191 protein-coding genes, 2 tRNA genes and 5 pseudogenes (2 of these 198 cut by a window edge) are annotated in these 230,686 nt (G+C 65.1%); 90 read left to right on the top strand and 108 right to left on the bottom strand.

Features of this window, described 5'->3' with window-relative positions; translation table 11 throughout:
- Positions 1-1,856: the 5' portion of a GDSL-type esterase/lipase family protein gene (locus VT84_RS40315; RefSeq protein WP_082841919.1), read on the bottom strand. It extends 349 nt beyond the left edge of the window; only the first 1,856 of its 2,205 coding nucleotides appear in the window; its start codon is at positions 1,854-1,856; the stop codon falls past the left edge of the window.
- 344 nt (positions 1,857-2,200) lie between these two features.
- On the opposite strand from VT84_RS40315, the gene VT84_RS28745 reads away from it, so the two are divergent.
- Entirely contained in the window at positions 2,201-4,081 is a 1,881-nt protein-coding gene (locus tag VT84_RS28745) for a M61 family metallopeptidase (RefSeq protein ID WP_082841918.1), read from the top strand.
- Between the two features lie 93 nt (positions 4,082-4,174).
- Positions 4,175-4,579, top strand: a complete 405-nt coding sequence (locus tag VT84_RS28740; RefSeq protein WP_082841917.1) for a rhodanese-like domain-containing protein — start codon at positions 4,175-4,177, stop codon at positions 4,577-4,579.
- Positions 4,580-4,907: 328 nt separating this feature from the next.
- On the opposite strand, the gene VT84_RS28735 is transcribed toward VT84_RS28740, so the two are convergent.
- The 7 genes from VT84_RS28735 to VT84_RS42505 all read right to left on the bottom strand — a co-directional run bounded on the left by VT84_RS28735 (position 4,908) and on the right by VT84_RS42505 (position 9,000).
- Positions 4,908-5,591, bottom strand: a complete 684-nt coding sequence (locus VT84_RS28735) for an RraA family protein (protein WP_082841916.1) — start codon at positions 5,589-5,591, stop codon at positions 4,908-4,910.
- A gap of 26 nt (positions 5,592-5,617) precedes the next feature.
- Positions 5,618-6,388, bottom strand: coding sequence for a DUF1553 domain-containing protein (locus VT84_RS28730; RefSeq protein ID WP_082841915.1), 771 nt, complete (start codon positions 6,386-6,388; stop codon positions 5,618-5,620).
- Complete coding sequence (locus VT84_RS28725) at positions 6,385-7,212, bottom strand: DUF1501 domain-containing protein (protein ID WP_157469926.1); 828 nt, start codon at positions 7,210-7,212, stop codon at positions 6,385-6,387. The genes VT84_RS28730 and VT84_RS28725 overlap by 4 nt, the downstream gene beginning before the upstream one ends.
- On the bottom strand, positions 7,203-7,562 hold the full coding sequence (locus VT84_RS41810) for a DUF1501 domain-containing protein (RefSeq protein WP_204249833.1): 360 nt from the start codon (positions 7,560-7,562) through the stop codon (positions 7,203-7,205). Before VT84_RS41810 ends, VT84_RS28725 begins: the two co-directional genes overlap by 10 nt.
- Entirely contained in the window at positions 7,559-8,065 is a 507-nt protein-coding gene (locus VT84_RS42515; protein WP_410000370.1) for a hypothetical protein, read from the bottom strand. The genes VT84_RS41810 and VT84_RS42515 overlap by 4 nt, the downstream gene beginning before the upstream one ends.
- A 79-nt stretch (positions 8,066-8,144) precedes the next feature.
- Entirely contained in the window at positions 8,145-8,351 is a 207-nt protein-coding gene (locus VT84_RS42510) for a transposase (protein ID WP_410000369.1), read from the bottom strand.
- Positions 8,308-9,000, bottom strand: a complete 693-nt coding sequence (locus VT84_RS42505) for a DUF6444 domain-containing protein (protein ID WP_410000368.1) — start codon at positions 8,998-9,000, stop codon at positions 8,308-8,310. Before VT84_RS42505 ends, VT84_RS42510 begins: the two co-directional genes overlap by 44 nt.
- Positions 9,001-9,097: 97 nt before the next feature.
- On the opposite strand from VT84_RS42505, the gene VT84_RS41805 reads away from it, so the two are divergent.
- The 3 genes and pseudogenes from VT84_RS41805 (at position 9,098) to VT84_RS28710 (ending at position 10,371) form a co-directional block, all read left to right on the top strand.
- Positions 9,098-9,229 carry a hypothetical protein gene (locus VT84_RS41805; protein WP_255359514.1) on the top strand — a complete coding sequence of 44 codons (132 nt, stop codon included), beginning with the start codon at positions 9,098-9,100 and terminating at the stop codon, positions 9,227-9,229.
- 18 nt (positions 9,230-9,247) lie between these two features.
- A pseudogene (locus tag VT84_RS41345) lies at positions 9,248-9,949 on the top strand (transposase).
- A gap of 26 nt (positions 9,950-9,975) precedes the next feature.
- On the top strand, positions 9,976-10,371 hold the full coding sequence (locus tag VT84_RS28710) for a transposase (RefSeq protein ID WP_082841912.1): 396 nt from the start codon (positions 9,976-9,978) through the stop codon (positions 10,369-10,371).
- Positions 10,372-10,650: 279 nt separating this feature from the next.
- Here VT84_RS28710 and VT84_RS39865 read toward each other — a convergent pair whose 3' ends face one another.
- The 4 genes from VT84_RS39865 to VT84_RS41795 all read right to left on the bottom strand — a co-directional run bounded on the left by VT84_RS39865 (position 10,651) and on the right by VT84_RS41795 (position 12,397).
- Positions 10,651-10,869, bottom strand: a complete 219-nt coding sequence (locus VT84_RS39865; protein WP_082841911.1) for a hypothetical protein — start codon at positions 10,867-10,869, stop codon at positions 10,651-10,653.
- A 214-nt stretch (positions 10,870-11,083) separates the two neighbouring features.
- A tRNA-Val gene (locus tag VT84_RS28700) sits at positions 11,084-11,156 on the bottom strand.
- A gap of 88 nt (positions 11,157-11,244) precedes the next feature.
- Positions 11,245-11,808: an ISAs1 family transposase gene (locus VT84_RS41800; RefSeq protein WP_157469919.1), complete on the bottom strand. Its 564-nt coding sequence runs from the start codon at positions 11,806-11,808 to the stop codon at positions 11,245-11,247.
- Entirely contained in the window at positions 11,720-12,397 is a 678-nt protein-coding gene (locus VT84_RS41795) for an ISAs1 family transposase (protein WP_052557863.1), read from the bottom strand. The genes VT84_RS41800 and VT84_RS41795 overlap by 89 nt, the downstream gene beginning before the upstream one ends.
- Before the next feature lie 153 nt (positions 12,398-12,550).
- Between VT84_RS41795 and VT84_RS28685 the strand changes: the two genes are divergently transcribed.
- The 3 genes from VT84_RS28685 to VT84_RS40305 are packed head-to-tail and all read left to right on the top strand — an operon-like array spanning position 12,551 to position 14,436.
- Positions 12,551-12,808 (top strand): hypothetical protein, encoded by a 258-nt coding sequence (locus VT84_RS28685; RefSeq protein WP_082839551.1) that lies wholly within the window; start codon positions 12,551-12,553, stop codon positions 12,806-12,808.
- Positions 12,805-13,851, top strand: a complete 1,047-nt coding sequence (locus tag VT84_RS28680) for a hypothetical protein (RefSeq protein WP_082841909.1) — start codon at positions 12,805-12,807, stop codon at positions 13,849-13,851. Before VT84_RS28685 ends, VT84_RS28680 begins: the two co-directional genes overlap by 4 nt.
- Before the next feature lie 33 nt (positions 13,852-13,884).
- Complete coding sequence (locus VT84_RS40305; RefSeq protein ID WP_204249659.1) at positions 13,885-14,436, top strand: hypothetical protein; 552 nt, start codon at positions 13,885-13,887, stop codon at positions 14,434-14,436.
- Positions 14,437-14,574: 138 nt separating this feature from the next.
- On the opposite strand, the gene VT84_RS38975 is transcribed toward VT84_RS40305, so the two are convergent.
- From VT84_RS38975 to VT84_RS42500, 3 genes and pseudogenes are all read right to left on the bottom strand, one after another.
- A complete protein-coding gene (locus VT84_RS38975) occupies positions 14,575-15,051 on the bottom strand; it encodes a transposase (RefSeq protein ID WP_162271878.1) in 477 nt (158 codons plus the stop codon).
- Positions 14,985-15,320, bottom strand: a pseudogene (locus VT84_RS28665) (winged helix-turn-helix domain-containing protein); the annotation flags it as partial. The gene VT84_RS38975 and the pseudogene VT84_RS28665, both read right to left, overlap by 67 nt.
- On the bottom strand, positions 15,271-15,471 hold the full coding sequence (locus VT84_RS42500) for a helix-turn-helix domain-containing protein (RefSeq protein WP_157469913.1): 201 nt from the start codon (positions 15,469-15,471) through the stop codon (positions 15,271-15,273). The pseudogene VT84_RS28665 and the gene VT84_RS42500, both read right to left, overlap by 50 nt.
- A 60-nt stretch (positions 15,472-15,531) precedes the next feature.
- On the opposite strand from VT84_RS42500, the gene VT84_RS28660 reads away from it, so the two are divergent.
- The gene (locus tag VT84_RS28660; protein ID WP_239465492.1) at positions 15,532-15,993 is read left to right on the top strand and encodes a dihydrodipicolinate synthase family protein; all 462 of its coding nucleotides are present in this window, start codon (positions 15,532-15,534) and stop codon (positions 15,991-15,993) included.
- Between the two features lie 9 nt (positions 15,994-16,002).
- Here the strand turns inward: VT84_RS28660 and VT84_RS28655 are convergent, their stop codons facing one another.
- Positions 16,003-17,043, bottom strand: a complete 1,041-nt coding sequence (locus tag VT84_RS28655; RefSeq protein ID WP_082841906.1) for a DUF1963 domain-containing protein — start codon at positions 17,041-17,043, stop codon at positions 16,003-16,005.
- Position 17,044: 1 nt separating this feature from the next.
- Positions 17,045-18,250 (bottom strand): 2,3-bisphosphoglycerate-independent phosphoglycerate mutase, encoded by a 1,206-nt coding sequence (locus tag VT84_RS28650; RefSeq protein ID WP_052556233.1) that lies wholly within the window; start codon positions 18,248-18,250, stop codon positions 17,045-17,047.
- 162 nt (positions 18,251-18,412) lie between these two features.
- Here VT84_RS28650 and VT84_RS28645 point away from each other — a divergent pair, with 162 nt between their 5' ends.
- Positions 18,413-19,918 (top strand): glucose-6-phosphate isomerase, encoded by a 1,506-nt coding sequence (locus VT84_RS28645; protein WP_082841905.1) that lies wholly within the window; start codon positions 18,413-18,415, stop codon positions 19,916-19,918.
- A gap of 101 nt (positions 19,919-20,019) precedes the next feature.
- Here the strand turns inward: VT84_RS28645 and VT84_RS28640 are convergent, their stop codons facing one another.
- The 5 genes from VT84_RS28640 to VT84_RS38965 all read right to left on the bottom strand — a co-directional run bounded on the left by VT84_RS28640 (position 20,020) and on the right by VT84_RS38965 (position 22,913).
- A complete protein-coding gene (locus tag VT84_RS28640; RefSeq protein WP_239465491.1) occupies positions 20,020-20,466 on the bottom strand; it encodes a DUF1810 domain-containing protein in 447 nt (148 codons plus the stop codon).
- Positions 20,467-20,517: 51 nt separating this feature from the next.
- Entirely contained in the window at positions 20,518-21,084 is a 567-nt protein-coding gene (locus VT84_RS42495; protein WP_410000365.1) for an IS630 family transposase, read from the bottom strand.
- Entirely contained in the window at positions 21,062-21,586 is a 525-nt protein-coding gene (locus tag VT84_RS42490) for a helix-turn-helix domain-containing protein (protein WP_052552795.1), read from the bottom strand. The genes VT84_RS42495 and VT84_RS42490 overlap by 23 nt, the downstream gene beginning before the upstream one ends.
- 363 nt (positions 21,587-21,949) lie before the next feature.
- Entirely contained in the window at positions 21,950-22,492 is a 543-nt protein-coding gene (locus VT84_RS28630) for an ankyrin repeat domain-containing protein (RefSeq protein WP_052556228.1), read from the bottom strand.
- 40 nt (positions 22,493-22,532) lie between these two features.
- Positions 22,533-22,913, bottom strand: a complete 381-nt coding sequence (locus tag VT84_RS38965) for a hypothetical protein (protein ID WP_157469911.1) — start codon at positions 22,911-22,913, stop codon at positions 22,533-22,535.
- Positions 22,914-22,981: 68 nt separating this feature from the next.
- Here VT84_RS38965 and VT84_RS28625 point away from each other — a divergent pair.
- Both VT84_RS28625 and VT84_RS28620 read left to right on the top strand, forming a co-directional pair.
- Positions 22,982-23,410, top strand: a pseudogene (locus VT84_RS28625) (hypothetical protein); the annotation flags it as partial.
- A 41-nt stretch (positions 23,411-23,451) separates the two neighbouring features.
- Positions 23,452-24,066, top strand: a complete 615-nt coding sequence (locus VT84_RS28620; RefSeq protein ID WP_052556224.1) for a hypothetical protein — start codon at positions 23,452-23,454, stop codon at positions 24,064-24,066.
- A 12-nt stretch (positions 24,067-24,078) separates the two neighbouring features.
- Here VT84_RS28620 and VT84_RS28615 read toward each other — a convergent pair whose 3' ends face one another.
- Complete coding sequence (locus tag VT84_RS28615) at positions 24,079-24,684, bottom strand: flavin reductase family protein (RefSeq protein ID WP_052556222.1); 606 nt, start codon at positions 24,682-24,684, stop codon at positions 24,079-24,081.
- A 600-nt stretch (positions 24,685-25,284) separates the two neighbouring features.
- Here VT84_RS28615 and VT84_RS28610 point away from each other — a divergent pair.
- Positions 25,285-26,133 (top strand): hypothetical protein, encoded by an 849-nt coding sequence (locus tag VT84_RS28610; RefSeq protein WP_082841903.1) that lies wholly within the window; start codon positions 25,285-25,287, stop codon positions 26,131-26,133.
- Between the two features lie 75 nt (positions 26,134-26,208).
- Here the strand turns inward: VT84_RS28610 and VT84_RS28605 are convergent, their stop codons facing one another.
- A complete protein-coding gene (locus VT84_RS28605; RefSeq protein ID WP_239465490.1) occupies positions 26,209-26,763 on the bottom strand; it encodes a Uma2 family endonuclease in 555 nt (184 codons plus the stop codon).
- 212 nt (positions 26,764-26,975) lie between these two features.
- Between VT84_RS28605 and VT84_RS28600 the strand changes: the two genes are divergently transcribed.
- The 13 genes from VT84_RS28600 to VT84_RS42035 all read left to right on the top strand — a co-directional run bounded on the left by VT84_RS28600 (position 26,976) and on the right by VT84_RS42035 (position 40,151).
- Positions 26,976-27,047 (top strand) — tRNA-Gly (locus VT84_RS28600).
- A 150-nt stretch (positions 27,048-27,197) separates the two neighbouring features.
- On the top strand, positions 27,198-28,727 hold the full coding sequence (tig, locus tag VT84_RS28595; protein WP_157469909.1) for a trigger factor: 1,530 nt from the start codon (positions 27,198-27,200) through the stop codon (positions 28,725-28,727).
- 114 nt (positions 28,728-28,841) lie between these two features.
- The gene (locus tag VT84_RS28590) at positions 28,842-29,489 is read left to right on the top strand and encodes an ATP-dependent Clp protease proteolytic subunit (protein WP_204249658.1); all 648 of its coding nucleotides are present in this window, start codon (positions 28,842-28,844) and stop codon (positions 29,487-29,489) included.
- Positions 29,490-29,727: 238 nt separating this feature from the next.
- Positions 29,728-30,345, top strand: a complete 618-nt coding sequence (locus VT84_RS28585; RefSeq protein ID WP_082841901.1) for an ATP-dependent Clp protease proteolytic subunit — start codon at positions 29,728-29,730, stop codon at positions 30,343-30,345.
- Positions 30,346-30,448: 103 nt separating this feature from the next.
- Positions 30,449-31,342, top strand: a complete 894-nt coding sequence (locus VT84_RS28580; protein ID WP_082841900.1) for a hypothetical protein — start codon at positions 30,449-30,451, stop codon at positions 31,340-31,342.
- A gap of 60 nt (positions 31,343-31,402) precedes the next feature.
- Entirely contained in the window at positions 31,403-31,882 is a 480-nt protein-coding gene (gene moaC, locus VT84_RS28575) for a cyclic pyranopterin monophosphate synthase MoaC (RefSeq protein WP_082841899.1), read from the top strand.
- Positions 31,883-32,001: 119 nt separating this feature from the next.
- A complete protein-coding gene (locus VT84_RS28570) occupies positions 32,002-33,039 on the top strand; it encodes a polyprenyl synthetase family protein (protein ID WP_162271877.1) in 1,038 nt (345 codons plus the stop codon).
- A 46-nt stretch (positions 33,040-33,085) separates the two neighbouring features.
- Positions 33,086-33,517 (top strand): TIGR03067 domain-containing protein, encoded by a 432-nt coding sequence (locus VT84_RS28565; protein ID WP_082841897.1) that lies wholly within the window; start codon positions 33,086-33,088, stop codon positions 33,515-33,517.
- A 69-nt stretch (positions 33,518-33,586) separates the two neighbouring features.
- A complete protein-coding gene (locus VT84_RS28560; protein WP_082841896.1) occupies positions 33,587-34,312 on the top strand; it encodes a phospholipase D-like domain-containing protein in 726 nt (241 codons plus the stop codon).
- 58 nt (positions 34,313-34,370) lie between these two features.
- Complete coding sequence (locus VT84_RS28555; RefSeq protein ID WP_082841895.1) at positions 34,371-36,545, top strand: hypothetical protein; 2,175 nt, start codon at positions 34,371-34,373, stop codon at positions 36,543-36,545.
- 98 nt (positions 36,546-36,643) lie between these two features.
- Positions 36,644-37,156 (top strand): tRNA adenosine(34) deaminase TadA, encoded by a 513-nt coding sequence (gene tadA, locus VT84_RS28550; RefSeq protein WP_082841894.1) that lies wholly within the window; start codon positions 36,644-36,646, stop codon positions 37,154-37,156.
- 139 nt (positions 37,157-37,295) lie between these two features.
- The gene (locus VT84_RS28545) at positions 37,296-39,083 is read left to right on the top strand and encodes a PQQ-binding-like beta-propeller repeat protein (protein ID WP_082841893.1); all 1,788 of its coding nucleotides are present in this window, start codon (positions 37,296-37,298) and stop codon (positions 39,081-39,083) included.
- Between the two features lie 231 nt (positions 39,084-39,314).
- Positions 39,315-40,151, top strand: a complete 837-nt coding sequence (locus tag VT84_RS42035; RefSeq protein WP_082841892.1) for a bifunctional transcriptional activator/DNA repair enzyme AdaA — start codon at positions 39,315-39,317, stop codon at positions 40,149-40,151.
- A 35-nt stretch (positions 40,152-40,186) separates the two neighbouring features.
- Here the strand turns inward: VT84_RS42035 and VT84_RS28535 are convergent, their stop codons facing one another.
- From VT84_RS28535 to VT84_RS28510, 6 genes are all read right to left on the bottom strand, one after another.
- Positions 40,187-41,299, bottom strand: coding sequence for a DUF3500 domain-containing protein (locus VT84_RS28535; RefSeq protein ID WP_082841891.1), 1,113 nt, complete (start codon positions 41,297-41,299; stop codon positions 40,187-40,189).
- A gap of 77 nt (positions 41,300-41,376) precedes the next feature.
- Entirely contained in the window at positions 41,377-44,739 is a 3,363-nt protein-coding gene (locus VT84_RS28530; protein ID WP_082841890.1) for an efflux RND transporter permease subunit, read from the bottom strand.
- Positions 44,740-48,105 (bottom strand): efflux RND transporter permease subunit, encoded by a 3,366-nt coding sequence (locus tag VT84_RS28525; protein WP_082841889.1) that lies wholly within the window; start codon positions 48,103-48,105, stop codon positions 44,740-44,742.
- A gap of 30 nt (positions 48,106-48,135) precedes the next feature.
- On the bottom strand, positions 48,136-49,461 hold the full coding sequence (locus tag VT84_RS28520; RefSeq protein WP_162271876.1) for an efflux RND transporter periplasmic adaptor subunit: 1,326 nt from the start codon (positions 49,459-49,461) through the stop codon (positions 48,136-48,138).
- 160 nt (positions 49,462-49,621) lie between these two features.
- Positions 49,622-51,820 carry a serine/threonine-protein kinase gene (locus VT84_RS28515; RefSeq protein ID WP_082841887.1) on the bottom strand — a complete coding sequence of 733 codons (2,199 nt, stop codon included), beginning with the start codon at positions 51,818-51,820 and terminating at the stop codon, positions 49,622-49,624.
- Entirely contained in the window at positions 51,807-52,382 is a 576-nt protein-coding gene (locus VT84_RS28510; RefSeq protein ID WP_082841886.1) for a sigma-70 family RNA polymerase sigma factor, read from the bottom strand. Before VT84_RS28510 ends, VT84_RS28515 begins: the two co-directional genes overlap by 14 nt.
- Before the next feature lie 557 nt (positions 52,383-52,939).
- Here VT84_RS28510 and VT84_RS28505 point away from each other — a divergent pair.
- The 4 genes from VT84_RS28505 to VT84_RS28490 all read left to right on the top strand — a co-directional run bounded on the left by VT84_RS28505 (position 52,940) and on the right by VT84_RS28490 (position 60,135).
- A complete protein-coding gene (locus VT84_RS28505) occupies positions 52,940-55,069 on the top strand; it encodes a sensor histidine kinase (RefSeq protein WP_157469907.1) in 2,130 nt (709 codons plus the stop codon).
- Positions 55,070-55,140: 71 nt separating this feature from the next.
- Positions 55,141-57,327, top strand: coding sequence for a sensor histidine kinase (locus VT84_RS28500; protein ID WP_082841884.1), 2,187 nt, complete (start codon positions 55,141-55,143; stop codon positions 57,325-57,327).
- A 383-nt stretch (positions 57,328-57,710) separates the two neighbouring features.
- A complete protein-coding gene (locus tag VT84_RS28495; protein WP_052556187.1) occupies positions 57,711-58,172 on the top strand; it encodes a response regulator in 462 nt (153 codons plus the stop codon).
- Positions 58,173-58,188: 16 nt separating this feature from the next.
- Positions 58,189-60,135, top strand: coding sequence for a PAS domain-containing hybrid sensor histidine kinase/response regulator (locus VT84_RS28490; RefSeq protein WP_082841883.1), 1,947 nt, complete (start codon positions 58,189-58,191; stop codon positions 60,133-60,135).
- A gap of 124 nt (positions 60,136-60,259) precedes the next feature.
- Here VT84_RS28490 and VT84_RS38960 read toward each other — a convergent pair whose 3' ends face one another.
- Positions 60,260-60,481: a hypothetical protein gene (locus VT84_RS38960; protein ID WP_157469905.1), complete on the bottom strand. Its 222-nt coding sequence runs from the start codon at positions 60,479-60,481 to the stop codon at positions 60,260-60,262.
- A 190-nt stretch (positions 60,482-60,671) separates the two neighbouring features.
- Here VT84_RS38960 and VT84_RS28485 point away from each other — a divergent pair, with 190 nt between their 5' ends.
- Positions 60,672-60,962 carry a hypothetical protein gene (locus VT84_RS28485; protein WP_082841882.1) on the top strand — a complete coding sequence of 97 codons (291 nt, stop codon included), beginning with the start codon at positions 60,672-60,674 and terminating at the stop codon, positions 60,960-60,962.
- A gap of 54 nt (positions 60,963-61,016) precedes the next feature.
- Here the strand turns inward: VT84_RS28485 and VT84_RS28480 are convergent, their stop codons facing one another.
- A complete protein-coding gene (locus VT84_RS28480; protein ID WP_082841881.1) occupies positions 61,017-61,838 on the bottom strand; it encodes an arginase family protein in 822 nt (273 codons plus the stop codon).
- 143 nt (positions 61,839-61,981) lie between these two features.
- Between VT84_RS28480 and VT84_RS28475 the strand changes: the two genes are divergently transcribed.
- Both VT84_RS28475 and VT84_RS28470 read left to right on the top strand, forming a co-directional pair.
- Positions 61,982-63,511, top strand: coding sequence for an Hsp70 family protein (locus tag VT84_RS28475; RefSeq protein WP_052556180.1), 1,530 nt, complete (start codon positions 61,982-61,984; stop codon positions 63,509-63,511).
- A 73-nt stretch (positions 63,512-63,584) separates the two neighbouring features.
- Entirely contained in the window at positions 63,585-64,427 is an 843-nt protein-coding gene (locus VT84_RS28470) for a hypothetical protein (protein WP_082841880.1), read from the top strand.
- Positions 64,428-64,676: 249 nt separating this feature from the next.
- On the opposite strand, the gene VT84_RS28465 is transcribed toward VT84_RS28470, so the two are convergent.
- Entirely contained in the window at positions 64,677-64,943 is a 267-nt protein-coding gene (locus VT84_RS28465; protein WP_082841879.1) for a hypothetical protein, read from the bottom strand.
- A 233-nt stretch (positions 64,944-65,176) separates the two neighbouring features.
- On the opposite strand from VT84_RS28465, the gene VT84_RS28460 reads away from it, so the two are divergent.
- On the top strand, positions 65,177-66,499 hold the full coding sequence (locus VT84_RS28460) for an MFS transporter (protein ID WP_082841878.1): 1,323 nt from the start codon (positions 65,177-65,179) through the stop codon (positions 66,497-66,499).
- A gap of 43 nt (positions 66,500-66,542) precedes the next feature.
- On the opposite strand, the gene VT84_RS28455 is transcribed toward VT84_RS28460, so the two are convergent.
- From VT84_RS28455 to VT84_RS28440, 4 genes are all read right to left on the bottom strand, one after another.
- Complete coding sequence (locus VT84_RS28455; RefSeq protein ID WP_082841877.1) at positions 66,543-67,988, bottom strand: hypothetical protein; 1,446 nt, start codon at positions 67,986-67,988, stop codon at positions 66,543-66,545.
- A 101-nt stretch (positions 67,989-68,089) separates the two neighbouring features.
- Positions 68,090-69,514, bottom strand: a complete 1,425-nt coding sequence (lpdA, locus tag VT84_RS28450; protein WP_082841876.1) for a dihydrolipoyl dehydrogenase — start codon at positions 69,512-69,514, stop codon at positions 68,090-68,092.
- 204 nt (positions 69,515-69,718) lie between these two features.
- Positions 69,719-70,279, bottom strand: a complete 561-nt coding sequence (locus VT84_RS28445; protein WP_082841875.1) for a hypothetical protein — start codon at positions 70,277-70,279, stop codon at positions 69,719-69,721.
- Between the two features lie 41 nt (positions 70,280-70,320).
- On the bottom strand, positions 70,321-70,662 hold the full coding sequence (locus VT84_RS28440; protein ID WP_082841874.1) for a hypothetical protein: 342 nt from the start codon (positions 70,660-70,662) through the stop codon (positions 70,321-70,323).
- A 239-nt stretch (positions 70,663-70,901) separates the two neighbouring features.
- Between VT84_RS28440 and VT84_RS28435 the strand changes: the two genes are divergently transcribed.
- On the top strand, positions 70,902-74,987 hold the full coding sequence (locus tag VT84_RS28435) for a PVC-type heme-binding CxxCH protein (RefSeq protein ID WP_082841873.1): 4,086 nt from the start codon (positions 70,902-70,904) through the stop codon (positions 74,985-74,987).
- Between the two features lie 202 nt (positions 74,988-75,189).
- Positions 75,190-76,323, top strand: a complete 1,134-nt coding sequence (locus VT84_RS28430; protein WP_082841872.1) for a prenyltransferase/squalene oxidase repeat-containing protein — start codon at positions 75,190-75,192, stop codon at positions 76,321-76,323.
- Positions 76,324-76,671: 348 nt separating this feature from the next.
- On the opposite strand, the gene VT84_RS28425 is transcribed toward VT84_RS28430, so the two are convergent.
- The gene (locus tag VT84_RS28425) at positions 76,672-76,875 is read right to left on the bottom strand and encodes a hypothetical protein (RefSeq protein ID WP_052556163.1); all 204 of its coding nucleotides are present in this window, start codon (positions 76,873-76,875) and stop codon (positions 76,672-76,674) included.
- A gap of 139 nt (positions 76,876-77,014) precedes the next feature.
- Entirely contained in the window at positions 77,015-77,176 is a 162-nt protein-coding gene (locus VT84_RS38955) for a hypothetical protein (RefSeq protein WP_157469903.1), read from the bottom strand.
- A 242-nt stretch (positions 77,177-77,418) separates the two neighbouring features.
- Here VT84_RS38955 and VT84_RS28415 point away from each other — a divergent pair, with 242 nt between their 5' ends.
- A complete protein-coding gene (locus VT84_RS28415) occupies positions 77,419-78,045 on the top strand; it encodes an FMN-binding negative transcriptional regulator (protein ID WP_082841870.1) in 627 nt (208 codons plus the stop codon).
- Positions 78,046-78,425: 380 nt separating this feature from the next.
- Entirely contained in the window at positions 78,426-82,169 is a 3,744-nt protein-coding gene (locus tag VT84_RS28410) for a PAS domain S-box protein (protein WP_082841869.1), read from the top strand.
- Position 82,170: 1 nt separating this feature from the next.
- On the opposite strand, the gene VT84_RS28405 is transcribed toward VT84_RS28410, so the two are convergent.
- The 3 genes from VT84_RS28405 to VT84_RS28395 all read right to left on the bottom strand — a co-directional run bounded on the left by VT84_RS28405 (position 82,171) and on the right by VT84_RS28395 (position 86,332).
- Entirely contained in the window at positions 82,171-83,148 is a 978-nt protein-coding gene (locus tag VT84_RS28405) for a tRNA dihydrouridine synthase (RefSeq protein ID WP_239465488.1), read from the bottom strand.
- Between the two features lie 20 nt (positions 83,149-83,168).
- Positions 83,169-83,912, bottom strand: a complete 744-nt coding sequence (locus tag VT84_RS28400; protein ID WP_082841868.1) for a GNAT family N-acetyltransferase — start codon at positions 83,910-83,912, stop codon at positions 83,169-83,171.
- Between the two features lie 197 nt (positions 83,913-84,109).
- Complete coding sequence (locus tag VT84_RS28395; RefSeq protein WP_052556158.1) at positions 84,110-86,332, bottom strand: DUF4139 domain-containing protein; 2,223 nt, start codon at positions 86,330-86,332, stop codon at positions 84,110-84,112.
- Between the two features lie 313 nt (positions 86,333-86,645).
- On the opposite strand from VT84_RS28395, the gene VT84_RS28390 reads away from it, so the two are divergent.
- Positions 86,646-88,070: a hypothetical protein gene (locus VT84_RS28390; protein WP_157469901.1), complete on the top strand. Its 1,425-nt coding sequence runs from the start codon at positions 86,646-86,648 to the stop codon at positions 88,068-88,070.
- A 35-nt stretch (positions 88,071-88,105) separates the two neighbouring features.
- Here the strand turns inward: VT84_RS28390 and VT84_RS28385 are convergent, their stop codons facing one another.
- The 3 genes from VT84_RS28385 to VT84_RS28375 form a co-directional block, all read right to left on the bottom strand.
- Positions 88,106-89,398 (bottom strand): beta-ketoacyl-[acyl-carrier-protein] synthase family protein, encoded by a 1,293-nt coding sequence (locus VT84_RS28385; RefSeq protein WP_082841867.1) that lies wholly within the window; start codon positions 89,396-89,398, stop codon positions 88,106-88,108.
- Between the two features lie 95 nt (positions 89,399-89,493).
- On the bottom strand, positions 89,494-90,813 hold the full coding sequence (locus VT84_RS28380) for a beta-ketoacyl-[acyl-carrier-protein] synthase family protein (RefSeq protein ID WP_082841866.1): 1,320 nt from the start codon (positions 90,811-90,813) through the stop codon (positions 89,494-89,496).
- Positions 90,810-91,634, bottom strand: a complete 825-nt coding sequence (locus VT84_RS28375) for an acyl-ACP desaturase (RefSeq protein WP_052556152.1) — start codon at positions 91,632-91,634, stop codon at positions 90,810-90,812. Before VT84_RS28375 ends, VT84_RS28380 begins: the two co-directional genes overlap by 4 nt.
- Positions 91,635-91,965: 331 nt before the next feature.
- Between VT84_RS28375 and VT84_RS28370 the strand changes: the two genes are divergently transcribed.
- Entirely contained in the window at positions 91,966-92,667 is a 702-nt protein-coding gene (locus VT84_RS28370) for a phosphopantothenoylcysteine decarboxylase (RefSeq protein ID WP_082841865.1), read from the top strand.
- Positions 92,668-92,992: 325 nt separating this feature from the next.
- On the opposite strand, the gene VT84_RS28365 is transcribed toward VT84_RS28370, so the two are convergent.
- The 5 genes from VT84_RS28365 to VT84_RS42485 all read right to left on the bottom strand — a co-directional run bounded on the left by VT84_RS28365 (position 92,993) and on the right by VT84_RS42485 (position 102,092).
- Positions 92,993-94,168: a DUF1501 domain-containing protein gene (locus tag VT84_RS28365; protein WP_204249657.1), complete on the bottom strand. Its 1,176-nt coding sequence runs from the start codon at positions 94,166-94,168 to the stop codon at positions 92,993-92,995.
- Positions 94,169-94,191: 23 nt separating this feature from the next.
- Positions 94,192-95,529, bottom strand: coding sequence for a DUF1800 family protein (locus VT84_RS28360; RefSeq protein ID WP_204249656.1), 1,338 nt, complete (start codon positions 95,527-95,529; stop codon positions 94,192-94,194).
- Positions 95,530-95,558: 29 nt separating this feature from the next.
- Entirely contained in the window at positions 95,559-98,396 is a 2,838-nt protein-coding gene (locus VT84_RS28355) for a sigma-70 family RNA polymerase sigma factor (protein WP_052556144.1), read from the bottom strand.
- A gap of 121 nt (positions 98,397-98,517) precedes the next feature.
- Complete coding sequence (locus VT84_RS28350; protein WP_162271875.1) at positions 98,518-101,343, bottom strand: sigma-70 family RNA polymerase sigma factor; 2,826 nt, start codon at positions 101,341-101,343, stop codon at positions 98,518-98,520.
- A gap of 359 nt (positions 101,344-101,702) precedes the next feature.
- A complete protein-coding gene (locus VT84_RS42485) occupies positions 101,703-102,092 on the bottom strand; it encodes a helix-turn-helix domain-containing protein (protein ID WP_082841862.1) in 390 nt (129 codons plus the stop codon).
- Between VT84_RS42485 and VT84_RS28340 the strand changes: the two genes are divergently transcribed.
- Positions 102,056-102,730 (top strand): protocatechuate 3,4-dioxygenase, encoded by a 675-nt coding sequence (locus VT84_RS28340; protein WP_052556140.1) that lies wholly within the window; start codon positions 102,056-102,058, stop codon positions 102,728-102,730. The two genes, VT84_RS42485 and VT84_RS28340, sit on opposite strands and share 37 nt — an antisense overlap.
- Before the next feature lie 962 nt (positions 102,731-103,692).
- On the opposite strand, the gene VT84_RS28325 is transcribed toward VT84_RS28340, so the two are convergent.
- The gene (locus tag VT84_RS28325; protein ID WP_052556131.1) at positions 103,693-104,154 is read right to left on the bottom strand and encodes a hypothetical protein; all 462 of its coding nucleotides are present in this window, start codon (positions 104,152-104,154) and stop codon (positions 103,693-103,695) included.
- A 110-nt stretch (positions 104,155-104,264) separates the two neighbouring features.
- The gene (locus VT84_RS28320) at positions 104,265-104,621 is read right to left on the bottom strand and encodes a hypothetical protein (RefSeq protein ID WP_157469899.1); all 357 of its coding nucleotides are present in this window, start codon (positions 104,619-104,621) and stop codon (positions 104,265-104,267) included.
- A gap of 367 nt (positions 104,622-104,988) precedes the next feature.
- Here VT84_RS28320 and VT84_RS28315 point away from each other — a divergent pair, with 367 nt between their 5' ends.
- From VT84_RS28315 to VT84_RS28290, 7 genes are all read left to right on the top strand, one after another.
- Complete coding sequence (locus VT84_RS28315) at positions 104,989-105,939, top strand: RimK family alpha-L-glutamate ligase (RefSeq protein ID WP_082841858.1); 951 nt, start codon at positions 104,989-104,991, stop codon at positions 105,937-105,939.
- A 41-nt stretch (positions 105,940-105,980) separates the two neighbouring features.
- Positions 105,981-106,460, top strand: coding sequence for a hypothetical protein (locus VT84_RS28310; RefSeq protein ID WP_052556124.1), 480 nt, complete (start codon positions 105,981-105,983; stop codon positions 106,458-106,460).
- Positions 106,461-106,470: 10 nt separating this feature from the next.
- Positions 106,471-107,499 (top strand): LLM class flavin-dependent oxidoreductase, encoded by a 1,029-nt coding sequence (locus tag VT84_RS28305; RefSeq protein ID WP_082841857.1) that lies wholly within the window; start codon positions 106,471-106,473, stop codon positions 107,497-107,499.
- A 15-nt stretch (positions 107,500-107,514) separates the two neighbouring features.
- Complete coding sequence (locus VT84_RS38950; protein WP_157469897.1) at positions 107,515-108,222, top strand: hypothetical protein; 708 nt, start codon at positions 107,515-107,517, stop codon at positions 108,220-108,222.
- Between the two features lie 2 nt (positions 108,223-108,224).
- Positions 108,225-109,016, top strand: a complete 792-nt coding sequence (locus tag VT84_RS41325; protein WP_239465487.1) for a hypothetical protein — start codon at positions 108,225-108,227, stop codon at positions 109,014-109,016.
- A gap of 222 nt (positions 109,017-109,238) precedes the next feature.
- Positions 109,239-109,781, top strand: coding sequence for a hypothetical protein (locus tag VT84_RS28295; RefSeq protein WP_082841856.1), 543 nt, complete (start codon positions 109,239-109,241; stop codon positions 109,779-109,781).
- A 460-nt stretch (positions 109,782-110,241) separates the two neighbouring features.
- On the top strand, positions 110,242-110,721 hold the full coding sequence (locus tag VT84_RS28290; RefSeq protein ID WP_082841855.1) for a hypothetical protein: 480 nt from the start codon (positions 110,242-110,244) through the stop codon (positions 110,719-110,721).
- A gap of 327 nt (positions 110,722-111,048) precedes the next feature.
- On the opposite strand, the gene VT84_RS28280 is transcribed toward VT84_RS28290, so the two are convergent.
- The 8 genes from VT84_RS28280 to smpB form a co-directional block, all read right to left on the bottom strand.
- Positions 111,049-111,411 (bottom strand): TIGR03066 family protein, encoded by a 363-nt coding sequence (locus tag VT84_RS28280; RefSeq protein ID WP_082841854.1) that lies wholly within the window; start codon positions 111,409-111,411, stop codon positions 111,049-111,051.
- 80 nt (positions 111,412-111,491) lie between these two features.
- Positions 111,492-112,232: a flavoprotein gene (locus tag VT84_RS28275; protein ID WP_082841853.1), complete on the bottom strand. Its 741-nt coding sequence runs from the start codon at positions 112,230-112,232 to the stop codon at positions 111,492-111,494.
- Positions 112,225-112,977 carry a phosphopantothenoylcysteine decarboxylase gene (locus VT84_RS28270; protein ID WP_082841852.1) on the bottom strand — a complete coding sequence of 251 codons (753 nt, stop codon included), beginning with the start codon at positions 112,975-112,977 and terminating at the stop codon, positions 112,225-112,227. The genes VT84_RS28275 and VT84_RS28270 overlap by 8 nt, the downstream gene beginning before the upstream one ends.
- A gap of 68 nt (positions 112,978-113,045) precedes the next feature.
- Complete coding sequence (gene rfaD, locus VT84_RS28265; protein WP_082841851.1) at positions 113,046-114,029, bottom strand: ADP-glyceromanno-heptose 6-epimerase; 984 nt, start codon at positions 114,027-114,029, stop codon at positions 113,046-113,048.
- A 130-nt stretch (positions 114,030-114,159) separates the two neighbouring features.
- Positions 114,160-114,987, bottom strand: a complete 828-nt coding sequence (locus VT84_RS28260) for a hypothetical protein (protein ID WP_082841850.1) — start codon at positions 114,985-114,987, stop codon at positions 114,160-114,162.
- Between the two features lie 206 nt (positions 114,988-115,193).
- Entirely contained in the window at positions 115,194-116,888 is a 1,695-nt protein-coding gene (locus VT84_RS28255; protein WP_082841849.1) for a lipopolysaccharide kinase InaA family protein, read from the bottom strand.
- 29 nt (positions 116,889-116,917) lie between these two features.
- Positions 116,918-117,976 carry a glycosyltransferase family 4 protein gene (locus tag VT84_RS28250; RefSeq protein WP_082841848.1) on the bottom strand — a complete coding sequence of 353 codons (1,059 nt, stop codon included), beginning with the start codon at positions 117,974-117,976 and terminating at the stop codon, positions 116,918-116,920.
- 44 nt (positions 117,977-118,020) lie between these two features.
- On the bottom strand, positions 118,021-118,518 hold the full coding sequence (gene smpB / locus VT84_RS28245) for an SsrA-binding protein SmpB (RefSeq protein WP_082841847.1): 498 nt from the start codon (positions 118,516-118,518) through the stop codon (positions 118,021-118,023).
- A 5-nt stretch (positions 118,519-118,523) separates the two neighbouring features.
- Here smpB and VT84_RS42480 point away from each other — a divergent pair, with 5 nt between their 5' ends.
- Positions 118,524-118,946 carry a DNA polymerase ligase N-terminal domain-containing protein gene (locus tag VT84_RS42480; RefSeq protein ID WP_082841846.1) on the top strand — a complete coding sequence of 141 codons (423 nt, stop codon included), beginning with the start codon at positions 118,524-118,526 and terminating at the stop codon, positions 118,944-118,946.
- On the opposite strand, the gene VT84_RS28235 is transcribed toward VT84_RS42480, so the two are convergent.
- Positions 118,924-119,646, bottom strand: a complete 723-nt coding sequence (locus VT84_RS28235; RefSeq protein ID WP_157469895.1) for a hypothetical protein — start codon at positions 119,644-119,646, stop codon at positions 118,924-118,926. The two genes, VT84_RS42480 and VT84_RS28235, sit on opposite strands and share 23 nt — an antisense overlap.
- 197 nt (positions 119,647-119,843) lie before the next feature.
- On the opposite strand from VT84_RS28235, the gene VT84_RS28230 reads away from it, so the two are divergent.
- On the top strand, positions 119,844-121,166 hold the full coding sequence (locus tag VT84_RS28230) for a hypothetical protein (protein ID WP_082841844.1): 1,323 nt from the start codon (positions 119,844-119,846) through the stop codon (positions 121,164-121,166).
- Positions 121,167-121,231: 65 nt separating this feature from the next.
- Here the strand turns inward: VT84_RS28230 and VT84_RS28225 are convergent, their stop codons facing one another.
- The 7 genes from VT84_RS28225 to VT84_RS28195 all read right to left on the bottom strand — a co-directional run bounded on the left by VT84_RS28225 (position 121,232) and on the right by VT84_RS28195 (position 129,834).
- Positions 121,232-122,401: a glycosyltransferase family 4 protein gene (locus tag VT84_RS28225; protein WP_082841843.1), complete on the bottom strand. Its 1,170-nt coding sequence runs from the start codon at positions 122,399-122,401 to the stop codon at positions 121,232-121,234.
- Entirely contained in the window at positions 122,402-123,364 is a 963-nt protein-coding gene (locus tag VT84_RS28220) for a lipopolysaccharide kinase InaA family protein (protein WP_052556083.1), read from the bottom strand.
- Positions 123,361-124,848 carry a lipopolysaccharide kinase InaA family protein gene (locus VT84_RS28215; protein ID WP_082841842.1) on the bottom strand — a complete coding sequence of 496 codons (1,488 nt, stop codon included), beginning with the start codon at positions 124,846-124,848 and terminating at the stop codon, positions 123,361-123,363. Before VT84_RS28215 ends, VT84_RS28220 begins: the two co-directional genes overlap by 4 nt.
- Positions 124,838-125,905, bottom strand: a complete 1,068-nt coding sequence (gene waaF, locus VT84_RS28210; RefSeq protein WP_082841841.1) for a lipopolysaccharide heptosyltransferase II — start codon at positions 125,903-125,905, stop codon at positions 124,838-124,840. Before waaF ends, VT84_RS28215 begins: the two co-directional genes overlap by 11 nt.
- 43 nt (positions 125,906-125,948) lie before the next feature.
- Positions 125,949-127,439, bottom strand: coding sequence for a D-glycero-beta-D-manno-heptose 1-phosphate adenylyltransferase (gene rfaE2 / locus VT84_RS28205; RefSeq protein WP_082841840.1), 1,491 nt, complete (start codon positions 127,437-127,439; stop codon positions 125,949-125,951).
- 106 nt (positions 127,440-127,545) lie between these two features.
- Positions 127,546-128,556 carry a tetraacyldisaccharide 4'-kinase gene (gene lpxK, locus VT84_RS28200; protein WP_082841839.1) on the bottom strand — a complete coding sequence of 337 codons (1,011 nt, stop codon included), beginning with the start codon at positions 128,554-128,556 and terminating at the stop codon, positions 127,546-127,548.
- 177 nt (positions 128,557-128,733) lie between these two features.
- A complete protein-coding gene (locus tag VT84_RS28195; RefSeq protein WP_082841838.1) occupies positions 128,734-129,834 on the bottom strand; it encodes a Gfo/Idh/MocA family protein in 1,101 nt (366 codons plus the stop codon).
- 113 nt (positions 129,835-129,947) lie between these two features.
- Between VT84_RS28195 and VT84_RS28190 the strand changes: the two genes are divergently transcribed.
- From VT84_RS28190 to VT84_RS28160, 7 genes are all read left to right on the top strand, one after another.
- A complete protein-coding gene (locus VT84_RS28190) occupies positions 129,948-130,262 on the top strand; it encodes a hypothetical protein (protein ID WP_157469893.1) in 315 nt (104 codons plus the stop codon).
- 28 nt (positions 130,263-130,290) lie between these two features.
- The gene (larE, locus tag VT84_RS28185; RefSeq protein WP_082841837.1) at positions 130,291-131,166 is read left to right on the top strand and encodes an ATP-dependent sacrificial sulfur transferase LarE; all 876 of its coding nucleotides are present in this window, start codon (positions 130,291-130,293) and stop codon (positions 131,164-131,166) included.
- A gap of 184 nt (positions 131,167-131,350) precedes the next feature.
- Complete coding sequence (locus VT84_RS28180) at positions 131,351-131,611, top strand: hypothetical protein (protein ID WP_052556066.1); 261 nt, start codon at positions 131,351-131,353, stop codon at positions 131,609-131,611.
- Between the two features lie 161 nt (positions 131,612-131,772).
- Entirely contained in the window at positions 131,773-132,984 is a 1,212-nt protein-coding gene (locus tag VT84_RS28175; RefSeq protein WP_082841836.1) for a hypothetical protein, read from the top strand.
- Between the two features lie 183 nt (positions 132,985-133,167).
- Entirely contained in the window at positions 133,168-134,379 is a 1,212-nt protein-coding gene (locus VT84_RS28170; protein ID WP_082841835.1) for a HEAT repeat domain-containing protein, read from the top strand.
- A gap of 447 nt (positions 134,380-134,826) precedes the next feature.
- Positions 134,827-136,059 carry an ATP-binding protein gene (locus VT84_RS28165; protein WP_052556059.1) on the top strand — a complete coding sequence of 411 codons (1,233 nt, stop codon included), beginning with the start codon at positions 134,827-134,829 and terminating at the stop codon, positions 136,057-136,059.
- 5 nt (positions 136,060-136,064) lie between these two features.
- Positions 136,065-136,784, top strand: a complete 720-nt coding sequence (locus VT84_RS28160) for a response regulator (protein ID WP_052556058.1) — start codon at positions 136,065-136,067, stop codon at positions 136,782-136,784.
- A 60-nt stretch (positions 136,785-136,844) separates the two neighbouring features.
- On the opposite strand, the gene VT84_RS28155 is transcribed toward VT84_RS28160, so the two are convergent.
- The 4 genes and pseudogenes from VT84_RS28155 to VT84_RS28140 form a co-directional block, all read right to left on the bottom strand.
- Positions 136,845-138,500 (bottom strand): DUF1559 domain-containing protein, encoded by a 1,656-nt coding sequence (locus VT84_RS28155; RefSeq protein ID WP_162271872.1) that lies wholly within the window; start codon positions 138,498-138,500, stop codon positions 136,845-136,847.
- Between the two features lie 125 nt (positions 138,501-138,625).
- Positions 138,626-138,820, bottom strand: a pseudogene (locus VT84_RS28150) (Rdx family protein); the annotation flags it as partial.
- 162 nt (positions 138,821-138,982) lie between these two features.
- Complete coding sequence (locus VT84_RS28145; protein ID WP_082841833.1) at positions 138,983-139,750, bottom strand: hypothetical protein; 768 nt, start codon at positions 139,748-139,750, stop codon at positions 138,983-138,985.
- A complete protein-coding gene (locus VT84_RS28140; RefSeq protein ID WP_052556050.1) occupies positions 139,737-140,288 on the bottom strand; it encodes an RNA polymerase sigma factor in 552 nt (183 codons plus the stop codon). The genes VT84_RS28145 and VT84_RS28140 overlap by 14 nt, the downstream gene beginning before the upstream one ends.
- 778 nt (positions 140,289-141,066) lie before the next feature.
- Here VT84_RS28140 and VT84_RS41790 point away from each other — a divergent pair.
- Positions 141,067-141,192 carry a hypothetical protein gene (locus tag VT84_RS41790; RefSeq protein ID WP_255359513.1) on the top strand — a complete coding sequence of 42 codons (126 nt, stop codon included), beginning with the start codon at positions 141,067-141,069 and terminating at the stop codon, positions 141,190-141,192.
- A 168-nt stretch (positions 141,193-141,360) separates the two neighbouring features.
- Here VT84_RS41790 and VT84_RS28135 read toward each other — a convergent pair whose 3' ends face one another.
- Positions 141,361-142,794, bottom strand: a complete 1,434-nt coding sequence (locus VT84_RS28135; protein WP_082841832.1) for a DUF1501 domain-containing protein — start codon at positions 142,792-142,794, stop codon at positions 141,361-141,363.
- A 1,040-nt stretch (positions 142,795-143,834) separates the two neighbouring features.
- Entirely contained in the window at positions 143,835-145,178 is a 1,344-nt protein-coding gene (locus VT84_RS28125) for a Tm-1-like ATP-binding domain-containing protein (RefSeq protein WP_082841831.1), read from the bottom strand.
- A gap of 94 nt (positions 145,179-145,272) precedes the next feature.
- On the opposite strand from VT84_RS28125, the gene VT84_RS28120 reads away from it, so the two are divergent.
- From VT84_RS28120 to VT84_RS28110, 3 genes are all read left to right on the top strand, one after another.
- On the top strand, positions 145,273-145,716 hold the full coding sequence (locus tag VT84_RS28120; protein ID WP_157469891.1) for a hypothetical protein: 444 nt from the start codon (positions 145,273-145,275) through the stop codon (positions 145,714-145,716).
- Between the two features lie 178 nt (positions 145,717-145,894).
- Positions 145,895-146,722, top strand: a complete 828-nt coding sequence (locus VT84_RS28115) for a phosphoenolpyruvate hydrolase family protein (RefSeq protein WP_052556040.1) — start codon at positions 145,895-145,897, stop codon at positions 146,720-146,722.
- A 4-nt stretch (positions 146,723-146,726) separates the two neighbouring features.
- Positions 146,727-147,440 (top strand): TIGR02996 domain-containing protein, encoded by a 714-nt coding sequence (locus VT84_RS28110; RefSeq protein ID WP_082841830.1) that lies wholly within the window; start codon positions 146,727-146,729, stop codon positions 147,438-147,440.
- Between the two features lie 52 nt (positions 147,441-147,492).
- On the opposite strand, the gene VT84_RS28105 is transcribed toward VT84_RS28110, so the two are convergent.
- A complete protein-coding gene (locus VT84_RS28105) occupies positions 147,493-149,544 on the bottom strand; it encodes a S9 family peptidase (protein WP_082841829.1) in 2,052 nt (683 codons plus the stop codon).
- Positions 149,545-149,607: 63 nt separating this feature from the next.
- Positions 149,608-151,041 carry a sigma-54-dependent transcriptional regulator gene (locus VT84_RS28100; protein WP_052556035.1) on the bottom strand — a complete coding sequence of 478 codons (1,434 nt, stop codon included), beginning with the start codon at positions 151,039-151,041 and terminating at the stop codon, positions 149,608-149,610.
- 124 nt (positions 151,042-151,165) lie between these two features.
- On the opposite strand from VT84_RS28100, the gene VT84_RS28095 reads away from it, so the two are divergent.
- Positions 151,166-151,969 (top strand): glycerophosphodiester phosphodiesterase, encoded by an 804-nt coding sequence (locus VT84_RS28095; RefSeq protein WP_082841828.1) that lies wholly within the window; start codon positions 151,166-151,168, stop codon positions 151,967-151,969.
- An 11-nt stretch (positions 151,970-151,980) separates the two neighbouring features.
- Here the strand turns inward: VT84_RS28095 and VT84_RS28090 are convergent, their stop codons facing one another.
- The 6 genes from VT84_RS28090 to VT84_RS28065 all read right to left on the bottom strand — a co-directional run bounded on the left by VT84_RS28090 (position 151,981) and on the right by VT84_RS28065 (position 157,390).
- Complete coding sequence (locus VT84_RS28090) at positions 151,981-152,685, bottom strand: TIGR02996 domain-containing protein (protein WP_082841827.1); 705 nt, start codon at positions 152,683-152,685, stop codon at positions 151,981-151,983.
- Positions 152,645-153,034 carry a GNAT family N-acetyltransferase gene (locus VT84_RS28085; protein WP_082841826.1) on the bottom strand — a complete coding sequence of 130 codons (390 nt, stop codon included), beginning with the start codon at positions 153,032-153,034 and terminating at the stop codon, positions 152,645-152,647. Before VT84_RS28085 ends, VT84_RS28090 begins: the two co-directional genes overlap by 41 nt.
- Positions 153,022-153,486, bottom strand: coding sequence for a hypothetical protein (locus VT84_RS28080; protein WP_082841825.1), 465 nt, complete (start codon positions 153,484-153,486; stop codon positions 153,022-153,024). The genes VT84_RS28085 and VT84_RS28080 overlap by 13 nt, the downstream gene beginning before the upstream one ends.
- 38 nt (positions 153,487-153,524) lie before the next feature.
- The gene (locus tag VT84_RS28075) at positions 153,525-155,846 is read right to left on the bottom strand and encodes an IGHMBP2 family helicase (RefSeq protein ID WP_082841824.1); all 2,322 of its coding nucleotides are present in this window, start codon (positions 155,844-155,846) and stop codon (positions 153,525-153,527) included.
- Positions 155,847-155,913: 67 nt separating this feature from the next.
- Positions 155,914-156,141, bottom strand: coding sequence for a hypothetical protein (locus VT84_RS28070; RefSeq protein WP_082841823.1), 228 nt, complete (start codon positions 156,139-156,141; stop codon positions 155,914-155,916).
- 121 nt (positions 156,142-156,262) lie between these two features.
- The gene (locus VT84_RS28065) at positions 156,263-157,390 is read right to left on the bottom strand and encodes a Nif3-like dinuclear metal center hexameric protein (protein ID WP_052556026.1); all 1,128 of its coding nucleotides are present in this window, start codon (positions 157,388-157,390) and stop codon (positions 156,263-156,265) included.
- A 233-nt stretch (positions 157,391-157,623) separates the two neighbouring features.
- On the opposite strand from VT84_RS28065, the gene VT84_RS28060 reads away from it, so the two are divergent.
- The gene (locus tag VT84_RS28060; RefSeq protein WP_082841822.1) at positions 157,624-159,354 is read left to right on the top strand and encodes an RNA polymerase sigma factor; all 1,731 of its coding nucleotides are present in this window, start codon (positions 157,624-157,626) and stop codon (positions 159,352-159,354) included.
- A 79-nt stretch (positions 159,355-159,433) separates the two neighbouring features.
- Here VT84_RS28060 and VT84_RS28055 read toward each other — a convergent pair whose 3' ends face one another.
- The gene (locus VT84_RS28055; RefSeq protein ID WP_082841821.1) at positions 159,434-161,095 is read right to left on the bottom strand and encodes a M28 family peptidase; all 1,662 of its coding nucleotides are present in this window, start codon (positions 161,093-161,095) and stop codon (positions 159,434-159,436) included.
- Between the two features lie 123 nt (positions 161,096-161,218).
- Between VT84_RS28055 and VT84_RS28050 the strand changes: the two genes are divergently transcribed.
- From VT84_RS28050 to VT84_RS28035, 4 genes are all read left to right on the top strand, one after another.
- A complete protein-coding gene (locus tag VT84_RS28050; RefSeq protein ID WP_082841820.1) occupies positions 161,219-162,211 on the top strand; it encodes a prenyltransferase/squalene oxidase repeat-containing protein in 993 nt (330 codons plus the stop codon).
- An 87-nt stretch (positions 162,212-162,298) separates the two neighbouring features.
- The gene (locus VT84_RS28045; protein ID WP_082841819.1) at positions 162,299-163,282 is read left to right on the top strand and encodes a hypothetical protein; all 984 of its coding nucleotides are present in this window, start codon (positions 162,299-162,301) and stop codon (positions 163,280-163,282) included.
- 138 nt (positions 163,283-163,420) lie between these two features.
- Positions 163,421-164,101, top strand: a complete 681-nt coding sequence (cysC, locus tag VT84_RS28040; RefSeq protein WP_082841818.1) for an adenylyl-sulfate kinase — start codon at positions 163,421-163,423, stop codon at positions 164,099-164,101.
- A 431-nt stretch (positions 164,102-164,532) separates the two neighbouring features.
- On the top strand, positions 164,533-165,234 hold the full coding sequence (locus tag VT84_RS28035) for an alpha/beta hydrolase (RefSeq protein ID WP_162271871.1): 702 nt from the start codon (positions 164,533-164,535) through the stop codon (positions 165,232-165,234).
- 70 nt (positions 165,235-165,304) lie between these two features.
- Here the strand turns inward: VT84_RS28035 and VT84_RS40300 are convergent, their stop codons facing one another.
- The 4 genes from VT84_RS40300 to VT84_RS28015 all read right to left on the bottom strand — a co-directional run bounded on the left by VT84_RS40300 (position 165,305) and on the right by VT84_RS28015 (position 170,329).
- On the bottom strand, positions 165,305-165,820 hold the full coding sequence (locus tag VT84_RS40300) for a hypothetical protein (protein WP_204249846.1): 516 nt from the start codon (positions 165,818-165,820) through the stop codon (positions 165,305-165,307).
- A gap of 69 nt (positions 165,821-165,889) precedes the next feature.
- On the bottom strand, positions 165,890-166,657 hold the full coding sequence (locus VT84_RS28025; RefSeq protein WP_082841816.1) for a class I SAM-dependent methyltransferase: 768 nt from the start codon (positions 166,655-166,657) through the stop codon (positions 165,890-165,892).
- Positions 166,658-166,709: 52 nt separating this feature from the next.
- Positions 166,710-167,675 carry a hypothetical protein gene (locus VT84_RS28020; RefSeq protein ID WP_082841815.1) on the bottom strand — a complete coding sequence of 322 codons (966 nt, stop codon included), beginning with the start codon at positions 167,673-167,675 and terminating at the stop codon, positions 166,710-166,712.
- Between the two features lie 77 nt (positions 167,676-167,752).
- On the bottom strand, positions 167,753-170,329 hold the full coding sequence (locus VT84_RS28015) for a HEAT repeat domain-containing protein (RefSeq protein WP_082841814.1): 2,577 nt from the start codon (positions 170,327-170,329) through the stop codon (positions 167,753-167,755).
- A gap of 148 nt (positions 170,330-170,477) precedes the next feature.
- On the opposite strand from VT84_RS28015, the gene lysS reads away from it, so the two are divergent.
- Complete coding sequence (lysS, locus tag VT84_RS28010; protein WP_052556006.1) at positions 170,478-171,974, top strand: lysine--tRNA ligase; 1,497 nt, start codon at positions 170,478-170,480, stop codon at positions 171,972-171,974.
- Positions 171,975-172,077: 103 nt separating this feature from the next.
- Here lysS and VT84_RS28005 read toward each other — a convergent pair whose 3' ends face one another.
- Positions 172,078-173,127: an SMP-30/gluconolactonase/LRE family protein gene (locus VT84_RS28005; RefSeq protein ID WP_052556004.1), complete on the bottom strand. Its 1,050-nt coding sequence runs from the start codon at positions 173,125-173,127 to the stop codon at positions 172,078-172,080.
- A 243-nt stretch (positions 173,128-173,370) separates the two neighbouring features.
- Here VT84_RS28005 and VT84_RS41320 point away from each other — a divergent pair, with 243 nt between their 5' ends.
- On the top strand, positions 173,371-174,960 hold the full coding sequence (locus tag VT84_RS41320) for a peptide MFS transporter (RefSeq protein WP_082841813.1): 1,590 nt from the start codon (positions 173,371-173,373) through the stop codon (positions 174,958-174,960).
- A gap of 14 nt (positions 174,961-174,974) precedes the next feature.
- Here VT84_RS41320 and VT84_RS42475 read toward each other — a convergent pair.
- From VT84_RS42475 to VT84_RS27970, 7 genes and pseudogenes are all read right to left on the bottom strand, one after another.
- Positions 174,975-175,352 (bottom strand): annotated as a pseudogene (locus tag VT84_RS42475) (transposase); the annotation flags it as partial.
- A 16-nt stretch (positions 175,353-175,368) separates the two neighbouring features.
- Positions 175,369-175,893, bottom strand: coding sequence for a helix-turn-helix domain-containing protein (locus tag VT84_RS42470; RefSeq protein ID WP_052552795.1), 525 nt, complete (start codon positions 175,891-175,893; stop codon positions 175,369-175,371).
- Between the two features lie 226 nt (positions 175,894-176,119).
- Entirely contained in the window at positions 176,120-176,443 is a 324-nt protein-coding gene (locus VT84_RS27990; RefSeq protein ID WP_082841812.1) for a rhodanese-like domain-containing protein, read from the bottom strand.
- A 23-nt stretch (positions 176,444-176,466) separates the two neighbouring features.
- Positions 176,467-176,907: an rRNA maturation RNase YbeY gene (gene ybeY / locus VT84_RS27985; RefSeq protein ID WP_052555999.1), complete on the bottom strand. Its 441-nt coding sequence runs from the start codon at positions 176,905-176,907 to the stop codon at positions 176,467-176,469.
- Positions 176,904-177,866 carry a tRNA (adenosine(37)-N6)-dimethylallyltransferase MiaA gene (gene miaA / locus VT84_RS27980; RefSeq protein ID WP_052555997.1) on the bottom strand — a complete coding sequence of 321 codons (963 nt, stop codon included), beginning with the start codon at positions 177,864-177,866 and terminating at the stop codon, positions 176,904-176,906. Before miaA ends, ybeY begins: the two co-directional genes overlap by 4 nt.
- Positions 177,867-177,883: 17 nt before the next feature.
- Positions 177,884-179,248, bottom strand: a complete 1,365-nt coding sequence (locus VT84_RS27975) for a hypothetical protein (RefSeq protein ID WP_157469889.1) — start codon at positions 179,246-179,248, stop codon at positions 177,884-177,886.
- On the bottom strand, positions 179,238-180,185 hold the full coding sequence (locus tag VT84_RS27970; RefSeq protein ID WP_052555994.1) for a DUF1559 domain-containing protein: 948 nt from the start codon (positions 180,183-180,185) through the stop codon (positions 179,238-179,240). The genes VT84_RS27975 and VT84_RS27970 overlap by 11 nt, the downstream gene beginning before the upstream one ends.
- A gap of 635 nt (positions 180,186-180,820) precedes the next feature.
- Here VT84_RS27970 and VT84_RS27965 point away from each other — a divergent pair.
- Positions 180,821-182,209, top strand: coding sequence for a cytochrome P450 (locus VT84_RS27965; RefSeq protein WP_052555992.1), 1,389 nt, complete (start codon positions 180,821-180,823; stop codon positions 182,207-182,209).
- On the opposite strand, the gene VT84_RS27960 is transcribed toward VT84_RS27965, so the two are convergent.
- The 3 genes from VT84_RS27960 to VT84_RS27950 are packed head-to-tail and all read right to left on the bottom strand — an operon-like array spanning position 182,196 to position 188,843.
- Positions 182,196-183,851 (bottom strand): di-heme-cytochrome C peroxidase, encoded by a 1,656-nt coding sequence (locus tag VT84_RS27960; protein ID WP_082841810.1) that lies wholly within the window; start codon positions 183,849-183,851, stop codon positions 182,196-182,198. The two genes, VT84_RS27965 and VT84_RS27960, sit on opposite strands and share 14 nt — an antisense overlap.
- A gap of 16 nt (positions 183,852-183,867) precedes the next feature.
- Positions 183,868-184,815, bottom strand: a complete 948-nt coding sequence (locus VT84_RS27955; RefSeq protein WP_082841809.1) for a hypothetical protein — start codon at positions 184,813-184,815, stop codon at positions 183,868-183,870.
- Positions 184,812-188,843: a protein kinase domain-containing protein gene (locus tag VT84_RS27950; protein WP_162271870.1), complete on the bottom strand. Its 4,032-nt coding sequence runs from the start codon at positions 188,841-188,843 to the stop codon at positions 184,812-184,814. Before VT84_RS27950 ends, VT84_RS27955 begins: the two co-directional genes overlap by 4 nt.
- Positions 188,844-189,216: 373 nt before the next feature.
- On the opposite strand from VT84_RS27950, the gene VT84_RS27945 reads away from it, so the two are divergent.
- The gene (locus VT84_RS27945) at positions 189,217-190,557 is read left to right on the top strand and encodes a hypothetical protein (RefSeq protein WP_082841807.1); all 1,341 of its coding nucleotides are present in this window, start codon (positions 189,217-189,219) and stop codon (positions 190,555-190,557) included.
- 12 nt (positions 190,558-190,569) lie between these two features.
- Here VT84_RS27945 and VT84_RS27940 read toward each other — a convergent pair whose 3' ends face one another.
- From VT84_RS27940 to VT84_RS27930, 3 genes are all read right to left on the bottom strand, one after another.
- Positions 190,570-195,696, bottom strand: a complete 5,127-nt coding sequence (locus VT84_RS27940; protein WP_082841806.1) for a CHAT domain-containing protein — start codon at positions 195,694-195,696, stop codon at positions 190,570-190,572.
- A 66-nt stretch (positions 195,697-195,762) separates the two neighbouring features.
- Positions 195,763-197,208: a C25 family cysteine peptidase gene (locus VT84_RS27935; protein WP_052555974.1), complete on the bottom strand. Its 1,446-nt coding sequence runs from the start codon at positions 197,206-197,208 to the stop codon at positions 195,763-195,765.
- 110 nt (positions 197,209-197,318) lie between these two features.
- The gene (locus VT84_RS27930) at positions 197,319-199,130 is read right to left on the bottom strand and encodes a lipoxygenase family protein (RefSeq protein WP_052555973.1); all 1,812 of its coding nucleotides are present in this window, start codon (positions 199,128-199,130) and stop codon (positions 197,319-197,321) included.
- 415 nt (positions 199,131-199,545) lie between these two features.
- Between VT84_RS27930 and VT84_RS27925 the strand changes: the two genes are divergently transcribed.
- The 5 genes from VT84_RS27925 (at position 199,546) to VT84_RS27905 (ending at position 202,655) form a co-directional block, all read left to right on the top strand.
- Positions 199,546-199,887 (top strand): hypothetical protein, encoded by a 342-nt coding sequence (locus VT84_RS27925; RefSeq protein WP_052555971.1) that lies wholly within the window; start codon positions 199,546-199,548, stop codon positions 199,885-199,887.
- A 525-nt stretch (positions 199,888-200,412) separates the two neighbouring features.
- Entirely contained in the window at positions 200,413-201,384 is a 972-nt protein-coding gene (locus tag VT84_RS27920; protein ID WP_162271869.1) for an alpha/beta hydrolase family protein, read from the top strand.
- A 158-nt stretch (positions 201,385-201,542) separates the two neighbouring features.
- On the top strand, positions 201,543-201,782 hold the full coding sequence (locus VT84_RS27915) for a DUF350 domain-containing protein (RefSeq protein ID WP_052555967.1): 240 nt from the start codon (positions 201,543-201,545) through the stop codon (positions 201,780-201,782).
- A gap of 5 nt (positions 201,783-201,787) precedes the next feature.
- On the top strand, positions 201,788-202,339 hold the full coding sequence (locus VT84_RS27910) for a hypothetical protein (protein ID WP_052555965.1): 552 nt from the start codon (positions 201,788-201,790) through the stop codon (positions 202,337-202,339).
- 1 nt (position 202,340) lies between these two features.
- On the top strand, positions 202,341-202,655 hold the full coding sequence (locus VT84_RS27905; protein ID WP_052555963.1) for a P-II family nitrogen regulator: 315 nt from the start codon (positions 202,341-202,343) through the stop codon (positions 202,653-202,655).
- A gap of 30 nt (positions 202,656-202,685) precedes the next feature.
- Here the strand turns inward: VT84_RS27905 and VT84_RS27900 are convergent, their stop codons facing one another.
- On the bottom strand, positions 202,686-203,039 hold the full coding sequence (locus VT84_RS27900) for a hypothetical protein (RefSeq protein ID WP_082841804.1): 354 nt from the start codon (positions 203,037-203,039) through the stop codon (positions 202,686-202,688).
- 727 nt (positions 203,040-203,766) lie between these two features.
- Between VT84_RS27900 and VT84_RS27895 the strand changes: the two genes are divergently transcribed.
- A complete protein-coding gene (locus tag VT84_RS27895; RefSeq protein ID WP_082841803.1) occupies positions 203,767-203,994 on the top strand; it encodes a hypothetical protein in 228 nt (75 codons plus the stop codon).
- A gap of 62 nt (positions 203,995-204,056) precedes the next feature.
- Here VT84_RS27895 and VT84_RS40295 read toward each other — a convergent pair whose 3' ends face one another.
- A complete protein-coding gene (locus VT84_RS40295) occupies positions 204,057-205,163 on the bottom strand; it encodes a hypothetical protein (protein WP_204249655.1) in 1,107 nt (368 codons plus the stop codon).
- Positions 205,164-205,396: 233 nt separating this feature from the next.
- On the opposite strand from VT84_RS40295, the gene VT84_RS27885 reads away from it, so the two are divergent.
- The 5 genes from VT84_RS27885 (at position 205,397) to VT84_RS27865 (ending at position 210,114) form a co-directional block, all read left to right on the top strand.
- Positions 205,397-206,206, top strand: a complete 810-nt coding sequence (locus tag VT84_RS27885; RefSeq protein ID WP_082841802.1) for a DegT/DnrJ/EryC1/StrS family aminotransferase — start codon at positions 205,397-205,399, stop codon at positions 206,204-206,206.
- A gap of 361 nt (positions 206,207-206,567) precedes the next feature.
- A complete protein-coding gene (locus VT84_RS27880) occupies positions 206,568-206,795 on the top strand; it encodes a hypothetical protein (RefSeq protein WP_204249654.1) in 228 nt (75 codons plus the stop codon).
- A gap of 36 nt (positions 206,796-206,831) precedes the next feature.
- On the top strand, positions 206,832-208,451 hold the full coding sequence (locus VT84_RS27875) for a hypothetical protein (protein WP_082841800.1): 1,620 nt from the start codon (positions 206,832-206,834) through the stop codon (positions 208,449-208,451).
- A gap of 248 nt (positions 208,452-208,699) precedes the next feature.
- Positions 208,700-209,662 carry a dihydrodipicolinate synthase family protein gene (locus VT84_RS27870; RefSeq protein ID WP_082841799.1) on the top strand — a complete coding sequence of 321 codons (963 nt, stop codon included), beginning with the start codon at positions 208,700-208,702 and terminating at the stop codon, positions 209,660-209,662.
- A 50-nt stretch (positions 209,663-209,712) separates the two neighbouring features.
- Complete coding sequence (locus VT84_RS27865; RefSeq protein ID WP_082841798.1) at positions 209,713-210,114, top strand: response regulator; 402 nt, start codon at positions 209,713-209,715, stop codon at positions 210,112-210,114.
- On the opposite strand, the gene VT84_RS27860 is transcribed toward VT84_RS27865, so the two are convergent.
- Positions 210,101-211,180, bottom strand: a complete 1,080-nt coding sequence (locus VT84_RS27860) for an alpha/beta hydrolase (protein ID WP_082841797.1) — start codon at positions 211,178-211,180, stop codon at positions 210,101-210,103. The two genes, VT84_RS27865 and VT84_RS27860, sit on opposite strands and share 14 nt — an antisense overlap.
- Before the next feature lie 104 nt (positions 211,181-211,284).
- Here VT84_RS27860 and VT84_RS27855 point away from each other — a divergent pair, with 104 nt between their 5' ends.
- Complete coding sequence (locus tag VT84_RS27855) at positions 211,285-211,767, top strand: hypothetical protein (RefSeq protein WP_082841796.1); 483 nt, start codon at positions 211,285-211,287, stop codon at positions 211,765-211,767.
- A gap of 5 nt (positions 211,768-211,772) precedes the next feature.
- Positions 211,773-212,336 carry a thiamine pyrophosphate-dependent enzyme gene (locus VT84_RS27850; RefSeq protein WP_082841795.1) on the top strand — a complete coding sequence of 188 codons (564 nt, stop codon included), beginning with the start codon at positions 211,773-211,775 and terminating at the stop codon, positions 212,334-212,336.
- Positions 212,337-212,373: 37 nt separating this feature from the next.
- Here VT84_RS27850 and VT84_RS27845 read toward each other — a convergent pair whose 3' ends face one another.
- From VT84_RS27845 to VT84_RS27830, 4 genes are read right to left on the bottom strand one after another with little or no spacing between them, the layout of a single operon-like run.
- Positions 212,374-214,173 carry a HEAT repeat domain-containing protein gene (locus VT84_RS27845; RefSeq protein ID WP_082841794.1) on the bottom strand — a complete coding sequence of 600 codons (1,800 nt, stop codon included), beginning with the start codon at positions 214,171-214,173 and terminating at the stop codon, positions 212,374-212,376.
- A gap of 21 nt (positions 214,174-214,194) precedes the next feature.
- Positions 214,195-215,850, bottom strand: a complete 1,656-nt coding sequence (locus tag VT84_RS27840) for an ABC transporter permease (protein WP_052555938.1) — start codon at positions 215,848-215,850, stop codon at positions 214,195-214,197.
- On the bottom strand, positions 215,847-216,839 hold the full coding sequence (locus VT84_RS27835) for an ABC transporter ATP-binding protein (RefSeq protein WP_082841793.1): 993 nt from the start codon (positions 216,837-216,839) through the stop codon (positions 215,847-215,849). Before VT84_RS27835 ends, VT84_RS27840 begins: the two co-directional genes overlap by 4 nt.
- A gap of 26 nt (positions 216,840-216,865) precedes the next feature.
- A complete protein-coding gene (locus VT84_RS27830) occupies positions 216,866-219,346 on the bottom strand; it encodes a hypothetical protein (protein WP_082841792.1) in 2,481 nt (826 codons plus the stop codon).
- 566 nt (positions 219,347-219,912) lie between these two features.
- Here VT84_RS27830 and VT84_RS27825 point away from each other — a divergent pair.
- The 6 genes from VT84_RS27825 to VT84_RS27800 all read left to right on the top strand — a co-directional run.
- The gene (locus VT84_RS27825; protein WP_052555933.1) at positions 219,913-220,476 is read left to right on the top strand and encodes a hypothetical protein; all 564 of its coding nucleotides are present in this window, start codon (positions 219,913-219,915) and stop codon (positions 220,474-220,476) included.
- Between the two features lie 62 nt (positions 220,477-220,538).
- Positions 220,539-223,706: a response regulator gene (locus tag VT84_RS27820; RefSeq protein ID WP_082841791.1), complete on the top strand. Its 3,168-nt coding sequence runs from the start codon at positions 220,539-220,541 to the stop codon at positions 223,704-223,706.
- 76 nt (positions 223,707-223,782) lie between these two features.
- Positions 223,783-224,523, top strand: coding sequence for a response regulator transcription factor (locus VT84_RS27815; protein ID WP_082841790.1), 741 nt, complete (start codon positions 223,783-223,785; stop codon positions 224,521-224,523).
- Between the two features lie 450 nt (positions 224,524-224,973).
- Positions 224,974-226,212 carry an efflux RND transporter periplasmic adaptor subunit gene (locus tag VT84_RS27810; RefSeq protein ID WP_052555926.1) on the top strand — a complete coding sequence of 413 codons (1,239 nt, stop codon included), beginning with the start codon at positions 224,974-224,976 and terminating at the stop codon, positions 226,210-226,212.
- 110 nt (positions 226,213-226,322) lie between these two features.
- Complete coding sequence (locus VT84_RS27805) at positions 226,323-229,589, top strand: efflux RND transporter permease subunit (RefSeq protein ID WP_082841789.1); 3,267 nt, start codon at positions 226,323-226,325, stop codon at positions 229,587-229,589.
- A gap of 300 nt (positions 229,590-229,889) precedes the next feature.
- On the top strand, positions 229,890-230,686 hold the beginning of the coding sequence (locus VT84_RS27800) for a S46 family peptidase (protein WP_082841788.1). The gene runs 1,270 nt beyond the window's last position; only the first 797 of its 2,067 coding nucleotides appear in the window; its start codon is at positions 229,890-229,892; its stop codon lies off the right edge, out of view.

Below are 230,686 nucleotides of genomic sequence, written 5' to 3'. Positions count from 1 at the left end.
GGAACCTTCAAACTCATCTCCCACTTCGCGTACTCGGTGAGGACCGCGTCATAGTTGAATTCGTCCTTCTTGGACACCAGATCGTAAATCGGCGGCGTGACCAGGAAGATGCGCTTCACGCCGGCCCCCTGGCACTGCTCGATCAGCTTCGTAACCCCCTTCTGGAACGCGGCGAACCGGTCCTTGTCGAGCGGGAGGTAGATGCCGTCGTTCATCCCGTAGCACGCGAACACGATCTCCGGCCGGGCCTTCTCCAGCACGCGCCCGATGCGCTCGAACAGGCACGGGCGGGGGAACTGGCCGCCCGCGTGCCCGTCCTCACTCAGTCCCGACAATGTTTCGCTCGCCAGCCCGAGACCGAGGACGTCGAAGTCCTTCTTCGGGTACCGCTTTTCGAGGTAGTACGTGGCGAACGCGACGTACCCGCCGGACTGCGTGATGCTGTCCCCGAGGAACACGATCCGTTTGCCGGCGATGGCGTCCACATCCTGCGCTGGCGCCGCGTCCGCGCTGGGCTTCGACTTCAATCCGACCGTGTTCACGGCGGTGACGCGATAGGTGTGCTTCTTGCCGGCCCCGGCCGTCGTGTCCGTGAACTGCATCGGCACGAGCGGCTGTGTGGGTGTGTCGCTGTACTGCAGATTCTGGAAGATCGGTCGGCCGAACGGGTTCTTGCCCGAGTCGGGTACGTTCGCGAGGAACGCGCCGTCGCGCTCGATGACGAAACCCGCGAGCCCGCTTTCGAGATCGGCCTCGGCGTCCCAGGTCAGCTTGTTGCCCCGCACGCGCACGTTCGTCGGCGCGGGCGGCGGGGTGGTGTCGGTGACCTTCGTGTCCTTCACGTATTCGACCCACGCCTTCGCCACCGGTTCGTTCGGGAGCCACGCGGCCTTGAGGGAATCGCCGACATATTTCGCGGCCGGTGTCGCGTCCCCGCCGAGGACCGGGGCGAGCCACGCCTTGTCCGCTTGCATTGCCCGGAGCGGATCACCGGCGACGTCTGGCAGGCGCGCGCTCAGGCAGGCGTCGAGCCAGGGGACGGCCAGGTACCGCTGGTTCCCACAGTCGTGACTCGACAGCGGATCGACCGCCACGCCGATGAGCCCGCCCTTACCACGCACCTCATTGAAGAACAGTTCGTTGGCGGGCCAGACGCCGGCGAACGGCTTGTCCTTGACGGTCACGCCCTCCTTGGTGCCCAGGTTGCACATCACCGGTACTTTGAGTGCGCCGTCCGAGAGGGTGTGGGCCTTGATCCCGGCGCGCTGCGGGTCCGCCTTCAGGAGCGGAACGCCCGAGCGCAACCACGCCGCTGCGACGCGGTCCGGGTGCAAGAGCACCATTCCCCCCGCCCAGTGACCGCCCCCGCTGTGCCCCCACAGGGCCCACGGCACCTTGGCCAGCTCGGGGTGGCCCGATTTCGCGCCGAGATCGACGAGGCACTTCTGGAACGCGGCGTCGGAACCGTTGCGCGGGTCACACCACATCTGGCAGTCGGCCTTCTCCGGCTGCTCGTAGGACGGAGACAGCAGCGCGCAGTCGTGCTTCCGCGCCAGCGCCTGCCAGTGCAGGTCGTAGGCGCCCGTCAGCCCCGACTTGCACGACCCCTCGCCGCACCCGTGCTGGTGGACGATGACCCCGCGCAGGGCCTTGGCACCCGGCGGAACCCAGACCGTGTAGTTGACCGCGAACGCGAGCGCGCCCGGCTCGTTCGAGGCCTCGTAGCGCACGCGGTAGTACGGCGCCGCGGCCGGTGGGAACACGTCATACGGCGGTTTCTGGGCGCGGAGTTCCGGCACGCTCGCGATGACAAGGAGCCAGGTCACACCGCAGCACGTCACGGTCGCTCGACTCATGGACGAATCCTCCCGAAAAATGAGATTGTGTGTGGAACGTGCCGAGTCCTTTTGGCCCCGATCGAGACGTTAAGCGAAGTGGCGAGCTCTTGGAACAAGAATTCGCCTTGGGTACGGGACAAGCGGCTGGTGCGGCGGACCAGAAATCTTCCGCGTCACCTCTTGCAAGGGATGAGCCGCGTGAGGCGGGACCCGATTGAACTTGACCTCGGATCAGATAGCCTGTCGGGTATCGTACTGGGGCGGCCCGAAGTCAACGCTTTAGTCGGTTCCCGATCGCGTGCCGATGCCGGGCGCTCCCACTCGAACGGACACCGTATTCAACTCAATCGGGTAACGACGTCATGTCATTCGCGCGCTCCGCGGCCGTTCTCACGGCCCTGTGCATCGTGGTCGGTCCGACGGCGGGAGCCGACGCGGGACTGGTTCTGGAAGTGGACGCTCGCGAGCTCCCGCGGCGACTCGTCCACGCCACGATCGACATCCCGTGCAAGCCCGGGCAACTGCGGCTGGCGTACCCGAAGTGGTTCCCCGGCTCGCACGGCCCGCACGGTCGGGTCGAGGACATCGCCGGGCTCCGGATAGAAACCGCCGACGGCACCACCGTGCCGTGGACCCGCGACGAGGTGGATCTGCATCGCTTCGTCGTTAAAGTTCCGGACGGGGTGAAGCAGATCCGGGTGAAACTGGACACCGTCTGTGAGTCGGCCGGGCCGGATCGGGCCGGGATCTACACGGTCGGTACCCCGGACCTCGGCGTCATCAACTGGAACACGTGCCTCGTGTACCCGGAGGGGCCGGCGGCCGACGACCAGCCGGTGAGCGCCCGGTTGCGGCTCCCTGACGGGTGGAAGCACGCCACCGCCCTCAAAGCGGATGGGGAGCCGGGCAAGGGCGGCGCCATCGCCTTTCGGCAAGTCTCCCTCGCGACTCTGGTGGACAGCCCCCTCATTGCCGGTCGACACCTGAAGACGTTCAAACTCGACGCCGGCGCCGGGCCGCCGGCCTTCCTCCACCTGACGTCCGAATCATCCGAGGCCCTGAACCTGGACCCGAAGGTGGTCGACCTGTACTCGCGGGTGGTGCGGGAGGCGTGGGCCCTATTCGGTACCGCTCATTACCCCGAGTATCACTTCCTGGTGGTGTGCAGCGACGCCCTCGGCAAGTTCGGACTGGAGCACCTGTCGTGCAGCCTGAATGGGGTGGGGGAACGGGGACTGATCGACGAGAAGCTCCGCAAGGACTGGTGGCTGGCGAACCTGTTGCCGCACGAGTACGCCCACTCCTGGTGCGGCAAGTACCGGCGCCCGGCGGCCATGATTACCGCGGACTTTCACACCCCGCAAAAGACCAAGCTGTTGTGGGTGTACGAGGGGCTGACCGAGTACCTGGGCGAGGTGCTCTCGGTGCGGTCCGGGCTGCTCACCCCGGAGGAGTACAAGCTCTCACTCACCAACAAGATCCGCGCGCTGTCCCGGACCGACGGCCGGCGCTGGCGGCCCCTGGAGGACACCGCCGTCGCCGCTCACATCAGCCGCAATCCCGGGAACTCGTGGAACCAGCTGCGCCGCGGGCAGGACTTCTACATGGAGGGGATGCTGCTCTGGTACGAGTGCGACGCCGTGATCCGCGAGAAGAGCGGCGGGGCGAAGTCGCTCGACGACTTCTGCAAGCGGTTCTTCGCGGCGGTGCCGGGCAAGAAGGAGGTAGCGGGGTACGACCTCGCCGACGTGGTGCGCGACTTGAAGGCGACGGTCGATCACGACTGGGAGGCGTTCCTGCAGCGCCGGGTGACGGCCCCGCAGGAGTCGCTCCCATTGGAGGTCGTGGGGCAGCTCGGCTACCGGCTGAAGTACGCCGACAAGGCGCCCGGGGTGGGGATACTGGGCGCACCGCCGGAAAACCCGGCCGCGGACTCTCTCGGGCTGTCGGTACCCGGAGGGGTGGTGGCGACCGTCGACCCCGGGCTGCCGGGGGACAAGGCGGGGCTGGCACCGGGCATGAAGGTGCTCGGGGTCAACGGCAAGAAATTCAGCCCGAATCGCCTGCGGGATGCGATCGCCGACAGTGTCACCCGCAAGAAGCTCGAGTTGCTGATCGAGGACGGAGAGGACTTTCGCACGATCGTGGTGTCGTACTCCGACGGCTTACGGTACCTGGAATTGGAGCGGGTACCCTCCAGGCCGGACGTGCTGGGCGATATCCTCAAGCCGCGGGTCAGGTGACCCGGGCTCGGCCGGTCGGACCTACGGGTACCGAAGGACAACTCCCGATCACTGACCCCGCTCCGGCGGACCGCAACACACGAGGACGATCCGATGCGAATGAACTTTTTGGTAGTGGCGGCGCTCGTAGGGTTGGCCGCGATTCTTGCGCCCGCGAGGGCGGCAGACCACACGAAAGACACGCCGGCGGAAGTGAAGAAGACGGTTGCCGATGGCAAGGCCGTACTGCTCGACGTGCGCGAGAAGGACGAATGGGACGACGGGCACCTCAAGGATGCCAAGTTACTGCCGCTGAGTGTGCTCAAAGGCGGTGCGCGGGCCGAGGACGTGGCGAAGGTCGCTCCGAAAGACAAGATCGTCTATTGCCACTGTGGGTCGGGCGTTCGGTGCTTGAAGGCGGCCGACGAGCTGAAGAAACTCGGTTACGACGTGCGGCCCCTGAAACCGGGTTACAAGGACTTACTCAAAGCCGGATTCGAGCCGGCCGAGAAGAAGTGAGCGACCGCGCGGGACGAGCCACGTTGTCCTGTTCGAGACGACAACGGGCGGGCGTAGCCAAACGTCACTCCGCAAGCGGCCATTGTTGAAGGAGTAAGAAGGTGAGAGCGGTCAGGCACTCGCGTTGAGTCCGGCCCCGTCACAACTGCGGAGTCGAGTTCCAAATGGGCGAGTTTGGGTAACTCTCACAGTCCACACTCAAACCGAAGCACCGTGACTTGCTCTTGGTCGCGGATCGCGTACCGGAGTTGCTGCCCGACGCGCCGCCTGGACGCCGTCCGAACCGACAGCGAAATGAGTCGGGCCGTTGGTTTGTAATCTATCCGTCTCACAAGACGCCGTAGAGATCGTAAACCTCCCGCAGGGTCCGGCCCTCTTTCAACTCTTTTCGGGAAAGAGATTCCTTTTCGGTCTTGTGACAGGCCCGCTCGACAACTTGGGCAAGGGCCGACGCGGGAATCACCACGATGCCATCAAAGTCGGCGAAAACGGTGTCCCCCGGGCACACGAGTACGTCGCCACACCGCACCGCGACGTCGTAGGCCATCACCCGGCCGCGCCCCATCGAGTCCAGCGGGCGGATACCGGTGTAGTAGACCGGGGAACCGGGTTCGATCGTCTTCAGGCAGTCGCGGATCTGGCTGTCGCACACGCACCCGACCGCCCCGCGGCACTGCGCCGCGGTCGACATCAACTCGCCCCGCGGCGCGTTCGTTCCGGCTAAGTCGGTCGAGTGGACGACCACGTCGCCCGGTCGAAGGGCGTCGATCGCCTCGATTTCCAGCCCGTAAGGGTTCTCTTCGTCGGCGTAGTCGGCCTCCATCCAGCGGACCGTCCGGGCGCGACCGATGAAGCCGCACCGCTCGCGGTCCGGGAGCAACGGGCGCAGGCGGTGGTGCATCGCCTGCTGGCGAAAGTCGAGCGCGCCGAGGATGTCGCACACCGCGGCGACATACGACCGCGTCTGAAGGCGCTGCCACAGTTCGGACTCGGTCGGTGTCGCATCGGACATCTCGACCCCCCGTCGGACGTTATCACTCAGCGCACGGTGACGAACTCGTGGTGGTTGAACCGCGCGAGGACGACTCCGGTGCGGCGGCGTTCGGCCGCGTCTTTCGGGGCTTCCTTTTCGCTCCCGCGCGTTCCGGGCGTGTCCATGAAGGCGATGCACTCGGACCGCTCCGTCGCGGTCGGTGCCCGCCCGATGACCCGCTCGAACGCGGCCGGCACAAACTTCCCGGGGTCGGTTCCCGCTTCGGTTTCGATTCGCCGCGCGCCCAGCCGCGCCATCTCCGCGCTCAGCGGGCCGTTGACCAGCGCGAGTGCCTGTTGGGGCACGATGCTCTCGCGCCGCTGGTAGCACTCGCTCACCCCGGCCGCGTCGAACAGCTTGAGCAACTCCATTTGCTTCTCGTGCGCGTGCCGGAAGTAGAGGCTCCGCCGATACACCGTCAGCCCGGAGTCGTGGTCGAGGTCCGGACCGCTGGTCGTCAAGTCGAGATTATCGGCCACGAACGGGAGTTGGTCGCGGACGGCCTCGGCCTCGAGTCGGTGCGGGGGCACCCGCCAGAAATAGACGTTATCGCGGTCGGCCGTGACGTTCTTCGCGTCCGGCGTCGAGCCCTGCCGGTACGTGCGGCTGGTCACGATCAGTTTGTGCAGGTGCTTCATCGACCACTTGTGCTCGACGAACTCGGCCGCGAGCCAGTCCAGGAGCGCCGGGGGCATCGGCCGGCGGCCGTTCTTGCCGAAGTCGAACACGCTCGGGACGAGCGCCTGACCGAAGTGCCGCATCCAGATGTGGTTCACCGCGACGCGGGCCGTGAGCGGGTTTTGGGCGTCGGTAACCCGCGCTGTTTGAGGTCGCGGAGCAGCTCGGCGATCGGCTTGTCGGTCTGCGTCGAGAGTTTGGTGTGGTTGTCCTTGATCTTGGAGTGGGCGTCCCAGTCCCCTCCGCCCCCGTGGTACACCTGGACGAACCGCACCCCGCGCTCCACCAGGCGCCGGGCCGTGAGGCAGATCTTCCCGAACGCGGCCGTTTCAGCCCGGTCCATGCCGTACATGGCGCGGGTCTTCTCCGACTCTTTTTCGAGTTGCGGCGTTTCGGGTACCGCGGTCTGCATCTGGAAGGCCTGTTCGTAAGACTTGATCCGCGCCTGCACCTGCGGGTCGTCGGGGTAGTCGATCCCGGACAGGCGGTTCAGTTTGCCGATGAGCCCGAACTCGTTGGCCTGTTCTTTCGCCGCCTTCCCCACCGGCAGTTTGCCGAACGGGAGCGGGGCGCCTTCGAGGTTGAGCCGAACGCCGGCGTGTTCCGGGCCGAGGTACGCGGCCCCGTGCGCCCATTCGCCCCCGCAGCAGTCGCCCGGCGGAACGCCCCGGACGACGTACTCGGGCCGATCGCCCGTCAGTGCCCCGAGGCCGTAGCACGCCCACGAGCCGATCGTCGGATAGGCTCCTTCGCGAACGTGCCGGCCGGTGTGGAACTGGAGCATCGCCCCGTGGTCGTTGTCGGTCGTCCACACCGTCCGCACGACGGCCAAGTCGTCGGCCATTTCAGCCGTGTGCTTCCACCAGTCGGCCGCGAGCAGTCTGGATTTGCCGTACCGCGCGGTGCCGCAGTTCAGTCCCATGAGTGTTTTGCGGTTGCCGTGCCTCGGGTTCCCTCGGCCACGTCCTTTCTCTCCGCCTTCACCGCGCCCGCGAACGGGGTGTCGGCGATCGACTTGCCGTTGTACTTGTTCAGCGCCGGCTTCGGGCCCCAACTTTCGAGGTGCGAAACGCCGCCGCACAAGAAGATCCAGATGACGTTCTTCGCCTTCGCCGGGTGGTGCGGGCCGCTCTCGATCTCCGCCATCGGGTCGGCCGCGCGCCCGGCGCCGTCGCGGAAGAACATCGCTCCGAGGGCCAGCCCGGTGAACTCGAGGCCGGTGTCGGCGAGGAGCGAACGGCGGGTCGCCCCGCGGTGGTGCGTCCGGCTCATGCTCGGCCTCCCGGGGCATCGGGACAGTACATCGTCGCCACCAGTGCGTACAGTCGGGCGACGCGGACCAGATCGTCGACGGCTGCCCGGGCGCACCCGGACAGAAACTCTAGCACACCCCGCTGCTGCTGCCGGCCCGTCGCCACCACGGTCCGCACCCGCTCGACGAACCGGTGGCCGGCGGCCGAGTCGGTCCCGGAACTCGTGTTCCGCCAGCAGACGGCGTGGCGGAGCGCCCGCTCGGCCGCGCGGTTCGTCGGTTCGACCCCGCTCACGGCAACAAACGTGTACCGGGCCGGCTCGATAACCCGCAACTCCCGGCACACCCCGGCTGTAACCGCGCCCACGCTCTCGATCCCGCGCTTGAAGAAGCCGCGCATCCCGGTTCGGAGCCACCCGAGGTAAGATTGCCGGAACCCGCGACGGGTCCGCGCCCCGTCCCGCACCCGCTTCCACTGGGCGAGCAGGACGTCCGCATAGGTCAACAAGTCCTTGCCGACCACGGACCCGCCATTATTACGGCGCGAAAGATGCGCGGGGCGGAAACGCTGAAAGTCTCAGCCAATCGTTGCCTGAACGCCCTCAATCAATGCGTATCTTGCGCGCCGCCGTAGTACGCCGGTCGATCATGGCCTGGAAGTCCCGTCGGAGGTGCGCCCCACAGGCCTGGCGCTCACCTACGGGGAAGTGGTTGTAGACCGAGTACCGGTCGGTGGTCAGCACCCCGGGCCGACCCACGATCAACTCACCCCGCACCTTGCGGGCGCGGGACCGGCGGACCAGGGACACGCGAGCGGTCACCGCGGCCCACAGCCAGCCCCGCTTGGGGCCGCTCCCGCCACCCGGTCTCGTCCGCGTTCGCCGGCTTCCCGGCGATGTGGGCGCGGGCCTCCTCCGCGATCGGCTCGAGCGCAGTAGCCGTCCGGTATTGGAGCGCGCACACGGCCTGGACCCGCGGCCCGTACCCACCTCGGACCTCGGCCGGCCGTGCCGGGCAACGGATCCGTCCGCAGCTCGGGCACGCGAGCCGGTGCCGGCGGTACTCGGTGCCCACCGGACGTACCGGCGGTAGTTCGACGACTTGGTGGCGGAGTGGTTGGGCATCGTCCCCGGAGAGCACGTTCGCGCATCGGTCACAGGCGCTCGGCCGCAACGCGATGACGGTGCCCGCGGGCAGGTCGGGACGGGATCGCTTGGGGCGGCCCGGTTGACCGCCCTTCCGCTTGCCAGAGGAGGCCTTCGACGGAGCGGGCTTGAGGTACGGCGGGTCGCACGACGGGGGCTTCGAGGAGCTCGTCGAGTTCTGCCCGAGCCGAGCTTCAAGATCGGCGAGCCGGGCTTCGAGATAACGGATGTACGCCTGCACCGCCGGAGGACGCGCGCCGAACACGTCAGGTGGTAGCGGAGGAGGCGTCATGCCGCTGAAGAGATACGGCACCCGCCTAAAACCGGCCACTGCTGTGAACGCCTACGGATCTACGACTACTCCGTTAGAAGGCCGCACCCGATGATCGGGTTCGGGTCTCTAACCGGTCATGACGAGATACGCCCCGAACCTCGACCCGGCCGTTCTCGAGCGCCTGCGCGAATGCGCGGCCCTATTTGCCCCGGACTTTCCCCAGGCCAAGCCCGCACAGTGGGCCGTGGTGTACCGGCACGGCCCCTGACCGACGGCGATCGGAAGAGTGTCGAGCCCCCTGTCCCACCGGGTGCTGCGGCCCGCCGGGCTGACCAGCACGGACCCCGAGCAAGCGCTCCAGCAGTTCGTCAGCCAGAGCCCGTGGGACCGCGAGGCCGTTCTCCGCCGCTACCGCAGCCATTTGGCTGCCACGTTCGCCCACCCGGACGCGGTGTTCGTGATCGACGACACCACGTTCCCGAAGCAAGGGCGGCGCTCGGTCGGGGTACAAAGGCGGTACTGCGGGGCGCTCGGCAAGAAGGCCAACGGCCAGGCCGCGGTCTCGATCCACTATGCGGCTCCCGAGGGGCACTACCCGCTCGCCTTGCGGCTGTTCCTCCCCCGAGTCGCGGGCGACCGACGCCGGCCGCCTGAAGCGGGCCGGAGTGCGCCGGGAGCGCGCGAAGGGGCCGATCGCGCTGGACCTGCTGGACCCGGTTAGGGCCGAGGGGTGGTCCTGGCCGACGCCGGGTACGGTGTGTCCGGGGGCTCCCGCCAAGCCCGGGCCGATTGCGGGCTACACTACATCGTCGGGGTGACGGACGAAGCCGTTGTGTTCACCACCCCGCCGGTCTGGGATCGACCGGCGGGACGCGGCGGGGTCGGACCGGCGGGCGGGCGGCCCCAGTCCAACCCCAGTTGCGGCCGGACTCGCCCCGCCCGGTCCGGTTGCGAGACGTGGCCGCCCGTACCCCGCTCCGGCGGGTGACTTGGCGCATGGGGACGAAGGGGCGGATGTCGGGTCGATTCGCCTGGGTGCGGGTACGGCCCGGGTTCGGGTGGAAACGGGGTGCGTGCGCCGGTTCCGACCCGGTGTGGTTGCTGGTCGAGGAGCGGGCCGACGGCGTCAAATACGCCTTCTCGAACCTGCCGACGGGGACGAGCCGCCTGCGGGCCGTCCGCCTGTGGAAGAGTCGGTGGCCTGTGGAACAGGGGTACCAGCAGATGAAGGAGGATTTGGGTCTGGACCACGTCGAGGGGCGCTCATGGCGCGGGTTCCACCACCGCGCCGCGATGGTCATGCTGGCTTACGGGTTCCTGCTCTTGGAACGGGAGCGGGTTCGCGTCGAACGGGAGCGGGCGGCCGACGGGCCGAGCCCGCGAAAAAGGGGGAGCCCGAGCCACCGCTGACACTGCCGTGCATTAGCCGAGCGTTGCAGCAGCTCCGACCGGTGGCCAAACCAGATTGCGCCTACTGTCGCTCACGGCGATCGCACCCGCTCCAGATGTAACGGAGTAGTGGTACGGGCCATGACACCGGTGACCCCGAGCCTGGACGGGGCGTTCGTGGCCGCCTTCCGTTCCGGCACTCTGACGGCGGCGCAGGTCGAGGCCGTCTTACCTCGGGACCGCCCCGCCGTCATCTTCCTCCTACTCCATCTCAGCGCCACCCTCGCGAACAAATCGGATTCACCGGCGGCAACGGTCGGCCGTCCGCTCTCGGGTGCGGGTGTTGGTGTCTCGCAGTGTGAGCAGGTCGCGGAACTTCTGCTCGGCGGCCCGTTTATTCTCTTTACCCTGCGCGAGCTTTTGCTGGATGCGAGTCCGGCTGTCTCTGGCGCGATCGCCCTGCCGTTTATTCTCTTTACCCTGCGCGAGCTTTTGCTGTTTGCCGCCGACCTGAGGCATTCACCAACCAATTTGCTTACGGAACCACGGACGGGGAGTTTGAGGCATTTAGAATGCCCTCCTGCTCGGGGGTCACCGAACCAGCGTGGTGGTGAGCCGAAGGGTTTGCTGCGACATGTGCCCGGCCAGCCGTTGCAGCGGTTGGCCGGGTCTTTCTTTCTCACTTCTTACCGCGAAGCGTGCACTGAAGCATGCACCCATCGTCGTAAGTCAGTGGGCGATACAGGATTTGAACCTGTGACTTCGTCCGTGTGAAGAACGCACTCTAGCCACTGAGTTAATCGCCCAGTTCACCCACAACTCTCCAAGGGTATTGTTGTAATAACAGACTCTTGCTGCTCCGTCAAGGTTCACACGGGTGTGGGGCAGGGCCGTTTAGTTCTCGGTCTGACGTGTGGCTGTGTTTACGAGCCGGAACGCTTCGAGTGGTCGAATGGCAAATCGTCGGAGCGCGGCGGCGAAGTTGGGGAGTTCGGCCGCGGTGAGTAGGTGCGTCAGGGCGTTGCGGGTGGCGGCGAGGATTTGCGGGCCGTTGCCGCTGCGGATGCGGCTCGCATCCTCGCCGAAGGTGACGTCGCGAACCCAATGCAGGTTGTTCTCGATGGACCAGTGGGCGCGGTTCAGGGACAACAAGCGCGCGGCGCCGGCGTCGAGCGGGCGCAGGCTGGTGATCCCGTAGGAGGTCTCCTCCTCGACGCGCCCGTCGGGCCACCGGCGCACCCGGTGGATCTGGAACACCTGAGCGATGCCGGGCCACGCGGACAGGTACTTCGATAGCACCGGTGTGGCCCGCAGGGTGCGGGTCTCGACGCGACCGTGGCCCTTGTCGGTCGTCGTAACGGCGTCCTGTTCAGTCGCCCATCGGCTCTGCTGGTAGGGGGGAAAAGGCGGCCGATTCGCCGAACATGCACGCGATGTCGTAGTGCAGTGTGGGCTGATTGTCCTTGACGGTGAACAGGTACTCGCCCCCGCCCTTGGTGACGGCCTTGCACACGTCCTTCTGGCAGAACATGGCGTCCCCGGTGACCACGATCCCGGTCACCGGGAGTACGCCCAGCAGTTCCAGTGCGGCTTTGTGTTCGTTGGTCTTGCCATCGACCCGGACCTGAGCGACCACGGCGGCAACGCGGGGCGCGTACGCGGCGAGCAGATGAACCCCCGGAACGGTCCCGCCGCGGGTGCCGCGCACGGTCTTCCCGTCGAGGCACAGTTGGTCCCCGAGGTCCGGGCACCGGGCCGCGATCCACCGCCCCAGAGCGGCTTCGATGGCACCGACGTCGAGTTGGCGCAGGAGGTTGGAGAGCGTGGCCTTGCACGGGGTCTTTTTGGACCGGAACCCGAGGGCGTGTGCCAGCGGGGTGCCGTGGTCCCGTGCGAATTGGGCGATGGCTTCCAGGGAACGCATGCCGGCGAGTGTGGCGACGACCACCAGGTTGAGGATCACCGGGAGCGGGTACCGGCGCCCCGACGGATCGCGCGGATCGGGAATCGCGGCCAGAACCTCCGTCAGCGATGGCGCGGCGGCCATACCGGTCCCCCTAAAAAGGACCGGGCGAATACCCGAACTTCGCCCGACTGCCAAGACCAACGAACTAAACGGCCCTGGGGTGTGGGGTGTCGCTGTAGATTTGGGCATCGGCTTGGGGTTATTCTATTTCACCCCATTTCATGGAGTGGCAGGATGCCCACGTTGACCGTCGAATACACCACGGACGCCGAGCGGATCGAACTCGAACGGGCCATCGCCTACGTCCAAGAGATGCGGCGGTTGGGAACGACGGCCGCCCACGGCACCGTACTCGAGGCCTGCGAGACCTTTGCATTGGGCACCGGTCGCCGGCTCCTCCGTGACAACCTCGCGGCCACCGTCCAGGCTCGCGCCGACCTGGAAAAAAAGTCGCCGGGTGGCGGTCCAAAGGGCGACACCGCCGGACGGTGACGACCGCCCTCGGGCCGGTCCAACTCGACCGCGAGTACTCGTGGTGCCGAGGTCACGGGGGCACGTTCCGAGCCGACCACGCCCTCGGGATCGAGGGCTTCCTCACCCGGCAGGCGACGCGGTTGCTGGTGCTGGCGGGCGTCGAGCACTCCTTCGCGCGGGCGCAACAGGTTGTGGCGGAGTTCTGCGGCTGGCAGGTCGACGACGAGGTGATTCGTCAGGCGACCCACGCCCAGGCCAAGCGGGCGGCGGCCGCGCGCCCCGGCCGGGGCGACGCGGGGCGGTTCGCGACCGCGAAAGGCGCGGTGGAGGTGCTGATCGACGCGGGCAAGGTGAACACGCGCGACGGCTGGCGGGACGTGAAGGTCGGCCTATTTTGCAAGCGAGAAGCGGGCGCGTCGGCCACTCCCGAGGAGTGGGACACGCGCACCTTGCCCGGCCCGACCGTTCGCACGGTGCGTGCGGCGATCGAAGGGTGTGGCGCGTTCGGTACCCGGCTGCGAGAGGAATCGGATCGGCTGGGCGTGACGACCGCCCGCGATGTGACGGTGCTGGGCGACGGGGCCGAGTGGATCTGGAACCTGGCGTCGGACCACGGGCCCCAGGCGGCAGGCGTTCTGGACGTGTATCACGCCCTGGAACACGTCGGGGACGCGGTGAAGGGCACCTTCGGGGACGCGACGGACGCGGCGGACGCGCCGGCGCGAGCCGGTCGTGCGGCGTTGGTGGCCGGGGGGAAAGTCGGTCTGGAGCGGTGGCTGGCCGGGGTGCTCGCGGCGGCACCGAGCGACGTCTCGACCGCTCCGTTGCTGGGGCTGGCGGCGTACATGGCCAAGCACCCGACCCGCTTGGATTACGCCCCGCGGTTGGCACGCGGGCAGAGTATCGGCAGCGGTGCGGTGGAGGGAACGATCAAGCAAGAGGTGAACTTGCGGTTGAAGCGAACGGGCGCGCGGTGGCGGGCCGAACACGTCGGCCCGCTGGTCGAACTCCGCGCCCTGAGCCACACACCCGATTGGCAAGCGCTCTGGGCGGCGGCGTAACCGCCCAAATCTACAGCGACACCCCGGGTGTGGGTGTCCCTATTGTTTGGGGCGATTAAGGGTCCGCGTCGGCCTAAGCCCCGAGCGGCGGTTACCGACGCCACGGCTTTCACGCAGTTAGAGGTCGGGTGGTACGGCGGCGGGAAGCGGCGCGTCGAGGTTCTTGACGGCGCGTGCCACTGGTACAAGGCGGTTCAGGGCCTCGTGCCCGTGCAGTGGGTGTTCGTCCGGGACACGAGCGGCACACATCGGGACGAGTACTTCTTCACCACGGATGCCGAGCTGACGCCTTCGGCCGTCATTGGCCACTACTGCGGGCGCTGGAATATCGAAACCACGTTCCAAGAGGCCCGCAGTTGTTTGGCCCTGGAGACCACACGCGGGTGGCGCGAGAAGACTGTGTTGCGCGCCGGCTCGTGCCTGTTGGGGTTGTACTCGGTGGTCGCGATCCTGTTCCGCGCGCTACCGGCACCGACTTCTTCGATGCCGGAGCGTCAGCAGGTCCTTGTGATCGCACCCCAACTGCCGGGCCACTTGTGCGGTCGGGGTGCCCTGGCGGATGCCGCGCAGGATCAGCACTACTAATCCGCAGGTAAGCAAAGCTCCCGGCGTAGTTTCTCTGGGAAGGGCAGCTGCGCCCCTTCCCAGAGCGATCTCAGCACCAGGCGGTCGCCGCTCAATTGCTTCAGTCGGTTATTGATTTCGCGATTCAACTGAACCAAGTCACCCGGAACGAAGTTCGCCAACTGACCGTACTTGAGCCAACCCCACACGTGCTCGACCGGGTTCAGCTCCGGGGCGCCGCTCGAGCCACACCCACCGGTTCCGCGCCAGGAGCGCGCGCATCACCGGGTCCTTGTGGTTGGCCCCGCCGTCCCACACCGCGGTCACCTTCCCCGGCACCGCGCCGAGCACGCACCGTAGGAATCCGACCACCTCACCGGCCCCGAAATACCCGTCAGCGCGGGTGGACCAGCGCAGCCCCAACAGGCGGGTCCGGGGCGAGACCGTTATGGCCCCGATCACCGACACCTTGCGCCGGTGCCCGCCGTCGCCGCCGATCACCGGCGTGTTCCCGCGCGCCGACCAACTGCGGCGCACCAACGGGTTGATGAGCAGGCCCGACTCGTCGATCAGGACGATGTGGGCGTGCCCCTCGGCCGCCTTTTTTGAATCCGCGGCCAGTCCTCCGCCACCCACCGGGCGATGGCCGCCGGGTTCCGCTGACGCGCCTGGCGCGCCGGCTTCTGCGGGGTGAAGTTGCGCATCGACAACCACTCGCGCAGGTAGTGCGGGTGGAACCGCACGCCGAACGTCTTGTGGATCAGCTCGGCCACCCGGCGCGCGGTCCACAGATCCGTATCGAACCCGTGGGCTGTGGGCGGTTCGCCAACCCACCCGAGCACCTGGCGCTCCTGTTCATCGGTCAGGAACCGAGGGCGCCCGGGCGTGGACCCGGCCCTCAGCCCGTCGGCGCGGTGGCGCGACCCACTTCTTGACGGTGGCCGGGTGGACGCCCAAGAACGCGGCCACGTCCTGTTGTGCCCACCCCTCGCCCACGCGCTGAACCGCTAACCGACGACGCGCCTCCAACTCGGCCGCTGTTCCTTTACTCCTCATACCCAACAAGTTACAAACACGTTGCCACGTCAGGGACTTTGCTTACCTGCGGATCAGTAGGTGAACGGGCGAGCGGTACGTTTTCTGGAGCGGGGTGCCCGTGTAGGCATTGAACACGCCCCCCGTAGCGGCGGCACCGGCTCCCTCGACCAAGCCTCGCAGGTTGCGGCCCTCATCGACCTCACGATCCTGAGCGGCGACGACAGCCTCACGCTTCCGCTCATGAGCATCGGCGGGAAGGGTGTGATGAGCGTGGTCGGCGCCATCATCCCGCGCGACATGATGGCGCTGGTGAAGGCGTTCGCCGCGGGTAAGTTTGACGAAGCGCTTCAGTGGCACCGGAAGCTGTTCCCGCTCTGCCGCGACATGCTCGGCGTGGCGACGAACCCGATCCCTCTGAAGACCGCGATGAAGCTCCTCGGGCGCGGTAACGGCGAGATGCGCCTGCCGATGTGCCTGATCGACGCGGCCGGCGAAGCGAAGGTGCGCCAGACGCTCGTGAACTACGGGTTACTGAAGTAACGCGGTAGCTCAGGAACTGAGCCACTCTGCTTCAAGCCCGGCGCGGTCGAACCGACGGGTGTGTAGGTCGCCGCTGGCGATCAGAATGTGAAGGCGCGTCAGAAAATCGCCCCACAGCCCGGGGCGATTGCCGGTCAGACCGATGCTCCACAGCGACCGCCCGGTGCGGCCGAACCTGGTCGCCCATTCGTCGGACTGGAAGTGGCCCAACAGCCGGTCGCCGCACTCGTCGTGGGCGTTTACGGAGCTAACCAAATCAACGTAGCGATCCCATTCCGCGCCCTCTAGTTCGGACACTCCGTACCAGCCGTTCCGGTCAAAAGTCAGTTCGATCCGTTCGTCGAAGGTCAGCGGGTGCGATTGGAACCGGCTCCACGTCGGTGCATCCGAGTCGTCGTGCAACCGCAGCACCGCACCGGGCGGGAAGTAAAAGAGCCGCCAGCCCTCACTTTCAGTCTCGTTCCCGTCGCCGTCGCGCCTCGGACCGCCGTAGAGGTCGTCGTCATTCTCGTTGAGGTAGTAGAACGCGGATAGCAGGCCCGCAGGAGGTAGCTCGCGCGCGACGACACTTCCCGTGAGGTCCGCGAGGTCGATTTGCCCGAGAAAGGTGAGCGGCTTGCCGTTCGTCCAGCGCGGCCACTCGACGTCGGCCGGGAGATCCGGTCGCCCGCCGTAGCGACTCCGCGCAATCGGTGGAGCGACCACCGGAGCATCGGACGGGGTGACACGGATCGTTGGGAGCGCGACTTTCAGGAACGTCTCGATCCGATCGGCGAAGCCGTGCGTGCGTGCCGCTTCCGTGATCGTTACGCCGACAAGATCGCGCCACGGTTTCGACAACCCTTCCGACAGTGGCAGCGGTTCATCGGTGCGAACGGCTGCCAAGAACTCGCGCAGGAACGGCCCGCGCGGGTCGTCGTGCTCCTGCAACCAGTCAGCATAGACGAGCTTCGTCGTCTCGTCGGACAGGTCCGAAACGACCTGTGCGAGGATGGACGCTTCGCCCGGAAGTACCGCGGCCGGTTCGGGGAGTGCGGCGCGATCCGTCATCTTACGCCCCGTACTTGCCCAGGCGCCCGGCGTGAGCCATCGCGAGCAGCATCAGGTGCATCGCCTGGAATTGCCCCAACCCGCCGCGCAAGCACGCCCGCTCACTGAACTCCGTCACCTCGTCCGCGCGGCACATGTCCGCGAGCAGCAGCGTCGGCACCGGGTGCCACGAGTGCGACTTCATCTTGCTCGGCGTGCTGTGGTCGCCGGTCACGATGAACACGTCGGGCTTCAGCTTCAGAATGTCGGGCACGATCTCGTCGAGCTTTTCGATCATGTCCACCTTCGCGGGGAAGTTGCCGTCCTCGCCGGTGCTGTCCGTGTACTTGTAGTGCAGGAAGAAGAAGTCGTAGTCGTTCCACACTTTGGTGAGCGTCTCGACTTGGCCCTGGAGCGTCTGCCCGGGGTCGAGGATGTCCATCCCCACGAGCCGAGCCAGCCCCTTGTACATCGGATACACGGCGATCGCGGCGGCCTTCAGCCCGTACACGTCCGCGAACGTCGCGATCTTCGGGTAGGTCGCGAACCCGCGGAGCGTCGCGCCGTTGATCGCGCCCTCGCTCGCGAGCACCTTCGTCGCTTCCGCGATGAACGCATTCACCACGTCCGCGGTCTTCTGAGACGCGGCGTCCGCACCCGCGGCCTTCAGCGGAGGCACGCCAACCGCTTGCGGGTCAGTGTCGTTCACACGGTCGCCCAGACCGTCGCCGCGGATGACCAGCACGAAACGGTGTTCCTTCACCGGCTCGACGAACAGTTCCACGCCGGGAATTTTGATCGCGCGAAGTTTTTCGACCGCAGCCTTATTCTTTTCGTTCGTGGGGCGCCCGGCCCGGCGGTCGGTGATCTTCCCGTCCGCGCCGAGGGTACAGAAGTTGCCCCGGATGGCGACGTCGCGTGCGCCGACCGCGAAGTTGATGCCCAGCGCTTCCAGAATGCCGCGCCCGATGCGGTACTCGAGCGGGTCGTAGCCGAACAACCCGAGGTGTCCGGGGCCGCTACCGGGCGTTATACCCGGCAAAACCGGAATACTCAGACCTGTCACGCCGTCGCGGGCGCAGGCGTCCAGGTTCGGAGTTTTCGCGGTTTCCAGCTCCGTCAGCCCACCCGGTTGACGGGAAAGCCCGCCCAAACCGTCGGCCACGAGCAGGACGATCTTGGTTTTCGCCGGTTCGCGGAGGTCGCGAATGAGTTCGTGTATGTTCATGCGGAAGAGTTTACGCCTCGCGAATAATGACGTACAGTACGGTTAGTCCGAGGGCATTGGTCCTTGGTCCGAGTGTTTCGTTGTTGGCCCCGGGTGGGCCTTCAACCGACCTCGTATCCAGTGACCGGAGCCAGTGGCGGACGACCGACCAAGGACCAACTCATGCAACTGCCCGACGAGAACATCGAGTACCAGTTCGCGCGGCTCTTGGCCCAGCCGCACGAAACCTGGACCCCGCTCGCCGAGCTTCAACAGCAGCACTTCCTCCCGCCCGAGAAGGTGGACGAAGTGAAGCAGTGGGTCACGTCCGTTCGCGGACAGGTGGTCGCGGAGCGCGAGTTGCAGAACCCGCCGCCGAAGATGCGCCCGCTGCAACCGGGCTTCATCGACCTGCCCCAAAAACTGCTCGACGGCTACAAGCGCAAACAGGACGCGAGCGAACTCGGTAAGGTGTTGCGCCTCGCACAACAGTTGCGCGACACCGTGGACCGCGTGGTGATCCTCGGTATCGGCGGGAGCTACCTCGCGTCGAAGGCCATCTTCGACGCGCTCTGCCACTCGCACCACAACGAACTGCCCGCGAAGTTGCGCATGGGCAAGCCGCGCATCTACTTCGAGGGCAAAGACCTCGATAACGATTCGCTGCAAGACCTCTTCGAGCTGCTCGAAAACACCTGCGTCGACCCCGATATCATCGAAGAGCGGTGGGGCGTCGTCGTCATCAGCAAGTCCGGCGGCACGCTCGAAACGGCCGCCGCGTACCGCGCTGTGAAGGGCGAAGCCGCGAAGTTCTACGGACCGAAGTCCGAGATGCTCCGCAAGGTGATCGTGCCTATCACCGGAACGAAGGGCAGTAAGCTCCGCGACTTGTGTCGGGCCGACGGGTTCCCCGAAGACGACATCCTCACTATTCCCGAAGAAGTCGGCGGGCGGTTCAGCGTGTTCACCGCAGTGGGACTCCTTCCCGCGGCGGTGATGGGGCTCGATGTGCGCGCGATGCTGCTCGGCGCCGCGACGATGACGCGGCGGTTCATCGAAGAACCGTTCGACCGCAACCCGGTGCTGCAATTCGCCGCGGTGAACCACCTGATGACCGAGCGCGGCAAAACTACCCGCGTGCTGTCCGCGTGGTCGCGCAAGCTCGAGGCGGTGGGCTGGTGGTACGACCAGTTGCTCGCAGAATCGCTGGGCAAAAACGGCCGCGGCGCGACCCCGATCACGATGGTCGGCACGCGCGACCTGCACAGCCGCGGACAACAGCACCAAGACGGCACACGCGACAAGCTCATCAACAACCTGATCGTGCGGCAAATCAAGCACCCGCCGGTGACACTGGGTATGTCCGAGCGGAACGAGGACGACCTGAACCAGTTCAGCCGCAAGGGGCTGCCCGACATCCTCGACGCGGCCATCAAAGGTACGAACGAAGCCTACTCTCAGGCGGCACGCCCGACCGCGGACATCACCCTGCCGATGATCTCCGAGCACACCATCGGGCAACTGCTCCAGATGCTCATGCTGGCAACAGTGGTAGAGGGCCGGCTCAACGGCACGAACCCCTACGGTCAGCCCGGCGTGGAGGCGTACAAGGCAAACATGATGCGTGCTCTAAAGGCGACCCCGAATTTGCCGAAGGGCGAGGTCCGCGACGCCGCTAAAGGCGTGTAAAGAAAGTACGAATTCTCAGTGAACGGGTTCCGCTCATGGCTGTGAGCGGAACCCGTTCGCATTTCGGAGAACATACTTAAAAATTACAATCATTCAGGCGATCAATCAAACAGATGCAGTGTCTTGGCGTCGCGCTCGCCGGAGTAGTATTTGTCGAGCAGTTGGTCGAAGACCGAACCCGTCAGCGACACACGGGCGAACAGCGTGGCGCACGATCGCAACTTCAGGTCGTCCGGAGATCCAAAGATCTCCAGCGCGGACCGCCCGTCAACACGAAGCGCGGCCTCGGTACACGCAATGAGGCGCGGACCGAGTACGGGGTGCGCCAAGTACGCTTCGGCCTCCGCGCGGCTCTTGATCGCGTACTGCTTGGAAATGGAACTGAACCCTAGCCCGTCGAATTGCGGAAAGATGTACCACATCCAGTGCGAACGCTTCCGGCCGCTTTTGATCTCGGCGAGCGCCTGTTCGTAGTCGTCCTCTTGCACCTGCACGAAGCGATCCAAGTTGTGGGGATCGCTCGCGCGGAGTCGGATCGAATCTGCCACGGATCGGCCCTCCCGAACTCAACGACTCCGACGGCTAACAAATGCTATGCTTTACGCGCCCAGGAGTGACACATTGTTCCAGGTCTGGAAGTTGTGGGCCAACAGAGTCGCCAGTTTCTCTCGATGTTTGGTCGGCAGATCCGCGAGGCACCCGTCGATGGCACTCTGGAACCTCTTGAAGTCCTGATGGTGCCGACTGTTGAGCACGTCCTTCTTCACGAACTTCCACAGGCGCTCGATCAAGTTCAGGTTCGGCGAGTACGACGGCAGGAACAGCAGCTCGATCCCCAACTGCTTGGCCGCGTCCTGCACCAACACGCACCGCTGATACCGGGCGTTGTCCAGCACCAACGTGACGGGCACCGAGCCCGCCCGGCGCGCGATCGTGTGAAGCAACGCGCACACCGACGTGGCGGTGATGTACGTCGTGTTGATCTCCGTCACCAGTTCGTGCGTGACCGCGTTCAGCGCGCCCAGCACGTTGTACCGCTGCCGACCACTTGCCGCGCGCACGTGCAACCGCACGAAGCACCACACCCAACCCAGGAACGACGCCAATACGAAGTGCGACGCATCCACGAAGTACACCGACCGCTTACCGCTCCGCGCCTCCGCCAACTTCGGTTCCAGGTCCGCCTTTTAAAAAGTCCGCCTGCGCTCGGGCGTGTTCCTCGATCGTCTTCTTGGGCGGGACCGGGATCGGTGCCACCTTCAAGCACTTCATCCCCAGGTCGTCCTTGAGGAATTTGCGCACCCGCGACACTTTTCGTCGGACGCCCGTCAGCTCCTCGATCCGCCGCGCCGCCTCGTGAGCCGTGTGAGGCGGGTGCTTGCGGAACTCCTGTTCGATCGTTGCCGCGTGTGGCGTCAGGGCACTGGGTTGTCCCTTCCACCCGAACGACCGAATCCCATCGAGGCCCTTCGCCGCGAAGATGTGCAAGGTCCGCTGAACCGTGGACCGGGACACGTTGGCGAGTTCGGCGATGCGCCCGTGCGACTCGTTCTTGCTCTTGAGCCACAGGATCTCCATGCGCTCCTGAACGCGCGGGTCCGGGTGCCCGTACCGATCGCGCACAATCGCTTCGACAACCGACTCGGGGAACGAGTACGTGGGACGCATGGAGCCTCTCCCGGTAACGGATTACGGTGAGCACCGATCTTCCGCTACAGCACCAGGCTCCTCAAGGATAAATTGTGTCACTCCAGGGTACGCTGAGAATAACAACTTGGCCCCCGGCCCCTCCCGGCGAGCGAAACGCGCACCGAACGCGGAATTTTCCGGGCATTTTGTTCTTCGTCACTCCAAGAAACGGGCGAGAAGGCTAACATCCGTCACCAATTCCGTGAGGCCAAACTTCCCCAACAACGCCACAGCACCGAGCAGCTCCCTACATCATACACGAGGCTAGGAAAATAGTATACAAATAATCATAAATCTACAATGTATATTTCTGGACGCAACTAACGTTTCGTGTTGACCGAGTCAACTGGCGGACTCGCCCAGTTCGGCCGCGGTCTTCCAGCCGATCGACCGAAGGTACGCGGCCACCTCATCCCGACCGTGTAACTCGGACTGATCCAATGGCGTCATTTCGGCCCACACCGCGTTGACGGCCGCTCCCCGTTCGACCAACAGCTTGACCACGTCCAGGTGCCCCCAGATGGCCGCACCCACCAGGGCTTGGCACCGGACCCGCCCCTCAATCATGTGGTTGATCTCTGCTCCCCGATCAAGCATGTACCGGACCACATCCATGTGACCGTTGTTGGCGGCGTACACGATCGGTCCCTCGGGGCTAGGTACCGAGTCGGTCGAGTTCGATGGCCGGTTCACGTCAGCTCCCCGGGCCACCAGTAGCTCAATTGCCCACAGCTTGCCCCGCATGGCCACCGCACTCATCCAGTAGTCGTCCCCGGCTCCGTCGTACCGGCAGTCCGGGAAACGCTTCAGCAGTCGGGCGAACTCGGTCGCATTATCGTTTCGCAACGCGGCGTGTAGCAATTCCATCTTGTCGGCCCGGTCCATAAAGCATGTTCTCTCAGTCAGAATGGGTTGCACCCAAGCTTCAGGTGCCAATGCTACTCCTCAGCGCATGTTCGATGTGTGCGAAAGAAAACGCCAGGAATATCGAGTAGCAACGCGAAATTGCATTAATCATGATGTTTATAAAACAGTCACGGCCTTGCCCGGTTTTCCGGCGGAAGCGAGAGATGTCGGGACGACCAACGCGCAGCAGATGACGGCCAGGGCGCACGAAATAGGTGCGGTCAACGAGCGAATCGGTGGCCACTTCACCCACCACCAGCCGCGGCGACGAGCCGTTGGGTATGTTCGCGACCCGCTGAGCGGGACTGAGCGGAAGCACGGGTGGCAACTGGCCGAGCACCTGAGCGCCCCGGCGCTCGACGGGGCCGACTGGATCGCCAATGCGGTCCGCGACGCTCACATCGGCTACCTACGGGAACACCTGGGCCATCCTAACGGCGTGCGAGTGATCGACGGACCGGGTTCCTCAAGAAGGGTACGAAGTTCGGTGGCTTTGCTCGCCAATATTCAGACACCGCCAGCGCATCGAGAACGGCCAAATCAGGGTGTTCCTCGGGTACGCAACAAAGAAGGGGCGAGCGCTACTCGACCGCACACTGTACCTACCCAATGAGTAGATCAACGACGCGGATCGGCGCGATGGGGGCCGGTCTTCCCGAGAAGATCAAGTTCGCCGCCAAGGTCGTGCTGGCGCGGCACATTATCAACCGGGCAGTGGAGGCCGGGGTGCCGACTAAGTGGATGGCGGCCGACGCGGTGTACGGGTCGGGCTACCACTGCCACACAGCAGTCGAAGGGCATGAACTAGCGAGCCGTTCAGCACGTCGGTCCGCGGCAAGATCGGCTCGTCGTGTCGGTGGCCCTTCGCAAATCGCAGCCGTAATGGTGAACCTGTGACTGCGTGTATCCCTCTGCTGGAGGAGGAGGGGGGGGTACGCATGTCGCACTTCTATCGCAAGACCGCGCCGGGCGTTCGCAACGGGTGCGTGCAGAAACAGAACAATTGGGCGCTTTCACCGAGCGCGTATCGCAATACGCAGGCGCGCTTGGTGATCGACCGGCGCAAACCCGGGGAAGGGTACCGGCACCTTCTTTTGAAACGCGACATTGAGCGATTCATTGCACTGATCCCGGGCTGGGATACGCTCGCGGTCGGTTTGGACCTGTTCAGCCTCGATCGCGGGCGCCGCGGGTGCGACGGGTGGTACAATCGCGGCGCACTCGGCATCTGTGCGTGGCCCAAAGAGATGAGTTACGCGCTCGATACGGTGTGGTTCGCCGAGCACCGCTGGTTCCTTGAACGCATTGGTGCTCGGGTTGAAGACGGCGGGGCTGGGAGAGGCATCGTCATTCACTGGACGGACGCCACCGCCCGCGCCTACCAGCTCTGCCACGTCTTTCTGCACGAACTCGGCCACCACGCGGACCGCATGCACACTCACATGAAGAAGGACAACGCGCCACGCGGAGAGGGGTTCGCGGAGGATTATGCGTTCGACCTGGAGCGCGAAGTTCTGGAACGCTACTTCGCGGAGTTCGGGTTCCCAGAGTGAACGCGAGCACTGTTACGGCCGCTTCAGCTCGAACAAATCCGACGTGTGGCACCAGAACGCCCCGCCGAGGCGCGCGACCGTTTTGAGCTTGCGCGGGTCGACACCGCCTTTGCCGTCGAGCACTTCGTCCGCGACGTGAATCATCACGACTTCGCCGATCACCAAGTTCGCCGCGATCGGACCGGTTCCGCACGGAACGATCTGGCGGACGACGCACTCCAGCGCGACAGGAGCTTCGGCGAGTCGCGGGGGCTTCACTTTGGCGCTCGGGAGCGTGCTCAGGCCAGTGAGCGCGACTTCGCTCTCGTCGGGGGCGATCTCTTTAGAAGAGAGGTTCACTTTCTCCGCGAGCGGCGCGGTCGCGGCGTGAATAACAAACTCGCCGAGCTTTTCGAGGTTGAGCAGCGTGTCCTTTTTCGTGCCGTCGCGCCGGAGCGTGGGGGAGAACACGACGATGGGTGGGTTCGCACCAAACGCATTGAAGAAGCTGAACGGCGCGAGGTTCACCACCCCGGCCGGTGAGAGCGTTGTCACCCACGCGATGGGCCGCGGGGTGACGAGCCCCACGAGGTACTGGTACACGTCCGGAACGGGCGCGGTCGTCGGGTCGATCTGCATGAGCGGTCGCGTGGGTTAGCGGAAGTGGCACAAGTGGTCCCAGAGGGCATGATAGTCGATCGCCGCGAGGTCTGTTTCCTGACGCGCCCGGGGAGCACCTCGCGCGGGCGAAAAACGCACGTGGTAGGGCCGTTGAGTGGGAGAAGTGGGCCGGTACGGGAAGCACCACTCGCTCGTCAACACTCGCGGCTCGCTCGGTCTTCTTGGCAAACGGCCAGTGCGAGGTTTCTCCGGCTGTCACCGGATGGCTCGGGTGAGGTGCGAAAACAAGAAGAGCTTTGACAGGATTAACCGGATCAAGACCGAATGCGACGTTGCTTTTTGAATCCTGTCAATCCTGTTAATCCTGTCAAAACTCTTCTGCCCGTCAGCGGCGGTTGGCCTTCGCGCCGGTGCGTAGTTCCACCCGCTCGTTAACGCTCGCGGTTCGCCCAGAGACTCAGGCGAACCGCGAGTGTTAACGAGCGGGTGGGCGGCAATACCTGCCCACTTCCACTTAAACAGCCCTGCCCGTCAGCGGCGGTTGGCCTTCGCGCCGGTGCCGCTTCTCGCTATGCCGCTTCCCAAACTGTGCACGTTGTTTCGTGCGGGAGGCCCATCATGTTGCGATTTACGGTTTTGGCACTCGCGTTCTCGACTGCCCTCCCGGCGCTCGGACAACCCCCGGCACCCGCGCCGGCCGCGCCGCGGTTCAAGTGGGAGCCGGGGAAGGTGCTCGCGTACCGCGTCATTCAGTCCACGACAGTGAAGGAAACGGTTCTCGACGAGAAGACTGAGAAACCGGTTACGAGCGAGTCCGGCACGAACCTCACGCTCGTTCGCAAGTGGACCGTGAAGGACGTGGACAAAGAGGGCGTCGCGACGCTCGAAATGAGCATCAGCGAGATGAAGAGCGTGATCCGTCAGCCCGACGGCATGACGCTAACGACCGATTCGGCCAAGCCCGAAGACGCGAAGAACATGGAAGCGTACCTGAACAAGCCGATCGTTACCGTGCGGATGGACGCCCAGGGCAAGCTCATCGAAGTCAAAGATGCGAAGACCGGCTCCGCGTCGCGCCTGCAAGCAGAGTTGCCGTTCCGCCTCGTGCTGCCGGACGCGCTGCCGGACGCGGGCAAGTCGTGGGACCGCCCGTTCGGGCTGAAGATCGATCCGCCGAACGGCACCGGTGAGAACTACGATTTCACCCAGAAGTACACGAGCAAGGGCTTGAAGGACGGCTACCTCATCGTGGGCGTGGAAACGGCGCTGAAGGCCCCGCCGAAGGCGACCAGCGAGCAAGTTCCGCTGGTGCCGATGTTGTGGACCGGTGACGTGTACTTCAACACGGTCGCGGGCAAGTACCAGGCGTCGCGCCTCTCCGCGAAGGCCGAACTTGCGAACCACCAGGGCGAGGGCACCAAGTTCGTGTACGAGAGCACCTACGCCGAAGATTCGATCGACAAGTAACGCGATGTGAGTGAATGGAAACAGCGGCCGAAAGCCGGCCGTTTTCGTTTTATGGCAGCAGATCGGCTACCAGAATCACACGGTCGGCGCCGCGAGTGGGGAAACGGAGTCCGTCGGTTGCAGGACGTCGTGCGTGCGGTATGCGGTGGCGTCGAGTGCGTGCGGTAGTAGTTGCGGATCGCGGAACACGTGAAGCTGGCGCCCGTTGAGGTCGAGCACCCAATAGTCCGCGATCCCGGCCGTCGCGTACAGTTCCGCTTTCGTTGTGGTGTCGTCGGCCAGAGTGGTGTCCGCGACTTCGACAACGAGTAACGCGGTTCGAGGGTGCTCGGCATAGTCTTCGGGGCGGCCGGGAATTACGGCCACGTCCGGCTGTGGTTCGGAATCACCTGTCGCGAGCGGCCCCTGTTCGTTCACCCAGCCAATTCCCGCGAAGGCCGAACTCAGCGCCCGGGCGAGTTTGATTTTCCCGAGCTGGTGGGGCCAGTTGATCGGGCTCATTTCGAGAATCTCGCCGCGGATGAGTTCGACCCGTTTTCCGTCGAAGAATCCCAGCTCACCGAGGTGGTGGTACTGTTCGCGACTGAACCGAAATGAGCGAACGGGAATTGCGGGTGGTTTGGTCGTCACGGGAGCCTCCTCAAACACCGAGCGTAACGTCATTATTTGCCGGAGGCGAGGTCAACAATTCGGCACACATTTTCACTTCAAATACCGTACCCGCCGGATTACCCTGCAAGTTTTCTCCAGAGTGCCCACTGTCCACCTCACCTACTTCAAATATTCTCCACTTGAAACCGCGATGGCACGTACCTAGAAATGGGAGTGCCGGGATGACAAGTGCGGGTGTAACTCAGTGGTAGAGTACCTCGTTGCCAACGAGGTTGTCGTGGGTTCAAGTCCCATCACCCGCTCTGATTTAATGTGGCGCGCGAGCGCGCAAGGGCCGGGAAGTCGCGGGCTTACGGCGGGTATATAATCCCGCTGCCCCAACTTCCCGGTTTGTCGTTTTAAGGCGACTCATATACGGCACGAGTTCGGCTTCACCGACGGAGGATATTGCGATGGCCGACGAAACAACCCCAACCACCGAGGCCCCAAAGGACGACGTCACGGCGACCGCGCTCGCCGAGATCGCCGGTGCCGAAGTCGCTGCCGAGGCGGACGTTAAGCTCCAGCAGGCGGTCGAGATCAAGGACGTGGGGCCGTGCAAGAAGCACGTGAAGGTCACCGTCGATCGCGGGGCCATCGACAAGCGGTTCGATGAGAAGTTCACCGAACTGACGCGGAGCGACCAGCCGCAGGTGCGCGGGTTCCGGCCCGGCAAAGCGCCGCGCAAGATGATCGAGAAACAGTACTACGAGAGCGTCGCGGAAGAGATCAAGTCGCAGGTTCTCATGGCGAGCCTCGAACAGCTCGCGGAAGACCAGGCGATCGCGCCGCTCAGCCCGCCGGAATTCGACCCGACGCTCGTGAACATCCCGAAGGAAGGGCCGTTCGTTTACGAGTTCGATATTGAAGTGCGCCCCGAGTTCGACCTGCCCGAGTACAAGGGCATCAAGCTCCGCCGCCCGGTCCACACCTACACCGCGGACGAGGTCGAGGCCGAAAAGAAGCGGCTGCTCGAGCCCTACGGCCAGATCGTTCCGAAGGAACCGGCCGTCGTTGACCTGTTCGACACCGTGACCGCGGACGTCACGATCGCCTTCAACGGCAAGGACATCAACAAGCTCGACGAGGTCCAGGTTAAGGTCGAGCCGCAACTCGCTCTCTCCGACGGCGTCGCCACGAGCTTCGGCGCGAAGATGAAGGGCGCCAAGCCCGGCGACGTGCGCGTGGTCGATATTACGCTCTCCAAGGAAACGGCCTCGGAGCAACTCCGCGGGGCGACGGTGCAAGCGACCTTTACCGTGAAGGACGTGAAGACCACGCGCCAGCCGGAAGTGACGCAGGAGCTTCTGGAAGGCTCCTTCGGCGTCAGCACGCCGGACGCCTTCACCGAACTCGTGCAAGCGGTTCTGGACCGGCGCCTCGAGTACAGCCAGCGCCGCTCGGCCCGCGAACAGGTTCTGCAAACGATCGCGTCGGCCGCGGCGTGGGATCTGCCGCAAGACATGCTGCGCAAGCAGGCCCGTAAGACGCTCGCCCGCAAGGTCATGGAGATGCGGAACGCGGGCATGACCGACGAGCAGATCCAGGGCCGGCGCCGGGTGCTCGAACAGGACGTGCTCAAGAGCACGGCCGACGCGCTCAAGGAGCACTTCGTGCTCCAGAAGATCGCCGAGGTCGAGAAGATCGAGATCGAGGAAGAGGACATCGACGTCGAAATCGACCGCATCGCGGAGCAGTCGGGCGAGAGCTTCCGCAAGGTGAAGGCCCGGCTCGAAAAAGAAGACCTGCTGGAAGCGGTCGCGGCCGACCTGCTCGAGCGCAAGGCGCTGGACCTGATTATCACCAACGCGACCTACGAAGACTACGATCTGAAGGCGGACGAGCAGCCGGGCGAGGTCGCGACCGTCGAACAGGCCGTGCTCCCCGAGCCCGAGACGCCCGCCCCGGCCGAGGGCGAACCGAAGGCCGACAGCGCCAGTTGACCTCCTGCGTACAGTGTTAGTGACCCCATTCTTGTTTCGCCGCGACCCGGCGCGAGAGCGTAATGGCTCCGCGCCGGGTCGCGGTCGAACGGCTCAGCTCGGAAGGCCAAAATCATGTTCTCACCGTTTGAACCGATGGCCGCGGCCCGCACCTTCGAGCCGACGCTCCAGCGCGGCCAGACCTCGCGCCAGCGCACGGTCGGCATCGCCGACCTGCTCATGGACAACCGGATCATCTTCCTCGGGGCCGGTCAGGATCTGGGCAGCCCGGTCATCACCGACCTGATGGCGAGCTTCGTGATCCAGCGCCTCTTGTTCCTCCAGTACGAGAACAAGACCGCGGACATCCACATGTACATCAACAGCCCCGGCGGGTCCGTCTCCGCCACGCTCGCGATCTACGACACGATGCAGTTCATCGAGGCCCCGATCCACACGTACTGCATGGGCCTGGCGGCCAGCGGTGCGGCCGTGCTGCTCGCGGCCGGGAGCAAGGGCAAGCGGTACGCGCTGCCGAACTCCAAGGTGATGATCCACCAGCCCTACGGGCAGGTCGGCGGGCAGGTCTCGGACATCGAGATCCAGGCCAACGAGATCATCAAGGAGCGCCAGCGGCTCAACGAGATCCTGGCCAAGCACACCGGCCAACCGCTCGAGGTCATCGCCAAGGAAACCGACCGGGACAAGTACTACCACGCGGACGAGGCCAAGTCGTTCGGTCTCGTGGACGAGGTGCTCTCGCGCCCCGAACCCAAGAAGTAAATCCGACGCGGGACCCGGATCGTGGGGCGCGGAACTGAAGCGAAAAGCAAAAAACGGGAACGAGCCACCGCCCGCTGCCCGTTGCTTTCGCTCCGCACCCCGCACCCCGCTTCCCGCGCTTCTACCGCAAGTCCGCCACGCCACGGGCGCGCGCGACTAACACTCAGAGACACCGCTCATCACCCGCGACCCGCCCGCCCGATACTGAGGGCGCGGCGCTTCGCTCGGAGGACCGAACATGCCGCTCGTACCGATCGTCGTGGAGAGCCGGGGCCGCGAAGAACGCGCCTACGACATCTACAGCCGCCTCTTGAAGGACCGGATCATCTTCCTTCAGGGCGTGGTCCAGGACGACATGGCGAACCTGATCGTCGCGCAGATGCTGTACCTCCAGTTTGAAGACCCGAAGCGCGACATCAGCCTTTACATCAACAGCCCCGGCGGGAGCGTCACCGCGGGCATGGCGATCTACGACACCATGCAGTTCATCACGTGCGACGTGGCGACGTACTGCATGGGCCAGGCCGCCAGCATGGGCGCGATGCTCCTGACGGCCGGGACGAAGGGTAAGCGGTACGCCCTGCCGCACGCCCGCGTGATGATCCACCAGCCCAGCGCCGGGAGCGAGGGCACCGCGGAAGAGATCCTCATCCACGCGAAGGAGTTCCTCCGCACGAAGGACACGCTGAACAAGCTGATGGCCAAGCACAGCGGTCAGCCGGTCGAGGCGATCGCGAAGGGCACCGACCGCGACAACTTCATGTCCGCGCAAGAGGCCCGCGACTTCGGTCTGGTCGACAAGGTTCTGGAGCGGATGCCGGCGGAAGCCCTCGCCAGCCGCCCGACGGGGGATTAAGGAGAACCGCCCCCTCTCGTTCCGAACCGGCGCGAGCACAGGAAATTGTCTGCCCCCTCTCGAAGAACGGGAGGGGGAGGGGGTTAGGTTTTTGGGAAGCAGGATGCGACACCACTGGCGGAACCCGCGCTGGTTCACGCACCGCGTTGCGGCCGGTGGGGTCGTCTGTATCACGTTCGCATTTCTCACGGGTTGTAAAACCAACAACCGGTACGACCTGCTCGAAGCGGAAATCCGCACGCGCGAGAAAGAACTCGCGGACACGCGGGCCGCGCTCGATCAGTCGCGCAACCTGCTTCGCGCTTACGAAGCCTCTCAGCGCCCCGCCCCTGCGTCCGGTCCGCAACCCGGAGCCGTCACCGGGGGGAGCGCGTACTTCCCGGTGAAGGAACTCGCGATCGCACGCGGAACCGGCGGCGTCGATGACGACGGCGTTCCCGGCGACGAGGGACTGCTCGTTGTGATCGTACCGCGGGACGAGGACGGGTCCGCGGTGAAGGTTCCGGCGCGGGCTTTGGTTGCGGCGTGGGAGATCACCCCTGCGGGGTTGAAGAACCCCATCGGGTCGTGGAACATCTCGGCCGACAAGCTCCGCCCGACGTGGAAGAGCGGCCTTATTAGCACGGGGTACTTCGTCGCGGTACCGTGGCAGACGCTCCCGAGTTCGGATCGCGTTCGGGTCGCTGTGCGCTTAGTGACCACGGACGGTCGCACGTTCGAGGCGGATCGTGATATTACCGTGAAACCACCCGCTCCGCCGCGTGCGGGAGCCGGGAACGTGCTGCCGTACCCGCACCCGTCCGGTTCCGAGGGGCCGCGCGTGCCCACGATTCCGATCCCGCCCGGAAGCGGCGGGAACGGGCGCCAGCCGGTCTTCCCGGAAATGCCCCCTCCCGGTGTACCGCCCGCGATCCCACCCGGCGCGGAAGAACTCCCCACCCCCGCGCCCTCCAGTGGCGAACGCGGCGCGCGGCTGCTACCGCCCGTAAAACCATAAAATGGCACGGGTTCGGTTCAGTTGGCGCATTCACGAACGTCTCGCGTTACAAGTGGTGCCATGTCCACACTGTCGCATTTCGACGAGTCCGGCGCGTCCCGTATGGTCGATGTGGGGGCGAAGGCCGAAACGCACCGCGTGGCCCGGGCGTCGGCGGTCGTGCGCATGCTGCCGGCCACACTCGCTCTCATTCGGGACAAGCAGGTTTCCAAGGGCGACGTGCTCGAAGTGGCCCGGCTCGCGGGGATCATGGCGGCGAAGAAGACCGCCGACCTGATCCCGTTATGCCACCCGCTCCCGCTGACGTCCGTGAAGCTCGATTTCACGTTCCCGACGGGGGATTCGCTGCGGATCGAGTCCGCGGTCACAGTTTTCGCCCGAACGGGTGTTGAAATGGAGGCCCTGACTGCGGTTACCGTAGCAGCCCTGACGGTGTACGACATGTGCAAAGCCGCCGACCGCGCGATGGTGATCGAGGCGGTCCGGCTGGAAGAGAAGGACGGCGGGAAGAGCGGACACTTCGTTCGCGACCCGGCGTAACTCCGTGCGACCCGGGAGTCGTGCCCGCGGTTGCAATTGACGGTCGGCATCACGGGCGTATGCTTTCCGGGTTGCGGCACGCACCGGAAATGCGGGAGGGCCGCGCGATGGGGACCGCAATGGCAACCGTTTCGCCCGCTACTACTGGCGGAACCGCTCCGGGGATCGATCCCACTCACCGATCCGGCTCGAAGGCCGCGGGTTTGGCGTTCGCCCCGGTCGCGGCGGATATTGCAGAAGCCGAACGCATCTTCGACAGTACGCTGGCGCCCCACCGCGGTCCGTTCGGGCCACTCATCGAGCACCTCAAACACTACCGCGGGAAGCGGCTCCGCCCGGCGCTATTGCTCCTCACGGCCAAAGCGGTCGGGAAGATCGCGCCCGCGCACCATACGCTCGCCGCGGCAATGGAGATGATCCACACCGCGACCCTCGTTCACGACGACGTGCTCGACGAGGCCGACATGCGCCGGCACGCCCCCACGGTCAACTCCGGGTGGGGCAATAAGGTCAGCATTCTGCTCGGCGATATGCTGTTCACACACGCCTTCCACCTGACCAGCACGGTCGACGGGCGCGCGTGCCAAATTACGGGCGAGGTGACCAACCGCGTGTGCGCCGGGGAACTTCGGCAGGTTACCGAGCGCGGGAACCTCGAACTGACCGAGGCCGACTACTTCGCCATCATCGACGGTAAGACCGCGGCGCTGACCGAGTGCTGCGGGCGGCTCGGGGCGCTCTACGCGGGCGCGTCCGAAGACGTGGCGGCGAAGCTCGGGAACTACGGGCGGTCGCTGGGGCTGGCGTTCCAGATCGCGGACGACCTGCTCGACCTCGTGGGCACCGAGGACGCGGCGGGCAAGACCCTCGGCACCGACCTCGAACAGCAGAAGCTCACGCTCCCGGTCATCCACTGCCTGAACCGCCTCGCGCCGACCGAGTCCGCGAAGCTCCGCGACGCGATCCGCACCAACGCGGAGGGGCTTGGGGTGCGTGTCCTGCAAGCGTTGGAAAAGACGCAGTCCATCGCTTTCGCAAAACGCCGGGCTGAGGAACTCGCCCGCGCCGCGAAGCAAGAGTTGGAGTGCCTCCCGCGCAACGAGTGCCGCGCGATCCTGGAAGCGATCGCGGAGTGGAGCATCCGCCGGGAGAAGTAAGAGCGGGACAGCGCGTCACACGAAACCCGATCACCCGGAGACAACAGTGGTCTACGCGATGCGTTTCTTCCTGTGGGTGAGCGCGGTCTGCTTTCTTACCTTAGTACCGGCTTGCTCTCAAAAAATACAGGACGAGCGTGCGAAGAAAGATCACGCATCTCTCCAAGGAGAATGGGAGATTGTTTCCGCAGAGTCCAACGGCGAACCTCCTCCTCCCGGTTTTCTCACTGGTGCCAAGATTGTTTTCTCTGGTGATAAATCGATCTTGTTGGGCAAGGAGGCGATTTTCGAGCTGGACGCGAGCAAGACCCCGCGGCAACTTGATTTCATCCGAGGCAAGACCCGCCAAATTGGGATTTACGAATTGGATGGGGACGACTTTAAACTGTGCGTCGGGCCGGCAGATGACCGTCCGAAGGAGTTCAAAACTCGGCCTCGGACGGATCACTCGTTATTCGTCATGAAGCGAAAGAAGTAGTTCGAGCAGCTACTCGCCTCTTCCCCCGATCTCACTCTCTTCGCGACCGGGTTCATTACAATATCTCGCATGAACCCCGAAGACCTCGACCGCTTCCTCACGCAATCGCTCGCTGACCGCAAGCTCTCCGGCGGCGAGAAATCCGCACTCACGGACTGGTTGGCAAAGAACGTGAAGACCGACCAGCACCGCGGGCTGGTTCGGCACTCCGCGTTCGAGGTCGTGCGCCGGGCGATCGCCGACCCCGCGTCTGCCGAACTGGTGGAGTGGCTCGAAGACGTGATGAAGGTGCTCGCGCCGCTCGCCCCGGCCGTTCAAGCGTCTGGTGTGCCCGCGGCCGGGCAAGACGAAGCGTTCTTCGCGCCGGGCGAACAGTGCCTCCAGCAAATCCTTCACCGCTTCAGCCAGTGTCGCCGGACCGCGGACGTGTGCGTGTTCACGATCACGGACGACCGCATTTCGCGCGCGATCCTCGACGCGCACCGGCGCAAGGTGGTCGTGCGGGTCATCACGGACAACGAGAAGCAGCACGACGCTGGCTCGGATATTCAGAAGTTCCGCGAAGCCGGTATCGCCGTGAAGACCGATGACATGCACGGGCACGCGGACACCGGGCTCAACGGGCACATGCACCACAAGTTCGCGATCTTCGACGGCACGCGGCTCCTGAACGGCAGCTACAACTGGACCCGCGGCGCGGCCGACCTGAATTTCGAGAACATCGTCGATACCGCCGACGCGAGCCTGATTGCTGTGTTTGCCGCCGAATTCGCTCGGTTGTGGAGCCGGTTCTAACCGGGTACACTCGGTCTCACCTCAAGCATCCTGCCACGCGCACACGTCCGGAGCCGCGATGACGCGCCTGTATTCGTTCCTCACGGCCGCGCTGGTGGCCGGTGTCGCTCTCGTTCCGTCTCAGGCGCTCGTCCCCGCGGCGCAACCGGCAAAGGAACCCGCGGGCGAGTACGTGAGTAGGGGGAACCGACCGGACAGCGTGCGTGCCACGCTCGCAGCGCACAAGCTACCAACACTCGAAGGCAAGTGGTACTTCGCGGGTCCGTTCGACAACATCAACCAGACCGGGTTCGACTTCGCGTTCCCGCCCGAAAAGAAGGTCGATCTGAAGGCGACCTACGCGGGCAAGTCCGACGCGAAAGTGACCTGGAAGGAGTACGACACGTTCCGACTGGGCAAGGTCACCAACCTCCAGAGACTGTTCCCGGACGTGACGACGGACGCGGTGGTGTATCTCTACCACACGTTCGAGTCACCCAAGGCGTTCAAGCTCCCCATCTCGCTCGGGAGCGACGACACCATCAGCGTGTTCGTGAACGGCAAGCGCGTGCTACACGAGGCGCACTTCCGCGGGGCCGCGCCGGACCAGGATCTAGCGGTGGCCGAGATCAAGGCCGGGACCAACGAACTGCTCATCAAGGTGTGTCAGGAGGCGGGCGGGTGGGCCGTGTACGTCAACCCGGAACTACCAGACATCGTGCCGCAAACGATCCGCAAGCGCCTCGACCGCGACTTCCCGTCCAAGAACGTCGTTGAGTCCGCGCAGGCGGCCGCGAAGAACGAAGCCGCGTCGTACCGGATCGACACGATTCCCCTGGCGAACGACTGCGTGCTGGAAGTGGGCGGGCTGGCGTTCCGGCCCGACGGGAAACTGCTCGCTTGCACGCGGCGCGGGGACGTGTACCTGATCCACAACCCGACCGCGCCGAACCCCGCCGACATCAAAATGACGAAGTTCGCGACCGGGATGCACGAAGCGCTCGGGATGTTCGTCGAGTCCAACAACACGGTGTTCGTGATCCAGCGCCCCGAACTGACGAAGCTCATCGACGCGGACGGCGACGGGCGCGCGGACGAGTACCAGACCGTGTGCGACAAGTGGGGCGTATCGGGGGACTACCACGAGTACGCCTTCGGCCCCGCGCGCGACAAACAGGGGAATTTCTTCATCACGCTCAACGTCGGGTTCGGCGGCGGGCACCAGTCGAAGGCCCCGTGGCGCGGGTGGTGCGTGAAGGTCTCGCCCGAGGGCAAAATGGAGCCCTTCGCTTGCGGCCTGCGCTCGCCCAACGGCATCAACTTCGCGCCGGACGGCGAACTCTTCTACTGTGATAACCAGGGCGAGTGGTCGGTGACGAACAAGATGCACCACCTGAAAAAGGGCGCGTTCTACGGGCACCCGGCCGGGTTGCGGTGGGTGAAGGACTCGCCGTTCGTGGGGAAAATGCCCGAGAAGGTCGCGAGCGGGATGTGGTACGACGGGACGCAACCCTCGCAGAAGAAATGGAACGACCTCGGGCGAACGATCCCGTGGGTGCGCCCGGCGCCGGTGTACCCGGACCTGGACCCGCCGTGCATCTGGTTCCCCTACGGGCGCATGGGGAAGTCTGTTAGCGAACCGATCTGGGACACCACGGACGGTAAATTCGGCCCCTACGCGGGCCAGTGCTTCGTCGGGGACCAGACGAACGCCGTTGTGATGCGCGTGGCGCTGGAACAAGTGAACGGCGTGTACCAGGGTGCGTGCTTCCCGTTCCGGAGCGGCTTGCAGTGCGGGGTGAACCGGCTGTGCTTCGCACCGGACGGGAGCCTGTTCGCGGGGCAGACGAACCGCGGGTGGGGCTCACTCGGCGGTAAGCCTTACGGCCTCCAGCGGATCACATACACGGGCGTTGAGCCGTGCGACATTCACCACATTAATCTGACGAAAGACGGCTTCGCGCTCACGTTCACCAAGCCGCTGGACCCGAAGACGCTCGGGCAACAGCCCGTGTCGGTGAGTTCGTACACCTACGCCTACAAGAGCGATTACGGCGGCCCGGAAGTGGACACCCGCGCCGAGAAGGTCGGCGCCGCGGTGCTCTCGAAAGATGGCAAAACGCTCACCGTTCCGGTGGGCGGGCTGAAGAAGGGCCGCGTGTACGAGTTCCGTCTCGACGGTCCCAAGTCCCGTGCCGGTGAACCCGTACTCCACCCGGAAGCGTACTACACGCTCAACGAACTGGTGAAGTAGCCCCACTTCGCGCTTACAAAGACATTCAGGCTCGCGGCACGGCCAACGAATCGCGTTGGCTGTGTCCGATACCGTTTAGTTGTCGCAACTCGTTACGTATGAACTCACTCAACCCGTTCGACCTCGCGTTCACCGACCCGGCGCACCCGTTCCACGTTCACCACATGGAGACGGCGCTCGTTGAGGCCGGCACTGCCGCCCAAGAGGACGAGGTGCCGGTCGGGGCGGTCATCATTCACCCGGAGTTGGGGGCGATCGGGCAGGCGCACAACATGCGCGAGCAACTCAAAGACCCGACCGCGCACGCGGAGATGATCGCGCTCACACAGGCCGCCACCGCGCTCAAATCGTGGCGGCTGGAAAAGTGCATCCTGTACGTCACACTCGAACCGTGCCCGATGTGCGCCGGGGGGATCGTTCAGGCCCGGGTGCCGATGGTGGTGTACGGTTGCACCGACCCGAAGGCCGGAGCCTGCCACACGCTCTACCAGATCGCGAGTGACCCGCGGTTGAACCACCGGGCCGAGGTCGTCGGTGGCGTACTCGCCGACCGGTGCTCCGCGCTCCTCACCGACTTCTTCCGCCGGAAACGCGAGTTGGGCAAGAAGTGACCGGCCCGCACAACCGGCGCCACCCGCACCAACTTCGGATTCTTCGTCGACCGTTCGCGCGGTTCGGCGCTCACGTTCGCGGTCGGGCGCTGTTAGACTAAAAGTTAAGTTTCGTGCCCGCCGCACCGGAGTCGCATCTATGTGGCATCGTCTCGCCGCGGTCGTCGGCCTCGCACTCGCGGCCGGCTCCGCACCGGCCCAACAGAATAGCGTGTACTCGAAGGCGGTCCCGCCGGAGAAGGCGGCGCTCGACCGACTGAACCTCCGCACCGAGTGGAGCGTGGTGGTCCCGGTCGAGGGCAACCGCGACACGCTCTCGCAGGTCCAAACGATCGGCGACCAGGTGTTCGTGCAGACGCGGGCCGGGACGCTCGCCGCCATCGACGCGCGCACCGGGCGCGTGCAGTGGACCGCGCAACTGGGCAACGGCACGCCCTGGACCGCGTTCCCGGTCGCGGCCAATGAGAACTTCGTGTTCTGCGCCCACGTCACCAAGCTGTACGCTTTTTACCGTTACACCGGGGTCACGGAGTTCGTGGCGGAACTCGGGAGCACGCCGACCACCGGGCTGGTCGCGGACAACTGGGCCGTGTACTGCGTTCTGGGCGTGCGATCCGGGAACGTGGGCGCGCACCGCATCGCGGTGTTCAAAACGCCCCCGCCGATTACCCCGAGCGGCCCGACCCGGGTCGAGAACGACCCGCTCAAACAGGGCGCGACGAGGGCGGGTACGAACCCGGTCGACGACCTGCTCGGCCGATACGCCCCCGGTACGAATCCGGTGCCGAGTGATACGTTCGAGCCCCGGACCGTGGGTCGCCCCAACGGGGCGACCGTGGGCGGGGGGGGCGGGTCGAAGACCCCGTCGCTGAGCGCGCTCCCGAGCATCACCCCGCCGTACTCGCTCGACAACCGGGCGCCGGCCCCGTCGCTCAGCGTGGTCCCGTCGCTGCGGCAGCCGTACCGCATCCAGAGCGAGTCGGGGCGGTACATTCAGCAATCGGCGTCGCTGAGCACCATCCCGTCGTCTGTTGCCGGTGCGCTGCTCCTGAGCGACCTGCGCCCGAAGGCGGTTGGGCCCGCTCTGCAGATGGAGTACGGGCTGAGCACCCGGGTCCTGTACCCGCTGACGCTCACGCAAACGCGGGTGTGGGGGGTGACCGACGATAACGTGATCTTCGCGCTCGGGAAGCCGCGCCAGGACGAGAAGGTGGAGAAGGTGGAGCGGCCGGCGGTGAGCGAGCGGCTCATGTCTTCGATCCCGGCCGCGCCCGTCGCGAGCGGAACGACCCACTACGTGCCGTTCTCCAACGGCACCCTGATCGCGCTCGACGCGACGGGCGGGAACCTGGCCAGCGGGATCTCGCCCAAGTGGCGCGCCAACCCCGGGGGCCTCAACAACCACTCCCCGTTCGTCACGAAAACGCACCTCTACGCGGCCGGCGACAACACCGGTGTCGTGTGCCTGGATCGCGCCACCGGCGACATCGTTTGGCGCTCGGACAACGGCGCGGACCGGGTCATCGGGGCGAACGAGGAACTCGTTTACATCCGCGACCGTCAGGGCCGGTTCCTGGTGTACGACGCGAAGCGCCCCACCGACCCGGCGCGCCAGAAATCGGTACCGCTCGGGTCGGCCAACTTCAGCGATTTCAACATCAACATCGTGAACACAGCGTCGGACCGTGTGTACCTCGCGGCCGATAACGGGCTGATCGTGTGCCTCCGGGACGCGGCCGCCAAGTACGCCAAGCCGGTGACCATCTGGCCGCCGCCCGACGTGAACCGGGCCAACGTGACCGGTGTGGGCACGCAATCCGGCAAGGGTGCGGAGAGCGAGCCGAAGAAAGATCCGGAGCCGAAGAAGAACCCGGAACCGAAGAAAGATCCCGGGGCCAATAGTGATTCGGAGCCGAAGAAGCCGTAACAGTCGGGCGCATTCCTCCACCCGCTCGTTAGCACTTGCGGTTCGCTCGGAAGGTTCTTGGCGAACCGCAAGTGCTAACGAGCGGGTGTGTTTTTCCCGTGAAGGCGTATTTGCCTCGTGCCACTGGTACTCGAGCTTCACCTCGATCGCGCCACATATTTCTCGTCGGGCGCAAGAACCGGATAGTCCCGCGCTCGCACACCGCGGTATCGTGAGCACGGAGGTACCGCGATGCCGACCGTCGCTGATCCCGATACCGTTTCGCTCGTCGCCGATCTGTGCGACTACATTCGCGCCAATCTCGAAACGCCGTTAACGCTCTCCCATCTGGGGAAGCAAGCCGGTCTCAGTCCCGCGCACCTCCAGCGGGTGTTCAAACGGGTCGTCGGCCTCAGCCCGCGCCGGTTCGCGGACGCCTGCCGGCTCGACCGGCTCAAAACGAAACTTAGGGGAGGGGATACCGTGACGACCGCCATGACCGCGGCCGGGTACGGGTCCAGTAGCCGGCTCTACGAGCGCGCTGCGGACCAACTCGGCATGACCCCGGGCCAGTACCAGAAGGGCGGCCCGGTCGCGATCCGGTTCACCACGGCGAAGTGTGATCTGGGGTGGGTGCTTCTGGCCGCAACGGAGAAGGGGATCTGCTGGCTGAGTTTCGCGGACAGTGTTACGCAGGCCGAAACTGCTCTCCGGGCCGAGTTCCCCGCCGCGGCCGTTAACCGCAACGACGGTGAACTGGAGCCGTGGCTCGCGGAACTGCAACGGCACCTCGCTGGCGACCAACCGCACATTGAGCTTCCGCTCGACGTGCGCGCGACCGCGTTCCAGCGGCGCGTGTGGGACGCGCTGCTCGCGATCCCCTACGGCGAAACGCGGAGCTACCGCGAAGTGGCCGAAGCGATCGGCGCACCGACCGCGGCGCGGGCCGTGGCCCGCGCGTGTGCGACCAACCCGGTCGCGGTGATCGTGCCGTGCCACCGCGTCATCGGCACCGACGGCAAGCTCCACGGCTACGCCGGCGGTGCCCACCGCAAGAAGAAACTGCTCGCGACCGAGCAGAAGAGCTGAGCGGCCCCATCGTAACCCTGGGGCCGCGAGCCGCGTCACTTCAGCGTTTTCGCGGTTCCCGCGCCGTAGTCATCTTCCGGGTTGCGGATGACGGTGTGGATGTGATCGGTGCCGCCTTGCGGGGCGTACTCGATCACCACGTTCGGTCCCTGGACCCGGAAATAGGCGGCCTTGCCCTTCTCGGTCGGGCCGCTCCACGCGAAGTGCGTATCGCCGATCTTCTCTTTGATCGCCGCCATTCGCGCCGCGGCCGCGTCGGGTTCCACGATGTTGACCCACGCGCCGATCACGTCCAGGAGCAGTGCTTGCTGGTCGGCGGTGAGCGCGGAGCCTTTAATCCCCTTCGGCTCGATCGTTTTGCCGTCGCGCCCCGGTCCCAGGAGGAGTTCCTGTTGGGAGCGCGCGCCGATAATTGCTTCAGCGCGCTGCTTTTCGTTCAGGGCCGCCATCAGTTTGAACGCCGCGTCGCTCTCGGCGCCGAGCGGTCGCACCTCTTTGTCGTCTCGCTTAAATAGGGCCGGTTGTGCCCCCGTGTGCGTCGGGGTGAGAACGAAGTGCTTACCGATCACGGTCACGTTGATGCCCAGGTGGTGCCCGCCGAACTGCACCATCCACGGCTTCGTTTCGGACGGCGTGCCGAAGATCGCCAGGTAGTACAGATCCTTTCCGAATAGCGGCCCCTTTCCGCCTCCCTTGCCCGCGTTGCCGACCAACTTCTGGTCGCCGTCCATGATGTCGATGACCTTCTGATATCCGTCTTTGCTGAGAACCGACGCGACCACGCTCATCGCCTTAGTCCGCTGTTCTTTCGTCAAGTCGCCGAGCGGAACGCCGTTCCGCGGGACGAAGCTCACCGGGAGGTTGGACCAGTTGGGCTTCTTGTCGCTGCTGTATTCGAGTCGCGCCTTTTCTCGGAGCTTGGCGTCGAGAGCGTCGAGGAACGCATTGGCCGCCTCGACCGCACGCGGAGCGGGCGCTGCGGGCTTTTGGTCGCGCGATTCCTCGGCCGCTAAGTCCGGCACCGGCGGGAGGGAATCGCGCGAGGCGTAGAGCGTCAGTCCGATGAGCAGCGCTGCACTGCACACTGCGAGCAGCTTCACGCCGCTGCGCCCGGTCGAAGGTGAGATCGTCCGGATCGAGCCGTTCATTGGCTACTCCTGTTGAGGGCGAACCCGAACCTCGGCACATTCTAAGCGCTGCGGCGCGGTGGCGCCGCGCACCATCTCTAAACGGATTGGAGGGCGTTCGACGACTCAACCTCACCGTCTGGCGCCGTGAGGACAGACGAGGATCGCTGATCGACGAACCACTGGATGGCGAAGTAAAACACGGGCGTGAGGAAGATACCGAACGCGGTCACTCCGATCATCCCCGCGAACACCGCGGTGCCCAGCGCCCGTCGCATTTCTGCACCCGCGCCCTCGGCCACCAGCAGCGGGGCCACCCCCAGAATAAATGCGATCGAGGTCATCACAATCGGCCGTAACCGCAGTTGGCACGCCGCCAGAGTCGCGGCCCGGCGGTCCAGTCCCTCTTCGCGCTTTTGCTTGGCGAACTCGACGATGAGGATCGCGTTCTTGCACGCCAACCCGATGAGCACCACGAACCCGATCTGCGTGAAGATGTTCATGTCCAGCCGGGCCATGAGCACGCCGACGAGGGCACACAGTAAACACATCGGCACGACCAGGATGACGGCGAGCGGCAGCGCCCAACTCTCGTACTGAGCCGCCAGCACCAGGAACACGAGAACGACCGCGAGCAGGAATACCCACATGGCCGTGTCGCCGGCCTGAAGTTGGAGCAGTGCCAGTTCGGTCCACTCGGCGCGCATAGCTGGCGGTAGTCCGCTTCGTGCGGTTCCGCTGAGTCGCGCGAGTGCTTCGCCGGAACTGCTTCCCGGGGCCGCGTCTGCGTTGATCGCTGCTGACTGGTACATGTTGTACCGCATCACCAGGACCGGACCGCTCGTCGGTCGAACGGATGCCAGTGACCCGAGCGGCACCATTCCGCCGCCCGCCCCGCGCACCTTCAACTGACCGATCGCCGCGGTGTCCTGGCGGTACACGTCTCGCGCCTGTACGTTCACCTTCCACGTGCGCCCGAACCGGTTGAAGTCGTTCACGTAGTACGGCCCGAGACTCGCTTCGATGGTGGTCCGGATGGAATCGATGGACACCCCGCGGTCCTTGGCCTGCGCCCGGTCGATCACCAGTTCCAGCCACGGAACATCGGCCCGGAAGCTCGTGGATACGCGCTGGAGTGCCGGGTCGTTGGTCGCGGTAGCGACGACCCGGTCGGCCGCGGTCTGAAGGTTGACCAGATCGCCGGCCGATCGGTCCTCGACGATGATCTTGAAGCCGCCCGCTGTGCCCAGCCCTTCGACCGGCGGCGCCCCGAACACGGCCAACACCGCGTCCGGCACTTCGGCCCGGAGCCGCTCCTGGAGCGCGGACACGATCGCGTCGGCCGACAGGTCGGGTGTGCGCCGTTGGTCGAACGGGTCGAGCATCAGGTACAGCGAGCCGAAGTTCGGTGCAGCCGCGTTCTGAAGAAGGGATTGCCCGGACACCGCGATCGCGTCTTTCACTCCAGGCGCGCTGCGTGCAGCCGCCTCGACGCGGCGGACCACTTCGGCCGTTCGTTGTGCGGACGACGCATCCGGAAGCCGGATGTCGACCAGTAGGTACCCTTTGTCCTGCGCCGGGATGAACCCGGTTGGAGTGCGGGTGAAAGTCGTGTACGTCAACCCGAGTAGACCACCGTAGACGAGTAGCACGATCGGAGTGACACGCAGTAACCCGGCCACGATCCGCGTGTACCAGTTAGTGCCGCGATCGAACCAGTGATTGAACGCGCCGAACACCCAGCCCAACAGTGCATCCACCGGACGAGCCAGGAGCCGGCCCACGATCGCACCGGCCAGCGCGCCGACCGCGATCCAGCCCCACGCGGGGACGGCCATTCCGACCAACTCGCCAACCGCAACGGGCCATCGCATGGCGGCCGCGACACCAAGTCCCGCTCCTAGAGCCAAGTACCCGATTTGTGGTAAAGCTTCCGCGCGGTGACCCCGCTGGGGTCGGAGTAGCAGCGCGGCGAGGGCCGGGCTGAGCGTGAGCGAGTTGAACGCGGACAGCAGCGTACTGACTGCGATCGTCACCGCGAATTGGCGGAAGAACTGCCCGGTCACGCCCCCGAGGAAGGCACACGGGATGAACACCGCGGACAGCACCAACCCGACCGCCACGACGGGACCGCTCACCTCGCTCATGGCTCGCGCGGCCGCGTCGCGTGGCGTCATGCCGTGGTCCACGTGGTGCTGGACGGCCTCGACCACGACGATGGCATCGTCGACCACGATCCCGATCGCGAGTACCAGTCCGAACAGCGTCAGCGTGTTCAAACTGAATCCTGCACAGGTTAGAGCCGCGAACGTGCCGACGACCGCGACCGGGACCGCGGCGAGCGGAATGATGGCCGCGCGCCACGATTGCAGGAAAAGCAGTACGACCGCCGCGACCAGCACCACGGCTTCGATCAAGGTGCGGAACACTTCGCGAATCGATTCGTTGATGAACGGGGTGGTGTCGTACACGATCGCGTAATCGATCCCGGCCGGAAAGTGCTCTCGCAACTCCTCCATTTTCGCCTTCACGCGGCCGGATACTTCCAGTGCGTTCGACCCGGGAAGTTGGTACACCGACAGCGCGACCGACGGGCGTCCGTTGAGAGTGCAGCTCTGGTCGTAAGACAGTGCCCCGAGTTCGATCCGGGCCACATCTCGCATGTACACGAGTGTGCCATCCAGTCCGCGCTTGAGCACGATTTCCCCAAACTGTTCGGGAGTTTCCAGCCGCCCCAGCGTGGTCATGGTGTACTGGAACACCTGCCCGGATGGGGTTGGCTGTTGGCCGATCTGCCCGGCCGCCACCTGGATGTTCTGCTCGTTGACTGCCGCGATCACGTCTTGGGGCGTCAGCCCGACCGCCTGGAGCTTCTGCGGGTCGAGCCACAGCCGCATGCTGTAATCGCGCTGCCCCAGGTAGGTCACGTCCCCGACCCCGGGAATCCGCTTCAGCCCGTCGGCGATCTGGATGGTCGCGTAGTTACTCAGGAACAGGTTGGTCGCGGCCGGGTCGCCGCTCTGTTCGGTCGTGAACAGGTTGACCATCATCAGGATGTTCGGTGACTTCTTCTTCACCGAGATCCCGCGCCGGCGGACCAGGTCCGGGAGCACCGGCTCGGCCATCGACACTCGGTTCTGGACCAGCACTTGCGCGATGTTCAGGTCGGCCCCCGGTTCAAAGGTGGCGGTCAGTGTGTACACCCCGTCGTTCGTGCATTGCGATGACATGTACAGCATCTTCTCGACACCGTTCACCTGCTGTTCGATCGGCGAGGCCACGGTGTCCGCGACCACTCGCGCATTCGCCCCCGGGTACACCGCGGAGACTTCCACCGTCGGCGGAGCGATCTCCGGGTACTGTGCGACCGGCAACGTCGACAGCGCGATCCCGCCGGTCAGTACGATCGCGATCGACAACACGGCCGCGAAGATCGGCCGGCCGATGAAGAAATGGGACATTTAAGGAACCACCTCAGAATGATTGGACAAGACCGCGCTGCGGGTCGTGATTGGTTCGGGTTGTAAGGTGATTGCAGACGTGCGCGCGTTGGGTGAAGTCGACCGGGCGACGCGGAATCGCCCCCGGGTTGCGCCGACGACCGTGCGCGTCAGGCTCCACAGTGGGCGCAGGCGAACGAGGTCCAGCCCGCCTTGCCCGATCCGGCGCACCCAGTGGGTGCGACTTAACCGCCCCTCAGCGCCCCATTCGATGACGAAGAAGAACACGGGGGTGAGGAGCAAACCGAACACCGTGACGCCGATCATCCCGGCAAATACGGCCGTACCCAGCGCCCGGCGCATTTCGGCACCGGAGCCGGTCGCGAAAACCAGCGGAATGACCCCGAGAATGAACGCGACCGAGGTCATCACGATCGGCCGCAATCGCAGTCGACTGGCTTCGACCACCGCGTCCCGGGCCGACCGCCCGGCGGCTTGCAGTGTCCGTGCGAACTCGACGATGAGCACCGCGTTCTTGCACGCCAGCCCGATGAGTACCACGAACCCGATCTGCGTGAACACGTTGATGTCCGAGCCGGCCACCGCCACGCCCGCGATCGAACTCAGGACGCACAGCGGGACGATCGGAATGACGGCCAGCGGGAGCGCCCAGCTCTCGTATTGGGCCGCCAGCACCAGGAACACGAACAGCACCGACAGTGGGAAAATGAGCTTGTTCCAGATGTTTTTCCCGGCGTCGATCTGGATGTAGTTGATCTCCGTCCATTCGTGCGCCGTTCCCTCCGGGAACACGCGGGCGGCGAGCTGGTCGATCGCCACGATCCCGTCGCCGGAACTAACTCCGGGCGCCGTTGAGCCCATGACCGCAGCGGCCGGGTGCATGTTGTACCGGGTAATCACGAGCGGCCCGGCCACCTCCCGGATGTCGAGCACGGCCCCGAGCGGGACCATCCCGCCCTGGTCGTTCCGCACTCGAATCCGCTTCGCGTCCTCGACGGTGTGGCGGAACGGCCCTTCAGCCTGGACGATTACTTGCCACGTCCGACCGAACCGGTTGAAGTCGTTCACGTAGCGCGAACCGAGGAACGCCTGTTGCGCGGCGAACACGTCCCCAACGGGTACGCCCATCGTTTGGCACTGCTGCCGGTTCACGTCCACGAACAGTTGCGGCGCATCGGCCCGGAACCCCGTAAACAGCCCGGCCAACCGCGGGTCTTTCCGCCCCTCAACGATCAGGCGCTCGGTGCTCCTTTGAAGGCGCAGGATGTCATTTTCTCCGCTTCGATCTTCGACCATCACTTTGAACCCGCCGGCCGATCCCAAACCGGGCACTGCGGGCGGAGCCATGACCGTGACAAGAGCGTCCGGCAGACGAGTGGTGAACGCCTTCCGCAGACCGGCGCTGATCGCGTTCGCGGAACGTGAAGGGTGCGTGCGCTGTTCGATCGGGTCGAGGGTGATGAGCATCGTCCCGTAGTTCGATCCGTTCGCGCCAAGTGGGAGCGACCGGCCCGAAACAGCGACCGTGTGAGCTACCCCGGGAGTTTCGCGTGCGATCCGGGACACTTCGTCCACCACTTCCTGGGTACGCTCCAGCGAGGCCGCGTCGGGCAACTGGATCGAGCACATTAACCGGCCCTGGTCCTGGCTCGGGATGTACCCCGTCGGGAGCTTGCCGAATCCCCACCATGTCAGCCCCAGCAGACCCAGGTACGCGATCAGCACCAGCGGCGTGACGCGCACGGTTAACCCGACGCACCGGGCGTACAGGCTCGTAGACCGCCCGACTCCGGCATTGAACAACCGGAAGAACCACCCAAAGAGGAAATCGAGCACCCGCCCCGGTAGGTCTTTTCGGACGCCCGCGGGCTTCAGCAGGATCGCGCACAGAGCGGGGCTGAGCGTCAGCGAGTTGAGAGCAGAAAGGGCGGTGGAGACGGCGATGGTTACGGCGAACTGGCGGAAGAACAGTCCGGTAATACCCCCGAGGAACGCACACGGAACGAACACCGCAACGAGCACCAATCCGGTTGCGATTACAGGACCGCTTACTTCCTCCATCGCGCGGCGGGTGGCTTCGCGCGGCGGTAGCCCGTGCTCGATCTTGTGCTGAACGGCTTCGACCACAACGATGGCGTCATCAACCACGATCCCGATCGCCAGCACCAATCCGAACAGCGTCAGCGTGTTCAGAGTGAAACCGAGTGCGGCCATTGCTGCGAACGTGCCGACGACCGCGACCGGGACTGCGGCGAGCGGAATGACGGCCGCGCGCCACGACTGTAAGAACAGCAGCACCACGACCGCGACCAGTGCCACGGCTTCGATGAGGGTTTTGACTACCCCCTGGACGGACTCGCGTATGAACGGTGTGCTGTCATTGGCGATCGTGTACTCGATCCCGGGTGGGAACGCTTCCTTCAGTTCTTCCATCTTCGCCCGCACGCGGTCGGCCACTTCCAGGGCGTTCGCGTCGGACAGTTGGAACACGCCAATGTTTGCTGTCGGCTTGCCGTCGAGTTTGTCCGAGGTATCGACGCTCTTGGCTCCGAGTTCGACGCGGCCGACGTCGCGAATGCGCACCTGTCGGCCGTCGGCCGTGCGGCGGATCACGATGTCGGCGAACTCCTCCGGCGCGGTCAGACGGCCGAGGACGTGGATCGGGAACTCGAACGCCTGCCCGTCAGGAACTGGAGACTGCCCGACTTGTCCCGCCGCGACTTGTTGGTTCTGCTCGCGGATCGCGGTGAGCACGTCGCCGGCGGTGATCCCCATTGAGGTCAGTCGATCGGGATCGACCCAGACCCGCATGCTGTAGTCGAGGCTCCCGAACAGCCCGACGTCGCCCACTCCTTTGACCCGCGCCAGTTCTTCGCGAATGTTGATCGCGGCGTAGTTGCTGAGGTGGAGCTGGTCGTACTCCCCGGTGGGGGAATACAGGTTGATGACCATGAGCATGTCCGGGTTCCGCTTGCGGGTCGTGACCCCGGCTTGGCGGACCACGTCGGGCAGCAGCGGAAGGGCCAGGTTTACCCGGTTCTGTACGAGCACCTGGGCGAAGTCCAGGTTGGTTCCCGGTTTGAACGTGACGCTCAGGCTGTACGAACCGTCGTTGGCCGAGTTCGAGGACATGTAGAGCATGTTCTCGACCCCGTTCACCTCCTGCTCGATCGGGGCTGCTACGGCGTCGGCCACGACCTTCGCACTGGCTCCCGGGTAGCTAGCGGAAACGGTGATGTTCGGCGGGGTGATCGGCGGGTACTGCGTCATCGGCAGATTCACCAACGCGACCGCGCCGGCGAGCGTCACGACGAGCGACAGAACGGTGGCGAACACCGGCCGATCGATGAAGAAGTAACTCAGCATGGGGGTGTCTCGTGTGGTGGATCTGGGCGGCTATCGGCCCGGCTTGCCGCCCTTGGGACCACCCGGTGAGCCACCTGAACCCGCGGGCGGGCGAGACATCGGTCCTTCGGATGGGGCCGGAGCAGGCGCCCCGGTTGTGGGACCACTCGCGCCCGCTGGCCCACCTCCCGGACCCGCCGGCGACGGACCTGCACCGGTAGGAGGCGACTTGACTCGCGGCATCTCGACCGCCTTCGCCACCACTTCCGATTTCGGGCGCACGTTCTGCAACCCGCGGACGATCACGCGCTCCTCGCCCGTCAGCCCCTTTTCGATCGCGATCAGCCCGTTCGCACGTGGACCGATTTCGACCGGTACCCGGGCCGCGCGGTTCTCGGCATCAACGGCGTAGACGTACCTGCGACCCTGGTCCGAACCGAGTGCGGCTTCGGCCACCATCAGCACCGATCGCGGGGCACCGACCTGGAGCCGCACGCGGACGAACAGCCCGGGGTGCAGATCTCGCTTCGGGTTCGCGAACGTGCCCCACACGCGGAGCGTTCCGGTGTTCGGGTCCACCTTGTTGTCCGTGAACTTCAGCTCTCCGGAACGTGAGAACTCTTCCGGGCGCTCGTCGGACAGACCGAGCGAAACGGGCAGCGCCTGATCGGACTTGGTTGCGCCGTTCGGAGCCAACCGGGAACGCACGCGCAGAACGGTCCGCTCATCAATGTCGAAGTAGGCGTACAGGGGATCGAGTTGGACGAGCGATGCGAGAATCGTGGTGTCGGCCGCGACCGTGTTCCCCGGGTCGACCTGGCGCCGGCTGATGCGCCCGGCGAACGGAGCGCGGACAGTTGCCCAGGCGAGGTTCTGTTGGGCCGTCTCCAGCGCTGCGGTCGCGGTTTCTACAGCCGCGGCGGAAGCGTCCCGGGACGAGAGTGCTTGTTGGAGGTCGCTTACGCTGCCGACACCCTGCTTGTAGGTGTCGTTCATCCGCGTGTAGTTCGCCTCGTTGAACTTCAACTGTGCCTTCTGCTGTTCGAGCGTTCCCCGCGCCTGGCGCACCGCGAGTTCAAACGGCTTGAGTTCGAGCTGGAACAGCGGCGCGCCGAGTTCCACGTCCTCGCCCTCGCGAAAGAGCACTTTCTCCAGGTAGCCGGACACCCGACAGCGGAGGTCGGCGGACATGACCGCTTGGGTGCGACCGGTGAACACCTCCGCGTCGGTGACGGTACCGCGGACCGGTGCGCTCACTTCGACATCGACGGGACCGCTGGGTGGTCCGCCGCCGGGTGGCCCGCCGCCCGGCTTCGCGCACCCGGTGCCTGACAGGAACAGCGCAATCACAAAGATTGGCCGTGAAAGGAATTGCACAATTCTCTCCTTGATGCGAAACGAGCCGGCCGTGCGCACGCGGTCAGCCGCGGTGCCGTTGGGTGGGGCGGAGCGTGTCGGTCTGGGAGGGGAGACGCCGGTGCGAGATGAGTGAAGCGCGCCGGGCGATCGATTTTTTAATCGACCGCCCGGGAAGGCGTTAGCGCGGGCGTGTGGACGAGTGCAACGGGAACTTGACTTCCCCCTGAACCGGCGTGCCGACCATCTCCGCCCACTTGGTGCGTTGGGCGGGAGTCAGTACCTCGATAATGCGTTCGTTCGTTCGCGCCCACATCCCTTCAAACTCCGGCTGGCTCGCGCTCCGCGTTTCAGCCGTACTCCACAACCGAAGCGAGGCGTAAAGCGCTTCGGAGCGGATGCGCCGGATCTGGACCCGCTGGGCGTCGGACAACCCGAGCGCTTCCAGTGAGGGGCGCCCGAAAACGTGCGGTCCGGGGATCTGGCGGAAGATCTGGTGGAGTCGCAGATACTGGTCCACGCGGAGCACCTTCTGGACCTCTTTGAGCGCTTCCGCGGCGATCTCTCCGATCTGTGACTTCGGCGATTCGGGCTGCGATGGCGAACTCTGTCGGTACGCGCGGAGCCGATCGAGGGTCGGGGTGAGCTGGTCGATCGCGTCCGAGGTCAGCCCGATGTCCGCGCGAACCACCGGTTGCTCAAGGAGCAAGAGCGTGCTCACCACGTTGAGCGCGCCCAGGTCTTCGTGTAGTCGGGCGACTCGGCCCCGAATCGTTTCGAGATTGGCACGGACCAGCGGGTCCGCGCGGCTCTCGCTGAGTTCCTGGTAGTACGCGATGGCCGCTTCAAGCAGCCGCACTCGTAGACCGGTGAGCGGGAGGAAATCGAACAGCTCCTCGTTACTCAGTTCGACGAACAAATCGACCGCCCGACGGGTGCGCAGGTAGTTTTGGTCGGCTTCCAGGCGCCGGGCCTCGGCCTCTTCCGCGCGCTGACGTTCCTGTTCTTTGGCCTGGCACTCTCGTTGGTAGGCGTCTTCCGCGGCGATTTTCTCGCGCGCGATGAGTGCGGTGCTGATCGCCAGACCGACGGTCGTCAGCAGGAAGCACCCGGCCGCGACCGCCACTAACAGGCGGTGCCGCCGGACCCACTTGGCCGCACGGTCCCGGAGCGTGGGTCGGCGCGCCAGCACCGGGCGGTCGTCCAGGAACCGCTGGAGGTCGGCAGCGAATTCCTGGGCAGTGGCGTACCGATCGGTCGGGGCTTTGGCGATCGCCTTCAGGACGATCGTTTCCAGTTCCGGGGGGATCGAGCGGTCGACCGTGCGGGGCGGGCGCGGGTCGCGGTGGACGAGCTGGTAGAGCAGCGCGCGGCCGTCTTCGACATCGAATACGGGGGTGAGCGTGAGTAGCTCGTACAGCGTGGCCCCGAGCGAGTAAATGTCTGTGCGGTGGTCCACCACCCCGCGCTGGCCGACGGCCTGTTCCGGACTCATGTACAGGGCCGTGCCCACCACCTCGCCGGTCGCGGTCAGTCCGGTGTCGTTGCGCATCTGCGCCAGCCCGAAGTCCGTGACCCAGAGGCGCCCGGCGTCGTCGATCATCAGATTCGCGGGCTTGATGTCCCGGTGAACGACCCCGACTTGGTGCGCGTATTCGAGTGCCTCGGCCGCTTGTTTCACCAGCTCGGCGATCCGGCGGAAGTACGCCCGACCGCGCGATCCGCGTTCCGCCGAGTTCGCGGTCACGATCGGCGTGTCGTGGTTCGAGGACAGCGCGGTGGCGCTCGATCGGCTGTTCGCGGTGCGCAAGTCGGCGATGAGTTGGGCGAGGCTCTGACCCTCGATGAACTGCATCGCGTAATAGTGAACCCCGCGCTCGACCCCGACCGCGAACACGGGCACGATGTGCGTGTGGTGGAGTTGAGCCGCGGCTTGAGCTTCGTTGCGGAACCGCTGGAGGTGCCGTGGATCGAGTGCCGAGGCGAACGACAGTACCTTCAAGGCGACTCGGCGCCGCAGGGATACTTGCTCCGCCTCGTACACGACCCCCATGCCCCCGCGCCCCACCTCCCGGAGCAGCAGGAAGTCACCGATTTGTCCGATCTCGGACGGAGGAGAAGCGTCAGCTCGTGTATCCGCCTGAGTCGATTGCAGTCCGCGACGGATGCCACTTCCGGCGAGCGTGCGGATCGGCGCCACGATGCGGTCGAGCCGGTCGCGCGTCGCGAAAAACGCGGCGAGTTCCCGGGCGTATTCCGGGAACGAGTCGAGCAGGCGCCGGCGGTCCGGGCGCTCCCCGCGTTCGAGCGCTTCGACGTAATCGACCAGAATGGAGTTCAGCCGGTCGTTGGGATCGGCCCCCGGGTCACTGCTCACCATTTCCCTCCTCCTCACCGAGCAACTCGCGCAGGTGTTGCAGCCCGCGGAAAATCAGCCCCATCGCTGCGGCCCGCGTGCGCCCCATAAATTCGCCCACCTCGGCGACCGTGTAGCCGCCCAAGTGGTGCAACTCGACGGCCTCGCGCTGGTCGGTCGGCAATTGGCTCAGCGCGGCTGCGAGGCGAACCAGTTGCTCGTGCCGCGACGCGCGCTGACTCGGGGACGACTGTGCGGCCGCGAGCCACTGCTCGATCCGCGACGCGGACGCTTCCAGGTTCGCGTCGATCGACCACTCGCGCCCGACGTCGCGGGCCTTCCGCCCGTAGGCCCGGAGCGCGGTCGTAAGAACGTTCGTGAGAATCGTCCGGAGCCACCCGACCCATTCGTCCTCGGTGCGCCCCCGGAACTGGTCCCGGTGCGTGTGGGCCTGGAGGACCGTCTGTTGAACCACGTCGGAGGGGTTCAGTTTCGCCCGGAGTTGCGGGGCCAATTGGAGGCGTGCAAGAAGGCGAAGATATTCAGTATACGCTTCTACCGGCCGGAACTCGGTGCTCCCCTCCATCACGGTTCCCCACGGTTGAGATGCTGAACGTGACTGTATGAAGCGCGGCGGTTCACAATTTTTCGCCGGCCCGGTATCCGTGTCGTTCATGCGGCACTGGTACTGAATAGAGCATGGGACACACTCCTCTATTGCAAACGTTGGGGAAGTGAATCTCGTGCCCAAAAAATGAATACCGGGGAGCCGAACTCGGCCTTTTACTTCGGCATAAGTAACTGCACGCAATTACCTTCAAGCAAAACGGGGGCGCGGGTACTGCGCATTCGATTCGTCCGAGCGGGCGGTTTATGAAACCCATTCGTTGAGAACTCGGACCGCTTCGGGGCGCTGGCCCGGTGGCCAAAGTGGTTACATTGCGTTTGGCAGTCCCCGCGCCACACGTTAAATTTCGGTCAAGACCATCCCTAACCCGCTCGAACTCGCGGGACTGACGACCGGGAGGCACTGTCGTGCCCGGTCGCGGGTCCGGGCCGGATCCCCCTCTGTCGGGTACTCCCGATCGGGAGCGATCTCGGCCCGCGCGGTGCGGGCACCACAATCGCACACTCACGGACACCGTGGCAACTACCGAAGCGCGCCTGCTGTTCCTCACCGGCTTCGTATTCGTCGCGACCATCGGGTACGGTACGTACACGGCGCACACGCTTTCTGTCGTTAAAGTCAACGGACCGTACTACCAGCGGATCGACGCGAACAACCGGCTGCTCGCCGATGTCATGCCGCCGCCGCTCTGCGCAATCGAAGTGTACTTGTGTGCTCATTTGATGACGCGCGCGACCGTTCCGGACGACCGCGAACGCCAGATCGATCAGTACGGGCGCCTCAAGGCCAATTATTTCGAGAGCCTCGAGCACTGGAAGGGCACCCTTGAAGACGGCCCGCTTAAGGTTCAGGTGGCCGAAACGTCCCGGGAGTCCGCGCTCGCGATCTTCGACGCCGTGGACCAAAAGTTGATTCCCGCGCTACGGCGCGGGGACCGTGCGACCGCGATCCGCGTGCTCGAAATCGAACTGGACCCGCTTTTCGCTGCGCACCGGGCCGCGGTCGACCGGGCTGTGGCACTGGCGATCGACACCGCGCACGCGGACGAAACCGAGGTGGCCCACCTGGTCGACACCCGGCAGCGCGTGCAACTCGGGCTGACCGGGGCGTTTCTCGCGTCCACGACCGCATTGGCTTTGTGGGTCGCGGTCGCGGTGCGCCGCCGGGCGACCCAATTCCGGGCGATGATCGAGAACAGTTCGGAAGCGGTCGCCCTGCTCGACCGGAGCGCCGCGGCGCTGTACCACTCCGCCGCGGTCGAACATATGCTCGGGTACCGGCCGGACGAGTTGCGGGGGCGGCGGGTGCTGGACCTGGTTCACCCGGACGACGCGGGCGCGGCCTCCGGTGCCCTGGGCGCCGCGCTCCGCAGCCCGCGCCAGGCGTTCCGGGTCGAAGCGCGGCTCCGGCACCGGGACGACACCTACCGGTGGGCGGAACTGGTCTGCACCAACCAGCTCGACGACCCGTCCGTTCGGGCGATCGTGGCGAACGTTCGCGACGTCACCGCCCGGCGCGCGGCCGAGGCGCGGCTCCGGGAGCGGGACGAGTTGCTCCAGAAGTTGACCGACCAGGTTCCCGGGGCGCTCTACCAGTACCGCGAGTGCCCGGACGGGCACAGGTACTTTCCGTTCGCCAGCGTGGGCTTGCGCGCGATGCTGGGGGTCGCCCCGGAAGAGGGGCGGGAGTCGGCCGACTGGGGCCGGTACGTACACCCGGGCGACCACGGCGCGGTTCGCGCGGCCGTCGAACAGTCGGCCGCGGCGCTAACCACGCTGCACGTCGAGTACCGGGTCGTACTGCCCGATCAGGGCGTTCGCTGGCGCGAGAGCCGCGCGGTTCCGGAAGCACTTCCGGACGGGAGCACCCAGTGGCACGGGTACCTGACCGATGTGACGGAGCGGAAGGAGTGGGAGGTGCGCCAGGGGAACCTGGTGCGGGAGCTGGAGCGCCGGAACGCGGAGATGGAGCAGTTCACGTACACGGTGTCGCACGATCTGAAGAGCCCCCTGGTCACCATCAAGGGGTTCGCTGGTGTGCTGGGGCAGAGCTTGGCGGTGGGTGAGTTGGGTGGCGCGGTTGGTGATTTGTTGCGGATCACGACGGCGGCGGACCGGATGATGGCGCTGTTGGATGACTTGTTGGACCTGTCGCGCGTGGGTCGCGTGGGTGGTCCACTGGTGCCGGTGGTGTTGTCGGAGGTGTTGGGTGAGGCGCTGGAGCGGGTGTCGGGTCCGGCTCGCGCGGCGGGTGTGTTGTTGCGCGTGTCGGGTAGTGTGTGTGGTGTGGTGTTGGGTGACCGCGGTCGTTTGGTGGAGGTGTTCCAGAACGTGCTGGAGAACGGTGTGAAGTACGGTGGTGGTGGTGTGGTGGAGGTGTCGGGTGTGGTGGCGTCGGGTCGCGTGGTGGTGTCGGTTCGGGATTGGGGTATCGGGATCGAGCCCCGTCACCGGGAGCGCATTTTTGGTCTGTTCGAGAAGCTGGACCCGAAGTCCCCGGGCACGGGTGTGGGCTTGGCCTTGGTGAAGAAGGTGGTGGAGTTCCACGGTGGGCGGGTGTGGGTCGAGTCGGCGGGTCCGGGTACGGGTTCGGCGTTCGTGATCGACCTGCCCGGGCACGACACCCACACCGAACAACAACACTGAGCGGATCACGCGGCTCTTACCACCGCCCCACCCACAAGGGTTCGGGGCCTCACCAACTGACGAGGCTTTCGGTGTCTCCGCTCGTACTGATGCTCACGGGTTTCGTGGGCTTCTTCGCGTTCGCCGCAGTGTACTACCTGATCCTCTGGCTCCTGTGGCGCCGGGAGGCGCTGCTCGCCGTGTTCGGCACGGAGTGCGCGATCCGGGCCGCGATGTGCGTGATCTTCGTCGCGCTCTTTACAAGTGAGAGCGCGGAGGGCGCCGAGCGCGCGTACCGGGCGCGGTACGCCGTTGGTAGTGTGATGTACTTCATGAGTAATTGGACGGTGGCGCTGTTCACCGGGGCGCGGAACCGGTGGTTCCTGGGGACACTGAGTGTGGCGCTGCTCGCGGTGTTCGCCTGGCAGGTACTGGTCGCGCCCATGAACCCCCGTGTCACGGGCGTGGAGCGGAGCGAATTGGGCGGGTGGGGGCCGGTCGCCGCGCCGCGAACCGCGCCGGCCGGTTGGGGATTTCTCATGTTTATGATCCCCTTGTACGTTTCAAACGTGTTCGGTTTTTACTGCGCGCTTCTGTGCGCGCGCCGCAGCCGGGTGGACGGCGCGCTGATCACGTTTGCAACCTGCGTCACACTTTCGGCCACGGTGGGTGAGGGGCTGCGGGTGTGGTTCGCGGTCCCCGTCCCGGTCGTCCCCGGGGCACTGGCCGGCGGGTTCTGGGTGCCGTTACTGGCACTGCTGATGGCGCGCGACCGGCATTACGCGACGGACGCGCTCGCCGCCAGTGACCGGCGGTACCGGGAACTGGCCGACGCGATCCCGCAGATCGTCTGGATCGCGGACCCGGACGGGGCGGTGACCCACTTGAATGTCAAAGCGTCCGAGTACACCGGAATCGGTACGGGCGAATTGAGGGGCAGGGCGTGGGAGCGCGTGATTCACCCGGACGACCTGCCCCGGGTGCTCGACACGTGGACCGAGGTCTTGCGCACCGGGGTGCCCCAGGTGAACGAATTCCGGATCCGGCGCGCGGACGGCGCGTACCGGTGGCACATCAACCGGCAGGTACCGTCCCGGGATGGTACCGGTGCGATCGCGCGGTGGTACGGGACGAGCACCGACGTCGAGGATCTGAAGTGCGCGCAGGCGGAACTGGCGGACGGGCGGGAGCGCCTGCGCACGGCGGTCGCGGCGGCCCGGCTCACCCCGTGGGACTGGGATCTGCGAACGGGCGCCCTGGTGTCCCTCGAGTTCGAGAACCAGCTCGGGTACACGGGGGCCGAGGTTCCGCGGGAGTACGCGCGCTGGATCGAACTGCTCCACCCGGACGACCGGGACCGCGTGCAGGGCGAGATCCGGGGGCACCTGGACGGACACCGGGCCGATTTTTCCGTGGAGTTCCGGGCGCGCCACAAGAACGGTTCGTACCGGTGGCTCAACTCGGTTGGTGCGGTGCTCCGGGACGAAACCGGCGCGCCGCACCGCGTGCTCGGGTGCCACATCGACGTGACGGAGCGGAAGGAGTGGGAGGTGCGCCAGGGCGAGTTGGTGCGGGAGCTGGAGCGCCGGAACGCGGAGATGGAGCAGTTCACGTACACGGTGTCGCACGATCTGAAGAGCCCCCTGGTCACCATCAAGGGGTTCGCGGACGTTCTGAGCCAGGATTTGGCGTCGGGTGAGTTGGGTAGTGCGGGTGGTGATTTGTTGCGGATCACGACGGCGGCGGACCGGATGATGTCGCTGTTGGATGATCTGTTGGACCTGTCGCGCGTGGGTCGCGTGGGTGGTCCACTGGTGCCGGTGGTGTTGTCGGAGGTGTTGGGTGAGGCGCTGGAGCGGGTGTCGGGTCCGGCTCGCGCGGCGGGTGTGTTGTTGCGCGTGTCGGGTAGTGTGTGTGGTGTGGTGTTGGGTGACCGCGGTCGTTTGGTGGAGGTGTTCCAGAACGTGCTGGAGAACGGTGTGAAGTACGGTGGTGGTGGTGTGGTGGAGGTGTCGGGTGTGGTGGCGTCGGGTCGCGTGGTGGTGTCGGTTCGGGACTGGGGTATCGGGATCGAGCCCCGTCACCGGGAGCGTATTTTTGGTTTGTTCGAGAAGCTGGACCCGAAGTCCCCGGGTACGGGTGTGGGTCTGGCGTTGGTGAAGAAGGTGGTGGAGTTCCACGGTGGGCGGGTGTGGGTGGAGTCGGCGGGTCCGGGTACGGGGTCGACGTTCGTGATCGACCTGCCCGGGCACGACACCCGCACCGAACACACGCTCTGAGCGGGCACGTGGGCGGAACGGATTGATAATTTTTTATCATATTGGCGCAAGATTGTTCGGCGCACGCAGGGGTGGCGGACCGGCGGGCTACGAGTTCTGTTTCTTAAATTGTGTTCGCCGTGAGGGATACGGGTGCGGGATCGGTTCCCGGTTCGCGCGCACAATCCCCCGTAATGGCAACGTATTCTGCTCGTACCACGTTGTAATTTCGTGTGGTACCGGTCCTCATAAATTTCGGGCACGGGCGGGAGCCGTTCGGGTTATTCATTGGCGCGTGTCAAAATGTAGCCTATATTGAAAACGCTCACTCCCGTACCCAGCGAACGCCCACCGGATGTGCCCGGTCACACCGGTTCGGAATACGCGCCCAACAGAGTCCGATCATGTCGGACCACACGAACCGGACCTTGCTGGTCCTGCACGCCGAAGACAACACCGATCACGCCGAATTGGTGCGCCGGTGCCTTCAGCGGCACCCGGTGGTCAAGAGCCTGGTTCTCGTCGAGGACGGCGAGGCCGTACTCGATTACGTGTTCCGGCGCGGCGCGTTCGCGACCGCCGTGCGGCCCGACGTGATCCTCCTCGATTTGCGGCTGCCCAAGGCCGACGGGCTGGAGGTGCTGCGGTCGCTCAAAACGCACCCGGACACGGCACACATCCCGGTCGTGATCCTGAGCACCAGTTCGCGGGACGCGGACGTGCGCGGGGCCTACGACCTGCACGCGAACAGTTACCTCACGAAACCGATCGAGCTGACCGCGCTGGACCAGCTCCTCGCCGACTTCGTGGTCTACTGGGGACAACGGAACCACCCGCCCGCCCACGAGCGCCGGGCGGCCCCGTGACGCACAAGGCCCGACCATGCCACTGGAACTGCTGCTGCTCGAAGACGACCCGGCCCACGTCGAGTTGTGCCGGCGCGTTCTGGACCGGCGCCCCGACGAGTACCGGGTGAGCGTGGTCGACAGCCTCGCGGCCGCGCGCCTGTGGCTGGGCGCGCACGCGCCGGACCTGATCCTGGCCGACCTCCGGGTGCCCGACGGGTCCGCGACCGAGCTGCTGGAGCGCGCGGGGCCGGCACTGCCGGTGGTGGTGATGACGAGCCAGGGGGACCAGGACCGGGCGGTCGCGGCGATGCGGGCCGGGGTACTCGATTACGTGGTCAAGTCGCCGGAAATGTTCCGGTCCCTGCCCGAGATCATCGCCCGCGCGCTCCGGAGCGCGCGGCACGTCCGGGACCGGCTCGCGGCCGAGGCGTCCCTGCGCGAGAGCGAGGAGCGGTTCCGCCAACTGGCCGACCACATCGACGCGGTGTTCTGGTTGTACGAGATCGCCGGGGGGCGGCTCATCTACGCGAGCGCGGCCTGGGAGCGGGTGTTCGGGGCGCCGGTCGCCGAGGCGCTGGCCGACCCGGGCACCCGGCGCGCCCGCGTTCACCCGGACGACCGGGCCGAGTTCGACCAGCACCTCGGCACCCCGGACCCGGACCGCCCGCGGTCCGCCAGCTACCGGATCGTCACCCCCGGCGGGCTGGTGCGGTGGATCGAGGAGCGCACGTTCCCGATCCTGGGACCGGGCGGGGGCGCCCACCGGGTCGCGGGCCTGGCCACCGATGTGACCGCCCGGCGCACCCTCGAAGCGGCGCTCCAGCACGCCCAGCGCCTGGACGCGCTCGGGCGCCTCGCGGGGGGCATCGCCCACGACTTCAACAACATGCTCGGGGTCATCAACGGGTACGCGGCGGTGCTCATGGAGCTGCGCCGCGGGGACGAAACGGTGGTCCAGTACGCGGGGGAGATCCACAGCGCCGGCGAGCGCGCCGCGGGGCTGACGCGCCAGTTGCTCGCGTTCAGCCGCAACCAGGTCATCGCCCCGGTCCGCCTGGACCTGAACCAGGTGCTCACGAACCTGCACCGGATGCTCGCGCGGATGCTCGGGTCGGGCGCCGAACTGGTGTACCGGCTGGGTCCGGAGGCGAGCGAGGTGCGCGGCGACGTGGGCCAGATGGAACAGGTCGCCATGAACCTGGTGGTGAACGCCCGGGACGCCATGCCCGGGGGCGGGCGGGTCACGGTCGCGACGGCCCACACGGACCTCCTCCCGGGCGAGGGGTTCGGCGGCGCCGCGGTGCCGCCGGGGGCCTACGTCCAACTCACCGTCGAGGACACCGGGTGCGGGATGACCCCGGACGTGGTGGCCCGGATCTTCGAGCCGTTCTTCACCACAAAAGAAGTCGGGAAGGGGACCGGGCTGGGGCTGGCGACCGTGTACGGTATCGTGAAGCAGGCCGAGGGGCACATCCAGGTGCAGAGCGCCCCGGGGACCGGCACCCGGTTCGATATCCTGTTCCCGCGGGTCGGTGGCTTAAAGGCGCACTGCGACGCCCCCCCGGTGGTGCCGGCGCTCCGGGGCGGCTCCGAAGTGATCCTGTTGGCCGAGGATGATGCCCAGGTGCGCGGGCTGCTCCACCGCGCGCTGACGGACCTTGGCTACACGGTGATCCCGGCGACCGACGGCGAAGAGGCGCTGACCGCGGCCCGGGGCGGCTCGATCGACCTGCTGCTGTCCGACGTCCAGATGCCGCGGATGACCGGGTCCGCGCTGGCCCAGCACTTCCGCCGGTTGTACCCGACCGCGTGCGTGGTGCTCATGTCCGGGTACATCGCCGAGGGGCCGCGCGAACAGTTGACCGCGGTTTCCGACGCCCTGGTTCCTAAACCGTTCACCACGTTCAGTTTGGCGAACCGGATTCGCGAGGTACTCGACCGGCGCGGGCGCGCCCGGGAAGTCGGTTCCGGGAACCGTTAAAACGAACTCGCGATCGACTTCCGGATTGTGTGGTGGTTCGGTAGGGGGTACATTATTTTCAACATCAGCCGGTCCCCTTCTATTAAACCTCCGGACCTACTGCCGTGCCCAGGCCATCACCCTTTCACGTGCGCTTTGCCATTGTCGGCATCTTTTCCGCATTGGCGCTGGGCTTTTTGCTGTCACCCGCTTCCGCACAGCCCGGGCGTTTGCCCGGGAGCCGCCCGCCCATTGCGCCGTTCCGCCCGCCCACCATCCCGCGCCCGCCGGGTATGGATCTGGGCGGGCTGTCCGACGAGTGGCGCTGTTCGGGTTGTAAGTACGTAGTGGGAAGGGGGCCGATCAAACCGTTAGTTCCGCAGTGCCCGAGTTGCGGCGCGCGGTTTTCCAACGGGATGACCCCGCACGATTTCGGACACGCACCGTTGGGACCACCGGCTCTGCCGCCGTCCTTTCCACCGTCCGGTCCGCCGGCCCGCCCACCGTCCGGGACCGTTCCTGCGCCCGCGCCCTCCGAACCGGATGCGGCACAGGAAATGATTCCGATTCTTCCGACGAACCCCGCGGCGGGTGCCCCCAGTTCGCCCGCCCCGAGCGCGCCGGCTACCCCCGCTCCGACCGATTCCAAGGCCGAAAATTCCGCAGACGATCACGCCGTCAAATCCAACGGGCGCTCGCGCGCGCTCCTGGTAGTCGGGATCGTGATCGGGGGCCTGTTGTTGGCCGGCGGGTTAGCGGCGATCGGTATTGCGGTCGCGAAATCGTCCGCAACGCCCGTGAAGCACAAGGTGCTGAGGGTGGCTCGCGATACCGATTCTTGGGAGTGAGTTCGGAGCCACTTCGCGGAAGCAAATCGGCACGTGCGTTTTGGCCGCAATAGGTCAGGACGCACGCGCTGCGGCTTTGAGCAGCACGTATTCGACGAGCCAGCCGAGTAAATTCAGGCTCGTGTCGCGCACGTCCCGACCGGGATCGAACTCGGTGATCGATACCCCCACAACGTTCCCCTCCCACACCGCTTCAAACAGCGCGAGGAACGCGGGCGGCGCCAGCCCGAACGGGAGCGGTTCGTGAACGGCCGGCAACGCAGTCGGGTCGAGCGCGTCGCAGTCGATGTCGATCCACACCCGTTTCGCAGCCTTCACTTTGGCGCGCAGTTCAGACGCCACGCGAGTCACATCCGCCGCGACGTCCCACGCCGGGTAGACCGCCTCGAACGTCTCGCCGATCTCTTCCGGCGTGAGGAACAGGTCGCGGTGCCCGACGTTCACGAGCCGCGGGCGCGGCGTCTCGAAGTGCGTCAGGAAGTTGCCGTGTGAGAGTTCGGAGGTGGTGTCGTGGAAGGCGTACACGTCGAGGTGCGCGTCGAACTGCACCACGAGTGTGTCTTTCCCCAATTCTTCAAGAACCGGGAGCGCAGCGAGGTGGTTACCACCGAGCCACAGGAGGAACTCTTTGGTCTTCAGTGCTTGTCGCGCGGCCTGTCGGCCGTGCTTGCGCCAGTTGGTGACCTCCGCGAGCGTCTCGAACGCGAACTCCTTCACTCGAACCGCGCCGCGCAGCACGTCGGCCCGGCACGGGCGCGTTTCGCGGTCCGTGTCGTCGAGGATCTCGTGAACCGCGTCGCCGAGGAGCCGAGCCCCCGCACCGGTGCCGGCACTACCGAACAGATCGAACGGGAAAATGGTAACGGTCGCGTTCATCGAAAACTCGGAGGGCGGGGACGATCACAATAGCGCCCTCGTTCTTTGTCGCGCGACAATGAAGGGCTTCACTCACATCGTGGGCCGATTTGCGTTAGAATCGAGGTGGTCTTCCGTTCTTCTTTCCGCACTCAGATTTTCCCATGTCGCTGATCGGTATCGACCTCGGCACCACGTTCTGTGCCGTCGCAGCGCTCGATGATCGCGGGCGCCCGTTCACCGTACCCAATCGTGACGGCGAGATACTCACGCCCTCGGCGGTGTACCTCGCGCCGGACGGGTCCGCGGTGGTCGGGCAGGCCGCGCTCGATATGGCCCTCGAACAGCCCGACCGCGTCGCGACGCTCATTAAGCGGCGCATGGGGCTGCCCGATTACGGCCCCCAGGTGGCCGGGCGCGAGTTCCGGCCGGAGGCGCTTTCGGCCGTCATTTTGAAGAAACTCGCACAAGACGCGGCGCTGCAACTCGGGCCGGTCACCGGGTGCGTCATCACCGTACCCGCGTACTTCGACGACACGCGCCGCAAGGCGACGATGGACGCGGGCAAGATCGCGGGGCTGAACGTCATCGACATCATCGACGAACCTTCGGCCGCGGCGCTCGCGTACTCGGCGCAGCAGGGCGAGGACGTCACGCAGCCGCGAACGGTGCTGGTGTACGACCTCGGCGGCGGGACGTTCGACGTCACGCTCGTGAAGCTCGGGCGCAAGCGGTTCCAGGTGCTCGCCATCGAGGGCGACGTGCGGCTCGGCGGGCGCGACTGGGACGAGCGCCTCGTGAACTGGGCTGCCGATCAGTTCGTGCGCCAGGGCGGGGCCGATCCGCGGACCGATCCGCAGGCGCTCGTTCACCTGTTCTCTACCGCGGAGCGTGTGAAGCGGACGCTGAGTAAGATCGAACAGGCCAGTTTCACCGTGAACCACGGCGGGCACAAGTTCACGTTCCCGCTCGCCCGCGCGGACTTTGAAGCGCTCACGCGCGACTTACTCGTTCGCACGCGCCTCACCGCGCAACAGGTTCTGAAGCAGTCCAAACTGACCTGGGACGCGGTGGACAAGGTGCTCATGGTCGGCGGCAGCACGCACATGCCGGCCTGCACGCAGATGCTCACGGACCTGACCGGCAAGTCGCCGGACCGGAGCCTCGCGGTCAGTGAGGTGGTGGCTCGCGGTGCGGCCGTTCACGCGGGGATCGCGTCCGCGGCGATGGACGTGGGAGCCGCGCTGCCCGCCATACCTGATTTGGCTGATGTGGTTGAGATCAGCGTGAACGCGCACAGCCTCGGGGTGGAGGTGCGTTCGGGGGCCGAGCGCGTGAACGACAAACTCATTCTGAAGAACACGCAGTTGCCGGCGTCCGTGTCGCGCATGTACTTCACCGCCGCAGAGAACCAGACCCGCGTGCGCGTGCGCATTTTGCAGGGGGAAGCGCACCAGGCCGAGGCGTGTATTCCGGTCGGGGAGTGTTGGATCGAGGGGCTGCCGCCCAATTTGCCGAAGGGCGCGCCGGTGCGAGTGAAGTGCGGAGTTGCATCCAACGGCCGGATCGAGGTGACCGCGACCGACGAAACGAGCGGCCGGGCCGTGACTGCGGCGATCCACCGCCCCGGCGGCCTCTCCGACGACGAACTGGCCCGCGCCGCGGAGTGGGTACGGGCGCTGAAGGTGCAGTGAACGTGCTTCGCTCCACGAAACGGAATCTGCGAACCCGAATTTACTTCTGCTCCACACATAACTTGGACTGCCTATGCCTCCTCTCGCTGAGTTGGGTCACAAGCCGGCGCACGTCACTGCCGACGAGCACTTCGCGCCGTGGTTCGCGGAGATCGTCGGGCGCCTGATGAATAACTGCGATTTCATCGTAGCGGGCGGGCGGTACCGGTTCGCCGAACTCGAAGTCTACTATTCCGGCGGCGCGCACCCGGACCTGTTCGCCCACCGCGACCCGGTTCAGCTCGAAGACGGGCGCTGGTACTTCCACCGCACGCGCGGCGAGTACCGCGGTGGGTCGTTCAAGGGACTCGACATTGCGCTTGGTGATGGCACTTCGTACTTCGGCATTCTGATCCGCACCGTTGTCGCGGACAACGGCACGATGCTCGACGGGCCGTGCGTGACGGTCGATCACTTGCTGGCGCAAACGAAAGCGGCGAGTGTCGCGGTGCTGGACGGCGCCATTAATCAGCGGAAAATCTGGGACACCACATCCCCCATTCACATCGTCGAAGCCGCGACTCCACGTACTGCGCCCGTGTTCTCGTGCTCGCGCGTGGGGCTGTCGCTGAAGAAATCGAAGGGCAAACCGGACGCGCTGAAGTTCGTGGGCCGCGCGTACCGGTTCCTGACGGAGCCGACGGAGATTTCCAAGGGGCGCCCGCACCTCATTCTCGCGCTGCACCGCGCCGGGCACGACACCGACGCGATCCACGCGACCACCGGCGTCGCGAAGAAGACCATCGACCGCTACGTCGCGGACTTCGCGCTCGGCAAACAGGTCGAGAACTTCGACGGCTACATCGGGACGGATCTGGGCACCGCGGACCTGTGCAAACTGTTAGGCACTTGGGCCTCGAAGTACGTTTCTGAGTGACTGCTGGTATATTTTTTGGCGCGAACTTTATTGCAGGAATATGCAAAGTTACTCGATGCGGGTCACTTCCGTTCGCGCCCTGTCTGAAATTCGGACGCTAGTTTTTGGTGTCCGAGGAATTTCCGCCCACTTCGGGTATGCACAACTGTGTCGCGCAGGTATTCTGCCTTCAGACCGGTCGTGGTACATCGGAGTGAATGGGCGACGCTCCGAAGTCCGCGACCGGTCCTTTTTTGCGCTCACACCTGCTTACCAGCGATCCCGTTCCACTTCGATCCGCGCATCCCTCCCCTGGCGTTCGAGCATCCGAACTACGCGACGGGCTTCATCCCGGTCGCGGTATGTGCCGTAGGTTTCCCAGTGCCCCCGGTGTCGCACTTGCACCTCGAACCGGACCCGGTGACGGTCGCGGTTGAATGTACCCGGCGACGCAGCTTCAACTGTGCTCGGCGTCGCGGTCAGGCCGGCGACAGTCGCGGTGGCGATCACAGCAGACAGGATTATCTTGCGGATCATAGTCGTGCTCCTCATGTTGAGTGGGTGTTTCGTTCATCCTTTCTGTGAGAAGAGCGCATCTGCGACCCGACGTTGCGCACCGCTGCGGTGACTCTCATCCCGCATTCACCACCTCCGAACTCCCGATTGAGGACCGGTTCATAGTCATGAGTTCATAGCCCGTCGTTCTTTGCTACCGGCGCCGGCCGAATGTGAAGGAACGATAGCGGATCGCAGACTGTGGACTCACGACTATGGACGGCAGATTGTGGGTCGCGTTGAAGGAAACGACCTTCCGCTCGCTGCGGCACCCGAACTACCGGCGGTACTTCGCGGGGCAGATCGTTTCGTTCGTCGGCACGTGGATGCAGTCGGCCGCACTCATGTGGCTCATGTACGAGCGCACTAACGACCCGCGCTGGCCGTCGTGGTTGCTCGTCGCCCAGATCGGTCCGACGCTCCTGCTCGGCGCGTGGGGCGGCGCGCTCGCCGACCGGTACCCCAAGCGGCAGCTCGTTTCCACAACGCAAACGGCCTTTCTTCTGAACGCACTCGCACTCACCGCGGTGGTCGGGTGCGGGTTCGCGACGCCGGTCCTCGTACTGGCCCTCATCGCACTCAACGGCGTGATTCAGGCCGTGGATTTCCCCACGCGGCTCGCGTTCGTGCCGGACCTCGTGCCCAAAGAAGACCTCATCAACGCGGTCGGGCTGAACTCGCTCGTCTTCAATTCCGCCCGCGCCGTTGGCCCGGCGCTGGCGGGCGTGCTGTTCGTCGTCGCGGGCGCACTAGTGCCGTACCTGCCCGACGGCGCGAACGCGGTCACCATTGGCGCGACCGTGTGCTTCGCGCTGAACGCGCTGAGTTTTCTCGCGGTGCTCCGGGCGCTGCGCGGCATCCCCGAACCCCGCGTTCACGAGAAGCCCGGCGCCTCGGCGTGGGCCGGCGTCCGTTACCTGCGTGCGCACCCCGCGATGGGGGCCGTCGTGCTGCTCACGTTCGCGCTGTGTGTGTTCGGATGGCCCATTATCACGGTGCTCCCCGCGTACACGAAGCTCCGCCTCGGGCTGAAGGAAGAAGCGTACAGTTTCTTGCTGAGTTCGCTCGGCGCGGGCGCGCTCGGGGCCGCACTCACCACCGCGACCTTCGGGAGCGTGTCGCGCCGCGGGGCGTTCATGCTGATGGGCGTTGCGGTGTGCGCCGGGGGAATGGCCGGGTTAGGGTTCGCGGACCGGGCGTGGACCGCGGACGGGTGTTGCGCCGCGATCGGCTTCGGAATGATTCTGTTTCTCGCGACGGCACAGTCCGCGCTCCAGCTCGCGGTGCCAGACGAGGTTCGCGGGCGCGTGATGGCGATCTGGGCCATGACGCTGAGCGCGAGCGCCCCGCTCGGTCACCTGATCGCGGGGCACATGATTACGGAAGTTGGCGTCGGCCCGGTGATACTTGGGATGGCCACAGGAATCGGGAGCGTGGCGCTATTACTCGCGGGCATCTTGGTGGTGCGACGCTCGCCCCGACCTACCCCCCAACCCCCTCCCTCAAGGGAAGGGGAGCAGACACGGCCTTTGGTCTGAAGCCCCTTCCCTTGAGGGAGGGGGTTGGGGGTAGGTCGCTTCATTACTCCGCCGCAATGCGCTGCAGGTCCGCGCGCTTGCCCTCGTAGGTTTCATCGAACGCGAGCACGACCGCGTCCGGTTGCACGCCTTCCGCGGCGCAGGCCATCGCGTACACCGCGGGCCACCAGTTCTCGTGCTGCGTGAGCCCCCGCTCCTTCACGGTCGCCCAGTTGCTCAGCACCTTCGACCACGCCGCGTCGCCGTAATCCAGCGATTCCTTCAGGCTGCCGAATTGTGGCACGTACCACGCTCGCCCGATCTGCGAATGGAGCACCTCGTCGGCCCAGTCGAAGTCTTGCAGCGTGGCCATGAGCGGCAGCCCGGAGCCCTGCGCGACCTCGAACTCGTAGCGCTTGCCGGTGCGCGGCATGAGCCCCTGTTCGATGAAGTACAGCACGCCGTGCCGCTCCATCGGGGTACACTCGGTGTTGAGTCGGTACGACCAGTTGAACGTGATCTTCGCCTTCGTCCAGTCCACGCCGAGCGCGACGAACCCGACCTCGCCCATCATCGCGTGCCGGGCCTCGTCCCACAGTTGGCGGGTCATGTCGCGGTAGTAGCCCCACGGCTTGCCCGGCGTTTGCGTAATGATCGACGCCATCATTTCGGGCACGTCGATCTCGCGCAGGCGCTTGTAGAGCATCATGAGCGCCTTCGCGCGCGCCGGTTTCGCCGGGTCGTACAGGAACGACTCGGCGTTCACGCCCTGGTTCCACGGGTCCGAGAACCGCTCGTCGCGCTTGGGGAGCGGGTCATACTGGTAGGGCGTTTTGGAATAGATGCGGGTGATCGGTTTGCCTGTAGGTTCTTCGGCGTAGAAGCCACCGGTCTCAGTGAGCAAGTCAGACAGGTTGTTGTGCCACACTGCGGGCACTTGCTCCTCTTTGACATTGTCCACATCGATCCCAATAGCCTTCATTGCCTTTCTGCCGAATTCAAGCATCTCGCGCACTTCAAGTAGTGCGAATCGGTTGACTCGACGGCTGGGAGCATCGGTTAGTGGGTTCGTCTCGGACTGATACATCACGAGCGCGCTTTCGAGGCACTGAAACGCCCAAGCATACAGTCCGAAAAGTAACTCTTCCGTCGTCGGCGCGCACTGGATCTCATCGAAAAACGCTTCCAGCGCCGGGTGCGGGACGTCCTCCAGTCCCAGTGGCGGTTCGCGCATTTCGCCGATGCGCGTGCGCAGCGCGGTGACGTGTTCCGCGCACAAATAGGCATGGTGCGCGAAGGCGGTTTTCAGTTCGTAGATCGGTTCCGCGGTGATGCGAGCCGTGAGGATCTGGTGCAGCCGCTTGAAACAGTAGTGGAAGCGCTTCAGTCGCCGGACGCATTCTTCGACGGACAGGCCCGGGCGCGCGGCCTCTTCGAGCGTGCAAAGCCCGGCGAGTGGTGGTAAACCCTTGTACGATGTGTACCCGGTCAGCGGGGTCGGGGTCGGCACGACGGAGCGCTCCTGTTCTCGTTCGGGGAGATGGGGAGCATTCTACCCCGAAACCCGGGACAATTGGCCCCGGGTTTCGAGTTACCGACGGGCCGCGTGTACTACCGCGCGACCTTGCGCGGCCGGCCGACGTGCGTGGCGGCGCCGTAAGCGAGTTCGGCGCTCTCCATCACGGTTTCGCTCAGCGTCGGGTGCGGGTGGATGCTCTCCAACACGTCGCGCGCCACCGCGCCCATTTCGATCGCCAGGACACTCTCCGCGATCATCTCGCCGGCACCCGCACCCACAATCCCCACCCCCAGAATGCGCTTGGTTTCGGGGTCGACGAGCATCTTCGTGCGCCCCTCCGTGCGCGCGATGCTCACGGCCCGGCCGCTCGCGGCCCACGGGAAGTTCAGCGCCTCGTAGGGGATCTTCTTCTCGTCGGCTTCCTTCTGCGTGATGCCGGCCCATGCGATTTCGGGGTCGGTGAAGATCACGGCCGGGATCGCGCGCGGGTTCCACTCCGCCGGTTCGCCGTGGATCACTTCCACCACGACGCGGGCCTCCGCCGTGGCCTTGTGCGCCAGGCCCGGTTCCTCGCCCACGTCGCCGATCGCGAAGATGTGCGGGACGTTCGTGCGGCGCTGTTTGTCGATGGGGATGAAGCCCTTCTCGGTCACGTTCACGCCGGCCTTGTCGAGTCCGAGCCCCGCCGAGTTCGGCCGGCGCCCGACGGAGATGAGCACGCGGTCGAACGTCAGCGACGCCGGCGCCCCCGCGCCTTCGAGCTTCACGACGATGCCGTCCTTCGTCGCTTCCAGCCCCATCACCTTCGTGGCGGTGTAAATCGCCTCGAACTCGCTCTTGAGTTTCTTTTCCAGCGGATCGACGAGATCTTTGTCGGCCATGAAGAGGATGCGATCGAGCGCTTCGACCACCGTCACCTTGCTGCCCAGGGCCGCGTACACGCTGCCGATTTCCAGCCCGATATATCCACCGCCAATCACGAGGAACCGCTTCGGCACGTCCGGCAACAGGAGCGCACCGGTGCTGTCCATCACGCGGTCGTCGTTGATCTGCCACGGCTTCGGCACCACCGGGAGCGACCCGGTCGCGATGATGCAGTTCTGGAACTTGATCGTTTGCGGCGCGTCGCCGGTCACCTCGACCGTGTTGGGCGACGTGAACACCGCGCGCCCCTTCACCACGTCGACCCCGCGCCCCTTCGTGAGCTGGCCGATGCCGCCCGTCAGCTTGCTGACCACCTTCGCCTGCACGAAGTCGCGCAGTTTGGCGAGGTCGAGCGTCGGTTCGCCGAACGTGACGCCGTAGTTCGCCATCTCGTGCGCTTCGCGAATGATCTTCGCGGTGTGCAGTAGCGCCTTGCTCGGGATGCACCCGCGGTTGAGGCACACGCCGCCGAGCTTGGCCCCCTCGTCCACCAGCGTGACCTTGATCCCGTGGTCGGCGGCGTGGAGCGCGGCCGGGTACCCGCCGGGGCCGCCACCGATGACGAGGAGCTGCGTTTCGCGAACGTCGGACATGGGATTCTCCGTGAGTGCGAGCACCAACAGAAACAGGGGGCATTCGCCCCCCGCTCGCCTTGATGGAATTGTATACGCGGAGGTCGACCGCGCGAGTGGGCTATTCCTGCCCCGTTCCCGGTCCAATCGTTTCAGAACACGGGCCTTTGGTGACAACAAGAACGACAGGTCGCGTAGCACACATGAGCCGCGCTCAAAGCGCGGTCACGCATCATCGCTGAAATCACCAGTAACGCCCTGGAAGAACGTGCCAACACCCCCGAACGCGAGCATGAAACCGAAAACGCCCCCGCGAATCGAAATACCTTCGTTGATCGAGAAAAAACAAAGCGCCCCGCCACCGACAATCATCAGTACGCCACCGATCATGTACAGAACCTTCCGCGGACGTTCCGGGTCGTATGGGCGACCCTCGCGCCGCTTGCGTTCCTTCCGCTCCGCGCGTTCTTCGGCCGATGGTTTGGTGAATTTGGCAGCTTTTTTGGACGAAAGGGGCTTCCCAATCGCCGAGACGTTTTTAGGGCGCCCGTCCTCGTCGGTTTGCGGGGTGGTTCGGGCCGAATAGTCGGTCGCCACCGGTTCCGGATCGGGGCTTTCCAGTAGTGCGCGGTACGCCTCGTCTTCCGCGTGACTCGGTTCCGACGTTGTTTCGGGTACGGGAACGGTGAGCGGGGCGCTACACGATGGGCACTTGGTCCGCTTGCCGGCGAACGCATCGCCGACACTAAAGTGCCGTCCGCAAGCACAATCGAACGCAATGGGCATGGGGTACCGTGGGCGTGTGAGGGGGATAACGGGCGCCGGCGTTAGCCGTAGTTCTTGCGCCCCTTGTTGAAGTTCGGCAGCCCGTCCTTCTTCCGCGGTTGGCCGTGGCGGTCGAGTGTGGAACTGGATGGTGCGGGCTGGATCAGACCGTAAGGCGTCTTGTCGTCCTCGTCGTCATCGTAACGCGGCTTGCCATAAGGTTTTGGCGGGGTTAGCGGCGGAGCCTCGACCGGTTCGGGAGGTGTTTCCACGATCTCGAATATGGGTTCGGCTTGGGGTATGGCCGCAATCGCGTGGCACACGGGACACTTCGCGCGTTTCCCCGCGGATTCGTCGGGAACGCGCAACGTCTTCCCACAAGGGCAATTGAATGTGATTGGCATGGGCGGCTCTCGTGCGAGGGTACGTCAGCCATGATACCCGACCGGCGCAGTTAAACCGAGGTTCGTGGGAAAAGCAAGCGGCGTTGAAGCCGCCACACGTCGCGGCGCGTCCGCGGTTGCGTCCGACGTCTCGGATCACTGCCCAAAGCGCGCCATCGCACATACCGGTTACATACTTGTTCGGATGTACGGCTCCGGGTATCACGTTAGTACCGTGACTCTCCCTCCGGAGCGACCGCATGAATTCGTTGATACTTTCTCTCGCATTACTCGCGCCGGCGCAGCCGAAGCCCGACCCGAACGACATCGGTGTGCTGCCGGTCAGCACAGACGGCAAAGCGCTGAATCTCGACTTTGAAACCGGCGACCTGAAGGACTGGACCGCGGAGGGCGAAGCCTTCAAGGGCCAACCGATCAAGGGCGACACGGTGTTCGCGCGGCGCAACGACAACCGCAGCCGGCACCAGGGTCAGTTCTGGATCGGCGGCTACGAGAAGTTCGGCGACAAGCCGACCGGTACGCTCACGAGCGCGCCGTTCAAGGTGACGCACCCGTGGGCCAGTTTCCTCGTCGGGGGCGGGTCGCACACGCTCGACACGTGCGTCGAGATCGTGAGCGGGAAGGACGTGATCTTCCGCGCCACGGGGACGGACGAAGAGGACATGCGCCGGGTGTCCGTCGACCTGACGAAGTTCAAGGACAAAGTGATCTTCGTCCGCGTGGTCGATAAGGACGCGGGCGGGTGGGGGCACATCAACTTCGACGACTTCCGGTTCCACGAGAAGAAGCCCTCGTTCCCCGAGCGCCCGAAGGCGGAACTACCCGGCATCGCGGACGCTTACAAACACGCGGGTCTGAAGCCGCTCGACGCGGCCAAAGCGATGACCGTGCCGGACGGGTTCTCGGTCACGCTGTTCGCGGGCGAGCCGGACGTTCACCAGCCGGTCGCGTTCTGCATCGACCACCGCGGGCGGTTGTGGGTGGTCGAGGCGTATGTGTACCCGCGGCGCAACCCGGCGAAGGGGCCTATGCTCCCCGAGAAGGACAAGGCGCTGGGCGACAAGATCCTGATCTTCGAGGACACCGACGGCGACGGGAAGTTCGACAAGCGCACGGTGTTCATGGAAGGGTTGAACCTCGTTTCGGGCATCGAGGTCGGGTTCGGCGGTGTGTGGATCGGGGCCGCGCCGTACTTCCTGTTCGTCCCGCACGACGAGAAGACCGACAAGCCCGCGGGCGAACCGAAAATCCTGCTCGACGGCTGGGGCTACCAGGACACGCACGAGACGCTGAACAGTTTCATCTGGGGGCCGGACGGCTGGCTGTACGGGTGCCACGGCGTGTTCACGCACAGCCGCGTCGGTAAGCCGGGCACGCCGGACAATCAGCGGACGCCCATCAACGCGGGCATCTGGCGGTACCATCCTACGAAGCACGTCTTCGAGGTGTTCGCACGGGGCACGTCGAACCCGTGGGGTCTGGACTACAACGCGACCGGCGACTTCTTCATCGAAGCCTGTGTGATCCCTCACATGTGGCACATCATCCAGGGCGGGCGCTACATGCGCCAGGCGGGGACCGACTTCAACCCGTACACCTACGACGACATCAAGACGATCGCGGTCCACCGGCACTACGCCGGGGCCAACCCGCACGGCGGCAACGGGCGCAGCGACAGCGTCGGTGGCGGACACGCGCACGCGGGCCTGATGTGCTACCAGGGCGGCGCGTGGCCGAAGGAGTACCACGGCAAGCTGTTCATGGGGAACCTGCACGGCCACCGCATCAACGTGGACGTGGTCACCCCGAAGGGCAGCGGGTACGTGGCGGACCGCAACCCGGACTTCCTGCTGACCAACGACAAGTGGGCGATCCCGCTCGCGCTAAGATCCGGTCCGGACGGCAACGCCTACCTCATCGACTGGTACGACCAACAAATCTGTCACCTGAACCAACCGGAGAAGTGGGACCGCACCAACGGCCGCATCTACAAGATCTCGCACAAGGACGCGAAGCCGGTCAAGAACCTCGATCTGTCGAAGTGCAGCGACAAGGAGCTGTACGGGTATCAGACGCACGCGAACGACTGGTACGCGCGAACGGCGCGGCGCATCCTACAGGAGCGGTACCCGAACGGCGCCTGGAAAGAAGGCGAGAAGCCCAAGCCGGAAGTCCTCGAATGGTACGGCGATTTGATCCGGCGGTCGATCTCCACGCCGGACGAGGCGGTCCGGCTCCGCTTGTTGTGGACGCTGGAAGCGGTGGGAGGGCTGGGCGACAGCAGTTACGCGACGCGGATGCTGCGCGACGCGAGCCCGCAGGTGGCGGCCTGGTGCGTTCGGCTCGGCACGGAGAAAACGCCGGACTCGGCCGAGTTGCACCAATCGATTCGGATTCTTGCCGAAAAGGGACCGTCCCCGGTGGTGCGCGGCGCGATCGCTTCCGCCCTACAACGGATGCGGACCGAGAACCGAACACCGATCATTGCGGCCCTGCTCGCCCACACCGAAGACGCGACCGACCACAACCTCCCGTACCTCTACTGGTACGCGCTCGAACCGCTGTGCGCAGCAGATCCTGTGAAGGCGCTAGCTCTTGCGAGTGAAGGTAAGATTCCGTTTGTGTTCCAGTGTACAACGCGGCGCATCGGGGCGCTCGGATCGCCGGAAGCGTTCGATCTACTCACTAAGGCGCTCGCCGAGTCGAAGACGGAAGAACAGCGGGTCGCGTACCTTCACGGGCTGCAAGAGGGCGCGAAGGGCAAGCGTTCGCTCCCGATGCCGAAGGGGTGGGGCGCCGCGTTCGAGGCGCTCATGAAGTCCCCGGACGCGGGCGTTCGCCAGCAGTCGCTCGGGCTCGCAGTCGTATTCGGCGACAAGAACGCGCTCGGCACGCTGCGCAAGGTACTGACCGACGCGAGAGCCGATTCCGCCGCACGACTCGCGGCTCTGACCGCGCTGGTCGACGCGAAGGATGCCGAAACCGCGCCGCTCCTCCAGGCCGCGCTCGCGGACAAGAATCTCCGGACGGCCGCCCTGCGAGGATTGGCCGCGTTTGACGACGCGAAGACCCCGGCCGCGATCCTGGCTCAATACGCGAACTTCAACCTCGCGGAAAAGCGCGACGCGGTGGCGACGCTCGCCGCCCGCGCCGGCTTCGCGAAGGAGCTGATGAACGCGATCGCCGACAAGAAGATCCCCGCCACCGACGTGCCCGCGGAAATCGTCCGCCAGTTGCGCGGGTACCAGGACGCGGCCATTGACAAGCGCATCGCGGACCTGTGGGGCGTCGTGCGCGAGTCCCCGGAGGAGCGCAAGAAGCTGATCGCGTCGTGGAAGGCCAAGCTCACGAACGCCGCGATGCCGGCGCCGGACGTGAACCTGGGTCGCACCGTGTTCGCGAAAACGTGCATGCAGTGCCACACGCTCTACGCGGTGGGCGGGAAGGTCGGCCCGGAGATCACCGGGGCGAACCGTTCGAACATCGACTACCTGCTCGAAAACATCCTCGACCCCAGCGCGGTCATTCCGAAAGAGTACGCGGCCACGCGCATCGTGCTGACCGACGACCGCGTGGTGACCGGGATCGTGAAGAGCGAGGTGAACGGCGTGCTGACCGTGCAGACCGAGCGCGAGACGCTGACCATCTCCTCGAAGGACATCGCGAGCAGCAAGGCGTCGGAACTCTCGATGATGCCCGAGGACATTCTGAAACAGACGAGCGAGTACGAGTTCCGCTCGCTGATCGCGTACCTGCAAACCAACGGGCAGGTGCCGCTCCTGGCCACGGCCGACAACGCGAAGGACTTCTTCAACAGCAAGGATCTGACCGGTTGGGACGGCGACGACGGGTTGTGGGCGGTCGACAACGGCGAGATCGTCGGTAAGTCCACCACAGGATTGAAGAAGAACACGTTCCTGAAATCGCACGCGGCGGTCGAGAACTTCAAGCTCTCGCTCAAGGTGAAGCTCGCGCCGAACAAGGAGAACAGCGGGATTCAGTTCCGCAGCGTTCCGCTCCCCGACGGTGAGATGCGCGGCCCGCAGGCCGACATCGGCGCCGGGTGGTGGGGCAAGCTCTACGAGGAGAGCGGGCGCGGGCTGCTCGCGAAGGAGGGCGGTGAGCGGTTCGTGAAGCCCGACGAGTGGAACGACTACGTCGTGGAAGCCGTGGGCGGGCACGTGAAGATTTGGATCAACGGCAACCTGTGTACGGACTACACGGACGACAAGCTCGCCCGGCGGGGCGTGGTCGGGTTGCAGTTGCACAGCGGCGGCCCGCTCGAAGTGCGCTTCAAGGACATCAAGCTGGAAGTGCTGAAGTAACAACGCAAATGAAGGCACGGGGCAAAACTCCGTGCCTTCATTTTTTCTGGGCATTTCTCGCCCACACCTGGCCAACGATTGCCCATTCCCCCCGCCCGGATTCCCGCGTAATCTGGCGGTGGGCCTGTGCGCGCCCAATATCGGGTCGGCGCACCGGTTGCACTTCGCCTTTGCCCCGATTCCCTAAAATTCGAGGTTGCGAATGTCCCATCTGAACCGTCGCGACTGGCTCAAAGTGGCTGCCGTTGCGCCCGCGGCACTGGTCGCCTTCCCGCGGACCGTGTTCGCGGCGCCGAGCGCCGACGACGTGAAGGCCGTTGTCGACAAGGCCCTCAAGTTCTTCAAGACGGCTCAGAAGGAGAACGGGAGTTTCGGAACCCCGCGGTCCGGCGAGCCGGGGCTGACCGCACTCATCGTCTCCGCGCTCGTTAAGAACGGGGTCTCGGCCGAAGATCCGACTATCGCCAAGGGGCTCAAGTACCTCGAATCGAAGATTCAAAAAGACGGCGGCGTGTACGATCAGGGGCTGTCCAACTACATGACGTCCCTCGCCATCATGACGTTCAAGGAGGCGAACGCCGGGGGCAAGTACGACAAGGTGATCGAGAGCGCTGGGAAGTACGTGAAGTCGCTCCAGTTCGCCGAGGGGCTGACCGAGAAGGACGCGAACTTCGGCGGGGCCGGGTACGACAAACCGGGCGGGCGGGCACGGCCGGACATGTCGAACACGCACTTCATGGTCGAGGCGCTACTGGCGTCCGGCGTGAGCAAGGACGACCCGTCCATCAAGCGGGCGCTCGTTTACATCAGCCGGAGCCAGAACCTGGCGAGCGACGAGTTCAACAACCTGCCGTTCGCGAAGAAGGCGGGCGAGGCCGACAAGGGCGGGTTCGTCTACAACCTGTCCGACGCAGACAACCCCAAGAGCCCCAAGCTGACCGCCGAGGGCGGGCTGCGGAGCGAGGGCGGGATGACCTACGCGGGCCTCAAGAGCTTCCTGTACGCGGGCGTGGGCAAGGACGACAAGCGCGTCCAGGCCGCGGTGAACTGGGTGCGCCAGCACTACACCGTGACCGAGAACCCGGGGCAGAAGGACTCGGGCCTGTACTACTACTACCACACGTTCGCCAAGGCGATGGACGCGCTCGGCGAGGACGAGTTCGTCGACGCCAAGGGGACCAAGCACGACTGGCGCCAGGAACTGTTCGACGAACTCAAGAAGCGCCAGAAGGAAAACGGGAGCTGGGCCAACTCCAACGGCGCGTTCCTGGAAAACCTGCCCGAACTCGCCACCGCGTTCGCAGTTCTTTCAATCAGCTATTGCAAAAAGAAGTAGGTCGTTGTTACCGGCCCCGACCCGAGGAGCGGGCGAAAATTTCACTCGTTCGTTGACTTGGAAACGAGCGAGGGAATCTCACCGGCCGGCTGACACCGGCCGTTCGCCCAGAGTCTCCAGGCGAACGGCCGGTGTCAGCCGGCCGGTGGAGCATTGGAGTGTGAAGCGCCGCTTGATCTTTGGTGAGACCCTTGGCCGCGAGGATGTCAGCCGACCGGTGGAGTGTGGAAGTGTGAAGCCAGTAGCCCGCACCAAACTTTAAACCCAACCTACAAAACACATCAACGAGGGCGGGCCGTGGATCTTCCACGGCCCGCCCTCGTTGATAACGTCATTGGTCGCGCGAAATCAGAACCCGACAGCCGGACCGTCACCGGCCGGTGCGCGTTCAGCCCGGAGGCTCCGACGGGCGCGGGGAGAGAGGCGCTCGTCGCGGGCTTCGGCCACGACCACCGCGAGGTGGTGCCGGGCGGCGGCTTCGCGGGCCGCTTCGTCGGCCGTCAGACACGGGTCGAGCAGGAGCATCGTCAACACGTCGAGTTCGCGTTCCATGACGTTGATTTCCTCAAGTGTGGGCCGGGCGCTCGTTGCTGTTAACCTCGTAACGCCTCAAGGGATGATCGTTTGCGCCGGAACGTCCCTCGGAAATATCGCGTAAAAACTACAGTTCGGGTCGTGTGCGTGGAAAGGGTTACACGGCAAGGGAGCCGGGCAGATCCACGCCCCCGATGTCCAACCACCAGTCACCGTCGTCCGGGTTCGCGTCAATTGCGGGGTCGAGGAAGAACCGGGGGGCCGTCGCGTCAATCTGGGTGGATTGTGTCAGGTCGGAGAGGGCATCCACGGGGGTCATCGTGAATCTCGCACTGTATTTGTTGCCGAACCGCGACCCGTTCGCGTGTTCGATGCGAGTAGTAACGCAGCGGGCGTGCCACTCGCGGTACGAAAATCTGCGATTCATCGAGGTGCCCGGCGCGCGACGTTAAATCCGATAATGACTCCGCTGTCTCCCTCGAAGCGCCAAATTGCCCATGCTTCCCGTGCGAACTTGTCGCACGGGAGATGTGTCTGTGCTAACTCCCCCGAGGACCGTTCGTGTACACACCGCCGTACTTCGCCGAGACCGACCGCACCGCGCTCCACGATCTCATTGAGCGCCACAGTTTCGGCGTGCTCGTGTCGCTCGTGGACGGGGTACCGTTCGCGACGCACTTGCCCTTCCTTCTCGACCGTGACGCGGGCACACACGGCACACTCGTTGGTCATATGGCCCGCGCGAACCCGCACTGGCGCGAACTAGTCGCGCAGCCTGTACTCGCGGTGTTCAGCGGGCCGCACGCCTACATCTCGCCGACGTGGTACGAGAGCACGCACGTCGTCCCTACCTGGAACTATGTCGCGGTTCACGTGACCGGGCGCGCGACACTTGTCGAAGAACGCGACGCGCTACTCGATATCGTTCGGCGCACCGTCACCTACTACGAGTCCGCGCTGCCGAACCCGTGGGTGATGGACGAGTCCGGCACGTTCGTGGACCGGCTCCTGCTGCAAATCGTCGGGTTCCGGATCGAGATCACGAAAATTGAAGGGAAGCAGAAACTCAACCAGAACCACCCCACCGAGCGCCGGGAGAAAGTGATCCGCGCATTACAGTCACAGGATGACGAGAACGCCACAGACATCGCGGCACTGATGCGAGCCACACTCGAGGCCGGGGGATAAAGGGCGATCGAACACTACCGTTGTTGCGGCGCGGATATTTCACTTGTTTGGCTGCAAAATCAGGATATTTGTGCCCCCTTGATTCGCGTCCGGTCCGTAGACCAGTGGGCGCGTTCCACAGCTGGCTGAATTCCCAGTTCTCACCTCAAATTTCTAAACACCGCCCCTTATGCCGTGACGAATCGGCGCAATTTTGCCTTGCTCCGCGCAGTTGCCGTTCGATATTCTGCATAGTTAATCGCTCGGACAATTGCCATTAGTGACATATTCCAAAAATGTTTGGTATGTCTACTCGAGGTTCCATCGCGCGGCCCCGTTTATCCCGAACTTCGCGAGGCCCGTGAATCATCTGATCGACCCTCGTCCGACGAGCGCCCCCAATGCCCCCCTCCGCCCCTACCCCCCCGGACTTTCGGCTCCTCTTCGAGTCGGCCCCCGGGCTGTACCTCGTTCTGCTCTCTAATTCCCCCGATTTTACGATTGCAGCGGTCAGTGAGGCGTACCTCCGCGCGACCATGACGGAGCGCGCGGCGATCCTCGGGCGCGGGATCTTCAACGTGTTCCCGGACAACCCGAACGACCCCGGGGCCACGGGCGTGCGCAACCTGCGCGCGTCCCTGGAGCGCGCGCTGGACCTCCGCAAGCCGGACGCGATGGCCGTGCAAAAGTACGACGTCCGGCGCCCGAGCGACGAGGGCGGGGGGTTCGAGGAGCGGTACTGGAGCCCCGTGAACTCGCCGGTGCTCGGACCGGACGGGCGCGTCGCGTACATCGTCCACCGCGTCGAGGACGTCACCGAGTTCGTTCACCTCCGCCTGCGCGGGATCGACCACGAGAAGCGCGCGGACGACCTGATCGCGCGCGGGCAGAGGCTCGAAGCCGAGGTCTTCCTACGGGCGCAGCAGATCCAGGAAGCGAACCGGCAGCTCCGCGAGGCGAACGAGGAGCTCACCCGCCTCAAGGCGGAACTCGAAGAGCGCGTGCGCGAGCGCACGGCTCAGTTGACGGAAGCCAACGACCACCTCCAAGCCGAAGTGAACTCGCGCCTCAGGTCCGAACAAGAACTGTGGCGGAAGCGCGAGAAGCTGCGGGTGACGCTGGAGAGCATTGGCGACGCGGTGATCGCCACCGATACGCAGGGATTAGTGACGGTGCTCAACCCGGTGGCCGAGCGCCTCACCGGGTGGGCGACCGCGGACGCCACCGGCGCACCGATCGGAGATTTGTTCCGGGTCGTCAACCAACACACTCGGGAACCGGTCGAGAACCCCGTAGCGCGAGTTCTGGCCGACGGCGAGAACGCCGAACTAGCACGCGGCACCGTTCTGATCGCCCGGGACGGCACCGAGCGCCCGATCGACGATTCGGCCGCACCGATCCGGGCCGACGACGGTGCGATCCTCGGCGCGGTCCTGATTTTCCGCGACGTGACCGAGCGGTGCGTGGCCGAAGACGCCTTGCGGCGCGAGCGGACGCTCCTGCGCACGCTCATTGATGCCCTCCCGATCGCCATCTGGACAAAGGACGCGGACGCGCGGTTCGTCGTCAGCAATCAGGCCCACGTCGGACTGGTCCGGGCAGCGGACGAAGCGGCAATCACGGGAAAAACCGGATTCGACTTCCACCCACCCGATCTCGCGCAGGAGTACCACGAAGACGATCTGCGCGTTCTCCGCGACGGCGAAACGGTCTTCAACAAAGAAGAGTTGGTGCGCGACCCCGAAGGGCGCGAGCGCTGGCACCTCGTTCTGAAAACGCCCCTGCGCGGCACGAACGGGGAAATTGTGGGATTGGTCGGCGCCAGCCGGAACATTCAGTCGCTCAAGGAGACCGAGAACGCTCTGCGTGCGAGCGAGGCCATGCTACGCGGGGCGTTCGAGGACTCGAACGTGCCGATGGTCATCACGGCACTGGACCACCGGTTCCTCCGGGCCAATGCCGCGTTCGCCCGGCTGTTCGGCTACACGCAGGCCGAAATGCTGAACATGTCGACGGCGGACGTGACCTACCCCGACGACCTGCCCGAGAGCTACGCCCGCCGGGAACTGCTCCTGGCCGGCGCGTCGCACTTCGTTCAGCACAAGCGCTACGTCCACAAAGACGGGCACATCCTGTGGGGGGTGACGAGCGTGTCGCTCGTCCGTGACGAGCGCGGGCACCCGGCGCTCTACGTCGGTCAGGTACAGGACGTCACCGATCGAAAGCTGGCGGAAGAGGAACTGCGCGAAAGCGAGTGGCGGTTCCGGGCGTTCTTCGACGCGACCACCGCCGGCATGGTCGAACTCTCGCCGGATGCACGTATTCTGAACGCGAATCAGGCGTTCTGCCGGATGATTGGGTACACCGAGGAGGAACTGCGCGCGCGGGCCGTGTCGGACTTTGTGTACCCCGAAGACCTGAAGGACGTGCTGCGCCAATACGAGCACATCGGGCGGGCCGAGGGCGCTTCATACGAGGCGGACCGGCGCTACCGGCGAAAGGACGGGAGCACCCTTTGGGCGCGGATCTGCGTGGTCGCCGCGCGCGACGCGACCGGGCGCCCGGTCCGGGCCTCGGCCGTAATAATCGACATCTCGGACCGGCGCGCGGCGGAGGAGTCCCTGCGCGTCAGCGAGGAGCGGTTCCGGCTCGTGGTGGACGGAGTTCGGGACTACGCGGTGTTCATGCTCGACCCGGCCGGCCACGTGCTCACCTGGAACGCCGGAGCCGAGCGCCTCTTCGGGTACGCGGCCGCGGGCATCGTCGGGTGCCACTACTCCGCCTTCTACCGCCCCGAAGACCTCGACGCGGGTCGGGCCGAGGAGGAACTGCGGTTGGCCGTTCTGCGCGGGCGCTTCGAGGACGAGGCGTGGCAGTTGCGCAAGGACGGGACGCGATTCTGGGGCGGGGTCGTCATCACGGTGCTGCACGACGGGTCCGGGGAACTCCGCGGGTTCACGAAAGTGGTCCGCGACCTGACCGAGCGCCGGCGCCTGGAAGACCAGTTCCGGCAGGCCCAGAAGATGGACGCCATTGGCCGTCTGGCGGGCGGTGTGGCGCACGACTTCAACAACCTGCTCACTGTTATTAACGTGTCGGGACAGCTCCTGATGGAGCAACTCCCCCCGCGCGACCCGGGGCGCCGGCTCGTGAAGGAGATTGCGACCGCGGGCGAGCGGGCGACCGCGCTAACGGCCAAGCTCCTCGCGTTCAGCCGCAAGGCCATCGTGGAGCCGCGCGTCCTCGATCTGAACGAAGTGGTGACGCAATCGGAACTGCTCCTGCACCGGATTCTGGGCGAGGACGTGCGCCTGGCGACGGCGCTGGACCCGAACCTGCGCCCGGTCAAAGTGGACCCGACGCACGCGGAGCAGATCGTCATTAACCTCGCGGTCAACGCGCGCGACGCGATGCCCCGTGGGGGCCAACTGACCATCGAAACCCGTAACGTGACGCTCCGGGAAGAGGACGCGGTCACGTACCCGGAGCTCCCGTGCGGGCGGTACGTCCTCATGGCCGTTTCGGACACTGGAACCGGGATGACGGACGAGGTGAAGGCGCGGATCTTCGAGCCGTTCTTCACGACCAAAGAGGTCGGCAAGGGAACAGGGTTGGGGTTGGCGATGGTGTACGGGGCCGTCAAAACGCACCGCGGACACATCGCCGTTTATAGCGAGGTCGGTGTGGGTACGACGTTCAAAATTTTGCTGCCGGTGACTGACGAAACGCGCCCGGGACCGCGGTCCGGCGAGATCCGGACCGTTCCGCGGGGTGCGGAGACGATCCTGCTCGTCGAGGACGAAGACACGGTCCGGCGCCTGGCCCGGCTCGCGCTGGAGATGCACGGGTACACGGTTCTGGAAGCGAACGGGGGCGTGGAGGCAGTGCGCATGGGGGCAGAGCACCCGACCCCAATTCACATGCTGGTGTCCGATGTCGTGATGCCGGTCATGGGCGGGCGCGAGGTCGCCGAGGCGCTGCGTGCGCAGAGACCGGGGGTCAAAGTTTTGTTCGTGAGTGGATACACGGACGACGCGATCGTGCGGCACGGGATCGTGGAAGCGACCGATGCGTTCCTCCAGAAACCGTTCACGCCCACCTCGCTCGCGCGGAAGGTACGGGCCGTACTCGACGGGACCGAGTAAGTCAGTTGGGGACTTCGAGGGCCGCAAACAGATCTTCGACGTTATCCGCGCGCTTCACCGCATCGAAGCGCGTGAAGCTCCCGAACTGGGCGGCCAGCCGGAGCCACTGCTTGAGCCGGCTCACGTTCTTATTAGACCGCATCATGTCGAACCGGCGCGACCACTCCACGAGCGCCCGTAACTGAGCAAGCCAGTCGAACGGCACATCCGGGGGAGCGTTTTCCGAGAGTTGGCGCAGTCCGAGTTCGGCCGCGACGCGGTGCGCGAGCCGCGGGTCCGCGAGCGCCCCGCGCCCGAGCATGAAGTGCCGGCACCCGGTCGCGTCGCGGCACCGGCGGAAGTCGTCAATCGTCCAGATGTCCCCGTTGGCCACGACCGGCAGCCCGAGCCGCTCGCGCACCTTCCCGATCGGCTCCCAGTGGATCGGCGGGGCGTACCCCGCGACGCGCGTGCGCCCGTGGATCGTGATCCACGACGCCCCGCCCTCGGCCGCCATCGTCGCGTTCTCGTGAATCGCGTCGATCCCGTCCCAGCCGAGCCGCAGCTTCGCCGACACCGGCACCGTGCGCGGGAGCGCGGCGCGGATCGCGGTAACGATCTCGCGGATGCGCTTCGGGTGGCGCAGGAGAGCAGCTCCGCCGTCATGCCGGTTCACGGTGGGCGCGGGGCACCCGAAGTTGATGTCGACAGCCGTTGCGCCGAGTTCGTGCGCGCGGACGGCCGATTCCGCCATCAGGTTCGCGTCGCCGCCCAACAGTTGAACTTGAACGGGGAGCCCGGTCAGCGTTTTCGCGTCGGTGTCCAGTTCGGGAACGTGGTCGCGGAAGACGTGCCGGGGTGGGACCGCGTGACTGACGCGGAGGAACTCGGTAACGGCATAAGTGAACGCGCCCGCGTCCCCCTGGACCGCCCGCATGGGCGCATCGGTCACGCCCTCCATCGGCGCGAGAACCAGTGCGGGTTTATCAGCGTTGAGCATGAAGGTAGTGTATCACAGACTCACACCCAGGCTCCGAACGGCGGCGTGTACTCGACGCGGCCCGCAACCCCGGTGAGCGCGCCGGGCACCAACTCGGCCGCCATGAACGCTTCGCCCGAGAACGGGGAACTGAGCTTCGCGGCCAGCGCAGGCGAGAACCCGAACCGCGGGTAGAACGCCGGGTGCCCGAGTACGACGACGATCCGGTGCCCCCGGTCGCGGCACGCATCGAGTCCCGCGGGCACCAGTCGCGAACCAACGCCGAGATTCTGAAACTCCGGCAACACGGCCATTGGTGCAAACGCCAGAGCAGAAACAATTCCGCGTTCGGTGACGATCGGCAGATCGCTGAACAGAACGTGACCGACGATTCGTCCCTCGCATTCCGCAACGAGCGACGCGCGAACGTATCCGCCCGCGCGAAGCGCCTCGACCAGCTCGGCCTCCGCGTCCCCGTTGAACGCGAGCCGGTTCACGAGCCGGACGCCGTCGGCGTCGTTGGGAGCTTCGTCGCGGATCGTGTATACCGGCGCCGGTACCGCAACGAACCCACTTCCCGCACGCACAACGAGCGGTTCCGCCAGTTCCACCCAACCGCCCTCCCCCACGCGCGCTTTCGCCAGAAGGTGCGAGCGCGATCCGTCGTCCGTGAGCGCGAAGACGGTCACGGCGTGCCCCGATTCGACACCCTCCAAGTGGAACCGCGGAATGAGCCGATCTTCCGTGAAACGAAAGGTGTAGTGCGCGTCGCGATAGAGGTTCATCCGAGGCTTTCGGTGACGAATTGTTGGCGCCTTCGCTCAGTCATAGTGTAGGCCGCGATTATGAAACGAACCGGCCCGCGAGCAACAGCTCGCGGGCCGGTTCGTAATGTAGTCGGGCTGTGCCCGACGCGAACACTCATTCGCACTATGCGTCGGGCACAGCCCGACCTACGAAACTCGTCTCGGCGCCTCAATTCTCAGTCGGAGATGTTGGCGAGGTAATCTTCGTACTTCTTGCGCGCCTTGAACTCGGTCGCGGTGTGCTCCTTCTCCTTCGCGGTCAGCGCGTCGATCTCTTTTTCCTGGTCCGAGAGCTTCTTCAGGTACGTCGCGTACACGTCCGCTTCCTTCGGGGTCTCGCGCAGGTTCTTCCGGATCCGTTCCTGATCGACACTGAGGCGCTGGAGTTCGGACTGAACCTGGCGCAGTTCGCGGAGCGTCACGTCCCAGTCGCTCTTGATCTTCAGCGCCTCCTGGAGCTTCGCCTTGAGACCCGCGCTGGCCTCGCTCAGCGAGACGAAGTACCGGATCTGGTTCTCGGACCCGTTAGTCAAGGCCATAGACTGCGCGACGTCCTTCTCTTCCTTGACCGTGAAGGACTTGGTTTCACCTGCCTTCACCTGAGTTTGGAACCGGAGCACCTCGGGGGTATCCTCGGCGGGCTTGTCCGTGTCCACGAGCTTGAACTGCTGGTTCTTGCGGTTCGGGTGTTCGATCAACAGAGTGCGGTCCGTCTGCGACCGGTTCACGGCCTTGTACGTCGTCTCTTCCGTGATCTTCGTGGTGGTGGTCACAATGCCTTTGACGGCCTTGACGCTGGTGATCTTCTGCTTGCCCGCGCCGGCCTTCGGATCGACCTCGGTACCCAGGTCGATCGCGTAGCTCAGGAGTCGCTCCTCGTTGGGCTGGACGTCCAGAACGCGCGTGTCCCCGGCGTAGGTGCTCCCCTCGAACACGGTGATCGGCCCTTGATTCAGGTGCGCGCCACTGGTGTTCTTGAGGCGCAGCCCGAGCAGCGGGTGCTTCGCTTGCACGCCCGCGTTGTAGATCGAGACGCGCGTCCCTTCGATGTCCTTACCCACGATCGGGAGCAGCGCGCTCTTCTGCCGGACCAGCGTGACCGGGTGGTCGATCGTATACTGGAAGAAGTCGCCCAGCGCGCCCGCGGTTGCGGCATTCCCGACACTCCCCGTGCTCATCTTGCCCGCGAGTTCGCGGCCGAAGTCTTGCGCGTACCGCTTGTTTTCGGCTTCCTTGAACTTGTCTCGCGTGTCGGCGAGACCAAATTGAGCACCACCTCCGCCGAAGCCGCCGGCCCCACTTCCGGGACCGCCTCCGGGCATACCACCGGGACCGCCGAAACCAGGACCGCCGGGAGCCGGGGCCATCGGCGGGGCGAGAGAGAGTTTTTCCAAATGCCGCGGACCATTGTCGACCCGACCATCGTTCTTGAACCCACCGGAATACGTGACGGGGCGGAGCGAGGCGAAGAGTTCGGGTTCGACGGTGGGGCGGTTGATGTAGAGCGGGTTGTACAGGTCCATCTTGAACGAGATCGGACGCCCACTCACGAGTGCCATCTTGACCGTGGACCAGTCCTCGTCGGTCGGGTTCTCGACCATCGCCCAGCCCTGCAGATACGGCTTCTCTTGCTCCTTCATGAGCAACCGGTAACTGGTTTTCCAGATCGGTGCATCAATCACATACCCGACCTGAACTCTGCGCTTCCCCTCGCCCGCGAAGTGCAACTGAACCGCCTTCTTCTGGCTGTCATGCGACAGGGCCAGCACTTCTAACGCGCGCCGGAACTCGCTTTCGATTACAGGGTTCGAGAACCGGAGGGACTGGATGTCGCTCATCTTGATGGCGCGCATGCCCTCGGCGCACCACATGTTCAGCACTTCCGCGTCCGTGGTTTGGGTACCCGCGGGGACTTTCTGCTTCTCGACCCCGACGATGGTCCCGGTGAGCTTACCCGGCTGGTTCGCGGCCGTGGCACTGACCGCGACCTCAATGCGTTCCCCGCGCAACTGGCCGATGATGCCCGCGAATGTTGGGTTGTTGTTGAGGTTGATCGCGAACGAGCTGAGCGTGCGCGCGATAGGCTCGCGGGAGTCGTAGGACACGGCAGAAATGCGCCCGTTCCCGAAATCTTCGAGGACCATGCTTTTGAGCAGGTCGTTCACGTCACTTTCGGGGAACGTGAGATCGACGCGCGCGTCACCCTCCACCTCACCGCTTCGGGAGAAGTACCCCACGCCACTGTTGAACAGGACCACGCGGGAGATCGGGAGCGTGGTCGCGGGTTTGAGGTCTTGTTTCGCTTCGCCGGCCGCGCTGAGCCACTGATCGACGCCCACACCCAACCCGACCGCGCCCGCGACCGGGATGCCCAACAGCAGCCACTTCGCGCTAAACATGCCCAACCCTCGTGAAGAAGCCCCTGGCGGGGCGGGAAAGGTCGCAACGCAAATCACCCGATGCTAACGTATTCCGACGTTCTGGCCCCTCGGAGAGTTTGCGGTGCGGTGCGAATTGTTACACTTCGTTACCACAAATGAGAAGTTCACTCTGTTGGGGCGAACGTGTTTATTGGAGCGCGGTGAGTGTACCTGAACTGGCGCACTACGGGGAACGTCATTTCGGGTAACGGGCACGAGCGGGGACGCTGTTCTCACATCTTTCATCTCCCCGAATCGTTATTCTGGCCCGTAGTTTTTGAGGGTCGTACCCATGTCGTCGGCTGATATTCCCGTTCCCGATGTTCCCAATTCTCCCCCGCCCACAAGTAGTTCGCCCCCACCTGCAAGCGAGCCACACCCGTTTCTCCGGTGGGTGTCCACGAGCAACCCGTTCTACGTCATCAGCGCCGGGCTGTTCCTGTTCGGGCTGCGCATGTCGTTTAGCGCCCGGGAGCGCGACACCGATTCTTGGGCGCTAATGGGCGGACTGGCGGGTTACACGCTCCTGCTCGCGTCGGCCGCGCTGGTGTTGGTGCGGTTCGGTCGCGTGTGGAACGACGTCCGCACCGTGCTGCTGCTCGTGGTACTGATGTTCCTCTCGACGTCGGTCACGTTCGACGAATTGCTCGTGCTGAACCCCGGCCACGGGCGCGGGTACTTCGTCGGCGGGCTGGCGTTCGCGGTCGCGGTAACCGAGTTCGTTCTGCGAAGTATCCGGCTGCGGTTGCCCCTCGGTTTCCGCGTGCCGTATCACCTCGCGCTGGCGCTGTTCTTCCTGTACCCGCTCGCGCTCGTGGCCGTACTGTCCGACCCGCACAGTGAGGCGCTGATGTGGGGGCTATGGGGGTTCGCACCGGCCGCGGGGCTGGTGTTCCTGACGCTCGTTGTTGCGATCCGGCGCGGGCGCGGGTACGTGCGCGACAACGGCAGCCCGTGGCCGTGGCCGTTCTACCCGTGGTCGGTGTTCGTGTTCCTCGCGGTCGCCGTGTGCGGGCGCGCGTTCCTGCTGTGCTGGTCGTTCCACCTGCTGCCCAACGCCAGCGACCAACTCATTTTCGGGCCGTACTTTTTGGTGCCGTTCGGGTTCGTGATCGCGATTCTGTTGCTAGAACTCGGACTCGTGGAAAAGAGCCGCGCGACGCAGTGGGTGGCGCTAGCGGTACCGGTGGGGTTGGTGGCGCTGGCCGCGGTGGGGCACCGAAGTGACGCGATCTACCGGGAGTTCCTCGACCACTTCGCGACGCGGCTCGGCGGTACCCCGCTGTTCGTGACGCTCCTCGCAGCGGGAGCGTTTTATCTTTATGCGTGGGCTCGCGGTGTTGCACTTGCCCCGGATGCACTGAGCGTTGTGTTCGCGGTGCTGGCGCTCGTGAAGCCGAACACCCTCACGTTCGACGACGTGATTGCGCCGCAACCGGCGTTTCTGGCTGCGGCGGTCGTGCTCGCGGTTTGGATCTCGTTGTGGCGCCGCGACTGGTGGCGCCGCGCGATTGGTGCTGCGGTGGCGATCGGGTGGGCGGGAACTGTCGCGTGGCGCTCGTACCGCGCGCTGCGCGAGGACGCCCCCGGCCTCGATTTCCTCGTTCTGGGAGTGGCGCTACTGCCGATCGCGGTGATGATTAGTCTCGTGAAAGGCGGGGTGCGGTTGCGCTGGCTCGAACGTTGGCTCGGTCGCGCACCGAACCCGACCGGGTGACCGATTACTCAGCGCGTGAAGAGGAACTGGCACCTCTACGCGCGGTACCGGCTCACCGTGAGTGACACGTTCTGGCCGCCGAATCCGAAACTGTTCGAGAGGATGTGATCGACCCGGACCTCGCGGGCCGCGTTGGGGATGTAGTCCAGATCACAGACTGGGTCTTTCGTCTCGTAGTTGATGGTTGGCGGGAGCACGCCCGAGCGGATCGCCATCACAGAAATCACCAGTTCGACGGCCCCGGCAGCAGCGATCAAGTGCCCGAGCATGCTCTTACTGCTCGAAACGGGGATCTTGTGGGCGTAGTCGCCGAACACAGATTTGATCGCCACCGTTTCCATCGCGTCGTTCGCGGTGGTGCTGGTGCCGTGGGCGTTGATGTAGCCGATGTCGATGGGGCGCAGCCCGGCGTCTGCGAGGGCATTCGCCATGCACCGGATCGCGCCCCTACCCGCGGGGTGGGGGTCGGTCATCCGGTACGCATCGGCCGTGGAGCCGTAGCCGGTGAGTTCGGCGTAGATCGTCGCACCGCGTGCCTTCGCGTGTTCCAGTTCCTCCAGAACCACGACTCCCGCGCCTTCACCGATCACGAACCCGTCGCGCGTGAGGTCGAACGGCCGGCTCGCCGTTTGGGGGCTGTCGTTCCGTTGCGACAGGGCGCTGAGTCGAGTGAACCCGGCGACCCCGAGCGGGTGCAACATGCTCTGCGATCCGCCCGCGACCATCGCGTCCGCGTCGCCGGCACGGATCAGCTCCGCGGCCTCGCCGATCGCTTGCGACCCGGCCGCGCACGCGGTGAGGCAGGACACGTTCGGGCCGTCCAGCGCGAACAGGTTCGCCAGGTGGCCGATCGTGGTGTGCGTTTCGACCTCGGACTCGTTCCGTGCGTCGAGGACTGGTCGCAGAGCCGTGATGAACCGCACGGGGTCGGCGCGGTCGCTGCCGCTCGTAACCGCCGCCGCGGTGCTGTTAATGAGCCCGGCGAAGTTCTCTTGCCCCTCGCCGGTCCCAAGGTAGATGCCGATCCGCCCCCGGTCACCGTGGGACTCATCCAATAGTTCGGCGTCCGCAAGTGCCTGCTGCGCGGCGCCGAGCGCGAACCGAGTGTTCAACCCGCTGTGGGTAAACGGAGTGGCGTCCTTCAGGTACTTCACGAGATCGAAGTGTTTCACTTCCGAGGCGAACGTCGTGGCGAGGGTCGAGGCGTCGAACCGCGAAATCGGCCCGACCGCCGTGCGCCCCTCGATCTGCGAAGCGAATAACTCGCCCACGCTGTGCCCCAGCGGGGTGATAACGCCCATCCCGGTGATGACGACACGTCTGCGCATTTACGCTTACTCTATCGGCGAACGGCCGGTATAAACCGGCTGGTAAAAGCCCACACAACAACCGGCCGGCTCACACCGGCCGTTCGCCCGGATCGCTACGCTTCCCACCGTTTGATAACGACCGCCCCGCACTGCCCGAGGTCCGTAACGGTGATTTTGATCGCGTAGGGTTTGGTCACCGGGCGCGGGGCACCCGTGTGAACGGTAATCGGGCAGTCATCGTCCGGGACGGTGTGATTGAGCGTGCCGGGAAGTACCCCGTGTTGCAGTGCGAGCGCGCTGCACGCGAGCTCCATCGTTCCCGATGCGGCACCCATGTTTCCGAACCGGCTCAGCGGTGCGAACACGGGTACGTCCCGGTCGAACACCGCGGCGATTCCGCGCGCTTCAAAGCGATCGAGTTCGGGCACGCCGACACCGTGCGCGTTGACATGGTCGATGTCGCCGGGCTGGATTCCCGCGTTGGTGAGCGCGGCCCGGATGATACGGGCGAGTCCCGCGCCGGTCATTCCGCGGTCCACCCCGGACGCGAACCCGACAACTTCACCGAGGATCGGTACCCCGCGCTTTTGTGCGTGCGCGAGTTCTTCCAGGGTAAAGACCGCGGCCCCTTCGCCCAGGCAGGTACCGGAGGCATCGCGGTCGAACGGACGAACTGCACTTTCGGGGTGCTCGTACTCGCGTGTCAGCGGAGCGAACGTGTCCAATCGAGCGAGTGTGACCGGGGTGATTTTCGATTCGCACCCACCGGCCAGCATGACGTCCGCGGTCCCGCGCCGGATCACGTGAAGCGCTTCGCCCACAGCCGCGACCCCAGCGAGATCGCTGGGCGTGAGCGAGTTACTCGGCCCCTGCGCGTCGTGCATGATGGTCGCGTGACAGGCCGGCATATTCGGCAGGTACTTCAACATCCACATGGGGGGCATTTGGGGAACGCCCACCCGCCCCCAAGCGGCCATATCGACCGGTCGGCCGGGGCCAATCGAGCACGCGGTACTGAGTCCGGCCAGGTCGTCGATTTCGGTCTCGTTCATGACCGAGGCGAACACGACACCGAACCGCTCGGGCGGCACCGTGCCCTTTACCAGCCCGGCATTCTGAACCGCCAGTTGCGCGGCAACGACCCCGAGTTGAACCGGACGCGACATCGCGTTGAGCGACTTGCGGTAGCTCTTGTCGATAAGCGTTTTTGGCGAGAAATCCGGGATCTCCCCCGCGATTCGGCAGGAGAGAACGGACGGCTCGACCGCGCGGATGGTGCGGATACCGGACGCGCCGGCCCGGAGCGCGCCCCAGAAGGCGACGGGATCGGAGCCGATCGGACTGAGAACGCCTAGCCCGGTGATGACGGTTCGACGAGAGTGCGTGGCCATATCGATCGCGTGGGAACGGTCCTGCGGGTAAGTGGCCGTCATCGGGGCGTCGTCGGGGGCAGGCTCTTCTTCTGGAGCGCCCGGTTCCGAAGCTCCGCCTTATCGATCCCGAGTGTCGTCAGGATGGGCACGAGCACGTCCGAGTAGAACAGCGCTTCGTTGAAAATGTTCATGTTTTTCACGGCAGCGGTCCGGCGCGCGCTATCGGCGAGCAGGTGCGTGACCGGCATCGCGAACCCGTTGAGCACGCGCTTGAGTTGTTCGAGCGTGCCGGCGCGGTCGTCGGCGAGGTGCAACTTCATCACCTTGACATAGAAGTCGTAGTGTGCGCGCTCGTCGATGCTGATGAGCGAGAGGATCTTGTTCAGCGCCGGGTCGGTGTTGCCCAAGAGCAAACGCAAGTTGCGGTAGTGTAGCCAGGTGGCGAGCTCCTGGCACATCGTGTAGCAGGTCATCCCGCGCACGTCGTCTTGGGGCAACTGCCATTCGCCGACTACGGCCCAGTTCGCGACCTCTTCGAGCTGATTCTCGGTCCGCGCACCGGAGCGGAGGAGCCACTCCTGGAGCACGAGCGAGTGCTTCGACTCCTCGTACCCCCAGTTCGCCAGGAACCACGCGCGCCCGCGGACGGTGCGGGCCATCGGGAGCGCCTTGCCGACGAAGTCGGGCAGGAACAACTCGACCGCGCAGAATGATTCGACGACGTCGGCGATTTCCGGCGGCGTGTTCGGGTTGCACTGGTCCCAGGGGACGTCGGTTTCGAGTACCCACCGGCGCCGGCGCTCGGCGAGCTCGAAGAACTCGCGGTACAGTTTCCAGATCCCGGCGTTGAGTGCGGGGCCATCGGGAACGGTCACGGCCATAGTGCGTCGACCTCGCGCGGGACGATCCCGGAACCCCACAATGCGACCATTGTGCCGGTTCCCGCTCGAACTCGGAGCGGGCGGGAGATTTGCTCGTGGGTGAACTAAACTTATCGCCGCGTTCTGGTACGGACAACGGGCATTTGGGGCGCTGCGCTCGTAGTGGGTGCGTGGTATGAACCTACGATTTTGAAAATTCTCGCGCACCGCAAAATTTTACAGATCGACTCAACCGAAAGCGGACCGCTCTCCGCACTACGGAACCGTATCCTGACAGGAGTTCTTCACGGTACCGCAACCACGTTGCCGCAGACGATTTCACGGGTGCGCCATGAACATCCTCGTTACGGCCGGGAACACGCAGACGCCTGTGGACCGCGTGCGGTGCATCACGAACATCTTCTCCGGGCGCACCGGTGCCCAGGTCGCATCAAGTGCGTTCGAGCGCGGGCACACCGTGGCCCTGCTCACGTCGCACCCCGAGGTTCTCGATACGCTCGCGACCACGCGCGAGCGCACCGCACTGGCGCGTGCGCGCGTGCGCGCGTACCGCACGTTCGACGATCTCGACGCTCTGATGCGGGCCGAAATCACGACCGGCGGGTACGACGCGGTCATCCACGCGGCCGCAGTGAGCGACTACCACGTCGCGGGGGTGTTCACGCACCGGGACGGGCAGTTCGAGGACGCGACCGCCGGGAAGGTGAAGAGCTCACACCCCGAACTGTGGTTGAAACTCACGCCCGCGCCGAAGTTGATCGACAAGGTGCGCGCGGAGTGGGGGTTCGCCGGGAAGCTGGTGAAGTTCAAACTCGAAGTCGGCGTTTCGGCCGCGGAACTGGAGGAGATCGCGGAGCGCTCGCGGGTCCATTCGCGCGCCGACCTGATGGTCGCGAACACCCTGGAGGGCATGCGCGACTGGGCGCTCATCGGCGCCGGTTTGGGCGGGTATCAGCACATCGCGCGGACAGAACTCGCGGCCCACTTACTCGCGGCTGTAGAAGTGTTGCCACTTGCGACGAACCAGGAATGACCACCGCGCCTGGCCAACAGTCCGACACAGGGTGGACTCGGCGTGGCTGTGGCCCGGACGCGAGCTTCGAGCTGCCGCCGTGCTGGGTGCTGACCTTGTGGCACCATGCGCCCACCTGGATTAGGTCCGCAGTGGACGAGTGACTGACCGAATCTTTTCAATACGAAATCGAGCTGCTTGTGCATGGGAGCCGGCTTTCCATATTTTTAAGTGCTCAAGGGCGGTGCATTCAAACGTGCCGCCCTTGAGCACCCGTGAGGCGGAACGAGGACGGTAAAAAGTGCGAAAGCTGGGGCCTTGTTTGACAGTTGGCGTCAATGGTCGGCTACCCCCGGAAGAGTGAGGGCGGATCAAACCGGGCGCCGAGGGCGCCTTCGGCGGGTAAGCCGAGCCAGTGTTCCAATACTGCCGCGTACACGCGGCGAAAGTCGGTCGTCATTTTCGGCTCCCCGGCCACCAAATCCGTCAGGCTCGGCACGGTCCCGTGAACGCCTCCCTTTAATCCGGGACCGGCCAGGAACGCGCACCCCGCGGTTCCGTGGTCCGTACCGACCGACCCGTTCTCCTTAATCGTCCGCCCGAATTCGCTGAACGCCAGCAGCGCGACCCGGTCGGCGCATTTCGCCGCGGTCAGGTCCGCGAAGAACGCGGATACCGCGCCCGCGAACTCGGAGAGCAAAATGGAGTGCGCGTTCTCCTGCTGCGCGTGCGTGTCGTACCCGCTCTGGGTCGTGTAATAGACGCGGGCCGCCGAACCGGACTTGAGGAGCCGCGCGACGAGTTGCAGTTTCTGGCCCAGCGCGGTGGCGGGGTACGCGGCGTCGGACCTGTCGCGGGTCAGTTCGGCGATCTTTTCTGCGCTCGTGTTCGCGCTGGCCGCTTGCCGCTGAACAAAGGCGAGTAAATCATCGGCCAGAGTCGGCGCCCCAATGGCCGCTTTCGCTGTGGCGGGATCGGTGAGGAGCAGATCGTCCGCGCGCGTGAGTGCGACCGCGGCCGCGCGGCGCCCGCGAACCGCTTGGGGCGCGTCACCGGCCACGACACACGACTCCCCGCCGCCCGCATCAAGTGCGCGCCCGAGCCAGCCGTAGCTCGCGCGAATCTCCTCTTCCTCGAACCGCGCGGTGTGCCAGGTCGCCATGCTTTGGAAGTGCGATCGGTTGGGGTTCGGGTACCCGATCCCCGGTACGACCGCGAGGTGTCCGCCGTCCCAGAGTTTGTCGAGCGGCTTCAGCGCCTGGTGCAACCCAAGTGAATCGTTCAGTTTTACCAGTCGCTTCGTATCGTGCCTCAACTTGGTGCGGAGCTTGGCGTACTCTGGATCGGCGAACGGAACGACCGTGTTCAGTGCGTCGTTTCCGCCGTCGAGTTGTACGACGACGAGGGCGCGGGTGTCCGGCTTCGGCCCCGCGGCGCAAGCCGTCTTCGCAAGGAACGCGGGGACCGTCGGTGCGAGCGCCAGCAGCGGCGCGGACTTCAGTAACGAGCGGCGCGTGAGCATGGGAATCTCCTGGCGAATGGGGCCTATCCCAACTGGGCTTCGGGGGTCGAGAGCAGTGCGGTCACGAGTTTGCGGCCGTCGAGTTGAGCGAGACGAGTCGACATTTCGGCGGTCAGATCGGTGCCGAATAGTAACCGATGGTGGTACGTCAGCACGTCGGCGCGGGTGGCGCCGAGGCCCGCGGCTTTTGTCGCCGCGACAGGATCGTAGGCTGTTGTGCGCCCCGCGTTCGGCCCTTCGACGAGTGCCGCTGCGTAATTAGCACGAGCGATCAGCGTGCGCGAGGTGACCCACGCGCGCCCGCCCGGCCACCCGCCGACGTTCGGCGGGTCGAACAGATCCTGGCCCATTCGGGCGGACCAGTCGGCCATCGCGAGCGTGCTCGGGGCCGGATCAAACAGCCCCAGCGCCCGCGCGGTGCCCGCGACAAACTCGGCGGGTGCGGTGATCCGCGTGCGAATGTTCGCGTCGGCGAAGAAGAGCCGCGAGCGCAGGATCGCGCCACACGCCCAGTTCACATCTAAGTCGTGCTCGCGCAGCCCGTGCGCGAGCTCCTTCACCGCGTCGACCGGGCATGCCCCCTCACCGAAGAACGCCTTCACGAGCTTCGACGCGATGCGATCGGCCGTTGCGGGGTGCTTGAGCAATTGGTTCAGGAGGTCCGTGCCGGTCCATTTGCCGGTCGCGCCCAACACGGTCTTGGAATCATCGTCGTGGCGCGTTGCGTGTTCCGTGAATACGTCCGCGTCCACGCTCCAACCGGTGAGGCAGCGGGCCGCTTCCTTCACATCGGCTTCGGTGTAATTGCCGATGCCGAGTGTGAAGAGTTCCATCAACTCGCGTGCGAGGTTCTCGTTCGGGTGCCCCTTCCGGTTGGTCGGGGCGTCGAGGTACTCGAGCACGGCCGGGTCGCGCACGACGGCGTTCAGCAGGTCGGCGAACTTGGCGCGCCCGTGCGTGCGGAACAGCTCGTTCTGCCGGTGCATCGCGCGAGCGTTCCGCACCTTGGTGTTCCCGGTGGCGAAGTGATCGTGCCACACGAGCGCGAGCTGTTCGCCCACCGGGTCCGGACCGAACAGCATGCGATAGAACCACGCCGCCTTCAGTCGGTTGATGTCGCCGGCGCTGACCGCGGCGTCCGCCAGAACCTCCGCTGTGGACGCAAAATCATCAGGCGTGTGGCCGTTCGCTGCGCCCTTCAGCAGCCGGTTGACGCCCGCTTCCGGGCCGGCCTTCAGATCGCGCTGGAGGTCGTCCCAGGGCGCGGCGAACGCGGCCCGCCGGTGCAGGTGAACCACCCGGCGCAAGTCCCACGGGGCCTTCGCGTCCGGCGCATATGCTTCCCAGTGCTGAGTGGGCATGACAAGCTCCTCTCTTTTGTAACCAGGCATTACGGCCGTTCGTCGCGTACCACAATGTCCCCGAGGTCCGTTGTGCCGGCTTTAGGGATCACGTCTGGTACGATCGCGCGTTCGTTTTTGGGGCCGCTCGCGACCCACCTGTATGCCAGCCCGGGAATCAGACTGGGGATGCGAAACCGTCCGTCCGGGCCTGTTGAAATGCCGTGCCCGCCAGGATGACAGAGCGGCGACGAGCCGAGCTTGATGTCGGTCTGTTCCGTCACCTCGTAGGACATGTTCATCCGGCCCGCTACGGGCTTCCCGTTCGCACCAACGAGCCGCCCGGTCACTTCTCCCCACGGCTCCAATCGCACCTCGAGTGGTTCTTTCGTTCCGCCGACCGCCACCGCGGACCCAGCAAGTTTCCGTTCGGTGTGAACGAACATCACTCGTCGCCTCTGTCCGGGGCGCAGGGCCGTTACTGTGAACGTTGCTTCGGCCGCGGCAGACCAACTTCCACCGCGTGAAGTGAGGTTCCGAAGGCCGAAGCTCTCGGCTCCCGTAACGAGTTTCTCGTCGGCATCAAGCAGGCGCCCTGTGACGATCATCCCGCGATCCAGTTCGAGCGTGAAGTGAAACTCCTTGGCACCCGCGGGTACGTCGATCGCGGTGAGCGTGTTCCACTCGTGCAGGTGCATGTTGGACCAATAGACGAGTCCAATCAGTTGGTCCTTGTGGCGGTATTTCTCGAACGCTTCTACGCCGATGCCATTCAGGTATTCTCCGCTCTGTAGCCAATTGACCCGAGCTGCCAGTAATCCCTTCCCGGGAAACACGACCACGCGGAACTCGGATTCGCACGATCCGACGTGCGGGACGTCGGACCACGAGTCAGTTAACCAGACATTCGACCCGGCGTTGACGTTCGACACCGCACTAACGTTCGGGTTCTCTCCCCCAAAAACACCGTAGCGGATACTCGCCTTGATCGGTTCACGGGTCACTTTGTCGATGATTTTTACGGTTGCCGGGATGCCGCGAGCGAGCCTAATGTCGAACGCGGATCGCGCCGCCCCGTCCGGTACGGTGACAAGAACGCGGTGGTACGGCGTACCGGTCGGCGGTACGACAATAACGCTGAGCCCTTGTTTACCCTGAGGGAGGCCCGGTAGTGTGAATCGCCCGGCTCGGTCCGCGACCGCTTTCAGCCCCATGATGACCGAGTTACGTTGCACCAGGTGATCGACCCACAGTACCGCTCCGGGAACCGGTTTGCCGGTCGCATTGTCGAGAACCCGGCCGGTCGTGACCGGTACCGGCGCGGCCACCACGACGGGTTCGGACCCGTGAATCACCTCGCCCTCGTTGTAACTCGGCCCCCGAGTCGTGAACCGCTCGACCTTCCGCGTAACAACGTTGATTTCGTGCGTCGCGATGGCCGGCCCCGTGACTCGCAGGTGCGCGATACGGTCACGGCCCAGTCCCCGGATCTCGAACTTCCCGTCACGATCGGATGTGGCCGGGGCAATGAGCCCGGCGAAAGCGCTGGTGTAATCTCCCAGATTTTCGATCGGGGCGAACTGTTCATTCTTCGGGTTGTGTGTGGATTCGAGCCAGCGATCGAGCGTTTTGTCTTCCCTTGGCTTGGTGGCCACGGTGACGGACACGCGGACCCCGGCGACCGGCTTGCCCTCCAGGTTCACCACCTTACCGCGAATCGGTTCGTCGGGCATCAGTCGGAGCGTAAGAGCGGGTACCGGGCGAACAAGCACCGACTCCCAAGCGATCCCGTGCCCGGGGGCAGTTGCGAGGACCGTGTACCTGTTCTCGTCGAGCGGGAACGCAAACGTGCCGTCCGCGTTCGTGGCCGCTTGCGGTGCTGGTACCATCTCGTTCGGGGCTTGAAGGAACAACTTGGCACCCGGCACGGGCTTGTCGTCCGGTCCGAGTACCACTCCCTTGACCTCGACCCGATCGGTTTTGAGCTTCGCACTAATAGGAGTGGGGAGGGCGTCCGGCTTTTCTGTCACGGGCGGCACCGGTTCCGGTGAGTGGCTTGCCGCGTGTGTGGAACTGAGTGCTCCCAGGCCCACACCAATCGCGGCAAAGCCGATGACCGCGAGGGCCAATACCGTTTTGCCGAGACCGCTCCCGGTCGCCGCCTTTGCCAGTTCCCCCACGACGATTGGGGGAGAACCGAACGCGCTGGTAAGAATGGAACTCACCAGATGGGGCGGAACGGCCCCCGCCGGTGAGGTAACCGCGAGCGCCAGGAGCCCCGCGCCGAGCGCGCAGCCGCTCTTTGTTAGTGACTCGTGTAGCCGCTTCCGCGCGCGATCGATGCGCGTGTGAAGTGTGGCCAACGGAACCCCGAGGCGCGCGGCCGCTTCGTCGCGCGTTAGGCCTTCGAGGTAGCACAGTACGAGCGGTTCGCGGTACCGGGCCGGGAGCGCATCAAGGGCGGTATCGAGCGCCGCGAGTAGTTCGCGGCCGGTCAAACGATCGACCGATTCAACGGACTCGGGCACCGCGGCGCCGACCTCCCGCTTCGATCGGCGGGCGGTGGCGACCCGGGCGTTACTCGCGACCCGGCGCGCGGTCGTGTAAAGCCAGTTCGCGATCGATTCGTCCCACTTCCCTCGACCCGCTTGACCCGCCAGAACCAGGAACGTGGCCTGGCACGCATCTTCCGCGTCTTGCAATGTGGGTAAAGCGCGCCGGCACACCCCGAGCACCATTCCTGTGTGTCGGTTCACGAGTGCCTCGAACGCCGACTGATCGTTGTTACGAGCGAACCACTGTAGTAATTCGCGATCGGTCGCAGACTGGCTCTGTGGCGCGACCGACCGGACCACTTTTCGCAGTGCAACGGACCGGTTACCGGACATGATGGACCTCCCACTCACGGTTTCTTCGTGAAGGTCATGTGCGCCGACCAAATTTTGTCTTCACGCAAGTGAGTTCCGTGCGCCGGGTCGTATAGCCGGCACGCGGAAGTGGGAGGACGATTCACTTCTTGGGTTTCAGATCACCCAGATCGGTCGTTTCGCCGGGCTTCACGGTCAAGTTGGCCCGCTCGTGGAGGAGTTCGCCGTCCTTCTTTTCCGGGTGGAACCCGGCGACGAGTCGGTACTGCTGGCCGGGCAGGAGCCCCTCGAGCTTGAACCGACCGTTCTTGTCGGTCTTGGTCTCGCGCCCCGTGAACCGCTGCCACGCGCCGGCATCGATTCCGAGCGCGCCGCGGTCCGCGAACACTTCGTCGGGCAAGTTGTCGTACTTCGCGCGGGCGAGAACGAGCCATACGCGGACATCGGCCCCGGCCCCAGGCGCCCCGTCCGCGTCGAACACGCGCCCGGAGACCGAACCGAGTTTCTCCAGCGCGACAGTGACAGGCGTTTCGGCGTCACCGGACACGGTCGCGACCGCGCCGACCGTCTGCGCTTCATCGAGAAAGACCACGGCTCGCGTGCGCGACGGTGAGAGACCGGCGATCTTGAACGTGTCCCCCGTCACCCGCTTCGCTTCAGCGCTCTCCGTGTGTCCGACCGCGAGCAGCTTGTTGGGCAATTTCCCGTCGATTCCCTGAACCACGAGCGGGCGCGATTTGCCGGACGTCAGTGCGAAATCGCGCGTCAGCGTCTTCGGTTCTTTCGGATCGATGTTCACCGCGACCACCGCGTGCAGCGCGTCGCCCGGGAACGAATCGACTTTGTGCTTGGCCAGCTCGACCTGGGCGTTGAGGCGCTGGAAGGCGTCTTCGGGGCTGGCGCACACGCCGATCGCACCTTCGCCGGGGAGGACGAGTAACTTGTACCGGCCGTCGTGGTTCAGTTGGTGCCAGCCACTGATACTGACGCTGATTCGTGTGTCAGTGAGTTCCAGGTACTCCTTAGCGTGCGGGTTGTCGTGCGCCCAGGAGTAGAACATCGACCCTTTGACTGGTTTACCGGCCGCGTCGAGCACGCGCCCGATCGCGACCACTCCGCGCTGGACTTTCATGTCCGCGGAGATGTCACCCAGCCCCGGTGGGTCTTCGATCACCAGATTCGTGTCGAAGTACGGGGCCGCGCCCAGCGACCCGGTGCCGAGCATGTACCGGATCTCCTTTCTCACACCCACGAGCCGGAACCGGCCGTCCTTGTCGGTCGCGGTCTCGCAGATGTTCGCGATCAGTTCGGCGACCTTCATACCGGGCACACCGGCGCCGGTCTTCGCGTCGCGGATCGTCCCCACGATCGGGCGCGCCGGACCGATGCGCAACGTGAACTTCGACCCGTGCAGGCCGAACGGCCCGTGCTGTTCGAGTTTCGGTTCGAGGGTCCGTGTGACGACGCGCACCTGGAGGTGTTCGGTCGTTTCGCCGCGCGTGGTGATCCGCGCCGCGCGGTCCTTCCCGATACCGGTGATCTTGAATTTCCCGCTCTTATCCGTCACGACCTGCTTCGGCAGCCCGACGGCTTCGGCCGGGATCGAGTCCAGATCGAACAGCGACGTGAGCCCTCGTGAGCGCTGTTCCTGGTTCACCCGGACGAAATCGTCGAGCGTTTTGTCCGGCTTCGGGCGGCCAATGCGCTCGATCGCGACCGGGAGGTTCGCAACGGGGAGCCCTTCCAGGTCGGTCACGCGCCCCTCCAGGGCCACCGCGTCTTCCTGGAGCGTGAGTTCACTCCGCATAGCGCCCGAGGGCGATGTTTTAGACGACAACTCGGCCCAATCCGGTGCGAATCCCGGCGCGAATGCAACCGCGACGACCTTCTCAAAGGACTGCGGGACCGTTAGCTCGGCTCGCCCGTTTGCGTCCGTCGTTCCCGTAGCTTGCTGCTTTCTTTCGGCCCAGACGCTCACGCTCGCGCCGGTCGCGGGTTTGCCGTCCGGCTTTTTGACAGTCACGGTTACGACCATCGGCTGCGGCTCGTTGCCTTTCACGTCCGCAGGAACCGGTTTCGCATCGGGTTTCGCGGCCGGAGCCGGTTGTGGGGCCTTGTCTTTCTCGTCGAGTTCAGGTGATTTCGCACTGCTCGCGGCCAGAACGCACACCACCGCAACCAGGCCGATTACGCCCGCGATTGTGTTCGTCAGTTTCGACAAGAGCGAAGAAGCGGTTACCTCCCGCGCGAGCCCGAGTGCCCGAGGGCGCGCTGACCCGCGCACGGCGTCCAGTACCGCCGCCACCGCGGAAGGGGTACTCGCACCCGCGGGGGCACCGGCGGCTGCGGCCAGTAGTCCGACCGAGAGCGCGACCCCGCGGCGGGCGAGCCGCGTGCGGAGCATCTCGCGCCCGCGCTCCAATCGTCCCTTCACCGTGCCGATCGTGACCTTGAGGGCCGCCGCTGCTTCGTCGCGCGTTTTGTCTTCCAAGTAGCAGAGCAACAGGGGAAGCCGGTAGCGGTCCGGGAGCTTGTCGAGTTCGGCGTGGAGCAGCACGCACGCTTCGCGCCACGAGAGGTCCGGCGCGGCTCCCGGGGCGCGTGCCTTCGCGTCCTTTTCTTTGCGGGTGCGGGCGTGCCCCGCGTCGCGCGCCTTAACCGCGACGCGGTGCGCGACGCCGTACAGCCACGGACCCAACCCGGCGCGCCAGTCGATGGCCTTCGCGCGCCGCACGAGCACGAGGAACGTGGCCTGGAACGCATCGTCCGCGTCGTGTGCGTCCGGGAGCACTTTCGTGATGGCCGAGCGCACGAGCCGGTCGTGCCGGCGAACGAGCGCCTCGAACGCTTCCTCGTCGTGCGCGTCGAGGAAGCGTTCGAGCAGGTCGCGGTCGGTCGCGTCGGTTCCCGTCGAATCCGGTTGTTTCCGGAGCCGGGACGCGATCTGAGTGAGCGTGTGGGTAGGCACCGTTCGTCCTCCGTCGGGAGCGTTATTGACACATATTCCCGTTTGACGCTCCCGCGGCACGCGAACTTTTTTTAGGGCGGGCTACTGGTCGTTGCTCGGTAGAAATTTTGGCTCACGAGGCGTCGAGGTGGGCCGTGGCAGCCCAAGCAGAGTGCGGACCACGCCGGCCACGCCGACCTTGTTGTGTGCCCGCGCCACTCATCCGTGTAAACGGTCGCTCCAGAGTTGGCGTGTGCCGTCACGAACGCGGTTAAGGTCTCCGGGGCCGTTCGTTCGACCTCCGGAGCCACTGCTCCGGTGCACCGACTCACCACCCCGACTACGGGTGGGCGGTCGTTGGCGACGTTCCCGTGCCCCCGTTACTTGTTCGCCCGGTGCCGGGGTTCGCTCTTGGCCGAGCAATTCGGACAATTTATCGGTCGTGGTCCGGGGTGGGATCGGGTGTGTCGGGGTGGAGCGCCTCGGTGCCCCGTGTGGCGAACCCCTTGAGGGGCCGCCCGGACCGTGCGCGGGTGACGGCCCAAGTGACCGGCGATCTTGGGAGCCGACCACCCGGCTGCCGACATCAGGGCTATCTCCAGGCGGTCCCGGGTCACCGCACGAAGTAACGGAGTGCGGGGCTTCTGTAACGCCCTTTTGAATGCCCGCTGTATTTTCTCCAGCGGCGGCGTTAAACTGCCCCGTGTTTCTATATTCGTAAGGGGGGTTCCCGATGAGTAGTCCGTTGTTCCCGCCGAACCGTCGATCATTTCTTGCGTCCGCCACGATCGCGGCGACCACTCCGTTCTGGACCGTGCGCGGCGCGTTTGCCGAGGAACTGACCCGCACCCCCGCCCAAACCGAGGGGCCATTTTACCCGAACAAATTACCACTCGACACCGACAACGACCTCCTCATCATAAACGACGGGATTACGCCGGCGGTCGGCGACATCGCGCACCTGACCGGCAAGGTGCTCGATGCGCGAGGGAACCCGCTGAAGAACGCGGTAGTGGAGATCTGGCAGTGCGACGCCAAAGGGGTGTACCTGCACACCGGCGACAGCGCGGAGAAAAAGGACCAGCAGGACAAGAACTTCCAGGGCTTCGGGCGGTTCGTGACGGGCAAGACGGGTGAGTACTACTTCCGCACCATCAAACCAGTTCCGTACCCCGGACGCACGCCGCACATTCACTTCAAGATCAAACAGGGGAAAAAGGAACTGCTGACCACACAACTGTATGTGAAGGGTGATCCGGGTAACGAGAAGGACGGCATCTGGAAGAGCGTGCGCAACGAGAAGCAGCGCGACGCGATCACGGTGGACTTCGAGAAAGTGAAGGGGTCGAAGACCGGCGAACTGGCCGCGAACTTCGTCATCATCCTGGGCGTCACACCCGCCGAGTGACACGTACTCGTTTCGGTATTTCTGGAGCCGGCCGCGCACAACGAATTTCAGTCGCGTGGGAAGTGAAGTTGCATTGTTCATGGGATCCGTGAGATTTAGCGATTCTCCCGGAATGCCATTCAGTGAAGGTGTACGTTGTTGGCCCCGTATGCGTCTGCGGAATTCGGCTCTGGGGCAGATGTGTAGGGATACTTCTTCGCTCGACGCCTCTGACACCATTGCTCGGGTCGCACGGGGTTGATGACTAATCTGGGTAACGGGGTGCCGGGCGGCGCGGACGAGAGCCACCGCAGTGCGCCCGCGAAGCTGATCCGCTCCGGGCTCACGCCCTGACGGTGCCCGGGCTCGCACATCACCACGCGGGCCAAGTTGTACGCGATGGCGAACTCCTGCAACACACCCGCTTTCGTTGCACACGTCAGTTATTCATTCTGAATATTGCCTTTATGATTGATCGTTTTCGACGCCCCGCCGCGCGGTGCAACTCGGCCCGCGCACCGTCACCAGCCTGCTCGACTGGTACGACGAGTTGCTCGCCGCGCCGCGGCCATCTCGATCGACATGCGAACCGACTCGAGTGGCACGGCCGCAGTGATTTGCGAACTGCTCGCGGCCCCCGGTTGGCGGAAGGCCCTGGGCACGCGGGCGGCACAAGTCCCCGCGGTCCACTCGCGCGAACGGTTCTTCGGCGCGCTCGGTGCGGTGTGGGAGCTTCACACGTTCGCGCCGCGTAAGGCCCGTTTCCTGGCGGTGAGTTGCTACAATCTCGACGTTTTTTGCCCCTCGCGGCTAACATTCGCCTCCGTTTTTGCCGCCTTTTGTGGCCGTGCTTCGCGATAAACGCCTGGAAATTCCAATACCAAAGCGTTCCATGCTAACATTTGCTCACGTTTTCGGAAAGCCGCCCACTCGTTGCCCCTGAATACCTCGCGCCGAATGAAGAATCGGCACCACTCAGGCGGTCATATCCAGTCCGTGAGGCCGAACCCGTCCAGCGGGTGGGCACACACCGGACAATCCACTTCGCGGTACCGGCCATCGGGAGCCCGCAAATCTGCTACCGTCACCATCCGCCCGATCTGTCCGCAGTGGTCGCACGGGAGCTGGCCGAGGTTCGCGATACCACCGGCATGCTCCCCGGCCTGACGCAATTCCCCCTCCACAGCGAACTCAGAGGTCTCGGCCGGGTCGCCCCATGCGTCGAGAATAGTCACGGTCCGCATCCCTCGAACCGGACCCGGGAAGGCGGTCACCTGGCAGGTACCGTCGCGCGCGGTCAGTCGGTGCATGGTGCCGCACGTCCCGCACGCGACCCAAACGTCCTCCTGAATGACGGTCCCGTCCTCTCTCCAGGCGGTTCCCCCGCCGACTTCGAGGATGAGTGGGCAGTGGTCACACCGGTACAAGTATGTTCCACCTGGCACGACCCGTCCTCCCGTGTGCGATGGTTCCTAACGGCTCCTGCTCAATGAAGAAATGATACCGACGCCCTGCTCACAGTGCTGCAACAGCGCTCTCAAGCGATTGAACCGGTTCAGACCACGATGTCACCTGGCTGGATGGTGAACGACTCGTACTCCTTCGAGCTACCGAACACCCGCAGTGTATCTCCGCTCTCGAATCGCACGGCGATGGAAGTTGGCGGGGCAACTTGTGTTTGCGTGACGCGCAGTCCCAGCAGTCGATGGAGCTGAAAAGCCCGGGTTCGGGGGGCAGGCTCGCTCCGGTCCAATACCGAACCGTCCGCCCCCAAAAGCTCCCATTTGCCATCCACATTGATAGCCCCGACCGGGTGAAAGATGAACTGCACCTGATGCACGCCCAAGCGAACCTGAATCAACTCGGAGCCGTGAAGAAAGTTCAGGTCTACCTCACTGGGGACGCCATACATCGTTTTCACCTCCACCACTTTCGCACTTGGCGGAAACTGTTTAGCGCACTGATCGGCTCACACCGGTCGCTCGCCAATCTCTTGGAATGCGGTCGCTCCGGCGCACGGTCGACGCGAGCCGACTGGTGAACCTACACCGTGCCGGCGCGTGTCCCCCGTTCTGAAACCGCCACCCGCACGGTGCGGACGTTACTTCACCAGCCGACTCGCGCCGACCGTGTACCCAGGAACAGATATCCCGCATTTTACGCGATCGATTCAGTGCCTACAATAATATAAGTGGATTTTTATCCACATTGAAAATTACACCCGCGTGACGCGAGGGACTGTCGCGGCTACAATCGTTGGCATCCCTTGAGGGTCCGACATGCGGAAGCCGTTCGCCATTTACCACGAACACCCCGACTGGTTCCGGCCGCTGTTCACGGAACTGGAGCGCCGGGACATCACCTTCGTTCGCCTCGACCCGCGGGCACACGTCTACGACCCGGGCGAGCACTCGTCGCCCTACGCGCTCGTGTTCAACCGCATGAGCCCGTCCGCGTACCTGCGCGGCGGGGTACAGGGGATGTTCTTCACGGTCGGGTTCATGGCCCACCTGGAGCGCCTCGGGGTGCCGGTCGTGAACGGGCTGAACGGGTTCTCCACCGAGATTTCCAAGGCCCGGCAGCTCACGCTGCTCGAATCGCTCGGGCTGCCGTACCCGCACTCGCGCGTCATCAACCACCCGTCGAAGGCGGTGGAGGCGAGCGAGGGCTTGCGCTTCCCGGTGGTGGTGAAGGCTAACATCGGCGGGAGCGGTGCGGGGATCGTGAAGTTCGCGTCGCGCGACGTTCTCGCGGCGGCGGTCGAAGCGAACCAGCTCGATTTCGGCGTGGACCACACCGCGCTCGTGCAAGAGTTCGTGCCAGCACGCGGCGGGCACATCACCCGCGTCGAAACGCTCGGCGGGAAGTTCCTCTACGCGATCAAGGTTTACACCACGGGCGAATCGTTCAACCTGTGCCCCGCGGACATCTGCCAGCGCGCGGACGGCGTCGAACTGGTCCGCGCCGCGTGCCCCATTGACGCGCCGAAAACCGGGCTGAAGGTAGAGGGCTACACGCCGCCGCCCGAGGTGATCGCGGCGTGCGAGAAGATCATGCAGACGGCCGGGATCGACGTCGGCGGGATCGAGTACATGGTTGATGATCGCGACGGCAAAATCGTCTATTACGATGTCAACGCGCTCTCCAACTTCGTGGCCGACGCGGTCAACGTGGTCGGATTTGACCCGTTCGCCCGGCTCGTCGATTATCTGGTGGCGCGGGCGAAGTAAATGCCCCCAGCATGTGCCCACCCAGCCGATTCGGACACAGCATGCACAATGACACCCGCTTCCTGGACCTCAATCGCACATACGGCGGCAAACCGGGTAAGCCCAGTTCAGTATTCCTCGATTGGCTCCGCTCCCACGGCCTGTCCGAACAGGCCGTCGCTGTTGTGAGCCGCTACGTCCTCGGAAAAGCGGGCGGGGTCAGAGCGCTCAATTTCTATTCCGAAAAGGGGATACTGGGAGCAAACGACAAAGACTTCGTACCAATCGCAATTCGTGACGGGCTTTTGATTGTCGGCGGGTGCCCGAACGGTGATCCCGTCGCCATCGACGTTCGCGAACATTTGGGCGCTGCGGGGTACATCTGCCACGAGACGATGTGGCACGTAGCCAGCGTGCGCGAAGTGTTTTTCCCGTTCGCCGCCTCACTGGATGAACTGGCCGCGATACTGACGGACGATGACCCGCCTTATGACTACTACCACGCCCGGGACCGATACGGGAACCAGACGGAACCAAAGTAAGGACTGTCACATGCGCTACGGTTACTGGATGCCCGTGTTCGGTGGGTGGCTGCGCAACGTCGACGACGAGAACATGGCGCCCACGTGGGAGTACAGCAAGCGGCTCGCGATCCGCAGCGAGCAGATCGGGTTCGATCTCTCGCTCGTCGCGGAACTGAACCTCAACGACATCAAGGGGGAAGAGGTCCCGTCCCTCGATGCGTGGAGCACGGCCGCGGCGCTCACCGCGGTCACGTCCAAGCTGGAACTGATGGTCGCGGTGCGCCCCACGTTCCACAGCCCCGCGCTCCTGGCGAAACAGGCCGCGAACATCGACCACATCGGCGGGGGCGGGCGCTTGTCGCTGAACGTCGTTTCGAGTTGGTGGAAGGACGAGGCCACCAAGTACGGCGTCCACTTCGAGCAGCACGACGACCGCTACGCCCGGACCGCCGAGTGGCTCTCCGTGCTCGACGGCGTGTGGAAGCAGGACCACTTCAGCTTCGAGGGGAAGTATTACCGCGTGCAGGACAACGTGCTCCAGCCGAAGCCCGCGAGCAAGCCGCGCCCGGTGATTTACGCCGGGGGTGAATCGGAAACCGCGAAGAACCTGATCGCAAAAACCTGCGACGCCTACGTGATGCACGGCGACCCGCCCGAGCGCATCGCCGAGAAGATCGCGGACATGCGCCGGCGCCGCGAGGGTTTCGGCCTGGGGCCGATGATTTATGGCGTGGCCGGGTACAGCATCGTGCGGGGCACCGAAGCCGAAGCGAAGAACGAGCTGAACCGCATCACGGACGTGAAGCAATCGGCCGCGGGGTACCACAACTACCAGCAGTGGCTCGCGGGCACGCAGCTCGAACAGCGCGTGTCGCTCGAAGACTACTCCGTGTCCAACCGCGGGCTCCGCAGCGGGCTCATCGGCACCCCGCAGCAAGTCCTCGACCGCGTGAAGGCGTTCGAGTCCGCGGGCGTGAACCTACTGCTCTTGCAATGCAGCCCGCAATTGGAGGAAATGGAGCGGTTCGCGGAGGAGGTAATTCGACCGAGCCGGTGAGTGGAGGGGGCGGTGATGCCCGACTTATATCGTTTGCAAGTTCTATCAATTCGCGACAAGTATTTAACTTGTCGTGTCACGGAACTCTACGACGAAGCCGGTCTTTGCCCTTCCCCCACGTTAGTTCTCCATTTCCTCTGGGACACGGTCGATGGGAGGACATCGGTTCGCTGCCCTACGGACGAAACAGACATCCTGACGGAATTGGCCCCAGACTTCGCCCAGAGTTCTCCGCTCGGCCAGGCTCTTGCAGGTCGCTACGCTTACGAAGACGGAGAATGGAACTGGAGAAACGCCGGGCGATTTGTCTCTTGTGTGGGGATCGTCGACCGCTGCGTCGCGACTACGGTCGATGATTATTTTGTCAGTGAGCGAGGATGGCACCGCACTCCGGTGGAGAGCAGAGCGTCCCAAGCAACATTCCACATCGGCGTCACCGACTCGCAATGGCTCGAACACCTAGCTCCCGGCATGGAATGGGAGAGTAGAGGATACCCAGAAGACACATACATCCCTCTGTTCGCGGACTGGCTCACACCAGATGTGATGCTTCTCGCAAAGAACCTCGATGAAACCGGAGATTTTAGCGGGCGGCCGGTTCTCGCGGACGCGCTCCAAGAAGCGTGGTGCGACAGCGACGAACTCCTCAATCACCTGCGCGATCCGAACGCAACACACGTGCGCGGGCGCTGGGCGCTCGACTTGATACTCGGCAAGGAGTGACCGTGGCCGCGCGAAAGACGATGACCGAAGCCGATTGGGTTCGCGGGACCAGTCCCCGGCAGTTGCTCGCGCTGCTCGACAGCCGGACCGGGAACCGGAAGCGCCGGCTGTTCGCGTGCGCGTGCTGTCGGCGGCACTGGCACTGGGTGGAAGACACCCACGCGGCGACCGCCGTCGAAGTCGCGGAGTTGTACGCCGACGGACTGACTACCGACAAGAAACTGGAAGCCGCCCGCAAAGAAGCCGCAACAACGGTCGGCGATCTCTACACCGATTACCGCCAGCACAACGGGCTGGAACCGTACATCGCTCACGTCCACGCGAGCGCGTGCGTCGAAGCCGCAAAGATCCCGCGCCCGGACCAGCCGCCCGACTCGTTCGCGACCAGCGCCGCCAACTACGCGGCCCAAGCCTACCTCCACGAGATGATTAAGAGCATTCACGCCCTCGACGATGAGGGGCACGAATACAAGGCAGACGAAGCAGCGGCCCAGGCCGCACTCGTGCGCGAAATCTTTGGGAACCCGTTCCGCCCGATCGTGTTCAACCCCGTGTGGCGCACGTCGGACGTAATGCTCCTCGCGGACGGCATTTATACCGACCGCGCGTTCGACCGGATGCCGATCCTCGCGGACGCCCTCCAGGACGCGGGGTGCAACAACGACGACCTGCTGGGCCACCTGCGTGACCCGGCCCTCGTGCCCCGGGAGCACGCCGACAGTGCGTCCGACCCGCCCCCAGTTTCACACGTCCTCGGGTGCTGGGCGCTCGATCTGGTGCTCGGTAAGGAATGAACCGGCGGTTGACCGGCCGCGTGCAATTTCGGTTCGGGGAACTACTTGCGTCGGCCCCGCCTTTTGGTTAGACTAATATTAACTCGCCCATCGTTACGTTGCCCGTCGCTCCGCCCATCTATCGCCCCGCACTCGCCCCCGTCGCCACTCCATTCACCAACTCGCGAGCGCGACCGCGTTCGGTCGTGCGTTCCGCGGGTCCAGCGACACTGGGAGGACCGGATGAATCTGACCCAATCCGAAATCGACCTCGACCTGGGCTCGGTCACGATGAGCTGCTCGACCGACGAGATCGCGACCGTGCTCGCGGGCCTGCTCCGCGAAATGCGGTCCGCGGCCCCGTTCATCCGCCCGGACGAACGGGACGTGCTCCGGCAGATCATGGCGCACGACAGCGGGGCGCTCGCGGTGGCCGAGGTGTTCCCGGATTTCGCACGGGGTTCCGAAGCGCACACGACGCTCCGCAAGTTGCGCACCGCGCAATTCATCCGACCCGCGGGCCGGGACTGTTGGGGCCCGCACGAGCACATCGAGATCCGCCCGTTCGCGCGCGTCGTGTGGGACCGGCTCGGTGAAGCGGGCGTGTTCGGCGACCCGCCCGCGCTGGACGAGGACGACGTCGACCTCGCACTCCCCGGTGCGGACGACCCGGCCGAGGAGCAGGAACCGGAACCGGCGCCCGCCAGAAGGGGCAAGCGCGCGGGCGCGCAGTGGGACGAGGGCGACGTGCTGGACTTCCTGAACGACGAAGACACCAAGGGGTGAGTTCGCTCACTGGACGAAGCCGGTGAACCCCGCCCGCCAGGGCGGTGGGTGGGGTTCGGTTCGGGGGATGTTCCCAGAAATCCCGGGGTTGAAACCCCGGGCTATTTCCGGTGACCCCATTCGGGGTCCAAAAGGCATTGTGTTTCGGACGCCAACGGCGTCACCGGGAATAGCCCGGGGTTTCAACCCCGGGTGTCCTTGTGACGCTACCCACCGCCCTTGTGAGTGGGGTTCGCCAAAACACATCTCTACTCCGGCACGAAGCCGGTGTCGAATTCATGCGCGATCGCATCCGTGCCCTCAATCCGCGCGTTCACACAGCGCACCGATTTGCTTCACGTCAAATCCTCAACTAAGGTGTGTGGCACACTCAACGCCCATCGCCACTACGCCCATCACACGAATTCGTATTCGCCCGCCCGGCGCATTCGCACGAGCGGGCACCGGCACGGAGAACCGGATGAAAGCGTCGCAAGTGGACATTGATGTCGATAGCGTGATGATTCGCTGCACGGCCCGGGATCTCAAGGCCAACTTCGGGTGGCTCCTGTCCGAGATGCGCGCCCTCGCGAAACTGCTTCGCAAGGAGGAGCGGGACGTGCTGCGCGTCATCATGAACCACACGGGTGTGGCGCTGACGGTGCGGGCGGTGTTCCCGCAGTTTTCACGCGAGGGCGAATCGCACCGCACCCTGCGCCGGCTTAGAGCAGGAAAGTTCGTCCGCCCCACCAAAACCGGGCGCTGGCACCTGGACGAGCCGATCGAACCGACGCCCTTCGCGCGCATGATGTGGGACCGCATGGGCGAGGAGCGCATCTTCACCCCGCACGCGAAGCCGAACCCGCTCTCCGCGAGCACGCGCACCCCGGCCCCGCGCTCCGCGGTCACCTGGGACAACCTGCTCGAGCGCATCCACGAGCGGAAGAAGCAACCGGAGTGAGCGCGGCTCAACTCTTCCCCAAGATCAAGTCAACGACCCAACAGCCCCGGACGTGTTCACCCGGTTGGGGACAGTGGGGCCGGATGTCTTCCTGCAAGCACCCGGCGTCCTGAAGTGCGTCGGCCAAAATGGGCACGCGATCAAAAGCGTGGTCTTCGTAAATGCCGTCGGCAAGTGCAAGAACGGTTGAAGTGAACCAAGAGGGATCAGTAGCGACGCCGGTGGATGGGGCGTGCTGATGAGTGATTTCGGTGTACTCAAACACAGCCAGAAATGACAAGTGCCCGACCAACGATGGTCGGGCACTCAGAAAATCGCGGGGCGAGGCTACTTTTTCTTCTTGAGGGTATCGACCTTTTTGTCCGCGTCTTCGAGTTCAAGGCCGTCATCACCCTTGAAGGTAACCGTGAGGTCGTGCTTGATTTCCTGCTCGTTCAGGGTCAACTTCACCGCGAGTTTTTTGCCGTCGAGTTTGTACGTGCCTTCGAGCTTTAAGTCCTTGCCGTCGTTGTTGATGGTGACGGTCATTTTGCCTTCCTTGGCGAACTCCACGATCGCGCCGACCGGGGAATCGCCGGTGGACTTCGTGATTTCCCATTTGCCGAGCAGTTTGGCCGTGTCGTCGGCCCGCGCGGTGCCCGCGAGGGCGAACACAGCCAGCCCGAACGCGGCGGCCAGGAGCGTCTTCATACGAGTTCCTTCACACGTTGTTCATCACCCGCCTCTGGTGAACGTCACCGCGGGCGGGGAATGGTACGAGGGGAGTCAAGTTACGCGGCTTGTGCGCGCCCGAGCATGTGCTGGATCGCACCCGTGATCTCGCTGACGTCCGCCAGCGCGCCGATGCCGACGTCGCCGCACGCGAGCTGCTTCGAGACGGGTGCCACCACGCGGAGCGTCGGGCTGCGGTCGTTGATCTGCTGAATGAGCGGCTCGTCGCCGAGGTGAGCGGGGATGTGGCCCGCCCCCGCATCAGCGGCGATCGAACGCAGGTGCCGCCGCGTAAAGGGGTTTTGCCACATGAGCGTGTTCATCGCGGGTGCGAGGACCACCGGTCGCGTGACGTCCCACGCGCGCCACACGCACGTCAGACAGTTGTCGCACAGCCCGACGGCCAGTTTCGCCAGCGTGTTCGCGTCGAGTGGCGCAACGGCGAAGATGTCGGCCCACTTGCGGAGTTCAATGTGTAGCACCGAGTCGCCGCGTTGGTAGCGCTCGCCCGCGTCGCGCCCGGGCCACTCGTCTTCGTCGAGAAAGACGAAACCTAACCCCCCAACCCCCTTCCCTAGGAAGGAAGGGGGGGCAGAACCATCGCTGGTTTTAAGCCCATCTCGTTTAAGGGGAGGAGTTTGGGGGAGGTTCTGCCCGATCGCTTTGGGATCGAAGAAGTACGTGGCCGCGTTGGTTGCGACGACCTTCACGGCGTGCCCGGCGGCGGTGAGCGAATCGAAGAGGGCCGGCACCCGCACCGCGGCCACGCTGCCGGTCGCTCCGAGAAGTACGTTAGCCATCGCGCGTCCGTTTCAGATAGAGGTCTTCGAGTGCCAGCACCAAACGGTCCGGGATCTCGCGCCGCGTGGCCCGCTCGTACCGACCGGCGATCGGTCCGAGGTACGCCCAGTGTGCCGCGCCGTCGAGCGTGTTCGCCACGATGACGTCGGCCCCGGATTGAGTGCGCGACGCTTCCGCGGCATCCACGAGTTCCTGCTCGGTCAGATCAACCTCGAGCTCGAACTTCACCAGTACCCCGGTAAACCCCCACGGGTGTCGGATGCGGTCGACGAGCTTCGGTGCCCGCACGAGTCGCACCCAGAGTTCGGGTTCCGCACTCCGGATTTTACCGGCTTGTTGCTCGGTGAGGGTTGGCGTTCTGGTGCCCGACTCCCACTCGCCGGTACGAGCGTTGAAGAACGTTCCCGCGTTGGGTGTAAACGTCCCCGCGGCGAGGAAATCACTGACCGTAGCAGAGTGGCATACCACGTCGAACGCGGCGACGCGAAGTTGGTTATGCAAAATCGAGGTCAGTTCATCAAACGTTTGGTACGAGAGCACCGAGAAGCGCTCGCCGGGGGAGCGAGGGTTGAGGCCGAATTCGAGCAGCGCGTCCGGGTTCGAGGTCACGAACGTGACCGTGTGTCCGCGGCCCCACGCGGTGCGAGCAATGGGCGTCCCCGTGCGCCCCGCGAACGTGTTAGTGATGCACCGAACCCGGTCGATTGGGGTCTGCGTGTTGCCAGCGGTAATCAGGAAGTTCATCGGACGGCACGGGCGGAGATAGGCGAGACTACTGTCAGGTTAGCGGATTCCGACCGTCCCGCACGATTTCACGCCGCACGGAGAGCCGGCGCCGAACCGCGTTCCAGCCACTGCACCGTCTCGCGGACGCCCTCTTCGAGCGCGGTCGCGGGGACGTCGCACCCGGCGCCCCGCAGCTTCTGCGTCTCGGCTCGGGTGAAGTTCTGGTACTTCCCGGCCAGGTCGCGGGGCATGTCGATGAAGCTGATGCGCGGCTGTAACCCGAGTGCGGTGAACACCCCGCGTGCGAGATCGTGGAACGTGCGGGCCTCGCCGCTACCAGAATTATAAACGCCACAGGGGGCTTCGTTGCGCCACAACCAGAGAAGGTGATTGACGCAATCGCCGACGAACACGAAGTCGCGGCGCTGGCCGCCGTCGCTGAACTGCGGATCGGTGGAGCGAAACAGCTTCATTTCGCCGGTCGCTTTGACCTGCTTGTGCGTCTGGTAAACGACGCTTGCCATGCGCCCCTTGTGCGATTCACGCGGGCCGTACACGTTGAAGAACTTCAGCCCGGCCCACTTTGAGGGAGCGGGCCGGTTGGCCGCAACTTCTGCGAGTGCCCAGATATCGAAATCGTTCTTGCTCTTGCCGTAGAGGTTCAGTGGGCGCAGTTCGCCCGGCGAAGTGTGGTCGTCGAAACCGAGCGAGCCGTCGCCGTAAGTCGCGGCACTCGAAGCGTAAAACAGCGGTTTCCGCTTTCGGGCACACCATTCCCACAAGTGCCGCGTGTACTCCACGTTGTTGCGAAAGAGGTAGTCCCAACTCGTTTCCGTGGTGGAACTGCACGCGCCGAGGTGAAAGATCGCGTCCGGTTCGATGCGTCCGGCTGTGAGGTCGTCCAGGAAGTGATCGTGGCGGCTGAACGCGAACCGCGGCAGCCCGACGAAGTTCTCTGCTTTTGCGGGCGTAAGTTCGTGATCGACCAGGAGAAGCAAGTGCCCTTCGGCTGCGAGTCGGTGGGCGAGGTTCGATCCGATGAACCCGGCCGCGCCGGTGACGGCGATCATGGTGCGGTTCCTTCCGTGGTGCTTACAGAGAAGAACCGCGGATTACGCAGATAACGCAGATCAGAACCGAAGATTCACGTTTTCTGTCTTAATCTGCGATTTCTGCGTAATCCGCGGTGCTTCCGTCTTCCTACTTCTGCGCGTTTACCCGACTCCGCGGTCGCGATTTCGGTACCTCAACGGTTGTGAGGTGGTCGGCGAGCGCCTGTTCTGGTTCGGGTACGGCCTCGCTCAGTTTTGGGAGCAGCGGACCGGGGTTCGGGTCGGTGCGGAGCGTCTGGAGGTAGTCGTGCAGCACTTTCTTCGCCCCGGGACCGGTCCGCAGCATCAGGTGGACCCAGGCCCACGCCTCGCGGTACTCCGGTTTCTGCATTTCCACAACGTCTTTCAGCTTTTCGAGCCGCGCGAGATCGGGCTGAAACGGCCCGCGCCGCAGTGTATCCAAGTGCTGGGGGTTCACGCCATCCTGATGTGGCGGCAACTCGAAGAACCCCGCCAACCCTTCATCGAGCCACAGCGGAACCTCTTTCAGCACGCTGCGCAGAAGGGCGTGCGTGAGTTCGTGCCGCAAATCGGTGGAGAGATGGTCGCCCAGCCAGGTGAAGATCTTCAGCTCGTCCGTTCCACCGGTACGCGGCTCCGCGATGAAATATGCACGTCGCGGCGGCAGATTCCGGTACTTCGCGCGCATGTATCGCTCGTACCGCTCCTGCGTGTCGAAGAGGAAGACCTGCACAATGCTGTTGCTGGGTGGCAACTTGAGTTCGCTGAAAACCTGTTCCGGCAGAGCATCGAGTTCGGCGAACAGCGGGTCGGTCTTATCGATCTCGAAGTCGTGATAGAGGACGTAGTAAGAGCCGCGTGTGTGTTTTTTGCCGGGCGGGGCGGTCGAAACCGGCGTGCTTGTCGCGGGCGTGGAAGGTGGCGGCGGTTCCTCGGAGCGCGGGGGCGCTGCCATCGGGTTGGTTCGCAGTGCATCACAACCCGTCAGCGCACTGAAGAGTGCTGCGAGGGCCGCGAGGCGAACAACCGGAGAGGAGCGCGGCGAAAACGGCATACACATCGCCCCGCGACACGGGAACAATCAGCGCTGCGCGTTGAGCACAACCGGACTATCTTCGGTTATGAGACGCGCGGCACTTCACATTTCGCGGGCAATATCGATTATCCGAGCACGCGCCCGCTCCGGTGGTTCTTTGCCACCTTCGCGGCGGTCGCCTCAGATACCGCATTCCACCACGTTTTCCAGCCTAACTGCCTTTCCCCGACGCTCAGGTACGCGCGCAGGAACCGCAGCCGTTCCGTGCGAGTGACGTGTGGCGTTGCAAGAAAGCTCGCGTTCAATCGGGCGAGCTCTTTGGCTCGTCGGGCGAACGGAACCGCATTCAAACTGGCTCGAACACCAACGAGATCAATGAGCACGGGCGTCGCGTTCGCGGGGTCGATCGCCGCATTCTGGAGCATCACGTTGGGTGCCTTCAGATCGCGGTGCGAAACGCCGCGGTCGTGCATGGTACGCACCACGCGGGCCAGCTTTTCACCCCACGCACGCAATACGTGGGCATCGCGACACGCTTTCACGGCTTCGGGCAGGCCGATCGCGTGTGGCACCTTTTCGGTAAGCAAATAGCCTTCCGCGGGCAAAAATCCGCCGCGGTAGACGTGAAACATGGCCAGTGGACGCGGGGTCGGGAGCCACCGCTCGCACAATCCGTGACCGAACAACCACGACCGGCGAACCGCGGACGAGCGGAACAGGTTTTTCAGCAGGTCGAGGGTGCTTCGCACATTAACGCGCTTCAAAATGACGGTTCGCGGTCCGTCGGGAGTCGGCATCTCCAGTTCCGCAACCGTGGAACTCACGCACTGCTTGAGCAGTCGCGTACCAGGCTTCATGAATAGGTCGTTGGGAGCAGCCAGAAGCAAGCGAAGGAAGTCGCCTGGCAGGTCGCGCACGGCCAGTCCCCGTACTCGCCCTGACCGTATTTTGCGAATGGTGCGGTGCGTTCCGCGGTACCGCGTCGTGCGCGTCACCCAGAACCGGCGATTGGAGGCGAGTGTTTCGCGCTCCAGTTCTTTTGTTTCCTTCGCACCGAGGTTGGGGAGTGTTTTGCGTCCCTCGCAGTAGCCGCGCCAGAACCGGAGCCGATCCGTTTGACTCGCACGCAGTTGGAACCAACGGTTGAAGCGGACCAGATTCGCGCGACTTTCGGTCCACGACAACGGCGCGCCGAACCGGACAGCATGGACGTCGAGGAGGCTGAATTGGGGGCAAAGGGATTCCCCCTCCACAAGCAGATTGCCGGGGTGTGGGTCTGGGTGCGCGACGCCGTTGTCGTGGAGCTGAGCCAGGAACGCACCTAAAGCGTGCGCCAGTTTACGGCGTTCGCACGGAACGAGTGTGCGATTCTCCACGAAGTCGGGGAAAGCAATTGCGGGGACGAGGTCGCGTGTAATGAGAAAGCTTTGACCCGGCCAGCGCGTGTCCGACGTGCCCCATGCGAGTGGAATTGCCGCACCGATACCGAGCGCGCGCAGGCGGGTGGCGTTCTCGAATTCGAGCCGCGCTTTTGGGGATCGTATTACTTCGCGCGCCCATGCACGCGGGCCGTTAATGCGACAGTGCTTTACGTACACCGTGCCGGACGCGAGCACGACGCGATACACCGTGCGATGCGGGCCGCTTTTTACCACTTCGGCCGAACCGTCGGCGATCCAGGCATCAAGGGCCGGTCCCGCCGAGCCGAAGAGGGCTTGGCCTTCGGGCGATAGGTGCCAGACGCGGTCGCGTGCGCGCACGATCGGCCCGGTCGCGCCTGCGACCAGAGAGCCGAATTTGCGGAGCACGTCACCGAACATGAGGCACCTTTGCCGATTCGCGATCGGCTTTATCCGGCCATCCGTGTGGTTCCAAAACGAGCCAACGACCCGATCCACAAACGGGCGCCCGCTTCGACGCTGTAATGCGTTTCCACGTCGCACCGAGCCGTTTCGCCCAGTCTTTTTCGCATCCCGACATCTGCGGCCAGCGCTTGAATTGCACGGACCCACTCACCGGTTGAGTTCGCGCGGAAGCCCGTTTCACCGTCGCGCACGAAGTCGGCTTGCACACCGACCGGGTTCGCAACCACTGGTAGGCCCGCGGCTTGATACTGGAGCACTTTTAGCGCGCACTTTCCACGGCTCCACGGATCGTCGGGTACCCAGCCGATGCCGATGTCCGCTAACGCGATTTCCGCGGCTTCGGTCGCTTCGACCCAGGTGCAACGCTCGACTGGTAAGTCGGGGAATTCGGTAAATCGGTCGCAGATGAGTTTTAATCGTGCGCCTGGTACCGCGCGCCCGATTGCACTGAGAGTGGGGCCGAACCGTTCCAGTCCTTGCAGCGTACTCGCCGATCCCACCCACACGAGCCGAAGGGCGGAATCGTGGCTGGTGCGCTCCCGGACGTGGTACTTCGTGACATCCACACAGGTCGGGATCACGGTGATGCGGTTCGCTGGCACGAATTTCCGAGCTTCTTCTGCGAGGTACGCATTTCCCGCGACCACCAAATCGCACGCTTGGATCGTGGCTCGGAAGCGCGCGGCTCGTTTGGGATCGTTAAAGCCCTTTGTGGAGTAAGAATCGCGGAGCCAAACTGCGTCATCGAAGTCGAAAATCAGGCGCTGAACCCGTCGGCGCAACAGAGCGATGACCCACCGCGGAAGCAGCTTACGCTGGAGGATGATCGCGTCGTAGGACGTGAGATCACGACCGAGGGCCGCGCGACCAAACAGTGATTGTGGGAGGGGTTGGAAATCGAGAGTGTGGCCGGCCGCTACAAGCGCGCTGTGGAACGCGGTGAGCCGGTACCGGCAACACACGTGTGATTCGGATTCCACCAGCGCGACCAACCGCACCGCGACCCTCCCTGGTCCGTGGTGCCCGCTGTCCTTGTGGGGCACCGCCTAGCCCCCACCACCCTTGTGGGTGGGGTTCACGGTTCCGACTACCTTTTACGCCGCGAAGCCAGCGCGCGGTCGATGTCGCGCTTGGCGTCGGCTGACTTCATCGACTCGCGCTTGTCGTGTGCCTGCTTACCCTTCGCGACCGCGATCTCTACTTTCGCCTTACCGTCCTTGAAATACAAGCGGAGTGGGACGAGCGTCAGCCCTTTCTCGGACGCTTTACCCGCGAACTTGTTGATTTCGCGCCGGTGGAGCAGCAGTTTTCGCGTGCGCTTCGGCTTGTGGTTCGCCCGGTTCCCGTACAGGTACTCGGGAATCTCGGCGCCGATCAGGAACACCTCGTCGTTATCAATGCGGGCGTAGGAATCTTCGAGGTTTGCGTGCCCGTCGCGGAGACTTTTCACCTCGGTGCCTACGAGCACAATGCCGCACTCGATCCGGTCGGAGATTTCGTATTCGTGTAGCGCGCGCCGGTTCCGGCACACGTTCACGGTGCCATCAGCCTCGGCCTTCTTGTCTTTTTTATCGCCCTTCGCCATGATGCGTGTCTCGGTGCAGTGCCGTTCCAGCGTCGCATTCTATCAAGCTCACCAAACCCGTCGTAGGCCATTCTGTGGTACGGTTCGTTGTTCTGACCCACGACTGGCCCGAGCCTCACTGGGATTTCCTGGTCGAAGCCGGCGACACACTCCGTGCTTGGCGACTGTTAGCAGAACCCGTTTCCGGGGTGGATGTTCCTGCGGAACCAAACTTCCCACACCGGCTCCTGTACCTCGATTACGAGGGACCGGTCTCGGGCGGGCGCGGGCACGTGTTGCGTTGGGATGCTGGCACTTGCGTTTGGGCCGCCGATGGACCGAACCGCATGGAACTTGAAATCCGGGGTACGAAGTTCACCGGTTCGGTCGTGATTCGGCGCGAGGGAAAATCGTGGGTGTTTCGACTCACGGCGTCGGCGGCGGGTTGACGCCCGTAGGTAGAGCGGGGGCCGGGTCGAGGAACGACCGCCCCGCGACGATGAGTTTCCCGTCCTTTACGTCCAGTGTGAGCACTTGCGAAGTCGGGCGCGGTTGTTTCGAGAAGAATCGGAACAACCCCACCGGATTGCTCTTGTTGCGATACCACGTGACGTCAATGCTCGATTCGCGCGCCACGTCCCCGATTTTGTCGAGGATCGATTGCGAACCGAACGGCAGCCCTCCGGCTTGGAGGGCGCACACTTCCACCGCGGCGACGTTCACCTGATCCGCTACGAGCCACACCTTCAGGTCCATCCAAACAACTGAACTCCAGAAGCCCTCACCGTACCGCAACCCGAGTTTGAGGTGATCGCCCTCAATTGCGATTCGCGGCGAGTGGAACCCTTTGGGGAGCAGTTCGGAAAGGCCGTCTTTTGCCCCCATGTTCTCCGTAAAGAAGCAGTTCAGCTCTTCCGTCGTGAACGTGTCGCCCCATTCGGCCTTGGCACGGATGTCGTTTTGCAGATCGAGGACGCGAGTGAGGAACTTGGTGGATCGCTCGTGCGAGTCCCAATCGGCCGTTTTTTTCGCTGCAGTCGCGTAAAACGCCGGGTCGCGTTTCACAGCGACGACGAGCGCACCGCTCGCCAGACCTGCAAACGCAGCCAAGATCGCGAGTGCCAGAAACATCGGTCGCCGACGGCGCATAACAACCCTCCGCAGCATGGCAAATACCCCGTGGGGGGAATCTGGTCAACGCCGACCGCACAGCGCGATTGCGCCGCGCGAATGGGCAAACCGGGGACTGGAAAGGAATTCGGAGACTTGGCAAACGCCGGATAATGCGGTTACGTTTAGAGATGCAATGGTCGGTTCGCGTTCAGAACTTTGGGAGGGCCGGCACGATGGGCTTCAAAGGGTATCGCTGGCTAGGGGCTGTCGTTACGGGCACCAACCTGTTTGCGGCAGCTAACGCCGCACAGCCGCCGCGCCCGGCCGCTCCGCCTCCTGATCTGACCGAACTCGCAAAGGCTAAACAGCAATTCGCTGAGAAAGAAGCGGTGAGCGTTGTTGGGAGTGCGTGGGCAGCCGCCAAGCAGGAGATGGCACGTTCCAACCGACCGAAAGCGATCGAAATTCTGAAAAATGCGAAGCAGAACTTGCCCGCGTCCATCAGCGAAGCGACCCGAGCCTGGCTCTCGAACTCAATAGACGCGAAGGTCGCTGAGCTTGAAGGGAAGCCGGTTGCAAACCCGGCTAATCCCGGCATGAAACTTGACCCGAAAAGCCCGGAGGTGTTGGCCGCCCAAAAAGTCCTTGAAGAGAAGGCCGTTGCCGAGCGCAAGGATGTAGTTGCGGGGCTCCAAACGGTGCAACAAGCGGACAACGCGGGCCGGACTGCCGAGGCACAAGCCGAGATCGCGCGCCTGACAAAACTGTACCCGAAAAACCCGTCCGTTATGGCTCTTGGTCAGAACGGCGGAATGAAAACTCGCCTCGAAGACGCGATCGCCATCCAGATGGAATTGCGTGATCGGTGGGTAAAGAACCAGGAAAGCATCACTCGGTCGTCTTTCCCGGCGATTAACGACGTCGAGTTTCCAAAGAATTGGACGGAAATTAGCGAGCGGCGGTTGAAGAACAGCACCATTCAACTGACTGCGAAAGAAAAGCAGATCATCGATGCGCTCGACAAACCTATCAAGGTGGATTTCCGCGAACGGCCACTTGAGGAAGCGCTGCAAGACCTCTCGAACATGCTCGGGCAGGATCTGTTGATCGACAAGAAGTCGGTTGCGGACCTCGAACTCGATCTCAAGAAAGGCGCGACCCTCCAGGCGAACGGGCTTTCCGGTCGCACTGTACTGCGATCGATCCTCGCGGCGCAAGGGCTAACGTTCGTGGTGAAGGACGAGGCGATTCAGATCGTCACCGTGGAGCGATCGCGGAGCCTCCTCACCACTCGCGTGTACTATCTCGGTGACTTGATCCAGGGAGTCGGGCCCTTCGGAGATCTCCAGTGGGGGCCGATCCTGAACGCACAGCAAACGGCTGCCAATGCCGATGCGATCGTGGCGGCGATTCGGAAGTCGATCGATCCGCTCTCGTGGAACGGTGAAACCCACGGTCCCGGTTCGATCACATACGACTACCTGACCAAGTCTATCGTTGTGCGCGCTTCGGCCGAAGTTCACTACTCGTTGGGGCGCACGTTCAACAAAAGGTGATCCGTGGCACAACTCCACCTGCCCTTGTAGGCAAGTGAGCCCCGCCCTCGTGGGCGGGACTCACTTTATGCGGCTTTCTTGATTTTGCGCACTTCACCGAACACGTTGAGCAGCGCCTGGTAGTGGTGCTCGAAGGTCCATTTCGTGCCCGTTTGTCGTGCGGCACTCGATGCTTCTGCGCGGTAAGAATGGTCCGTGAACCGGTGCATCGCAGCGGCCAGATCCTTCGCATTGTGTGGGTCGTTGATGACCGCGCCGTCGCTCGGCGGAGTGAGCAGTTCGCTCGCGCCGTTGTACCGCGACGTGATGACCGGCAGCCCGCACGCGAGTGCTTCGAGCGCGACAAGCGAGCACGGATCGTAGAACGTCGGGTGAACGAGGAAATCTGCGGCGAAGTAGCAGTTCTTCGGGTCGTCGCGGTGCCCCAGGAACACCACGCGGTCCGCGACGCCGAGCTTCTCCGCTTCCCGCTGGTACCGCTTGAACTTCGGGTTCCCGACCACTGCTAATCGGAACGGCTTGTCGCGCGGGACGAGCGCGAGTGCTTTCAGGAGCGGGGAGAGGCCCTTCAGCCGGTAGTTCATCGCGACGAACAGCCCGACCGTCTCTTCCGGGAACACCATCCACCGCCCGCGCTCCTCGTGCCGGCGCTTGAGCCGGTCTTCGGCCGCGAACCGCATCGGGTCGATGGCGCTGCGCACCACGCGCACGGACTCGGGCGGCACGCCGTAGAACTGCTCGAAGTGTCGTTGCACCATGAAGCTATTCACGATCACAAGGGGCTGGTTGGGCCCCAGGTACTGCTTGCGCTCGAGCCGCGCGAACGACCAGGCGGCCGGGTCGAGCCACTTACCCAATGCGGCAATTCCGCGCGAAAGCGCGTTAGGGAATTTCAGCAGGTTGTGGGCCGCGCTCGCGGCGTGTAACCCGCCCTGCGGGTAGAGAACGTCCTGGCCCCACGTTTTGTCGAAGCCGATGCTCACGTCGTGTTGGTTGTGTTTGAGCGCTTCTTCGCACGCGGCCCCGAACCGCCACGGGCGGAGGAACCGCGGGCCGCTCGGCACATCAATGCGGTGGAAGTGCGTCGCGGGCGGCAGCGCGTTCGCGTCCCAGCGCGCCGCATAGAGGTGAACCGCGTGCCCGTCGCGCGCGAGCCGGCGCGCGAGGTCGCCGAGGTAGGTTTCCGCCCCGCCGCGTGCCGGGAGCACGCTCTCGTAACACAGTGCGATGTCCATCTAAGCGGCGCTCCGTTGCCGGTCGTAGGGCACGGCCGACGGCTTCTTTTCGTTGTGCCGACGGTACAGGTTCCACTTCCACTTCACGAGCGGGCGCAGCCACTCGCCCGGGCACTTCCCACCGGGCCAGTTGCGCCGGTACAGCTTCCAGAACCGCACGCGGTCGCGCGCCGTCACGCCCTCCACGTCGGAGGAGAACAGCAGTTGGGCCACGTCCTTCACCTGCCACCAGACGGCCGTAACCGGGTGCCGCGAGAGCCGGTGCAGGTCGATCATCACGGCGCGGTTCGTCCAGTCGGAAGGTACCGTCCGCGTGAGCGCTTCCGGGATGTAGAAGTGGCAGAAGTAGAGGTCTTTGTGAAACACCTTGCGCAGGTGGAGTTCGCGCGCGAGTCGCGCGAGTTCGGCCGTTAGCCCGCGTTTCCATCGCGCGAAGGATCGCGCATCGAGCGCCCGGGCCGCACGCGGAACGGCTTCGTGCAGCGGGAGCATCCCGTGCAGTTCTTCGACCGCGAGAAACCCCTGCAACTTGCCCCACGGCCCGACGAACTGTCCCGCTGCGACCGGGCGCGGAACGGGGAACCCGTGCTCCTTCGCCCAGCACAGGCGCTGCCACTCCTGGAGCCCCGGGGACCACGCGCGCCCGGGCATCAGCGTGGCCAGAACCCCGTGGAGCCACGGCAGCCGGTAGTGGCGCTTGAGGTACACGCTGAGCTTGTCGCGGCCCTCGGTGAAGACCTTGCGCCCGATCGACCGGCCTTGCTTCTGGTACTCGCGATCGGTGAGCGGCACCTGCATAACGCGGTCCGGCCAGTTCTCGCCCGCGAACCGCTCCCAATCGGCCTGGCGCCGAATCAGCCGCACGCCGCGCCGGATCCGGCGCCACCACGACGACACCGGATCGCCCACGGCCGGCGGGAACCGCGACGGATCGGAGTTGAGATTTCGCGGGTGCGCGTTCATTCCACTCCTAGCAGTCGGGCTACGTCGCGAATATCCCGCCTTCGGACCGAAGCACTCACGCGGCGCACGATTCGTACCGCACGCGGATCGGCCACACACACGGCGCCGTCACACACCGCGAACGCGGCCTGCGGATCGGTCAGCACGCACCCGGCGGCGTGCAACTTAGCCAAGCCGTCGGTGACGCGATCGAGGACCGCCCGGCGCGCGGCGGAAGATGCCGTGTGCCGCCATTTCTGCAAGGGCACTCCGGGCGGGCTTTCGTACAGCGCGAACCACTCGGCCCCGATCGCACTCGTGAGCCGCTGACCAAACGCGAGTAAACGCGGACCGGGCACGCCGTACCGCTGAAGGTGGAACAGCACGCGGCCGATCGTCACACCGGGCGAGCGCCACGGGGTGGCTCGCGCCCACGCGCGGAAGCGGCCAACGGGGGCGGATGTGTAGCCGCGCACGAGCGTCGCGTCGCGCCCCAAGACGCGGAGAGTGATCGAGTCGTTCGCGCCGGGGCTGTAGAACGGCGGGGCGACCGCGGGCTTGGGCCATTCCACAGCGATTTCCGGGATGGCGCACACCGCTTCGCCCGCGAGCCACACGAGCCGTTGTTTCTGCGAGGCGCCTTCGGGTTGCAGCTGATCGCGAATGGATCGACGCTTCGCGTGCCGCGCTGCGGCGCGAAGCACGAGCGCGTTCAATGGCATGCGTTCGGCGTTTTGCTGAGCGGGTAAAGACGATGCGCGATACGCTCGCAACACGCGAACCCGCTCCGGGGGCGGTGACAGCGTTTCCGCAAGTGAAGCGTGCAACGCGCCCAGCGCGTTTGTTCGCTCAGGTTCGCTCGCGGACGCGCTGCGTTCTGCGGATTGCCAGTCCAGGAACGTAATCGCGAGCGTATCCGGGTTCACGAGGACGTGCTTCGCGGTGAGGTCCGGCGAACTGAACCCGGCCGCGTGAACCGCCGCGACTGTTTCACCGAGTCGCGTGGCGAGCGCGCGCCGTTGGGCACGCGAGAGCGTGTTGTCACTCAGCACGCGCCGGAGGTCCACCGCCCCCGGAACTTCTTCCACCAGCAGGAACGCGCGGTTGCCGTGCGTGCCCGCTGCGGCCCACCGCGGTGCGGGCAACTTCGCGGCTTCGAGTTGTTTCAGTAACTCGGCTTCGCGCGCACAACGCGACGCCCACCCGAACCCCGCGCGCCTGTTCCGCAACTTCTCGCGCCAGCCCACGACGTGCTGTCGTTTGAGATAAAATGCACGGGGCGCCCCCGGCACTTCCACACGCATCACGTGCCGGTCCGCGTGCCCGCTCACTACCTCGCCGGGCAGCTCGAAAAAACCCGCCGCAGACACCAACCTGACACGGGCGAACAACTCTGCGAACACGGGGTTGATCGTCAGCGTGCCGGTTGTGTCGGGATTCGGCGCGAACACGACTTGCGGTTCGCGGATGCTCGTTCTGGGGGCGGTCGTTGTGTCAAGCGGCACGCGGTACCTCCCGTGTTGCGAGGGGCACTCGCGTCAGGAGCTGTTCAGCCGCTCGGAAGACTTCTGCGGGTGTCAATTCACGCATACAGCGGTGGTGCCCCAGAGGGCACACGCGCTGCTGGCACGGGCCGCATGCGAGCTTCTTCTGGAGGCAAATTTCCTTCGCGAAGTACGTCTCCGTCCACTCGATGTGCGTGGGACCGAACAGTGACACGACCGGTCGGTTGAACGCGGCCGCGAAGTGCCGCGGGCCGCTGTCGGTGGTTACGAGTAGGTCGGCACGCTTCACGAGCGCTTTCGTTAACCCGAGTGACAGTGCGGCGTCGCTGAGTGCGAACACGTGCGGCGAGCGGCTCTCCTCCGCAATTTTTCGGGCCATTTCGCGCTCGCCGGGGCCGCACAGCACGAGCGCCCCGCACCCGAAACGCGACGTGAGCGCGCGGGCGAGTTCCGCAAAATGATCCTCTCCCCAGTGCTTCGCCGCGCCGAACGCCGCACCGGGATTGAGTGCCACTACTCGCGCGTAACGAGCAAGGCCGAATTGTTTCCACACGGCTTCCGCCGCCGTGTCGTCGGCGGGTGTGGTGAACAGTTCCATCCGGTGATCGGGGGCGGCTCCCAGTGCTGCTGCGAGCCGGTTGTAGTCATCGAGCGCGGGTGACGGCACGAACCGGCCGCGATCGTCGGTCTTGGCGTAGAGCTTGTCGGTCAGCATTCGCCCGCGTGCGTACCGCGCGAACCCGACGATGCGCGTGCTTCCGCCCAAGTAGGCAATAAGTGCTGTGCGGAACGAGTTGGGGAAGAGCAGGGCGGTATCAACGTGTGCTTCGCGCAGTTGGCGCGCGACACCGAACAGGCGCTGCGAACGCGGGCCGCGCTTGTCCGCGAGGATCGTGCGCCCGAACCAGGGCGCGCCCGCGAGTACGTCTGCGACATAGGGCTTGCAGACTGCCACCAGTTCGGCCGCGGGGAACGCCGCGCGCACGGCGCGGATCGCGGGCGTGGCCATCACCACGTCGCCGATCCAGTTCGGGAGAAAGAGCGCAATTCGGTGCATGAGTCAAACCGGCCGGTTGGCGCCACAGCACATCCAGGAAGAACTACGCCGCTTTCATGCGCTCGATGAGGTTCGTTGTGGAGAACCCGGCGCGGAGGTCGGCCAGGTGGACGCGCCCGCCGTAGCTCTCCACGAAGTCCGCACCAACTACGTCCGACTTGTGGTAGTCCGCGCCCTTCACCAGCACGTCCGGGCGGACGGCCTCGATAACCGAGATCGGCGTCTTGTCGCTGAAGATGGTCACGAAATCCACGTCCTGAAGCCCCGCGAGTACGAGTGCGCGGGCGACTTCCGGGTTGAGGGGGCGCGTCGGCCCCTTGAGTTGCTTCACGCTCGTGTCGCTGTTGAGTGCCACGACGAGGCAATCGGCTTGCCGCCGGGCTTCCGCGAGGTACTGCACGTGCCCCGCGTGGAGCACGTCGAAGCACCCGTTGGTGAACGCGATCTTCTGCCCGTTCCGGCGCCGGGAGTCGAGCTCGGTGAGGAGTTGCGGAAGGGCCGCGACCTTTGCGGCACCGGGGACGCGCTCCGTGGCTCGGAACGGTGCGTGGAGCAGGTCCGCGAGGATCTCGTCGCGCGTGACGGTGGCGACGCCGATCTTCTCGACTTCGAGCCCCCCCGCGATGTTCGCCAGACGAATGGCCGAGTCGTAGTCGGCACCGGCCGCGAGCGCGAGCCCGAGTGTCGCCATCACCATGTCGCCGGCACCGGTGATGTCGTACACCTGGCGGGGTCGCGTCGGGAAGATCGCGCTACGTCCGTCGGTGTGCGCGAGCGCCATGCCGTCCTTGTCGAGCGTGACGATTCCAGCTTCGAGGCTCAGCGTGTCGCGCAACTGTGCGGCGGCGGTCAGAGCTTCGGCGTGTGTGCGAATGTTTCGGTTGGTCGCGAGCCCCGCTTCGAGGCGGTTCGGCGTCATGCTCGAACACCCGCGATACTTCGCGTAATCGCCGCCGCGTGTGGGATCAGCAATCACGCGAATGCCGCGCGCCTTCGCGACCTCGATCGCAACGCGGAGCAGGCCCGGGGTGCAAACGCCCTTGTCGTAGTCGCTCACGAGCACGATGTCGGCTTCGCGGATCTTGGCAACGAGCGTGTCGGCCAGTTGGCGCTCTACCGCGTCGGAGACGGGTTCGCGGCTCTCGTAATCCACTCGAATCATCTGCTGCGGGTGCTTGGCTTGTGCGCGCCCGATGTAGCGCTCTTTAACGGTGGTGGGGCGGTCGGGATCGGCAACAACGCCGTCCGCATCAATGCCCAGGTCGGTGAGGATGCGCCGGGCGTGGAACCCGTCACCGTCGGTGCCAACGGCGCCGATCACGCTCGTGCATGCCCCGAGAGCTTGGAGCATTGTGGCGACGCTGCTCGCACCACCGAGGCGCTCTTCGCGCTTGTCGGCGCGGAGCAGGATGACGGGAGCTTCTTGGCTGATCCGCTCGGCGTTGCCCCACACGTAGCGGTCGAGCATCACGTCGCCCACGACGAGGACGCGGGGCGCGCCGAGGTTCTGCACGAGTTCGGTCAGGTCGGTCATTGTTGACAATCCGTTGTCATTCTTCTGAGGAGCGCGGGCGTCCTGCCCGCGCCACCGATCCAACCCCGTGCGATCGGGGAATCATTCCAGCCTTTACGGACCTCGATCACTCCGCGGGTGCTACGACCCGCTCCAGCACTTCCGCGAAGGTCGCTTCTCCGTCACGGAAGTGGAGCCCGATGCGCACGGCCCGCAGCGGGCGCCCACCAAGTGTGGGTACTCGGAGCTTCACCCAATCCTTCTGCGTTGTCACGATGGCCGCATCGGAGTGCAAACTTGCTGCCCAGCGGTTGAGGTCATCCACATCTTCCCGCGTGTAAGCGTGGTGGTCGGGGAAGGTGCGAAAATCCGCGATCCGCGCTCCCAATGATTCGAGCGTGTGCCGAAACGCGGCCGGGTTCCCGATCCCGCAGAACCCGCCTACAGTCTTGCCACCGAGCGATTCCACCAGTTCGTGGACTTCTTCATTTGCTTCGTTGCAGCCCACCAGTCCCGTCGGTCGGTGCTCGGTCGTTGCGACCGGTACATCGGGGAACCGTTCCGTGACCCACGCGCGAATCGCCTCGACTTCGGCTTCGGGTACCTGATCGCAGCGCGTGAGCAAAATCGCCCCGGCCCGACGCAGTCCGCTTGCCGGCTCGCGCAGCGTACCGCGCGGGAACTGGTAGTCGCGCGTCGGCGGGCGCGTCGCGTCGATCAGCACGATATCGAGGTCGCGGTGCAGTCGCCGGTGCTGGAACCCGTCGTCGAGTACGAGGAGTTCTGCTTCGAGTTCTTCCACCGCGGTTTCCGCGAGCGCCACACGATCGATTCCCTGCAGGTGCGGTACGTCTGGTAAATTTTCCTCCAGTACCATTGCTTCGTCGTTGCGCCCGGTTTCGGCACCATATCCGCGACTGAGGATCGTCACTTGGCAGCCGCGTTCGCGGAAGAAGCACGCGACCCACTCCACACACGGGGTCTTACCGGTGCCCCCGAGCGTGAGGTTCCCGACGCTCACGACCGGTACCGCGGCGGTATGCACGCGCTTCCAACTGCGCTCGAACGCCCGGTTCCGCACGCGCATCGCGAGACCGTATGGCCAACTCGCGACCCTGAGCCCGGCGCGCGCGATCATTGCGAACGGTCCGCGCCGTTCCCCACGAATCAGTGCGTTCCACGACTCCGGGTTAATCCGCTGGCTCCTTCCGCGCTTCGGGGCAGCGGACTCTAGCAGCGACGAACCGGGCGTGTCAACTCGAAGCGGGGACGAGAATTGGCTCCTGGGCTCTGTGTTTATGTGGAAAAGGCTTGGTTACATGGCCGCGAGCGGGTGTTTGCGGTTCTTCAACGGCAAATCGACCGGCTTTTCTAGGCGATGAGACTCGTACACGGCCATAATCATTTCCAGCGCGGCGCGGCCGTCACTCAGACCGTCGAGTGGGGCACGATCCTTTTCGATGGCTTCGATCAAGTCGTTTGCGATCAAGATGTTGCCGTTGTCGAGTTCCTTCGCGTTTAGTGGCTCGGGTTTGCCCAGACCGGCCGATGTGATCTCCGTCCACGGTGCCTTGCTCTTGCCGAACATCCCGCTCGGGTCTTCGCACAGGTACGCGGCGGGGAGGATGCCGAACCCTAAGTGGATCGTCCCTTTCGTTCCCCGTACTTCGAGCCAGTACCGGGTGCTCGCACCGTCTTTCGCGACGTGCGTCACGAAGTTGCCGGTAGTGGTACCTGCGAAACCGTAGGTGGCCGTGATGTGGTCGCCCAGAATCGGACCGATTTGTTCGCCGCCCTGTCGCACGTCGCCGGATACGGCTTTGCGCCCCGCCTGCTGAATGCGGGCGAAACACCACTTCGCATCCCCCACGAGGTGACGCATTAAATCGAACGTGTGCGTGCCGAGGACCATCAGGTCTTCGCCCCCGCCGCGTTTGTCTTCCTTGCCGTGCCCCCGTAACTCCAGGACCGAGCCGATTTTTCCCTCTCCAATTAGGTCTTTCGCTACCTTCACGCGCGGGCTGTAGGCGGTCTGGTGGGCTATTGCGCATTTGACGTGGTGCCGGTCGCACGCCGCGACCATTTCATCGGCCTGCTGAAGTGTTTGGGCGACGGGCTTTTCCAGGAAGATGCTCGCACCGTGTTCGGCGCACGCGAGAACCATGTCGCGGTGGCAGTCCGGCCAACGGTCGGCCACGCTCACGATTTGTGGCTTTTCCTTTTCGAGCATCTGGCGGAAGTCGGCGTAGGCACTTTTCGCGTTCAGACGCTTGGCTGCGGCCGCGCGCCCGGCTTCGTTCTCGTCCGCGACCGCGACAATTTCCGCTTTGTCGCACTTCAACCAAACGGTATCGAGGCCGTGACCGTAGGCCCCTTTACCGGTCCGACCGATCACCGCGACGCGATACTTTGCCATTGGAGAGCCCCCCGTGAGGTGCCTGATTTTGAGCACGGGTGCAGTGGTTCGCAACAGGTCAGCGGGAATAAGATGGGAGAACCTACGGGAGCGCGGCGATGACGGTGCGGCACATGAGACTCACGTTCGGCCTGTTCATGACCTGCACCGGGATCGGATTGCTCGCGTTCCGCGCCCTCGCGCCCGAAACGGCCGCCGAACTGAACGATCTCACGCGCCTGACGTTCGGCGCGCTACTGGCCATCGTGCTGGGCGGGGTGAATCTCGCGAAGTGGTACGCCGGAGCGCTCGCGCACCAGCAGGCAACGACTCCCGTGCGCCGGCCGTTTCAGTCGGGGGTGACCGCGAACCAGGATGAGGGGCCGAATCCGGCGTTCGACTTCACGAAGGACGGCACGGAACGAACGGACGAGGCGAAGAATTCCTGAATTTTCGCTTCGCGGATATACTGAAAGCATGGGGACAGCAGCTCAAACACCCGACCTGAACGCGGAACTCGTAGCAAAGCGCGACCGCTTGTTAGCTGTTCTGCGAGGGTTCGAGGGCGTCGCGGTCGCGTTCAGTGGGGGAATCGATAGCACGGTTGTCGCAAAGGCCGCGTTCCTGGCGCTCGGCGCTCGTGCCGTTGCCGTGACAGCGGACAGCGCGAGTGTGGCCCGGACCGAACTTGCCGACGCCCGGGAACTTGCGAAGCTGATTGGAATTCGTCACGTGGTGGTGCGAACGGACGAGTTCCGCAATCCCGATTACACGAAGAACGACGGCACCCGCTGTTACCACTGTAAAACGGAGCTGTACACCACGGTCGAATCACTGCTGCCGGAACTCGAAGTGCCCGTTGTGGTGAGCGGCGCGAACCTCGACGACCTCGGCGATTATCGACCGGGGTTGATTGCAGCGGCCGAACACTTCGTGCGCCATCCGTTACAAGAAGCCGGGTTTACCAAGGCCGACGTTCGTGCTCTCGCGAAGCACTGGGATCTTCCTACCTGGGATAAGCCCGCAGCGCCGTGCTTGTCGAGCCGGATGGCGCCGGGCGTCGCGGTCACGCCGGAGCGCACGAAGCGAGTTGAGGACGCGGAAACGTACCTGCGCGCCCTCGGGCTGCGCGAGTGCCGCGTGCGGTACCACGAGGGCGACCTGGCGCGCGTTGAAGTGCCACTGAGCGAATTGACGCGACTCGTGTCCGAACCCGTGCGAACGGAACTCACGCGGTCGTTCCGCGCGCTGGGCTTCAAGTTCGTCACACTCGACCTCGAAGGCTTCCGCTCCGGCAGCCTCAACGAACTGGTGCCACTGGAACTCAAAGTGAAATTCCGCACGGAAGAGTAGCCACGGATAAACGCTGATAACACGGATCAAAACCAGGAAAGTATCGATCGAAATGGGGCGAGAGATTCGTTGAGCTTGCACGCCGCCGACTACTCCCCTTTTGCAGTTTTGGTTGATTCCGTCTCATCTGTGTTCATCCGTGGCTTTTTCTGTATTCGTGCTTCTTCGCTGCCAGGAATTAGCCATGACTCCGCTTCCCGCCGCGACCGCGCTGGACCAGTTCTTCCTTGATGCGCGTAGCAAATTGCTCGAAACGGCCGCGATCTTCGACCGCATCGGGCGCGGGGACGGCTCCGGTGCGGCTGCGACGGACCCGCGGGCCGTGAAATTGCGAAAGGCCGTCGAGGTTCTCATGGGTGAGGCGCCGAACAAGGCCGAACTGCTTCAACAACTCTTCTCAATTCCCTACGACGCGGATTGGAAGCGGCCCGCCCCACGTTTCTAGGTACTCGGCGGTGCGGTACGGTCGCATTTTGCGGAACCTCCGCAGACGATTTTTCCCGCGCCCGGGGTTTTTCCGTGCTGCGTTCGGGCTTACCATGTCGACACAGACGTACCTGTTGGGGCGCGCACCACAGACTTGCTGTTAGCCGGGAGTTCGTCGCCATGCCGATTACGTTGGGTTGCCCGTCGTGCGGGAAACGGTTCCGGGCGCGGGACGAATCCGCTGGAAAGCGGGTAAAGTGCCCGTACTGTCAGGCGGCTGTGCCGGTGCCCACGTCCGAAGAATCGGCTTCGGCTGGTGCCCCGACCGCTCCGCTCCCACCCGTCGCCCCACCGCCGTCGCGCGCAGCGTCCCCGCTGCGCCCGGCCCCGGTTGCACCGCCCGAAGATTGGGGCGCGGTTCCGGCCGCGTCGGTACCGACCGCTCCCGTTCCGACCGCACCGGCGCGGGCCTTTAGTTCGTCTCATCCTCCCGCTCCGCCCCTGGAGCCGGAACCGGATCAGGAACCCGAACCGAAACCGCTTCCCACTCGTGATCGCGGGGCCAAACCGCGCCCCAAACCCGCGAGACCCGAGCCGAAACCGAGTGCAACGAGTACGGAAAAAACGCCCGACCAAGTACTCGCGAAGAAGTGGGCCGCCGTTCGGCGCGGGTTGTTCTGGGTGCAATTCGCGCTGCTTTTCGTCGCCCTGCTCGGGTTCGTCGGCTTCGGCAAAGCGGTGTACACTCGGGCCGTTGGCGAACTGCCGAAGGGCGAGGGGTGGGTCCGGATCGACGGGTACATCAACTCCGGCGGACCGGACGCGATCCCGCTCTCGAAGACTGAGGAAATCAACATATTGGCGTATGGGGTGCCGGTTTTCATGGCCGGCTTCCTGTTGACCATTGGCCGGCTCGTTAGCAGCGGTGGCCCGCGGAACAGCGGCTCGCGCGGGTTGTTTGCCTTGAGCGGGTTGCTCGCGCTGGTGTCGTTCGTATCGCTTCTCGGTTACGCCGTGTGCGAGAAGGCATCGTTTGCCGAGGAAGCGAAGTACGCGCGGACGGCGTTCTTGCTTTGCACACCGCTCGCGGAGTTCTGGTTCCTCACGGCTCTGACGGCGAGCGGATTGGCGCTGAAGCGGCCGAGTGTCGCTCGTGCGGTCGGGTTCTTCGGTTTTCTCTGCGCTCTGATCCCCGTACTGGTGCTGTTCGGGTTAGATCAGTACAAGATCCACCTGCAACCGCAAATTCAGCCGGTCGAAGACCGGTTAATGTACGAGCAGGCCGCGCTGCTAATCGGTTGGTTGATTCTGGTGGGCGCGTACTGGCGAGCGGTTCGTGGGGTCCGTGTGGCGGCCCGCGACTTTATACGCACCGTCGAGGACGCGGCGTAACACAGTGCTCGTTCGCGTGTGGTGACTAGTCGCGGTCACCGCACGCGAAGTTTTGGTGCGGGTTCATTGCATCGCGATTTTCGCTCCGGGCACGCGATGGCCACGCGGTGAAACTGTTTGACCAGCTCGTCACGTCCGTCATATCATCGAGATTGGCCGAACAGTCGCCCCGGGGACCACAGTATGTTCGTTACCGCCGTGCGGGTCGTTAGTGCGTGTGCGCTCGTCGTACTGGCGGGTAGCGAGGTAAGTGCGGACGACAAAGACCCGGTCTACGAGGGCAAGAAGTTCAGCGAGTGGGCGAGCATTGCCCAGACCGGGCAGTCCGTTCGGCAGCGCTCGTTGGCGATCGATGCGCTGGGCAAAATCTGGATCATGGAGCGCCGAACGGGCGCGATCGAGTACGTCACCACGGTACTCCGGAGCGACAAGAGCGCGGCCGTTCGCGCCCAAGCTGCGATCGTGATCGCGGGGCTCCGCGAAGAGGACATGAAACAGTACGGCGCCCCGGCGCTGATCGACGTGCTCAAAACAGAGAAGGAATCGAAGGTTCGCAAAGAGATCATCGCCGCGATGGTCAAGTTTCCTGTCGTGTGCGCGGCCGGGGTCGAATCTCTGACGCCCTCGCTCAAAGATCCCGAGCCGGCGGTTCGGATCGCCGCCGCAGAAGCCCTTGCACTCGCCGGAGCGATGGCGAAATCGGCCGCTCCGGAACTAATTCCGTTACTCAAAGACACTACCAAGTCGGTTCGTGTTGCTGCGGTTTACGCACTCGGGCGGGTCACTCCCGAAGCCGGGACCACCGTCGCTGAAACGATGGCCGCGATGCTCAGTGCGGAAAAGGATCTCGATATCCGGCGCGAACTACTCGCTTCGATCGGGTTACTCGCGGAGAAGTCCGACCCGATCGTTAAAGCGCTGACTGTCGCTCTTACCGACGCCGAGGACGAGGTGCGCCGAGGGGCCGCACGAACCCTCGGGACATTCGGAGCGGCCGCGGCCCCGGCCGTAGAGGATTTATTCAAACTAGCGACGACCGACAAAACGAAGGACATCCGCGTGGACGCGGTGCGGGCGTTTGGGTCAGCCCTCGGGCCGACGGGAGTAAAAGCCCGGCTCAAGGAGCTGCGCCCGTTACTCGACCCGTCCAAACAGCCCGATTTCGAGGTGCGGCTTGCGCTCGTCGAGGAGATCGCCGCGTTGGGGTACGATCACCTCGGCGTTGATCTCATGTCACCCGACAAGGGCGTGAAAGCCGAGGCACTGGAAACGATTGTTGCGCTGCGATTGCGTCTCGCGGACCCACAAGTGAAGGTTCGTGAAGCGGCCGGGATCGCGATTCGGAAGATCGAGAAGAAACCGGAGCCAAAGAAAGACCCCGAAAAGAAACAGTAGCGCCGGGATTACCGCGACGATCCTGGAAATCGGAGCCGGGTGGGAGACTTTGGCTCCCATCCGGCGTTACTTTTTCAGGGTACATCAGCGGTAGTGACCGCACAGGTAGACAGTTCCCAGCGTTCTTCTTGTATGAAGTGATTTCCCAAGCCTGTTTGCATTTTTCGCTCCGGGAACGACAAAATTAGCAATCACTTTCGGCTCGCAGTTTGCTGTTAATTTTGTAATTCGCATCCCGGCTCCGGATCGCTAACTCAGTTAGTAGCATACTGTTGTTAGTGTCTCTGTATCGGTCCTATCTCCCCGCGTGATCCGTCGATTCGGCTGAAGCGATATAACCCGGTTGACTTCGTTCACGCCCGTTCTAGATACAGGATGAATTCCCTGAATTCAGGTCGCACCAAACCCGGCCGAACTCGTTCATGCCGACGGTCCGGAGAGCCGTAGATGTCCACACCCGGAACGCTAACTGCTGCACTCGCTTATGTCCCGAACTGGTGGCAAGAAACCACCGAGCCGGCCGCGTTCGATGCACTCTTGTCCGGCTGGGCACGTGCGTGCGGGTGGCGTGCGTGCGGGTTCGTGTGGGCCAGTGACAGCGCCTCAGTAACGAAAACAGTTCAGGCCGGACTAGAGATCGACGTTCCGGCCCCGCCCGAAGTACCCGATGCCTTGCGCCGGCTCAAGAGCGGCGAGTCCACGGTCCTGTACTCGGTTCCCGGAACGACGGGGCGCGTGTTCGCGGCCGTCCAACCGGCCGGGCGCCCGATCGGGGTGCTGTGGGCCGAGAAGACCGCCGGGCAGCCCTGGGCCGACGGAGAGCGGGCCTACCTCGCTCTCGTGGCCAAGACCGTCGAACGCGCTCCCGCGCTTTCGTCCCTCATCGGTCCCGTGATCGATCCCGAGCGCCTGTACCAACGGCTCGGTGACGTCGCCGTCATCGCCGGGCGCATGGCGCACGATTTCGACAACTTGCTCCAAGGGATCATCGGGTTCTCGGACCTCACGCTCCCGTTGCTGCAGCCCGGTTCGCAACCCGCAAGTTTCGTAGCCGAGATCGGCAAAGTCGGGCAGCGCGGGATTCAATTTACCCAGCAACTGCACCACCTGAGCCGCAGCGGACAGGTGAAGCCGAACCCGGGCACCGTGAGCCTGGCACTGGCAAAAGAAGAAACGCGGTTGAAGATCGCGGCTCAGAACGGGATCCGGATCGAAAAAGACTTCGCACCGAACCTGCCGCCTGCCGCGGTCGAGGCCGGTCCGCTCCAGATCGTGCTCGGGCACCTGCTGGAAAACGCCGTCGAAGCGTGCCCATCGGGTGGTGTGGTGCGGGTTTCCGCCCGGCCGGTCGAACTGAGCGACGCGGACGCCCGGGGGTACCTGGGGCGCGTCGGGGTCGGCGGGTACCTCCAAATCACCGTTTCGGACACCGGCCCGGGGATCAAGCCGGAGGTGCGGCGGCGGCTGTTCGTGGAACCGTTCTTTACCACTAAAGTGCGCCACCGTGGGCTAGGACTGGCCATCGTTTACCGGGTGCTGTGTTCGCACCGCGGGGGAATTCAACTCGAACCCGTACCATCACCCGGAACCGGCACTCAGGTGCGGGTCGTGCTGCCGCTGGCGGCCGCCCGACCCCCGGCCGTGTCCGGATCTGTCACCGCTAACGCGGTCGGAGGTTAGCCACCGTGCCTTACGACATTGAGGACCGTTTGACCCAGACACCCAAACCGTTGTACCCGATCATGACGCCGCCGCCGAAACCACAAGCGATGCCCGCGTCGCGGGAACTTCAGTCCTCGGGTGACATCCACATTCTCATCCTGGACGACGACCCGCACACGTGCGCCGTCATCCAGGCCGCGCTCAACAACCGCGACTTCGTGACCGAGGTCGTGTCCGACCCGATGATGGTGGAGTCCGCGCTCTCGTCGGGCCGGCGGTACCACCTGATCGTGCTGGACTACGTGCTCCCGGGGCTCGAAGCGGAACAGGTGTTCGGCTGGATCCGCGACCACCAACCGGACGCGAACATCGTCGTCGTCACCGGCTACCCGTCGGTGGACAGCGCGATCAACTGCCTCCGGGCGAAGACCTGCGACTACCTGACCAAGCCGTTCCAGATCGAGCAGCTCCGCGAGATCGTGTACCGGTGCCTGGAGAGCCAGGGGCTCCTCCGGATGACCGAGGACGCGCTCAAAGAGGCGCTCGGCGCGGCGATCCGCGAGCGCCGAAAGGCACTGGCACTGACGCTCTCCAACATGAGCGACCGCACCGGAGTCTCGCTCGGGTACCTGAGCCAGATCGAACTGGGCAAGAACTCGGCCTCGATCGAAACCCTGTACCGGATCTGTCTGGCACTGGGCATGAAGATGAGTGAACTGTTCCAGTCCGTCCAGCGGGCGTAACTCGTGATTCGAGTACGAAAGCGGCCCGCCTTTTGGCGGGCCGCTCGTGTTTTGTACACTTCACCAGTCGGACGGAATCACCTGACCGTCCTTTGGGTTGAGAAGCAGGCCGAGGGTTCGTTCACTAACGGTGTCGGGGATGAATCGGGCCGAGCCGTCCCACATCACAACGGTGAACCCACCCGGCTGCAATCCGCCGAACTTCTTCTTGAGATCCTTCGGCAGTGCGGCGCCCGGCAACATCACGTCGTCCGGCTTGGTCCAGATGACCGGTTCGGCCGCCTCGATAGCCGCAATTGTGTTCGACGTGCCGTCCGGGAACGAGGTGGGGATACGGACGGACGGCAGTTGTAGAGCGTTCGGGCCAACGACCATCTGCGTGTGGGTGTAGCCCGGCTTGCCCGGTTTACCGATCGGTGCGAACACTTTGGGCATCTTGTCGATGAGTTTCTTGTTGTGCTCGCTGTCCCACGGTTCGTCGAGCTTGAACTGTCGGTAGAGGTTGTCCTGTTCGAGGTACGGCAGAATCGCGACGCGCCAACTCAAGAGCGGCTGCGGTTTCTTATTCGTCTTATCGAAGAGCGACGTTGTGAGCAGCGCGCCCTTTGGCCCGACTCCATGTACGGGAACCTGGCCGTTTGCGTCGTGGTAGCTGTGCAGGGCGATTCCGATCTGCTTGAAGTTGTTGGTGGTCGTTATTTTTTCGGCCGAACCCCGGACCTTCTTCACGGCCTCGGTGACCATTTGCCCAAGGTCGAAGTCGACCTTGTAGCCGGCCGCGAGGGTCAGGTCCGACCCGGACACTTCGACCCTGGCCGCCTGGAGTGCGCGGTGAGCTTCCTTAACAGCGGGTAGCACGGCCGCGAAGTCGGATTTGCTCGTCATGAGCTTCTCGACCTCGCTGGTCGCCATTTTGATTAGCTCTTGGCCCTTTTCTTTGGCTCGGCCGGCCGCGGTCGCGTCCGGGAACGTGACGCGGGCCGTAGTGCTCAGTTCCTTACCCTTCAAGTCGGCCGTCACGGTGACAGTACGAGCGGTCAGGAATGGTGCGAAATCTTTAAATTCGTTGCCGTTTCGCGCTTCGGCCGGCAACTTGTCCAACCGAGCGACTACGAATGCCGTGTGCCCCGCGGCGGATCGCGTGAGGTCCGGGGTAAGCGGCCAACCGCTAGTTTGGTTCTTGGCGTACCCTTCCAGATACTGCGGAACGAGTGCCGGGCTGAGTAGAACCGCCGTCTTGTCGTTCGGGAAGTGAATGAGTCCCCCGCCCGGCATCTGGTAGAAGCCGCGGGCGTCGGGCTTCGCTTGCGGGTTCAGCCCGAAAGCAGAGGTTTTGGGTATCGGCTTGTTGGCCGCGACGATCAGGACGAAGTTCGGCTCCCCTCGCGCCGGAGCCTCGGTCACGCAGACAGTCACCGCGTCGACATCGGTCGGTTTGACCCCGGTCTCGCGACCGATTCGACCTTCGAGTTGGTCCCAATCGGACCCGCCGCCTGCCTTTGCGAACGCTTGCTTCACCTCGGTGAAGATGGCACCGTCGCGGATGTCTTTCACGTTCAGGTGGGCGAACAGCAGGTAATCGGAACTGACGGTGCTCGTGGGAGCACTCGGCTCCGGGGGGGCCGCAGTAGGAGCCGGCTTTTTCTTGCAGGCCGGAACGAGCACGAGACACGTGAACAGAATGCCGAACGGCACAACAAGTGACCGGCGGGGCATAGCGGTCTCCATGAGAGGGGTGGGACCGACGAAATTATCACCGTGATGCGGAAGAAACGCAATGCGCCAGTCCTTTGGCGCACGGATTTCGAGCCGTTGCTGGGAGTTGTGACGAACGATCGAGGCTATTTCTTCAATTTGCCCCGGACGGATTCGAGAACGGTCTGTTCGTCGGGGAACTGGCCGGTTTTGAGTTTCGAGTAAATCAACTCGCCGTCGAGCATCACCTCAAAGCACCCGCCGCCCGCGGGGACGAGGGTCAGCCCCTTAATCTTCTGCTTCAAATTGCTCAACAGCGTGGCCGTCAAACTGACGGCTTTGGGCTCGTACCCTCAGAGCGAGCAGTACCTCAGTTCGATGTTCATGATGCACCTCAATGAGACGTGGAGCGTCGGCGCGTCACCGACACGGGAATTGTACGCGGCAAATGACCGCGCCCCGGTCGCCAGACCGGGGCGCGGTGGAAAGCAGAGGGCGGACGTTCAGACCCCAGGGCCGTTGAGGTTTCTGCGGAACTGCTTGAGTCCGTCGTGGGGGCCACCGGTGTGGACAATCACGTAGGTCACGCCGCGCAGATCACCCTGCCCGACAACGACCCGGGCCGTGGTGAGCGAGGCCTGGGCGTCCTGGACGTTCTTGAGGTCGAACCGGCCGTTGTTGGGGAACAAATACACTTTCGCGAACGCGGTGGGGTCGCGCGGGTCCGAACTCCGGAACACGATCACCGGTACGTACACCGGCACGTACTCGCTGTTAATCATCTCGTGCCCGCGGTGCATCACGAGGTAATAGTCCAGCCCCCATTCGTCCGGGAGCCGGCCCGGGAGCTTCTGGGCGGTGAGCCACTCGCGTGTCGAGCGCTCGGGATCGCTCAGTTGCTCGTCGGCCCTTTGAACGAGAGCGTCGGCGTCGACTTTGGGGCGCGTGTTGGTGAATACCCCAAACGCGATGCCCACAAACAGGACCGATGCGGCGAGGGCGGCCACGGCCCGGTACGCCTTCCGGCGCAGGTCCGCGCCCCGTTTCTCGGCGACGCGGGCCAGCAACTGGCTACGAAGCCTGCTCGGGACCGGCACAGCAACCATTGCCCGCGCAACGGCGCGGTCGAACGACGCGATCACGCGGCCGTTCGTGGCGCACGCCGGGCACGTAGCCAGGTGGTCGTCGAGCGGACCGGTCACGTCCGGACCGAGTTCGTCGGTCGCGTGGCGGCGGAGTCGGAGATAAAATTGCGCGTCACGGCAGTCCATCGGTCACCTTCTTCGGAGCGGGCGCGGTCCGTTCGCGGTCCGCTTCGTCGGCCGGGCTGAGGCGGGTTCTGAGGTACGCCTTGCCCCGGGCCAAACGCGACATCACGGTTCCGATCGGCAACTCCATTTGCTCGGCAATGTCGCGGTAACTGAACTCTTCAAAATAGAACAGGATGATGGGCGTGCGAAACGTCTCATCCAATTCGTCCAGCACGTGCTGGAGCTTCACCGGGTCAATTTCCGGCACCGAGTCGTCGCCGGTTTGCTGGGGCAGGTCGCCCACAGCATCGAGCGGGACGACTTTGTGCCGCTTCTGGTCCCGCACTTTGTGCAAATACAGGTTCCGCAAGATCCGGAACAGCCACGCTCGAGCGCGGTCCAGTTCGCGGAGCTGGGGCAACCGGGCGAGTGCCTTCCCGAACGTTTCTTGCGTCAGATCCTCGGCGTCCGCCGCGGACCCGCTCAATCGGTAGGCGTACCGGTAGAGGGCTTCATAATGGGCGTCGATTAACTGGGGTAGCCCGCCGGAAGACGCCATACCCGACCCTCACCCTTACGAACCCGAACCGCGGGGTTTATTCCCGAACTTTGTTCGCGCGCCGCGCTGTTCTCACGCCGCCACAAGTTTCGCGTTCCAAAGTTTCGGATTTCGGGACTCGATATTTCACGAATCCCGGACCACCGAAGTTCCACTCCCGTTTCGGCTTTCAGCACAGACGAGAACCGGGGAGCGGGATCACAATAGGGAGGAAAATTTCGAGAGGTGAAAATTTTTCGGGAATATCCTTCCCGGCTTCGTATCTATGTGGGCGTGGGTGAAACGGATTGATCGCATGAATCGGCAATGATGGCACCGGAACCCGTAATTCGGAAACGAGTTACGCACTACTTCAGACCGAATTTGCCTGAAGCATGTGGTGGGTTTGTTTAAACCCCAACAAAACAGAAGGCCGCAACCCCGGGACGTCCGGGCGACGCGAGGAACCTCTCTGTTGTTCCACCTGTACGTCACCGTTCCGAGGAGTATCCCATGAAGAAGGTTATCGCCGCCCTCGTCGTCGCCCTGACCGTCTCCACCGTTGTTGGCTGCGGCGGCGCTACCGCCACGACCAAGCCGGCTTCGGGCAAGTAATTCGATGCCCGCTTATGGCGGGCACCACGTTCGCGTGGAACAAGGGTCGACCGTTGATCGGTCGACCCTTTGTCGTTTTCATAGCATGCCCACAGCGGATTCGGCACGGCATCGGATTCTGGTTAGTGGCCGTATCGCCGACGCTGCCCGAAATCGCAAATCGCTGATCGTGAAGGAGTTAACCGTGAAACGTTCCTTAATATTCGGACTGCTTTTCGCACTCTGCGTCGGCGCGATCGGGTGCGGTGGTTCCCGTGAACGCGGCAAGAACAGCGACTACGACCGGCCGACGACACAACCGAAGAAGTGAGCGGTACCAGAGAAGAACCGCAGATTACGCGAATGAACGCAGATCAGGACAGAAGAAAGTTGCAAGTCCTATATTTGTAATATCTTAGCATTTTGCGTAATTATACCGTCCGTTCCGCGCTGGTTTTATCTGCGTTCATCCGCGTGACCCGCGGTTCCTTGCTGTAACCTACGCCAGAATCTCCTGGATCACTTTGCCCTTCACGTCGGTGAGCCGCTCGTCTTTTCCGTTGTGGAAGAACGTCAGTTTCGTATGATCGAAACCGAGCAGGTGCAGGATCGTCGCGTGGAAGTCGTGGACGTGAACGCGGCCGTCGACGCCGTAGAGTCCGAACTCGTCCGTCGTCCCGTGAACGCACCCGCCCTTCACGCCGCCGCCCGCCATCACCATTGAGAAACCGTAGGGGTTGTGGTCGCGCCCGCTCGCGCCCTCGCTCATCGGTGTGCGCCCGAATTCGCCGCCCCAAATCACCAGCGTGTCGTCGAGCATCCCGCGCTGTTTGAGGTCGCGGATGAGCGCCGCGGATGGCTGGTCCGCGCGGCCGCACATCTTCGTGTGGTTGCCCTCAATGTCCGAGTGGGCGTCCCACTGGCTCCCCGCGCCGCAATACACCTGCACGAACCGCACGCCGCGCTCGACGAGGCGCCGGGCGAGTAGGCACCGGTGACCGAACTCGGCCGTCTCCTTGCGATTCAGCCCGTACATCTCCTTCGTTTTCTCGCTCTCCTTCGACAGATCAACGACATCGGGGGCGCTGGCCTGCATGCGGAACGCGAGTTCGTAAGCGGCCTGGCGCGCGGCCAGTTCCGTGTCGCTCGCGCGCTCGCGGCGGTGGATGGTGTTCAGTTCGCCGATGAGTGCGAGTTTGTCCTTTTGACGCTCCCCACCAACACCCGCAGGCGGGTTCAGGTTCAGGATCGGGTTCGGCCCGTTGCGGAACAGCGTGCCCTGGTAGGTCGCGGGCATGTAGCCGGTGCCGTAGTTCCGCGCGCCGCCGAGTGGTTCCGGTCCGCCCTCGGTGAACACCACGAACCCGGGCAGATTGCGGTTCACGCTCCCGAGGCCGTACAGCGCCCACGAACCGAGGCTCGGGCGCCCCGCGAGGATGGAGCCGGTGTTCATCTGGCACACGCTGCCGACGTGATTCAGCCCGTCGGCCCAGCACGCACGCAGAACCGTGAGGTCGTCCGCGCACTTGGCCAAGTGCGGCAACCAGTCGCTCACGTCCAGCCCGCTCTTACCGTGTTTGGCGAACTTCCGCTTGCTGGCGAGCAGGTTGTTCCCGCCCGTACCCATCGGCGTGAGCACCTTACCGAAGCTCGCGGGCAGCGGTTTGCCGTGCTGTTTGGTCAGCTCCGGCTTCGGGTCGAAGAGGTCGACGTGTGACGGTCCGCCTTCCATGAACAGGAAGATCACGGACTTCGCTTTCGCCTCGAAGTGTGGCTTCTTCGGCGCGAGCGGATCGGCCGGTGTGTGCGTTGCGGGTGACGACTCCGCGGCCGCGAGCGCGGACAGCGCAAGAGCGCCGAACCCGCCCCCGGCCGCGGTGAGGAAGTCGCGTCGCGAGGCGAGTGCGGGAACGTGTGGGAAACGGTGACTCATCACAGCGCCTCGTTGCGATTGCGTGCGCTCGGAATTTGGCAGGAGCGACGCTCTCGGAACCGTACTAAAAGAGCAGGGGCGATAGTGCTCGGCAGGTCCATCAGTTGTACCCGCAACCGCCCCGTCGAAACCAGCACTAACTGCTGCAAAGGTTCTCAGCTTCACACCCAACATTGCCAGGGTTGCGCCATGTCGCTTCCCTTACATAACCGCCAATCGCTCTCATTGTCTGATCCGCGTAATTTGCGTTGTCCGCGGTTCATCCTTCTGCTTCTCAACACTGGACACTTACTCGCATTCAGCGCGGCATCACGTACCTATCGCTCTGCGGATCAGTGCGGAGTGACAAATGCTAACGTTTTCGGCCCCGCGGCAGATTTTGTTCGCGGCGTTGAGCCTTAAGTGTTGCGTTCACAATACGTTGACGCGATTTAGCTCCACTGGGTGCTTGTGCAGAATGCTAACATCGGCTAACACACCGCTCCAAAACCTCCATTTCACCCCCGTGCGCGGCTAACAACAGGCTGACACTCCCCCTCCCAAAACGTCTTCGTCTTGTCGGCATCAGAACGTCTGCGCGGCTTCGATACACTCAATTATACGACAGTGGACAGAAGGATAGATTCGGAGGTGCGGTCGATAGATGTCGCTGGTCCGCCGCCGTTTAAATTGTCTACTGTAGTCGACCTCGATCATCAGGTTGCAAGAGTGCGATGGTTGAGCACTGTTCGCCCCCTTAGTTCTGGGGTGCCCCTCATTGTTTAGACCAAAAATTGTCCTTCCTACTCCCACCCGGGGGCGTCCGTGACCCCGGGATCACCGTCCACGCTCACCGCTCCAGGCGCCCGACCCTGAACTGCCCCCTGGTCCGTGTTGAACACCACCAGGGGCCGGCTCAACGCCTCCTCCAGCACCTCCCGGCAGAACGAACCGTCCCGCACGTTCGACGGGCGCCAGGCCACCACATACCGGCCGAACCCGTCGAGGGTCGTGGCCGGGTATATGAACCCGCTCGACAGCGCTCCGCCAACCCTGGGCGCTCACTCTCCCATCATTGCTAACAGTTTCCGCGCACAGGCTTCCGCGAAGGCCGGGTCGTTGATGTGTTGATCGAGTTCGATCAGTTCCACGTAGGGCGCGATCCAGTTGCGCAGGCTCTGGAAGAGGGCCGCGTCCGCGTCAGGCCACCAGAACGGCTTCCCCTCGGCGTCGATCGCGGACACCCCTCGGAGCGGCACCAGCACGCACGTCGGGCTGCTCGACGCGCTCGTTCGCTCCGCGATGTCCTTCCCCAAGCGGTCCATTTCTTCGGGCGTAGTGCGCATCAGTGTGACGGTCGGGTTGTGCTGGTAGAACAGTCGCTCCTTGTACCGCTCGGGCACGGTGTCCCGCGGGCCGAAGTTCACCATATCCAGCGCGCCGAGCGAGACGACTTGTGGTACCCCCGCGATCGCCGCCGCCGTCAGACGGTCCGGACCCGCGGAGAGCACGCCGCCCACCAGTTCGTCTGCCAACTCCGTCGTGGTGATGTCGAGCACGCCCGCGATGAGGCCGTCGCGAATCAGCCCCTCCATCGTGCGCCCGCCGGTACCGGTCGCGTGGAACACGAGCACCTCGTACCCCGCCGATTCGAGCACCTTCCGCGCCGCTTCTACGCACGGGGTGGTCACGCCGAACATCGTGGCAGCAACGACCGGTTTATCGGGGGAAGGCTGTAACCCCTCCCCAACTCCTCCCAGCTTGCTCTCCGGCCCTGTCAGCGGAGCTTCTCGCGGGCCGGAGCGGGGAGAGGGGCTTAAAACCGCCGATGCCTCTGTTCCCCCTTCCTTCTTAGGGAAGGGGGTTAGGGGGTTAGGTTGCTTCCCGCCCACCATCCCCGCCATCGCTCCCGCCGCGTTGTTGAGCACTGCGCGACTAATGCGATTCAGCCCAGCGATATCCACAACGGAGTACATCATCATCACGTCGCGCGTGCCGACGTAGTGCTGGACCTGCCCGCTCGCGAGCGTGCTGACCATCAGCTTCGGCACTCCCACCGGGAGCGCCCGCATCGCGGCGGTGGCGATCGTCGTACCCGCAGACCCACCCAACCCGAGCACGCCGGAGAGCTTCCCCTGCTTGTGTAAGTCAGCGGCGAGCTTCGCAACTCCTTTCGCAGCCAGTTCAACCGCCTTTCCTCGGTCCGCGGCAGCCTTGACCTGTGCGTGCGTCGTCCCGGCTGCGGCAAAGATCGTTTCTCGCGAAATATCCGAGGCAAACGCGGGCGGGGCCAACACGCCGGCGTCGGCCACGAGCACAGAAACACCAGCCGCCCGAAGTTGATCGCGAACGTATGCGAACTCGGTTCCCTTAGTGTCCAGGGTGCCGATAAGCAGTACGGACATGGAACGCCCTCCCGTGATTCCGCGTCTGACCGGTTAAGTTTAAATCGCGTGATATGTTACATGTAACGAGTACCCGGCGACGAGGGCGGCGAAAATGCACCCGGTATTGCGGCGCATCCTATTACACGGTGGGCTAACCGCAGGAACTCTCGCGCTCATCGGAATGATGTTCGCCGAACTCGCCGGCCTGTGGCTCACCGGTAGTGCCACCCGCAGCAGTGCCGACCCGGACGAAGAAATCAACACGTCCCTTCGCTCCCGCATCCCGTTCACGATGGCGCTTTGGGGGTTCGGGTTCGTCGCGGTGAGCGAACTCGTTATCTGGCGCGTTCGCGGAAATCGTCCGGCCACATCGCAGCAAACTGGCCCGCAGACCGAGCAGTCCCAAGATGAGGCCGAAAAGCTCCTGAACGAACTACTCGCCCAGGCCGAAGCGAAAATGGCTCTGGAAGCCGAGAGTCAGAAGGCAGAGGACAGAAAACAGAACACAGAAAGCGAAGAGCAGAAGACAGAAGACAAAGAGCAGAACCGCGGATAAACGCAGATCACGCGGATCAGAACCAGGAACCGAGATCCGGCTTGGTTTTCGTAGCTCCGAAGCCGGCAGAACACCGGTAGCGCGAAGCGTTCGTGCCTCAGCTTCGTAATCGTCCGCATCTCATCCCGTCCGTATCCTGTCATTCGGGCCTTACCTCTTCCCGAACCCCCACTCCTCAATGCAATCGCGTTCCGATATTCTCGCGCGGTTCCGCGCCCAAGTCGCGGCCGGTGTTCCGATCGTCGGCGGCGGGGCCGGTACCGGTCTCTCGGCCAAGTGCGCCGAGATGGGCGGGATCGATCTCATCATCATTTACAACTCGGGCCGGTTCCGCATGGCGGGGCGCGGGTCGCTCGCCGGACTGCTCCCCTACGGCGACGCGAACCAGATCGTCATGGACATGGCCCGCGAGGTGCTGCCGATCGTGCAGCGCACGCCGGTCCTCGCGGGAGTTTGCGGTACCGACCCGTTCCGCGTGATGAAGCGCTTCCTCCTCGACGTAAAGGACGCCGGGTTCAGCGGCGTGCAGAATTTTCCCACGGTAGGCCTGTTCGACGGCACTCTTCGCGTCGGGCTGGAAGAAACCGGCATGGGTTACGCGCTCGAAGTAGACATGATTAAGGCCGCACGCGACCTCGACCTACTCACCTGCCCCTACGTTTTCACGCCCGAGGAAGCGGAGCAAATGGCGCGCGCCGGTGCAGACGTTCTCATCCCGCACATGGGGCTGACCACAAAAGGGGCAATCGGCGCGAAGACGGCCCTTTCGCTCGAAGAGTCCGCGAAGCGCGTGCAGGAACTCGCGAACGCGGCGAAGGCCGTGAACCCGGAGATCCTGGTGCTGTGCCACGGCGGGCCGATTTCCGAACCCGACGACGTGCGCTACGTCCTCGACCACACGACAGGTATTGTTGGCTTCTTCGGCGCGTCGAGCATCGAGCGCCTGCCGACCGAAGTCGCGATCACGGGGTGCGTGAAGCAGTTCAAATCGCTGAAACTGGCATGAAGCAATGTCCGACGAAGACGCATTCCTGACGGGCATCGCGAGCGACCGTGCCGACCGCACGCGGTTGCTCGTGTTCGCGGACTGGCTCGCGGACCAAGGCGACCCGCGCGAGGAGTTCGTGCGCACTCACACGCGGTTGCTCGACATGGACGGCACCGAATCGGAGTTCGCGGGACTTGACAAAGTTTGGAACCGCTGGGTTCGCGGGCGCCCGTCCTCACGAAGCCGGCGCACGCGGATCTCCGACCGGTGGCTCGACGCGATGTGCCGCGTCTGCACGATCGCGGACGTGAACCAGTACACGCTCAACGGCCCGCGCTCGTTGCTGGCTCTCACCCAAGCGAAAATCTTCGGGCCGCGCGACCACCTGGACCCGACCCCAAGTCTCCGACTCAACTTGTACCGCGGGCGCGCGGGCGATTTCGGTTCTCCGTTCGATTTCGTCGCCCAAACGGTGCTCACCGATCTCCGCGAAGACCCGTTCCGGTCGCGCGAAATCGCCGCGATCGATTCGTGCTTCCCGATCACGCGCGGGCGGTTCTGGCAGAGCTGGTTGGGGCACCTGCACCAACTCCGCGAAGCGCCGCCGCTCCCGTCGCCCGAAGCGGACTACCCGTTCCTGGCCGCCCAGTACATCGACGGCGGCGACAACAACCACGGCCTCGTGGCGACATACGTGAACGATTACTTCGCGCTCACCTGGTCCATGAGGGAGTGAGTAAGTCGCTCCGCCGCACAATCACGAACGGCGGAGTAACTGCGGTAACATCTCACTTCTTCAGGTACTTCTCGAACCACGCGAGATCCCATTCCATCTTCGCGGTGCGGAACGAGAGCGTGCCCAGCCCGTGCGGTTGCCCCGGGTACACGCACAGTTCCGTCGGCACCTTCTTGTACTCCTTCAGCGCCCGGTACAGCATCCGGCTGTGCCCCGGCGGGCACCGGTCGTCGTTACCGCCGACGTGGATCAGCGTCGGCGTCGTCACGTTGCCGATGCCGTAGGTCGGCGAGGTCTTCTTGTACATATCCGCCTGTTCCCACGGCAGCCCCTTCTTGAACACGATCGGGTACGCCGGCTCGTCGTTAAAGCCCCACTCCGCGACCGTGTCCAGAATGCCCGCTCCGCTCGATGCGGCCTTGATCTTCACCGGCGGGTTCTTCATCGTGATGAGGCAGTTCGTGAGGTACCCGCCGTTGCTCCAGCCCATCACCGCGACGCGCTCCGGGTCCGCGATGCCCTCTTTGATGAGGTGCTGAATCCCCGCGACGATGTCCTTCACGTCGAGGTCGTTCTCGTTGCCGATCAGGTCCGTCACGAACTTGTCGCCGTAACCGGTGGACCCGCGGTAGTTCGGACACAGCACCGCGTACCCCTTCGCGGCGAAGTACAGCCGACCGTTGTGCGCGTCGAAGCGCAGGTCGTTGCAGCTCGACGTGGTCGGCCCGCCGTGGATCGCGACCACCAGCGGCAGCGGCTTGTCGCCCTTCTTGTACCCGTGGGGCAGTTCGAGCGGCCCGCCGATACTCGCGCCGTCCGGCGCCTTCCAGGTGACGTGCTCGACGCTCGGGAGCTTCCAGGACGCGGTGTGCGGGTTCGGGTCCACGAGCGTTTCAAACTTGCGGGTCGTCGCGGAACGGACCTTCAAGACGGGAAAACTGGTCCCGTCCCCGACCAGTACGGCCCGCACGCGCGGTTCGGGCCGGTAGTGGACCGCGTACACGACCTGTTTCTCCGGGAACTGTGCGGACGGGGCGTGCGTGGCTTCGTCCTTCAGCACGTAAGTACGAGCGGTGTTGTACCCCGCGTACTCGTGGAGGTACGAGAGCGAACCGTCGCTGATCCACTGCAACGGGCTGCCGTACCCCCGCACGTGAACCTGTTGTTCCCGCACCGAAGGTGCAGCGACTTGGTTGCGGTTCGCCCGGATCGTGGTCCACTTTCCGTCCTTCTCTTCGCCGATGATGAGTTCGGTCGGGTACGCATCGTGAATCGCGCAGAAGGCGTAGCGCGTGCCGGCCGGGTTCCAGGTCAGTCCTTCGAGCCACGCATAGGGGCTCGAAGCCTTCGCGCGGTAGATGTCCGTCGGCGGGGTGGTGATCTTCCCGCCCTCCCACACGTCCACGCGCGACTCGCCCTCGGATTTCACGATCGTGTCGTCGAACGCGCTCACCATCACGATCCGCTTGCCGTCGTCCGTCACCGCGAACTCGCGGATGTAGCGGTTATCGGCCAGCACCTTCTCCGGTTCCGCGCCCGGCTTATTCACAGAGAACAGCTCGCTCACCGCGCGCGTGCCGTGCCCGTAATCGACCTTCCCGAACTTCTCGCGGAGCGCGCTGAAATCGTCCTTGTCGGTCGCACTCGCGTCGGTGGTGAAGTACACGGTGTCGGTCTTCGGGGCATAGTCGAAATTGATGATCCCCGCCTTCACGTCGGTGACGGCCTCGGGCTTACCATCGACCGGCACCTTCCACACCTGAGACTTGGCGTCCTTACCGCGATTCGCGACGACGTAAATCGCCTTGCCGTCGCCTGCCCATTTCAGGTGCCGGTCGTTGGCGCGGTCGCTGGTGAGTTGCGTCGGCTTTCCCTTTCCATCCGTGTCCACGACCCACAGTTCCGAGGCGCGCCGGTCGCTCTTTTTGTCCCACGTCGCGAGCGCGTAAGCGACCTGCTTACCGTCGGGCGAGACCGCGATCTCGTTGATCGTGTTGACGGTCGCGTAGTCGGCGGGAACGATGTCGTGCGTGCGCTCGGGCGGCGCGGCGGCCAACCTCCCGACGGCAACAAATAACACGACGAGGGGAATGAGGCGGCGCATGGACGGCTCCGTGAGTGGATGAACGGAGCCAGTATAGCGGCAGGTCTACTGCGCCCGCGACACTCAATCTTCGTCCGGTTCGGCGGTGTCCGGGTGGTACTTGCGGATGAGCTTGCGCACGGTCGCACGAGCCAGACCGAGCCACCGCGCGGCGACGAGTCGGTTACCGTCCACCTGGCGCAGCACCTCGTCGAGCACCGCCGGCTCGATGGCGTCGATCAGCGTCTGGTGCAGGTCGGCCGGCTCGCGCCCTTCGAGTGCCTGAACCTGTTCGCGTACCCACTCGGTGACGAGCGATCGCAGGCGCTCGGGAGTAGATGCTGGCCCGGCCGCGGTACTCGGGTCCGGGAAGTGTTCCGGCCGCAGTGCCGCGCCGCGTGCTTCGATCGCAGCGTGTTCGAGCGCGTTACGGAGTTCGCGCACGTTGCCCGGCCAGGGGCGCGATTTCAGGAACGCGAGCGTTTCCGCGGGGACCGCACTGCCGGGATTCGGTACGCCGAACTTGCGAAGGAAGTGCTCCGCGAGCAGCGGGATGTCGTCCACGCGGTCGCGAAGCGGCGGGAGGTGGATGGGATAAACGTTCAGTCGGAAAAAGAGGTCGTGCCGGAACTTCCCCTCGCGCACGGCCGCGGAGAGGTCCGCGTGCGTGGCCGAAACGACGCGCACGTCCACGACCTGCGACTCACTGCCGCCGACGGGCTGCACTTCTTGGCGCTCCAGCACGCGGAGCAACTTCGCCTGGACCGGTAACGGGATGTCCGCGAGTTCGTCGAGGAACACGGTCCCACCGTCGGCGAGCTTCATCAGCCCGTCGCGTGCCCGTTCCGCGCCCGTAAACGCGCCCTTGATGTGCCCGAACAGTTCGCTCTCAACCAGGTTCGTGTTGTACGCGGCCACGTGTGCGGCGAGCAGCGGCTTGTGCCGGCGCGGGCTGTTCGCGTGGATCGCGCGGGCTACGAGTTCCTTACCGGTCCCGCTCTCACCCGTAACGAGCACGCACGCATTCGTCGGCGCGACCATCGCGATCCGTTTGAACACGGTCTGCATGGTCGGGCTGCGGCCGATAATCGCATCGGGGCTGGAATCCACCTCGACGAGCGTGGAGCCCAAGAGACCCGACTTCCCGGGCGCGTCGCGTTCGACCAGCGCGCGGTTCGCGGCGTCGAGCGCTTGGGCCAACTCGAACGGCTTCGCGAGGTAGTCGAACGCGCCGCCCTCCACGGCCTTCACCGCGGTGTTCAGGTTCCCGTGCGCGGTGATGACCACAACCGCGGCGCTCGGGGCCACTTTCTTGATCTCACCGAGTGCGGTGAGGCCGTCCATTCCGGGCAGCCGAACGTCGAGGAAAACAAGGTCGGGCGCGCTCTGGCGCGCCTTCATTAGCCCGTCTTCCGCGGTGGCCGCGACCGAAACGTGGTGCTTTTCCCGCTCGAACGCCCGCCGCAGCGTCCACGCAATCGGCTCCTCGTCGTCGATGATGAGTACGGAATGAGGCATATGGTCCCGCGCGTTCGGTATCGAGGCGGCGATTTCTTCAATCTTACACGATTCGCCGGGTGCCGATCTACGGTCCCGGTCATTAGTACAACGACCGACAGCCCCAGAACCTAACGGAGCCGCCATGACCCGCACGCTCGCCACCCTCATGACCATAATCGCCGCCGGATTTGTTAACGCCGCCGAACCGAAAGTGGAAATCGTGGGGCACCGCGGGGCGTCGTTCGACGCGCCGGAGAACACGGTGGCCGCGATCAAGCTCGCGTGGGAGCAAAAAGCGGACGCCTCCGAGTTCGACATTTACCTCACGAAAGACGGCAAACTCGTCGTGATCCACGACGCGACCACCAAGCGCACCGCGGGCGAAGACAAGAAGGTGGCCGATTCGACGCTCGAAGAACTGCGGACGCTCGATGCGGGCAAGTGGAAGGGCGCGAAGTTCGCAGGCGAGAAACTGCCGACCCTGGACGAAATGCTCGCCACCGTCCCGGCCGGCAAGCGGGCGTTCATTGAAGTGAAGTGCGGTCCCGAAGCGGTGCCGGAGATGGCCCGCGTCATCAAAGCGAGCAAGTTAACGACCGAACAGGTGTGCGTCATCAGCTTCAACGCGGACGTGATCGCGGCCACCAAGAAGGCCCGCCCGGACCTGCAAGCGCTGTGGCTCGTGAGCCTGAACACGAAGGGCAAGCCGCGCACCGCGGACGAATTGATCGCGAAGGCGAAGGAGATCAAGGCCGACGGCCTCGACCTCTCCGCGACGCCCGCGGTGCTGGACAAAGCATTCGCCGCGAAGATCAAGGCCGCGGGCCTGAAGCTCTACGTGTGGACCGTGAACGACGCGGACCTGGCGAAAAAGATGATCGAGGTGGGCGCGGAGAGCATCACGACGGACAAACCGGGCTGGCTGCGCGAGCAACTGACGAAGTGAGGGTGCGTAAGTCAGTGACGAGCTACCAACTCGAAGCAGGCTTCGAGTTGCTTTGTTGCTTCGTCGGGATTGCAGTCGGCTCTCTCTGGGAACGAAATCCGCAGTTCTCGCAAGTCGCGAAGTGCGTCGGGTAGGAGTAACGCTTTGATCATCGCCTGTCGCATGCTCACGTGCGACAGGTCTAAAACTCGTATTTTCCGGGTAAACTCCGAGTGAACGAATTTGTCCAAACACTGATCGTCGCTATCTTGCCATTCCGAATCGGCACCGCGTGATAAAGACACCTTGCGAAGCTGTTTCGATATGGACGACTCAGCCAACCAAGCTAGATCGCTGACATTCAACAAGCACACTTCACCTATCAAGAACCCGGCCCAATAATTTGCGATTTCCTCAATTTGCTGATCTCCAAGAATCACATCTGTTCTTAGGAAACCTCGTTCAAAGTGAACCGCGTCTATCCAAATCAATTCGAGTGAACTCGCGAGCGACCAATCATCGTATAGCCGGTTCCACACGCGGCCGATCTCTTCCCACAGTCGGTTTGCCTCATCGCTCCACAGCTTCTCGCGGGCCGCAGCGCACTGTAAGCGGATGAACTGCGCGTAATCTTCTTGTCCGTGCTCTTGAAGCCAGTCGGCGTACACCAGGCGCGGCGTATCGTCGCCGGGGTTGTCAAAGATCGCGTCGAGGAGCGCGTCGGCTTCGGGGTGCATGGCGGGCTCGCTCCAGTGCGTCACGCTCCCGCGGGGCGGCGTAGGTGCGGTGCTGGCAAACGTACCGGAAGCCGATGCGCTCGTAAACCGGGATGCTCTTCGGACCGGACCGTAGCGTCGCGTTCGTACAGCCCCGTGTGGCGGCGTGAGCGAGAGCCGCACGCGACACCGCTTCGCCGTAGCGCCGGCCGCGGTGTTCTTCCAGTGTCGCGACGCCCCACAACACCGCCGTGGTCCCGATCCGCGAATAGCCGGCCGCGGTCACATCGACGCCGTCAACCGAACCGACGAACAGCGCGATGTCCGGATCGAGCACGAATTCGAGCGACGGAACCATCAGGTCCGCCATCTCGGGCGGCGCCTGAAACGCGGCAGAGGTAATCGTTTTGTACGCCGTGGCATCGCGTTCGGTTTGCGCGTGGCGAACGACCAGCTCCGGCCCCCGCCGGCGCGCGCGTCAATTTCCCTTAGCACGTAGGCGGGTTCGTCCTCGGCCACGGCCCACCCGCGTGCGAGTAACTCGGCTTCCATCGGGTGCCCGGCGTCACCTTCGACGAGAATCCCCCACCCCTGTTCGCAGCCCGCAAAGAATTCGCGTGCGACCGGGAGGAGTTCGTTCAGCGCCGGTGCGTTACCGTGCAGCACAGAAGCGAAGTTGAACCCGGGACCGGGCAACACGCTCGCGATGAGCGCGACCCCACGCCATTCGCGGAACCGCCCCTGTGCGAAGTACTTGAGGTACGGCGGTTCTGCGAGGCACAGCGACCTGTGTGCGATGTCCCGGTCCGTTGGCTGCGGCATGTCGTTGCCCGTTGGTTTTTTCGGCGCCGCGAGGAGCGTTACTCCGTCTCTTCCCACACGCTACTCATTGCGCCGATCTCTTCAAAGTACGTGAGCATTCGCTGGTAGAACGGGTCGTTCGCGAGGGTCGCGCTGTCGCCGATGACGAGTAACTTGCGCCGCGCGCGTGTGAGGGCGACGTTCGTGCGCCGGGTGTCCGCCAGGAAGCCGATTTCGCCCTCGTTGTTGGACCGCACGAGCGAAACGACGATCGCTTCCTTCTCGCGCCCCTGGAAGCCGTCCACACTATCGATCTCCAGACCCGGCACGTCACCGATACGTTCGCGCAATAATCGAACTTGTGCCCGATACGGCGTAATAATGCCGATTTGGGACGCTTCTACCCCCGCGGCGAGCAGCGCGCGGACCTTCTTCACCGCGAGGGCCGCTTCCTGTACGTTGCGCCGGCTGCCGGTGTCCTCTTCGAGTTCCTCGTCATAACTCGCGCCGGCCGTATCGATGAATTGCACCGGAGTTTCGGTGAGTGGATCGGCGGTCACGTTCGGCAAATCGCACAAGCGGTGCCCCGCGACGCTCTCGTGCGCAATCAAGTTGCCGTCGTAGAACTCCTGATTCGAGAAGCCCATAATCGCGGCGTTCATCCGGTGCTGCACGGTGAGCAGGCGCGATACATCCGGCCCGAACTGCCGCACGAGCCGCTCCATGAGGCTGATCGAAAGCCCGCGTTCGGCCGCCTCCGGTGAAATGATCGTCGGGGGAAGCTGGCAGTGATCCCCCGCGAGGATGAGTTTGTTCGCGCGCAGGAGCGGCACCCACGCGGCCGGCTCGGTGGACTGGCACGCCTCGTCAATCACCGCGATATCGAACCGGCGCTGGCCCAAAAGCTGACTGTCCAAACCGGTGAGCGTGGCGCAAACGACTTTGGCCTCGTCCAGCACGCGCTCGACCGCGAGCGCTTCGAGCTTGCGGGCCTCGCCGAGCATGTCGCGTGCTTCGCGCCGGAGCGCGGCCTTCTCCCCCGGTTGCGGCTTCTCGCGCGTCCACTTATCGGCTTGCCGGAACAGCGCGAACGCATCGCGGGCGATTTTGCGCGCTTGCCGGGCGTCGGGGTGCTTCTCCGCGAGTATGTCGATGGCCCGCGCCCGCAGTTCCGGCATCACGCGGGCCGGGTGCCCGAGCCGGACCGGGAGTTCGCCCGCCGCGAGCAATTTTTCGAGCAGGTTATCGACCGCATGGTTACTCGGCGCGCACGCCAGAACGGTATCCCCGCGTGCCACGGCTTCGCGAATGAACTCCACAACGGTCGTGGTTTTGCCCGTCCCCGGCGGACCGTGAATGATGGCGAAATCCTTCGCCGCCAACGCGAATTCGACCGCGGCACGCTGGGGCGGGTTCAGAGAAGAACCTAACCCCCTAACCCCCAGACCTGAAGGGAAGGGGGAGAAGAACCCCTCCCCAACCCCTCCCCCAAGGGGAGAGGGGCTTAATACGGGCACTGACAGATTTGTGTTTTCTGTACTCGGTTCTGTTCCCCCTTCCTTTTTAGGGAAGGGGGTTAGGGGGTTAGGTTGCCTTTCCTCCCCCTTCCCTTCAGGGAGGGGGGTGGGGGGGGTAGGTTGTCTTTGTTCCCCTTCCCCCAGCAGCACGTCGCGCAGTTCGGCCAACCGATCGCCGGTCGCGCTGGCCGCCCGGCGGAGGGCGTCTTGCTGGCGCAGGCGCGAAACTTCGTCCGGCGATAGGTCGAGGCGCCAGACGGCTTCGTCGGGAAGTTCGTCGTCGGGCGGGTCAATGGCGACGCCGATGGTCGCGGTGTCGCGGTCGTAGATCACGCCCCGATACGACGGCATCCGGCGGTTCACATTCGTCTGATTAAGTACGACGGGTGAACCCGGTCCGAGACGCGACGGCGGAAGTGCTTCATTCAGTGTTTTGCGGCCGAAGGTAAGCAGAAGCCGCCCGCCGAGGCCGAATTCCGAGTCCCGCAGAACCAGTTTGGTGAGTGTGGTTCCGTCGCCAACCGGCGAGCCTTCTTCGGCTTGCGCGCGACGCCGGGCCTCTTCCTGTTCGGCCTTCGCTTCGAGATCGAGGAGGTTGGAGAGGTTCGCGAGGTGGTTCGCGTCGGTAAAGTCGGCCTTGCCCGCGAAGCGGACCCGCACCGGCTTGTCCTGGAGTGTGGCTCCGTCGAGGGCGTTCACGAGTGCGGGGGCTTTCGCGTCCGGCACTTCGACCGTGGCCCCGCGGCCGACGAACGCGATCTTGCCGATGTGCTTACTATCGAGCTTCCCGCCCGTGCAAACAAACGAAAGCACCACGCCGGGAGAGCAGCGTGGTGGAACGGGATCAATGTGAATCAGGGCCATGTGCGAAACCGGCTCGTGACGCGGAGTTGTCTCGCGTCATGATACCAGCCGCACAAGGAGTAGTCGGTCAGTGGCTCGTGGCCGTGCCGATCGCGAGCTGGCGCCAGTGCCGCGCCTGGTTCGTGCGGTACCGGGCCGCGGCCTCGTCGTGGTTACCGTTTTCGTCTTCTTCGGTCTCACTCGGGACCGCATTGGCCCCCTGCGCGGACGCCGGTTCCACGTTTGAGCGCGCGAACCCCCACACGCACAAGCCGCACACCAGCGCCACCGCCATTAACACGCGCCGCAGATTCATTCTGATCCCCCCCCAGCGTCCTTGCGTGGTCGCGGGGTGATAACGTCGCGCGTGACCGAAGTCAACCATGTAGAGCGCGGAATTGCAGCGTCTCGCATCCAGGGGTTTCAACCCCTGGATGCTATGACTCCGCGTTCCGCGCTCCGAATTCCGCGATTTGTAATGGATCACGCTCGACTCGGCTCGCCCACGCGGTCACTCCGGCCCAGTCGGAAGCGAGCTTCGCGGCCAGGTCTTCGACGGCCGGGCGCTCGGTCGCGTAGTGTCCCGGAAGAATGAGCGCGACGTTCGCACCGCGTGCGGTTAGCGCGTCGTGGAACCGCACTTCGCCCGTGAGAAACACGTCTGCCTTCCGCTTGATCGCGTCGGATAAAAACTCCCCCGCGGCCCCGCACGCGAGCGCGACAGTTCGCACCGTGCGGTTCACATCGCCCACCACCTGCAACGCGGACGCCTTTAGCGAGGTCTTCGCACGTTTCGCAAGTTCGCCCAGTGTTGTAGGTTGCTCCAGTTCGCCGATTCGCCCCTCGCCGCCACTGGTGCCGGGCTTCAGCGGGTACACGTCGAACGCCGGCTCTTCGTAACTGTGAGCCTTGCGCATGGCTGCGATCGCCCCTGAAACGAGCGACTCGGGCACAACCACTTCCAGGCGCCATTCGCTCACGTCCTCGCGCCGCCCCTTCTGCCCGACGGTCGGATTGGTCGAGTCGGTCCCGAAAAAGGTGCCGGTACCCGCGAGCCGGAAGCTGCACTCGTTGTACTGTCCGATGATGCCCGCACCGGCCGCGAAGAGTGCGTCCGACACCTTCGACAAATCGGTCTCTGGTACGAAAACGACGAGCTTGCACTGGCGCCGGGCCTCGCGCGGGCGCAGCGGAGTTGCGTTCACCACGCCGAGCTTTTGACACAGGCCGTCATTGATCCCGCCCGCGCAGTTATCGAACGCGGTGTGCGGCGAGTACACCGCGATCCCCGCTCGTAACAGCGGTACCACGACCTGGCCGTCGGGCGTGGCCGTGGTGAGCTTCTTCGCGCCGCGGAACAGCACCGGGTGGTGCGAAACGATCAGGTTCGCGCCCTCGCGGACGGCTTCTTCGGCCACGTCGGGCGTGAGCGTGAGGCACGTCATCACGCGCTGAACGGCCGAACTCGGGTCGCCCAACAGCAACCCGACGTTGTCCCAATCCGCGGCTGTACCGCACGGGGCGAATCGATCGAGGTGAGCCGCACACTCAGCAACCGTAGGCATGGATGAGGTAACCCGTCGGTGAAAGGACGAAGACCACACTTCGGACTCAGAATAACGAGGCCCGCTACCTCGAACACTGTGCCTGCCACAAGTGCCAAGATTCCAACACATTACCTCAACGTGGGCTGTCGAATTCCGTGTTTTTGTGGTGAAATCATCTATTCCGAAAATTTATCGACGCGCTGGGGTGGTTCGTCCCAGTACATGATGTTCGCGGTTTACCGGGAGACCTGATGCCAATCGAGTCACCGCGTCCGCTCACCCAACAGTTGCTCCGCGTCGTGCTCGGCACGTCCGACGTGTCCGATCGCGATTTACTCGCTCGCTTCGTCGCCACCCGCGACGAGGAAGCGTTCGCGGAGATCGTGCGCCGGCACGGGCCAATGGTTCTGGCCGCGTGCCGACGGGTAACCGGGCGCCCGCACGACGCAGAGGATGCGTTCCAGGCGGCGTTCTTAGTGTTAGCTCGCCGGGCAAGCCACTTGACCCGGCCGGAGCTGCTCGCCAACTGGCTTTACGGCGTCGCGTGCCGCACCGCGCTGGATGCCCGCGCCTCGCGCCGCCGGGCCGAGGAGCACGTCGTGTCTGCCGCACCCGAACCGGCCGCGCCGAATCCGCGGGACGATACCGCGGACCTGCGCCGCGTGATCGACGAAGAATTAGCGAAACTGCCTGACAAGTACCGCACGGCCGTCGTGCTGTGCGACCTCGAGGGCCTTCCCCGGCACACCGCGGCCGCGCAACTGGGCATTCCCGAAGGAACGCTCTCGAGCCGCTTGGCGCACGCACGCAAGGTGCTAGCCGACCGGCTCGCACGACGCGGCGTCACGGCGAGCCTCACCGCGATCAGCGCCGTCATCGGGCGCGATTCGTTGGCGACCGTTGTCCCGCACACCCTGAGTCACACAACCGTTTACGCGGCCACGCGATTCGTACCTGGCGGGGTCGTCCCGCCGGGAGTGTCCCCGGCCGTTTCTTCCCTCACCGACGGAGTGCTGAAGACCATGCTCGCAACTCGTTTACGACAAGCATTCGGAATCGGCCTGCTGGCCTGCGGGCTGATCGGCGTCGGGGGCGCACTGGCCCAACAGCTCCGCGTTCCCGTGCAGGACCAAGATCCCGTGGTCGCACTCGTGCCCGACGACCGGGAAGTAGACGTGGCCCAACCGAAGACCGCACCGAAGAAGATCGCGGCGAAGGGCGTCGAGGACGACGACGTGCCCTACGCCACGTTCCCGACGCAAGCGGTCGTGCGGCTCGAAGAGGGCAAACTGATCGTGCGCCAGCGCGTGTCCTCATACGGTGCGGTCGCTGAAAGGACCGACAACGGGGGGTACGTGACGGTCTATCAGCACAAATCCGGTGTGCACGCTAAAACCCACGACCCGGCCGACATCGCCGTGTTCGACATGAAGGGCAACCGGCTCGCGCAAAAAGTGTGGAAAGAAACGCTCAAAAATGACGTTCACGCACTCATCACCAACGACGGGAAGCTCCCGAACCCGCGCGAACTGGCGCTCTTCAAGCAGGACACGCTGCTGATCGTACTCCCGGCGCCGACGGGCTACTACCCGATGTCGGGCAGCGGGGCAGCCACTTACGCCCCCGCCGAGGGCTTCGCTCCTCCGGTGGCCCGCCCCGGAACGACTTTCCCGCCGACACCGTCGCGCCAGCCGGTTCGCCCCACGCGGCCATCGACACCGGCACCGGACAGCGTCCCGCCGTCGACGACTCTGCCCGCTCCGACGATCCCCGCAGGGGGCCAGGATCTGATCCCGTCCTCGAACACTCCGGTGTTCCCCGCGCCGACGGGAAACTCGGTGCCCGCAGGGAACCCGGTTCCGGCAGGAAATCCGGCGCCGATCGGGAACCCGGACCGAATCCCGCCCTCGAACATTCCGCCGAGCACGATTCCCAACAGTGGTGAAGACGCGGTACCGGCGTCCACGCCGACCTCGATGTGAATCGCACTCCTGAAATGACGAACCCGCGGGCACCGGAAGTGCCCGCGGGTTCTTTTTGTTGATCTCGGCTCGCGCCCCGTTACTTACGCGGGAGCAGTTCCGGCAGGTTCGCGACGCGGACCGCGGTCACGGCCATCACCTGGGCGCCCTGGAGCAAGTTCGGCTCCTTCGCCTTGTCGAACGTGTCCGACTGCGTGTGGTGCGTAAACCGGTATTCGTCCATGTCTTGCTTGCACGCGAACCCGGGCACGCCGGCGCTCTCGAACGGCAGGTGGTCGGTGCCGCCCATGCCGGCGATGTCGAGCCCCTTCCAGCCGTCGATTGCCTTCAGCGATTCGAGTTGCGGTTCCAGGATCGGGATGATGTTCTTGCGCCCCTGCGTACCGAACCCGAGCACCTTACCGGTACCGGTGTCGTGGACCAGCGCCACCGAGTGCTTCGGCATGTCTTCCTTGTGCTTCTCGACGTACTTCTTCGAGCCGTACAGCCCCTGCTCCTCGCCGGTAAACAGGCAGAACCGGATCGTGCGCTTCGGCGGCTGACCGTCCTTGGCGAGTTTCGCGACCGTGCGGGCCGTTTCGAGAACGACACAGCTCCCGGTGCCGTTGTCGGTGGTACCGCTGCCCAGTTCCCACGAGTCGAGGTGCGCGCCGACGACCACGATTTCGTCCGGCTTCTCGCTCCCGCGGACCTCACCGATCGTGTTGTAAACGACGATCGGGCCGGGGATGAACTTGTTCTCGATCTCCACTTCGACGCGGGTCGTTTCCTTCTCGCGGGACGCGAGCCGATACAGGAGGGCGTAGTGCTCGTGGGCCATGAACACGCGGGCCATGCCGCTCTCGGCCGCGGCCCGGTCCCCGCGCCACCCGCCGGTGGTCACGAGCAACCCGTGCGGCTTGGCCGAATCGGTGATTTCGCACGCCGCGCCCTCTTCCTTCGCGAACGCGCGCATCTCACCGGCGAACCCGAAACCGGGCTGTTGCTCGTCGCGAATCCACGAACCGGCCCCGATGTCTTCGGTCGTCGAAGCCGAGTCCTTCTTCGGCTCTTCCTTCTTGAGTTCGTCTTTCTTCGGCTCATCCTTCTTCGGCTCATCCTTCTTCGGCTCATCCTTCTTCGGCTCATCCTTCTTCGGAGCGTCCTTGGACGGCTCTTTCCGCGGGGTCCCCGGGCCGTAACTGGTGTCGGTGATCGGCTTCACGTTCGCAGGGGGCGAGACCATAACAATCGCGTTCTTCAGCTTGCCCTTGTACGCCTGGAGATCGGCCTTGTTGCGGCCCTTGAGGATCACCACGTCGCCGGTCACCTTGCCCTTCGTGCCGGGCGCCCAGCCGTAGGACGCGATCATCAGCGTGCGCCCGTTGTTGGGTTCGACGATCTTCATCTCGGCCTTGCCGCGCTGCCAGCCGTAGGGGATCTCCCACGGTTCCAGGCGCACGTTCTCCAGGCCGTACTCCTTCATCTTCTCCGCGGTCCACTTGTTCGCTCTTTCCAGGCTCGCGGACCCGGTCAACCGGCCGCCGATCTGGTCGGAGAGGTACTGGAGGTTCTTCATGATCTCGGAGCGCGCTTTGATCTCCGAAATGAGCGCCTGGTCCACATCGGCCGCCGCCATGCGCGGGGCCGGCGCCTCTTCGACCGGCGCCGCGGACCGGGCGTCGGTCTTCAAGAGAAGGAAACACAACCCACCGATTACGGCGGGTAACAAAGCGCGGGCAGACGGGGCGCGCAGTGCCATGAGGTAACTCCAGTACAAATATTGATGCGAGTCCGACGAAATGGGGAGGAGTGCCCATTGTGTCCCTGCACGGGCCGGGAAACAATGGGTTAAGTCTTAAATTAAAATTAGAGGAGGAACCGTATGACGGCACTCATCGCTTCACTCGCGATCGCGATTGCGGCCCCAGTTCCTCTGGACAAGGGGCGGGACGCGGAGTTCGAGAAGAAGGTCGCTCCCGCTCGCGAAAAGGCCATCAAATATTTAAAAGACGCGCAGCAACCCAACGGCAGTTGGGACGTATTGCTTTTCAAATCGCTCCTCGAGATGGACGGTGGTACCACGGCTCTTGTCGTGCTGGGTCTGATCGAAGCCGGCGTCCCGGCAAACGATCCGGCCGTAGCCAAGGCGGTTGAATACCTGCTCGCGCTCAAACCGAGCAAGACTTACGTTGTGAGCCTGCGCACTCAGGCCCTCGCCCGGGTCGACGCGACGAAGTACGCGAAGGAAATTCAGGCGGGCGCCGACTGGTTGCTCGAAAAGGCGATCATACGCCAGGGCAAATTGGTCGGCTGGAGTTATCCGGCTACCGAGGTCGCGGACAACTCCAACACACACTTCGCAGTGATGGCCCTCCACGTCGCGGCGCAAGCCGGGGCGAAGGTCGATGCAGACATCTGGCCCAAGATCCGCGACTTCTACGCGGACACACAGCACAAAGACGGCGGTTGGAAGTACATCAACGTTGGTGACGACAAGCCGAGTCACAGCATGACAGTGGCGGCGCTGCTCAGTTTGGCGGTGGCGGTGAAGTACGACAAGAAGGCCACCGACCCCGGTCCGGCGTTCGAGAAGGGCATGGCCGCACTACTCGGTGAAAAGGTGGGCAAGTTCGGTGACGGGAAGAGTTGCGCCTATTCCTGGATGACCACCGCCGAACTCGGGCGCGCACTCGGTTCGACCGAGTTCAAATCGGGCAAGCAAGTTAGGGCCTGGTATCGCGAGGGGGCCGAGAAACTACTGAAGGAACAACAAATGGACGGATCGTGGCAGGCGAGTCGCGCGAACCTCGACAGTAACTACCCCGCCATCACCACCGCGTGCGGGCTGTACTTACTCGGTCGGCCGCTCAAGTAGTGCAGCATTGAGAGGTCTTGGCGCGGAGAGGTGCCAACGTTATGAGAGCCGACCCGCGTTGCCCGCGGGCAGGTTCGAGGGTCACGGATGCCCGGTCGTCGGCCGCTTCTCGCGCTCGTCGCATGTTACGCGATCTCTCTCCAGGCGTGCCTGCACATCAGCAGCACGCCGAGTGCTCCTACCCCTGCGCCAGAACAGACCACCAAAACTACTGCGAAAGCGCCGGTCGAAGCCGAACCGACTACCAATACCGCCCCGCGCAAGGATTTCGCGATTCTGCCGAAGGTTCCCGGAGCGGTCGTACCCAAGGCCCCCAGCGGCAATTCCACGGCTACGAAGACGGTCCCAATTGTCACGAACCCACCGGGGGGAGTGCAAACAGCGAGCGGAGAACCCCAACAGTTCCCGCCATTCACCGCGCCACCCGAACCGCCGTTGTTGGCCGCGGTCCGGGCCTATGTTGAAAACCGCCCGGATCAGGCGATCGAAATCATCCGGACGATGGACAAGAACAATCAGGACTTCGTGCTCGCGGTGCTCCCGATTCTCGCACGCGGCGCGAGTGCCGACCTGATGAACGACCAACTCACCACGGCGGCACTCGTGGAACAACTGCGAGGGGCCATCGCGCGGCTCGAACCGCGCGCCGCTCTCAAGATCGAAAAATTCGTGTTCTGCAGTAAAGTAGAGGGGTTCGGACGGTACACTCCGCGCCCGGTGGCGGAACACTACAAGCCCAATGATCGGATCAATCTGTACCTCGAATTGCGGAACCTCAGCAACCAAATTACGAGCGACGGGTACCGCGTGCACGTTCGCGCCGAGGTCGAAATCCGCGACGCGAAAGAGAACCTCGTTCCGCAATTCCAATCGACCGACCAGCGCGTGCCGGTGGTGCGGTTCGAGGAGAGTCTCGTCACCCGGTCACCACTGTTCGACTTCCACGCTTGCTACGGGTTCGCCGCCCCGACCGTGCCGGGCGTGTACACCGTCACCGTGAAACTCAGCGACGCGACCGGGCGCCGAGTGGTAAAGAGCCAGCCCGCGGAGTTCCGGGTCGCGGGGCCGTGACCGGCTTTGAGGTGTTGGGGCGAAAGCCCTCGCGCTGACTCCGCGTTTCCGACTCCGTAACTTGTACCGGATAGCGAGGCGCGAATGTTCACAACTGATAGCTGAAAGCTGCACGCGGAAGGCTGAGAACGCAACACGATGTCCAACATTTTCTTCCACAGCGGCACGGTCACCCGGGAGGAGCGGTCCAAGCTCCTGCGGCAGACCGGCGCAACGTTGTGGTTCACGGGGTTGTCGGGTTCGGGTAAGTCCACGCTGGCGATGGCGCTGGAACAGGTACTCATTCAACGCGGGCACGCGGCGTACACCCTCGACGGCGACAACGTCCGACTCGGGTTGAACGCCGGGCCGAAGGTTCTGGCCGAAACGCACGGGTACGGCGAAGAACAATCGCAGCGGTTCGGCCTGGGCTTTTCAGCAGCCGACCGCGAGGAAAACGTTCGCCGCATCGGGGAAGTCGCGAAGCTGTTCGCGGACGCGGGGCTGTTCGCGCTCACGAGCTTCATCAGTCCGTACCGCAAGGACCGCGACGCGGCCCGCAAAGCCCACGAGCAGAACAAGACCGGGGCGATTCCGTTCATTGAGGTGTACGTGAACACCCCGATCGAGGTTTGCGAACAGCGCGACCCGAAGGGGCTGTACAAGCAGGCCCGTGCTGCGGTCGGGGCCGGTAAAAGTGTAGGCTTCACGGGCATCGACGATCCTTACGAACCGCCGGTGAAGCCGGAACTCGTTTTCGACGCGGCCGCGCAACCGGTAGAACAGGGCGTCGCGCTCGTGTTGAAGTACCTAGAAGAGAGGGGGCTGGTGAAGGCGTAAGACTGTGCGGGTTTCAGAATGTGAGAGAAAAAGGAGTGGCATCTGCCCGGAGTTTGAACCCTCGAACCCGGGACGCGCACGTTTATAACGCGCTGCGCGGATGCGCCATCCTGCGCGAGTGGCGCGAATGCGCCGCGCTGCGCGGGAGCTTTCGGAACGGATTTTCTTTCTTACATTGACCCGCCTGTTGACCTGACCCAGATTCCCTATTCCACTGCATATAGCGCAGCCGGAGCAACCGCGCGGCGAACCTGAAAAACTCGCCATTTTGACTCAACTCGGCCGCGAGGGCCGCTTGAATGTGCTCCGCAACGAACGTAGAGTTGTCGCGAATCGACTCGCGGGTCCATCAAATTCGGACCCGCGGTGTGTTCGGCTCCCGGGCGGTCCCAAGCCCGCCAGAGCCACCCAACCGGATCATTGGACTGACCATGCCGGCTACCAAACCAAACCGCACCGCCGAGCACCCGACCGAAGGGTTCCGCTCGGCCGTTCTGGCGCCGGCGACGGATCGCCCGGTCCGCGTGTACTTACCGACCGACTACCAACCGAAATACGCATACCCCCTCGTGGTGGTGTTCCACGCCGAAGGTGAGTGCGAAGAGCACTCGGTTCGGTTGGTCCCTCAACTCAGTCGGCGCAATTACATCGTGTTGTGTCTCCGCGGACCGGTCAATCTCGGTTGTCGCGCGGACGGTCGCCCGGCGTTCGGTTGGGGCGAGGGGCAGCCGGACCGGGGGACGAAGGCCGCACTCGCATACGCGACGAGCCAGTTCAGCGTTCATCCCGACCGCGTGTTCCTCATGGGGATCGGTGAAGGCGCCACCGCCGCGTACCGCCTGGGCCTATCGATGGGTACCTGTGCGGCCGGTGTGGTCGCACTAAACGGCCGACTGCCGAAGGGCCGCGTGCGCGCGAATCAGCTCCGTATCCTGATCGGCCACGGCACCGCGAACCCGGTTGTGCCGGTTACGGAAGCCCGGCGCGCTGTGACTCAGCTCACGCGAGCGGGATCGGACGTGCGCATGAACCGCTACGCGACCGCGCACTGCGTTCACGCTGATATGCTCGGCGACGCGAACCGCTGGATCATGGAACAAATTACAGGTAAGTCACTGGCTCACGGCCACTAATGCAGTCGGTTTCGCACGAAGCGTCGTCCGCTCGCGCTGTGAGCGGCAGTTGCACACCAAATCTCCGCAGTTACTCCTTCCCCAACACCAGATCAACGACCCAACACCCGCGCACGTGCGGTGCGTTGGCATCGCGACAGTGGTCGAGCACATCGGCGTTGTCGCACCCGGCGTCTTGGAGCGCGTCCGCCAAGATCGGCATCGCGCCGAAATCCCGCGACTCGTACATGGCCTGTGCAACTGAGAGGACCGTAGAAGTACACCACGCAAGCTGAAAAGGCGCGGTTCGCTCTGGGTAGCCAATCACCTCTCGCAAAAGAGCGTATTGCGCGGTTCGGAAATCCGCGTCGCGTTCGACCTCGCAAAGGAACGCGCCCCATGCCGCTGTTACCGTAGATGCAACCGCTCGGAATTCGCTCTCCGGCACAAGTTCATCCGCACACAACTCGGCAATGTGGACAGCCTCCCACGTGCGCCCGTCGTTCAGCTTGGGCCAAATCGCGCGACAGCACGCGCACTGGTACAGAATCCGCTTTCGCGCACTCTTCCCCGCCCACAGGTGCGCGTCCAACTCCGCTTCGTCCATCGGCCTCTCCTGGAACCGCTCTTAGCGCGACTGATCCAGTGTTCGGATAAGACCGTCGTACCATTTCCCCTACTGAGCGTTCCGTAACACAATGACCGCGTAGCGGCACCAGTTCCCCAAAGCGGGTAAAGCGCGGAGTAAGTGTGTATCGGCCGTGTCGAGGAGGCCCAGCGCGTGACGATTGCGCCACACCCGTCGCACCATCCCGAGAAGTTGAAACCCGCGAACTTCGACCGACGGGAAGATGTCGCGTAGCGGTTGCAGGTCGCGGTGCGTGAGCGGGTGTTCGTCCGGCGTGCGGTCCTTGCCGGGGTACGGGAGCGAGCCGCGTGCGAACCCCAAGAGCGGGTTACCGCCCCACGGTTCGCAGAACACGGCGATTCCGCCTGGTTTGAGGACGCGGCGCAGTTCTGTTCCGGCTTTAGCTAGGTCGAGGTGGTGCAGGATCGCGTTGCCCCAAACTGCGTCGAACGAGGCGGCCGGGAACGGAAGATCTTCGCCGTCGGCAGCGACGCACTCGATGCGCACGTCGTTCGCAGCAGCCCGGGCACGGGCTTCGTTCACGTACCCCGGCGACAGATCGAACGCGGTCACGATCGCGCCGGCTCGGGCCATCGCAACGGCGGCCATACCGTGCCCGCACCCATAGTCGAGCGCGTGCTTCCCACGCAGAGGACCGAGCGCCTCGAACGCGGGGCGCACCCAGGTTTCGTGGTCGAGGTAGGAGCCCGTATCGAACCGGAGGTCGGCCCGGCCCGCGCGGAACGCTTCGGCGCGCTCCGCGGCCTGCCGGTCGTGAAACAGTTGTTCGCTGAGTCGGCGCTCCGTGCCGTGCATGGGAAGCCTTTCCGTTATGGGGGCGAGCACGCGACCCGCCCCGTAACACGAATCAGAACGGGAGCAACGCGGGTGGGATAAAAGCGTACCCGCCAACGACGACGGAGACCAGCCCGACCATCGCGGCGAACAGCCACAGCACGTTCTTCTGCTTGCGGGCCAGCGCCAGCGAGGACGCGACCGCGCCGATTTGGGCCACGAGCATCGCGTAAGAGAGGAATTCGCTCTTCTTGCGGTGCTTGTCGCTCTCGGCCGCGCTCACCTTCGTGCGGATCTCGTACAGGAACCCGATCCCCTGGTTCAACCGCGACTCGGCCCGGTACCGGCGCTCTTCGAGGTCGAAGCCCGTAGCTTGCGCGGCGGTCGCACCCGCGGATTTTTGAGTGGCGTCCGGGGCGCTGGGGTTGAACGCGAGTTGTGCCCGCACCAACCCGTTCGCCAGGTTCAGGATCGGGGTCCATTCCTTATCGGTGTGCTCGGTGTACTTCTCGGCGTCGTCAATCGCCTTGGTGATTTTCGTCATCTCGACGCGCCCGGCCTTTTTGAGCAAGTCGTGCTCGGGTTCGCGGTGCTCGATCGCGTCGCGCAGTTCTTTGATCTTCTCGTCCTCAATGTCGGGCAGTTTAACGGGTGGCGGCCCGCCCTTTTCACCGCGCTCGGTGAGCCACATGCGGGCTTTTTGAAGCTCTTCGGGAGTGGCAGCGTCTTTTAGCGTGACATCGAACTTGGCGGGCGCGTAGCCGGACGAGGCGCGCAACTGAACCGCGGTCGTCTGCATAATCAGCGCGCGGTCCCGTTTGAAACCGGCGAGCGACCACTGGTTCGTCGATTTCGACTGGTCCTGGGCCGCCTGGGACTTCCAGTACATCGCTTCTTGCAGCGCGCCGTTGGACATGGACGCGAACACTGTTGCGAGCGCGGTCAGCGCGATCGGAAGCGCAGCGCCGGCCTTTTCGATGAGGCTCTTCGGCTCCTCGGGCTTGTCGTTCGGGGGCGTCGCGGGGGCGTCGTCGGCCATGATGAGCGTCTCCGTGGTGAAGTGGTCGGACCAGTGTACCCATCCGTTCGGCACCGGTCACGGACCGAGCGGGAACTTCATTGGGGCTTCTTCTTTCTCGACGACTGGCGCAGGCCCCCTTTGGGGTTCGTCGGCACCGGCGGTTTCTTGGCTCGCGCGGGAGCGGGTTTCGGTGCTTTCGGAGCTTTCGGAGCCAATTTTCGCAGTACAATCGCGGCGCGCTCGGCCGCCTTTTTGTCACCGTCACTCGTCGCGGCGGAGAGTGACGCGAGAACCGCGTCGGTGCTCACGTTCAACTTGCCCAGCGCATCGATCGCCGCCCGGCGCACTTTCACCGCGTGGGCCTCGACCGCGTGAACCAGTGCGGCGATCGTTTCGGCTGAGGTGTCGTTGCGTCGGACCAATACCTCGATCGCACGTAGGCGTACCGTCTCCGCACTGTCGCCAAGTAATCGCCGAAGGAACGGGAGAACGGCCGGTGTGTCGAGCCGATTCAGTTCATAGGCGATGGCCGCGCGAATATCGGGGTCGGGATCGTCAACTAACGTCGCAAGCTCCGGCAATAGCGTCGCGTCGTTCAACGCGAACAACGCACTCGCGCAGATTTGCCGGGTAGATTTTTTGACCCGACGCTGAGCGCTGTTGTCTGTTTCATCCGGTACAGCCGCACGTAGAAATTCGCGCAGTGAATCTTTGACTTGCGGTTCGCGCGGGGCGAAATGCGCGACGATCGTGGCGATCGTATCGAGATCGCTCGCGAATTCGGGCCGCCGGGCGAGTTCGATCAACTGCGGGAGGTACGGAAGGAGCGTCGTACCGAACTGTTGGAGCGCGCGGAGCGTGTTGGTTCTGGTGTGCCTCGATTGCGTCGTTTCGAGGGAGGCCATCAGGTCCGGAATGGCGCCGTCCGCTTCGGGGCCAAGGGCGCGGATCAGTTCTACGATGAGTGCCCGGTGCCGCTCGTCGGTCGTGCGGTGGTAGAGGCGGAGCGCGGCAGGTAGGAACGGTAGCGCAACGCGCCCCTGATCTCGTAAACCCTGAAGGATAATCGTGCGCGTGTCGTCACTCTCGGTATCGAGCAACGCAACAAGCTGGTCGCGCCCGCGTTCGCCGACACGGACGAGTGCCGTCACCGCGAACGAATGCGCGTAGTAGTTCACGGGCGGATCGTCGCGAGTGAACAGGGCAACGAGATCCGGAATTGCCGGAACTGCTGCCGGCCCCAGAGCAGCAAGCGCCTCGATTGCGCTCAGTTGACCGTACCCGACGGGGGGATTGCGCACGGCCTCGCGGAGTGCTTCGATCACCCCGGCGGGTGGCTCCTCGAATCGGCCGAGCGCAACCAGAACACCCGCGATCGCGTGCACCTGTTGATCGGCGTCTCGCAACCGAGAGAGTCGCTCGAGAAGTGGGGCCGCAACCGAAGCCGGGAGCTTCTCCCAGTTGCCGATGGCGCTGGTCGCTTCATACGCCACCTCCTCGACCAGATCGCTGAAGAGCGGAGTGAGTGCAGTGAGCGCGCCCGAATCATTTCGCCCAACGATTCCAATAGCGTTAACAGCAAGTTGGCGGTGCTTGGGATCGAGGTTGCTGAGTTGCGCGGTCAGGGCTTTGAGTGCGGCCTTATTACCTCTGGCAATGCTGCCGAGCGTGCCGATCGCGCTTTGCTGGACTTCGGTGCTGAGGTCATCAAGCAACGCAACAACGCGCGGGATTAGAGGAGGCACTAGCGGGCTATCGAATCGAGCGATTGTGGTACACGCCGCTGCGCGCACATCGGGTACCGGATCATCGAGCAAGGCGACAAGTGCCGCGACCACTTCCGGCGTGAGGGCTGCGTAACGACCGCCGCTCCCGAGTTGACGGGCCGCGCTCTTGCGAATCGTCGCGACGCGGTCCTTCATCGCGCGGCATAATGCTCCCGATGCGTCTGCAAATTTCAACCGGCCGAGTGCCTGAACCGCAACTTCGCGCACCGCCACTTCGGGATCATCGAGCGCGCGATCAAACGCGGGTACCGCATCCGCGGTGTCGAGCTGCATTAACCCGCGGATCGCTTCCTGGCGGTCGTCGGGATCGGGGCTGTCGAGTTGTTCAACGAATTCTTGGAGTACGCTCCCCTTCGCGCGCATCGAACCGAGTACCTGGCTCGCCGCGTGGCGCACGCTCCAGTCGTCGTCGGTGAGCGCGGCTTTCAGTTGATCGGTATCGGTGATTCCGGTCGCTCCGATATCCTTGAGGGCTTTCGCGGCCTGTTCGCGCACGTCGCGTTCGGGATCGCCGAGCACGTCGAGTAGTGCGGGGACGGCCTCTTTTGCGCGCTTGCCGATGTTCCGCAAGCACATGCACGCCTGCCGCCGAACTCGTGGTTTCTCGTGCCTGAGTAGCTCGATCAGCCCCGGGACGATCGGCTCCCCAATCACTTCCGCGGCCCGGCGCACATCGATCACGCGCTTATCCGCCGCGAGCGCGGCAAGTAACTTCGGGATCGGGTTCTCGTAGTTGGGTGGCATCCAGAGAGAAACAGCGGGGTGGCGAATCCACGCCCCGCGCGGGTCGCCGCGATCGTCGAGCCAGTCCGCGAAGACCAGCGGCAGGTGCCGGTCGTCGGGCGCGGCCGCGATCGCCGCGATGAGTGCCGCTTCGTCGTTCATCGCACAGCCCCATAATGAGTGGGGTTACGATACCCGTTGCGCGGGCGCCGTGCCACGTCGGGGCGAACACCGGGCGGGCGTCGGGTGTCCTTGATTCTTACTAGCGGATAAAACGCCTCTAACGTTACTCACACAACGGAACACACCCGTGCCCGAAGAAACATCCGACCTCGCCGAAGTTCGGCTCCAAAAGCTCCAGCAGATCGAGGCCCTCGGCCTCGACCCGTGGGGCCAGCGGTTCGACAACGCCCAACCGATCGGCGACATCCGCCAGCTCCCGGCCGAGAACTTCGACGAGACGAAGCCGGGGCCGAAGGTGCGCGCCGCTGGGCGCGTGGTGCGCTACCGCACCGGCGGGAAGCTCCTGTTCCTCGAAATCTGGGACCAGACCGGGCGCGTGCAGTTGATGATCCGCGTGAACAAGGTCACGCCGCAGGAGTGGCAGGTCGCACAACTGCTCGACCTCGGGGATCTCGTTGGCGTGGACGGCGAGTTCGGCAAGACGAAGACCGGCGAACTCACGATCCAGGTCGAGAAGCTGACGTTCCTCACGAAGAGCCTGGAACCGCACCCGAAGGACGTGTTCGGGATGGGGGACATCGAGTTCCGGTTGCGGCACCGGTACCTCGACATGATCTACACCCCGGACACGCTGCGCCGCGCGCACCAGCGCGTGAAGATCATCCGCACGATCCGCACCCACCTCGACGCTCAGGGCTACATGGAGGTGGAAACGCCCACGCTGCACGCGATCGCGGGCGGGGCGGCCGCGCGCCCGTTCGAGACGCACCACAACGCGCTCGACATCGATCTGTTCGTGCGCATCGCGCTCGAACTGCCCCTGAAGCGCCTACTGGTCGGCGGGATCGAAAAGGTGTACGAACTCGGTCGGGTGTTCCGCAACGAGGGCATCAGCCCGCGACACAACCCCGAGTTCACCATGCTCGAACTGTACCAGGCTTACGGCGACTACCGCAGCATGATGGACCTGACCGAGGGGTTGATCGTGGCCTGCGTTGATATCCTGGGGGGCGGGCGCACGATCCCGTTCGGCGAGAAGACGGTGAACTTCGAGCCGCCGTTCCAGCGCGCGAAGTACGCGGACCTGTTCCACGAACACGTCGGCTGCGACATGACCGACGAGGTCGCGGTGCGGGCCGCAGCGCGGGCCGAGAACATCGAACTCGAAATGGCCCCGACGAAGGGCGCGCCGAAGGTCGCGAAGGCGCACGTCGTTCTCGTGCAGGAACTGTTCGAGGACTTGGTGGAAGAGAAGCTGGTCGGGCCGGTGTTCGTGTACGACTACCCGTCCCCGCTGTGCCCGCTGACCAAGCGGAAGCGCGAAAACCCCGCGATCGCGGAGCGGTTCGAGTTGTACGTTCACGGCATGGAACTGGCGAACGCCTACACCGAACTGAACGACCCGATCACGCAGGAGCAGACGTTCACGCAGCAACTGGCCGGGCTGTCCGATGAAGATTCGATGGCCAAGATGGACCACGATTTCATTCGCGCGCTGCGCCACGGGATGCCGCCCGCGGGCGGTTTGGGGATCGGCATCGACCGGCTCGTGATGCTGCTCACCAACACGCAGACCATCCGCGACGTGATCCTATTCCCGCTGCTGCGCCCCGAAGCGAAGTAAGACCAACCGACCGGCCATGCTCGTGCCAGTTTGGAAATGCAGGTGGCCCAGCCCACAAAAGGCGGGGCCACATTGTTGCGACAGGATACGCACCTCTACTGCACTACCACCCCAAGCCCTTCGTCGTCGTCTTGATGCGGGTGAGCTTGTCGTTCGTGGCCAGGTACAGCACACTCCCGTCGTCGCCCCACGCACAGTTCGCGGTCTTATCATTGGTGAGGATGCGGCCGATCAGCGTGCCTTCGGGGGAGCAGACGTACACGCCGTTCACCGCGGTGGCGAAGATGTTCCCCTTCGCGTCCACCTTCAGGCCGTCGGGCAGTCCCTTGTTCGGGTTGGCCTTCACGTCGGCCGTCGCGTCGAAGATCACCTTGCCCTTGCCGAGCGTGCCGTCGGCGTTGATCGGGAACGCCATCAGGATCGCCTTGTCCGGGTCGGAGTTGGCGACGTAGAGCGTCTTCTCGTCGGGCGCCAGCGCGATCCCGTTGGGGCGCGACATCTCTTTCGTCAGGAGCGTGACCTCGCCCTTCGGCGAGAGGCGGTAGACGCCCTGGAAATCGAGTTCCTTCTTGGGGTCTTTCATCTGCTCGGGCAGGCCGTAGGGCGGGTCGGTGAAGAACAGGTCGCCGTTCTTCGCGAGCACGAGGTCGTTCGGGCTGTTGAACCGCTTCCCCATGTACTTGTCGGCGAGTGTCTCGAACTTGCCGTCCTTGCCGAGTCGAGCGATCCGCCGGTCACCGTGCTGGCAGAGGATGAGATTGCCGTCTTTATCGAATGCGAGGCCGTTGGCGCCCGGTTCGTACCCCTTGAACTCGTCCTTGCCCGTGTACCCGCTGGGCTTAATGAAATCTTCCTTCACCCCGTCCTTCGCGGACCAGCGCACAACGCGGTTGTTCGGAATATCGGTGAAGAGCAGCGCGTTGTTCTTTTTGTCCCACACCGGTCCCTCGGTCCACTTGAACCCGCCGGCCAGAACTTCGATTTTCGCGTCCTTGGGGATGAGAGCGTCGAGCTTCGCGTCCTTGCGTTCGACGGAGCCGATGGTCATCGGCAGTTTCGGATCGTCGGCGGCCGTGCTGCGCGCGGGGCGCAGTGCCCCGGTAGCGACAATGGTGGCGAGGGCGACTGTGGTCACAGCCAGGCAACGGAACATGGGGTGAGATCTCCGAATGGACGGGCCGGCGGGTGAGGAGGCGGAGTGGGTGCGTAGCCCGCACGACGACATCGTACCCGCTGGCGGCGCGCAAGCAAGCGGCTAGAAAAATCTGCACGCGCGCGAGTCGCTCCCCCGGGCCATTCTGTGAAGAATGCGCTATCCCGCGCATGGGTAAATCATTAGGATTTGCCCATCCTCCCCCAGTAGCTCCACAAGTCCGATCAATCCGAGGTTCGGTTCATGCGCCAAGAATACTGGATCATGGCGATTGCCTGGCTGTTCGTGTTCGCTTGGATTCCGATCGTCATCGCGACCAACCGGAAGGTTCACCCCAAGGTTCTGTTCTTCTTATTCATGGTCGAGTTGTGGGAGCGCTTCAGCTACTACGGGATGCGGGCGTTTCTGGTGCTGTACCTCGGCGCCCAGGTGATGAACGGCGGGTTCGGGATGGACAAGGAAACGCGGTACGCCGTGTACGCGGCGTTCGGCGCACTGGTGTATCTGACGCCGCTGGCCGGTGGGTTCCTCGCGGACAAGATCCTGGGGTTCCGGCGCGCCATCATCTGGGGGGCGATCCTGATGGCGGCCGGGCAGTTTACCCTCTCCGCCGGACAGGGCAACGAGTACGCGCTGTACCTCGGGTTGGCCCTGTTGGTGACCGGTAACGGGTTCTTCAAACCGAACATTTCGAGCATGATCGGCAAGTTCTACCCGCAGGGCGACCCGCGGCGCGATCAGGCGTTCACCATCTTCTATATGGGGATCAACACCGGGGCGTTTATCAGCCCGCTCACGTGCGGGGCGGTGGCTCAAATCGAGGGCTGGAGCTACGGGTTCTTGCTCGCGGGGATCGGGATGAGCGTCGGGCTCGGGATCTTCCTCTACACCTCGTCGCGCGGGCTCCTCGAACAGTACGCGGACCCGCCCGCGGAAGGGATCAAAACGTTCCGCGGCTTGCCGGTCGGACCGGCGGTGTACATTGGCACCCTACTGTTCGTTCTCGTCGCGGCCGCCCTGATCTACAAGAACAGCATTGTGACCTACCTGTTGATCGCGCTCGGCCTCGCGGCGATCACGTACATGCTGGTTCTCTCGTTCCTGTACCCGGTCGCCGAGCGCCAGCGGATCTGGGTGCTCATCACGCTCCTGTTCTTCACGAGTGTGTTTTGGGGGTTCTTCGAGCTCGCCGGCAGCGCACTGAACGTGTTCACCGACGAGAACGTGGACAAGACCGTGTTCGGCAGCCCGATCCCCGCGAGCGTGTTTCAGGCAGTGAACGCTCTGTTTATTGTGCTCCTGGCGCCGCTGTTCACCCTGATGTGGGGGCTGCTGGCCAAGAAGGGTTTGGAACCCGCGGCCCCGGTGAAGTTCGCCTTTGGTCTGCTCCTCCTCGGGGTCGGGTTCTTGATTCTGAACCTGGGCCGCGGGGCCGCCGTGGACGGGGTGATGCCGCTGATGTTCCTCATTTTGTGCTACCTGTTCCACACGCTCGGGGAACTCGCGTTGTCGCCGGTCGGTCTATCGCTAGTGACCAAGCTGGCACCGGCACGAGTGGTCGGGTTCATGATGGGGTTCTGGTTCCTCTCGTCCGCGATCGGGTTCCAGGCCGGTGGGTGGATTGCCGGTAAGTCGGCCACGTCCGGGACCGCGACCCGCGAGGAAACGATGAATCAGGCGCTGGACGTGTTTATGCTTTACGCGCCCAGGAGTGACACATTGTTCCAGGTCTGGAAGTTGTGGGCCAACAGAGTCGCCAGTTTCTCTCGATGTTTGGTCGGCAGATCCGCGAGGCACCCGTCGATGGCACTCTGGAACCTCTTGAAGTCCTGATGGTGCCGACTGTTGAGCACGTCCTTCTTCACGAACTTCCACAGGCGCTCGATCAAGTTCAGGTTCGGCGAGTACGACGGCAGGAACAGCAGCTCGATCCCCAACTGCTTGGCCGCGTCCTGCACCAACACGCACCGCTGATACCGGGCGTTGTCCAGCACCAACGTGACGGGCACCGAGCCCGCCCGGCGCGCGATCGTGTGAAGCAACGCGCACACCGACGTGGCGGTGATGTACGTCGTGTTGATCTCCGTCACCAGTTCGTGCGTGACCGCGTTCAGCGCGCCCAGCACGTTGTACCGCTGCCGACCACTTGCCGCGCGCACGTGCAACCGCACGAAGCACCACACCCAACCCAGGAACGACGCCAATACGAAGTGCGACGCATCCACGAAGTACACCGACCGCTTACCGCTCCGCGCCTCCGCCAACTTCGGTTCCAGGTCCGCCTTTTAAAAAGTCCGCCTGCGCTCGGGCGTGTTCCTCGATCGTCTTCTTGGGCGGGACCGGGATCGGTGCCACCTTCAAGCACTTCATCCCCAGGTCGTCCTTGAGGAATTTGCGCACCCGCGACACTTTTCGTCGGACGCCCGTCAGCTCCTCGATCCGCCGCGCCGCCTCGTGAGCCGTGTGAGGCGGGTGCTTGCGGAACTCCTGTTCGATCGTTGCCGCGTGTGGCGTCAGGGCACTGGGTTGTCCCTTCCACCCGAACGACCGAATCCCATCGAGGCCCTTCGCCGCGAAGATGTGCAAGGTCCGCTGAACCGTGGACCGGGACACGTTGGCGAGTTCGGCGATGCGCCCGTGCGACTCGTTCTTGCTCTTGAGCCACAGGATCTCCATGCGCTCCTGAACGCGCGGGTCCGGGTGCCCGTACCGATCGCGCACAATCGCTTCGACAACCGACTCGGGGAACGAGTACGTGGGACGCATGGAGCCTCTCCCGGTAACGGATTACGGTGAGCACCGATCTTCCGCTACAGCACCAGGCTCCTCAAGGATAAATTGTGTCACTCCAGGGTACGCTGAGAATAACAACGTCGGCCTGTTCGCACTCGGCTCGGGGGCGCTGTTGTTACTGCTCTCGCCGATCTTGAAGAAGTGGATGCACGGTGTGAGGTAAACCGCGGTCCGCACCCTCACTCGAGTGCGGACCGGCTCAGTACCGCGGCACACTCGGATCGACCGTAAGCGTCCAGCGGTCGATCCCGCCGGCCAGTGAAAAGGCTTCGATTCCGGCGCTGCGAAGGATCGCGGCACCGGTCAAACTGCGAACCCCGTGGTGACAGTACACGATCACGGGCGCGTCGCCCGGTTGCACTTCTTCGACGCGCCCAGCGAGTTCACCCAGCGGAATCAGCACGCTATTCGGCAGCGCGCAAAAGGCGTGCTCGTCCGGCTGGCGCACATCGAGCAGCACGACCGGTTGGCCCGCGTCGAGGATGCGCTTTAATTCGGTCGGTTGGATTTGTGGAATCATCATCGAAACGCAACTCGCGATTCTGTTCACCCGCCAGCAATGTCCGGCAGTCCCAATTTCGTGAGGTACTCGCGTTCTTTCGCGCGCATCTCACGCTCACCCTTGTCGTCGGTGTCGGTGTACCCGCACAGGTGCAGGCACCCGTGGACGACGTAGAGCAGCAGTTCCAGGTTGGTCTCGTGGTTGCGGTCGGCCGCGTACTCTTTGGCGACCTCGTAGCCGATCACCACCTCGCCCTCAAGGGTCTTCGCCCCCGGGTCCGTGTACGGGAAGGTGAGGACGTCGGTCGGCTCGTCGTGGTCGAGGAACTGCTTGTTCAGCCGGTGAATGTGCGGGTTGTCGACGAACGCGAGCGTGACCTTGCCCGCCTTCGTGCCCTCGCCCTCCAGCACCGTGCGTGCGGCGTCCTTGAGTTGCTGGAACTCGAGTTCGTATTCGTAGGGATTTGCGATGGATACGCGGATCATGGGGACATCATATTAGCGCCCCACGCTTTCAGCACGCGGTCGGCCAGGTCGGGTGCATCCACCGAAACCGCCACGCACGCGGACATCCCACGGAACCACGTGAGTTGCCGCTTCGCGAACTGTCGCGTGTGCGTGCGGATCAGGTCGACGGTTTCATTCCAGTCTCCGCCGGACGCCAGATATTCGAGCAATTCGCGGTAGCCGAGCGCTTGCCGGGCCTCGCGGCTGAGTGGGCTCGGCAATTCGCACAATCGCCGGACCTCGTCCAACCAGCCCGCTTCGAGCATCCGCGTGACGCGCTGATTGATGCGGTCGTACAGCGTTTCCCGCGGGATGTCGAGTTTGACGGTCGGGATGCGGGCTGGTGGAGGCGCGGCGTGCGGTTTCTCGGTGAACGCCGGGGTGTCCCAGGTCTGCTGCCAGCTCGAAATCGGCTTCCCAGTCAGTGCGTGGACTTCGAGTGCCCGCACCACACGGCGCACGTCGTTCGGATGAAGCCGTGCTGCGGTCTTCGCATCGACTGCGGCCAGCCGTGCATGAAGCGCAGAGTTGCCGTCGCGTGCAGCTTCGGCTTCGAGCGTTCGGCGCAGTTCCTCATCTGCTGGCGGCCCCGGAAACAACCCGTGTAAGAGCGCTTTGAGGTAGAACGGCGTGCCGCCCACGAAGATCGGTCGTTTCCCGCGTGCGGTGATATCGGTACAAGCGATCTCCGCACGTTCGAGCCACGACGCGACCGTGAGCGACTCCCACGGATCGAGCACGTCGATGAGGTGGTGCGGAACGCGCGTGCGTTCGGCCGCGGAGGGTTTCGCGGTGCCGATGTCCATTCCGCGGTAAACGGTCATGGAATCGAGCGCAACAATCTCGCCGCCAATACGTTCGGCGAGATCGAGCGCAAGGGCGGATTTCCCGCACGCGGTCGGGCCGGTCAATATGAATGCTTGCTCGAACACGGACATTGAGGCATTCTACCGAGCTACTTGCTTTTCGGGTCGAGGCGGAGCCGGAGCCGCTCGGCCACGGACTTCATTTCCTCTTCGGCCAGCCGGAACCGGGTATCCGGCTTATCAAGGACACGCGGCCGAGCGCCCGGGTTCAAACTGCTGATCCCCATTGGGGCCGAGAGAGTGTTGATCTCGGCCCGGTGGCACAAGGCACACTGAGCTGCGAACGTGGTGTGTTTGGCCGATCCGTACTCCAGAAACAACCCCTGCGTCGTGTCGGGAATGAACCGGAACGGCTGCCCGCCGAGCAGCGAACCCGAGCGACTCCGGAAATACACCCAGTGATCGATTCCATCATGCGAACTGGTCGAATTGTCCGCACCAAGACGGAACGGCCCGGTCACGCGCCGCACCCGAACTTCGTCCACAACAGGCGTAGCGACGGGAATCAGACTTTCATCAAACCCGACCAGAGTCAGCACCAGACCGACCTGCGTGCCGGTCGGAACTTCCGGACGGGCCGCCTTTGCATTCGCAGCTTCGATCAGTTCCACGGAGCGCGTGCGGGTGCCGGCATCGAGGAACACGCGACTGGTTCGCAACGTGGTATCTCCGCGGAACAGTCGCGTGGATTTGCGCTCGATTTCGACCCACGCCGATTTCGGGCTTTGGTCAAATAGAGTGGGCGGAAGGAACGGTTCGGATGGCGACTTCGCTTCCGTGCGCCCGGCGAACTGTTTGGTGAGTTCGGTCGCCCCGGAGGGAAGCCCTTCGAGCACCCGTTTGGGCTGGGCCAGTGCGCGAACCGCTTTGGCCATCGCGGTGAGCAACTCCGGATCGTCGTGCCTCCACTTGCGATCCGATTCGAGCCGCCACCACACGCTGAGCACGTCCCACTGGAGCATCAGGCGCGCGAGTGGCTCTTTCAGTTCGGGCACAGCCGCGACCCGATCCGCGGACGAAAGTCGATCCAGCAGCAAGACTAACCGTTCGCGCCGTTTCGCGTCCACCGTGACAACGGCGGACACGCGGACGTCGCCCCCAAATGTCGTGCGATCGAGTTCTGTGCCTTTTCGCTTCCCAAACTGCCAGCCCTTTACGAAGAAGTCCACGTCGGTTCGGTTAGTCCGTTCGGTGGGCAGGACCGCAGCCACTTCTTCGGGAACGAGCGATTGAGTGAAGAGGAGCGTGTGCAGCTCGTTCAACCAGTGGTCCGCGTCGCGTGCGTAGGTCGGCACCGGGGTACCCGAGATCGGCAGTCCTTCGCGGGAATGCCCCGCTGCGAACCGCTCCACAACACGCGGGGCGGGCGCGACTGGTCCGGCCGAGTGACTCGAACCGGCCAGAACCGCGACTGCCCCTCCGACAAGCGCGACCCCAACAGCACTAATTCTCACTGACGATTTCTCCGCCCGCACGAGTGATGAGCGCGGCGACGGTCGTGGCGCTGACCGACGACCGCAGGAACCGAACAGAGCCGTCGCCGTAAAGGATGTTGGCGCCGCCGGTGTGGAACGCATACAGCGACAGATTGTTGTTGCAGTTGACCATGCACGGTCCGCCTCCCCCGCTCGAAGTCGAGGCCGTGCCGTCGGTCATGAACCCGCGGACGATGAACCCGTTGTACTCGGCCCATCCCCCGAGTGTGACGGTCGTTGCACTGTTCACCTTCCCCGCGACCCAGTTCTCCGGACGCCCGCCGGCTTCGGCGATGAGCATCGTGTTCGAGGTGCCGTCGGTGATGTCCCCGAACCGGGCCGGGGGAAGGCCCGCTGAGCCAATGATGCCCGTAGGAATCCCCGTCCCATTCGGGTTCGCGTTGGTCACGAACCCGTTTGTGTATTGGGCCGTGGCGACCCCCACGGTAGCCGCGTAGTCCGTGGCCGCACCCGTAAACGCCGGGCTGGAAGCCGGGATCGTGGTCTGGCGGTTCGGATTCGGGACCGATGGACACACCATGATCGCGACCGGGATCGCGACTACGTCTTTGTTCCCCTGGTCGCGGTTGTTCAGATCGAAGTTGTACGCCTTGCGGACGTTGTCCTGTTCGATGAACGGCAGCACCTGAACGCCCCAGTAGGCGTTGACCGTGCGTGGCGGTGACCCGACGCTGCGCTGCATGGTGGCGATCGGAAAATACCCGTAGCTGCTCTCGTGGTTGTGGAACGCCAGTCCGAGCTGTTTCAGATTGTTCTGGCACTTCATGCGTGCGGCGGCTTCGCGCACTTTTTGGACCGCGGGCAGGAGCAAACCGATGAGGATCGCGATAATCGCGATCACCACCAACAGTTCGATCAGGGTAAACCCGCGCGGGGATAAATGTGTGCGACGCATGGCGCGGCACCTCCTCAATGGGTGAGATGGCCGCGAGACGCATGGCTGAACGCAGAGCGGTTCAAATGCGGAACCGGAAATCCTACGGAGGCTGAGCGGCTCGCTGGTGTGTTGTTGAGAATCGATCTCATCAATGCACGGCTTATCCTACCGGCGGTGGAAGTAAGGTCAACCGCAGCCCTTGGTGATTTTGTGATAATGACCTCCGCCGTGCACAGATCGCCAATGCACCCACCGAATTCACTCCAAACCCTGTTCCCTCAGAGCGCAAGCGACCGCGCGATTAATCAAAGTTAAAGACTTCACGACGGCTCGAGGCGCGCAACTCCCCAGCTATGCGCGTTGATCGTGTGCGCGACACGTTCCGAATTACGCTTCGCATCACCCGGGCGCCTCATGAACCAATCGCTTACGCACGCGGCGGACGAGGCAAAGCATCCCAGCCGGTGCGAAATCACTTGCGAGTGACCGTACCAACCATTAAATTCATACCACACATTACTTACAGACAATTTCATTTGCGGACGGATAAACGGTCAGCGGATCTGCCTGTTTCGCAGTCCTGTTTTTCGCACCTCCCGGCCGGTCCTAGTAAGCCGGTCGGAAACGGCCCTCGTCTCTTCGGAGCAGACCGGATGCTCGCCCGACTGCACCGCACGATCAACGACCACAAGCACGCGCGCCTGAAACACGTCCCCGGACCGACCCCGCGGTTCCCGTTCGGGACCGCGCCCGCGTTCTTCGGGCGGTGGCCGTGGGAGCTGTGCGCCGAGTACGGGCACCGGTACGGCGGGATCACCCTGATCTGGCTGTTCAACAAACCGGCGGTCGTACTCAACGACCCGCACCTGATCGGCGAGGTGCTCGACACGCGCGCCGCGGAGTTCTACAAGGACGCGCCCGTCGACGCGCTCAAACCGGTCATCACGCGGCCCAGTCTGTTCATCACCAACTTCGGTCGCGGGTGGGAAGAAGCGCGGCGCGGCAACCCGCTCTCCACGATCTCGCACGACGAGTGGCTCTCCCGACAGGTCGAACCGCTCCGCGCGGTGGTCGCTGAAACGGTGGGGCGGTGGGTCAGCCGGTCGCACGAACCGGTCGATCTGTATTGGGAGATGCAGCGCTTGGTGTTCGATGTGTTCGCGCGGGCGTTCTGGGGGCGCGTGTTTCCGCCGAACCGGTTCCACTGGTTCCGCACACTGGCCCGCACCGGTACGGGCCGAATGGCCCTCCCGAAGCAGATCTTTCCGCTCCACCCGTTCTTCCACGCGGCCCGGGAGAACTGGTACGGCACGTTTACACGGGCCGTCGCAGAGGCGCGAGCGAACCCGGACCCGGCCGCCCCCGACCTGCTCAACTGTGTGCTCGCGCGGGGCACGTCCCTATCGGACGCGGCCCTCGCGGAGGCGCTCGCGACGAACTTTTTTGGCGGCGTGTTCTCGTGTAGCAGCACGGTCAACACCGCGCTGTACCTTCTCGCGAAACACGCGGAGGAAGGGACCAAAGTCGCGCGAGCGGTACGAGACGAACTGCCCGACGGGTTCGATCGCACCGCGCTCGATGCAGTCCGACCGCTCGAGTTCGCGATCCGCGAGGCGATGCGGTACTACCCGGCGGTGCCGATCTACTTCCGAAATACGGCGCGCGGCCGCGAGGTGGAACTCGGTTCGCACGTGCTCCCGCCCGACACGCAGATCTTCATTTCCAACTGGTACCTTCACAAGTTCGCGCCGCACTGGGCGGAACCGGAGCGGTTCGCTCCGGAGCGCTGGGACAACGGTGGTGCGGAGGCGAACCCGTATGGCAGCGGGCACTTCTTCCCGTTCGGGCGCGGGCCGCGTGCGTGCGTCGGGGCCGCGTTCGGGCAGTTCGTTCACCGACTCGTGCTCGCGACGATCTACCGCGAGAGCGAGCCGGACGTGGACGTCTCCCGGCCGTACCAGCAGTCGTTTTTCTTCGCAGTGATGATGCCCAAGGGGATGAGGGCGCGGTTCCGGCCGCGGGCACCGGTCACAGCGTCTTGAGGTATTCGACCAGCGCCCAGCGATCGTCGTCGGCGAGGCCGGTCCCGTACTCGTGCCCGCGGTTCGAGTACCCGGGCAGCGCGGTGTCGTACTTGTACCCGTGCTCGAACGGCCCGGTGCGGTAGCCGACGTGCTTGGGATCGAACTCCCGGTGCCCCAGGTAGAACGACTTCATCCGCTTCTCCGGCGGCAGGAGCAACTCGTACAGGTTCGCCACCGACCCGTTGTGCAGGTACGGGGCCGTGGACCACACTCCGGTCAGGGGCGTGGCCTTGTAAGCGTGTAGAGCGTTCACCAGTTGCTGCAATTCCGCCGGAGCTTTTGGCAATTGAGGCAGCGGGCGGTCACCGAGCAATCGCGCGCGTTCGGACGGTGTCTTCGCCGCCCGGTCGAGATCCGCCTCGGTGATCCGCGTGAGGGTCGCAAGGAACTGGATCGCAGCCGGCACTTCCTGTTGCCCTTCAAACATGGTCCCCTTGAACACGGGTGCGAGAGCACCGGGCACGGCGGTTCGTCTCGTGAAATACTCGGCGTAGAGCGGGTCCGTGCCCACCTCTTTCAACGGGGTCGCGGTCGTCTTGATGAGCTTTCGGCCGCCGGCCTTCGCTTCCACAGTCGGGTACGGCGCGAGCGGGTGGCACGTCGCGCACTTCTGGTCCTGGTACACCTTCTCGCCGCGCTTCGCCAGGTTACGGTCGATCTTGCCCAGCACGTCCTCCGGCCACGCCGGTGGGGTCAGCATCGAGGTGTAGTCGTACACCTTCGCGAGAGTGTTTAGATCCGCGCTGGATTCAAACGTCAGTTTTCCGTCCGGGCCGGCCGCCGCGCGCGCGCGGCCGAAAACGATGATGACCTCGCCGACCTGTCTCAGTGTGACGCTCTCGACCGATGCGTTCCACAGTAGCCGGTCGTACCGGTTCGTGGACCAGATGCTCGGGTAACTGACCGGGGTGCTGGGAACGCGGTAGTTGTCGGGAATGCCCGGTGCGGTGCCGGTGATGGTGTTGAGCAGTACCCCGAGCGCGTCCCAAACAGCGTACCCGCCGGGGTGCGCGGGCCGACTGGTGGCTTCCCAGTCGGCCATCACCCGGAGTTGTTCACGCAGTTCGGTCGCGAGCGCCTTCGCGCGCTCGGGAGTATGCTTTTCGCCGAGTACGCGGTGGGCGAACCGGTCGAACTTCGCCGGCTGTGCGAGGGTCGCCTTCACCGCGGTGACCAGAGTGGACTGAAACCCGAGGGCGTCGGCGAGTGCGGTTCCGCCGTCAACCCGCACCGTCTTGCCCTTGTAAGTGAACTGCCCGGTGTGACACGCCGCGCACGTCAGCCCGAACCAGTCCTTTCCGTCCTTCCCGCGCCCCTTGGTGAACCCGACCGGCAGCCCATCGGGGTTGAACTTGTTTGCTGCGGACGGGATGTAGCGGAACGATTCGATGTGGGCGTCGTCGCGGAACAATTTCTCGGTCCACGGTTGTTCGAGTGCGAGGAACCACGAGTACGGCACCACTTCCGAACCCTGTGGCAGAGCGTAGTACGCCGCGCGCTCGTCGCTGCTCCACCCCTGATCGAGGTAGATCGGGTCCGCCCCGCGCGCGCGAACCGCTACCGGAGCGAGGAGTGTCAGCGCCAGTGCGAACCGGATCATGGGTGGGCTCCTGGTACTACTTTGATCGGCGCGCGGTCGCGCTCATCTCGTACACCGCCTTCCGGCCGCGGTTGATGCCCCCGAGCGGGCGGTGTTCAGCCGGGGCGTGCCACAACGAAAATGCCAGCGCGTCCGCCAGAGCTTCTCGTTCTGCGGTGTCGAACTCTTGAACCGGTAGTGTGAGTACGGCGACCGGGACCGCGGCTTCGCCCCACGTGACGGTCGGATCTTCCACGGGGTCGGAGACCGGATCGTGCTGCGACTGCACGCAGAAGTCGAACGTGGCGGGCCGGGCGGAGAGGTGCGCGGCGAGCGCGGCCCGAAGGAAGTCGGGGGTGTCGGGTGAGGTGCGCTGAACCGCGAGGTTCTCCGATCGCGGGACCAATTGGTACTTTACCGCCCGGTCACCGAGAGCATACGGGGTGCCGCTGAAGTACCGCGGTTCAAGCGGGGACGGATCGGCCGGGCGAACGAACCCGCCCAGCAGCACCGCCTCGACCGGGTACTCGGCCGCGAGCAGGCGGTCGTGTTCGGCCGGTGACACACCGGCGGCGAGCAGTTCAACGTGCCGCGAGAACACGCCGACCGTTCGGCGCACGTCGGCCGCGAAGAACGTCTCGTGATCGACCAGTAAGAAGTCGTGGTCCGCGGCCGGCGGGTCGAGCACCTTGATCCCGATCCCGTGAACGTCCGGTAGGCGGTCGTCTTCGGCGAACCCGTTTGAAAAGCGGACCCAGCACGCGAAACTGTTCGGGGCCGCGAACAGGCCGACGCGCAGCGGGGGCGGGACGTCGGCGCGAACGGTAAACGTGCCGCTGACCAGACCGTGCCCCTTGGCGTGCTGCCCGCGCCGGGGGCGGGCCGGATCACCGAGCCGGGATTGAAGCGCCACGAGGTCCGCGATCGCTGCTGCCTCGTCCGGTGGAACCCGTTCGAGCGGCGAGGGGGCGACGGGCGGGGTCATGTGGGCACCGCGGTGTTGAGTTCGTCGAGCACGGTACGGGCGTCGCGCAGGTCCGGAGTGCCCAGCCCCTCGGTGAAGTGCGCGTAAACGGCCGCGAGCAGGGCGCGGGCTTCGGCGGCGCGCCCGATGCGGCGCCACAGTCGGGCCAGGCTCGTCGCCCCCCGCAGTTCCCACGACCGGGCGCCCTGGCGCTGTGAAACTCCCAAACAGCGGAGGAACGCGGCCTCCGCCGCGGTCGGGTCCGGGGGGACTGTGGCGAGGGCAACTTCACCCGCGAGGCGGTGCAGTTCGGCCTCGTAGACGCGGTTGTTCGTCCGCTCACAGGCGGCCAGCCCCGCTTCGATCTCGGTCCGCGCGACTTCCGGGCGCCCGGCCCGGAGGTGGATCTCGGCGAGGAACCCGTGGTACTCGGAGAGCGACTTTCGCGAGCTCGTTGTGTGGTACAGGGTCAGCCCCGCGCTGACTTGTGCCAGGGCCTGATCCGGCCGGTCGGCGACCATGTGCCCGGTGCCGCGGCTGATGATCCCCAGCGCCTTCCAGAACGCGAATCCCTGTTCCTCGGACACCGCCACGCACTCGTTCCCGTACCGGATGCCGCTCTCGCCGTCCCGCAGGAGGTAGGCGAGCCAGCCGGCGTGGTGCAGCGCATAGGCGTGGCTGAACGGGTGCCCCAGGCCCCGCGCGAACTCGACCGCCTCGCGCATCCGGGCCGCGGCCTCGTCCGGGAAGCCGAGGTACCACGCCGCGAGCCCGGCGTAGCACCGGTACGCCATGCCGACGTTCTGCCCGGTGTGTGCAGAGTGCGCGAGCGCGGCGCCGGCGTCCTCGAGTTCTCGGCACCGGGTAGCCGCGGCCCGGCACCGCGCGAACTCCCCGCGGAACAGGCTGGTGATCGCCACCGCGAAGTCCGACTCGACCCGCATCCCGCGATCGGCACGTCGGTCGGCCAGTTCGCACAGTTCGCCCGCCAACCGGTTCGCTTCGTCCAGTTCGTCCCGGATCAGGCGCAGTGCCCAGTTCCCCCAGATGACGTGGAACAACGGGGCCGACGGACCGAGCCGCTCGCACAATTCCCGGGCGCGCGCGTGAACCGACTCCAGGTCCGGGTGGGCGTACCCCCGGGCGGTCATGAGGGCGACCGCGAGGGGGATCTGGAACTGAAGTTCCAGGGCGTCCCGGTCCGGTGATTCGGGGCGCGCGGCAAGTACCCCGAGCCCGCGCCGCAGGTGCTCGATCGCCTCGGCGTTGGCGAACGCCGCCCGCGCGCGGCGCCCGGCCCTCAGCCAGTAGTCGATCGCCCGGTCCGCTTCGCCCGCCTCGGTGAAGTGCCGGGCGAGCAATTCCGGCTGTGTCTGAGCCACCTCTGGGAACCGTTCCTCCAGTTTCTCCGCCACGGCCCTGTGGAACTGCTGCCGGCGCTTCTTCACCATCGACTGGTACGCCGCGTCCTGAATCAGGGCGTGCTTGAACGTGTACGTCGTGCGCGGCAACGATCCCTTGCTGAACAGCAGACCGGCCCCGACCAACTTGTCGAGTTCGACCCGCAAAGCCTGTTCGTCTAACTCCGACGCCGCCCGGATGACCGCGTGCGCGAACGTCCGCCCGATCACCGCGCCGAGTTGTACCACCGCCTTGTCGCTCGCCATCCGGTCGAGCCGCGCCAGCAGCAGGTCGCGGAGGGTGGTCGGGATGTCGGCCCCGACCTCGTCCGCGGTCGTGCCCCGCTCGACCAGGAGCCGTGTGAATTCTTCCACGAACAACGGGACACCGTCGGTCCGCTCCGCGATCTGGTCCGTGACTGCCTGCGGGATCGCCCGATCACCGATCTGCGTGCGGATCATCTCGGCGATCTGTCCCCGGGTCAGCCGGTTCAGTGCGACCACAGTCTGAACGGCCTTCCCCTTCCACGGCGGGTCGTACTCGGGGCGGAACGTGAACACCGCGAGCACGCGGGCCTCACCGCCGCGCTCGACGAACTGCGCGAGTAGCGCCTCCGTGGACGGGTCGACCCAGTGCATGTCCTCGACCACGAACAGGAGCGGGGTGAAGGCGGCGCGGGCGTTCAGCCAGTTGAGTACCGCGTCCTGGGTTTTCTCGCGCTGGCGCTCCGGAGTGAGCGCGAGGAGCGGCAGCCGGTCGCCGGTCGGGACCGACAACATCGCGGCCAGGAGCGCCTGGTCCTCGGCATCGTGGACGCCCTCTTCGCGGAGCCGCGCTAGAAGGAGATCGAGGCGCGCTGCGGCGTCGGGTTCGCGGCTCAGTCGGTAGGCGCGGTCGAAGTACTCGATCACCGGGTAGAACGGGCTACCCTGGTGGTACGGGGAGCAGAACCATTCGATGACCGCGCCCCCGGCCGAGGCCGAGCGCGTCGACTCGAACGCGGGGGCGTCGGCGTCCTGTGCGACGTGTTCGCGCAACACACGGACGAGCCGCGACTTGCCCAGTCCCGGGTCCGCGACGAGCAAAATGACGTTCTGCACCCCTTCGGCCGTGAGTTCCCACCGCTCTTTAAGCAGTTCGACCTCGCGGTCGCGGCCGACGAGCGGGGTGAGCCGTGCCGGGTCCGTGGCATCGACGCGATTGCGCGCGGTCCGTTCGGCGCGCACAACGAACACGGGCACCTGCGGGAGCCCGCGGGGGCGGACCGCGCCCAGCGGCTCGCAGTCGAAGAAGCCGTCCACGAGTTGGAACGTCGCGTGAGAAACTGTCACCCCAGAGGCCGTTCCCTGCGACAGCAGCGCCGATGTGATCGTGACCACGTCCCCGACCACGACGGGCGGCGCGGGCGGGTGCTCGGTAACCACGGCAGGCCCGGTGCCGACCGCGACCGCCGCGCACCGCTCCCCGAGTGCCAGGGCCGCGCGAACGGCCTGGCGCGGGGCGTCCTCGCGCGCGACCGGGTAACCGAAGCAGGCCAGGAACGCGGTGCCGGACACTTGCAGCGGCAACCCGCCGTGCGCGACGGCCACTTCCGCGCACGCCCTCTGGAACGCGGTCACCTGTTCCATCGGGTCTTCGTCATTCTCTCCCGCTTCCCACGAGCACTGGAGGATCGTGACCTGCCGCCATTCGGCTCGCGCGCTGCGCGCCGCGACCGGGGCCGCCGGTTTCGGCGCGGGAACGACGGGTGGGGCCGGTTTCGGCGCCGGCACGACCGGTACCGGAGGCGCGGGGAGCGAGGGCAGGAGCCCGACCGCCCGGCGGAGCGCGTCGGCGAAGTCGGCGGCCGTCGTGTAGCGGTCGCCGGGGAGCTTCGCCATCCCCTTCAGGCAGACACGCTCCAGTTCCGGCGACACGTCGGGCCGGAGTTGGCGCAGCGGTTGCGGTTCGTCTTCCCGCACCTGGCGAATGACCTCGCTCCGGGTGCGCCCGCGAAACGGCGACCGCCCGCAGAGCATCGCGTAGAGGGTCGCGGCCAATCCATAAACATCGGTGCGACCGTCGGGCCGGTGCCCGCGCCCCCCGGCCTGTTCGGGCGACATGAAAGACGGTGTACCGGCCACGACCCCGAGTTCGTTCTCCGTGTCCAGGTCCGAGAGCGCCAGCCCGAAGTCGACCAGCACCGGGCGCCGGTCCTCCGCGAACACAATGTTCGACGGCTTCACGTCGCGGTGAACGATGCTCCGCGCGTGTGCGTGGGCCAGTGCGTCCCCGACCGCGGCGGCGATCCCAACGGCATCGGCGGGTGCCGGGCGGTGCTCGTCGAGCCAGCGAGAAAGGCTCGGCCCTGTGAGGAGTTCGGACACGACGAAGCAGCACGTTCCGGCGACCGCGACGTCATAAACCGTGACGATCCCGGCGTGCCGGAGCTGAGCGAGCGCGCGGGCCTCGCGGAGGAGCCGGTCCGTGTCGGCCGTCACGCTCCACGACACTTTCAGCGCGACCCGGCGGTTCAGTCGCCGGTCGAGCGCGTGGTAGACGGTCCCGAACCCGCCGTGCCCGAGTTGTGTACCGATTTCGTAGCGGTCCCCGAACGCGGTTTCCAGCTCCGCGTAAGGTACCGGCACCGCGCCCGACGGGTCCGGCACACTACTCGAATGATTCCCGGTCGGGGCACCTGGAGGCGTTAAATGTCCTTCGGCCCCCGAAGGTTCCAGATGGGGAAGGGACGTGGTTCGATCGGCGGTGGATTCGTCCGATTTGTGTGGGGGCGGTGGTAGCACGGGGCGTCACCCTGGCCCGCCCCGCGGCGGGATTGTGTTTGGTGTGCAAGTGCTAGTTTATTGTGTGAGAGTAACTGGAGCGAATGCGGCTGTCTAGGACCATTCACAAGCGATTTCGGCGAATCCGGCGCGACCGGGCTTAACAGGTTGTGTCAACCGCAGGGGCGGTTACACTCTACCAACACTCCGGCCGTTTTTGTTCCACGAGCGCGGTCCCACACGGACCCGAGGGGAAGCTATGCCCCGATTCGCCCCGACCGATCGGCGGGCCGCCTACGACCTCGTCTGCTTCGATTCCGGCGGAAACGAGCGCGCCGATGATCCGAACGGCGTGATGTCCGATCTGGTCCTCCGCACCCTCGCGCCGGACGACTCCGGGGTCACCGACGTGTTCGTCCTCAGTCACGGGTGGATGGGTGACATCCCGTCCGCCCGGGCGCAGTACGACAAGTGGGTTGAGGCGATGACCGCCTGCACCGCGGACGTCGCACGCATGAACCAGGCGCGCCCGGGCTTCAAACCACACGTGATCGGCATTCACTGGCCGAGCATGCCGTGGGGCGACGAGTCGTTCGGCGAGGGGGGATCGTTTTCGGTCCCGATCGACGGCGCGCCCGCGGCCGACCCGGTCCAGGCGATGGTCGACGACTACGCGGCGCGCATCGCCGACACGCCCGCGGCGCGCGACGCGATCCGGCGCATCGTCGTCGGCGCGATGGACGACGTGGAGCCGGAGGCGCTGCCGCCGGACGTGTTCGCGGCGTACCGGCAGTTGAACCTCGAAGCCGATCTCGGCATCGGCGGGGTCGGCGCGGGACCGGGCGGGGACCGCTCCGGGTTCGACCCCGAGGGCGTGTACCAGTCGCTCCGCGAGGACGCGCCGAGTTTCGGCCTCTTTAGCGGCGGGGGGATCTTCGGCGTGCTGCGGACGCTCTCGTTCTGGCGCATGAAGGACCGCGCGCGGTGGTTCGGCGAGTCGGTCGGCTCGAAGTTCCTCGCGCGGATGATGCAGGCGGCACCGCGGAACCTGCGGTTCCACCTGATGGGGCACAGTTTCGGGTGCATCGTGGTGTCCGCGGCGCTCGCGGGTCCGAAGGGCCGCGGGCGCGTGGCGCGCCCGGTGGACTCGCTCGCGCTGGTCCAGGGCGCGCTGTCGATCTGGTCGTACTGTGACGACATCCCCGCGACGCCGGGTCAGCCGGGCTACTTCAACAAAGTGTTCTCCGACAAGCGGGTGCGCGGACCGATCATCTCGACGCGGTCGGTGTTCGACACGGCGACCGGGAGGTGGTACCCGCTGGGCGCGGGGGTGGCGGGCCAGGTGGCGTTCGCGGCGCCGGGCGAGTTGCCGAAGTACGGAGCAGTGGGTTCGCACGGCATCCAGGGGCCGGGCACGAACGCGACCGACCTCGCGCTGCTCCCGGCAACGACCGACTACAACTTCGTTCCAGGTGCGGCGTACAACCTGGAGTGCAGCGAGGTGATCCGCGAGGGGGGCGGGCGCGGCGGCGCGCACAACGACATCTACCGCCCCGAGGTGGCGCACGCGGTGTGGCAGGCGGCGCTGACCGCGGGGTGACCGCCGGGTCGGTCATTTTTCGGGCGTGGCACTCCCCACGAGTGGCCCACCGAGCGCGTTGAGCCGCCGGTACCGCTTGTGCCACTCTTCGGCCGTGAGCAGGTCGGAGGCCCCGGTGAGTCCGATCTGGAGCCCCGTCATGACTTCGACCCAGAGCCTGACCCTTTCGACCTCATCGGGCACCGGCTCCACTGTGGCCCAGCACCGCGCACGCCGGTCCCAGCTCCCGGTCAGAATCCACTTACCGTCCTGGCTGTACACCACCTCACTCACTCCCTCGCCGTGGAACAGTGGGGGCGAGATCGGTTTGCCGATTTCCGCGTCCCAGGCCCGCGCGGTGCGGTCGTAGCTCGCGGTGAGCACGCGCGAGCCATCGGGACTGGCCGTCACCCCCCACACCTGGGCCGAGTGCAGCAGCGCGGTCTCGCGGACCGACCGGCCGGGGACGTCCCACATCTGCACCATGTTAAAGTTCGTGCCCGAGAGCACCAGTCGCCCGTTCGGGCTGAACCGAGACAGTTGCACGCCGACGGGGTTATGGAGCACGTGCTCCTCGCGCGCGGTCACCGCGTCCCAAACGCCGCGGGCGCGGGAACTCTGAGTCAGGAGCCGGGTTCCGGCCGGGCTGAAGCTCACCGCACGGATCTTGTCGGTTCCGCCCCGGATCGTGTGGGCGATCGGGGGTCCGACCGCCTCCCCGGTGTCCGAGCGCCAGAGGAGCACCTGACCGGGCTCGTTGATCGTCGCCACGACCGAGCGGTCGGGGCTGAATGCCACGCGCACGACCCGCAGCATGGTCGTCTCGTCGTCGTTGTGCGCTGCATCGGGACCGACCCCGCCCGGGACGACGAACGGCGCCCCCGCCTGTTTGGTGAGCAGATTTTTCACCCGGTAAGTCAGATCGGGGAGCCGCACGAGGGCGGTGGCCCCGTCGTCGGCCACTCCGACGATCGCTTCCCCGGCCGCCGGAACGACCGGGCGCGCGGTCGCCGCGTCCCAGACGAACTGGTTAAAGTGCTGGTCCTGGGCGATCACTCGTTCGCCACCGGAACTGATCCGAACCTGGGTGAGCGGGTGGGCGCTCTCTTTTTTCTGGGGCGGGGTGAACTGGTGCTTCCATTTATCGGGCGCGTCGGTGTTCCAGAGGTACGCCGACCCGTTACGGCACCCGGTCGCCAGGCTCTTGTCGCCCGGCCCGAACGCTACCGACAGCACCGCGTCGGTGTGAACGAACTCGCGCTGCGCTTTCTGCGTGAGCGGCCGCCGCCAGAGCCGCATGGTGCCGTCGCGGTTGAACGTGAACACGCTCCGGTCCTTGCGGAACCCCGCCCCGACCACGAGTCCCTGTGGCGACAGTCGCTCGCTCGTCACGGGGTTCGAGAGGTCGTGAGAGGGCTCCGGCCCGTGTGAGAACTCGGCGTCATCCGTCGGAGCGCGCGAGGACTCCGGGAAGTGCAAAAGCTCGACGTCACCGGACGAGCGGGACATGAACATCGTGCCCGGCTCCTCGGGGTCGAAGGCGGTCCAGTTGGCCGGCTCGTGGTCCTTCTGACTGTTGGTGAGAATTTTTTTCTCGTGCCGGTCGTAGATCGCGACCGCGAACCCGCCGACCGCGAGGTACCGCCCGCCGGGGTCGGGGCTGACGCCGACGGACGTCACCGGATTTTTCATCGTGTGCGACCAGACGAGCTCCCGCGTGGACAGGTTCAAGAACCGCGCGACCCCGGCCGCACGCCGCTCGGCCCCGACGCGGGCCACGGCCGCCACGTCCGACATCAGTGGGTGGTTCGGGCGCCGGGAGCAGCCGGTCAGCAGCATCCCGCCGTCGGGAGTGAACGCTAGATCGTGGACCGGCCCTTCGTGCTTGTACGGTTGCCCCAGCGTCTCCCCCGTTGTCACGCTCCAGAGCCGGGCCTCACCGTGAGCCATTCCGAGCGCGAGCGCCTGTCGATCGGGCCTGATAGCGGCGATCAGGATCTCGCCCTGGGCCGGCACACCGGGGGCGGTTGCTGTTTCAAACACGTGCCCCACCGGAGCCCCCGTGGTGCCGTTCCAGAGCCGGGCAACGTGCGACCCGTAGGTGAGCACCACCCACTCGTTCCCGGCCCGCATGACCTCGCCCCATACCGCGTTCCGCTCCCCCGGTTTGATGAGCGGCCCGAGTGGGTGGCCCGTGTCCGCATCGAACAGTTGGGCCGTTCCCGGGGCGACGGCGATCAGAACCGCCTGTCCGTCGGGGCTGGCCGCGATGCCCGGACCGGGGAACTGTCGCGCCCCGTCCAGGCACATCAGGTACCAGGCCCACGCGGACAGGTTGGTGCGAATGACCCGGCGCAGGGCTTCAGCCTCCGACGGACACTTGTCGAGGCTTTGGGCGATGCTGAGCATACCGATCCGGGGTCGGCCGCGCTCGCACAGCTCTATACCGCGGTCCAGAAGTAGGGCTGCGGATCGCTCCTGTACCCGTCGCTCCTCGCGCTTGGCGTTCTCCTCCTCGCGCTTGGCGTTCTCCTTCTCGCGCTCGGCGTTCTCTTTTTCCGCCTGGGCTCGGGTCGCGTTCTTGTTTGCCAGCGATGCCTTCCCGTCGGCGTAGAACGCCAGGGCGCACGCCGACAGCGTGAGGGCCACTAACACGGCCGTTACGAGTTGTCGGCGGCGCTGGTGGCGCGTGAGCATGTCGCGCATCGCCCGCGCGAACTCCTGCTGCACGGGCACGAGCCGCGGGTTACTGGTGCCGATCCACGCGAGATAGTTCCGGGCCACGTCGGTACCGGGCAGCGCGTACCGGCTCCGCGCCGGGGTGCCCGCGAAGCCCACCTCCCATTTCTCCGCGGCCGTGCGGAACTCCTCGCGCATCGCCCGGCCCTGCGGGTCTTCGGCCAGCCACCCGCGGAGCCGGTCCCAGTTGTGAATCAGCGCCTCGTGCGACAGGTCGACGAGCGATTTCGACATGTCCTCCGGGTCGGTGCGGATCGTCAGCAGCCGTTCGCCGACGAGGTAATCGATCACCGCCCGCGCCGCTTCCGGGGCGCCGGTTTCCGCCTGGAGCCCCTCGCGCGAGAGCGGCTGGCGCGTCCCCTGCGCGCTGACGAGTGCGGTGACGATCTGCTCCACGAGGTGGCGCCCCCCGGCCCCGAACTCGGTCGCGGTGGCGCTCGCCTGGAACACCGCCTCCGCGTGCTGCGCGATCGCCCGGCCCATCCCGCCGATCTCGTCGAATTCCGCGTGCGTGAATTCGGTCACACCCTTCTCGACCGCCTTCAGCCACAACCGCTCGAGCGCGAACTGCAACAGCGGGAGCGGTGCCCCGCCCTTGTTGCGATCGAGCAACGGGTCGGCGAGGATGCGATCGAGCAGCCCGACCGCGTGCGCCGGGTTGCCGTCGGCGAGCGGCCCTTGAAACGTGTACCCGCAGTGCTCGGCCGGACCCGCAACGATGCCGCGCAGGTCGTCCGCGCCGGGCGGCCGGAGCACCCAGGGCCGCTGAATGCGCCGGCCGAGTTCCGGCGCGGACGCGGACTGCCCCAGGAACTCGCTCCGCATTCCGATGACGAGCCGGAACCGGTCGCGCTGCTGATCGACGGCCTGGGCGAGCACCTCGCTCATCAGCCGCACTTCGTTAACATCGCGCGCGAGCGTGAACACTTCCTCGAACTGGTCGAACACCACGATCAGCGGCTGTGCGTCCGCCCGCAGCGCGGCCCGCAGCGCGGCCGGCGTGGGTTCCCCGGTGGCCCCAGTGAGCGCGGCCAGGAGCGCTTGCGCGGGGCGGTACCCCGGGCGGAGCGAGACGATGCGCCACTTGTCCGATCCGGCCAGTCCGTCGCGCCGGATCGCGTGAACCAGCCCCGCTTGCAGCAGCGACGTTTTGCCGCTGCCGGAATCACCGACCACCCCGAGGACCGGCTCGGTGCGCAAAATCTGAAGCAGCTCCGCGACTTCGGCTTTGCGGCCGAAGAACAGGTCAGCGTCCTGTTCACCGAAACTCGAAAGGCCGCGGTACGGGCTGACGAACTGGAACGCGGCCCGCTGCTGCGTGCCGCCGAGCGCGCCAGGTCTGGCCCACAGTTCGAGGAACGCCCAGCACCAGTCGGCTTCCGGGCGCTCCGCGGTGAGCGCTTCCTCGGGCGGTTTGCCCGCCGCGAGTTGGCGGTAGAACCCGACGGCCGCGTCCGTGCTGTGCTCGGCGTCGAGCGGGAACGTGGACGCGACCACCGCCGCCATGTTCCCGCTGCGCGGATTGAGCAACTGCTGCGCGACCCCGCCGAAGCCCCCGCGCCCGGCCGTCTGACCGGCCTTACACACTTGCAGGAACGCCAGTGGCGTTTGGCCCGCGCCGCACCACTCGCCGAGTTCGCTCGCGGTCGTTTCGGCCGGTGCGCCGGCGTCCGTGCAAAGCAGCACCCCGGCCCCGTGTCCGTGGGCGAGCAGGTGGAACACATCGAACTCGCCCGCGAGTGCCTGGCGGAGAGCGCCGCGAGTGGTCTTCGTGTACGGGGTGAACACAGCGGGATCAGCGGTTTCCGGATTCGGGGCGATTGCGGCAAGCGGCTTCGGGCCGCTCGGCCCGCAAACGACGAGGTCGATTTCCTTGTGAACCGCCGCTGCGAACTTTTGCAACCGGAGGGGCGAATCGAACGGCGGAACGTCGGTGCTCCTCGGCTCCGCGACCGCGATTACGACCCGGAGCCGCCCGCGGAGCTTTAGCGGGCGGGGCGAGCACCGGCGCAGAATGCGAACGAACTCGACCGAGTGTTTTTTCCCGCGAAACAGGAACCAGTCGTCGTGCGGCTCGCAGAGCAGACCGTAAGGGAGGTCGCGAACGGCTTCGGTTGTGGCGTCGATGAGCAGGCGGATCGGCTGGCCCTTGCGGTCGGCCCGGGTGAGCACCTCGGCCCACTTCTTCGCGTTCTCCGGTTGACCGAGCAGCGCCGCGAACAGATCCTTCCCGAGCTGTCGGGCCGCGTCCGGCGGGAGGTCGGCCCCCTGCGCGAGGTACGGCACCCACTCGGCGATGCTCGGCGGCAACTCCGTGAGCACGTCGCCCTCGGTGTCGCCGAGGTCTTCGGTAAAAAGTTCGGCGCGGAACTGTTCACCGTACTGCGAAACCGCGAGCCGGACGTGGTAGGGCGTGGGCATAAGTGGCCGGGTTCCGGGGACGGGAGTCGGTGCCCCGGTCGCGCGGCGCTCCGCGCGAAGGGCACGTCACTTCAGCAAATCGGTCCGCAGTTTCACGGCCGGGTCGCCGAGGATAACGTAATTCTGCGCGTCGTTGCGCTCGACCCAGGTTGCGGCGATTTCTTGAGGAGAGAGTTTCGGTTCCTTACTTGATTCGTCCAGTGCGCTCGCCAGGGCCGTCGAAAGTACCGCGTAGCGCTCGCTGAAGTTCTTCGTCGCGTGCCCGACCGGTTGTCCGGACATGACGCGGGCGAGAAAATCGCGAAACTGCCCGATCTGTGTTCCGGCCCCGGTCGGGCGGATCGAGTACCCCCACGCGCGCTCAACGTGCCCGAGCACGGCGAGTGCCGCGCCGTTGGGGTGCGATAGTAACCGTTGCGGGAGCGCGGCGACGAACGGCGCCGAGGCGATGTCCACCGGCCCGCGCCCGCGGTCGGTGAGAAACGCATCGGTCGCGGGCGTGCCGGCGCCGTAGCACGCGAACAGGAACGCGACGATTCCGCCCACGTTCGCACCGTCTTCGATCTCGGCCGCGGTCAGGTAATGAGCCGGCGTCACCTGCCCGAACCCGGCCCAATCTTGCGCGAGCAGCGCGCCCTGTGCCGGGCGCTGGCGCGGGTCGTCCTTCGGCCACCCCATCCCGTGCGACGCGGTGAACAGCACCGCGGGCGGCGCGGTCCCGGTCGTCGGGTGTAGCGTTTCGAGCAGTTTCGCCTTCGTCGCGTCCGCGGCGCGGAAGCACGTCGAGCGGAACCCTTTCTCGGTGGCGACCGACGCCTCCGCGGGCTGGTCGCCCGCGGCCGGGACGCCCTCCATCAGCGGCCGGATGAGCGAATCGGCGCTCATTTGCGTGGAGCGGTCCGCAGCGTGGCGCGGACCCCAGTAAGTGACTTCCTTCGCGTTCTTGACGCTCGAAGCCGTTTCATACGCGGCGACGCTTTCTGCGTACCGGCGGTACTGCTCCGGGGCGTCGAAACAGAGGCGCCCGACCGCGTACTCGACGTCGAGCAGGTACTGGAAGTCGAACGGGATCTCGGTCGGCCCGCCGACGAGCGTGACGTAGTACGGAACCTTCGTCGGTGTGACCGTGCCCGGCGCCACACCGTACCGCGCGAGCCACTTCTTCATCGTTTCGCCGGGCCGGTACTCGAGCACCTTACACCGGTCGGGCGGAACCACCGACTTGCGGCGATCGATGAGCGGTTGAACCGCGGCTCTGAGTTCCGGTGGGGCGCCAGCGGGGAGCACGAGCGCCCATCCGGCGCGCGCCGGGTTGACCGGGTCGACGTCCATCGGGAGGCCGAGTTTCGGCCGCTTGAAGACGCTCGCGATGGCTCTGAGCCACGTCGTGAGGGTACTTTCCGCGGGGCGCCCGCTCGCGATGTTGACGGCCTGGGCCGGCGTGATCGGTGGTACGAGGTACTCACCCGTCGCACCGTTGATGCCGTTGAGGACGATGTCGTCTTCGTTCACGAAAAGTGTCTTCCAGTCTGGCGCTCGTGGAACGAACGCGCTTCACGGATGGTACATTGACCGCAGCTACCCCATCGGCCGAGCGCGCGTGACCAGCCATACCGAGAAACTCAAATGTTGATGCTCTGCGGCACACCCGATGGCAGCATAAACGGGTACGGCCGGCGGTGCCGGTTTCTTTCCGTGATGGTGGCCTCGATCTCGTCCATCTTCGCCGCGAATCGCGCCGCTAGTTCGTTAATGCGCGGTTCGCCGAAGTACCCCGGTTCGTAGTGCCCCAGCCGCGTGTAGTGCGCCGTTCCGAGCATGAAGCCGGTGTTCATCTGGAGCGCGGCCTGGTCCCGCGGTGGCAGCATCGCCATGTAGTCGGCTTCTGTGGCGCCGGTCTTGCTCGTGGGCGCCGGGGCGTAACCCGCGAGCGGCATCGCGGGGGCGTAACTCATGATGTCGTATTGCGGGAAGTTCACCGCCGCGTGCTGCGCGCTCGCGGTGAAAATCACAAGGGCGGTCACGTCGACCAGTTCCGCGAAGGTGCGGGCCGGTTCGATCCCGTTGATGCGCCCGCCGGTCTTCGCGGACGCCTCCGTGAGCCACGCCGCGACTTCCACGTCCGCCGCGACTTCGGCATCGGACCGGTAGAAGCACCGCAGGTACGTCGCGACCCACTCGCGAACGGCCTCCCAGTGCAAGAGGGCGTCATCGCGGTAGGAGTAGCTCGGCAAGGTGGCCGTGTTATCGACCCCGCGGCGCCGAAACGACGCCGGCGGCAGCAAATCCATGAAGGCGTGGCCCTGCACCCCCCACGCGCTGAGTTCCAGCGCCGCGGAGATCTTCGCGCCGAGGAGCCGGTCCACGACGCCATCGGGCGAAATCAGTTTGAGACGCGCGAGGTGATTGATCGCGAGTGTGCCACCGAAGTGCGGTTGGAGCAGCACATTGAGCGGGTGGTTCGGACCGAACTGCCGGTGCGCCGCGACCACGAACGGCTCGACCGTCAGGTGCGTGCGCCCGAGGTGCGTGATCGCCTCGTGGTAGTTGCCGTCGGCGATTTCCACGATCGTCTTGGCGATCCGCCAGTTGTAGCCGTCGTCCGGCGTGAAGATCGGGTTCTCCGGTCCCGGCCGCTGCTTGCACTGGATCGCGACCGGGACCAGTTTTCGCGTGTCCTTGTTCACCGCGAACAGCGCGAGCGGGGCGTAGAGGTACTTCGGCAGCCCGCACGGGCTTACACCGGTCTCGACCCCGTCAAGTCTCTGGTAGTCCACCAGAAACAGTCGCCCTTCCGCCCCGGCCGCCGCGAGGGTGTCGCCGGGCAGTGCGACCTGAAAATGCGCGTCCGTGACCGGGAATCGATCGTCCGGCTTGTCGACCCGGTGAATCATCACCGGGTTCGGCCCGGCGAGCCGCAATTCCGCGAACGTGCTGTCGAATTCAAAGTCCTTCGCGATCGGCGGCAGCCCGATGACGTGGAAGAGAGCGTTGTAGTCGTCGATCGTTTGCAACCGACGGGCATCCGCCGCCGCCCCGATCACGGCACCCACCGCGGCGCCGACGGCGCGAACGGCCGTCGACCCGGCGAGCACCATGTCGGCGATCGGGACGTCCATCGCGCGCAGGCGCCGGCGCAGCGCGGAATCCGCGTCCGCCTGGTTCGCCACGTTCGTCATGATCTTGCCGAGAACGAGCGTGGTGAAATCGATGGGGAACCGGTCGCGGCTGGGCACCTCCCCGACGAACGCGAGCGGCGAAACGTATTCGTGGTTGTACGTGTACTCGCCCCGCTTCGCGGCGCGCCCGGCGGCACGGGTTTCCGGGTCCGGATCGAACGCGGGCAGAAATGCGCTCATCGGGTGAACCACCTGGGCATCGGGTCGGGCGCCGGGCAATTCGGGTCCGAACCGGTACCGAGCGGTTCGCGCCACCGATCCTGCTCTCAGCTATTTTCGCGTCGATGCTAATGCCTGAGTTCGCCGGGTTCAAGTGAATAGCGGCCGCGATCGGATAGCCGGATAGCCCGTATTAGGAGGCGACTCGAGAGTTCGCCATTTCACGGAGAAGTGCGGACCCGTCACACCAAGTTTTCAAGTTGGGCGATTTGTGAGTAGCAAGGCGCATGAGTTTTCCGGTCAATGGTGGTTACCGCGCCGCCACGATCGGAATCCCCAAGCGCCCCAAGTCCCCAGCCGATCCGACCCACGAGGGCCGATGTTGAGCGCGGCCGAGATCGAGCTGAGCCTGTTGTGAACCTTGAGGAGAAGCGCGGGGCGAAGGCCATCACCATTGCGTCCGCGAACACCAACGGAACGATGTCCTTCGCTTACAAGCTGCGAATTTCGGATGCGCGGGTGGCACGAGGTGGCGCGGGCCAATGTCTCCAAATGCGCCCCGATACCTCGGATCAAATTCCCGATCGACTGTGAGCACGAGTGGGAGTACCGCGGACCGCATTACCAGTGGGCGTCCACTCAGGTACCCAAGACGGGGCTCGTGAAAGTGCCGGCCGGTACGTTCAAGGCCGTGAACACGGAGGACACCCCGAACGGCTTCAAGGTCCGCGAGGAGCACTGGTACGCGAGCGGCGTCGGGCTGGTTCAGATCGGCGAGAACTGGCCGAGCCGGACGCTCAAGTCGTTCACCCCGGGCGACGGCAAAAAGCCGCAGGTCGCACTCCCACAGTAGCCGGCGCGCAGGACTATTGAACGTGTGGAAATTGGCTGTATAACTCCACCCGCGATCAATCATTTCACGTCCTTCCGATATTCATCGAGAATTGCTTGTAATATTTTGTACACTAATCTATAATTTGGCGAGCGAGGGGCACTCGTCGTGAGTTGCGGTAGTCCGCTCATCGTAAGGCGCTCACGACGCGACAGAAAACTGTGAGATCGGTTACAAACCGCGGCAAAAACCGGATGTGTGTTAGCTCGAAACCGCGGGAATTTGGATGCTTTTTAGCAGTTGTTAGCATCCCGTTCCGCGGGCGACCGGGCGAAAGACGTCTAAAGCCTTGAGGCACCGACGGTTAACCGTCTACCGGCCGCGATCGAATACTCCCGAAGGGCCAAAACGTTAGCATTTGTTAGCTCGGCTTGGAGGTACTTGGCTGTCGTCCACATGAATGAGAATCCCGGTCGCGTTCTTGAGACGTGTGTGCGGATCGCGTACTATCTGGTGGAGTTTTCCCGCCGACACGGAACCCCGCGTATGTCACGCCTAGCCCTGTCCGTTGTGGTCGCGTTGGGGTTCGCACCCATCGCGTTCGCTGCCAGCACCGCGGGCACGATCCAGGTACCGGCGGACGACGCGAAGACGACCATCGCAGAGGGGTACCGCTTCAAAGAAGCTTATAGAGGTGAATACCAACTCGCGGACCGCTACGAGTTGCGTCACAGCGACGTGGTTGTTCGCGACCTCACGTTCCCCTCACCGGTAACGACCGACATCCGGGAGAACAACACCGTCCACGCGGAATACTTCGCCCCGAACCGGTCGGGGAAGTTCCCCGCGGTCGTCGTGCTCGACATCATGCAGGGGAACCAGCGCATCGCACGCGGCGAAGCGATGTGGTTGGCTCAAAACGGCGTCGCGGCTCTCGTTGTGGTGCTGCCGCACTACAACCAACGGCGCGCCCCCGACAGCAAAGTGCGGCTCGTGTCCACGGACATCCCGCGCACGCTGGCCGGCATCCGGCAGGGCGTGCTCGATTGCCGGTGCGCGATCGCGTGGCTGGCCTCGCGGCCAGAAGTCGATGCCGACAACCTCGGCATGGTCGGCACGAGCCTGGGGAGCTTCCTCACGGCCATCACTTCCGCCAACGAACCGCGGATCAAGAACGTGTGCATGGTTCTCGGCGGTGGCGGATTGGTCGATGCCTACTACGAGCACCCGAAGGCCAAGGAGATCAAGAAGACACTCGATGCGGTCGGTGCGAAGGGACTTATCAAGCGCATCATTGCTCCGGTCGATCCCATTACCTACTCGCCCCAACTGAAGGGGAAGAACCTGCTGATGATCGCGGCGCGGGAAGACGAGGTTGTCCCGCCCCAAGCCGCGACCGCGTTGTGGGAAGCGACCGGCAAACAGCGAATCGTGTGGCTCGACGCGGGCCACATCACGGCCGGGTTCTACACCATGTCCGTCCTGCGCGAGATCCGCGACCACGTTCGCCCCAAGTAGTTTCGGGTGAACCCCTTTCAACACCGTGGCCTTATAGAATGACCGGGCCACGCGATCATTCGTCGATTTGCAAAAATGACGGGTGAATCCCCGCGAATGTAACCGTACAGTAGTGCCCGGTTCGGGGCTTTCGTTCTTCACTCGGAACGGGTGCGGCTATGACACTGTTCGCGGAACACTGGAACTCGGAAGCATTTGCGATGTCGCTGTTGGCCGCGGCCGTGTTCGGGCTGCTCGGCATCGCGCTCCTGGCACTGGGCTTCAAAGTGTTCGAGTGGATCACGCCCAAACTCGACGTCGAACAAGAACTTGCGAAGGGCAACATCGCGGTCGGCATTTTGGTCGGCGCGGTGGTTCTCGGAACCAGCCTGATCGTTGTTCGGGCTATTGGCGGTTAAACACCATGCGGATGTCGCGCACAATTACCCTCAAACTGCTGGGCGGGCTGACGCTCTCCGGGTGCTGCTTGGCGTCGCTCGGCTGCGGCCAGCACGCGCAGGAGCAACGCGAAGTCTCGGCCGAGCAAGAAGATCCGGCGGACGTCAAGTGGTACGACGAGCAGGGTAAAGAGATCCCCGAGAAGTGGAAGACCGACGAGCACGGGAATCGCGTGCTCGACGCGGAGGGGCGCCCGATCCCGGAACCAAGCGTTCCCTATGACCGGCACCACCGCCCGTGGGTGTGGTCGAACGGCGCGTGGATTCCGCTGATACTCATGAGCCGTGCCGTGCCACACGCGCCGTACAGCGCGCCGATGCGCAGCCACAATTCCAGTTCGAGTTCGTGGCTCAGCGGTGGGTCCGGCTACCGCACCACGACCACCACAACCACGTACCGCGCCGGGACCGGAACCGGATCGCGCTCGGTTACGCCGTCGGCACCGGCCGGTTCATCGATCAGCCGCGGCGGGTTCGGCAGCACGGGTTCATCGTCTTCGAGTAGCAGTAGTTCCTGACATGAAACAACTTACGATCGTGGTAAAGCCGTTCCGGGCCGAAGCCGTGCTGCGGGCCATTGCCGACCTCGGCGTGACCGCGTGCTCGGTGCGCGAGGCCAAGGGTTACGGTCGGCAAAAGGGGTACCTCGACCGCTACCGCGGCTCCGAGTACAGCACGGCGTACCTGCCGAAAGTGGAAATCACCGTTTGGGCCACCGACGAACAGGCAGACGCGCTGAACGAAACCGTCCCGAAGGTCGCCCGCACCGGGCGCATCGGCGACGGCAAAGTGTTCGTGGTGCCGCTCGCGTGGTCCGAACCGCTCGTATTTTGAATAGGCCGGTAGCAGAGCGATTGAACCGGCTCACTTCACAGACAGGATCTCCAACTGGACCGCAGGCACTCGGCCCTCGCGCCGCGCCCAGGAGAGGATCTTCGCTTCAACGGTGGCGCTACGACCCAAGTGCTTCGGGTCCACAACTCCCGATTTCGCAGTTGCTGGAATCGCGTACTTTTCGGCCGTATCGGACGTCACCACCACGACGTAGATCGACCAGAACTTGAACACAACGGCCGGTTCGGTTTCGACCGCACCGACCACGTGCTTGCCTTCGAGGAACGGTGTCGGGGCATCGGCTCGGGCCGTACCGGTGAGCAGAACCAGGCACGCGACGAGAGCGGCGCAAGAACTGGTGAGCGCTGTTTGGAGGAATCGCATCGGACCTCACGGGGCTAGAACGGACAGGCATTGTCCGTCAATAGAGACGCCCCTGAAGTGTGCATAGATTGGCGCGTCGGTAGTTTCGCGTGTGCTCGTTACATTCCGCGCCCGATGTCGGGCACGAAGCAGCGGGAACACGCAACTTAGGGAATTGTCAGGTTTTAATTTTGGTGTCAGAGTGATTTCAGCTCAACGCGCGTCATCGATGCGGAACGGCCGATCGACGCCCCGTTGGTTGTCGTTGGTGTGGGCCGACCAAGCGGCCGGCGGCGCCCCGGCGCGGGTCATCGCGCTCAACTCGTTCTCCGCGGTGACCCGCGCCGGGCGTATGTCGGAACTCCAGCCGGCGCACCAAGGACCGCGGTGGCCGGATCGAACGCCTCGTAGGACGCCCCGGGTGCGTGCGTGTTCGGGTTGTTGCACACCACGCCGCATTACGTAGCGATTGTTCGCAACTCGTCGTCCGTTCCCTTTGTCATTCCGCGAAGTGCTGAAACCAGCCTTTAGCGAGGCGTGCTTTCCCGAATAGCTGTGGCGTTCACCCGGTCGTAGATGGACCTTTCTTGGTGGGTTGTTTCGCCATGCGCCGGTGTGTCAGTGATCCGCCCACAGATTCGGGCAACCGTCTCTGCAATGCTACCCACGTCAATCGCGATTGGTTCCAGCTTACCCGACTGGCCATCGGGTGAGCGCCAAATTCAGACTTGATTCAGGGAGACGTGCAATGGCAAAGAAGCAAAAGAATGTGGTGCGAACTTTCGGCGTTGTGGTTCGCTTTGTGTCTCGTGTGGCCGGGAAGGATTCGCAGCAGTACGGCGTGCAGGTTCGTGTGACCGGTGGTCGCTGGATCGGTAGTGCGGCGCGGAAGTTCGGTCGGATGCTGCGGTCGCGGCTTCTCGCAAAGGGGGCCGTGCTCGCGCTGGCCGCGGCCCTGATCGGGATCGCTTCCTGACTGTTGCGCAGCGGGTGCGTCCGGCGATATCCCCGCCTTTGTGGGCGGGTTCACCGGGGGCATTACGCCAGTCGCGTGTCGTCGTTGCGGAGCGGGCCGAAGTCAAAAATGTCGTCGAGCGGGTTGCGCTTCGGTTTGGGCTTCTTGCCCGGCTTCGGCGCGGGGAGCGGGGCGTAGCGCCCCAGGATGAGTTCGATCACCCAGCACCCGCGGAAGTGCTGCGGGGGTTCCTTCACCCCGAGTTCGGTTCCGCGACAGTGGCGCAGAATTGCTTCTTCGTCGCAGTCGGCGTCGAGCAGCGCGTCCGCGAGGATCACCATTCGCTCGAACGCCCGTTCTTCAAAGATACCCTGCGCGAGCTGCGTGACGTTGTCGGTGCGCCAGGATTGCTCGAATCGCGGTGGCGTAAACGCATTGCCGACGATTTCGCGCAGCACGCGGGCGAGCTGCTTCGCCGCAGCGCGCTCGCGCTTCATTTCGGCCTCGAACTCGTTGTCCTGGCTGCGCTGCTTCCCCTCGTCGATCTTCCGCACGATTTCAAGGGCTTCCGCTTCCGCGAGCCGCTTGTTTTTGACCCCCGCGGTGCGGTCCGCGTGCTCGTCGCCTTCGTGCTTCAGCCGCAGCGCGTTGTTCGCCGCGCCGTTGGCCCGCGTGCGGCTGTTCGCGGCCTGCTCCACGAGTCCCCGGATCTCTTCGAGCATTTGCTCGTTTGCTTCGCGGAACAGCACGCGGACCGCGGACGCCGCTTCACCCACGGCCTCGCCGATCCACTCGATCGCGTTGGCCGCGTGTCGGCTCGCGGCCTGGAACAGCGGGAACGAAGGTGCGATCTGGTTGGGGCGCGCGAGAACCGGGTCCGCGACGGTCGCCGCGTCCGGGTCGGCGGACCGCACGATCTCGCGCTGGGCCGCTTCCGCCGCACTCACGGCTTCCGGCAGGGCCGCATCAATCTTCTTGAGCCACTCGGTGCGGGTTTTGGCGCTCAGCGGTTCGAGCGCGAGTTCGGCGAAGTCGATGGCCTGCCGGAGCGGGCCGTCGGGGAGCACGTCCCACAGCCGGCGCGCGTAAGCCGCCGACGCGAGCAGCCACTGGCGCGGCGAGAGCCGGTCGGCGACGAATTCCAACATCTCGTCGCCGTCAGCGCCGGTTTGCCAACTGGTTTCGTTCATCGAGAAAAGACCTTGGCGGCTCGCGTGGGATGTTAACCTACTCGCGACCGAGTACCAAATCCACCACTCAGTTCCCGCGACTGTATGTAAACTCCCGTCCGGCACCGGCGGGCGCCGGGTCGGTTTCCGTTCGTGGGGCGGTATTCCAGTATACCTGAAATGCCGCGAACCGTTTGCGCAAGGTACAAATGTCGCTTCCGCCCCGTATTTCGCGGAGCCGTTCGGATACCGTCATGCAACCCGATCTTCCCGCCCTGCTGGGCGGCACACCGATACGCCCCGACGGTCCCCCCGGGTGGCCGCTTTTGGATAGTGACGTCCAGGCCGCGGTTGCGGGTGCGATGTCGGCAGGTGCATGGGGGCAGTACCACGGCGAACACATCTGCGCGCTCGAAGCGGAGCTGGCCGCGTTCCACGACGTCCCCCACGCGCTCACGTGCGCGAGTGGCACGCTCGCGGTGGAAGCCGCGCTCCGGGCGCTCCGCGTCGGTCCCGGCGACGAAGTGGTGATGGCGGCCTACGAGTACGAATCGAACTTCCTCACGGTCCACGCGCTCGGCGCGAAGCCGGTGCTGGTCGACGTTCACCCGCACAACTGGCAACTCGACGAAACCAAACTGGACGCCGCGTTCACGCCGCAAACGAAGGCGATCCTCTGTTCGCACCTGCACGGCGGACTCGTGGCGATGCCTGCTGTGATGGGCATTGCCCGAACACGCGGCATCGGCGTCGTCGAAGACGCGGCCCAAGCTCTGGGGGCGGTGGTTGCCGGTAAGCCGGTCGGGACGTGGGGCGATGTGGGCACGCTGAGCTTCGGCGGCTCGAAGCTGCTCACCGCCGGGCGCGGTGGCGCGCTTCTATTCAACGACGCCCAACTTTACCAGCGCACGAAAACGTGGCTGCACCGCGGACTGCAACAGTGGGCGCCTCTCAGTGAACTGCAAGCGACCGTACTGCGCCCGCAGTTACGAAAGCTGCGTGCGTTGACAGTGCAGCGCGCCGAACGGGTGCGGGAGTTGGTGGGAGAACTTACCCCCCCCTGAAGGAAAGGGAGAGGAAAGGCAACCTAACCCCCTAACCCCCTTCCCTAAGAAGGAAGGGGGAACAGAACCAACGGCGGTTTTAAGCCCCTCTCCGTTTAGGGGAGGGGTTGGGGAGGGGTTACAGCCACAACCTAACCCCCTAACCCCCTTCCCTAAGAAGGAAGGGGGAACCGAACCCGAAACCGAAGAGGTCAAATTGTTTGTGGCCCTGTCTTCAGCCCCTCTCCGTTTAGGGGAGGGGTTGGGGAGGGGTTCTTCGATTCGACCCTTCATCAACCTCATCCCCGATTCCATTGCCGCCTTCTACAAAGTTGGTTTTCAGTACGCTCCCGGTGCCTTCGGGTTGTCGCGCGAGGTGTTCGTGAAAACGCTGCGTGCGGAAGGCATCGCGTTCGATGTCGGATTCAAGGCCCTTCATATCGGGCGGTCGCCGTCGCGGTTCCGCGCTGCGGGCGAACTCACGCACGCCGCCGACGCACACGAGCGCTGCGTCATGCTGCACCACCCCGTTCTGTCGGGCGCAACGGCCGACGTTCAGCAGGTGGCGGACGCGGTGGCGAAGGTGTATCGTTACCGGGACCGATTCTAGCCCGCCTCACGCCCCTGCCTCGAACCCGGACCCCTCATGCTCCGTACCGTTTGTGCCCTCACCGTACTGTTCGTCGCGGCCGGTTTGGGCCGCTCCGCCGATCCCGCACCGCCGTCGGGCAACTGGAAGCTCACCGTGCCCATTGATCGCGGCGAAGAGACGATCATGCTGATTAAACTCGCCGAGAAGGACGGTAAGTGGACCGGCGAGTACCTCGGGGCCTCGGACGAACTGAAGGTCAAGCCGACCGTCACCGCGGTCACCGTCACTGGCGACACGGTGCAGTTCGCGCTCGGCTTCATGGGGCGCGAACTCCTCTCCTTCGACGGCGCGCTGAGCAAGGACAAAAAGAAGCTCAACGGGTCGCTGTCGGTCGTGGGGGGGCGCCTCCAACTCACGACGATGTACTCGACGAAGCTCGCGAAGCTCGACGACCCGTTCGCGGTCGCGCGCGAGGCGCTCACTCAGTCCGAGGACGGTCCCGAGATGTTCGGCGCGGCGTTCGCGGTGCTCGCACAAGCCGGCGAGAAGAAGATGCCCGTGGACGAGGTGCGCGGGGTCATCGAGCGGCTGAACAAGACGGCCGGCACGTTCGGCCCGCGTTGGGAGCGCGACATGACGCTGCGCACTGTGGACCTACTCGCCGCGCAGCCGACGCTCTCGGAACTCGCGGTCGCACAGGCGAAGCGGGCCGAGCGCCTGCTCACTGACGAAGACACCGCCGCGACGCGGATCGTGGTGCTGGAAGCCCTCGTCCGCACGCTGACCAAAGCCGGTAAAGCGGACGACGCGAAACCCTACCAGACGCAACTCACGAAGCTCGAACTGCGCGACTTCGCGGATTACGCCAAAACGAACCCGCCGTTCAAAGCGGAAGTGTTCGCCGGGCGCAAGGCGAAAACCGATAAAACGGCCGTGGTCGAGGTCTTCACCGGGGCCGAGTGCCCGCCGTGCGTCGGCGTCGATCTCGCGTTCGACGGTCTGCTGAAAGCCTACAAACCGTCCGATGTGATCCTGCTCCAGTACCACTTCCACGTGCCGCGTCCGGACCCGCTCACCAGTCCGGACGGTATGGACCGCGTCGAGTATTACTCCGACAAGATTCAGGGCGCGCCCACGCTGTTCATTAGCGGGAAGCTAGGGGCCGGGTCCGGCGGGTCCGCAGCCGATTCGGAAAAGTTCTACAAGCAGTTCCGCACAATTCTCGACGAATTGCTCGAAAAGCCGACCGGAGTGAAGCTTTCGCTCGCTATCTCGAAGGGCGAGAAGGGCGGCTTCAGCGCGAAGGCGACCGTCGCCGATCTGGAAGCACCGGGCGACAAGGTGATGCTCCGCTTCGTGCTGGCCGAGGAACGCGTCCGGTACACCGGCGGCAACGGGCTGCGGTACCACCACATGGTGGTGCGCGCTATGCCGGGCGGGACGAAGGGCGTGGCGCTCACCAAGAAAACGCACGAGCAAACCGTGACCATCGACCCGGACGCGGTCAAGTCCGCGCTCACGAAGTACCTCGACGACTTCACGAAGGCGGAAGGCCCGTTCCCGCGCACGGACCGGCCGCTCGCGCTCCGCAACCTGAAGCTCGTGGCACTCGTGCAGAACGACGCGACGAAAGAGATCCTGCACGCGGTCCAGGTGGACCTGGAAGCGAAGTAACAGTTCGGCCGCGCCCGCGGGGTGCGTGGCGAGCGAACCTCGCGGCGCGGGCGGATCGGCTCGGGTGTCACCGCCGCCCGGTGCGCGGCTCAGGTGTGCGAAATGCGTAACGTTCGGATTACAGAACGGGTATGATCTGTAATTGAATCGTCTGGTGGGAAGGTGAGAGGTGCACTAGCCTCTCACCCAGTGTTCATCCCGTTGCCGCTATACATGCGACCGTAGAACGCAGACACAGCGAGATGTCGATGGCCGTTGGTTCGCTGCTCGATCCGCTCACCTTGCTCCGTCCCAGACGGAAAATCACGGGCATTTCTGCCATCCTGCTCCCGTTTACCGACTCCGGTGCCATCGATTGGGCCGGCTTCACGGCTCACTGCGTCCGCACGGCGGACGCGGGGTTGACGCCGGCCGTGAATATGGACACGGGATTCGTGAACCTTCTCGCGCCCGAACAAAAAATTGAGGTGCTGGACGCAACTCGTTCCGCACTGGGCGGGAAAAATTTTGTCGCGGGCGCATTTGTTCGAGATGTTTTCGGGGCGTCCTTCGATTTAGAAGAATATCGTCGCGCGGTCGCCGCCATTGTGCAGCGCGGGGGCACGCCGGTCATTTTCCAGAGCCACGGGTTGACCGCGCTGCCCGATGACGAATTGCTCGCGGCGTATGAGGCGATTGGTCGGGACTGTGACTCGTTTATTGCGTTCGAGCTGGGCACGATGTTCGCATCCTTCGGGCGCATTTACTCCCCAGATTTGTTCCGGGGGCTTTTGGGCGTCCGCAAGTGCTCCGGGGCGAAACACTCGTCCCTCCGGCGCGAAGCCGAGTGGCAGCGCCTCGTGATCCGCGACGCGGTGCGGCCGGACTTTAAGGTGTATACGGGTAACGACCTCGGCATCGATATGGTGATGTACGGGAGCGATTACCTCCTGGGGCTGAGCACATTTGCACCGGAACTGTTTGCTCGGCGGGACGTCTATTGGAGTACCGGAGACCCGCGGTTCTACGAGCTGAACGACGTGTTACAGTATTTGGGGTTCCTGGCGTTTCGCGCGCCGGTCCCGGCTTACAAGCACTCGGCGGCCATGTTCCTGAAACTGCGGGGGTGGATCGGGTGCGATGCCACGCACCCGCGCAGCCCGACCCGGCCCGATTCGGACCGCGAACTGCTCCGCGGGATCGCCGACCAACTCGGACCGGTCCCGGCCTGACCCGACTCGACCCATCGCGGTCGCCCATCTCCTCTTGAGGAGGACGCTCAATGCCCCTGTCCGACGACACCCCGCTGCTCCCGATCCCGCGCCCGCTCGTACTGGTGGTGGACGACGAGTCGAGTATTTGCACGGTTGCTCGGTTGATGCTCGAGCGCGCGGGGTACGGGGTGGACGACGCCGGGGACGCGGCCACGGCGATGGGGCGGGCGCTCCGGGCCTCGCAACGGTACTCGGTGGTGCTGCTCGACGTTTCGCTCCCGGACCGGAGCGGGGTCGAAGTTATTCCCGATCTGCGGCTCGCCACCCGCGGCTCACCGATCGTGCTCATGAGCGGCCGGGCCGAAGAGGACGTCCCGGACCACGGGGCCGAGGGGTACCTGGCCAAGCCGTTCACGCGGGAGCAACTTCTTGCCGCGGTGCGCGCGGCCGCTGCCCTTACACCGCAGTAAACAAGAAACGCAGTACCTGATCGAAACGCGCCCCCCACGAGCGCTCGTTGTGCGTGCCGCCCGGTACTTCCGTGTAGCGGTTGCGCTCGTCCGGGTGCGGGCCGTAGCGCGCGAGTAACCGGGCCAGCCGGCGCGTCCGGCGCATCGTGGCCGCGCTGCCGATTCGCGAAGAACTCTCGTGTTCCCCCACATCGATCCACACGCGGCACCGCTCCAACCAGCCCGGCGAAACCGTCACGTTCCGCAAGAAGTATTCGCGGTCCCACCAGAGCGAGGGCGACAGCGCCGCGCACTTCCCGAACACGGTGGGGTACCACTTGCACAGGTGCAGCGAGATCAACCCGCCCATCGACGACCCGCCGACGCCCGTGTGCCCCGGTTCGGTCCGCGTGCGGTACAACGCATCAACGAACGGCTTGACTTCTTCGACCAGGAACCGGCCGTACTCGCGCGACAGGTCGCGCTCGCGCTTGCGCCCGCACCGTTGTGGGCCGTACTCGTTCAAGCGATCCGGGGTGTTCGCGACCCCGACCAGGATGACCGGCGGAACCGAACCGGCGCGGATCTCGCGCTCGGCCACTTCGTCCGCGCCCCAGGGCACCCCCGCGAACGCGGTGTGCGCGTCGAAGAGGTTCTGCCCGTCGTGCATGTAGAAAACCGGGTAGCGCCGGTCGGGGTGCGCGCCGTACCCGGGCGGGAGCCACACGCTGATCGTTCGCGCGTGCGGGAGGAACCGCGACGGGAACCCGTGGTGGTAATCGATGCTCGTTTGGTCCCACCCGCGCACGTCCACTTCGACCCGTGACGGCCCGCTCGCGCGCAACTCGCGCGGGGGGCGCTCGTGCCCGTTGCCGTCGCTCTCGGCCTCGCGCCACCGCCCGAGCGTGACAATGAAGCGCCCCTCGTGCCCGGCCGGAAGGTCGAGCCGCGTGCGGTGCGTGCCGTCGTCCCAGCGGTCGAGCGGTACACCGGTCGCCGACCAGTCGCCGAGCGGCCCGTCTCCGGCCAGGAACGCTCGGCGCCACGGCGGGGTGTTGTCCGGCACCCGAACCACGATCTCGACCATTCGGCCCTCAAAGAGATTACACGCGGCCCGCTTCTGGGTATTATTCGTGGTGTCCGCGTCCCGTCTTACGCGCCCACGGGACCGGGGAAGGGGAGAGGCCCGTTATGCTCGGCCCTAATGAAGTCGTATCGGCCCTCGAAGCCGCGGGCTTTACCCACCTCGTGTGGATTCCCGACAGTCACTTGGGGACGTGGGAACCCGCGCTCCGGAACTCGCACCTGGCGCCGGTCCGCGTGTGCCGCGAGGGGGAGGCGGTGGCACTGGCGGCGGGGCTGATACTCGGCGGCGCGCGGCCGCTCGTCGCGGTCCAGTGTACCGGGTTCTTCGAGGCCGGCGACGCGGTGCGCAACGTGGCCCACGATCTGAAGCTGCCGCTCAAACTTATTATCGGTGTGCGGAGCGAACGAGTTGCCCGGACCGGCAAGAGCGGCGACAACTGCCCGCACTTCGCCACGAAACTGGTCGAAGCGTGGGAACTGCCCCACACGCGCTTCGACCCGGCGGAGGCGAGCGCCCTGGAACTGACCGGCGCGCTAAAAGCTCTGGTCGATCAACCGACCCCGGCCGCGATCCTCTGGGCGGAGTAAGCACCATGATGACCCACCGCGCCGCCCTCGAAGTGCTGGCCCAAGTTCGGGGCGAACAGATCGTTGTGACGACGATGGGTTCGGTCGCGATCTGGCCCCAAATGTCCGATTCGCCGCTCGATTTCCATTACCTGCCGTCGAGCATGGGGCAAGCGGTCCCGCTCGGACTCGGGCTGTGCTTCGCGCGACCGGGGCGCGGGGTGATCGTGCTCACCGGGGACGGCGGGCTGCTCATGAACCTCGGCTGCCTCGTGACGGCGGCCCAGTTCCCGGTCCCGCTTTATATCGTGCTCATTGACAACGGACTTTACGAGGTGACCGGTGGCCAGGCGGTGGCGAACGCGAGCCGCACGGACTTCGCCGCGCTCGCTCGCGCCGCGGGCATCGGGCGCGTTTATGCGTGCGCCACGAGCGAGGAATGGGCCGCGGTCGCGCCGGAGGCGGTTACCGGGAGCGGCCCGGTGTTTGTTCACCTGAAAGTACAAGGCGAGATCGGGAAGCCGACGCCCTCCGCCCCGCGCCCGATGGCCGACCAGATCGCGCGACTACGATCCGCGCTGGGCGCTTGACCGGCGCCAATCGCCCGCTCGGTCAACAGCCCACGGGTCACTTGAGGGGAACCAGGAACCAGTCCCGTTGCACCGATTCGATCGTCCCCGGGGGCGGGATCGGTTCGCCGGTCAAGCGGTTGAGCGCCCACCGGCAGGCGTTCGGCACGGTACTCGTTGAAGGGGCCTTGTCCTCGGAATTGCTGCGGAGCGCTTCGATCGACTGCTTCGCCCCCATCCGCCCCAGTGCCAGCGCCGACATGCGCCGGACGCGCTCGTCGTCGCGCCCGAACATCCCGTCCCCGGTGAGTCGGCTCTCGATCACGGTGACGAGTTTGTCGTCCGGTTTGCCCTCGTGGAACAACCCGAGGGCCCAAATCGCCGCGGCACGCGCCAACGGGCCGACGGGCGTGAACCCCGGGGGCATGCCCGGTTTGAGGATGCGCGGGACGATCGCCCGGAGCGCGGCGTCGGCTTCCCGGTACCGCGCCTGGCCGAGGAACTGGATGAGGTGGGACAGTTGTTGGTCCAGGGCGTCGGACGGGAACGCCAGAGTGTTTATGTTCGTTCCCTGTAGGAGTATTTCCGCGTGGCGCTTGCGGATGTGCTCCAACACGTTCGGGAGCGTCTCGGGCACCGCCAGTTGCTGCAACCCCCAGGCCGCCGCTACGAACACCTCGGGCCGGTTCGCTTTCAGCAGTTCCACCAGGCGCCCGGACGCGGGCTTGTGAACCAGTTGCCCGAGCAGGATCGCGGCCTGTTCCTGCCCGCGCCAGTTCCCGCCCAGCGCGGCGACACCGCGCTCGATGACGAGTTCGCGCCGGGGCGTTTCGGCCAGTTCGCGGAGGCACTTACGGGCGCGCACGCGGACGTCCGGGTGCGGGTCGTTGAGCACCCGCGCCAGTTCTCGGACGTAGTTGTCCGACGGGTTGCGGAACATGGCCTCCACGCCGTGCGCGCGCACCTCGGCGTCCGGGCTGGCGAGGGCCGCGGTCAGGACCGGGAGGACGTGCTTGGTGCCGAGTTCGGACAGGCGCACGACGGCGAGCGCCGCCACCGCCGGTTCCTTGTCCTGGGTAAACTTCTGGAGCAACCGGACCGTTTCGTCCCCCTCGTGCCGCCGGAGGAGCGCGGCCCCGACGAGGCGCCCGGTTACCCCGCGCGGGGTAATGTCGCCGGCCAATTGCGCGGCGTCCGCTTCGGACCCCGATCGGCGGATCTCGCCCAGCGCGCGGGCCGCGGCGAGGCGGAGCGGGGGAAGGGTGTCGGTGGCCAGTGCGAGTTCGCGGAGCCTCGTGGCCGCGCGGTCGTCGCGAACGGTTCCGAGGCACCGGGCCGCGAGCAGGGTGCTCCGCCCGTGCGGAGCCGGTTGGCCGATGCGCTCGATCCAGAGGTCGCGTGCGGGCTTGTGGTCCCACCGGGCCAGCGCCAGTTCGACGGACTCGCGCACGTCCGGATCACCCGTTTTGGCGAGCCGCAGGAACGTGGGGGCCGCGTCACGCGCGTCGAGCGCGACCAGCGCCCGGACCGCGGACGACACCACGGTCGGGTACGGGTCGGGGCGCTCGAGGAGCCGAATCAGCGCGGGCACCGTGACCGCCAGACCGGTCATCCCGCCCTCGTGGGCCGTGGCGATCGCGAGCGCGGCCTGACCCGGGGATTCCCGGTCGGGGCGCTCGAGGGCCGTCGACCAGAGGGGGATCAGTTCCTTGGGGTAGACCTTAACCACTTTCGCGACCGGAACTTCCGGGTCGCGGTACATGACCGAATCCAGGTCTTCGCCGCGCGCGACCCCGGTCGTGCTCGCGAGGACGGCGAGCACGAGGGCGAGGGAGCGGTTCGTGGTGATCCGGGGCACGGTGATCTCCGAAACCTGTGTCTAGTCCGGTCGGTACAGGCGCCGGGTGCGAACGATCAGAACCAGGAACAGGACGAGGCTGGTGCCGCCGATCACCCACCAGTTGAACGGCAGCAGGTCGTAGCGCGAGAACCCGGGCGTGTTCGCCGCGCTCAGGGCCGCGGCCACCGGGTCGATCATCAGCACGACCTCGACGGCCCGGTGGCTGAACGGCGCTTCCCGGCCGAGCCAGACCAGGAGCGGCGCGATGCAGACCAGCGCGAGCACCAGGTACGACGCGGCGGTCGCGGCGGCGGTGGAGCGGAACAGGCTGCTCGCGACCGCGCCCACCATTACCGCGAACACGGCCATCGAACCCAAACAGGCCAGCACGCGCCCGATCTGGGACGCGGTCTCGGGCTGTACGGTCGCGAGGACGACGTACCCCGGCATCGTGGCGCAGAGCAGGAGCAGCACCGGCCACACGGCGCTCATCAGCTTCCCGCGCAGGATCGCGCCCGCGGAGAGCGGTGTCGTGCGCAGCAGTTGCCAGGTGCCCCCCTCGCGCTCGGCGCTAATGAGGCCGGCCGAGAGACTCGGGACGAATAGCACGAGGAGCGCGGACTGCATCAGAACGAGCGCGCCGCCGATCACCTCCGTGCCCCAGCCGAGGGCGCCCGAGGCCGCAATGTAACTCAGTGCCAGCGAAAGGACCGCGGTCCCCGCGAGCAAGCGCAGGGTCCAGTGCGCGCGCCCGAACCGCCGGGTGCGCAGTTCCTTCACGAGCACCGGGTTGACGAGCCGACTCGTCCCGCGCGAGCGCCGGTTCGGGTCCACGAGGAACAGCACCCGGCGCACGGCTCGCGCGCCCGCGGACCGGTCGTTGGTCATCACGCCCGCGGCCCGCGCGCGGTCGAGCGGAACCCGGCCCAGTGAGCGGATCGCCGCACCTGCGAGCAGGCTGCTAATCGCCAGGGCCAGACACACGTACCGGGTAACGGCCCCGCCGCCGTAGCTCTCGCCCGGTAGCCCGACCCGTCCGTGCCCGACCACTTCCAACACGGCCGGGACCGGGGACAGGCACCCGAGCCACGCCGCGAGACCCGCCAGAACCGGGTTGTCCCGCGGCAAAAGCCAGTGGGCCGTGAGTGGCAGAACGGTCAGCGTCAGCACCACCCCGTAAGTAGTGCGCAGGGCGCTGTCGGTTCCCTGTGCCCGGCCGCTCACGAACAGTCCGATGGTCGCGATCTGCACCGCGAGAGCTGCGAGCACCGCGTAAAGTAGCCCCACGCCGCCGGTCACGGTGGACCCGCCCAGGGCGTAACTCGCGGCCGCGCCGGGGACCGTGAGTAGCAACAGGATCGCGGTGAAGCCCAGAATCCCGCCGAGTTTGCCGGCGTAGATCGCCGACGGTGTCATCGGCGAGTTCAGCAGCAGGGCCAGCGTCCCGCGCATGCGCTCGCGCACGATGGCGGACGCCGGGAACGCCGGCAGGACGAGCAGGAGGCCGGTCAGCAACCCGTACCCCAGGGCGCGCAGGACGCCGAGCGCCGCGCTCCCACCGAGGTCGCCCACGCCGCCCGCGGGCCAGTGGGTCAGGACGAGTATTCCCGTAACCAGCGCGCAGCCGACCAGGATCACGACCGTGCCCCGCGCGCGGAGCAAATCGAGTAGTTCGCGGCGGACGATCGGGTTCACGACGATTCCCCCCCCGTACCCGCCGCGACCTCGGCGTCGCCCTCGCGCGCCGCGGTCATGAACGCTTCTTCCAGGTCGGTCTGCACTTCCCGGAACTGTGCGACCCCGACCCCCGCACCGACCAACTGTGTTAGCAACCCGGCGAGTTCGCTCTCGCTGTTGGCCGTGCGGAACCGGACGGCCAGTTCCGGCTCCGACGCCTCGGTCTCGGAGCCGGGGGCCGCGTGCCCGCGGACGATGCCTTCCGTTTTGGTGAGATCGGTTGCCCGTGTCAGCAGCACTTCGATGGTGCGCAGCGGGCTGAGCTGCCGGGCGACCTCTTCGAGCGTGCCGGACGCGCGGAGCCGCCCGCGCGCGATGATCGCCACGCGGTCGCAGATCCGCGCGAGTTCGGGGAGGATGTGGCTGGTCACGATCAGCGTCTTCCCGCGCGCCGCCAGGTCGAGCAGCAGGTGCCGCATCTCGATCCGGGCGGGCGGGTCCAACCCGTTGGCCGGTTCGTCGAGGATCAGGGCCACCGGGTCGTGGAGCAGGGTGCGGGCGAGCGCGACGCGCTGCTTCATCCCGTGGCTGAGGCTCTCGACGAACAGGTCCCGGAACTGCGGGCACCGGGCCAGTTCGAGCACCTCGTCGATCCGCTTCACCCGCGCCCGCCGGGGGATCCCGAACGCCGCACCGAAGAAATCGAGGTACTCGTTGACCCGCATGTTGTCGTAGGAGCCGAACGTGTCGGGCATGTAGCCGATCAGCCGCTTCAACTGGCGCGGGCGCGCGACGCAATCGACGCCGGCCACCGTCGCGCTACCGGCCGTGGGCCGGGACAGCCCGACGAGGATCTTGATGGCGGTCGTTTTGCCGGCCCCGTTGGGCCCGATGAACCCGAGGATCTGCCCGCGCCCGACGGAGAGCGTCAGCCCGTCCAGGGCCACGAACCGGCCGTACTTCTTCGTCAGGTCGCGCACTTCGACAATCGGTCCGTCCGTTCCCATCGCGTTCTCCCGTTGAGCGATACCGGTTACGGGTTCCCCGCCCGCCCCACGATTTCGAGCCCGAGCCCCTCGATGTGCCACCGCGCCTGCTCGATGTCGGTCGTGCGGATGGGGTTCGGGCGCCCGTCGGGGCCGAGCCGCTCGCTGACGGCCAGGTCCAGGAGCAGCCCGCCGGCCGGGTCCAGTCGGAGCGCCCGCGGGTCGGTGATCTCGATCCGGACCGGCCCGTTCGAGTCGGTCGCGTCGAACAGTGGGACCGGTTTCCCGTCCCCGGGGGCGGCCACCGAGAACTTGCGCGCCGGGGCGTGGACCCGGGCGATGAGGACCACCCGCTCCAGCGCGAGCGGGAGCGCGGACGGTGGTAACTGGAACCGCAGTTGGACCTGGGCCGATTCGGAGTGCTCCAGCATCGGGCGCCGGGGGCGCCCGTCGATCATCGCGGCGTGGGTGACGAACCCGTGGGGGATCGTCACCAGCTCGCCCCCCCGCCGGGGCGCGAACTCGATCGGGAGCGAGAGCAGTGCCGACCCGACCGTTCGCTTCGCCCCGTCGACCGTGAACGGAACGTCGTCCGCGTCCGCCCACACGTACAAACGGTCGTGTAGGGGGGCCGAGTTCTGGCGCGCCAGGAGCTTCCGGTACACGTCCTGGCGCCGCTGCTGGCGGTCGGTCAGGACGCTCCCGGAGAGGTACTGGTCGGCGGGCAGTACGTCGTTCGAGGTGGTCCGGAACGAACCGTCGGGTTCGAGGCGCACGGTCAGTGCCGCGCCCGCTCGGGTAAAGAGCACCGCGTCGGCCGGGTTCTTGAGTGTTCCGAGCGCTAACTTGCCGTCCAAACCGCTCGGGCCGAAGCGCCCCGTGGCGCCGGCCCCGGTGCGGTTCGTGGACCGGAACGGCCCCGCCCGCACGCCCGCGGGGAACGCGAGGTTCTCCCAGTGCCAGGCGTCGAAGTCCGTCTGAACGCGCTGCCGGGTCTGCCCGTCTAGGCCGGTCGAGTCGAGTTCGACCGACCCGCCGCGGTCCGTTCCGACTTGGATCCCCCCGGACTCCGGGCTGTACACCGCGAACATCCCGCGCCACGACGACTCGCCGCTCTCGGGCGTGACCTCCACCAGGGCCACGGACGCCGCGGTCGGCGGGACGGCGCGGCGCGACGCGACCCCGGCGGCGACAAAAACGCCGGCGGTGACGAGCGCCAGGAGCGGGCCGAACAGCCCGATCCGTTCGGGGGCGCGCGACCGACGGAGCCAGAGCCCGAGCGCCAGGACGCCGAGCACGAACGCCGCGAGGATCGCGCTCGCGGTCCCGCGCCCGGCGATCTCGTAGCCGATTTCGGCCGTCAGGAGCGGCGCGAGCTCTTCCGTGCGGAGCGGCTCCGGCTGCGGGTCCGGGTACAGGTGGACGGCCAGACCGTCGAGCGCGTCGAGCGACACGGGCACGTCGCGTATCTCGGTGAAGCGCGATGCCGGGTCGCGCGGCCCCCGCGGGCGGTACCACCCGCGCCCGTCCAGTGTGGTGAACACGACGCGCCCGCGCCCGACCGGTTGGCTGAACGCGGCGGGCCAGCCGTTCGCCTCGTAGAGCACCGTTTCCGACCCGGAGAGCTGCACGCGGACCAGATCGACGGGCTGCTCGAACTCGCGCCGGTCGGTCTGGTCGAGGCGCTCGGCGGGCGGGCGGAGCCGCAGGTCGGTGACGCCCGTGCGCCCGACCACCTCGAACCGGAGGGCCTCGCCGAGGACCGGCGCGAGCACGGCCGGGTCCACGCGGTCGAGCAGAACCCACAGCGTACCGCCCTGGAGCACCCAGTGGCGCAGGGTGCGGGCCGCGGCCGGGTCCGCGGTCAGCCGGTTCCCGGCGAGCACGAACTGGTCGATCCCGTCGAACGCCTCGATGGTCGGCGGGAGCTGGCGGTCGAGAACGACCGAGACCGCTTCCGATAACCCCCGCGCGTGGCGGAACGTGCGCGCGAACAGCACCGCTTGAGCGGCGGCCGAGCCTTTCGTGCTCACGGATTCCGGGCTGTCCGGGTCTTCGGGCGCGTCCAGGTACACCGCCGTACTCGGCTCGCGCGGGCGGTAGGGCACGGCCCGTGTAACGAGGCGCTCCGGGTCGCGCGACGCGACCGGGCGGAATTCCCCGTCGACGCGCTCGTACAGGCGATAGCCGATGTCCCGCCGGAGTTGGAAGTTCTGCGCCGGGGGCGGGCCGATGGTGAGCCAGGAACTGAGCCGAGAGTTGCCGGGTACCCACACGTCCCGGGTGTACTGCACGTCGGGGCGGTCGGGGTAGAAGGCGACGACCCGGGCCTCGCGCGCGGTCGGCCCCCAGTTGTCGACCCCGAACCGGAGCGTGCCCCACGTTTCGGTGAGCGAGGTCCGGGCGCCGACCGGAAAGAGCCCGTCCAGGCGCAGCGGCGAACGGTCGTCTTGAGCCAGCGCCGGTTCGGGAGCGGACATCAACAGGCCGAGGGCGAAGGCGATTCCGCTGACCCGCAGGTGGTGCATGTCCGCGCATCCCGGAGAAAGGTAACGCAGTCGGCTCAGGTGACGGGCTGTACGGAGCCGGCGTGGGAGACGTTTCGTGTCACCGGAATCCTTGTGCCGCGAGTCACACTAGCCTATTCAAACGGCCGAATGAAGTCTCGCGTGAAATAGGAATCCCGGATCGTGCCCGTCACTCGGAGCGCGAACCGGCGGAAATTCGTGACGTTCGTCCGCAAAAGAGCCGTCGCCGGTGCCGCTCGGGGCTACCGGGCCGGCTTAAAAATCGCGCGACAGTCCCCAGTGCCTCCGAGCTGGCTTACACCCGGTCCCACAACCGCGCTCGCGCCCGGGCTCAATTCGGCCACCGCCCAATTCGCGCCGCAGGTGCGTTCTCATCTGCCGTGCGCAATTTCAGCGGGCGGGTGCCCGGGATTCGGGCACCACCTACCGAATTAGTCTGGGGTGATACCCAGTATGAACTAGCGTTTCAGAAATCCGGACGGCTCATAAAAGGGCGGTTCGGGTTCGAGTGGTTCCGTGCGACCGGGATCGGGCGCGCCGGGTGGTGTGCGGTTGGAGGTTCGGCCTTGGCGCGCGATGTAAAAGTTTGGCTCATCGGGTTCGTCTGGCTCGCCGCGATCTTGACCGGTTTCTGGATCTGGGAACGGTACGACGCGACCCCGGGGGCCGTCGGCGCGCAATCGTCCGCGCCCGACGACTCGGCTCCCGAGCGCTGGCGCCTGACCGTGTTCGTGCACCCGCGCTGCCCGTGCACACGTGCGACACTGGGTGAAGTGGCCGAGATCGGCCGCGTGGAGCCGGACCTGTTGGTTCGTATTTTGTTCGTCCGACCAGAGGACGCACGTGAGGGCTGGGAGCGCGGGGAATCGTGGGGACTCGCGACCCGGATCCCCGGTGCGGAAGTCGGGCTCGATGAAGCCGGCACGACCGCGCGGCGGTTCGGGGCCGAAACGTCGGGGCACGCGGTCCTGACCGATCCGGCCGGCGGGACCGTGTTTCGCGGCGGGCTGACAGTGGCCCGCGGGCGCGCGGGCGCGAGCCCGGGGCGCGCCGCGGTTCTGGACTGGATCGGTGGGCGCGACGCGCCCACCAGCACCCCCGTGTTCGGGTGCCCCCTGTTCACGCCCTGATTAGCAACGCGGGCCGGGCGCGCCAGTGCTCGTTGAGCGGTTGCAGACGCGGAAAGGCCAACATGCCCTCGGTAGCGACGAATCCGGAAACTGCGGCGCGGGCGCGCGAGCTGGCGGTGCTCTACCGCGCCGCGATCCACCGGCGGACCGACCGACTGTTCGCCGGGCTGCTCGTGTTCCAGTGGGTCGCGATGATCGCGCTGGCCGCGTGGGTGGCGCCGCTGACCTGGGCCGGGACCGACAGTCGGGTCCACCCGCACGTGTGGGCCGCGGTCGCACTCGGGGGCCTGATCGTCGCGCTCCCCGTCTTTCTCGTGCGCGCCCGCTCCGGTGAGGCGAACACGCGGTTCGTGATCGCCGCGGCCCAGATGTTCTCGGCCGGGCTGCTCGTTCACCTGACCGGCGGGCGCCTGGAGACGCACTTTCACGTGTTCGGGTCGCTCGCGTTCCTGGCGCTGTATCGGGACTGGCGCGTGCTCCTGATCGCGTCCGCGGTGACCGCGCTCGACCACATCGTGCGCGGCGCGGCGTGGCCCGAATCGGTGTACGGGACGACCGTCGGGACCGACTGGCGCTGGGTGGAGCACACCGGTTGGGTGGTGTTCATGGACCTGTTCCTGTGCCTTTCGTGCTGGTGGGGCGAGCGAGACCTGGTGCGCACCGCCGAGCGCGAGGCCGAACTGGAAACGGCCCGCGCGACCGTCGAGGATCGCGTGCGCGAGCGGACTGCGGAGCTGTGGCAGAAGGAGGAACAGTTCCGCCGGGCGTTCGACGACGCCGCGACCGGGATGGCGCTCGTGGCACCCACCGGGCAGCTCTTGCGCGTGAACCGGGCATTCTGCGAGATCGTCGGGTACTCCGAGTCCGAGTTACTCGCGTGCGACTTCCAGGGGATCACTCACCCCGCCGACCTGGAGTCCGACCTGGCGTGCGTGGGCCGCACCCTGAGCGGGCAGGTGAGCGCGTACCAGCTGGAGAAGCGGTACCTCCACAAGAACGGGGGCGTGGTGTGGGCGCTGATCGGGGTGTCGCTGGTGCGCGACGCGGCCGGCGCCCCGCTCCACTTCGTCTCCCAGATCCAGGACATTACCGCCCGCAAACAGGGCGAGGTCGCGCTGCGCAAGGCGACCGAGGAGGCGGAAGCCGCGAGCCGGGCGAAGAGCGAGTTCCTGGCGAACATGAGCCACGAGATCCGGACCCCGATGAACGGGATCATCGGGATGACGGACCTGATCCTCGAATCGCCCCTGGCGCCCGACCAGCGCGAGTCGGTGGGGCTGGTGAAGTCGTCGGCCGACGCGCTCCTGACGGTCATCAACGACATCCTCGACTTCTCGAAGATCGAGGCGGGCAAACTGGACCTCGACCCGCTCCCGTTCTCGGTCCGGGACATGGTCGGCGACACGCTCAAGGCGCTGGCCGTCCGCGCTCACAGTAAGGGGCTGGAACTGACCTACGAGGCCCACCCGGACGTGCCCGACGTGCTCCTGGGCGACGGGCACCGGTTGCGCCAGGTGCTCAACAACCTGGTGGGCAACGCGATCAAGTTCACCGAGACCGGCGAGGTGCTCGTTCGGTGCGAGCGAGTGGCCGAGCCGGGGGACGGTGTTCGGCTCCGGTTCAACGTTACGGACACCGGGATCGGTATCGCGCCGCACAAGCTGAAATCGGTGTTCGAGCCGTTCACCCAGGCGGACGGGAGCACCACGCGGAAGTACGGTGGCACGGGCCTGGGGCTGACCATCTGCCAGCGCCTGGTCGAACTGATGGGCGGGCGGGTGGGGGCCGAGAGCGAACTGGGGAAGGGGAGCACGTTCTTCTTCGACGTGCGCCTGGAGCGCGCACGCGGGTCGATCGAGCGCGTGATCGAGGCCCCGGCCGATCTCAAGGGGCTGTCGGTCCTGATCGTGGACGACAACGCGACCAACCGCCGGGTGCTCGCCGAAACGGTCCGGCACTGGGGCGCGCGGCCGACGTGCTCGGCGAGCGGCCCGGAGGGGCTGGACGAGCTGCGGTGGGCCGTGGCGAACGGTACCCCGTTCCCGCTGGTGCTGCTGGACGGGATGATGCCGGGAATGGACGGGTTCACGGTAGCCGAGCGCATCGGGCGCGACCCGGCGCTCGCCGGGACCGTGGTCCTCATGCTCACCTCGGCCGACCGCCAGGGCGACGCGGCCCGGTGCCGGAGCCTCGGCGTGTCCTCGTACCTGGTCAAGCCGGTGAAGCCGGCGGAACTCAACCGGGCGATCGCCGCCGCGATGCGCGGCGCGGGCGCGCCCGGGATCTCGGGCCACGACGCGAAGCCCGTGCCGAAGATGGCCCCCGTGAGCGCCCCGGAGGGGCACGCGCTCCGCATCCTGGTGGCCGAGGACAACCCGGTCAACCAGCGGGTCATCTCCCGGCTCCTGGACAAGTTCGGGCACCGCGTGACGCTCGCGGCCGACGGGCGCCAGGCGCTCGTCGCGCTCTACGGGGCCGCCGCGGTGGTCGAGAGCCGGGGCGCGGGCGACCGGCCGATTACTAGCCTCCTGCCCCCGGATTCCGGTTCGGACCGGGCCGCGCCGTTCGATGTTATTTTCATGGACGTGCAGATGCCGGAGATGGACGGCTTCGAGGCGACCGGCGCGATCCGGGCGCGCGAGGTCGGGACCGGCCGGCGCATGCCGATCGTGGCCATGACCGCGCACGCGATGAAGGGCGACCGGGAGCGGTGCCTCGCGGCGGGCATGGACGAGTACGTGAGCAAGCCCGTGCAGCGGCTCGAACTGCTCCGGGTTCTGGACTGGGCGACCGCCCTCGCCGCGGTCTCCGCGGCCGAGCGCGCCGCGCCCGTTGGGGCGGTTACCGTTACCGAAGCGACCCCGCCCCCGCGGGCCGCGACCCCGGCATTCGACCGCGCGGCCGCTCTCGAGCGCCTGGGCGGGGACGAGGAGCTGTTCGCCGAGGTCGCGGGGATCTTCTGCACGGACTCTCAAAGGTTCCTGGACGAACTGCGGAACGCGGTGACCCGCGGCGACGCCGCCACCGTTCAGCGGGCCGCGCACGGACTGAAGGGCGCATCGGGGTACGTGGGCGGTACCGGGGCGGCGGAGGCCGCGGCGGTACTCGAAAACATCGGCGCGAGCGGCGACCTCGCTGCGGCGCCGGACGCGCTGACGGTCCTGGCGCACGAAGTCACCCGGCTGTCGGCCACCCTCGCCGGGTTCGCCGAACCGCAGACCGCTGGTTGAAAAGAACCCGAACTGAGTAATCGGCCGCGCGGGTTAGCGCCGCGCGCGACCGGTTCTCGTGATCGAGATACAGACCATGTCAGAAACACCCGCCGTTCCCGCTCCTCCCCCGCCGCCGTACCCGGCGCCGGTTTGCGAACACGTGTCGCGGGGGAGCATTTCCGGAACCGTGCCGCCCCCGGGGCGCCGGGTGGTGGCCGCTCCCCGCGCGCTCATCGCCGAGGACGACCCGGTTTCGCGCACGCTACTGGACCACACTCTGCGCGGGTGGGGGTACGACGTCGTCGTCACCCGCGACGGGAACGAGGCGTGGGCGGCGCTGCTCGCCGAAGACGCGCCGAACCTGGCGATCCTCGACTGGATGATGCCCGGGCTGGAAGGACCGGAGGTGTGCCGGCGGGTGCGCGCACTGGCCCAGCCGATCCCCACTTACGTCATCCTGTTGACCGCGCGCGGGCAGTCGGACGACATCGTGGCCGGGTTGGAGAGCGGCGCGGACGATTACGTGACCAAGCCGTTCGACCGGCAAGAGCTGCGCTCGCGCATCCGCGTGGGGGAGCGCGTGCTGGCGCTCCAGCGGGGGCTGGCCGACCGCGTCCGGGATCTGGAAGCCGTGCTCGGTCAGGTGAAGGAGCTGAAGGGGCTGCTCCCGATCTGCAGTTACTGTAAGGCGGTCCGCGACGACCAGAACTACTGGCACCGGGTGGAAACGTACATTACCGCGCACTCGGCGGCCCGCTTCAGTCACGGCATCTGCCCCGGGTGCTGGAAGGGCGTGGTCGAGCCGGAACTCGCGTCTATCGAAGCCTCGACCTGAGTGCGCCCGCTCCTCCCGCGTTCGCGCGGGCGGGAGCGAGATCGAGTGCAGCGTCTCCGACGGGGTTTACGGGTTCAACACACCGCGGGGAACCGGCACCTACGTGATCGAGGCTCCATCTCAATCGAGCCACCCCCACTACTCCGGTCAAAAATTCCACTTAATTTGTCGGTCTGTTCGGATCACACTTCGCGCGATCCCGCGAACAATCACGCGGTGCGTTCAGCGCGCACTTTCATGGGACCGACTCCCGGTCTACGGCGCACTCCTCCAAACTCGTCTTTCCCCGCACAAGTTTCACACACTTCGCCCGGCTACGGACATTGACAAAGGTCTGGGTTCGTGTTGCCATTCAGCGGAATTCGAGGTTTCCTCGGAGACTGTTAGATCGCCCGGTCGCCCCCACTATTTATTAACACTTCTTGTATTCAACGTCGCACGGAGCGATCGATGCGGTTTTCGCATGCGTTTTCAATTGCGGTTTTGGGTGTGACCGTCGTGACGACTATCGGGTGCGGGAAGGGGCCGGGCGAGCCGCCCCCGCCCGAACCGCCGACGGTCGCGACCGTTCGCCCGAAACTGACGCGGCTCAACCCGACGAAAGAGTTTACCGGGCGCCTGGTTACGAAAGACCCGGTGAAGGTGCTCCCGCAGGTGACCGGGCGCGTGCTCACGCGCGAGTTCAAGGACGGCGACTACGTCGAAGAGGGCAAGACGGTCCTGTTCCGGATCGACCCGGTGCTCTACATGGCCGACGTGGAGAAGGCCAAAGCCGACATCTCGAAGGCGAAGGCCGACATCGCGAACTGGACGGCGCAGATCGAGCGCGACAAGGCCGAACACGCCCGCATCACACAACAAATCAATACCGGCGTCGGGTCCAAGACCGAACTGGACAAGGCCGCGGCCAACGTGAAGGTGTCCGAAGCGCAGTTGGAGGTCTCGAAGGCCACGAAGATCGCGAACGAGTCGGCGCTGACGAAGGCCGAAGAGAGCCTCAAATACTGCACCATCTACGCCCCGACAACCGGGCGCGTGAGCCAGACGTTCGTGATGCCCGTAGCGTCCGGGGCACTGGTCGACGCCTACAAAACGGAACTCGTTTCCGTGTACCCGGTTACACCGATCTACTGCTTGTGGGAAGTGGACGAGCTCACGTCGCTATGGTACACGGAACGCATCCGGGCGGGCGCCATCGCCACCCCCGAGAAGATCGGGGTGACGATCAAGCTCAAGAACGAGAAGGACTACGTCACGGACCCGAACGACCGGGTCCACAACAGTACCGTCAATTACGCCGACGTCCGGATCGAGCGCGAAACGGGCACGCGGACCATTCGCGCCGAGTTCGCGAACCCGCTCCCCCCGGCCGTGCCGGGGAAGGATCGCGTGCCGCCGCTTCTCGACGGGTCGTCGGTGCAGGTGCGGGTCTCGGCCGGTAGCCCCCGCGAGGTTCTGGCGATACCGGAGTCCGTAATCTTCAGTCAGCAGCGGAAACAGTACGTGTACGTGGTCGTAGAGGGGAAGGCCCAACTCCGCGAGGTCGAGCCGGGCGAGGCGTTCAACGGGCTCGTGGAAGTGAACCGGCGGGCGTCCGCGTCCGCAACGAGCGGGCTGGACGAGTCCGATACGGTCGTGGCCGACAACCTCCTGCGCGTGCGCCCCGGCGTGCCCGTCACAGTGAAATAACCAATCGTGTCGAGTGACAACGTGTGCGCGCCGGCCCGGTCCCGCCCGGGCCTCGGTGTCGCGCGTCACTTGCTGTTCTGATTCGCGAACCCTGACCCGGCCCATTGCTCATGCAGTTTTTTATCACGCGACCGGTTTTCGCCGCGGTGCTCTCGGTGCTGATTACGCTCGCGGGGATACTCGCGCTCACTCAGCTCCCGATCGCGCAGTACCCGGAAGTCGTCCCGCCCCAGGTCGTGGTCACCGCGAACTACCCCGGGGCCGACGCGCGCACGCTGTCCGAGACCGTGGCCGCTCCCCTGGAGCAGCAGGTCAACGGCGTTGAGGGGATGATGTATATGGAGTCGCAGGCGACCAACGACGGCGCCATGCGGCTCATCATCACGTTCAAGCACGGCACGAACCCGGACATGGCGCAGGTTCTGGTGCAGAACCGGGTGAACGTGGCCCTGCCGCAGTTGCCCGAGGAGGTGCGCCGGCTCGGGGTCGTGACCAAGAAACAGTCCACCGCGATCCTGCTCGTCGTGAACATGTTCGCGACGAAGGAGGCGAAGTCGGACGCCGAGATCTTCGAGCAGCAGTTGGCCGTGAGCCGGCACTCGAACCTCGCGGTGAAGGACGAACTCGCGCGCATCGACGGGGTCGGCGACGTGTTCATGTTCGGGAACCGCGACTACTCGATGCGCGTGTGGCTGGACCCGGACAAGATGACCAACGTGAACCTCGTGCCGGCCGAGGTGGTGGACGCGATCCGCAAGCAGAACGTACAGGTCGCGGCCGGGCAGATCGGCCTTCCGCCGGTCCCGCGCGGGCAGGCGCGGCAACTCGTGGTGAACACGCTGGGCCGGCTGAAAACCGAGCAGCAGTTCAAGGACATCGTGGTGAAGACCGGGGCGAAGGGCGAGGCGCTGGTGCGGTTGCGCGACGTGGCCCGCGTCGAACTCGGGGCGAAGGCCTACGACTCGTCCAGCGCGCTGAACAACCGCCCCTCGGTCGGGCTCCCGGTGTTCCAGCTCCCGGGGGGGAACGCCTTCAGTACCGCGACCGCGATCAAGGAGAAGATGAAGGAGTTGCGCGCGTCCCCGGACTGGCCGGACGGCCTCGAGTACGACATTGTTTATGACCCGACGGACTTCGTGCGGGCGAGCGTGCAGGAGGTGGTGAAGACGCTGTTCGAGGCCATCGTCCTCGTGTTCATCGTGGTGCTGCTGTTCCTGCAGAACTGGCGCGCGGCCCTCATCCCGATGATCGCGGTGCCGGTGTCGCTGGTGGGGACACTCGCGGTCATGTTCGCGCTCGGGTACTCGATCAACAACCTCACGCTCTTCGGTATGGTGCTCGCGATCGGCATCGTGGTGGACGACGCGATCGTGGTGGTCGAGGCGGTCGAGTTCCACATCGCGCGGGGGCTTACCCCACTCGACGCGACCAGAAAAGCGATGTCCGAAGTGGGGATGGCGATTATCGGTGTGTCGCTCGTGCTGTGCGCCGTGTTCGTGCCGGCCGCGGTCATCCCGGGGTTGACCGGGCAGTTCTTCAAACAGTTCGCGGTGACGATCGCGGTCAGTACGGTGATCTCGGCGTTCAACTCGCTCACGCTCAGCCCGGCCCTGTGCCCGATCCTGTTGCGGGACCACCACGGTGGGAAGGACTGGATCGATAAGGCGCTGTTCTACTTGTTCGGGTGGTGGTTGTTTCGCGGGTTCAACTGGACATTTGACCGCGGGACGAAGTTGTACGGGAGTTCGATCGGTTGGCTGATCCGGCTCACGGTCGTGGTGCTGGTGGTGTACGCCGGGCTGTTGGGGCTGGCGTATATGGGGTTCCGCACGGTACCCGGTGGGTTCATCCCGCAGCAGGACCAGGGGTACTTGGTTGTGAACTTGGAACTGCCCCCGGGCGACGCGGTCGAGCGTACCGACGCGGTGATGAAGGAAGTGGCCGATGCGTGCCTCTCGACGGACGGCGTGGCCAACACGGTGCAGATCAGCGGGTACTCGATCTTCTCCAGCGCGAACGTCTCGAACAACGGCGGTATTTACGTGTGCTTGAAGCCGTTCGAGCAGCGCAAGGGGCGCCACGCGGATGACATCATGCGCGACCTGAACGCGAAGTTCGAGAAGATCCGCGGTGGTACGGCGACCGCGTTCGGCGCGCCGCCGATCCTGGGACTGGGTAACGCCGGCGGGTTCAAGATGCAGATCCAGGACCGTGGGAACTTAGGGTCGGAAGCGCTCGAAGGGATGACGTGGGCGCTGGCCGGGGAAGCGAGCAAGAACCCGGCGGAAGGCATCCCGGCGGCGTTCAGCTCGTACCGGTCGAACAACCCGCAGGTGTTCCTCACGGTGGACCGCGACCGCGTGCAGCAGATGGGCGTGTCGGTCAGTGCCGTTAACGACGCGCTCCAGTCGTACATGGGGCAGGTCTACGTCAACGACATCACGCTTGACAACCGGAACTGGCAGGTGACCGTGCAGGCCGACGGGCCGTTCCGCCGGTCGGTCGAGGATCTGAACAAGATTAAAGTGCGCGGGGCGAACGGCGACATGATCCCGATCGCGGGGCTCATCAAAACGGAACCGTACCAGGGGCCGACTAAGGTCAACCGTTACCAGATGTACCCGTCGGCCGACCTGAACGGGATCACGATCCCGTTCCTGATCTCGTCGGGGCAGGCGATCGAGAAGATGGAGAAACTCGCGAAGCGCGACCTGCCACCGGGCTTGAGTTACGAGTGGACGGACATGGCGTACCAGCAGAAGCAGGCCGCCAACACGAAGGTCGGGCTATCGGGCGTGTTCGAGTTCCGCGGCGACACCACGCTCCTGGTGTTCGGCCTCAGCGTGCTGGTGGCGTTCCTGGTACTGGCCGCGCTGTACGAGAGCTGGCTGCTACCGCTCGCGATCGTGCTGATCGTGCCGATGTGCCTCCTGTGCGCCGTGATCGGGCTACTGGTGACGTTCCAGGACTTGAACGTGTTCAGTCAGATCGGACTGGTGGTGCTGGTCGGTCTGGCGACCAAGAACGCGATCCTCATCGTGGAGTTCGCGAAGCAGAAGCGCGAGGCCGGGATGCCGCGGTTCGAGGCGGCCGTCGAAGCCGCGACCCAGCGCCTGCGGCCCATTCTGATGACCAGCTTCGCGTTCATCCTCGGCGTGGTTCCGCTGCTGGTCGGTGAGGGTGCGGGGGCCGAAATGCGGAAGGCGCTCGGTACCGCGGTGTTCAGCGGGATGTTGGGCGTGACGGTGTTCGGGATCTTCTTCACGCCGGTGTTCTACAACCTGATCGAGCGCTTCCGCGGCAGCAAGGCTCACGCGCCCGCACCGGCGCACGAGCCAGCCAAGCCGGAGGCGCCGGTTCCGCCGCACACGGCGTAATGACTGGAGTGAACTTCCACCCGCTCCGTGACCGTCGCGGTTCGCCAAGGACAATGGTGAACTGCGACGGTCGCGGAGCGGGTGGGCGTTTGTAGCCCGCACTTTCCGGTGTCGCGAAGTGGCTCGCGCCGCCGTACACTATCCCCCGTGTTCTTGTCCTGTCGTGTGACACTCGCGTCCCAGGGGCAGTTCCCGATGAGCGACCTCGCGTTCTTCCGCGGGAAGGCTGTTCGATCAGCCCGCGGCACAAATAGGATTCCCACTCTCGTTCTCGCACTCGCACTCGTCGGAGTCTGGACCATGCCGGCGGTTTCGGACGAAGGGATGTGGTTGCTCAACGACCCGCCCAAACAGCACCTCAAGGACGCGCACCAGTTCGACCTCACCGACGTGTGGGTGAAGAACGCGATGCTCGGGTCGGTGCGCCTCAACAGCGGCGGATCGGGCGGGTTCGTGTCGGCGGAGGGGCTGTTCGTCACGAACCACCACGTCGCGGCCGACTCGTTGCAGAAGCTCAGCAAGGCGGGCCAGGATTTCCTGCGCGACGGCTTCTACGCCGATACGCGCGAGAAGGAACTGAAGTGCCCGGACCAGGAAATCAACGTACTCCAGGAAATCGTCGACGTGACGGGTGATGTGAACGCCGCCGTGAAGCCGAACATGACCGGCGCGGAAGCGTTCGCCGCCCGGCGCGCGGTGATGGGCAAGATCGAGAAGGACTCGCTCGACAAGACCGGGCTGCGGTCGGACGTGGTGACGCTCTACAACGGCGGGCTGTACCACCTGTACCGCTACAAGAAGTACACCGACGTGCGCCTCGTGTTCGCCCCGGAGCGGCAGATCGCGAGCTTCGGCGGGGACGTCGATAACTTCGAGTACCCGCGCATGAACCTCGACATCGCGTTCTTCCGCGCTTACGAGAACGGCGCGCCGGCGAAGACGCCGAACTTCTTTAAGTGGAGCGAAACCGGACCCGCGGGCGGCGACTTGGTGTTCGTGACCGGGCACCCCGGAACCACCCAGCGCCTCGAAACGCTCGCGCGCCTCAAGCACCGCCGCGACCACACGCTGCCCTACACGCTGTACCGCTTGCGCAC

Source organism: Gemmata sp. SH-PL17, from assembly GCF_001610855.1.
Lineage (GTDB): Bacteria > Planctomycetota > Planctomycetia > Gemmatales > Gemmataceae > Gemmata > Gemmata massiliana.
Note: the sequence above shows the minus strand (reverse complement) of the source record. Positions and strands in the feature narration are given on the sequence as shown.

Excerpts from the sequence above, each read along its gene's own strand:
- VT84_RS28650 (WP_052556233.1), bottom strand. The coding sequence starts at position 18,250 with ATGAACATACACGAACTCATTCGCGACCTCCGCGAACCGGCGAAAACC.
- VT84_RS28630 (WP_052556228.1), bottom strand. The coding sequence starts at position 22,492 with ATGGACCGGGCCGACAAGATGGAATTGCTACACGCCGCGTTGCGAAAC.
- VT84_RS28140 (WP_052556050.1), bottom strand. The coding sequence starts at position 140,288 with ATGGCGTCTTCCGGCGGGCTACCCCAGTTAATCGACGCCCATTATGAA.
- rfaD (WP_082841851.1), bottom strand. The coding sequence starts at position 114,029 with ATGATCGCCGTCACCGGCGCGGCCGGGTTCATCGGATCGAACCTCGCC.
- VT84_RS27915 (WP_052555967.1), top strand. The coding sequence starts at position 201,543 with ATGACACTGTTCGCGGAACACTGGAACTCGGAAGCATTTGCGATGTCG.
- VT84_RS42490 (WP_052552795.1), bottom strand. The coding sequence starts at position 21,586 with ATGCGTCCCACGTACTCGTTCCCCGAGTCGGTTGTCGAAGCGATTGTG.
- VT84_RS28090 (WP_082841827.1), bottom strand. The coding sequence starts at position 152,685 with ATGCACCCCGAAGCCGACGCGCTCCTCGACGCGATCTTTGACAACCCC.
- VT84_RS28400 (WP_082841868.1), bottom strand. The coding sequence starts at position 83,912 with ATGAACCTCTATCGCGACGCGCACTACACCTTTCGTTTCACGGAAGAT.
- VT84_RS28535 (WP_082841891.1), bottom strand. The coding sequence starts at position 41,299 with ATGAACGGCTCGATCCGGACGATCTCACCTTCGACCGGGCGCAGCGGC.
- moaC (WP_082841899.1), top strand. The coding sequence starts at position 31,403 with ATGTCCACACTGTCGCATTTCGACGAGTCCGGCGCGTCCCGTATGGTC.
- VT84_RS28255 (WP_082841849.1), bottom strand. The coding sequence starts at position 116,888 with ATGTTCGGTGACGTGCTCCGCAAATTCGGCTCTCTGGTCGCAGGCGCG.
- VT84_RS28125 (WP_082841831.1), bottom strand. The coding sequence starts at position 145,178 with ATGTCCGTACTGCTTATCGGCACCCTGGACACTAAGGGAACCGAGTTC.
- VT84_RS40295 (WP_204249655.1), bottom strand. The coding sequence starts at position 205,163 with ATGAACGAAACCAGTTGGCAAACCGGCGCTGACGGCGACGAGATGTTG.
- VT84_RS27960 (WP_082841810.1), bottom strand. The coding sequence starts at position 183,851 with ATGATCCGGTTCGCACTGGCGCTGACACTCCTCGCTCCGGTAGCGGTT.
- VT84_RS28190 (WP_157469893.1), top strand. The coding sequence starts at position 129,948 with ATGAGACTCACGTTCGGCCTGTTCATGACCTGCACCGGGATCGGATTG.
- VT84_RS28180 (WP_052556066.1), top strand. The coding sequence starts at position 131,351 with ATGACTCCGCTTCCCGCCGCGACCGCGCTGGACCAGTTCTTCCTTGAT.
- VT84_RS28440 (WP_082841874.1), bottom strand. The coding sequence starts at position 70,662 with ATGCCAATCACATTCAATTGCCCTTGTGGGAAGACGTTGCGCGTTCCC.
- VT84_RS28395 (WP_052556158.1), bottom strand. The coding sequence starts at position 86,332 with ATGTTTAGCGCGAAGTGGCTGCTGTTGGGCATCCCGGTCGCGGGCGCG.
- VT84_RS27815 (WP_082841790.1), top strand. The coding sequence starts at position 223,783 with ATGTCAGAAACACCCGCCGTTCCCGCTCCTCCCCCGCCGCCGTACCCG.
- VT84_RS28620 (WP_052556224.1), top strand. The coding sequence starts at position 23,452 with ATGTCGCACTTCTATCGCAAGACCGCGCCGGGCGTTCGCAACGGGTGC.
- VT84_RS28315 (WP_082841858.1), top strand. The coding sequence starts at position 104,989 with ATGCGGAAGCCGTTCGCCATTTACCACGAACACCCCGACTGGTTCCGG.
- VT84_RS28430 (WP_082841872.1), top strand. The coding sequence starts at position 75,190 with ATGTCCCATCTGAACCGTCGCGACTGGCTCAAAGTGGCTGCCGTTGCG.
- VT84_RS28235 (WP_157469895.1), bottom strand. The coding sequence starts at position 119,646 with ATGCGCCGTCGGCGACCGATGTTTCTGGCACTCGCGATCTTGGCTGCG.
- VT84_RS28175 (WP_082841836.1), top strand. The coding sequence starts at position 131,773 with ATGCCGATTACGTTGGGTTGCCCGTCGTGCGGGAAACGGTTCCGGGCG.
- VT84_RS28170 (WP_082841835.1), top strand. The coding sequence starts at position 133,168 with ATGTTCGTTACCGCCGTGCGGGTCGTTAGTGCGTGTGCGCTCGTCGTA.
- VT84_RS27925 (WP_052555971.1), top strand. The coding sequence starts at position 199,546 with ATGCGCGGGTGGCACGAGGTGGCGCGGGCCAATGTCTCCAAATGCGCC.
- VT84_RS28425 (WP_052556163.1), bottom strand. The coding sequence starts at position 76,875 with ATGGAACGCGAACTCGACGTGTTGACGATGCTCCTGCTCGACCCGTGT.
- VT84_RS39865 (WP_082841911.1), bottom strand. The coding sequence starts at position 10,869 with ATGCCTCAGGTCGGCGGCAAACAGCAAAAGCTCGCGCAGGGTAAAGAG.
- VT84_RS27885 (WP_082841802.1), top strand. The coding sequence starts at position 205,397 with ATGCAACCCGATCTTCCCGCCCTGCTGGGCGGCACACCGATACGCCCC.
- VT84_RS28005 (WP_052556004.1), bottom strand. The coding sequence starts at position 173,127 with ATGTTCCGTTGCCTGGCTGTGACCACAGTCGCCCTCGCCACCATTGTC.
- VT84_RS28685 (WP_082839551.1), top strand. The coding sequence starts at position 12,551 with ATGCCCACGTTGACCGTCGAATACACCACGGACGCCGAGCGGATCGAA.
- VT84_RS27920 (WP_162271869.1), top strand. The coding sequence starts at position 200,413 with ATGTCACGCCTAGCCCTGTCCGTTGTGGTCGCGTTGGGGTTCGCACCC.
- VT84_RS28305 (WP_082841857.1), top strand. The coding sequence starts at position 106,471 with ATGCGCTACGGTTACTGGATGCCCGTGTTCGGTGGGTGGCTGCGCAAC.
- VT84_RS28405 (WP_239465488.1), bottom strand. The coding sequence starts at position 83,148 with ATGCTCAACGCTGATAAACCCGCACTGGTTCTCGCGCCGATGGAGGGC.
- VT84_RS28570 (WP_162271877.1), top strand. The coding sequence starts at position 32,002 with ATGGCAACCGTTTCGCCCGCTACTACTGGCGGAACCGCTCCGGGGATC.
- VT84_RS28745 (WP_082841918.1), top strand. The coding sequence starts at position 2,201 with ATGTCATTCGCGCGCTCCGCGGCCGTTCTCACGGCCCTGTGCATCGTG.
- VT84_RS28145 (WP_082841833.1), bottom strand. The coding sequence starts at position 139,750 with ATGGACTGCCGTGACGCGCAATTTTATCTCCGACTCCGCCGCCACGCG.
- VT84_RS28470 (WP_082841880.1), top strand. The coding sequence starts at position 63,585 with ATGCCTCCTCTCGCTGAGTTGGGTCACAAGCCGGCGCACGTCACTGCC.
- VT84_RS28610 (WP_082841903.1), top strand. The coding sequence starts at position 25,285 with ATGTTGCGATTTACGGTTTTGGCACTCGCGTTCTCGACTGCCCTCCCG.
- VT84_RS28155 (WP_162271872.1), bottom strand. The coding sequence starts at position 138,500 with ATGCCCCGCCGGTCACTTGTTGTGCCGTTCGGCATTCTGTTCACGTGT.
- lpxK (WP_082841839.1), bottom strand. The coding sequence starts at position 128,556 with ATGATCGCGCGCGCCGGGCTCAGGGTCGCGAGTTGGCCATACGGTCTC.
- VT84_RS28260 (WP_082841850.1), bottom strand. The coding sequence starts at position 114,987 with ATGGCAGCGCCCCCGCGCTCCGAGGAACCGCCGCCACCTTCCACGCCC.
- VT84_RS27855 (WP_082841796.1), top strand. The coding sequence starts at position 211,285 with ATGCTCGGCCCTAATGAAGTCGTATCGGCCCTCGAAGCCGCGGGCTTT.
- VT84_RS27945 (WP_082841807.1), top strand. The coding sequence starts at position 189,217 with ATGCCCCGATTCGCCCCGACCGATCGGCGGGCCGCCTACGACCTCGTC.
- smpB (WP_082841847.1), bottom strand. The coding sequence starts at position 118,518 with ATGGCGAAGGGCGATAAAAAAGACAAGAAGGCCGAGGCTGATGGCACC.
- VT84_RS40300 (WP_204249846.1), bottom strand. The coding sequence starts at position 165,820 with ATGGACGAAGCGGAGTTGGACGCGCACCTGTGGGCGGGGAAGAGTGCG.
- VT84_RS28475 (WP_052556180.1), top strand. The coding sequence starts at position 61,982 with ATGTCGCTGATCGGTATCGACCTCGGCACCACGTTCTGTGCCGTCGCA.
- VT84_RS28655 (WP_082841906.1), bottom strand. The coding sequence starts at position 17,043 with ATGACGGATCGCGCCGCACTCCCCGAACCGGCCGCGGTACTTCCGGGC.
- VT84_RS28615 (WP_052556222.1), bottom strand. The coding sequence starts at position 24,684 with ATGCAGATCGACCCGACGACCGCGCCCGTTCCGGACGTGTACCAGTAC.
- VT84_RS28545 (WP_082841893.1), top strand. The coding sequence starts at position 37,296 with ATGTGGCATCGTCTCGCCGCGGTCGTCGGCCTCGCACTCGCGGCCGGC.
- VT84_RS28560 (WP_082841896.1), top strand. The coding sequence starts at position 33,587 with ATGAACCCCGAAGACCTCGACCGCTTCCTCACGCAATCGCTCGCTGAC.
- VT84_RS28060 (WP_082841822.1), top strand. The coding sequence starts at position 157,624 with ATGCCAATCGAGTCACCGCGTCCGCTCACCCAACAGTTGCTCCGCGTC.
- VT84_RS28530 (WP_082841890.1), bottom strand. The coding sequence starts at position 44,739 with ATGTCCCATTTCTTCATCGGCCGGCCGATCTTCGCGGCCGTGTTGTCG.
- VT84_RS28710 (WP_082841912.1), top strand. The coding sequence starts at position 9,976 with ATGTCGGGTCGATTCGCCTGGGTGCGGGTACGGCCCGGGTTCGGGTGG.
- VT84_RS28485 (WP_082841882.1), top strand. The coding sequence starts at position 60,672 with ATGATTCCGATTCTTCCGACGAACCCCGCGGCGGGTGCCCCCAGTTCG.
- VT84_RS28590 (WP_204249658.1), top strand. The coding sequence starts at position 28,842 with ATGTTCTCACCGTTTGAACCGATGGCCGCGGCCCGCACCTTCGAGCCG.
- VT84_RS28055 (WP_082841821.1), bottom strand. The coding sequence starts at position 161,095 with ATGGCACTGCGCGCCCCGTCTGCCCGCGCTTTGTTACCCGCCGTAATC.
- VT84_RS28310 (WP_052556124.1), top strand. The coding sequence starts at position 105,981 with ATGCACAATGACACCCGCTTCCTGGACCTCAATCGCACATACGGCGGC.
- VT84_RS28135 (WP_082841832.1), bottom strand. The coding sequence starts at position 142,794 with ATGAGTCACCGTTTCCCACACGTTCCCGCACTCGCCTCGCGACGCGAC.
- VT84_RS27905 (WP_052555963.1), top strand. The coding sequence starts at position 202,341 with ATGAAACAACTTACGATCGTGGTAAAGCCGTTCCGGGCCGAAGCCGTG.
- VT84_RS27970 (WP_052555994.1), bottom strand. The coding sequence starts at position 180,185 with ATGCGTCGCACACATTTATCCCCGCGCGGGTTTACCCTGATCGAACTG.
- VT84_RS27870 (WP_082841799.1), top strand. The coding sequence starts at position 208,700 with ATGGCCGTTGGTTCGCTGCTCGATCCGCTCACCTTGCTCCGTCCCAGA.
- VT84_RS28025 (WP_082841816.1), bottom strand. The coding sequence starts at position 166,657 with ATGCACGGCACGGAGCGCCGACTCAGCGAACAACTGTTTCACGACCGG.
- VT84_RS28280 (WP_082841854.1), bottom strand. The coding sequence starts at position 111,411 with ATGAAGACGCTCCTGGCCGCCGCGTTCGGGCTGGCTGTGTTCGCCCTC.
- VT84_RS28050 (WP_082841820.1), top strand. The coding sequence starts at position 161,219 with ATGACGGCACTCATCGCTTCACTCGCGATCGCGATTGCGGCCCCAGTT.
- VT84_RS28085 (WP_082841826.1), bottom strand. The coding sequence starts at position 153,034 with ATGGCGGACCTGATGGTTCCGTCGCTCGAATTCGTGCTCGATCCGGAC.
- VT84_RS28225 (WP_082841843.1), bottom strand. The coding sequence starts at position 122,401 with ATGGACATCGCACTGTGTTACGAGAGCGTGCTCCCGGCACGCGGCGGG.
- tig (WP_157469909.1), top strand. The coding sequence starts at position 27,198 with ATGGCCGACGAAACAACCCCAACCACCGAGGCCCCAAAGGACGACGTC.
- VT84_RS27965 (WP_052555992.1), top strand. The coding sequence starts at position 180,821 with ATGCTCGCCCGACTGCACCGCACGATCAACGACCACAAGCACGCGCGC.
- VT84_RS28035 (WP_162271871.1), top strand. The coding sequence starts at position 164,533 with ATGCCGGCTACCAAACCAAACCGCACCGCCGAGCACCCGACCGAAGGG.
- VT84_RS42470 (WP_052552795.1), bottom strand. The coding sequence starts at position 175,893 with ATGCGTCCCACGTACTCGTTCCCCGAGTCGGTTGTCGAAGCGATTGTG.
- VT84_RS27910 (WP_052555965.1), top strand. The coding sequence starts at position 201,788 with ATGCGGATGTCGCGCACAATTACCCTCAAACTGCTGGGCGGGCTGACG.
- rfaE2 (WP_082841840.1), bottom strand. The coding sequence starts at position 127,439 with ATGACCGACCTGACCGAACTCGTGCAGAACCTCGGCGCGCCCCGCGTC.
- VT84_RS28100 (WP_052556035.1), bottom strand. The coding sequence starts at position 151,041 with ATGCCTCATTCCGTACTCATCATCGACGACGAGGAGCCGATTGCGTGG.
- VT84_RS28290 (WP_082841855.1), top strand. The coding sequence starts at position 110,242 with ATGAAAGCGTCGCAAGTGGACATTGATGTCGATAGCGTGATGATTCGC.
- VT84_RS28460 (WP_082841878.1), top strand. The coding sequence starts at position 65,177 with ATGGACGGCAGATTGTGGGTCGCGTTGAAGGAAACGACCTTCCGCTCG.
- VT84_RS27955 (WP_082841809.1), bottom strand. The coding sequence starts at position 184,815 with ATGACCCCGCCCGTCGCCCCCTCGCCGCTCGAACGGGTTCCACCGGAC.
- VT84_RS28370 (WP_082841865.1), top strand. The coding sequence starts at position 91,966 with ATGAACATCCTCGTTACGGCCGGGAACACGCAGACGCCTGTGGACCGC.
- VT84_RS28095 (WP_082841828.1), top strand. The coding sequence starts at position 151,166 with ATGACCCGCACGCTCGCCACCCTCATGACCATAATCGCCGCCGGATTT.
- VT84_RS27810 (WP_052555926.1), top strand. The coding sequence starts at position 224,974 with ATGCGGTTTTCGCATGCGTTTTCAATTGCGGTTTTGGGTGTGACCGTC.
- VT84_RS28120 (WP_157469891.1), top strand. The coding sequence starts at position 145,273 with ATGCACCCGGTATTGCGGCGCATCCTATTACACGGTGGGCTAACCGCA.
- VT84_RS28525 (WP_082841889.1), bottom strand. The coding sequence starts at position 48,105 with ATGCTGAGTTACTTCTTCATCGATCGGCCGGTGTTCGCCACCGTTCTG.
- VT84_RS27835 (WP_082841793.1), bottom strand. The coding sequence starts at position 216,839 with ATGGGAACGGACGGACCGATTGTCGAAGTGCGCGACCTGACGAAGAAG.
- VT84_RS27850 (WP_082841795.1), top strand. The coding sequence starts at position 211,773 with ATGATGACCCACCGCGCCGCCCTCGAAGTGCTGGCCCAAGTTCGGGGC.
- VT84_RS28220 (WP_052556083.1), bottom strand. The coding sequence starts at position 123,364 with ATGAACGCGCACCCGCGAAATCTCAACTCCGATCCGTCGCGGTTCCCG.
- VT84_RS28195 (WP_082841838.1), bottom strand. The coding sequence starts at position 129,834 with ATGGCAAAGTATCGCGTCGCGGTGATCGGTCGGACCGGTAAAGGGGCC.
- VT84_RS27940 (WP_082841806.1), bottom strand. The coding sequence starts at position 195,696 with ATGCCCACGCCCTACCACGTCCGGCTCGCGGTTTCGCAGTACGGTGAA.
- VT84_RS42485 (WP_082841862.1), bottom strand. The coding sequence starts at position 102,092 with ATGATCGACGGTTCGGCGGGAACAACGGACTACTCATCGGGAACCCCC.
- VT84_RS27990 (WP_082841812.1), bottom strand. The coding sequence starts at position 176,443 with ATGATGATTCCACAAATCCAACCGACCGAATTAAAGCGCATCCTCGAC.
- VT84_RS28555 (WP_082841895.1), top strand. The coding sequence starts at position 34,371 with ATGACGCGCCTGTATTCGTTCCTCACGGCCGCGCTGGTGGCCGGTGTC.
- miaA (WP_052555997.1), bottom strand. The coding sequence starts at position 177,866 with ATGTCCGTGTTCGAGCAAGCATTCATATTGACCGGCCCGACCGCGTGC.
- VT84_RS27865 (WP_082841798.1), top strand. The coding sequence starts at position 209,713 with ATGCCCCTGTCCGACGACACCCCGCTGCTCCCGATCCCGCGCCCGCTC.
- ybeY (WP_052555999.1), bottom strand. The coding sequence starts at position 176,907 with ATGATCCGCGTATCCATCGCAAATCCCTACGAATACGAACTCGAGTTC.
- VT84_RS28365 (WP_204249657.1), bottom strand. The coding sequence starts at position 94,168 with ATGCTCACGCGCCGCTCGTTACTGAAGTCCGCGCCGCTGCTGGCGCTC.
- VT84_RS28510 (WP_082841886.1), bottom strand. The coding sequence starts at position 52,382 with ATGGAGGGGAGCACCGAGTTCCGGCCGGTAGAAGCGTATACTGAATAT.
- VT84_RS28645 (WP_082841905.1), top strand. The coding sequence starts at position 18,413 with ATGCAACTGCCCGACGAGAACATCGAGTACCAGTTCGCGCGGCTCTTG.
- VT84_RS28115 (WP_052556040.1), top strand. The coding sequence starts at position 145,895 with ATGCAATCGCGTTCCGATATTCTCGCGCGGTTCCGCGCCCAAGTCGCG.
- VT84_RS28105 (WP_082841829.1), bottom strand. The coding sequence starts at position 149,544 with ATGCGCCGCCTCATTCCCCTCGTCGTGTTATTTGTTGCCGTCGGGAGG.
- VT84_RS28070 (WP_082841823.1), bottom strand. The coding sequence starts at position 156,141 with ATGAATCTGCGGCGCGTGTTAATGGCGGTGGCGCTGGTGTGCGGCTTG.
- VT84_RS28480 (WP_082841881.1), bottom strand. The coding sequence starts at position 61,838 with ATGAACGCGACCGTTACCATTTTCCCGTTCGATCTGTTCGGTAGTGCC.
- VT84_RS28445 (WP_082841875.1), bottom strand. The coding sequence starts at position 70,279 with ATGCCCATTGCGTTCGATTGTGCTTGCGGACGGCACTTTAGTGTCGGC.
- VT84_RS28080 (WP_082841825.1), bottom strand. The coding sequence starts at position 153,486 with ATGCCGCAGCCAACGGACCGGGACATCGCACACAGGTCGCTGTGCCTC.
- VT84_RS28585 (WP_082841901.1), top strand. The coding sequence starts at position 29,728 with ATGCCGCTCGTACCGATCGTCGTGGAGAGCCGGGGCCGCGAAGAACGC.
- VT84_RS41810 (WP_204249833.1), bottom strand. The coding sequence starts at position 7,562 with ATGAGCCGGACGCACCACCGCGGGGCGACCCGCCGTTCGCTCCTCGCC.
- VT84_RS28375 (WP_052556152.1), bottom strand. The coding sequence starts at position 91,634 with ATGGCCGTGACCGTTCCCGATGGCCCCGCACTCAACGCCGGGATCTGG.
- VT84_RS27820 (WP_082841791.1), top strand. The coding sequence starts at position 220,539 with ATGCCCTCGGTAGCGACGAATCCGGAAACTGCGGCGCGGGCGCGCGAG.
- VT84_RS28410 (WP_082841869.1), top strand. The coding sequence starts at position 78,426 with ATGCCCCCCTCCGCCCCTACCCCCCCGGACTTTCGGCTCCTCTTCGAG.
- VT84_RS42500 (WP_157469913.1), bottom strand. The coding sequence starts at position 15,471 with ATGAGGAGTAAAGGAACAGCGGCCGAGTTGGAGGCGCGTCGTCGGTTA.
- waaF (WP_082841841.1), bottom strand. The coding sequence starts at position 125,905 with ATGCACCGAATTGCGCTCTTTCTCCCGAACTGGATCGGCGACGTGGTG.
- VT84_RS28275 (WP_082841853.1), bottom strand. The coding sequence starts at position 112,232 with ATGGCTAACGTACTTCTCGGAGCGACCGGCAGCGTGGCCGCGGTGCGG.
- VT84_RS28725 (WP_157469926.1), bottom strand. The coding sequence starts at position 7,212 with ATGGGACTGAACTGCGGCACCGCGCGGTACGGCAAATCCAGACTGCTC.
- VT84_RS38950 (WP_157469897.1), top strand. The coding sequence starts at position 107,515 with ATGCCCGACTTATATCGTTTGCAAGTTCTATCAATTCGCGACAAGTAT.
- VT84_RS28075 (WP_082841824.1), bottom strand. The coding sequence starts at position 155,846 with ATGGCCCTGATTCACATTGATCCCGTTCCACCACGCTGCTCTCCCGGC.
- VT84_RS27895 (WP_082841803.1), top strand. The coding sequence starts at position 203,767 with ATGGCAAAGAAGCAAAAGAATGTGGTGCGAACTTTCGGCGTTGTGGTT.
- VT84_RS28380 (WP_082841866.1), bottom strand. The coding sequence starts at position 90,813 with ATGACGGCCACTTACCCGCAGGACCGTTCCCACGCGATCGATATGGCC.
- VT84_RS27805 (WP_082841789.1), top strand. The coding sequence starts at position 226,323 with ATGCAGTTTTTTATCACGCGACCGGTTTTCGCCGCGGTGCTCTCGGTG.
- tadA (WP_082841894.1), top strand. The coding sequence starts at position 36,644 with ATGAACTCACTCAACCCGTTCGACCTCGCGTTCACCGACCCGGCGCAC.
- VT84_RS28735 (WP_082841916.1), bottom strand. The coding sequence starts at position 5,591 with ATGTCCGATGCGACACCGACCGAGTCCGAACTGTGGCAGCGCCTTCAG.
- VT84_RS28390 (WP_157469901.1), top strand. The coding sequence starts at position 86,646 with ATGTCGTCGGCTGATATTCCCGTTCCCGATGTTCCCAATTCTCCCCCG.
- VT84_RS28740 (WP_082841917.1), top strand. The coding sequence starts at position 4,175 with ATGCGAATGAACTTTTTGGTAGTGGCGGCGCTCGTAGGGTTGGCCGCG.
- cysC (WP_082841818.1), top strand. The coding sequence starts at position 163,421 with ATGTCCAACATTTTCTTCCACAGCGGCACGGTCACCCGGGAGGAGCGG.
- VT84_RS28230 (WP_082841844.1), top strand. The coding sequence starts at position 119,844 with ATGGGCTTCAAAGGGTATCGCTGGCTAGGGGCTGTCGTTACGGGCACC.
- VT84_RS41320 (WP_082841813.1), top strand. The coding sequence starts at position 173,371 with ATGCGCCAAGAATACTGGATCATGGCGATTGCCTGGCTGTTCGTGTTC.
- VT84_RS27860 (WP_082841797.1), bottom strand. The coding sequence starts at position 211,180 with ATGGTCGAGATCGTGGTTCGGGTGCCGGACAACACCCCGCCGTGGCGC.
- VT84_RS28355 (WP_052556144.1), bottom strand. The coding sequence starts at position 98,396 with ATGTCCGGTAACCGGTCCGTTGCACTGCGAAAAGTGGTCCGGTCGGTC.
- VT84_RS28015 (WP_082841814.1), bottom strand. The coding sequence starts at position 170,329 with ATGAACGACGAAGCGGCACTCATCGCGGCGATCGCGGCCGCGCCCGAC.
- larE (WP_082841837.1), top strand. The coding sequence starts at position 130,291 with ATGGGGACAGCAGCTCAAACACCCGACCTGAACGCGGAACTCGTAGCA.
- VT84_RS28320 (WP_157469899.1), bottom strand. The coding sequence starts at position 104,621 with ATGTATGGCGTCCCCAGTGAGGTAGACCTGAACTTTCTTCACGGCTCC.
- VT84_RS27900 (WP_082841804.1), bottom strand. The coding sequence starts at position 203,039 with ATGCGATTCCTCCAAACAGCGCTCACCAGTTCTTGCGCCGCTCTCGTC.
- VT84_RS27830 (WP_082841792.1), bottom strand. The coding sequence starts at position 219,346 with ATGCACCACCTGCGGGTCAGCGGAATCGCCTTCGCCCTCGGCCTGTTG.
- VT84_RS42035 (WP_082841892.1), top strand. The coding sequence starts at position 39,315 with ATGCCGACCGTCGCTGATCCCGATACCGTTTCGCTCGTCGCCGATCTG.
- VT84_RS28165 (WP_052556059.1), top strand. The coding sequence starts at position 134,827 with ATGTCCACACCCGGAACGCTAACTGCTGCACTCGCTTATGTCCCGAAC.
- VT84_RS27875 (WP_082841800.1), top strand. The coding sequence starts at position 206,832 with ATGCTCCGTACCGTTTGTGCCCTCACCGTACTGTTCGTCGCGGCCGGT.
- VT84_RS28385 (WP_082841867.1), bottom strand. The coding sequence starts at position 89,398 with ATGCGCAGACGTGTCGTCATCACCGGGATGGGCGTTATCACCCCGCTG.
- VT84_RS28295 (WP_082841856.1), top strand. The coding sequence starts at position 109,239 with ATGAATCTGACCCAATCCGAAATCGACCTCGACCTGGGCTCGGTCACG.
- VT84_RS28465 (WP_082841879.1), bottom strand. The coding sequence starts at position 64,943 with ATGATCCGCAAGATAATCCTGTCTGCTGTGATCGCCACCGCGACTGTC.
- VT84_RS28110 (WP_082841830.1), top strand. The coding sequence starts at position 146,727 with ATGTCCGACGAAGACGCATTCCTGACGGGCATCGCGAGCGACCGTGCC.
- VT84_RS28435 (WP_082841873.1), top strand. The coding sequence starts at position 70,902 with ATGAATTCGTTGATACTTTCTCTCGCATTACTCGCGCCGGCGCAGCCG.
- lpdA (WP_082841876.1), bottom strand. The coding sequence starts at position 69,514 with ATGTCCGACGTTCGCGAAACGCAGCTCCTCGTCATCGGTGGCGGCCCC.
- VT84_RS28065 (WP_052556026.1), bottom strand. The coding sequence starts at position 157,390 with ATGCCTACGGTTGCTGAGTGTGCGGCTCACCTCGATCGATTCGCCCCG.
- VT84_RS38955 (WP_157469903.1), bottom strand. The coding sequence starts at position 77,176 with ATGACCCCCGTGGATGCCCTCTCCGACCTGACACAATCCACCCAGATT.
- VT84_RS28495 (WP_052556187.1), top strand. The coding sequence starts at position 57,711 with ATGTCGGACCACACGAACCGGACCTTGCTGGTCCTGCACGCCGAAGAC.
- VT84_RS28270 (WP_082841852.1), bottom strand. The coding sequence starts at position 112,977 with ATGAACTTCCTGATTACCGCTGGCAACACGCAGACCCCAATCGACCGG.
- VT84_RS28020 (WP_082841815.1), bottom strand. The coding sequence starts at position 167,675 with ATGGCCGACGACGCCCCCGCGACGCCCCCGAACGACAAGCCCGAGGAG.
- VT84_RS28340 (WP_052556140.1), top strand. The coding sequence starts at position 102,056 with ATGAGTAGTCCGTTGTTCCCGCCGAACCGTCGATCATTTCTTGCGTCC.
- VT84_RS28045 (WP_082841819.1), top strand. The coding sequence starts at position 162,299 with ATGCCCGGTCGTCGGCCGCTTCTCGCGCTCGTCGCATGTTACGCGATC.
- VT84_RS28360 (WP_204249656.1), bottom strand. The coding sequence starts at position 95,529 with ATGCCCACTCAGCACTGGGAAGCATATGCGCCGGACGCGAAGGCCCCG.
- VT84_RS41795 (WP_052557863.1), bottom strand. The coding sequence starts at position 12,397 with ATGGCCGCCGCGCCATCGCTGACGGAGGTTCTGGCCGCGATTCCCGAT.
- VT84_RS28515 (WP_082841887.1), bottom strand. The coding sequence starts at position 51,820 with ATGGTGAGCAGTGACCCGGGGGCCGATCCCAACGACCGGCTGAACTCC.
- VT84_RS41805 (WP_255359514.1), top strand. The coding sequence starts at position 9,098 with ATGACGAGATACGCCCCGAACCTCGACCCGGCCGTTCTCGAGCGCCTG.
- VT84_RS28490 (WP_082841883.1), top strand. The coding sequence starts at position 58,189 with ATGCCACTGGAACTGCTGCTGCTCGAAGACGACCCGGCCCACGTCGAG.
- VT84_RS28580 (WP_082841900.1), top strand. The coding sequence starts at position 30,449 with ATGCGACACCACTGGCGGAACCCGCGCTGGTTCACGCACCGCGTTGCG.